This is a genomic window from Brachybacterium massiliense, from assembly GCF_900184245.1.
Taxonomy (GTDB): Bacteria; Actinomycetota; Actinomycetes; order Actinomycetales; family Dermabacteraceae; genus Brachybacterium; species Brachybacterium massiliense.
On record NZ_FXXB01000007.1, the window covers coordinates 114,139 to 338,646 of the forward strand.

The 224,508-nt window shown below is 71.6% G+C and carries 211 protein-coding genes, 4 tRNA genes and 2 pseudogenes (2 of these 217 cut by a window edge); 100 read left to right on the forward strand and 117 right to left on the reverse strand.

Features of this window, described 5'->3' with window-relative positions; translation table 11 throughout:
- From BN4251_RS07190 to BN4251_RS07220, 8 genes are all read right to left on the reverse strand, one after another.
- Positions 1-2,138, reverse strand: partial view of a [protein-PII] uridylyltransferase family protein gene (locus tag BN4251_RS07190; RefSeq protein ID WP_087484451.1) — the 5' portion only. The gene continues 217 nt to the left of window position 1, outside the view; the window shows 2,138 of its 2,355 coding nt (coding positions 1-2,138); its start codon is at positions 2,136-2,138; its stop codon lies off the left edge, out of view.
- Complete coding sequence (locus BN4251_RS07195) at positions 2,128-2,466, reverse strand: P-II family nitrogen regulator (RefSeq protein WP_087484452.1); 339 nt, start codon at positions 2,464-2,466, stop codon at positions 2,128-2,130. The genes BN4251_RS07190 and BN4251_RS07195 overlap by 11 nt, the downstream gene beginning before the upstream one ends.
- On the reverse strand, positions 2,463-3,908 hold the full coding sequence (locus tag BN4251_RS07200; RefSeq protein WP_087484453.1) for an ammonium transporter: 1,446 nt from the start codon (positions 3,906-3,908) through the stop codon (positions 2,463-2,465). The genes BN4251_RS07195 and BN4251_RS07200 overlap by 4 nt, the downstream gene beginning before the upstream one ends.
- Before the next feature lie 235 nt (positions 3,909-4,143).
- Entirely contained in the window at positions 4,144-5,688 is a 1,545-nt protein-coding gene (gene ftsY / locus BN4251_RS07205) for a signal recognition particle-docking protein FtsY (RefSeq protein ID WP_087484454.1), read from the reverse strand.
- 110 nt (positions 5,689-5,798) lie between these two features.
- On the reverse strand, positions 5,799-5,963 hold the full coding sequence (locus BN4251_RS18255; protein WP_170931873.1) for a hypothetical protein: 165 nt from the start codon (positions 5,961-5,963) through the stop codon (positions 5,799-5,801).
- A gap of 114 nt (positions 5,964-6,077) precedes the next feature.
- Positions 6,078-6,503 carry a nucleoside-diphosphate kinase gene (gene ndk, locus BN4251_RS07210; protein ID WP_087484455.1) on the reverse strand — a complete coding sequence of 142 codons (426 nt, stop codon included), beginning with the start codon at positions 6,501-6,503 and terminating at the stop codon, positions 6,078-6,080.
- Between the two features lie 64 nt (positions 6,504-6,567).
- Complete coding sequence (locus BN4251_RS07215; protein ID WP_087484456.1) at positions 6,568-6,984, reverse strand: DUF4233 domain-containing protein; 417 nt, start codon at positions 6,982-6,984, stop codon at positions 6,568-6,570.
- A gap of 2 nt (positions 6,985-6,986) precedes the next feature.
- Positions 6,987-8,336: a bifunctional folylpolyglutamate synthase/dihydrofolate synthase gene (locus BN4251_RS07220; RefSeq protein ID WP_087484457.1), complete on the reverse strand. Its 1,350-nt coding sequence runs from the start codon at positions 8,334-8,336 to the stop codon at positions 6,987-6,989.
- 209 nt (positions 8,337-8,545) lie between these two features.
- On the opposite strand from BN4251_RS07220, the gene BN4251_RS07225 reads away from it, so the two are divergent.
- A complete protein-coding gene (locus BN4251_RS07225; RefSeq protein WP_087484458.1) occupies positions 8,546-9,337 on the forward strand; it encodes a hypothetical protein in 792 nt (263 codons plus the stop codon).
- Positions 9,334-10,944 (forward strand): WXG100 family type VII secretion target, encoded by a 1,611-nt coding sequence (locus tag BN4251_RS07230; protein WP_087484459.1) that lies wholly within the window; start codon positions 9,334-9,336, stop codon positions 10,942-10,944. The genes BN4251_RS07225 and BN4251_RS07230 overlap by 4 nt, the downstream gene beginning before the upstream one ends.
- A gap of 93 nt (positions 10,945-11,037) precedes the next feature.
- Here BN4251_RS07230 and BN4251_RS07235 read toward each other — a convergent pair whose 3' ends face one another.
- From BN4251_RS07235 to ileS, 3 genes are all read right to left on the reverse strand, one after another.
- Positions 11,038-11,481, reverse strand: coding sequence for a hypothetical protein (locus BN4251_RS07235; protein WP_170931874.1), 444 nt, complete (start codon positions 11,479-11,481; stop codon positions 11,038-11,040).
- 85 nt (positions 11,482-11,566) lie between these two features.
- Positions 11,567-13,033, reverse strand: a complete 1,467-nt coding sequence (locus BN4251_RS18655) for an S-layer homology domain-containing protein (RefSeq protein WP_245810241.1) — start codon at positions 13,031-13,033, stop codon at positions 11,567-11,569.
- Positions 13,034-13,206: 173 nt separating this feature from the next.
- Positions 13,207-16,503, reverse strand: a complete 3,297-nt coding sequence (gene ileS / locus BN4251_RS07245; RefSeq protein WP_087484461.1) for an isoleucine--tRNA ligase — start codon at positions 16,501-16,503, stop codon at positions 13,207-13,209.
- 442 nt (positions 16,504-16,945) lie between these two features.
- On the opposite strand from ileS, the gene BN4251_RS07250 reads away from it, so the two are divergent.
- Both BN4251_RS07250 and BN4251_RS07255 read left to right on the forward strand, forming a co-directional pair.
- The gene (locus tag BN4251_RS07250) at positions 16,946-17,182 is read left to right on the forward strand and encodes a hypothetical protein (protein ID WP_087484462.1); all 237 of its coding nucleotides are present in this window, start codon (positions 16,946-16,948) and stop codon (positions 17,180-17,182) included.
- A 145-nt stretch (positions 17,183-17,327) separates the two neighbouring features.
- Positions 17,328-17,600: a 2Fe-2S iron-sulfur cluster-binding protein gene (locus BN4251_RS07255; RefSeq protein WP_087484463.1), complete on the forward strand. Its 273-nt coding sequence runs from the start codon at positions 17,328-17,330 to the stop codon at positions 17,598-17,600.
- Between the two features lie 18 nt (positions 17,601-17,618).
- On the opposite strand, the gene BN4251_RS07260 is transcribed toward BN4251_RS07255, so the two are convergent.
- The 6 genes from BN4251_RS07260 to BN4251_RS07285 form a co-directional block, all read right to left on the reverse strand.
- On the reverse strand, positions 17,619-17,843 hold the full coding sequence (locus BN4251_RS07260) for a hypothetical protein (protein ID WP_087484464.1): 225 nt from the start codon (positions 17,841-17,843) through the stop codon (positions 17,619-17,621).
- Positions 17,844-18,038: 195 nt separating this feature from the next.
- Complete coding sequence (locus BN4251_RS07265; protein WP_425426193.1) at positions 18,039-19,943, reverse strand: ABC transporter ATP-binding protein; 1,905 nt, start codon at positions 19,941-19,943, stop codon at positions 18,039-18,041.
- Positions 19,943-20,728 carry an SDR family oxidoreductase gene (locus BN4251_RS07270; protein WP_087484465.1) on the reverse strand — a complete coding sequence of 262 codons (786 nt, stop codon included), beginning with the start codon at positions 20,726-20,728 and terminating at the stop codon, positions 19,943-19,945. Before BN4251_RS07270 ends, BN4251_RS07265 begins: the two co-directional genes overlap by 1 nt.
- A gap of 51 nt (positions 20,729-20,779) precedes the next feature.
- Positions 20,780-21,685, reverse strand: coding sequence for a cation diffusion facilitator family transporter (locus BN4251_RS07275; RefSeq protein ID WP_087484466.1), 906 nt, complete (start codon positions 21,683-21,685; stop codon positions 20,780-20,782).
- On the reverse strand, positions 21,682-22,107 hold the full coding sequence (locus tag BN4251_RS07280; RefSeq protein ID WP_087484467.1) for an ArsR/SmtB family transcription factor: 426 nt from the start codon (positions 22,105-22,107) through the stop codon (positions 21,682-21,684). The genes BN4251_RS07275 and BN4251_RS07280 overlap by 4 nt, the downstream gene beginning before the upstream one ends.
- A 149-nt stretch (positions 22,108-22,256) precedes the next feature.
- A complete protein-coding gene (locus BN4251_RS07285) occupies positions 22,257-23,558 on the reverse strand; it encodes a dicarboxylate/amino acid:cation symporter (RefSeq protein ID WP_087484468.1) in 1,302 nt (433 codons plus the stop codon).
- A 183-nt stretch (positions 23,559-23,741) separates the two neighbouring features.
- Between BN4251_RS07285 and BN4251_RS07290 the strand changes: the two genes are divergently transcribed.
- The 5 genes from BN4251_RS07290 (at position 23,742) to lplAB (ending at position 28,924) form a co-directional block, all read left to right on the forward strand.
- On the forward strand, positions 23,742-24,536 hold the full coding sequence (locus BN4251_RS07290) for an ABC transporter permease (RefSeq protein ID WP_087484943.1): 795 nt from the start codon (positions 23,742-23,744) through the stop codon (positions 24,534-24,536).
- Positions 24,529-25,368, forward strand: coding sequence for an ABC transporter permease (locus BN4251_RS07295; protein ID WP_245810242.1), 840 nt, complete (start codon positions 24,529-24,531; stop codon positions 25,366-25,368). Before BN4251_RS07290 ends, BN4251_RS07295 begins: the two co-directional genes overlap by 8 nt.
- On the forward strand, positions 25,365-26,402 hold the full coding sequence (locus BN4251_RS07300; RefSeq protein WP_087484469.1) for an ABC transporter ATP-binding protein: 1,038 nt from the start codon (positions 25,365-25,367) through the stop codon (positions 26,400-26,402). The genes BN4251_RS07295 and BN4251_RS07300 overlap by 4 nt, the downstream gene beginning before the upstream one ends.
- Before the next feature lie 104 nt (positions 26,403-26,506).
- Positions 26,507-27,787: a hypothetical protein gene (locus BN4251_RS07305; protein WP_087484470.1), complete on the forward strand. Its 1,281-nt coding sequence runs from the start codon at positions 26,507-26,509 to the stop codon at positions 27,785-27,787.
- Between the two features lie 51 nt (positions 27,788-27,838).
- Positions 27,839-28,924, forward strand: a complete 1,086-nt coding sequence (lplAB, locus tag BN4251_RS07310) for a lipoate-protein ligase LplAB (RefSeq protein WP_087484471.1) — start codon at positions 27,839-27,841, stop codon at positions 28,922-28,924.
- Here lplAB and BN4251_RS07315 read toward each other — a convergent pair.
- A complete protein-coding gene (locus BN4251_RS07315; RefSeq protein WP_087484472.1) occupies positions 28,910-29,698 on the reverse strand; it encodes a metallophosphoesterase family protein in 789 nt (262 codons plus the stop codon). The genes lplAB and BN4251_RS07315 overlap by 15 nt on opposite strands.
- A 107-nt stretch (positions 29,699-29,805) precedes the next feature.
- Here BN4251_RS07315 and valS point away from each other — a divergent pair, with 107 nt between their 5' ends.
- Positions 29,806-32,481 carry a valine--tRNA ligase gene (gene valS / locus BN4251_RS07320; protein ID WP_087484473.1) on the forward strand — a complete coding sequence of 892 codons (2,676 nt, stop codon included), beginning with the start codon at positions 29,806-29,808 and terminating at the stop codon, positions 32,479-32,481.
- Positions 32,482-32,598: 117 nt separating this feature from the next.
- Here valS and selB read toward each other — a convergent pair whose 3' ends face one another.
- The 3 genes from selB to BN4251_RS07335 all read right to left on the reverse strand — a co-directional run bounded on the left by selB (position 32,599) and on the right by BN4251_RS07335 (position 35,873).
- The gene (gene selB, locus BN4251_RS07325) at positions 32,599-34,383 is read right to left on the reverse strand and encodes a selenocysteine-specific translation elongation factor (RefSeq protein WP_087484945.1); all 1,785 of its coding nucleotides are present in this window, start codon (positions 34,381-34,383) and stop codon (positions 32,599-32,601) included.
- Positions 34,384-34,385: 2 nt separating this feature from the next.
- On the reverse strand, positions 34,386-35,726 hold the full coding sequence (gene selA, locus BN4251_RS07330; protein WP_245810243.1) for an L-seryl-tRNA(Sec) selenium transferase: 1,341 nt from the start codon (positions 35,724-35,726) through the stop codon (positions 34,386-34,388).
- A gap of 52 nt (positions 35,727-35,778) precedes the next feature.
- A tRNA-Sec gene (locus BN4251_RS07335) sits at positions 35,779-35,873 on the reverse strand.
- A gap of 85 nt (positions 35,874-35,958) precedes the next feature.
- On the opposite strand from BN4251_RS07335, the gene selD reads away from it, so the two are divergent.
- Entirely contained in the window at positions 35,959-36,975 is a 1,017-nt protein-coding gene (gene selD, locus BN4251_RS07340) for a selenide, water dikinase SelD (protein ID WP_087484474.1), read from the forward strand.
- A gap of 30 nt (positions 36,976-37,005) precedes the next feature.
- Here the strand turns inward: selD and nrfD are convergent, their stop codons facing one another.
- From nrfD to BN4251_RS07385, 8 genes are all read right to left on the reverse strand, one after another.
- On the reverse strand, positions 37,006-38,124 hold the full coding sequence (nrfD, locus tag BN4251_RS07345; protein ID WP_087484475.1) for an NrfD/PsrC family molybdoenzyme membrane anchor subunit: 1,119 nt from the start codon (positions 38,122-38,124) through the stop codon (positions 37,006-37,008).
- Positions 38,121-39,122, reverse strand: coding sequence for a 4Fe-4S dicluster domain-containing protein (locus BN4251_RS07350; RefSeq protein WP_087484476.1), 1,002 nt, complete (start codon positions 39,120-39,122; stop codon positions 38,121-38,123). Before BN4251_RS07350 ends, nrfD begins: the two co-directional genes overlap by 4 nt.
- Positions 39,119-42,415: a formate dehydrogenase-N subunit alpha gene (gene fdnG, locus BN4251_RS07355; protein WP_170931877.1), complete on the reverse strand. Its 3,297-nt coding sequence runs from the start codon at positions 42,413-42,415 to the stop codon at positions 39,119-39,121. Before fdnG ends, BN4251_RS07350 begins: the two co-directional genes overlap by 4 nt.
- 10 nt (positions 42,416-42,425) lie before the next feature.
- Positions 42,426-42,938, reverse strand: coding sequence for a hypothetical protein (locus tag BN4251_RS07365; RefSeq protein WP_087484478.1), 513 nt, complete (start codon positions 42,936-42,938; stop codon positions 42,426-42,428).
- Between the two features lie 113 nt (positions 42,939-43,051).
- A complete protein-coding gene (locus tag BN4251_RS07370) occupies positions 43,052-43,396 on the reverse strand; it encodes a chorismate mutase (protein ID WP_087484479.1) in 345 nt (114 codons plus the stop codon).
- Positions 43,393-44,733 carry an ATP-dependent Clp protease ATP-binding subunit ClpX gene (gene clpX / locus BN4251_RS07375; protein ID WP_087484480.1) on the reverse strand — a complete coding sequence of 447 codons (1,341 nt, stop codon included), beginning with the start codon at positions 44,731-44,733 and terminating at the stop codon, positions 43,393-43,395. Before clpX ends, BN4251_RS07370 begins: the two co-directional genes overlap by 4 nt.
- Positions 44,734-44,977: 244 nt before the next feature.
- Positions 44,978-45,622: an ATP-dependent Clp protease proteolytic subunit gene (locus BN4251_RS07380; protein ID WP_170931920.1), complete on the reverse strand. Its 645-nt coding sequence runs from the start codon at positions 45,620-45,622 to the stop codon at positions 44,978-44,980.
- A gap of 98 nt (positions 45,623-45,720) precedes the next feature.
- A complete protein-coding gene (locus tag BN4251_RS07385) occupies positions 45,721-46,293 on the reverse strand; it encodes an ATP-dependent Clp protease proteolytic subunit (protein ID WP_170931921.1) in 573 nt (190 codons plus the stop codon).
- Positions 46,294-46,739: 446 nt separating this feature from the next.
- On the opposite strand from BN4251_RS07385, the gene BN4251_RS07390 reads away from it, so the two are divergent.
- Positions 46,740-47,570: a C40 family peptidase gene (locus tag BN4251_RS07390; RefSeq protein WP_087484483.1), complete on the forward strand. Its 831-nt coding sequence runs from the start codon at positions 46,740-46,742 to the stop codon at positions 47,568-47,570.
- A 359-nt stretch (positions 47,571-47,929) separates the two neighbouring features.
- Here BN4251_RS07390 and tig read toward each other — a convergent pair whose 3' ends face one another.
- Both tig and BN4251_RS07400 read right to left on the reverse strand, forming a co-directional pair.
- Complete coding sequence (gene tig / locus BN4251_RS07395) at positions 47,930-49,453, reverse strand: trigger factor (protein WP_087484484.1); 1,524 nt, start codon at positions 49,451-49,453, stop codon at positions 47,930-47,932.
- Positions 49,454-49,538: 85 nt separating this feature from the next.
- Positions 49,539-49,612, reverse strand: a tRNA-Pro gene (locus tag BN4251_RS07400).
- Between the two features lie 138 nt (positions 49,613-49,750).
- On the opposite strand from BN4251_RS07400, the gene BN4251_RS07405 reads away from it, so the two are divergent.
- A tRNA-Gly gene (locus BN4251_RS07405) sits at positions 49,751-49,824 on the forward strand.
- Between the two features lie 77 nt (positions 49,825-49,901).
- Here the strand turns inward: BN4251_RS07405 and BN4251_RS07410 are convergent.
- Positions 49,902-50,546, reverse strand: a complete 645-nt coding sequence (locus tag BN4251_RS07410; protein WP_087484485.1) for a response regulator — start codon at positions 50,544-50,546, stop codon at positions 49,902-49,904.
- Positions 50,543-51,643 (reverse strand): sensor histidine kinase, encoded by a 1,101-nt coding sequence (locus BN4251_RS07415; protein ID WP_245810244.1) that lies wholly within the window; start codon positions 51,641-51,643, stop codon positions 50,543-50,545. The genes BN4251_RS07410 and BN4251_RS07415 overlap by 4 nt, the downstream gene beginning before the upstream one ends.
- A 119-nt stretch (positions 51,644-51,762) precedes the next feature.
- On the opposite strand from BN4251_RS07415, the gene BN4251_RS07420 reads away from it, so the two are divergent.
- The 5 genes from BN4251_RS07420 (at position 51,763) to BN4251_RS07440 (ending at position 56,681) form a co-directional block, all read left to right on the forward strand.
- Positions 51,763-52,518: an ABC transporter ATP-binding protein gene (locus BN4251_RS07420; RefSeq protein ID WP_087484486.1), complete on the forward strand. Its 756-nt coding sequence runs from the start codon at positions 51,763-51,765 to the stop codon at positions 52,516-52,518.
- Positions 52,515-53,315, forward strand: coding sequence for an ABC transporter permease (locus tag BN4251_RS07425; RefSeq protein WP_087484487.1), 801 nt, complete (start codon positions 52,515-52,517; stop codon positions 53,313-53,315). The genes BN4251_RS07420 and BN4251_RS07425 overlap by 4 nt, the downstream gene beginning before the upstream one ends.
- 103 nt (positions 53,316-53,418) lie before the next feature.
- A complete protein-coding gene (locus tag BN4251_RS07430; RefSeq protein ID WP_087484488.1) occupies positions 53,419-54,936 on the forward strand; it encodes a DNA-3-methyladenine glycosylase 2 in 1,518 nt (505 codons plus the stop codon).
- A complete protein-coding gene (locus tag BN4251_RS07435) occupies positions 54,933-55,445 on the forward strand; it encodes a methylated-DNA--[protein]-cysteine S-methyltransferase (protein WP_087484489.1) in 513 nt (170 codons plus the stop codon). Before BN4251_RS07430 ends, BN4251_RS07435 begins: the two co-directional genes overlap by 4 nt.
- Before the next feature lie 12 nt (positions 55,446-55,457).
- Positions 55,458-56,681: an aminotransferase-like domain-containing protein gene (locus BN4251_RS07440; protein WP_087484490.1), complete on the forward strand. Its 1,224-nt coding sequence runs from the start codon at positions 55,458-55,460 to the stop codon at positions 56,679-56,681.
- Here the strand turns inward: BN4251_RS07440 and BN4251_RS07445 are convergent, their stop codons facing one another.
- The 3 genes and pseudogenes from BN4251_RS07445 to BN4251_RS07455 form a co-directional block, all read right to left on the reverse strand.
- Positions 56,682-57,407 (reverse strand): class I SAM-dependent methyltransferase, encoded by a 726-nt coding sequence (locus BN4251_RS07445; protein WP_087484491.1) that lies wholly within the window; start codon positions 57,405-57,407, stop codon positions 56,682-56,684.
- Between the two features lie 4 nt (positions 57,408-57,411).
- Complete coding sequence (locus BN4251_RS07450) at positions 57,412-58,920, reverse strand: hypothetical protein (protein WP_087484492.1); 1,509 nt, start codon at positions 58,918-58,920, stop codon at positions 57,412-57,414.
- Positions 58,917-59,468, reverse strand: a pseudogene (locus tag BN4251_RS07455) (ABC transporter ATP-binding protein); the annotation flags it as partial. The gene BN4251_RS07450 and the pseudogene BN4251_RS07455, both read right to left, overlap by 4 nt.
- A 470-nt stretch (positions 59,469-59,938) precedes the next feature.
- Between BN4251_RS07455 and BN4251_RS07460 the strand changes: the two are divergent.
- Entirely contained in the window at positions 59,939-60,478 is a 540-nt protein-coding gene (locus BN4251_RS07460; protein WP_087484494.1) for a CarD family transcriptional regulator, read from the forward strand.
- A gap of 53 nt (positions 60,479-60,531) precedes the next feature.
- Here the strand turns inward: BN4251_RS07460 and BN4251_RS07465 are convergent, their stop codons facing one another.
- Together BN4251_RS07465 and BN4251_RS07470 are read right to left on the reverse strand one after the other, a co-directional pair.
- Positions 60,532-61,845, reverse strand: coding sequence for an MFS transporter (locus BN4251_RS07465; protein WP_087484495.1), 1,314 nt, complete (start codon positions 61,843-61,845; stop codon positions 60,532-60,534).
- A gap of 131 nt (positions 61,846-61,976) precedes the next feature.
- Positions 61,977-62,639 (reverse strand): SRPBCC domain-containing protein, encoded by a 663-nt coding sequence (locus tag BN4251_RS07470; protein ID WP_087484496.1) that lies wholly within the window; start codon positions 62,637-62,639, stop codon positions 61,977-61,979.
- 148 nt (positions 62,640-62,787) lie between these two features.
- On the opposite strand from BN4251_RS07470, the gene BN4251_RS07475 reads away from it, so the two are divergent.
- The 8 genes from BN4251_RS07475 to BN4251_RS07510 all read left to right on the forward strand — a co-directional run bounded on the left by BN4251_RS07475 (position 62,788) and on the right by BN4251_RS07510 (position 70,802).
- Entirely contained in the window at positions 62,788-63,534 is a 747-nt protein-coding gene (locus tag BN4251_RS07475; protein WP_087484497.1) for an HAD family hydrolase, read from the forward strand.
- Positions 63,531-66,077, forward strand: coding sequence for a glycoside hydrolase family 65 protein (locus BN4251_RS07480; RefSeq protein ID WP_087484498.1), 2,547 nt, complete (start codon positions 63,531-63,533; stop codon positions 66,075-66,077). The genes BN4251_RS07475 and BN4251_RS07480 overlap by 4 nt, the downstream gene beginning before the upstream one ends.
- Before the next feature lie 99 nt (positions 66,078-66,176).
- Entirely contained in the window at positions 66,177-67,349 is a 1,173-nt protein-coding gene (locus tag BN4251_RS07485; protein ID WP_245810246.1) for a YihY/virulence factor BrkB family protein, read from the forward strand.
- On the forward strand, positions 67,346-67,912 hold the full coding sequence (gene def / locus BN4251_RS07490; RefSeq protein ID WP_087484500.1) for a peptide deformylase: 567 nt from the start codon (positions 67,346-67,348) through the stop codon (positions 67,910-67,912). Before BN4251_RS07485 ends, def begins: the two co-directional genes overlap by 4 nt.
- A gap of 110 nt (positions 67,913-68,022) precedes the next feature.
- The gene (locus tag BN4251_RS07495) at positions 68,023-68,448 is read left to right on the forward strand and encodes a QcrA and Rieske domain-containing protein (protein ID WP_087484501.1); all 426 of its coding nucleotides are present in this window, start codon (positions 68,023-68,025) and stop codon (positions 68,446-68,448) included.
- Entirely contained in the window at positions 68,438-69,286 is an 849-nt protein-coding gene (gene trmB, locus BN4251_RS07500) for a tRNA (guanosine(46)-N7)-methyltransferase TrmB (RefSeq protein ID WP_087484502.1), read from the forward strand. Before BN4251_RS07495 ends, trmB begins: the two co-directional genes overlap by 11 nt.
- Before the next feature lie 34 nt (positions 69,287-69,320).
- On the forward strand, positions 69,321-70,373 hold the full coding sequence (locus BN4251_RS07505) for an LCP family protein (RefSeq protein WP_087484503.1): 1,053 nt from the start codon (positions 69,321-69,323) through the stop codon (positions 70,371-70,373).
- Between the two features lie 63 nt (positions 70,374-70,436).
- Positions 70,437-70,802 carry a DUF4235 domain-containing protein gene (locus tag BN4251_RS07510; protein ID WP_087484504.1) on the forward strand — a complete coding sequence of 122 codons (366 nt, stop codon included), beginning with the start codon at positions 70,437-70,439 and terminating at the stop codon, positions 70,800-70,802.
- Positions 70,803-70,877: 75 nt separating this feature from the next.
- On the opposite strand, the gene phoU is transcribed toward BN4251_RS07510, so the two are convergent.
- Positions 70,878-71,558, reverse strand: a complete 681-nt coding sequence (phoU, locus tag BN4251_RS07515) for a phosphate signaling complex protein PhoU (protein WP_087484505.1) — start codon at positions 71,556-71,558, stop codon at positions 70,878-70,880.
- Positions 71,559-71,742: 184 nt separating this feature from the next.
- Here phoU and BN4251_RS07520 point away from each other — a divergent pair, with 184 nt between their 5' ends.
- On the forward strand, positions 71,743-72,987 hold the full coding sequence (locus BN4251_RS07520) for a sensor histidine kinase (protein WP_087484506.1): 1,245 nt from the start codon (positions 71,743-71,745) through the stop codon (positions 72,985-72,987).
- Between the two features lies 1 nt (position 72,988).
- Positions 72,989-73,681 (forward strand): response regulator transcription factor, encoded by a 693-nt coding sequence (locus tag BN4251_RS07525; RefSeq protein WP_087484507.1) that lies wholly within the window; start codon positions 72,989-72,991, stop codon positions 73,679-73,681.
- Positions 73,682-73,762: 81 nt separating this feature from the next.
- Here the strand turns inward: BN4251_RS07525 and BN4251_RS07530 are convergent, their stop codons facing one another.
- On the reverse strand, positions 73,763-74,260 hold the full coding sequence (locus BN4251_RS07530; RefSeq protein ID WP_087484508.1) for a hypothetical protein: 498 nt from the start codon (positions 74,258-74,260) through the stop codon (positions 73,763-73,765).
- A 281-nt stretch (positions 74,261-74,541) separates the two neighbouring features.
- On the opposite strand from BN4251_RS07530, the gene BN4251_RS07535 reads away from it, so the two are divergent.
- Entirely contained in the window at positions 74,542-75,024 is a 483-nt protein-coding gene (locus BN4251_RS07535) for a CarD family transcriptional regulator (protein ID WP_087484509.1), read from the forward strand.
- 14 nt (positions 75,025-75,038) lie between these two features.
- On the forward strand, positions 75,039-75,779 hold the full coding sequence (locus tag BN4251_RS07540; RefSeq protein ID WP_087484510.1) for an IspD/TarI family cytidylyltransferase: 741 nt from the start codon (positions 75,039-75,041) through the stop codon (positions 75,777-75,779).
- A gap of 12 nt (positions 75,780-75,791) precedes the next feature.
- Here BN4251_RS07540 and BN4251_RS07545 read toward each other — a convergent pair whose 3' ends face one another.
- Positions 75,792-76,103 carry a hypothetical protein gene (locus tag BN4251_RS07545; RefSeq protein WP_087484511.1) on the reverse strand — a complete coding sequence of 104 codons (312 nt, stop codon included), beginning with the start codon at positions 76,101-76,103 and terminating at the stop codon, positions 75,792-75,794.
- Between the two features lie 10 nt (positions 76,104-76,113).
- A complete protein-coding gene (locus tag BN4251_RS07550) occupies positions 76,114-76,875 on the reverse strand; it encodes an IspD/TarI family cytidylyltransferase (protein ID WP_087484948.1) in 762 nt (253 codons plus the stop codon).
- A gap of 140 nt (positions 76,876-77,015) precedes the next feature.
- Here BN4251_RS07550 and BN4251_RS07555 point away from each other — a divergent pair, with 140 nt between their 5' ends.
- Genes BN4251_RS07555 through ilvA form a run of 3 tightly spaced genes read left to right on the forward strand, consistent with a single transcriptional unit; the run spans position 77,016 to position 79,161 of the window.
- Entirely contained in the window at positions 77,016-77,324 is a 309-nt protein-coding gene (locus BN4251_RS07555; RefSeq protein ID WP_087484512.1) for a PTS sugar transporter subunit IIB, read from the forward strand.
- Positions 77,321-77,845, forward strand: coding sequence for a 2-C-methyl-D-erythritol 2,4-cyclodiphosphate synthase (gene ispF, locus BN4251_RS07560; protein WP_087484513.1), 525 nt, complete (start codon positions 77,321-77,323; stop codon positions 77,843-77,845). The genes BN4251_RS07555 and ispF overlap by 4 nt, the downstream gene beginning before the upstream one ends.
- Positions 77,842-79,161: a threonine ammonia-lyase IlvA gene (ilvA, locus tag BN4251_RS07565; RefSeq protein ID WP_170931879.1), complete on the forward strand. Its 1,320-nt coding sequence runs from the start codon at positions 77,842-77,844 to the stop codon at positions 79,159-79,161. Before ispF ends, ilvA begins: the two co-directional genes overlap by 4 nt.
- 79 nt (positions 79,162-79,240) lie before the next feature.
- On the opposite strand, the gene galE is transcribed toward ilvA, so the two are convergent.
- Positions 79,241-80,239: a UDP-glucose 4-epimerase GalE gene (galE, locus tag BN4251_RS07570; protein WP_087484514.1), complete on the reverse strand. Its 999-nt coding sequence runs from the start codon at positions 80,237-80,239 to the stop codon at positions 79,241-79,243.
- 82 nt (positions 80,240-80,321) lie between these two features.
- Positions 80,322-81,782 (reverse strand): GuaB1 family IMP dehydrogenase-related protein, encoded by a 1,461-nt coding sequence (locus tag BN4251_RS07575; protein ID WP_087484515.1) that lies wholly within the window; start codon positions 81,780-81,782, stop codon positions 80,322-80,324.
- 95 nt (positions 81,783-81,877) lie between these two features.
- Here BN4251_RS07575 and BN4251_RS07580 point away from each other — a divergent pair, with 95 nt between their 5' ends.
- Positions 81,878-84,400, forward strand: coding sequence for an LCP family protein (locus tag BN4251_RS07580; protein ID WP_087484516.1), 2,523 nt, complete (start codon positions 81,878-81,880; stop codon positions 84,398-84,400).
- 51 nt (positions 84,401-84,451) lie between these two features.
- Here BN4251_RS07580 and BN4251_RS07585 read toward each other — a convergent pair whose 3' ends face one another.
- The gene (locus BN4251_RS07585; RefSeq protein ID WP_087484517.1) at positions 84,452-85,879 is read right to left on the reverse strand and encodes a mycothione reductase; all 1,428 of its coding nucleotides are present in this window, start codon (positions 85,877-85,879) and stop codon (positions 84,452-84,454) included.
- Positions 85,880-85,991: 112 nt separating this feature from the next.
- On the opposite strand from BN4251_RS07585, the gene BN4251_RS07590 reads away from it, so the two are divergent.
- The 3 genes from BN4251_RS07590 (at position 85,992) to BN4251_RS07600 (ending at position 90,223) form a co-directional block, all read left to right on the forward strand.
- The gene (locus tag BN4251_RS07590) at positions 85,992-88,367 is read left to right on the forward strand and encodes an ATP-binding cassette domain-containing protein (RefSeq protein ID WP_087484518.1); all 2,376 of its coding nucleotides are present in this window, start codon (positions 85,992-85,994) and stop codon (positions 88,365-88,367) included.
- Between the two features lie 37 nt (positions 88,368-88,404).
- On the forward strand, positions 88,405-89,256 hold the full coding sequence (locus BN4251_RS07595; protein ID WP_087484519.1) for a putative RNA methyltransferase: 852 nt from the start codon (positions 88,405-88,407) through the stop codon (positions 89,254-89,256).
- A 145-nt stretch (positions 89,257-89,401) separates the two neighbouring features.
- Positions 89,402-90,223, forward strand: coding sequence for an HAD hydrolase family protein (locus BN4251_RS07600; protein ID WP_087484520.1), 822 nt, complete (start codon positions 89,402-89,404; stop codon positions 90,221-90,223).
- Between the two features lie 57 nt (positions 90,224-90,280).
- Here the strand turns inward: BN4251_RS07600 and BN4251_RS07605 are convergent, their stop codons facing one another.
- The 5 genes from BN4251_RS07605 to sucC all read right to left on the reverse strand — a co-directional run bounded on the left by BN4251_RS07605 (position 90,281) and on the right by sucC (position 95,169).
- Positions 90,281-91,102, reverse strand: coding sequence for a hypothetical protein (locus BN4251_RS07605; protein ID WP_087484521.1), 822 nt, complete (start codon positions 91,100-91,102; stop codon positions 90,281-90,283).
- 86 nt (positions 91,103-91,188) lie between these two features.
- Positions 91,189-92,046: a C40 family peptidase gene (locus BN4251_RS07610; protein WP_170931880.1), complete on the reverse strand. Its 858-nt coding sequence runs from the start codon at positions 92,044-92,046 to the stop codon at positions 91,189-91,191.
- Between the two features lie 189 nt (positions 92,047-92,235).
- Positions 92,236-92,955 (reverse strand): metal-dependent transcriptional regulator, encoded by a 720-nt coding sequence (locus BN4251_RS07615; protein ID WP_087484522.1) that lies wholly within the window; start codon positions 92,953-92,955, stop codon positions 92,236-92,238.
- Positions 92,956-93,099: 144 nt separating this feature from the next.
- Positions 93,100-93,987 carry a succinate--CoA ligase subunit alpha gene (gene sucD, locus BN4251_RS07620; protein WP_087484523.1) on the reverse strand — a complete coding sequence of 296 codons (888 nt, stop codon included), beginning with the start codon at positions 93,985-93,987 and terminating at the stop codon, positions 93,100-93,102.
- 12 nt (positions 93,988-93,999) lie between these two features.
- The gene (gene sucC / locus BN4251_RS07625; RefSeq protein WP_087484951.1) at positions 94,000-95,169 is read right to left on the reverse strand and encodes an ADP-forming succinate--CoA ligase subunit beta; all 1,170 of its coding nucleotides are present in this window, start codon (positions 95,167-95,169) and stop codon (positions 94,000-94,002) included.
- 247 nt (positions 95,170-95,416) lie between these two features.
- Between sucC and BN4251_RS07630 the strand changes: the two genes are divergently transcribed.
- From BN4251_RS07630 to BN4251_RS07640, 3 genes are all read left to right on the forward strand, one after another.
- The gene (locus tag BN4251_RS07630; protein WP_245810247.1) at positions 95,417-95,773 is read left to right on the forward strand and encodes a hypothetical protein; all 357 of its coding nucleotides are present in this window, start codon (positions 95,417-95,419) and stop codon (positions 95,771-95,773) included.
- Positions 95,774-95,795: 22 nt separating this feature from the next.
- The gene (locus tag BN4251_RS07635) at positions 95,796-96,419 is read left to right on the forward strand and encodes a hypothetical protein (protein WP_087484952.1); all 624 of its coding nucleotides are present in this window, start codon (positions 95,796-95,798) and stop codon (positions 96,417-96,419) included.
- A 159-nt stretch (positions 96,420-96,578) separates the two neighbouring features.
- Positions 96,579-99,584 (forward strand): multicopper oxidase domain-containing protein, encoded by a 3,006-nt coding sequence (locus BN4251_RS07640; RefSeq protein WP_087484524.1) that lies wholly within the window; start codon positions 96,579-96,581, stop codon positions 99,582-99,584.
- Between the two features lie 75 nt (positions 99,585-99,659).
- Here the strand turns inward: BN4251_RS07640 and BN4251_RS07645 are convergent, their stop codons facing one another.
- Both BN4251_RS07645 and BN4251_RS18465 read right to left on the reverse strand, forming a co-directional pair.
- Complete coding sequence (locus tag BN4251_RS07645) at positions 99,660-102,074, reverse strand: UvrD-helicase domain-containing protein (protein WP_212647598.1); 2,415 nt, start codon at positions 102,072-102,074, stop codon at positions 99,660-99,662.
- The gene (locus BN4251_RS18465; RefSeq protein ID WP_212647599.1) at positions 102,032-102,424 is read right to left on the reverse strand and encodes a hypothetical protein; all 393 of its coding nucleotides are present in this window, start codon (positions 102,422-102,424) and stop codon (positions 102,032-102,034) included. Before BN4251_RS18465 ends, BN4251_RS07645 begins: the two co-directional genes overlap by 43 nt.
- 179 nt (positions 102,425-102,603) lie before the next feature.
- Between BN4251_RS18465 and BN4251_RS07650 the strand changes: the two genes are divergently transcribed.
- Positions 102,604-103,740, forward strand: a complete 1,137-nt coding sequence (locus BN4251_RS07650) for a lysylphosphatidylglycerol synthase domain-containing protein (protein WP_245810248.1) — start codon at positions 102,604-102,606, stop codon at positions 103,738-103,740.
- Positions 103,741-103,759: 19 nt separating this feature from the next.
- On the opposite strand, the gene BN4251_RS07655 is transcribed toward BN4251_RS07650, so the two are convergent.
- Genes BN4251_RS07655 through BN4251_RS07665 form a run of 3 tightly spaced genes read right to left on the reverse strand, consistent with a single transcriptional unit; the run spans position 103,760 to position 105,484 of the window.
- Positions 103,760-104,236, reverse strand: coding sequence for a hypothetical protein (locus BN4251_RS07655; protein WP_087484526.1), 477 nt, complete (start codon positions 104,234-104,236; stop codon positions 103,760-103,762).
- Positions 104,217-105,269 carry an alpha/beta hydrolase gene (locus BN4251_RS07660; RefSeq protein ID WP_087484527.1) on the reverse strand — a complete coding sequence of 351 codons (1,053 nt, stop codon included), beginning with the start codon at positions 105,267-105,269 and terminating at the stop codon, positions 104,217-104,219. The genes BN4251_RS07655 and BN4251_RS07660 overlap by 20 nt, the downstream gene beginning before the upstream one ends.
- Positions 105,266-105,484 carry a BldC family transcriptional regulator gene (locus BN4251_RS07665; RefSeq protein ID WP_087484528.1) on the reverse strand — a complete coding sequence of 73 codons (219 nt, stop codon included), beginning with the start codon at positions 105,482-105,484 and terminating at the stop codon, positions 105,266-105,268. Before BN4251_RS07665 ends, BN4251_RS07660 begins: the two co-directional genes overlap by 4 nt.
- A 317-nt stretch (positions 105,485-105,801) precedes the next feature.
- Here BN4251_RS07665 and BN4251_RS07670 point away from each other — a divergent pair, with 317 nt between their 5' ends.
- Positions 105,802-106,002, forward strand: coding sequence for a DUF3073 domain-containing protein (locus BN4251_RS07670; RefSeq protein WP_087484529.1), 201 nt, complete (start codon positions 105,802-105,804; stop codon positions 106,000-106,002).
- Between the two features lie 102 nt (positions 106,003-106,104).
- Here BN4251_RS07670 and purM read toward each other — a convergent pair whose 3' ends face one another.
- The 7 genes from purM to BN4251_RS07705 form a co-directional block, all read right to left on the reverse strand.
- Complete coding sequence (gene purM / locus BN4251_RS07675; protein ID WP_087484530.1) at positions 106,105-107,253, reverse strand: phosphoribosylformylglycinamidine cyclo-ligase; 1,149 nt, start codon at positions 107,251-107,253, stop codon at positions 106,105-106,107.
- The gene (gene purF, locus BN4251_RS07680; protein WP_087484531.1) at positions 107,250-108,740 is read right to left on the reverse strand and encodes an amidophosphoribosyltransferase; all 1,491 of its coding nucleotides are present in this window, start codon (positions 108,738-108,740) and stop codon (positions 107,250-107,252) included. The genes purM and purF overlap by 4 nt, the downstream gene beginning before the upstream one ends.
- Positions 108,741-108,793: 53 nt before the next feature.
- Positions 108,794-109,198: a hypothetical protein gene (locus tag BN4251_RS07685; protein ID WP_087484532.1), complete on the reverse strand. Its 405-nt coding sequence runs from the start codon at positions 109,196-109,198 to the stop codon at positions 108,794-108,796.
- Entirely contained in the window at positions 109,146-109,874 is a 729-nt protein-coding gene (locus tag BN4251_RS07690) for a copper homeostasis protein CutC (protein ID WP_087484533.1), read from the reverse strand. The genes BN4251_RS07685 and BN4251_RS07690 overlap by 53 nt, the downstream gene beginning before the upstream one ends.
- Positions 109,871-110,275, reverse strand: coding sequence for a sterol carrier family protein (locus BN4251_RS07695; RefSeq protein ID WP_087484534.1), 405 nt, complete (start codon positions 110,273-110,275; stop codon positions 109,871-109,873). Before BN4251_RS07695 ends, BN4251_RS07690 begins: the two co-directional genes overlap by 4 nt.
- A 1-nt stretch (position 110,276) precedes the next feature.
- The gene (locus BN4251_RS07700) at positions 110,277-111,575 is read right to left on the reverse strand and encodes an adenylosuccinate synthase (protein WP_087484535.1); all 1,299 of its coding nucleotides are present in this window, start codon (positions 111,573-111,575) and stop codon (positions 110,277-110,279) included.
- A 93-nt stretch (positions 111,576-111,668) separates the two neighbouring features.
- A complete protein-coding gene (locus BN4251_RS07705; RefSeq protein WP_087484536.1) occupies positions 111,669-112,094 on the reverse strand; it encodes a DUF3151 domain-containing protein in 426 nt (141 codons plus the stop codon).
- A 54-nt stretch (positions 112,095-112,148) separates the two neighbouring features.
- Between BN4251_RS07705 and BN4251_RS07710 the strand changes: the two genes are divergently transcribed.
- Positions 112,149-114,152, forward strand: a complete 2,004-nt coding sequence (locus BN4251_RS07710; protein WP_087484537.1) for a phosphotransferase — start codon at positions 112,149-112,151, stop codon at positions 114,150-114,152.
- A gap of 42 nt (positions 114,153-114,194) precedes the next feature.
- Complete coding sequence (gene dtd / locus BN4251_RS07715; protein WP_087484538.1) at positions 114,195-114,620, forward strand: D-aminoacyl-tRNA deacylase; 426 nt, start codon at positions 114,195-114,197, stop codon at positions 114,618-114,620.
- A gap of 45 nt (positions 114,621-114,665) precedes the next feature.
- Here dtd and BN4251_RS07720 read toward each other — a convergent pair whose 3' ends face one another.
- Positions 114,666-115,403 carry an HAD hydrolase-like protein gene (locus BN4251_RS07720; protein WP_087484539.1) on the reverse strand — a complete coding sequence of 246 codons (738 nt, stop codon included), beginning with the start codon at positions 115,401-115,403 and terminating at the stop codon, positions 114,666-114,668.
- Between the two features lie 159 nt (positions 115,404-115,562).
- Here BN4251_RS07720 and BN4251_RS07725 point away from each other — a divergent pair, with 159 nt between their 5' ends.
- From BN4251_RS07725 to BN4251_RS07780, 14 genes are all read left to right on the forward strand, one after another.
- Positions 115,563-116,309, forward strand: a complete 747-nt coding sequence (locus BN4251_RS07725; protein WP_087484540.1) for a phosphoglyceromutase — start codon at positions 115,563-115,565, stop codon at positions 116,307-116,309.
- 152 nt (positions 116,310-116,461) lie between these two features.
- Positions 116,462-117,565: a tyrosine-type recombinase/integrase gene (locus BN4251_RS07730; protein ID WP_087484541.1), complete on the forward strand. Its 1,104-nt coding sequence runs from the start codon at positions 116,462-116,464 to the stop codon at positions 117,563-117,565.
- A gap of 247 nt (positions 117,566-117,812) precedes the next feature.
- Complete coding sequence (locus tag BN4251_RS18665; RefSeq protein WP_245810249.1) at positions 117,813-118,394, forward strand: hypothetical protein; 582 nt, start codon at positions 117,813-117,815, stop codon at positions 118,392-118,394.
- A 166-nt stretch (positions 118,395-118,560) separates the two neighbouring features.
- Positions 118,561-118,743 (forward strand): excisionase family DNA-binding protein, encoded by a 183-nt coding sequence (locus BN4251_RS07740; RefSeq protein ID WP_087484542.1) that lies wholly within the window; start codon positions 118,561-118,563, stop codon positions 118,741-118,743.
- Positions 118,740-118,928 (forward strand): hypothetical protein, encoded by a 189-nt coding sequence (locus BN4251_RS07745; protein ID WP_087484543.1) that lies wholly within the window; start codon positions 118,740-118,742, stop codon positions 118,926-118,928. The genes BN4251_RS07740 and BN4251_RS07745 overlap by 4 nt, the downstream gene beginning before the upstream one ends.
- Complete coding sequence (locus BN4251_RS07750; RefSeq protein ID WP_087484544.1) at positions 118,925-119,596, forward strand: hypothetical protein; 672 nt, start codon at positions 118,925-118,927, stop codon at positions 119,594-119,596. The genes BN4251_RS07745 and BN4251_RS07750 overlap by 4 nt, the downstream gene beginning before the upstream one ends.
- A gap of 399 nt (positions 119,597-119,995) precedes the next feature.
- Entirely contained in the window at positions 119,996-121,189 is a 1,194-nt protein-coding gene (locus tag BN4251_RS07755; protein ID WP_087484545.1) for a DUF3631 domain-containing protein, read from the forward strand.
- Between the two features lie 115 nt (positions 121,190-121,304).
- A complete protein-coding gene (locus BN4251_RS17965; protein ID WP_140398406.1) occupies positions 121,305-121,487 on the forward strand; it encodes a hypothetical protein in 183 nt (60 codons plus the stop codon).
- Positions 121,484-121,813, forward strand: a complete 330-nt coding sequence (locus BN4251_RS17970; protein WP_140398407.1) for a hypothetical protein — start codon at positions 121,484-121,486, stop codon at positions 121,811-121,813. Before BN4251_RS17965 ends, BN4251_RS17970 begins: the two co-directional genes overlap by 4 nt.
- A gap of 690 nt (positions 121,814-122,503) precedes the next feature.
- On the forward strand, positions 122,504-122,689 hold the full coding sequence (locus BN4251_RS07765) for a hypothetical protein (protein ID WP_087484547.1): 186 nt from the start codon (positions 122,504-122,506) through the stop codon (positions 122,687-122,689).
- A gap of 26 nt (positions 122,690-122,715) precedes the next feature.
- Positions 122,716-123,513, forward strand: coding sequence for a hypothetical protein (locus BN4251_RS07770; RefSeq protein ID WP_087484548.1), 798 nt, complete (start codon positions 122,716-122,718; stop codon positions 123,511-123,513).
- 418 nt (positions 123,514-123,931) lie between these two features.
- Entirely contained in the window at positions 123,932-124,684 is a 753-nt protein-coding gene (locus tag BN4251_RS17975; protein ID WP_140398408.1) for a hypothetical protein, read from the forward strand.
- The gene (locus BN4251_RS07775; protein ID WP_087484549.1) at positions 124,677-125,168 is read left to right on the forward strand and encodes a type II toxin-antitoxin system VapC family toxin; all 492 of its coding nucleotides are present in this window, start codon (positions 124,677-124,679) and stop codon (positions 125,166-125,168) included. Before BN4251_RS17975 ends, BN4251_RS07775 begins: the two co-directional genes overlap by 8 nt.
- Before the next feature lie 55 nt (positions 125,169-125,223).
- Complete coding sequence (locus tag BN4251_RS07780; protein ID WP_087484550.1) at positions 125,224-125,658, forward strand: hypothetical protein; 435 nt, start codon at positions 125,224-125,226, stop codon at positions 125,656-125,658.
- Positions 125,659-126,052: 394 nt separating this feature from the next.
- Here the strand turns inward: BN4251_RS07780 and BN4251_RS07785 are convergent, their stop codons facing one another.
- The gene (locus BN4251_RS07785; RefSeq protein ID WP_087484551.1) at positions 126,053-126,373 is read right to left on the reverse strand and encodes a hypothetical protein; all 321 of its coding nucleotides are present in this window, start codon (positions 126,371-126,373) and stop codon (positions 126,053-126,055) included.
- Positions 126,374-126,682: 309 nt separating this feature from the next.
- Positions 126,683-128,281, reverse strand: coding sequence for a helicase HerA-like domain-containing protein (locus BN4251_RS07790; RefSeq protein WP_212647600.1), 1,599 nt, complete (start codon positions 128,279-128,281; stop codon positions 126,683-126,685).
- 109 nt (positions 128,282-128,390) lie between these two features.
- On the opposite strand from BN4251_RS07790, the gene BN4251_RS07795 reads away from it, so the two are divergent.
- Positions 128,391-129,395, forward strand: coding sequence for an acyltransferase domain-containing protein (locus tag BN4251_RS07795; RefSeq protein ID WP_087484553.1), 1,005 nt, complete (start codon positions 128,391-128,393; stop codon positions 129,393-129,395).
- Between the two features lie 63 nt (positions 129,396-129,458).
- On the opposite strand, the gene BN4251_RS07800 is transcribed toward BN4251_RS07795, so the two are convergent.
- Positions 129,459-130,070, reverse strand: coding sequence for a TetR/AcrR family transcriptional regulator (locus tag BN4251_RS07800; protein ID WP_245810250.1), 612 nt, complete (start codon positions 130,068-130,070; stop codon positions 129,459-129,461).
- Between the two features lie 164 nt (positions 130,071-130,234).
- Here BN4251_RS07800 and BN4251_RS07805 point away from each other — a divergent pair, with 164 nt between their 5' ends.
- Complete coding sequence (locus tag BN4251_RS07805; RefSeq protein WP_281255309.1) at positions 130,235-132,022, forward strand: MDR family MFS transporter; 1,788 nt, start codon at positions 130,235-130,237, stop codon at positions 132,020-132,022.
- 140 nt (positions 132,023-132,162) lie between these two features.
- On the forward strand, positions 132,163-133,260 hold the full coding sequence (locus tag BN4251_RS07810) for a GNAT family N-acetyltransferase (RefSeq protein WP_087484554.1): 1,098 nt from the start codon (positions 132,163-132,165) through the stop codon (positions 133,258-133,260).
- 253 nt (positions 133,261-133,513) lie between these two features.
- On the opposite strand, the gene guaA is transcribed toward BN4251_RS07810, so the two are convergent.
- The 3 genes from guaA to BN4251_RS07825 form a co-directional block, all read right to left on the reverse strand.
- On the reverse strand, positions 133,514-135,103 hold the full coding sequence (gene guaA, locus BN4251_RS07815; RefSeq protein WP_087484555.1) for a glutamine-hydrolyzing GMP synthase: 1,590 nt from the start codon (positions 135,101-135,103) through the stop codon (positions 133,514-133,516).
- A gap of 97 nt (positions 135,104-135,200) precedes the next feature.
- The gene (locus BN4251_RS07820; protein WP_087484556.1) at positions 135,201-135,602 is read right to left on the reverse strand and encodes a DUF3817 domain-containing protein; all 402 of its coding nucleotides are present in this window, start codon (positions 135,600-135,602) and stop codon (positions 135,201-135,203) included.
- 3 nt (positions 135,603-135,605) lie between these two features.
- Positions 135,606-136,463, reverse strand: a complete 858-nt coding sequence (locus BN4251_RS07825) for an SURF1 family protein (RefSeq protein WP_087484557.1) — start codon at positions 136,461-136,463, stop codon at positions 135,606-135,608.
- 166 nt (positions 136,464-136,629) lie between these two features.
- Here BN4251_RS07825 and pta point away from each other — a divergent pair, with 166 nt between their 5' ends.
- The 3 genes from pta (at position 136,630) to BN4251_RS07840 (ending at position 140,603) form a co-directional block, all read left to right on the forward strand.
- The gene (pta, locus tag BN4251_RS07830; protein ID WP_170931881.1) at positions 136,630-138,726 is read left to right on the forward strand and encodes a phosphate acetyltransferase; all 2,097 of its coding nucleotides are present in this window, start codon (positions 136,630-136,632) and stop codon (positions 138,724-138,726) included.
- A gap of 37 nt (positions 138,727-138,763) precedes the next feature.
- A complete protein-coding gene (locus BN4251_RS07835; RefSeq protein ID WP_087484558.1) occupies positions 138,764-139,987 on the forward strand; it encodes an acetate kinase in 1,224 nt (407 codons plus the stop codon).
- A gap of 67 nt (positions 139,988-140,054) precedes the next feature.
- Complete coding sequence (locus BN4251_RS07840; RefSeq protein ID WP_140398409.1) at positions 140,055-140,603, forward strand: hypothetical protein; 549 nt, start codon at positions 140,055-140,057, stop codon at positions 140,601-140,603.
- 34 nt (positions 140,604-140,637) lie between these two features.
- Here BN4251_RS07840 and BN4251_RS07845 read toward each other — a convergent pair whose 3' ends face one another.
- The 4 genes from BN4251_RS07845 to BN4251_RS07860 all read right to left on the reverse strand — a co-directional run bounded on the left by BN4251_RS07845 (position 140,638) and on the right by BN4251_RS07860 (position 143,865).
- Positions 140,638-141,282, reverse strand: a complete 645-nt coding sequence (locus BN4251_RS07845) for a hypothetical protein (protein WP_087484560.1) — start codon at positions 141,280-141,282, stop codon at positions 140,638-140,640.
- A 74-nt stretch (positions 141,283-141,356) separates the two neighbouring features.
- Positions 141,357-141,872, reverse strand: a complete 516-nt coding sequence (locus BN4251_RS07850) for a hypothetical protein (protein ID WP_087484561.1) — start codon at positions 141,870-141,872, stop codon at positions 141,357-141,359.
- Positions 141,869-142,732 carry a hypothetical protein gene (locus BN4251_RS18260; protein ID WP_087484562.1) on the reverse strand — a complete coding sequence of 288 codons (864 nt, stop codon included), beginning with the start codon at positions 142,730-142,732 and terminating at the stop codon, positions 141,869-141,871. Before BN4251_RS18260 ends, BN4251_RS07850 begins: the two co-directional genes overlap by 4 nt.
- Before the next feature lie 23 nt (positions 142,733-142,755).
- Positions 142,756-143,865: a GuaB3 family IMP dehydrogenase-related protein gene (locus tag BN4251_RS07860; RefSeq protein WP_087484563.1), complete on the reverse strand. Its 1,110-nt coding sequence runs from the start codon at positions 143,863-143,865 to the stop codon at positions 142,756-142,758.
- Between the two features lie 81 nt (positions 143,866-143,946).
- Between BN4251_RS07860 and BN4251_RS07865 the strand changes: the two genes are divergently transcribed.
- Positions 143,947-144,564, forward strand: coding sequence for a hypothetical protein (locus tag BN4251_RS07865; protein WP_170931882.1), 618 nt, complete (start codon positions 143,947-143,949; stop codon positions 144,562-144,564).
- A 28-nt stretch (positions 144,565-144,592) separates the two neighbouring features.
- Here the strand turns inward: BN4251_RS07865 and BN4251_RS07870 are convergent, their stop codons facing one another.
- Complete coding sequence (locus tag BN4251_RS07870) at positions 144,593-145,309, reverse strand: exonuclease domain-containing protein (RefSeq protein ID WP_087484564.1); 717 nt, start codon at positions 145,307-145,309, stop codon at positions 144,593-144,595.
- 123 nt (positions 145,310-145,432) lie between these two features.
- On the opposite strand from BN4251_RS07870, the gene BN4251_RS07875 reads away from it, so the two are divergent.
- The gene (locus BN4251_RS07875) at positions 145,433-145,867 is read left to right on the forward strand and encodes a VOC family protein (RefSeq protein WP_087484565.1); all 435 of its coding nucleotides are present in this window, start codon (positions 145,433-145,435) and stop codon (positions 145,865-145,867) included.
- Between the two features lie 67 nt (positions 145,868-145,934).
- Here BN4251_RS07875 and BN4251_RS07880 read toward each other — a convergent pair whose 3' ends face one another.
- Positions 145,935-146,360 carry a hypothetical protein gene (locus tag BN4251_RS07880; RefSeq protein WP_087484566.1) on the reverse strand — a complete coding sequence of 142 codons (426 nt, stop codon included), beginning with the start codon at positions 146,358-146,360 and terminating at the stop codon, positions 145,935-145,937.
- A gap of 107 nt (positions 146,361-146,467) precedes the next feature.
- A complete protein-coding gene (guaB, locus tag BN4251_RS07885) occupies positions 146,468-147,967 on the reverse strand; it encodes an IMP dehydrogenase (protein WP_087484567.1) in 1,500 nt (499 codons plus the stop codon).
- A gap of 298 nt (positions 147,968-148,265) precedes the next feature.
- On the opposite strand from guaB, the gene BN4251_RS07890 reads away from it, so the two are divergent.
- Complete coding sequence (locus tag BN4251_RS07890; protein WP_170931883.1) at positions 148,266-149,900, forward strand: inorganic phosphate transporter; 1,635 nt, start codon at positions 148,266-148,268, stop codon at positions 149,898-149,900.
- A 68-nt stretch (positions 149,901-149,968) separates the two neighbouring features.
- Here BN4251_RS07890 and BN4251_RS07895 read toward each other — a convergent pair whose 3' ends face one another.
- From BN4251_RS07895 to groES, 5 genes are all read right to left on the reverse strand, one after another.
- Positions 149,969-150,742 (reverse strand): hypothetical protein, encoded by a 774-nt coding sequence (locus BN4251_RS07895; protein WP_087484569.1) that lies wholly within the window; start codon positions 150,740-150,742, stop codon positions 149,969-149,971.
- On the reverse strand, positions 150,739-151,815 hold the full coding sequence (locus tag BN4251_RS07900; protein ID WP_245810251.1) for a pseudouridine synthase: 1,077 nt from the start codon (positions 151,813-151,815) through the stop codon (positions 150,739-150,741). Before BN4251_RS07900 ends, BN4251_RS07895 begins: the two co-directional genes overlap by 4 nt.
- Positions 151,803-152,501: a hypothetical protein gene (locus BN4251_RS07905; protein WP_245810252.1), complete on the reverse strand. Its 699-nt coding sequence runs from the start codon at positions 152,499-152,501 to the stop codon at positions 151,803-151,805. The genes BN4251_RS07900 and BN4251_RS07905 overlap by 13 nt, the downstream gene beginning before the upstream one ends.
- 217 nt (positions 152,502-152,718) lie before the next feature.
- Entirely contained in the window at positions 152,719-154,305 is a 1,587-nt protein-coding gene (groL, locus tag BN4251_RS07910; protein WP_087484572.1) for a chaperonin GroEL, read from the reverse strand.
- 5 nt (positions 154,306-154,310) lie between these two features.
- Entirely contained in the window at positions 154,311-154,607 is a 297-nt protein-coding gene (groES, locus tag BN4251_RS07915; RefSeq protein WP_087484573.1) for a co-chaperone GroES, read from the reverse strand.
- Positions 154,608-155,027: 420 nt separating this feature from the next.
- On the opposite strand from groES, the gene BN4251_RS18265 reads away from it, so the two are divergent.
- Positions 155,028-155,201 carry a hypothetical protein gene (locus BN4251_RS18265; protein WP_170931884.1) on the forward strand — a complete coding sequence of 58 codons (174 nt, stop codon included), beginning with the start codon at positions 155,028-155,030 and terminating at the stop codon, positions 155,199-155,201.
- A gap of 82 nt (positions 155,202-155,283) precedes the next feature.
- Here the strand turns inward: BN4251_RS18265 and BN4251_RS07920 are convergent, their stop codons facing one another.
- The 5 genes from BN4251_RS07920 to BN4251_RS07940 form a co-directional block, all read right to left on the reverse strand.
- Entirely contained in the window at positions 155,284-156,138 is an 855-nt protein-coding gene (locus tag BN4251_RS07920) for a metallophosphoesterase family protein (protein WP_087484957.1), read from the reverse strand.
- 52 nt (positions 156,139-156,190) lie between these two features.
- Positions 156,191-156,628: a molybdenum cofactor biosynthesis protein MoaE gene (locus tag BN4251_RS07925; RefSeq protein ID WP_087484956.1), complete on the reverse strand. Its 438-nt coding sequence runs from the start codon at positions 156,626-156,628 to the stop codon at positions 156,191-156,193.
- Positions 156,629-156,699: 71 nt separating this feature from the next.
- A complete protein-coding gene (locus BN4251_RS07930) occupies positions 156,700-157,248 on the reverse strand; it encodes a MogA/MoaB family molybdenum cofactor biosynthesis protein (protein WP_087484574.1) in 549 nt (182 codons plus the stop codon).
- A complete protein-coding gene (gene moaC / locus BN4251_RS07935) occupies positions 157,245-157,769 on the reverse strand; it encodes a cyclic pyranopterin monophosphate synthase MoaC (protein ID WP_087484575.1) in 525 nt (174 codons plus the stop codon). The genes BN4251_RS07930 and moaC overlap by 4 nt, the downstream gene beginning before the upstream one ends.
- Positions 157,766-159,025, reverse strand: coding sequence for a molybdopterin molybdotransferase MoeA (locus BN4251_RS07940; protein ID WP_087484576.1), 1,260 nt, complete (start codon positions 159,023-159,025; stop codon positions 157,766-157,768). The genes moaC and BN4251_RS07940 overlap by 4 nt, the downstream gene beginning before the upstream one ends.
- 205 nt (positions 159,026-159,230) lie before the next feature.
- Between BN4251_RS07940 and moaA the strand changes: the two genes are divergently transcribed.
- On the forward strand, positions 159,231-160,328 hold the full coding sequence (gene moaA / locus BN4251_RS07945; protein ID WP_087484577.1) for a GTP 3',8-cyclase MoaA: 1,098 nt from the start codon (positions 159,231-159,233) through the stop codon (positions 160,326-160,328).
- A gap of 11 nt (positions 160,329-160,339) precedes the next feature.
- On the forward strand, positions 160,340-160,627 hold the full coding sequence (locus BN4251_RS07950; RefSeq protein WP_170931885.1) for a MoaD/ThiS family protein: 288 nt from the start codon (positions 160,340-160,342) through the stop codon (positions 160,625-160,627).
- 12 nt (positions 160,628-160,639) lie between these two features.
- Here BN4251_RS07950 and BN4251_RS07955 read toward each other — a convergent pair whose 3' ends face one another.
- From BN4251_RS07955 to BN4251_RS18270, 3 genes are read right to left on the reverse strand one after another with little or no spacing between them, the layout of a single operon-like run.
- Positions 160,640-161,836 (reverse strand): ThiF family adenylyltransferase, encoded by a 1,197-nt coding sequence (locus BN4251_RS07955; RefSeq protein ID WP_245810253.1) that lies wholly within the window; start codon positions 161,834-161,836, stop codon positions 160,640-160,642.
- Positions 161,837-161,868: 32 nt separating this feature from the next.
- Positions 161,869-162,696: a molybdopterin-binding protein gene (locus BN4251_RS07960; RefSeq protein ID WP_170931886.1), complete on the reverse strand. Its 828-nt coding sequence runs from the start codon at positions 162,694-162,696 to the stop codon at positions 161,869-161,871.
- Positions 162,603-163,085, reverse strand: a complete 483-nt coding sequence (locus BN4251_RS18270) for a molybdopterin-binding domain-containing protein (protein WP_170931887.1) — start codon at positions 163,083-163,085, stop codon at positions 162,603-162,605. The genes BN4251_RS07960 and BN4251_RS18270 overlap by 94 nt, the downstream gene beginning before the upstream one ends.
- A 100-nt stretch (positions 163,086-163,185) precedes the next feature.
- Here BN4251_RS18270 and BN4251_RS07965 point away from each other — a divergent pair, with 100 nt between their 5' ends.
- The 7 genes from BN4251_RS07965 (at position 163,186) to BN4251_RS07995 (ending at position 170,846) form a co-directional block, all read left to right on the forward strand.
- Positions 163,186-164,172, forward strand: coding sequence for an NADP-dependent oxidoreductase (locus BN4251_RS07965; protein ID WP_087484579.1), 987 nt, complete (start codon positions 163,186-163,188; stop codon positions 164,170-164,172).
- 49 nt (positions 164,173-164,221) lie between these two features.
- Positions 164,222-165,499 carry a THUMP-like domain-containing protein gene (locus BN4251_RS07970; protein WP_087484580.1) on the forward strand — a complete coding sequence of 426 codons (1,278 nt, stop codon included), beginning with the start codon at positions 164,222-164,224 and terminating at the stop codon, positions 165,497-165,499.
- Positions 165,496-166,239: a DUF4129 domain-containing protein gene (locus BN4251_RS07975; RefSeq protein WP_087484581.1), complete on the forward strand. Its 744-nt coding sequence runs from the start codon at positions 165,496-165,498 to the stop codon at positions 166,237-166,239. The genes BN4251_RS07970 and BN4251_RS07975 overlap by 4 nt, the downstream gene beginning before the upstream one ends.
- Complete coding sequence (locus tag BN4251_RS07980) at positions 166,236-166,727, forward strand: hypothetical protein (protein WP_087484582.1); 492 nt, start codon at positions 166,236-166,238, stop codon at positions 166,725-166,727. Before BN4251_RS07975 ends, BN4251_RS07980 begins: the two co-directional genes overlap by 4 nt.
- A gap of 236 nt (positions 166,728-166,963) precedes the next feature.
- Positions 166,964-167,998, forward strand: coding sequence for an ABC transporter permease (locus BN4251_RS07985; RefSeq protein ID WP_087484583.1), 1,035 nt, complete (start codon positions 166,964-166,966; stop codon positions 167,996-167,998).
- Between the two features lie 3 nt (positions 167,999-168,001).
- Positions 168,002-168,961, forward strand: coding sequence for an ABC transporter permease (locus tag BN4251_RS07990; RefSeq protein ID WP_087484584.1), 960 nt, complete (start codon positions 168,002-168,004; stop codon positions 168,959-168,961).
- Between the two features lie 151 nt (positions 168,962-169,112).
- Positions 169,113-170,846, forward strand: a complete 1,734-nt coding sequence (locus BN4251_RS07995) for an ABC transporter family substrate-binding protein (protein WP_087484585.1) — start codon at positions 169,113-169,115, stop codon at positions 170,844-170,846.
- Between the two features lie 120 nt (positions 170,847-170,966).
- Here the strand turns inward: BN4251_RS07995 and BN4251_RS08000 are convergent, their stop codons facing one another.
- Positions 170,967-171,638 (reverse strand): PH domain-containing protein, encoded by a 672-nt coding sequence (locus BN4251_RS08000; RefSeq protein WP_087484586.1) that lies wholly within the window; start codon positions 171,636-171,638, stop codon positions 170,967-170,969.
- Positions 171,639-171,641: 3 nt separating this feature from the next.
- Positions 171,642-173,438 (reverse strand): ABC transporter ATP-binding protein, encoded by a 1,797-nt coding sequence (locus BN4251_RS08005; protein WP_087484587.1) that lies wholly within the window; start codon positions 173,436-173,438, stop codon positions 171,642-171,644.
- A gap of 393 nt (positions 173,439-173,831) precedes the next feature.
- Here BN4251_RS08005 and BN4251_RS08010 point away from each other — a divergent pair, with 393 nt between their 5' ends.
- The 4 genes from BN4251_RS08010 (at position 173,832) to msrA (ending at position 177,401) form a co-directional block, all read left to right on the forward strand.
- On the forward strand, positions 173,832-174,770 hold the full coding sequence (locus BN4251_RS08010) for an AAA family ATPase (protein ID WP_087484588.1): 939 nt from the start codon (positions 173,832-173,834) through the stop codon (positions 174,768-174,770).
- The gene (locus tag BN4251_RS08015; RefSeq protein ID WP_245810254.1) at positions 174,767-176,083 is read left to right on the forward strand and encodes a DUF58 domain-containing protein; all 1,317 of its coding nucleotides are present in this window, start codon (positions 174,767-174,769) and stop codon (positions 176,081-176,083) included. Before BN4251_RS08010 ends, BN4251_RS08015 begins: the two co-directional genes overlap by 4 nt.
- Complete coding sequence (locus BN4251_RS08020; RefSeq protein ID WP_087484590.1) at positions 176,083-176,631, forward strand: hypothetical protein; 549 nt, start codon at positions 176,083-176,085, stop codon at positions 176,629-176,631. Before BN4251_RS08015 ends, BN4251_RS08020 begins: the two co-directional genes overlap by 1 nt.
- Positions 176,632-176,708: 77 nt before the next feature.
- Entirely contained in the window at positions 176,709-177,401 is a 693-nt protein-coding gene (gene msrA, locus BN4251_RS08025; RefSeq protein ID WP_087484591.1) for a peptide-methionine (S)-S-oxide reductase MsrA, read from the forward strand.
- 23 nt (positions 177,402-177,424) lie between these two features.
- Here the strand turns inward: msrA and BN4251_RS08030 are convergent, their stop codons facing one another.
- Positions 177,425-177,934, reverse strand: a complete 510-nt coding sequence (locus BN4251_RS08030; RefSeq protein ID WP_087484592.1) for an arsenic metallochaperone ArsD family protein — start codon at positions 177,932-177,934, stop codon at positions 177,425-177,427.
- 41 nt (positions 177,935-177,975) lie between these two features.
- Between BN4251_RS08030 and BN4251_RS18670 the strand changes: the two genes are divergently transcribed.
- From BN4251_RS18670 to BN4251_RS08040, 3 genes are read left to right on the forward strand one after another with little or no spacing between them, the layout of a single operon-like run.
- Entirely contained in the window at positions 177,976-178,128 is a 153-nt protein-coding gene (locus BN4251_RS18670; protein WP_170931888.1) for a hypothetical protein, read from the forward strand.
- Positions 178,125-178,343: a beta/alpha barrel domain-containing protein gene (locus BN4251_RS18675; protein ID WP_140398411.1), complete on the forward strand. Its 219-nt coding sequence runs from the start codon at positions 178,125-178,127 to the stop codon at positions 178,341-178,343. The genes BN4251_RS18670 and BN4251_RS18675 overlap by 4 nt, the downstream gene beginning before the upstream one ends.
- Complete coding sequence (locus BN4251_RS08040; RefSeq protein ID WP_087484593.1) at positions 178,340-179,479, forward strand: sialidase family protein; 1,140 nt, start codon at positions 178,340-178,342, stop codon at positions 179,477-179,479. Before BN4251_RS18675 ends, BN4251_RS08040 begins: the two co-directional genes overlap by 4 nt.
- A gap of 302 nt (positions 179,480-179,781) precedes the next feature.
- Here the strand turns inward: BN4251_RS08040 and BN4251_RS08045 are convergent, their stop codons facing one another.
- Complete coding sequence (locus tag BN4251_RS08045) at positions 179,782-180,618, reverse strand: hypothetical protein (protein ID WP_087484594.1); 837 nt, start codon at positions 180,616-180,618, stop codon at positions 179,782-179,784.
- Between the two features lie 55 nt (positions 180,619-180,673).
- Here BN4251_RS08045 and BN4251_RS08050 point away from each other — a divergent pair, with 55 nt between their 5' ends.
- Positions 180,674-182,107, forward strand: a complete 1,434-nt coding sequence (locus tag BN4251_RS08050) for a DUF2079 domain-containing protein (RefSeq protein WP_245810255.1) — start codon at positions 180,674-180,676, stop codon at positions 182,105-182,107.
- Here the strand turns inward: BN4251_RS08050 and BN4251_RS08055 are convergent.
- The 4 genes from BN4251_RS08055 to BN4251_RS08070 all read right to left on the reverse strand — a co-directional run bounded on the left by BN4251_RS08055 (position 182,104) and on the right by BN4251_RS08070 (position 187,168).
- A complete protein-coding gene (locus tag BN4251_RS08055; RefSeq protein WP_087484595.1) occupies positions 182,104-182,958 on the reverse strand; it encodes a hypothetical protein in 855 nt (284 codons plus the stop codon). The two genes, BN4251_RS08050 and BN4251_RS08055, sit on opposite strands and share 4 nt — an antisense overlap.
- A 78-nt stretch (positions 182,959-183,036) precedes the next feature.
- A complete protein-coding gene (locus BN4251_RS08060; RefSeq protein WP_087484596.1) occupies positions 183,037-184,437 on the reverse strand; it encodes an alpha/beta fold hydrolase in 1,401 nt (466 codons plus the stop codon).
- Positions 184,434-186,587: a prolyl oligopeptidase family serine peptidase gene (locus tag BN4251_RS08065; protein WP_087484597.1), complete on the reverse strand. Its 2,154-nt coding sequence runs from the start codon at positions 186,585-186,587 to the stop codon at positions 184,434-184,436. The genes BN4251_RS08060 and BN4251_RS08065 overlap by 4 nt, the downstream gene beginning before the upstream one ends.
- The gene (locus BN4251_RS08070; RefSeq protein WP_087484598.1) at positions 186,584-187,168 is read right to left on the reverse strand and encodes a hypothetical protein; all 585 of its coding nucleotides are present in this window, start codon (positions 187,166-187,168) and stop codon (positions 186,584-186,586) included. The genes BN4251_RS08065 and BN4251_RS08070 overlap by 4 nt, the downstream gene beginning before the upstream one ends.
- A 75-nt stretch (positions 187,169-187,243) precedes the next feature.
- Here BN4251_RS08070 and BN4251_RS08075 point away from each other — a divergent pair, with 75 nt between their 5' ends.
- Entirely contained in the window at positions 187,244-188,458 is a 1,215-nt protein-coding gene (locus tag BN4251_RS08075) for a glycoside hydrolase family 3 N-terminal domain-containing protein (protein WP_087484599.1), read from the forward strand.
- Between the two features lie 113 nt (positions 188,459-188,571).
- Here BN4251_RS08075 and thiD read toward each other — a convergent pair whose 3' ends face one another.
- On the reverse strand, positions 188,572-189,447 hold the full coding sequence (gene thiD, locus BN4251_RS08080; RefSeq protein ID WP_087484600.1) for a bifunctional hydroxymethylpyrimidine kinase/phosphomethylpyrimidine kinase: 876 nt from the start codon (positions 189,445-189,447) through the stop codon (positions 188,572-188,574).
- 585 nt (positions 189,448-190,032) lie between these two features.
- On the opposite strand from thiD, the gene BN4251_RS18680 reads away from it, so the two are divergent.
- Entirely contained in the window at positions 190,033-190,578 is a 546-nt protein-coding gene (locus tag BN4251_RS18680) for a hypothetical protein (RefSeq protein ID WP_245810256.1), read from the forward strand.
- A gap of 36 nt (positions 190,579-190,614) precedes the next feature.
- Entirely contained in the window at positions 190,615-191,436 is an 822-nt protein-coding gene (locus tag BN4251_RS08090) for a hypothetical protein (protein ID WP_087484601.1), read from the forward strand.
- A 27-nt stretch (positions 191,437-191,463) separates the two neighbouring features.
- On the opposite strand, the gene cls is transcribed toward BN4251_RS08090, so the two are convergent.
- The 4 genes from cls to BN4251_RS08110 all read right to left on the reverse strand — a co-directional run bounded on the left by cls (position 191,464) and on the right by BN4251_RS08110 (position 196,685).
- Complete coding sequence (gene cls, locus BN4251_RS08095) at positions 191,464-192,951, reverse strand: cardiolipin synthase (RefSeq protein WP_087484602.1); 1,488 nt, start codon at positions 192,949-192,951, stop codon at positions 191,464-191,466.
- Between the two features lie 103 nt (positions 192,952-193,054).
- Positions 193,055-193,948, reverse strand: a complete 894-nt coding sequence (locus tag BN4251_RS08100) for a Bax inhibitor-1/YccA family protein (RefSeq protein ID WP_087484603.1) — start codon at positions 193,946-193,948, stop codon at positions 193,055-193,057.
- 116 nt (positions 193,949-194,064) lie between these two features.
- Positions 194,065-195,204 (reverse strand): trans-sulfuration enzyme family protein, encoded by a 1,140-nt coding sequence (locus BN4251_RS08105; RefSeq protein WP_087484604.1) that lies wholly within the window; start codon positions 195,202-195,204, stop codon positions 194,065-194,067.
- A gap of 134 nt (positions 195,205-195,338) precedes the next feature.
- On the reverse strand, positions 195,339-196,685 hold the full coding sequence (locus tag BN4251_RS08110; RefSeq protein WP_087484605.1) for an MFS transporter: 1,347 nt from the start codon (positions 196,683-196,685) through the stop codon (positions 195,339-195,341).
- A gap of 188 nt (positions 196,686-196,873) precedes the next feature.
- Between BN4251_RS08110 and BN4251_RS08115 the strand changes: the two genes are divergently transcribed.
- On the forward strand, positions 196,874-197,983 hold the full coding sequence (locus BN4251_RS08115) for an ROK family transcriptional regulator (protein ID WP_087484606.1): 1,110 nt from the start codon (positions 196,874-196,876) through the stop codon (positions 197,981-197,983).
- Position 197,984: 1 nt separating this feature from the next.
- Here the strand turns inward: BN4251_RS08115 and BN4251_RS08120 are convergent, their stop codons facing one another.
- Together BN4251_RS08120 and BN4251_RS08125 are read right to left on the reverse strand one after the other, a co-directional pair.
- Complete coding sequence (locus tag BN4251_RS08120; RefSeq protein ID WP_170931889.1) at positions 197,985-198,719, reverse strand: YggS family pyridoxal phosphate-dependent enzyme; 735 nt, start codon at positions 198,717-198,719, stop codon at positions 197,985-197,987.
- A 174-nt stretch (positions 198,720-198,893) separates the two neighbouring features.
- Positions 198,894-198,970: transfer RNA gene (locus BN4251_RS08125), tRNA-Leu, on the reverse strand.
- A gap of 62 nt (positions 198,971-199,032) precedes the next feature.
- Here BN4251_RS08125 and BN4251_RS08130 point away from each other — a divergent pair.
- Together BN4251_RS08130 and BN4251_RS08135 are read left to right on the forward strand one after the other, a co-directional pair.
- Positions 199,033-201,192, forward strand: a complete 2,160-nt coding sequence (locus BN4251_RS08130; protein WP_087484960.1) for a helicase-associated domain-containing protein — start codon at positions 199,033-199,035, stop codon at positions 201,190-201,192.
- 161 nt (positions 201,193-201,353) lie between these two features.
- Entirely contained in the window at positions 201,354-201,617 is a 264-nt protein-coding gene (locus tag BN4251_RS08135) for a hypothetical protein (RefSeq protein WP_087484608.1), read from the forward strand.
- Positions 201,618-201,705: 88 nt separating this feature from the next.
- On the opposite strand, the gene gndA is transcribed toward BN4251_RS08135, so the two are convergent.
- A complete protein-coding gene (gene gndA / locus BN4251_RS08140; protein WP_087484609.1) occupies positions 201,706-203,169 on the reverse strand; it encodes an NADP-dependent phosphogluconate dehydrogenase in 1,464 nt (487 codons plus the stop codon).
- A 392-nt stretch (positions 203,170-203,561) separates the two neighbouring features.
- Here gndA and BN4251_RS08145 point away from each other — a divergent pair, with 392 nt between their 5' ends.
- The 6 genes and pseudogenes from BN4251_RS08145 to BN4251_RS08170 form a co-directional block, all read left to right on the forward strand.
- The gene (locus BN4251_RS08145) at positions 203,562-204,185 is read left to right on the forward strand and encodes a DUF7847 domain-containing protein (protein WP_212647601.1); all 624 of its coding nucleotides are present in this window, start codon (positions 203,562-203,564) and stop codon (positions 204,183-204,185) included.
- A gap of 18 nt (positions 204,186-204,203) precedes the next feature.
- Positions 204,204-205,859 carry a DNA repair helicase XPB gene (locus BN4251_RS08150; protein WP_087484610.1) on the forward strand — a complete coding sequence of 552 codons (1,656 nt, stop codon included), beginning with the start codon at positions 204,204-204,206 and terminating at the stop codon, positions 205,857-205,859.
- 125 nt (positions 205,860-205,984) lie between these two features.
- Complete coding sequence (locus BN4251_RS08155) at positions 205,985-206,476, forward strand: LapA family protein (RefSeq protein WP_087484611.1); 492 nt, start codon at positions 205,985-205,987, stop codon at positions 206,474-206,476.
- 54 nt (positions 206,477-206,530) lie between these two features.
- Complete coding sequence (locus BN4251_RS08160) at positions 206,531-207,250, forward strand: response regulator transcription factor (RefSeq protein WP_087484612.1); 720 nt, start codon at positions 206,531-206,533, stop codon at positions 207,248-207,250.
- A gap of 3 nt (positions 207,251-207,253) precedes the next feature.
- Positions 207,254-208,885, forward strand: coding sequence for a sensor histidine kinase (locus BN4251_RS08165; protein WP_087484613.1), 1,632 nt, complete (start codon positions 207,254-207,256; stop codon positions 208,883-208,885).
- Between the two features lie 172 nt (positions 208,886-209,057).
- Positions 209,058-209,489, forward strand: a pseudogene (locus tag BN4251_RS08170) (alkaline phosphatase PhoX); the annotation flags it as partial.
- A 193-nt stretch (positions 209,490-209,682) separates the two neighbouring features.
- Here BN4251_RS08170 and BN4251_RS08175 read toward each other — a convergent pair.
- From BN4251_RS08175 to BN4251_RS08205, 7 genes are all read right to left on the reverse strand, one after another.
- The gene (locus BN4251_RS08175; RefSeq protein WP_087484614.1) at positions 209,683-210,276 is read right to left on the reverse strand and encodes a DUF4031 domain-containing protein; all 594 of its coding nucleotides are present in this window, start codon (positions 210,274-210,276) and stop codon (positions 209,683-209,685) included.
- A complete protein-coding gene (locus BN4251_RS08180) occupies positions 210,273-211,484 on the reverse strand; it encodes a DUF418 domain-containing protein (RefSeq protein WP_087484615.1) in 1,212 nt (403 codons plus the stop codon). Before BN4251_RS08180 ends, BN4251_RS08175 begins: the two co-directional genes overlap by 4 nt.
- A 119-nt stretch (positions 211,485-211,603) precedes the next feature.
- Positions 211,604-212,341 carry a hypothetical protein gene (locus BN4251_RS08185; RefSeq protein WP_087484616.1) on the reverse strand — a complete coding sequence of 246 codons (738 nt, stop codon included), beginning with the start codon at positions 212,339-212,341 and terminating at the stop codon, positions 211,604-211,606.
- Entirely contained in the window at positions 212,338-213,234 is an 897-nt protein-coding gene (locus BN4251_RS08190) for an ATP-binding cassette domain-containing protein (protein WP_087484617.1), read from the reverse strand. Before BN4251_RS08190 ends, BN4251_RS08185 begins: the two co-directional genes overlap by 4 nt.
- A complete protein-coding gene (locus tag BN4251_RS08195; protein WP_170931890.1) occupies positions 213,231-213,992 on the reverse strand; it encodes a hypothetical protein in 762 nt (253 codons plus the stop codon). Before BN4251_RS08195 ends, BN4251_RS08190 begins: the two co-directional genes overlap by 4 nt.
- Positions 213,989-214,966 carry an ATP-binding cassette domain-containing protein gene (locus BN4251_RS08200; protein WP_170931891.1) on the reverse strand — a complete coding sequence of 326 codons (978 nt, stop codon included), beginning with the start codon at positions 214,964-214,966 and terminating at the stop codon, positions 213,989-213,991. The genes BN4251_RS08195 and BN4251_RS08200 overlap by 4 nt, the downstream gene beginning before the upstream one ends.
- On the reverse strand, positions 214,963-215,340 hold the full coding sequence (locus BN4251_RS08205; RefSeq protein ID WP_087484619.1) for a GntR family transcriptional regulator: 378 nt from the start codon (positions 215,338-215,340) through the stop codon (positions 214,963-214,965). The genes BN4251_RS08200 and BN4251_RS08205 overlap by 4 nt, the downstream gene beginning before the upstream one ends.
- Positions 215,341-215,950: 610 nt before the next feature.
- Between BN4251_RS08205 and BN4251_RS08210 the strand changes: the two genes are divergently transcribed.
- A complete protein-coding gene (locus BN4251_RS08210) occupies positions 215,951-217,588 on the forward strand; it encodes an HNH endonuclease (protein WP_087484620.1) in 1,638 nt (545 codons plus the stop codon).
- A gap of 34 nt (positions 217,589-217,622) precedes the next feature.
- On the opposite strand, the gene BN4251_RS08215 is transcribed toward BN4251_RS08210, so the two are convergent.
- The 5 genes from BN4251_RS08215 to BN4251_RS08235 all read right to left on the reverse strand — a co-directional run bounded on the left by BN4251_RS08215 (position 217,623) and on the right by BN4251_RS08235 (position 223,941).
- A complete protein-coding gene (locus tag BN4251_RS08215) occupies positions 217,623-218,621 on the reverse strand; it encodes a ribonuclease HI family protein (protein ID WP_087484621.1) in 999 nt (332 codons plus the stop codon).
- Between the two features lie 74 nt (positions 218,622-218,695).
- The gene (locus tag BN4251_RS08220) at positions 218,696-219,730 is read right to left on the reverse strand and encodes an alcohol dehydrogenase catalytic domain-containing protein (protein WP_087484622.1); all 1,035 of its coding nucleotides are present in this window, start codon (positions 219,728-219,730) and stop codon (positions 218,696-218,698) included.
- A gap of 10 nt (positions 219,731-219,740) precedes the next feature.
- Positions 219,741-220,766 (reverse strand): GNAT family N-acetyltransferase, encoded by a 1,026-nt coding sequence (locus BN4251_RS08225; protein WP_087484623.1) that lies wholly within the window; start codon positions 220,764-220,766, stop codon positions 219,741-219,743.
- Between the two features lie 95 nt (positions 220,767-220,861).
- Positions 220,862-222,826, reverse strand: a complete 1,965-nt coding sequence (locus BN4251_RS08230; RefSeq protein ID WP_087484624.1) for a glycoside hydrolase family 2 protein — start codon at positions 222,824-222,826, stop codon at positions 220,862-220,864.
- Between the two features lie 98 nt (positions 222,827-222,924).
- Entirely contained in the window at positions 222,925-223,941 is a 1,017-nt protein-coding gene (locus BN4251_RS08235; protein ID WP_087484625.1) for a LacI family DNA-binding transcriptional regulator, read from the reverse strand.
- Positions 223,942-224,259: 318 nt separating this feature from the next.
- On the opposite strand from BN4251_RS08235, the gene BN4251_RS08240 reads away from it, so the two are divergent.
- On the forward strand, positions 224,260-224,508 hold the 5' portion of the coding sequence (locus BN4251_RS08240; protein ID WP_087484626.1) for a DEAD/DEAH box helicase. Its footprint extends 1,353 nt past the window's final position; only the first 249 of its 1,602 coding nucleotides appear in the window; the start codon lies at positions 224,260-224,262; its stop codon lies beyond the right edge, outside the window.

The window sequence follows — 224,508 nt, forward strand, 5'->3', positions numbered from 1 at the left end:
CTCGCCTCGCGCGAGGCGCCGGGCAGGAGCGTCACCACCGGGGCGTCCTCGGTGGTCCGCAGCGGCGGGGCCGGCGGGAGCTCGAGCACCCGGGCATCGGCCCGGTCCCGGTGCGCCAGCTCCCGGTCCAGAGCCGAGCGCATCACGGAGGGGTGCGGGAGGTCGGCCTGGGTGCCGGTGACCCACCAGGTGTTCACGGCGATCCCGTCCTGGGTGCTGACCACGGCGCTGTGCACGTCCAGGCGCAGCCGCACCAGCACCCGCGCCATCGCCGCGAAAACCCCGGCGCCGTCGGGGGCGCCGAGGCAGAGCTGCGCGATCGGCTCGTCGTCCAGCGGGGCGGGGTAGATGACCTGGGCGCTGTCGCTGCGGCGCACCGCGGCGAGCACCGCCTCCTGGGCGGAGCGCTGCGGGGCCAGCCGGGTGCGGGGCGCGGTCTCGGTGCCGCGCAGCGCGTCGCGCCCGAGGTCGGTGAGGTGGTCGACGAGGTCGGCGCGCCAGGTGGACCAGGCCGAGGGGCCGGCGGCGATCGCGTCGGCCTCTGTCAGGGCCCGCAGCAGCTCGAGGGTGTCGAGGTCCTCGTCCACCGCTCGCAGCAGCTCCCGCAGGGTCGAGGGGTCGGCGAGGTCACGGCCGGTCGCGAGGCCCACCAAGGTCAGGTGCTCGCGCACGAGGGTCGCGATCGTGCGGGCATCGGCCCTGTCGAAGCCGAGGTGCCGGGCCGCGGTCTCGGCGAGCGGCGCGCCCTCGGCGGCGTGGTCCCGCGCCCCGGGGCGCTTGCCGAGGTCGTGCAGCAGGGCGGTGACCAGGAGCAGGTCGGGTCGGCTGACGCGGGACAGGAAGCGCTGCGCCTCGAGCACGGTCTCGATCTGGTGGCGGTCCACGGTGAAGCGGTGCACGGCCGAGCGCTGGGGCCGGTTGCGGATCACGGTCCAGCCCGGCACCCAGCGGGAGAACACGCCCTTGACGTCAAGGGCCTCATAGGCGTCGGCGAGGTGCTCCCCGGCGAGGGCGTCGACGAGCACGTCGCGCTGGGCGGGCAGCAAGGGCGCCACGGGCTCCTGCGCCATGCGGGCTAGGGTCGCCTCGGCCAGCGGGAGCCCCGTGGTCGCGGCGTGCCGCACCGCGGCCACATCCCGCAGCAGGTCCCGGGAGGACGGGTCGACGGACACCTCCCCGGCCTGGACGATCACGCCGTGCCCGAGGCGCTCGAGGGCGGGGCGTCGCGCGGTGCCGACGCCACGGGTGGCGCTGCCGCCGGGAGCGATCGCGGCCTCCGCGGCGCGCACCGCGCGGTGCAGCTCCCAGGTCACGGCCCGGGCGGCGTCGGCGAGGACGGCGTGGTGGTCATCGGCGGTGGAGTGCCCGGTGAGCGCCGCGACCGCGTCCTGGTCGGCGCGGCCCAGACGCGTGCCCGAGGCGCCGGTGACGGCCTGCAGAGCGTCGCGCGCGTCCCGCAGGGTGCGCGAGGCGGCGTCGACGACCTCGTGGTCGTGGTCGGCCAGCCAGCTCTCGGCGAGCGCCCGGATCACGGTGATGTCGCGCAGCCCGCCGCGGTCGGACTTGAGGTTCGGCTCGGTGGCGTGGGCGAGGGAGCCGTAGCGCCGGTCGCGGCCCCTGGCGAGGTCGACGACCTCCCCGACCCGTCGGCGCGCCTCGCGCCGCCATCGGGCGCGGACCCGGGCGGCGGTGTCCTCGACGAGCTGCGCGTCCCCCGCGATGTGCCGCAGGTCCAGCAGCGCGATCGCGGTGCGCAGGTCGGTGGCGGCGACCTGCTCGCACTCCTCGGGGCTGCGCATCGAGTGGTCCAGGGAGGTGCCGGAGTCCCAGATCGGGTACCACAGCGCTCCGGCGAGCGCGGCGGCTTGCTCGGAGCCCACCCGGGCAGGGTCCACGAGCAGCACCAGGTCGAGGTCGCTGGCGGGGCCGAGGGAGCGGCGGCCCAGGGAGCCGATCGCGGCGAGCGCCGCGCCGCCGTCCCCGGGCACGGCCTCGCCGGCCCGCTCCCACAGGGTGCGCAGCCAGTCGTCGACGAGGTCGGACTGGGCGAGCCTGCGGGAGGGGCCGGCGGAGGGGTCCGCGAAGCCCTCGTGGAGCACCTGGGTGATCCGGCGGGAGGAGAGCTCCTCAGAGGGCATCCGCCCCCCGTTCCCCGGTGCGCACGCGCACCGCGGTGCCAACGTCGGTGGTCCAGATCTTCCCGTCGCCGATCCTCCCGGTGCGGGAGGCGGCGAGGACCAGTTCGATGATCGCGGACTCGTCGCTCTCCAGCGCGAGCACCTCGACCTTGATCTTGGGGATGGTGTCGATTGTGTACTCGGCGCCGCGGTAGACCTCGGTGTGGCCGCCCTGGCGGCCGTAGCCGGCGACCTCGGTGAGGGTCAGGCCCGTCACCCCGTACTCGCGCAGGGAGTCGGTGACGTCCTGCAGGGCGTGCGGCTGGATGATGGCGGTGATCAGCTTCATCGGGGCTCTCCTGCGACGGCGGGACGGGTGGTCTCCTCGGCGGCGTCCGCGCCGGGTCCGGCGGCCTCGCGGACCGGGCCGGGCCCGTTGACGGGGCCGTCGGCCGCGGCACGGCCGACGGGGGCCGGGTTGCGCGGCTCGGGACCGGGGTCCCGGGTCGGGAAGGCGGGGGCCGAGGAGCGGTCCCGGCGGGAGGCCAGGGCGCCGACCAGATCGTATCCGGCCTCGGCGTGATGGGTGATGTCGATCCCGGCCTGTTCGTCGGCCTCGGGGATCCGCCAGCCCATCGTGTACTTGAGCACCAGGGCGATGGCGAGGGTCAGCACCGCGGAGATCAGCATGGCCACGATCGCGACGAGGGTCTGGACCAGCAGCAGGCTCGCGCCGCCGCCGAGGAGGAGACCGCCGTCCACGGCGAGGAAGCCGATCCCGATGGTGCCAACGAGGCCGCCGACCAGGTGCACGCCGACCACGTCGAGCGAGTCGTCGATGCCGAAGCGGTACTTCAGGCCGACGGCGAGCGCGCAGGCGAGACCTGCCGCGAGACCGAGCACGGTCGAGGTGAGCGGCGTGAGCGCGGCGGCGGCCGGGGTGATCGCGACCAGGCCGGCAACGACGCCCGAGGCCATGCCGAGAGAGGTGACGTGCTTGTCGCGGATCCGCTCCACGAGGGCCCATCCGAGCATGGCACCCGCCGTGGCCACCGTGGTGTTGACCCAGGCCAGGCCCGCGGTGCCGTCGGCCGTGCCGGCGGAGCCTCCGTTGAAGCCGAACCAGCCGAACCACAGCAGTGCGGCGCCGAGCATGACCAGCGGCAGGTTGTGGGGCTTCATCGGCTCCTTGCCGAAGCCCTTGCGCGCGCCGACCACCAGGGCGAGCACGAGACCGGCGACGCCGGCGTTGATGTGGACCACGGTGCCGCCGGCGAAGTCGACCGGCTCGGCGATCGCGGCGAAGGGGCCGTCGCCGCTGAGCAGGCCGCCGCCCCAGACCATGTGGGCCAGGGGTGCGTACACGATCAGCACCCACAGGGCGGCGAAGACCAGCCAGGTGCCGAGCTTGACGCGGTCGGCGATCGCGCCGGAGATCAGGGCGGTGGAGATGATCGCGAAGGTCATCTGGAAGCCTGCCGCGACGAGGAAGGGCACGCCGCTCTCGGCGAGGAGGGACTGGTCGTCGGTGCCGGCCAGGCCCAGAAACTCCAGCGGGCTCCCGAACAGGCCGCCAACGTCGGCGCCGAAGGCGATCGAGTATCCGGCGACGGTCCAGGCGATCGCGACCACGGCGATCGCGCTGAATGACATCAGCATCATGTTCAGCACGGTGCGGGCTCGCACCATGCCTCCGTAGAAGAGGGACAGGCCCGGGGTCATCAGCAGCACGAGGGCGGCACTGGTGAGGATCCAGGCGGTGGCTCCGGTGTCGAGGTCGAAGGTCTCCATGGCGGCTCCTGGTGGAGGGTACCGGACCGGGAACGCTGTGCAGGTCCCGGCTCCGAACGGCCGTGCGGGCCGTGGCCTCATGGTGCGCTCACAGCCCGGTGAGGCCCACAGCGAGAAGCGCCCGTGACCTTTCCGTGATGCGCGATCTTGCCGGGTGGACGCCCCGTAGCGGCGCAGGACCCCCGTCGCTGCCGACGGGGGTCCTGCGGGGAGGCGGACGAGCAGCGGGGGGCGGTCAGCCCTCGAGCAGCGCGTCCACGAAGCCGTGGGGGTCGAAGGGGGTGAGGTCGTCCACACCCTCGCCGAGGCCCACCATCTTCACGGGAACGCCGAGCTCCCGCTGGACGTTGACCACGATGCCGCCCTTGGCGGTGCCGTCGAGCTTGGTCAGCACGATCCCGGTGATGTGGACCGCCTCGGAGAACACGCGGGCCTGCTGCATGCCGTTCTGGCCGGTGGTGGCGTCGATGACCAGCAGCACCTCGGCGACCTGGTCGCCGTGCAGGCCCTTCTCGGCGACGCGGCGCACCTTGCCGAGCTCGTCCATCAGGCCCTTCTTGTTCTGCAGGCGCCCGGCGGTGTCGATGATGACCACGTCGACCTCCTGCTCGATTCCGGCCTTGACCGCATCGAAGGCGACGGCGGCGGGGTCCGCGCCGTCGCGGTCGGAGCGGACGGTGTCCACGCCCACCCGGGAGCCCCAGGTGGCCAGCTGCTCCGCGGCGGCGGCGCGGAAGGTGTCCGCGGCGCCGAGCACGACGGTGCGCTCGGCGGCGACCAGCACGCGGGCGAGCTTGCCGACGGTGGTGGTCTTCCCGGTGCCGTTGACGCCCACCATCATCAGCACGGAGGGGACCTCGACGCCGTCCGGCGCCTCCCGGCGGGTGGCCGCGAGGCGGCGGTCCAGGTCCGGGTTGACCAGGGCCAGGAGCTCCTCGCGCAGAGCCTCGCGCACCACCTCGGGATCATCGGTGCCGAGCACCTGGATGCGGCGGCGGAGGTTCTCGAGCATCTCGTCGGTGGCGTCCGGGCCGAGGTCCGCCATCAGCAGCGTCTCCTCGATCTCGTCCCAGGTGTCCTCGTCCACGCCGGAGCCGCGGGTGAGGAGGGTGAGGATGCCGCGGCCCAGGGCGCCGGAGCGGGAGAGCCGCTCGCGCAGGCGCACCATCCGCTCGGCGGGCGCCTCGGGGGTGTCCAGGAGGGTGCCGGCGGCGGGCTCCTCCTCGACCGGCGCGTCGGCCGGGGCGGTCTCGGGCGGAGCGGTCTGCGCGTCGGCGGCCGGGGCCCCGTCGGCGAGGTGCTCCTCAACGACGGAGGTCTGCGGCGGGTTCTCCTGGTCGAAGGGGACGTCCGACGGGTCAGTGGCCGGCTCGGTGGTCTCCGGCGCCTCTGTCCCGGGCTGCTCGGCCCCGGGCTGTGCAGGGGCGGTCTGCTCGGGGGCGGTCTGGGATGCCTCGGAGGCTGAGGGCTCGCGCGCCTCGGCGGTCCCGACGGGGGCGTCGGCGCGGGGAGCATCGGCGCCGGGGGCGTCCACTCGCTCAGCGGGCTTCGCGGACGGCGCGGAGAGGGTGTCCGCCCAGGTCGGGGCGGCGGGGCGCTCCTTGACGGCGGTGGCGGAGGCGGCGGTGCCCGTCCCGGTGCCGTCGTCCTCTCGCGCGGTCGTCTCGTCCGAGGATTTCTTGCGGCCGCGGCTGCGCAGGTAGGCCCAGGCGCCGGCGCCCAGCACGGCGACGGTGCCGCCGCCGCCGGCGAGGAGTGCGAGTAGGGCATCGGGTTCCACGGGTCACCTCCGAGGTCGGGGAAGCCGACGAAGCGGCGAGGACAGCCGCCAGTCTAGGCGCGATGCGACCCCGGCCCGATTCGGGACCTTCACATGCGGTGCCCGCCCCTTCAGCGGCGGGTGCGCGAGGTGTGGCGGGGATCGTCGTCGTCGCGGCTGCCGCGTTCGTCGTCGACGGCGCCCTTGAGGTGCGGCAGCGCGACCGCGACCAGGATCCCCGCGGCCAGGAGCACGGCGAGGGCCAGGAACACGATGACGACGAAGGGCAGGTCCATGGTCGTCATTGTGCACCGCGCGGCTGGGGTGAGGCTGGACCGCGGGGTGCGGCGCGCCTCACCCCGGCCGGCGCGGGATGGCTCGGGCGAGGTCGGACTTGAGAGCGCGGAGGCTCAGCCCAGCTCGGGGAACCAGATGCCGATCTCGCGGGCTGCGGACTCCTCGGAGTCCGAGCCGTGCACGAGGTTCTGGATGACGGGCAGGTCCCACTCGCGAGCCAGGTCGCCGCGGATGGTGCCGGGGGCGGCCTCGGTGGGGTTGGTGGCGCCGGCCAGGGAGCGGAATCCGGGGATCACGCCCTCACCCTCGGCGACGATCGCAACGAGAGGGGCGGAGCCCATGTAGTCGACGAGGCCGGGATAGAAGGGCTTGCCCTCGTGCTCGGCGTAGTGGGCGGCGAGCTCCTCGGCGGTGGCGGTGCGCTGGGCCAGAGCGAGGATGTCGTATCCCTTGGCCTCGATGCGGCGGATGATCTCCCCGCGCAGGCCGCGCTGGACGGCGTCGGGCTTGAGCAGGACGAGTGTGCGCTGTGCGGTCATGGCACCAGGGTACCCACGTGGGCGGATGCTCCCGGCCATGACCGGCCTGTCGGGACCGCGGAGGTCAGCTGGCCCCTCCGTCGGACTCCGCGGCGCGAGCGGCGAGCACCTGCGCGTCGACCTCGTCCTTCTCGGCGTCGAGCTGATGGCCCTTGAAGATGCCGTAGGTGTACAGGGCCGCGAATCCGGCGCCCACCACCCACATCGCGGTGACCTGGAGGCCCAGCAGCAGCACGGGCAGCTGCAGCGCGAGCCCGAGCCAGTACGGCCAGGCGCCGCGCTTGAGCATCCCCGAACACAGCACCAGGGCGAGCACGGTCAGCAGCGCCCAGGTCCAGGTCAGGGCGCGGTCGTCGGGCACGAGCTGGTGCGCCACCAGCGCCGCGAAGAACACCACGAACGCCTCGGTCACCAGGACCGTCGCGGAGATCATCCGCTGCGCGCCATGCGGGCGGGGCGAGGGGGTGAGGTCGAGGTTCATGGTCAGTCCTCCTCCGGCACGCCGAGCAGGTCGCGCACCTCGGCCACGAGGGTCACAGAACCGGCGGCGACCACTCCCCCGAACTGGTCCCCGTCCAGCTCGGCGAGGTCCACGGCGGCCTGGATCGCGTCCGGCAGGCTGGGCTGCTCGAAGACGCGGTCCTCGTCGTCGAAGATGTCGCGGGCGAGCTCGGCGAGACGGTCCGTGGGCACGGCGCGCGGGGAGCTCGACTGGGAGATCACCACCGCGTCCAGCAGCGGTTCGAGCGCCTCGAGCACCCCTGCGGCGTCCTTCTCCTGGAGGATGCCGATCAGGCCGACGGAGCGGGTGAAGCGGAAGTTCTCGCGGACGGTCTCGACCAGGGTCAGCGCCCCGGCGGGGTTGTGCGCGGCATCCAGCAGAACGGTGGGCGCCTGGCGCACCACCTCCGCGCGCCCCGGCGAGGTGACGGTCGACAGCGCGGCACCGAGCATCTCGCCGTCCAGGACCGTGCCGCCGTCGCCGAGCAGGGCCTCCGCCGCGGAGACGGCGAGGAGGGCGTTGCGGGCCTGATGCTCGCCCAGCAGCGAGAGGAACAGGTCCTCATAGCGGCCGGCGATGCCCTGGAGGGTCAGCATCTGCCCGCCCACGCCCGGGGTCCGGGCGATCACGCCGATCTGCTGATCCTCGACCGCGGCCTCCGCGCCCAGCTCGGTGATCCGCTCGCGCAGCACATCGGCGGCGTCCTGGTAGGGCTGGGAGGCGATCACCGCGGTGGCCCGGGAGGTGAGGATCCCTGCCTTCTCCCCCGCGATCTCTGCGATGGTCTCCCCGAGGTACTCCTGGTGGTCCAGGGAGATGGGGGTGATCACGGCGACGTCGGGGTCGACGGCGCCGGTCGCGTCCCAGGTCCCGCCGAGCCCGGTCTCCACCACGGCGACGTCGACCGGGGCGGAGGCGAAGGCCTGGAAGGACATCGCGGTGAGGTACTCGAAGTAGGTCAGGGGCGGTCCGCCGGCGGCCGCGGACTCGGCGTCGACGATCGCGGCGAAGGGCTCCACGTCCCGGTAGGCCTGGAGGAAGCCCTCCTCGTCGATCGATGCTCCGTCGATCGCGATCCGCTCGACGGGAGAGCGCAGGTGCGGGCTGGTGGTGCGCCCCGTGCGCAGACCCGCCTCGCGCAGGATCCGCTCGAGGATCCGCGCGGTGGTGGTCTTGCCGTTGGTGCCGGCGATCCGGATCGACCGGTACGAGTTCTGCGGGTCCCCCATCAGCTCCATCACGCGCGTGATGCGCGAGAGGTCGGGCTCGATCCGGTTCTCCGGTGCGCGCTCGAGCAGCGCCGCATAGACCTCTCGCAGCTCGGGCGACATGGTCGGACGGGAGGGACGGGGCACAGCGGCTCCTGGATCAGCACGGACGGGGCGCGGCTCAGTGTACGAGCAGCGGCTGTGACGGTTCCTCCCCACCGTGCCCGGGTCCACAACGGCCAGGGCCCCCTCCTCGCGGATGTGAGCGCCCCCATACGCTCCAGGAGACGAACGAGGGCCGACGGGGCCCGCCGAGGGATGAGGGGGATGCGATGACCGAGGTGATCGCGACCGTGCAGCGCGCGGCGCAGAGCGCGGGCCGGGGAGCCGATCCCGGCCGGGAATGGAATCCGGTGTACCGGGTGCTGGCCGAGGAATCGAGCCGCAGCCACGACACCGGCACGAGCGCCGGAGCGGTGGGCCTCGAGGGGCCCGGCCTGGATCTGGTGGCCCGGCACCTGCGATCGTCCGCCCTGCTGGTCATCGCGGTGACCGACGGTGAGCGGACGCGCAGCCTGCGGATCGGCCTGGCACCGTCCACCGCGACGCTCGAACGGGCCGATGGCGAGGGCCCCTCGCACTGGTGCGAGGTCGACGTGCAGCAGGTGCCCGCGGCGGTCACCTCGCTGCTCGAGGACTCCGGCATCGCGCTGTCCCCCGCGCAGCTGAGCGTCGAGCACCAGCGCGATGCCCTGCGCCTCTCCCCCGCCCAGAGCCGGCTCGCGCACGCCGCACTCCTGCACGGGGCTCCGGCCGAGGAGGCGTTCGCGAGCATCCCTGATCTCGACGAGGCGCCGCGCGATGCGCTCACGGCGACCGGGCCGCGGGTCTCTCTCGCCCTGACCCTCCACGACCCGCACCGGCAGGTCGCGGAGGAGCCGATCACCTGGTCCCGCCTGTGGGTCCACGGGCGGCACGGGCTGTACCGGCTCGATCAGCCCGCGAGCCCCGCGCTCGAGGTCCATCCGGTCGCAGACGGCGACGTGCTGGGCAGCGTGCTGCCGGTGCTCGAGCAGGGGATCCGCTTCGCGTCCGCGAGCGCCGCCTCGGGCGGTGCGCGATGAGCGCCTTCTGGGGCATGGACCCTGCGCAGGTGCGTGCGCATGCCGAACGACTGCGCACGGCCTCGGGCCAGGTCGAGGCCGTCACTGCGCGGCTCGGCGCCGCCGTGGACGGCACGGCGTGGACCGGCGCTGATGCCGAGCAGTTCCGCCACCGCTGGCAGAACGGCGCCGCCCAGCACCTCCAGACGCTGAGCACCGAGCTGCTCGCGCTCGGAGACGGGGCGTGCGGCGAGGCGGAGCAGCAGGACGCCGCCTCGAGCCCACAGGGCCGGGGCTCCGACGGCGCGGGCGCAGAGGGCGCGGCCGGCGAGGAGCACCGCGGCACGAGAGCCCCAGCCGACGGCTCCGGTGCGGGTGCGCGCGGCGGCTATCTCCACGAGGACAACCCCTGGATCCCGGACTGGCTCGAGGGCCCGGCCGAGGATCTCCTCTCGGCCTTCGCCGGCACGGCCTCCGAGGCGATCGGCCAGGGGTTCGACACCGGGTTCGACATGCTCGAGGACGGGCTGGACCGGTTCGGGGTCAGCACCGCCGGGCTCGCCCAGTTCCAGCGGGATGCGAGCCACTTCGGGGAGATCCTCGGGGACTGGGCCACCGGCGAGCGCGTGCCGACGATCGCCGAGCTGGGCGCCGCGGGTCTGCTGGCGGCGGGCTCGGGCGGTGTGGGGATGTGGGAGGCCGTCACCGGGCAGGACACTGCGCTGCTGGATGACCGGCCGGGAGGCATCGTCGACTCGGTGCGCACCGAGCCCGTCCCCGCGCAGGGCGCGCAGACCCTGCAGGACCTGATCGTGCAGAACGATGCGCTGCGGATGGACAACCCCGGTGGGCCTCTCGAGCACGGGCAGATCGGCATCCAGGAGGTCCATCGCACCGGCGGCGGTGATCCCGCGTACATCGTCCAGGTCCCGCCCACGGAGGGCGCTGCCTTCTCCGACGTCCCCGGCGCCTACGGGGAGCAGGGCAATTCGCGGGACTGGGGCTCGAACCTGCGCCTGGTGGCCGGGCAGCATCCCGCCGCGATGGATGACGTGCGCGCCGCGATGGAGGCCGCCGGGGTGCCGGCGGGCGCCGATGTGCTGCTGGTCGGCCATTCCCAGGGCGGCATCGTGGCGAACCATCTCTCCGCCGATCCCACCTTCAACAGCAGCTCCGGCGACTCCGGCACCTACAACGTGACCCATGCGTTCTCGGTGGGCTCCCCGGTGCAGACCGTGGTGCCCGCCCAGGGCTCGACCCAGTCGGTGAACGTGAACCACGGCGGCGGGTTCGGTGCGGACGGGATCAGCGGAGACCTGATCCCCGCCCTGGATCTGGGCGGCGCGCAGGCGGACGGCGGCACGCTGAGCGCGCCCCACCGGCACGAGGTGACACTGCCCGGCTATCCGGTCCCCTCCGCCCATCCGGTGACGATCCTGCAGTCGAACCACGACTCGATGGGTCTGCAGGGCGAGGCCACCGGCGGCTACGCGGGAAGCGTCGGGCGGGCGACTGCTGGTGATCCCACGCTGTCCTCGCTGGAGCGCGATCTCACCGGCCGGTACCTCGGAGAGGGCACCACCGTCGTGGGATCCCAGGTGGTGACGGTGGGCCGCGGTGCACCGTGAGCGCAGCGCGCCACGGCGCCGCGGCACCTGCCCCGCTGGTCCGCGGACCTCGGCGGAGTCCCGTCCCGCGGCGTGCAGTGCCGTCCGTGGGACTCAGCTCAGGCCGTACTTGGCGTAGAAGGAGCCGGCCGTGATCCGGTCCAGGCGCGGATTCGCCGCCTGCATATCGGGCTCGAGCTCCATGGCGGTGATCTCCCCGCCGTTCGCGAGGACCGCGGTGATCCAGCCGACCCGAAGACTCTCCGCTTCGGGCTCGCCGAGCTCGTCATGGACGACGGTGACGATCGCGCGCATCGCCTCGTCGAACACGGCGAGCCCCGCGGCATGGTCCTCGGTCTCGAGGGTGAGGGTGCCGCGCAACGCGCGTTCGAAGTTCGCGCCGTCCTCCGGCTCCAGCTCCGCGCCCGAGACGCCGTCGATCTCTGCGGCGGCCGCCTGGGCCGCTTCGGCGAGCTTCCTGCGCTCGCCGCCGCACCCGCTGAGAGCCATCGCCGCCAGCGCGGCGACCCCTCCCAGAACTCCCCGTCTGCTCACCATGCTCATCCCCTCGTCCGGCGCTTTCCGACCGAGCATGCCACGTCCAGGGGACTCTCCGGGCAGGGCTGTGGATGACGAAGAGGGTTCAGGCGACCTTCCAGCGGTAGACGAAGGCGGCCATGGCATCGCGGTTGATCGGCTGCAGCGGGCGGTACGTCCCGTCGCTCCAGCCGGTGGTGATTCCGACGGACTCCGCCCAGGAGATCTCCTTGTAGAACGTCGACGTGCTCGAGACGTCCTCGAACGGGGAGTCCCGAGGCGGCGTGTAGGCGGGCTCCCCTGCTGAGCGGTAGAGGAAGGCGGCCATGGCGTCGCGGTTCACCGGCGCGAGCGGGCGGAAGCTGTCCTTGCCCCAGCCGGTGGTGATGCCCTGCGCCTCGGCCCAGGTGATCTCCTTGTAGAACGTCGAACCGACCGGGACATCCTTGAACGGAGAGACCCTCGGGGGCGTGAATTCCGGTTCGCCGGCGGCGCGGTAGAGGAAGGCCACCATCGCGTCACGGGCGATCGGTCGCAGCGGGCGATAGCTGTAGCCGTTCTTCTCCTTCCACCCCTCGGACAGGCCCTCGTGCTTCATCCAGGCGATCTCGGTGAAGAAGATCGAACTGCCGTAGGGCACGTCGACGAACGGTGCTGCGGGGTCCTTGCCCCACGGGGCGGAGATCGGCCAGCGGGACTCGGGGGCGCCCGTCGGCGAGCCGAACCACAGCGAGAAGTTCCGGAAGAAGTTGCGATTGCCGTAGGTCGCGCAGACGTCGTCGGAGACCGCCCCGGCCCCTGCGTCGAGCGTGGCCTGGGTGGGGGTGAACGGGGTGTAGTTGTACAGCGCGGCTGTGGCCCGGTTGGCGATCGTCACCTCGCCGTAGCCGCAGAACTCGTACGGGCTGTACTGGATGGTGTAGGTGCGTCCGGCCTGGTAGCGGTAGCCCCGCTGCGGGTCGCCGTACTCCTGCAGGCGGGAGGTGCCGTAGTAGATCTGGTGGACGAACCCGCTGTACTTGTCGTCGCAGGCCCGGAAGTCCGGGCAGGCGAAGCCGAGCGCCTTCTCGAGCTGCCTCGGGGTGGCGTTCCGGGTGGTGATCAGGCCCTGCTCCTTCTGGAGCATCACCAGGATCACCTGAGGGTTCACGCCGCAGGCGCGGGCCGCGTCGGTGATGATCTGCCCGGCGGTCGCATTCTTCACCGCGGGGACCGCATCGCAGTACGCGGTCGCGGCACGGCGCGGGGTGTTCTCGCGGAGGTTCTTCAGGCAGGGAGCTCCGTCGGTGCCGTCCTTGCAGGCGCTGCCCTCCTTACGGAGGAAGGCATCGACCTGGTCGCGGTTCATCGAATCGGCCTTGAACATCATCGTGTCGGTGATGAGCAGATTCGGAGAGAAGCCGCCGAGCCCGGAGGGCGGGGTCTCGGCGCGCGCGCTCGGCGCGGCGGCGAGCATGGAGCCGGCCAGCAGCAGCAGGGCGAGGAGGGCGAGCGCGGGTCGGCGCAGGCCGGCGTTCGCGGAAGCGGTCGTCGCCGAGAGCGCGTGACGGGGGGCGGGGGAAGTGCTGACCATCTTGATCTCCGAGCTCAGAGGACCCCGGGATCGGTTCCCTCCCCGCTCTAGGCCGGAGAACAGGGTCCACGAACTTTCAAGGACCAGTCGAGACCGAGTTGCAACGCATCGGCGCGGGCCCCGTGCTGCAGGGCCCGCGCCGACGTCTCAGAACCTTCGCAGAGGTCCTCGACTCAGATCTTCGCGACGGAGACGCGCACGGTGCCGCCGGTGACCTTCTCGCTCGCCTCGTGCGCGCCGTCGGCCGGGGCCGCGGGAGCCTCGAGCTCGAGCGCGAGCACCTCGGCGGAGACCAGCTCGCGGTGCGCGGTGACCGCGGCGACCACCTGTGCGTCGCCGTCCACGGTCAGGCGGATCCGGTCGGAGACCTCGAGCCCCGCCTCGCGGCGTGCGGACTGGATCGCCCGCACCACATCACGGGCGATGCCCTCGGCCTCGAGCTCCTCGGTGACCCGGGTATCGAGCGCGATGAAGTCACCGCCGCGCAGCACGCCCACGGCGCGCCCCTCCATCGCGGCGGACTCCCCCGCCACGAGGTCCAGCGAGTACTCGCCCTCGGCCAGCGCGATGCCGCCGGAGGTAACCGTGCCGGCCTCGTCCACGGACCAGTCGCCGCTCTTGGAGCCCTTGATGACGGTCTGGACCTGCTTGCCCAGTCGCGGGCCGGCGGCGCGGGCGTTGACGCTCAGGCGCTGCTCGACGCCCATGCCCTGGGCCTCCTCGCTCGCCACGTCCAGCAGTCGCACGGCCTTGACGTTGAGCTCGTCGGAGATGATCGAGGCGAACGCCTCGAGCGAGGCCGGGGCGTGGTGCACCACCGTGAGCTCGGCCAGCGGAAGGCGGGCGCGCAGCTGCTCCTTCTTGCGCAGGGCGTTGCCGGCGCTCGCGATGGCGCGCACATCGTCCATCCGGGCCACGAGGTCCGCATCCTGCGGGAACAGGTCCGCATCCGGCCAGTCCGTCAGGTGCACGGAGCGGCCGCCGGTGAGCTGCTTCCAGATCTCCTCGGAGACCATCGGCAGCAGCGGTGCCGCGACCCGGCACAGCGTCTCCAGGCAGGTGGAGAGCACGTCGATGGCCTGCTCGTCACCCTCCCAGAAGCGGTCGCGGGAGCGGCGCACGTACCAGTTGGTGAGCATGTCCAGGTAGTCCTGGATCAGCTCGGCGGCGTCGGCGATCGACAGCGCGGTCATCGCCGCCTTCACCTCGCGCACGAGGTCGCCGGTGCGGGCCAGCAGGTAGCGGTCCATGACGTCGGTGGAGTCGTAGCGGGTGGCTCCGCGGTAGCCGACCGGCGTCCCGTCGGCATCCTTCTCCCCCGCCGCGTTGGCGTACAGGCCCAGGAAGTACCAGACGTTCCACAGCGGCAGCACCACGTGGCGCGTGGCGTCACGGATCTTCGGCTCGTCCACGACCAGGTTGCCGCCGCGCAGGATGGGCGAGCTCATCAGGAACCAGCGCATCGCGTCGGCCCCGTACTTGTCGAACATCTCGCGCACGTCGGGGTAGTTGCGCAGCGACTTGGACATCTTCTGCCCGTCCTCGCCGAGCACGATGCCGTGGCAGATCACCGAGGTGAAGGCGGGGCGGTCGAACAGCGCGGTGGACAGCACGTGCATGACGTAGAACCAGCCGCGGGTCTGGCCGATGTACTCGACGATGAAGTCCGCCGGGTTGTGCGACTCGAACCAGTCGGTGTTCTCGAAGGGGTAGTGCATCTGCGCGAACGGCATCGACCCGGAGTCGAACCAGACGTCGAAGATCTCCTCGACGCGGCGCATGGTGGACTTCCCCGTCGGGTCGTCGGGGTTCGGGCGGGTGAGCTGGTCGATGTAGGGGCGGTGGAGGTCCACCTCGCCGTGCTCGTTGCGGGGCAGGGTGCCGAAGGCCTCCTCGATCTCGGCGAGGGAGCCGTAGACCTCGATGCGCGGGTGGTTCGGGTCGTCGCTCTTCCAGATCGGCAGCGGCGTGCCCCAGTAGCGGTTGCGGGAGATCGCCCAGTCGCGGGCGCCCTCGAGCCAGCGGCCGAACTGGCCGTGCTTGACGTTGCCGGGCACCCAGTCGATCTGCTCGTTGAGCTCGAGCATGCGCTCGCGCTGATCGGCGACCTTCACGTACCAGGAGCTGACGGCCTTGTAGATCAGCGGGGTGCGGCAGCGCCAGCAGTGCGGGTAGGAGTGCACGTAGCTGGCCTCGCGCACGAGGCGTCCGGCGCGCTGGAGGTTGCGGATGATCGGGCGGTTCGCCTCGAACACCTGCACTCCGGCGATCTCGTCGAGCTCGGTGCCGGCGAAGTAGTCCAGGAACTGGGCACCGTCATCCACGGAGACGATCACGGGGATTCCGTACTCGGCGTTGACCTGCTGGTCGATCTCACCGTAGGCGGTGGCCTGGTGGACCACGCCGGTGCCGTCGTCGGTGGAGACGTAGTCCGCGACGGTGACGATCCAGGCGTTCTCGGTGCCCCACTTCACGCGGTCCTCGGAGTAGACCGTCCACAGCGGCTGGTAGGCCACGTGCTCGAGCTCGGCGCCGGCGAAGACGCGCTCCTCGCACGCGGCGAGTGCATCCTCGGCGCTCTCGTAGCCGAGCTCCTTGGCGTAGGAGCCGACGAGCGCGCGGGCCAGCAGATAACGACCCTCCCCCGCGGCGGTGCCGTCGGCCGCGCCAAGCGGACCGGCCGGCAGCACCGCGTACTCGAGCTCGGGGCCGACGGCGAGGGAGAAGTTGGTGGGCAGGGTCCAGGGGGTGGTGGTCCAGGCGAGAGCCTTCACGCCCTCGAGCCCCAGCTCGGCGGCCTTCTCGCCAGCGAAGGGGAAGGTGACGGTGACGGTCTGGTCCTGGCGCTCCTGGTAGACGTCGTCGTCCATGCGCAGCTCGTGCGCGGACAGCGGGGTCTGGTCCTTCCAGCAGTAGGGCAGGACGTAATAGCCCTCGTAGGCGCGGCCCTTGTCGTAGAGGGTCTTGAACGCCCACAGCACCGACTCCATGAAGGTGACGTCGAGGGTCTTGTAGTCGTTCTCGAAGTCGACCCAGCGCGCCTGGCGGGTGACGTAGTCCTCCCACTCCTCGGTGTACTTCAGCACCGAGGCGCGGGCGGCGCTGTTGAACTCCTGGACGCCCATCTCCTCGATCTCGCGCTTCTCGGTCATGCCGAGCTCCCGCATGGCCTCGAGCTCGGCGGGCAGCCCGTGGGTGTCCCAGCCGAAGCGGCGGTCCACCTTGTTCCCGCACATGGTGCGGAAGCGCGGCACGACGTCCTTGACGAAGCCGGTCAGCAGGTGCCCGTAGTGGGGCAGGCCGTTGGCGAAGGGGGGACCGTCGTAGAAGACGAACTCCTCGGCGCCCTCGCGCTGCGCGATCGAGGCGCGGAAGGTGTCGTCGGTGCGCCAGAACTCCTGGATCGCGTTCTCGAGCGCGGGCAGGTTCGGCGAGGGGACGAGCGGGGCTCCGGTGACCGGGTAGACCATGAGGGCGGACCTCCGAGGGAGAACAGGGGACGGCGGCTGGGACATCTCGATGTCCGAGGACGCCTCCGACCCGGGGGCCGGTGGCGCGGTACCACCTCGGTTGACGCCTCGCGCCGACGACTGCCGACGGGACCTCCCCTTGTTCCTCAGCTGTGACGGGCTGGTCCCGGCGGGTTCTACTGGGCCCGGCCCGCGAGCGGGCGGTGGGCGGTTCTTCCCGCGGCTCTCCGGTGATGGCCGGGTCGATGCCGATGGCGCTCAGTGTACGCCGCGCCCCGCACCCGGTCACGCGCTCTCCCGGCAGAAGAGATGCGGGGAACAGCAGCGCTGCGCGGCCTCGTCCCCAGGCCTCCTGCGCCGTGCGTCCAGCCTGTGCACAGGCCCGCACTGTGCGATGGGGCCTTCGGTGCACGTGATGGCACCGGGAGGAGGAGATGACGCTATGGACGATGCGACCGGCCCTCGCCGGGCACGGCCCGGGGCCTCGGCGCTCGGTGCCGCGGCCCTGCTGGTGCTGAGCTTCGGGCCCTCCGCGCTCGCGCTGAGCCCCTCGAGCGCGCCCGCACCGTCGCCGACGCCCCGTGCGGCGATCTCCGCGCCCGCACCCAGCTCCGCGACGAGCGCGCTGCCGCGCGAGATCGGGAGCACGGCGTCGCAGGAGCGGACTGAGCAGGCCTGAGCAGGCCTGAGCGCGTCTGCACGCTCGGCGTGAGGTGCGCCTGACGAGGCCCGTCTCACCTCGTCGCTGCGGTGATGTCGTGGAAGACTGGGACCTGAGATGTGCTGCCCCGTGTCCCGGGGCGATCGATGCAGAAGGAGCGAGGATGTCGCTGTTCGGGGAGCCCTTCACCGCGAAGTGCCTGAAGTCGGGGATCACGGTCGAGGTCGAGGAAGGCCAATCCCTCCTCCAGGCGCTGCTGGACGCCGACGTGTCGATGGACTACTCGTGCGAGGGCGGCGTGTGCGGCACCTGCGTGGTGCCCCTCGTCTCCGGCCAGGTGGAGCACATGGACGAGTTCCTCATGGATGACGAGAAGGACGATCAGATGATCACCTGCGTCTCCCGCGGCGAGGGCGAGATCGAGATCGACGTCTGAGGAGAGCCCTTCAGGCGTTCACAGTCGCGGGCCGGCGACGGCCCAGGCGACCCCCACCAGCATCACCAGCGAGGCGGCGCAGCCGATCGCCAGCGGCAGCGCGAGGCTCGGCCCCGCAATCAGCAGCACCAGCGTCCCCAGCGCCGCGATGATCAGCAGCAGGGCGAAGAGCACGGGGCGGCCGACGGCGGGCTTCGTCCAGCGGCCGCCGCGCTCGATGTGCCCCGGATGCATCGTGGTCATGAGGTGCTCTCCTGCCTGGTGTGTGCACCGGCGCCGCCCTGCATGCACGGTGCGGCGCCTCTCCATGAAGAGATCCTTCCCTGCGCACCGGGGTGTGCACATCCCGCGCAGGGAGGACATCGCCCTCCACCTTTGGTCGTACTCCGCCCTGAGCAGAGCCCTCCGCGGCGCGCGCCCGTCCCGACCGGTCCCGCCTCAGGGGTGCAGCGGTGCCGCCCCTGTCCCCTCCGCGCCGGCCGCGTCCTGATCGCGTCGCGCGTCCTGGCGGGCCAGCTGTGCGAAGGCGCCATCGCGGGCGACGAGCTCCTCGTAGGTGCCCCGTTCGACGATCTTCCCTGACTGCATCACGATGATCTGGTCGGCGTGGCGCACGGTCGAGAGCCGGTGGGCGATCGAGACGGTGGTGCGTCCGCGCGCCGCGGCGTCGAGCGCGCCGGACATCGCGCGCTCGGTGGCGACGTCGAGCGCGGAGGTGGCCTCGTCCAGCAGCAGCACCGGCGGGTCCCGCAGGATGGTGCGGGCCAGGGCCAGGCGCTGCTTCTCCCCGCCGGAGAAGCGGTAGCCGCGCTCCCCCACCACGGTGGCGTAGCCGTCCGGCAGGGAGACGATGTGGTCGTGGATCTGCGCGATCCGGCAGGCCTGCTCGATCTCCGCATCGCTCGCCTCGGGGCGGGCGAAGCGCAGGTTGTCCGCGATGCTCGCGTGCAGCAGATAGGTCTCCTGGGTGACCACGCCGATGCTCGCGGCGAGCGATCCCATGGTGATCCCCCGCAGGTCGTGCCCGTCGAGGGTGATCCTGCCGCCCTGCGGGTCGTAGAGGCGGGCCATCAGGTAGCCGGTGCTGGTCTTGCCCGAGCCGGTCGCGCCCACCAGCGCGGTGTGCTTGCCGGCGGGGATCACGAGGTCCAGCGCCTGCAGGGCCGGCGCCTCGGCGCCCGGGTAGGTGAAGGTGACGTCCTCGAACCGGATCTCGCCGCGCACGGCGGCGGGATCGAGGGCGACGGCATCGGGCGCGTCCTGGATCAGGATCGGGGCGTCGAGGTACTCGAACACCCGAGAGAACAGGGCGAGGGAGCTGTTGACCTGGGTGGCGACCCGCAGCAGTCCGTTGATCTGGGGGAACAGCCCGGACTGGAGGGCGATGAAGGCGACCAGCGTGCCGATGGTGACCCCGCTGCCCACCGGGTCGGAGAACAGCAGGTGGCCGCCCAGCAGATAGGTCAGCGCCGGGAACAGCGCCATCAGGGTGGTGAAGACGGCCATCTGCCAGCGCCCCGCCATCTCGGAGCGGACCTCGAGCTCGGCCAGCTCGCGGGAGCTGCCGGAGAAGGCCTCGCTGAGCGCCTGGGTGCGGCCCATGGTCAGGCCCAGCAGGATCCCGGAGACGGACAGCGACTCCTGGATCCCGGCGGAGAGATCCGCGGCCTTCTCCTGGCGGGTGCGCACGATCTCCCTCCGGCGGCGCCCCACGCGGCGGTTCATCCACACCGCGAAGGGCAGCGCGATCAGGGAGAAAAGCGTCAGCCTCCAGTCCAGAGCCAGCATCGCCACCAGGGCCATCAGCACACCCGCGCCGGCGGAGACGATCTGGGTCATCACGGAGGTGACCACGGCCTGCATCGAGCCGATGTCGGAGAAGATCCGGGACTGGATCTCACCGGTGCGGGTGCGGGTGAAGAACCCCAGGCCCATGCGCTGCAGGTGGGAGAAGACGGCCACGCGCAGATCGTGCATCACCGACTGGCCCACGCGGGTGGAGAGCATCGACTGGGTGACGCCGAGCGCGCTGGAGACGACGGTGACGGCGATCAGCCCACCCACCGCCCAGCCCAGCACGTCGGCGCGCTGCTCGGGCAGGGCGACGTCCACGATCTCGCGGATCAGGAACGGCGAGATGACTCCGGCCGCGGCGCCGAGCACGATCAGCGCGAGCACCCCGGCGAGGGTGCCGCGGTAGGGGCGGAACAGGGCGAGCACCCGTCGCAGATCGGGCCGCTGCCCGGGGGCGAGCTTCAGGTCGGGATTCATCCGGCCGCCCCCGCCGCCCATGCCACCCATTCCGCCCATGCCTCCGTGGCCGGCCCCGCCCAGGGAGGTCATCAGACTCCCTGGTGGCGGGCCACCCGGTGCGCCGCGGCCTGGGCGAGCGGACGCACCATCACCAGGTCGAGGTTCACGTGGTGGGGCGCGTTCAGGGCATAGGAGATGACATCGGCGCAGTCCTCGGCGGTGAGCGGCTGCTCGACCCCGTCGTAGACTGCGTCGGCCGCGTCCTGATCGCCGAGGCGCACCAGGGAGAACTCCTCGGTGCGCACCATGCCGGGGGCGATCTCGATGACGCGGATCCGCTCACCGTTCAGCTCGAGCCGCAGGGCGCCAGCGAGCATGTGCTCGCCGGCCTTGGCGGCGTTGTACCCGGAGCCGCCGGGGTAGGCCTCGTGGCCGGCGACGGAGGTGACGAACAGCAGGTCCCCGCGGCCGCTCTCACGCAGCGCGGGCAGCAGGGCGCGGGTGACGCGCACGGTGCCGAGCACGTTGATGTCATACATCCGCTGCCACTTCTCGAGATCGGCCTCGGCGGCGGTCTCGACGCCGAGAGCCCCGCCGGCCACGTGCACCACGGCGTTCAGGCCGGAGCCGAACAGCTCGCGAGCGCGGGCGACGAGCCGGTCCACGGAGTCGTCGGCGGTGATGTCGACCGCGAGCACCTCGCAGCCGGTCTCCGCGGCGAGTTCCTCGAGCCGATCCTCGCGGCGGGCGACGGCGAGCACGTGCCAGCCCTCCTCGACCAGACGGCGAGCAGTGGCGCGGCCGATGCCGGAGGAGGCGCCGGTGACGACGGCGGTGAGTCGGGATGGGTCCTGAGTGCTGTTCGCGGTGGTCATGGCCTCAGCGTACGCGTCAGCGGGATGTCGTTCCGGGGTGCTCGCCGAGCCTCACCAGCCGACCTCGAGGCAGCCGTGATGGTCGGTGGGCTCGGTCTGGACGGTGGCGTGCGCGATGCCGTGGTGATCGCGCAGCAGCTCCTGGGCAGCGTCCAGCACCCGGTGCGGATCGGCGCCGGGCTCGACCATCAGGTGCACGGTGGCGACCTCCATGCCGGAGGTGAGGGTCCACAGGTGGAGGTCGTGCGCATCGGCGACCCCCTCGAGCGCGGCGAGGTCCGCGTGGACCTGTTCCGGATCGATGCCGGCGGGCGCGGCCTGGCCGAGCACGGTGAGCACCTCCCGGGCCAGCAGCACGGCGCGCACCGCGACGAACGCGGCCACGGCGAGCGCGACCACGGTGTCGATCACCGTGGCACCGGTGAGGTGGATCAGCACCGCCGCGACGATCACACCCACCGAGCCGAGCGTGTCGGCGAGCACCTCGAGATAGGCGCCCTTGATGTTGAGGCTCTCGCTCGCCCCGCCGTGCAGCATCCGCAGCACCACGAGGTTCACCACGAGGCCGAGCGCGCCGACGACGAGCATGGGGCCGGCGTCCACCTCGGGGGCGGCGCCCAGGCGCTGGATCCCGCTGATCCCCACGGCGACGGCGACCGCGAGCATGATCAGCACGGCCAGCAGCGCGGCGAAGACCTCGAGACGGTAGTTGCCGAAGGTGCGGCGTCCGTCCTTGGAGGGGCGGGCGGCGAGCATGGTCGCGGCCAGCGCGGCGGCGAGGGTCACGACGTCGGCCGCCATGTGCCCGGCGTCGGAGAGCAGCGCGAGCGACCCGGACAGCAGGCCCGCCACCAGCTCGACCACGAAGAACGTGCCGATCAGCACCACCGCGATCATCAGCCGCCAGCGGTGCGCGGCCCCCGCATGGCCCGGGGCGGGGCCGTGGTGGTGGCTCATGACGCCACCTCGCCGGACGCGGGGCCGCGGGCCGCGGCCTCGGCGAGCTGTGCACTCTCTGCTCGCTCGGGATGCTCCATCGTGCTGTGCGCGGCATGGGAGACCGCGAGATCCAGCAGCATGCGCACATGCGGGTCGTCGAGGCGGTAGAAGGCACGGCGGCCCTCCCGGCGCACGGCGACGATCCGGTGGGAGCGCAGCAGCTTCAACGCATGGGAGACGGCGGACTCCGAGTGCTCGACGAGCTCGGCCAGGTCCCCCACGCACAGCTCCTGCTCCCGCAGCGCGAGCAGGAGACGCAGGCGCGAGGGGTCGCCGAGCAGCGAGAACACGTCAGCGACGTCCGCGATCGCGGAGGAGGCCGGGATCCGTCCCCGGAGCACGTCGAGAGGACCCACTCCAACATCTGCACGATTGCTCATATGTGCAGTATGGCAGGGCGGATCGTCGGACACCACCCATGGGCGAGAGGCGGAGGGATCGGAGGCACCGCGGGCCCGCCGGGTCCCTCACGGGATGCCGACGGACCCTTGCCGCCTGCGGGGCGGGATGGTCTGTGCGAATGTCCGGTTCAGACGCCCTGTACGTGCGGGGCGCTGTGCGCGGTGAGGTCTCCGCTCACCCGGCCCTTGGACAGGCGGGACATCACCGCGGCGATCGCGCCGTCCCCGGTGACGTTGGTGGCGGTGCCGAAGGAGTCGATCGCGATGTAGGCGGCGATCATCAGGCCCACCGCGGCCTCGCCGAAGCCGAGCAGCGAGGAGAGCACGCCCGCGGCGGCCATGATCGCGCCTCCCGGGACGCCCGGCGCCGCGATCATCACCACGCCCAGCATGAACACGAAGCCCACCAGCGCGCCGAGGTTCAGCGGCATGCCGGTGACGATCATGATCGCGACCGCGAAGGTGGTGATCTTCAGGGTGGAGCCGGCCAGATGGATGGTCGCGCACAGCGGCACCACGAAGTCGGCGATCGCGTCCGGGATGCCGTTGCGCTTGGTGCACTCGGCGGTCACCGGGATGGTCGCCGCCGAGGAGCTGGTGCCGAGGGCGGTCATGTAGGCGGGGAGCATCGTCCACAGCATCCGCAGCGGGTTGCGGCCCATCGCCCAGCCCGCCACGGCGTACTGCGCCAGCAGCACCACCACGGTCATCCCGAGCACCAGCAGGATCACGGCGAGGAAGGTGCCGATGACCGTCCAGATCTGACCGTTCATGGTCAGGCCCAGGAACATGCCGAAGATGTACAGCGGCAGCAGCGGGATGATGATCGCCTCGATGATGCGCACCACGATGGTGCGCAGCTGCACGAAGGACTCCTGGAGGGCGCCCCTGCTGACCAGGGTGAGGCCGATGCCCAGGCAGAACGAGAGCACGAGCGCGGTCATCACGTCGAACACCGGCGGGATCTCGATCGCGAAGTACGGTGCGATCGCGGAGTCCTCGGGGTTCTCGAGCGAGTCGATCCGCTGACCGCCCAGCATGCGCGGCAGCAGGAGCAGAGACAGCGCGAGCGCGAACAGCCCGCACAGGATGGTGGAGAAGTAGGCGATCCCGGCGGTGGCGGCGAGCATCTTCCCGGCGCCGTGGCCGAGCTCGGCGATCGCCGGGGTCACGAGCCCCACGATGATCAGCGGGATGAGGAAGCCGAGGAAGCCGGAGAAGACGCCGTTGAAGGTGGTGAAGACGCGGGCGATCGCCTCGGGTATCACGAGTCCGAGCAGGATGCCGAGCACGATGGCGAGCAGGATCCTCGGGAGCAGGCCGAAGCTCGGTGCACGAGATGCGGCCGCTGCGCGTCCTGCGGGAACGACGGCAGGATCGACGGGAGGGTCGACAGCGGTGTCGACGCCGGAGTCGGAGGAGGGGTTCATGGGGAGCGGATCTCACTGTGGGGCGGGGCGGACCGGGCCAGCGTAGATGCGCCGCACCGCCGCCCGCGGCCGGAGCTCGCGCACCGGAGGAGCACCACGCGCCCCGGCCCCGCCCCTCCCCAGGTCGGGAGGTCTGCAGCCCGGCTCTTGTGCCGCATGCCACAGATCGGTACCCTCGCGCGAGTGTCCACGTACTGGGCGGTCGCGGCCGCAGCCTTCCGCCAGTACTCGACCTACCGCCTCGCCACCGCCGCAGGGGTGTTCACCAACTCGGTGTTCGGCCTGATCCGGGCCTCGATCCTGTTCGCCGCGATCACCACCGCGGGCGGCGAGCTCAGCGGCTACACCATCGCCCAGGCCGCGACCTATGTCTGGCTCGGGCAGGCGCTGCTGGCACCTATCGAGGCCTTCGGCACCCGCGAGGTCTCCCAGCGGGTGCATCAGGGGGATGTGGCGATCGATCTGCTGCGCCCCATCTCGTTTCTGGGCCTGTACTACGCGCAGAAGCTCGGCCGCTCCGCCTTCCTCCTACTGGGCCGCGGGATCCCGCCGATGCTCATCGGGGCGCTCCTGACCGGCCTGGCCCTGCCCGAGGATCCGTGGTCCTACCCGCTCGGGATGCTCTCGCTGCTGCTGGCGATCACGGTTGCCTTCCTCGCGGACATGCTCGTGAACCTCACCGCGTTCTGGCTGCTGGAGACCCGCGGCCTGACCGTCGTCTACACGGCGCTGATGAACCTGCTCTCGGGCCTGCTGATCCCGATCGTGTGGTTCCCGGACTGGCTGCTCGCGATCGCCCGCGCCACCCCCTTCCCCTCGATGCTCCAGACCCCCATCGACACCCTCTCGGGGCGCATCCCGCCGCTCGAGGCGCTGCCGCTGCTGGGCGTCCAGCTCGGCTGGATCGCGCTGCTCGCACTGGCCGCCTCGGCGATGCTGCGCGCCGGGGTGCGGAGCGTGGAGGTGCAGGGTGGCTGAGCGCTCCCGCCCCGACCTCGCCGACCGCCCGGTCTCGACCGTGCGGATGGTCCTGACCCTCTACGGCTCCCGGCTTCGCTCTCAGGCGAGCTTCCGCACCAGCTTCATCGCGGATGTGCTCGGCCAGGCGCTGATCGTGAGCGTCGAGTTCCTCGAGCTGTGGGTGATCCTCAGCCAGGTGGGGGTGCTCGGCGGGATGACGCTGACCCAGGTCGCTGTGGTGTACGGGCTCGGTGCGCTCGCCTTCGGCATCGCCGACATGTTCTTCGGCGAGATCGACGGGCTCTCCGCCCAGATCCGCTCCGGGAAGCTCGAGGTGCTGCTGATCCGCCCCGTGCCGATGCTCCTTCAGATCTCGAGCCTGGACCTCTCGCTGCGCCGCATCGGCCGGATCGCGGTGGGCCTGGTGATGTACGTGGCCGCGCTCACGATCGCCGGCTTCGAGCCGTCGGCCGCGACGCTGCTGCTGGCCGTCACCGCCCCGCTCGCGGGCGCGCTCCTGTTCGGCGCGCTGTTCACCATCGCCGGGGCGATGCAGTTCTGGCTGATCGAAGGGCGCGAGTTCGCCAACGCCTTCACCTACGGCGGCAACTACGTCGCCACCACCCCGGGCGCGGTCTTCGCCCTGCCGATGCGCGCCTTCTTCACCTTCGTCGTCCCCGCGACGCTGGTCGCCTACGCCCCCACCCTCGCCCTGCTGGACCTCCCCGGCCCCGCCCTGATCCCGGCCTGGTCGGGATGGCTGGGCCTGCCCGCGGCGGTCCTGGCATGGATCGTCGCCGGAGCCCTCTGGCGCGCGGGGGTCCGCAGATACACAGGAGCCGGTGGATGAGCCCCGCAGTCCCTCCCCCTCAGCCGCTCGACGCCGCATCCCCCGCGGCGGATCCGGCGGTCGCGCTCACGGGCGTGCGCCGCGACTACGTGGTGCGCGCACCGGTGGCCGGCTCCCGCCGCCGACGCCGCCAGGTGGTGCGCGCGGTCGACGCTCTCTCGCTGCGGATCGGGCACGGCGAGACCGTCGGCTTCGTGGGCGCCAACGGCGCCGGGAAGTCCACCACGATCAAGATGATGACCGGGATCCTGCAGCCCACCGCAGGCGCGCTGCGGATCCTGGGGCATGATCCGGTGCCCGAGCGCCGTGCCCTCGCGCGGCGGATCGGGGTGGTGTTCGGCCAGCGCTCCCAGCTGTGGTGGGACCTGCCGCTGAGGGAGAGCTACCGCATCCTGGGCACGATGCACCGCCTCACCGACCGGCAGCGCGAGGCGCGTCTCGAGCGGCTCGTGGACGGCCTGGAGCTGGGCGGATTCCTCAGCCGCCCCGTGCGGCAGCTCTCCCTGGGCCAACGGATGCGCGGAGAGGTCGCCGCGGCGCTGCTGCACTCCCCCGAGCTGGTGGTGCTCGACGAGCCGACGATCGGCCTGGACATGGTCTCCAAGGAGGGACTGCGCCGGTTCCTGCGCGAGGACCGCGCCGAACGGGGCACCACGCTGTTCCTGACCACCCACGACATGGGCGACGTGGAGCGGCTGTGCGAGCGGATCGTGGTGGTCGACTCCGGCGCGGTCGCCTACGACGGCCCGCTCGAGTCCTTCCGTCAGCGGCTCGGCGCTCCCCGCGAGCTGATCGTGGACCTCGAGGAGCCCGCCTCCGAGCTCTCCCTCCCCGGCGCCGCCCGCACCCTCGCCGTCGACGCCGGCGGGATCCGGCACCGGATCGCCTTCTCAGGGGATGCGCTGACCGTGCCGGCGCTGCTGACCGCGATCAACCAGCAGGTCGAGGTGCGCGATCTGTCGCTGCGGGAGCCTGCGATCGAGGACCTGGTGCGACAGATCTCTGCGCGGAATCGGCGGGGCGGCACCGCCTGATCTCGCCGGCCCCGTGCCGTCGGCCGCGCCTCCACCTGCCGCGACGGCCCGCCGAACCGCTACCGTGGGGAGCACGGTCAGCCCGCACGGCACTGAGGAGGATCATGGCTCGCTCGTACGCCACCGTCGGTCAGATGCTCACCTACGCGGTGGAGCGCTCCTCGCTCTCCCTCGAGCTCCAGGGACCCGCGCGCGTCGAGGTGATCCTGCGCCACATGCTCGAGTTCGTGCTGATGTCCCCGCGCAGCCGGGACGCCTTCCTGCGCACGGTCGCGCGCACCGAGCACACCACCGGCTCGATCGCCGCCTCGCCGCGGCTGCGCCGGACCTCACCGGATCTGGTCGCGGAGCTGCTGCCCAGCTCGAGCGACTCCGACGACGGCGCCCGCCTCGGCATCGCCCTGCGCGTGGGCGGCCCCTTCGGCACCACGCAGCTGCGGGAGATGCGCGCCGCGCTGGGCTCCTCGCCCCACCACCTGCTGCTGGCGATCGCCCGCCACACCGACCGCGCCGAGCTCGAGGGCGAGGTGCCCGACGGCGTGGTGGCCACCAGCTGGGCGCGGGTGGGACGGCGCATGCCCAAGGCCGATCCGGGCCACGCCCACCTGTGGCAGACCCTCGGCGAGGTGGGCGAGAACGCCGGACGCCCGGTGGTGCAGTTCCCGGTCAACGCCAAGAAGCTGCTCACCCGCGCCGCGACCGCCCAGGAGTTCCGCGCCCATCTGGACGTGCTCCACCAGGCCAGTCGCACCCTCTTGGGCACGAGCCCGCACTTCTCCACCCGCCGCGGCCAGACCGACGCCCACCTGCAGGCCGGGGTGGGCCGGCAGCGCACCGGCCTCGAGTTCGGGGAGGTGGACCACGGCACTCCGGTGCACTTCGTGCGCACCGGCGAGGAGCCCGTCCCGCTCGGCATCGGCCGTGCGGGTGACGACGCTGAGCGTGAGCAGGCGCGCGAGCGACTGGAGATGTTCGCCAGGCGCACTGCATGGCGCACCGAGGCAGGCACCCCGCCCCCGCCCGGTGAGCTGATCGGCGCTCCGGCGGCGCCCGAGGTGGAGGGGGCACGGCTGCTGCTGTGGGCGATCTTCAATCCGATGCTGCTGCGGGACCGCGGCTTCGATCCGGCCCCCTCGCGCCGTCAGCCGGCGCTCACCTCGACCACGATGGGACTGCGACTGCTGCACCGCGGGGACGACTCCGGCACCGAGTACCGGATCTGGGTGGGCGGCGACCGCGAGTGGAAGAACCTCATCCCGCGGGTCACGCGCGAGGAGACCGCCCAGCGCCCGGCCGAGACCTACGCGGTCGCGCCGCGCAAGAGCCAGTCCACCGCAGATTTCGTGTGGGAGGTCCATCGCGCGCTGCGCTCGCTGACGATCTGAGGAGCGCACCGCGGACGCGCACGGCCGACGGGACTGCGCGACAATGAGGGCATGGACGAGCGCAGCGAGAGCATGGTCTTCAGCGGGCAGTACAAGGTGCGGGGCGGGAAGCTGGTCTCGGTGGACGTCACCGTCTCCGAGGACCGGATCGCCACCGCGCATGTCTTCGGGGACTTCTTCCTCGAACCGGACGATGCCCTCGAGGACCTGAACGCGGCCCTGGTGGGGATGCCGACCTCCGCGACGGCGGCGGAGCTCTCCGCGGCGATCACCGCGCGGCTCGACGCCCGCCCCGACCCGGTGCAGATGATCGGCTTCGACGCCGAGGCGGTGGCGATCTCGGTGCGCCGCGCGCTCGGGCACGCCACCAGCTGGGAGGACCTCACCTTCGAGGTGTTCGACCCGGTGGTGCTGCCTCCCGTGATGCACGTGGCGCTCGATGAGGTGCTGCCGAACGAGGTGCTCGCCGGGCGGCGCGGCCCCCACTTCCGGATCTGGGACTGGGACTCCTCGCTGGTGGTGATCGGCTCCTACCAGTCGCTGCGCAACGAGATCGATGCCGACGGCGCCGCGAAGCACGGCATCGACGTGGTGCGCCGCATCACCGGCGGCGGCGCGATGTTCATGGAGGAGGGCAACTGCATCACCTACTCGCTGGTGGTGCCGACCTCCCTGGTGGAGGGGCTCAGCTTCGAGCAGGCCTACGCCTATCTCGACGACTGGGTGATGGGCGCGCTCGCGGAGATCGGGGTGACGGCGCATTACGTGCCGCTGAACGACATCGCCTCCGAGCAGGGGAAGATCGGCGGCGCCGCACAGCGCCGCTTCGCCGGCGGGGTGCTGCTGCATCACGTGACGATGGCCTACGACATCGACGCGGACACGATGGGCGAGGTGCTGCGGATCGGCCGGGAGAAGCTCTCGGACAAGGGCACCCGCAGCGCGAACAAGCGCGTGGACCCGATGCGCTCCCAGACGGGCCTGGCCCGGCAGCAGATCATCGACGGGTTCCTGGAGTTCTTCCGTGCCCGCTACGACACCGCGACCTCGACCTACACCGAGGACGAGCTGGCGAAGGCCCGGAAGCTCGTGGAGACGAAGTTCGGCACCGAGGAGTGGACCTCACGGGTGCCGTGAGTCCTCCGGCGCTGCGAGGCTGAGCCCGAGCGCGGCATGATCGCCGCGGTACACACCGGTGCGCAGCTCGAGCACGTACGCCTCGGTCTCGGGCATGCCGAGCGCGAGGGTCGCCTCGATCTCGGCCTCCACGTCGTACGCGACCCGCACGAACTGGATCCCGAAGGGCGCCTCGGCGCCGCCGTCGGCCTCCCCCTCGAGGATCACGTAGGAGGGGGTGGGATCGTCGAGCTGGTTGCCGACGGAGCCGACGTTCACCAGCGTCCCCTCCCGCCCGGAGCGGAGGAACGGATCGTGGATGTCGCCGTAGACGACGACGTCCGCAGCACGCCCGCCGCCGGTGAAGGGGGTGGGCGCGAACATCATCGCGAACTGCTCCTGGCCGTGCTCGCGGTGCACGCGCGTGAACTCGTCCACCGGGGAGGCGTGCACCATGCGCACCAGGCGTCCCGACAGGTGCAGGTCCAGGCTCCCGGGCAGGCAGAACAGCCATTCGCGCTCGGCGGCGGGCAGCTCCGCCCGCCACCAGTCCTGCGCCGGGGACCAGGTCTCCCCATGCCCGGCGATGAACACCTCCCAGTTGCCGCGCACGGTCGCCTCGCAGCGCGCGCGGGTGAGCGCGGTGCACTCCGCGCCGCGCGGTCCCTTGCCCACGATGTCGCCGAGGTTGATCACGCGGGTGATGCCGCGGGAGGCGATGTCGGCGAGCACCGCACGATACGCGGTGAGGTTGCCGTGCACGTCGGAGATCAGGGCGATGCGCTCGAGGGCCATGGCCCCACGGTACGGCCGCGGCACGCGAGCACCGGCGCGGCACGCGAGGGCGCTCACACTGCAGGCCCGTGCGTTGCACTGGGGCGCAGACCTGGAACAATGAGCGCATGACCGATACTGCAGCGCGCCCCGACTCCTCGATCCCCGACCGCCCCTCCCTCGAGGGGCTGGAGGAGAAGTGGGACGGCGTATGGAGCGAGCAGCAGCTCTACGCCTTCGATCCGGACACCACCCGTGACCAGGTCTTCAGCATCGACACCCCGCCTCCCACGGCGTCCGGCTCCCTGCACATCGGGCACGTCTTCGGCTACTCGCAGGCGGACATGATCGCGCGCTACCAGCGCATGCGCGGCAAGAACCTCTTCTACCCGCTGGGCTGGGACGACAACGGCCTGCCCACCGAACGCCGTGTGCAGAACTACTTCGGCGTGCGCTGCGATCCCTCGCTGCCCTACGACCCGGACTTCACGCCCCCGCAGGAGGGCGGCGACAACAAGTCCTCGAAGGCCGCGAACCAGCTGCCCGTCTCCCGCCGCAACTTCATCGAGCTGTGCGAGCGCCTCACCGAGATCGACGAGAAGTCCTTCGAGGAGGTGTTCCGCACCCTGGGACTGTCGGTGGACTGGAACTACAGCTACCAGACGATCAACGCGCACTCCCGCGCGACCTCGCAGCGGGCCTTCCTCGAGAACTTCGAGGCCGGTCAGGCGTACCAGGCCGAGGCCCCCACCATGTGGGACGTCACCTACCGCACCGCGGTGGCGCAGGCCGAGCAGGAGGACCGCGACCGCGACGGCGCCTACCACCGCCTCGCCTTCACCCGTGCCGACGGCTCCGGGGAGAAGGTGGTCATCGCGACCACCCGCCCCGAGCTGCTGCCGGCCTGCGTGGCGCTGGTCGCGCATCCGGATGACGAGCGCTACCAGGGCCTGTTCGGCACCACCGTGACCTCTCCCCTGTTCGGCGTCGAGGTGCCGGTGCTCGCGCATCCCCTCGCCCAGCCCGACAAGGGCGCCGGCATCGCCATGATCTGCACCTTCGGCGACTCCAACGACGTCACCTGGTGGCGTGAGCTCGAGCTGCCCACCCGCTCGGTGATCGGCCGCGACGGCCGCTTCCTGGCCGAGGCGCCGTGGATCTCCACGGAGGAGGGCGCTGCGCGCTACTCCGAGCTCGCGGGCCTGACCGTGTTCAGCGCCCAGAAGCGCGTGGTCGAGATGGCGACCGAGTCCGGGGACCTGGTGGGCGAGATCGAGAAGATCAGCCACCCGGTGAAGTTCTACGAGAACGGAGACAAGCCGCTCGAGTTCGTCACCTCCCGGCAGTGGTACCTCACCAACGGCGGCCGCGACCAGTCCCAGGGCGGGCTGCGCGATGCGCTGATCGAGCGCGGCCGCGAGCTGACCTGGCACCCGGCGTACATGGAGTCCCGCTACCGCAACTGGGTGGAGGGCCTGGCCGGTGACTGGCTGATCTCCCGCCAGCGCTTCTTCGGGGTGCCCTTCCCGATCTGGTACGCGGTGGGCGCCGACGGCGAGACCGACTACGACACCGTGCTCACCCCGTCGGTCGAGGAGCTCCCGATCGATCCGACGATCGATGTGCCCGCCGGGTACACCGAGGCGCAGCGCGACCAGCCGGGCGGCTTCGTCGCCGATCCCGACATCCTCGACACCTGGGCCACCTCCTCCCTGACCCCGCAGCTCGCAGGCGGCTGGAACGCGGGCGAGGAGGCCGAGGGACTGTTCGAGAAGGTGTACCCGATGGATGTGCGCCCCCAGGGCCACGACATCATCCGTACCTGGCTGTTCTCCACGATCGTGCGCTCCCACCTGCAGCAGGACTCGCTGCCGTGGAAGCATGCCTCGATCAACGGCTGGATCCTGGACCCGGACCGCAAGAAGATGTCCAAGTCCAAGGGCAATGTGGTCACCCCGATCGGCCTGCTGCAGCAGCACGGCTCCGACGGTGTGCGCTACTGGGCCGGCCGCGCCCGTCAGGGCGTGGACACCGCCTTCGACGAGGGCCAGATGAAGATCGGTCGCCGCCTCGCGATCAAGATCCTCAACGCCTCGAAGTTCGCCCTCGGCTTCGGCGAGGCGCCCGCGGATCCCTCGGGCCGCCTGGCCGCCGATCCGTCCGTGGTCACCGATCCGCTGGACCGGGCGCTGCTGGCGCAGCTGGCGACGGTGGTCGAGCAGGCCACCGCGGCCCATGACGACATGGACTACGCCCGCGCGCTCGAGATCATCGAGCCGTTCTTCTGGGCGTTCTGCGACGACTACATCGAGCTGGTCAAGGAGCGCGCCCACGGCAACTCCCCCGCCGGCGAGGCCGGTGCCGCCTCGGCGCGCGCCGCACTCGCGATCACGCTCGAGGTGCTGCTGCGCCTGTTCGCCCCGGTGGTCGTGTTCGCGACCGAGGAGGTCTGGTCGTGGTGGCGCAGCGGAAGCGTGCACACCCAGCCCTGGCCCGAGGCGGGCCCGCTCGCGGAGGCCTCCGCGGGGCAGGACGCCGCGCTGGTGGACTCTGTGGCCCAGGCGGCGATCACCCTGCGTCGCATCAAGTCCGATGCGAAGGTCTCGCAGAAGACTCCGATCCTCTCCGTCACGGTGGTGGCCCCCGAGGCCGCTCTGTCGCACCTCGAGGCCGCCTCCGCGGATCTCATGGCGCTCGGCCGGGTCGAGAAGCTCGAGCTGGTGGCCGGGGAGGGCGAGGAGATCCTCACCCGCGACGTCGAGCTCGGCGAGCCCCCGGTCAAGCAGCCCCGCACCCAGGGCTGAGTCTCCTGCGATTGGGTTGACCTGCGAAGGGCCCGGTGCTCACCGCCGACAGCGGTGCGCACCGGGCTCTTCGTCATGGGTCCTCACCAGGGAGTCAGCCGCCAGCACCTCAGCGCCTCAGCGCACGACCTCTCGGTGCCCGGCGTCGACCCGACGGGTCCAGCCGCGGGTATCGAGGTGCTCGAGCAGCGGGATCGCGATGCGTCTGGTGGTGGCGAGGGCCTGCCGCGCCTCACTGGTGGTGAACGGCTGAGACAGGCGCGACAGCTCCCGCATCGCCAGCGCCGGGGCGGTGGGCAGCAGGATCACCTCCCCCGGCAGGCGCAGCACCCGATGCTGCGCCGCGGCGGCGGCCAGCTCCCGGGCTCCGAGCCCCAGGCCGGCGAGGTCCTCCGCCTCGGGGGCGTGGAAGGGAGCGCTCCGCAGCCGTTGCTCAAGGGCGGTGATCCCGGCCTCTGCCGCCCCCAGCCCCGTGGGCGCGCTCGAGCGCACGCGGCCCTCGGCCCAGGCCAGCCCCGCGGCGGCGGTCACCGCGGTCAGCAGCTCCGCATCGGGCAGGTCGAGCGCATCGACGGCGGCCTTGCCGGGCACCCCGGCGGAGAGCTCGTCGCGGCGCTGCTCGGCATCCACGAGCCGCGTGAGGCGCTCGGCCCAGTCGGTCATCGCGCCGGCGTCGACCAGCCACGCCCCGTGGCGGCGCACGGTCTCCGGGAGCGCGGGCGGGATCCGCACCCCGAAACGGCGCAGAGCGTCCTCGCGCACGGCGCCGCGGCGGCGCACCTCGAGGGCGACGTCCGCGTCGGCCGGCATCGCCGTGAGCGTTACGGCGCGCCGGGTCCCGTCGCCGCGGCGTCGCAGCGGGGGCGGGTCGACGTCGAGCACGAGCGCGCCGCCGTGCACGGCGCGGCTGCCGCCGGCCCGCAGCACGAGTGCGTCGCCGACGCTCACCGGGAGGGGCCTCGCGAAGGTGAGACGTGCATGCTCCGCCCCGAAGGGGCGCACCCGGGCGGGGACCGCGGCGGTGCCGAGGTGGATCATCAGCTCGCTCGGGGCGTCCTCGAAGCCGCGCCCGGTCGTGGCGCGCACGTCGAGCAGGTCGGTGAGCTCCCAGGCGCCGGGGGTGAGCAGGGCGTCCCCCCGGCCGATCTCCTCGGTGCCCACTCCGCGCAGGTTGAGCGCCGCGCGGCTGACCGGTCCGAGCTGCTCGAGCGCTCCGCCGCGGCTCTGGATGCCGCGCACCGCCACCTCCCCGCCGCGCCGCGCCCCGCACAGCGCGAGGCGGTCCTCGCGGTGGAGGGTCCCGGCAGGCAGCGTGCCGGTGACCACTGTCCCGGTCCCGGCGAGGCTGAAGGCCCGATCCACCCAGAGCCTGACCGGCTGGGTCGCGGAGGGCTCGCGGGCGCGCGCCAGGACGGCGTCCAGCTGCTCCCGCAGCTCCTCCAGCCCCTCCCCGGTCACGGCGGAGACGGCGACCGCGGGGGCCTCCGCGAGCCCCGTGCCCGCCAGCTCGGTGCGGGCCTCGGCGGTGACCTGCTCGACCCGTGCGGGGGCGAGGTCCGCGCGGGTGATGACGAGCAGGCCCTGGTCGATGCCGAGCGCCGCGACGGCGTCGCGGTGGTCGGAGGACTGCGCCTGCCAGCCCTCATCGGCGGCGACCACGAAGCAGACGATCGGGGCGGGGCCGAGGCCCGCGAGCATGGTGCCGAGGAACCGCTCATGGCCGGGGACGTCCACGAAGGAGACCTCGCGGCCCGAGGGGAGCATCGTCCAGGCGAAGCCGAGGTCGATGGTCAGGCCGCGGCGCCGCTCCTCGGCGAGCCGATCAGGCTCGATCCCGGTGAGCGCGCGGACCAGGGTGGACTTGCCGTGGTCGACGTGACCGGCGGTGGCGACGACCTGCATCGTCACCGCGCGGCTCCGCGCAGCGCACGGGCGGCGTCCACGGCGGCGACGAGGCGCTCGTCCTCCTCGGCGGGCACGCACCGCAGGTCCAGCAGGCAGCGCTCGTCCCGCACGGTGGCGACCACGGCGGGGTCCCCGATGCGCAGCGGCCCGGCGAGCTCGGGCTCGAGGGCGATCGCCCATCCGGGTAGCGGCACCTCCGCACCTCCCCCGCCGCCGACGCGCCCGTCGTGCGCCACCAGCTCTCCCCCGAGCCGTGCGGCGAGGTGCTCGGTGCGCTCCCGCAGGGCATCCGAGTCGGTGCGCAGCGCCTCGAGCACCGGCGGCACCGGACCGGTGAGGGTGGCCTCGAGGGCGGCGAGGGTGAGCTTGTCGGCCCGGACCGCGCGGGCCAGCGGATGCCGGGCGAGGCGGGCGATGATCTCGCCGCGGCCCAGCAGGATCCCGGCCTGGGGGCCGCCGAGCAGCTTGTCGCCGCTTGCGATGACGAGGTCCGCGCCGTCCCGCAGCGCGGTCGCCGCATCGGGCTCCTCCGCCAGGGCGGGCTCGGGGGCGAGCAGGCCGCTGCCGAGGTCCGCGACCAGGGGCACGCCCGCCTCCCGGCACGGGGCGGAGAGCACGCGGACCGGGACCGTACTGGTGAATCCGATGACGCGGTAGTTGCTGGTGTGGATGCGCAGCACGCAGCCGGTGCGCGGTCCCAGAGCGTCGGTGACATCGGCGAGGTGGGTGCGGTTGGTGGTGCCGACCTCCCGCAGCTGCGCACCGGTGGACGCGATCAGGTCCGGCAGGCGGAAGCCGGCGCCGATCTCGATCATCTCTCCCCGGCTGAGGATCACCTCGCCGGTGCCGGCGAGCGCCGTGGTGGCGAGCACGAGGGCCGCCGCCCCGTTGTTGACGACCAGGGCGTCCTCGGCCTCGGGGCACGCGGCGAGCAGCGCGGCCCTGGCCCCGGCGCCGCGGCGGGAGCGGGCGCCGGTGGTGAGGTCGAACTCGACATCGGTGTACCCGGCGGCGTCGGCGAGGGCCTGGCGCGCGGCCGCGGACAGGGGCGCGCGGCCGAGGTTGGTGTGGACGATGACGCCGGTGGCGTTCAGCACCGGGCGCAGGGAGGCGGCGGGGCGGCCGCCGAGGGCGACGAGCACCTCCTCGAGCACCTGCTCGGGGGTGATCTGCCCCGAGCGGGCGCGGTCCTGGGCCGCGCGCACGACATCCCGCACCACGTGTTCGCTGAGCGTGGCGGTGGCGGCGGCGATCTCGGGATGGGCCAGGAGATGGTCCGTGCGCGGGATGCGGCGGCGCGGGTCCGTGTTCTGCGCACCGGGCGGCGGGGGCACGGACACGGGACCTCCTGGGGCCGACGGCGGCTGCTCGCCGCGGGGCGCGGCGCACGAGTGGCGGAGGCGGACGGGAATCGAACCCGCCAGACCGAGATGCTCGGTCTCACCGGTTTTGAAGACCGGGGCGCCCACCAGGACACGTACGCCTCCGCCGCTCAAACTATCACCGCCGGACCAGGGACGATCCTCACCGACATCCTCACCGACGGACGGCGCTCGCCAGTAGGCTCCGGCCATGAGCGAGAACCCGATCCGGCCCGTGTCCCAGCCCTCGATCCGACTGACCACCATGGCGCACGGCGGCGGCTGCGCCTCGAAGATCCCGCCGGGCGAGCTCGAGGAGGTCGTCTCCACCCTCTCCGGCCAGGACTACCAGCAGGTGATCGTGGGGCTGGACGACGGCGACGACGCCGCCGCGGTGCGGATCGGCGAGGACGGCGCCACCGCCGTGCTCTCGACCGCAGACTTCTTCACCCCCGTGGTCGATGACGCCTTCGACTGGGGCCGCATCGCCGCGGCGAACGCGCTCTCGGACATCTACGCGATGGGCGGGGACCCGGTGGTGGCGATCAACCTGGTGGGCTGGCCGCGCGAGGTGCTCCCCTACGAGCTGCTGCAGGAGGTGCTCGCCGGCGGTCTCGCCGTCGCGAAGCAGGCGGGCGTGCCGGTGATCGGCGGGCACTCGGTGGACGATCCCGAGCCGAAATACGGCATGGCGGTCACCGGCACCGGCGATCCGGAGCGTCTGCTGCGCAACGATGCCGCCGAGCCGGGGCTGCCGATCACCCTGACCAAGCCGCTCGGGGTGGGTCTGCTGAATAACCGGCACAAGTCCACTGGCGAGGTGTTCGCCGCCGCGGTCGAGACGATGACGACGCTGAACCGGGACGCCTCGAAGGCGGCGCTCGCGGCCGGGGCTCGGGCGGCCACGGATGTGACGGGTTTCGGGCTGCTGGGCCACCTGTTCAAGATGGGCCGTGCCTCCGGGGTGGGCATGGTGATCGAGCGGGCCGCGGTGCCGCTGGTCGAGGGCGCGGCCGAGGCGCTGCGGGACGGCTTCGTCTCGGGCGGGACGCGCCGGAACCTGGACTGGGTGCGTGAGGACGTGCGGGCGGGCGCGGGCATCGGCGAGGAGGATCTGCTGCTGCTCGCCGATGCGCAGACCTCCGGGGGCCTGCTGGTCATCGGCGAGGTGCCCGGCTATCCGATCATCGGCGAGACCGTCGAGGGCGCGGGCATCGACGTGCGCTGAGGGCCTCCGCCGGGGCGGGCGGGGGCCCGCTCAGCCCACGGTGGTGATCGAGTCGTCGCTGATGCCCGCGGCACGGCGCGCGGCCAGGCGCTCCTTCTGCGGCTCGATCACGCGGCGCGGATCCTTGACCGACTCGAGACCGGCGTGGAGCACCCCGAAGCGGGTCAGGGCCGAGGAGGCCAGCAGGGCGGCGCCGCTCGCCGCGGCGATCCACCGGTTCCTCCCGCCGAGCACCGTGCCGATGCCTCCCACGATCGCGAGGCGCTCGGCCCACGTCAGCATGGTCCCGGGCCGGCCGGTCTCGAGGGGCTCAGCCTCGAGCGGATGCATCGACTCCTTCATGCGGTGCATGGAGACCACGTCCCCGACCACCCCGGCGGTGGCGAGGAGGCGTGCCGGTCCGGTCTCCGCGACGGGGCTGGTGACCATCGCGGCACCGCCCGCGGCGAGGCTCGCCGAGGAGACGAACAGGTAGGACAGGTGCCCGCGTCCGGCCTCCCAGGTGGGGACCACGGTGTTGCCCAGCAGCGCACCGGTGTACGAGGCGAGCACCGGTGCGAGCACCACCTGTCCGAGGGCGGCGGGCCCCTCTGCGGCGCCCAGCAGGGGGCGCAGAGGGCCGAGCGGGAGGCGCTGGCCGCTCATCCGGTCCACCTCGAGCGCGCCGAGCACGCCGGAGAAGGTGCCGAAGCCGCCCACGATCCAGGTGCCGAGGCTCATCGGGGAGGTCACCTTGACGGTGCGCATCATGTTCAAGAAGCGTTCCGGCCGGCCCAGGTCCTCGATCAGGGCGAGGGTGCCGAGCCCCACCGTGCCGAGCGCGGTGAGACGAGCGTTGCGGCGCAGGGCGGGGCGCTCGGTGCACTGGGCGCCGAAGGCGAGCATGCTCGAGCCTGCGGCGACGCCGCCGAGGAAGAGGTAGATCGCGATCGGCCCCTTCCACGGCGGGGCCTTGACCACGGGGCGGCCGTAGTAGGAGTCGAACTGGTCGGCGCGCTCGACCTCGATGTCCTCGACGACGGCGCCCTCGCGGGAGCCGTCCCCCATGCCCATCTCGTGCAGTCCGCGTCGGCGCCTGCCCCCGCCGCGGCGGCGTCGCCGGCGGCCGCGCTCGGGCGGACGGTCGGCGTCCAGATCGGTGATGCTCATCGACGCGACCCCAGGAAGGAGAGGGCGACGGCGGCGACCATGCCCGCGGCGGCGATCCCCGCCCGGGCGTAGGTGCGCGGCAGGGACTTCGTGGGGACCTGCGGGTCCGGCGGCAGGCCGTACACCTCGGGCTCGTCCAGCAGCAGGAACACCGAGCCGGTGCCGCCCACGCCGTCCTTCGGGTTCGCGCCGTACAGGCGGGCCTCGGTCATGCCGCGCTCGTGCAGGTCCGCGACGCGGCTGCGGGCGTCGGCGGTGAGGTCGTCGTGGTCGCCGAAGGTGATCGACTGGGTGGGGCAGGTCGCGGAGCAGGCGGGCTCCTCCCCGTCCACCAGACGGTCGTAGCACAGCGTGCACTTGCTGGCCGTGCCCATCCGCTCGTCCTTCTCCTCACGGTGGGCGAACGGCGAGATGGTGCCGTCGTCACGCCGTTCGATCACGCCGAAGGGGCAGGCGCTCACGCAGGTGCCGCAGCCGTTGCAGACGTCCTGCTGGACCACCACGGAACCGTACTCGGAGCGGAAGATCGCGCCGGTGGGGCACACGTCCAGACAGCCGGCGTTGGTGCAGTGCTTGCACACGTCCGAGGACATCAGCCAGCGGAACTCGGGGGTGTCCGGCGGGGTGCGGTCGGTGCTCGAGAGGTCCCCGGCGGGCAGCGCGCCGCGGGTCCCCGAGGACTTCGGGCCGATGCCGGGCATGCCGAGGCTGACCAGCTTGCGGCCCGATTCGCGGGCCTGGTCGATCCGTTCCTGGCCCTGCTCGACGAAGGCGACGTGCCGCCAGGTGTTGGCCCCGAGCTCGCCGGTGTTGTCGTAGCTGGAGCCGAGGATCTCGAGGTTGCCGTCGATGGGGTTGCGGTTCCACTCCTTGCACGCGACCTCGCAGGCCTTGCAGCCGATGCAGATCGAGGTGTCGGTGAAGAAGCCCTTGCGCTCGTGCTCGTGGCCCCAGCCCGCCTCCGCGGCGGGTCCGTCCGGTCCGGAGAGCAGGGTCATCGGTTCTTCATCTCCTTCATCGAGCGTTCGCCGCTGGGGACCGCGCTGGCCTCCTCCGGTCCGCGCACCTCATGGGGCACGGTGCCGTCGGCGGGTCCGGCGCCCGGTGCCCCGGCGGCGCCGTCCACTGCCGGATCCTCGGACGGGATCAGCCCTGCCCGTCGTCGGTAGGCCTCCACCAGCCTCCCACGCTCCGGTCCGCGGGGGCGCCGTCCCGGCAGGAGGGCGCAGGAGTTGTTCTTGCTGTTCTGGATCTGGGTGTTCGCATCGAGGTTCATGCCGATCAGGTCGTTCGCGCCGTCGCCGCGCACGATCGCCTCGGTGCCCTGGCCCCAGTGGAAGGGCAACCCGATCTGGTGCACTGTCCGCTCCCCCACCTGCAGCGGCTTCATCCGTTCAGTGACCAGAACCTTCGCCTCGATCGCGCTGCGGGCGGAGATGATCGTGGCCCAGCCGTAGGGCTCCAGGCCCACCTCGGCGGCGAGCTCCGGGGACACCTCGCAGTACATCTCCGGCTGCAGCTCGGAGAGGTAGGGCAGGAAGCGGCTCATCCCGCCGGCGGTGTGGTGCTCGGTGATCCGGTAGGTGGTGAACACGTACGGGTAGATCTCGCCGCCGGGGCCCATCGCGCCCGGGGAGGAGAGGTTGTCCTCGTCCTGGAAGGTGACCCGAGTGGGGTTGGACTGCTGCGCGTACAGCGGGTTGCGGATGTTCGACTCGGGCGATTCGTAGTGCGTGGGCAGCGGCCCGTCCACCATCCCGGTGGGGGCGAACAGCCAGCCCCGGCCGTCGGCCTGCATCGTGAAGGCGTCGGTGCCGGCGAGCGCGGCGGCCCCGCCCTGGGACGGATCGCCCGGGTCATCGGGTCGCTTGGTGAGCGGGAAGTCGGGGACGTCATGGCCGGTCCAGCTCCCGGCCTCCTCGTCCCACCACACCAGCTTCTTCCGCTCGCTCCAGGGGCGGCCCTGCGGATCGGCGGAGGCGCGGTTGTAGAGGATGCGACGGTTCGCGGGCCAGGCCCAGCCCCAGTCCGCGGCCATCTCGTCCTGCTCCTGGCCGGGGGTGCGGCGGCGGGCCTGGTTGATCCCGTCGGCGTAGACGCCGGTGTAGATCCAGCAGCCGCCGTCGGTGCTGCCGTCGGCCTTCATCTCGGCGAAGGCCGAGAGCGGCTGGCCGGCCTTCTCGCCGCTCAGATGGCGGCCGTTGATCTCGGCGAGCACCGCCTCGGCGTCCGGCTCGCCGTGCTCGTCCACCGGGTAGTCCCAGGTGAGTTCGAGGATCGCGCGGTCCCGCGGGTCGGTGGAGTCCTTGAGCTTCTCCCGGATGCGGCAGCCCAGCTCGTACATGAACTGCAGGTCGCTGCGGGCATCATCCGGCGGGGTCACGGCCTGGTCGCGCCACTGCACCATGCGCTGGGTCTGGGTGAAGGACCCCGCCTTCTCGGTGTGGTTCGCGGCCGGCAGGAAGAACATCTCGGTGGCGATCTGCTCCGGGGTGAGCTCGCCGGACTCGATCTCGGGCCCGTCGCGCCACCAGGTGGCGGACTCGGTCATGTAGAAGTCGCGCACCACCATCCATTCCAGGTTCGCCATGCCCAGGCGCTGGAGACGTCCGTTCGCGGAGCCGACGGCCGGGTTCTGACCGAACAGGAAGAACCCGTCGACCCCGCCCTCGAGCATCCGCATGGTGGTCTGGTAGGTGCCGTGCGCACCGGTCAGCTTGGGCAGGTGGTGGTAGCCCCAGTCGTTCTCGGCGGTCGCGTGCTCGCCCCACCATGCCTTGAGCAGGTTGATGGTGTAGATGTCCGCGTTCGCCCAGAAGCCCTTCTGCTCCTTCGTGCCGATCGCGCGGGTGAACTCGGCGAAGTCGTCCTGGCCCACCTTCGGCATCGGCAGGTAGCCGGGGAGGATGTGGTAGAGCGTGGGGATGTCCGTGGAGCCCTGGATCGTGGCGTGCCCGCGCAGCGCCATGATGCCGCCGCCGGGGCGGCCCATGTTGCCCATCAGCAGCTGCAGGATGCCGGAGGTGCGGATCATCTGCGCGCCGCCCTGGTGCTGGGTCCAGCCCAGCGCGTAGGCGAACATCGTGGTCCGCTGACGGCCCGAGTTCTCCGCGATGGCGGTGGCGAGGTGCTCGAAGTCCTCCGGGGAGATGCCGCAGGTGTCCTGCACCATCTGCGGGGTGTAGCGCGCGTAGTGGCGCTTGAGGATCTGGAAGACGGTGCGGGGGTGCTGGAGCGTCTCGTCGCGCTCGGGCAGTCCGCGCGCGAGGGAGTCCGCGTCCCCGGCGTAGGCCCAGGTGCCGTTGTCGTAGGTGCCGCTCTCCGGGTCGTAGCCGGAGAACAGGCCGTCCAGGTCCTCGGGGTCGCCGAACTGCTCGGAGATGATCGTCGAGGCGTTGGTGTATGCCTGGACGTATTCCTTGAAGAACAGCTCGTTCTCGAGCACGTGGCGGATCACGCCGCCGAGCAGCACGATGTCGGTGCCCGAGCGGATCGGGATGTGCCGGTCGGCGTTCGCGGAGGTGCGTGTGAAGCGGGGATCCACATGGATCACCCGGGCGCCGCGCTTCTTCGCCTCGATCACCCACTGGAAGGCGACGGGGTGCGCCTCCGCCATGTTCGAGCCCTCGATGACGATGAGGTCAGCGTTGGCGAAGTCCTGCACGGACTGCGTGGCACCGCCACGACCGAACGAGGCTCCCAGACCGGGAACCGTGGCGGAGTGTCATATGCGGGCCTGGTTCTCCATCTGGATCGCGCCTGCGGCCGTGAAGAACTTCTTGATCAGATAGTTCTCCTCGTTGTCGATGGTCGCCCCGCCGAGGCTGGCGATGCCCATCGTGCGCCGGAGGGGACGGCCCTGCTCGTCCTCGTCCTCCCAGTGCTTGCGGCGGGAGGCGATGAAGCGGTCCGCGATCATGTCCATCGCGACGTCGAGCTCGAGGTCCTCCCACTGGGTGCCGTATGGCCGGCGATAGCGGACCTTCGTCTGTCGCAGGTGGGAGTTGGCGAGCTGCTGGCTGGCCGCACCCTTGGGGCACAGCCTGCCGCGCGAGACCGGGGAGTTCGGGTTCCCCTCGATCTGGATGACCCTGCCGTCCTTGTGGAACACACGCTGCCCGCAGCCGACGGCGCAGTAGGGGCAGACGCTCTCGGCGACTCCGTCGGCCTCGACGGTGCGCGGCGCGGTGCCGCGGGTGCGCGCCGACGTCACCGCGGTGCCGCGGCCCGTCGGATCCGCCCCGCGAAGCTGCCGGAGGACCGGCCAGTCGAGGAACGTGATGCGCGCCATGACGGCCATGCTACCAACGAGGCGGCGTGCCCCGGAGGGACTCGTCCTCAGAGCAGATGCACGTCAGGCCGCGGCAGCGGCCAGCTCTCCTCGACGGGCGGCGGGAAGGTGGGGCACACCGGAGCTGCGGCGGGAACCCGATCCGGAAGACCTCCGGCTCGGGCCGGATCACCGGGCAGCGCGGGAGGTCGAGGTCGATGCGCGGGGGCCTCGGGAACGGGAAGGGCGCGGGGTGCGCGACCGCCACGGGCGCTCCGTCGCCGGAGGCGCCGTCCTGCTCCTCGGCGTGGCAGTGCAGCTCCTCCCCGTCGGCGCGCAGCGTCTCGATCGCGTGCTGCAGGTGCCCGCGCACCCGGCCCCGCCAGTGCTCGCGGAACGCCTCCGCGTCGGGGCCGATCCAGGTGACGGCCCCGATCAGTCCGTCGCAGGTGGCCAGCAGATCCTCGATGCGTGCGGCCGCACCGGCGCAGGCCGCCCCCTGTGCTCGCACCGCATCGGTCTGGGCGCCCCAGAACCCGTTCATCGTCGTCTCCCCCTGTCGGACATCTTCCGTTGAGAGGAAACCTACGGCTCCGCGAGGAGACCGTCGATGGGGAGGACTTCCCATGCCGGCGCCCGGGCGAGGCGTGCGGCGGATCAGCTCTCGGCCGGGGCCTCGTCGCGGATCCGCTCGTGGTGGCGGATCACCTCGGTGACGATGAAGCGCATGAACGCCTCGGCGAAGGTGGGGTCCAGTCCCGCCTGGTCGGCCAGCGCCCGCAGCCGGGTGACCTGCTCGCGCTCGCGCGAGGGGTCGGCCGGGGGCAGGCCGTGCTCGGCCTTGAGCATGCCCACGCGCTGGGTGTGGGAGAAGCGCTCGGCCAGCAGGTGCACGAGGGCGGCGTCGATGTTGTCGATGCTGCGCCGCTCCTCCAGGAGCAGCTCGCGGGCGCGCGCCGCGGCGAGGTCGGCGTCTCCGGGGACCGGGTCCGGACCGGTCATGCCGTGCGCTCCTGTCGGTCGTGGTCGCTCTCGCGGTCCGCCTCCTTGGTGGTGACCATGAGCGGGGCGCGGCCCTGGGTGATGACGCCCTCGGTGATGACCACCTTGGCGACGTCATCCCGCGAGGGGACCTCGAACATCACCGGCTGCAGGGCCTCCTCGAGGATCGCGCGCAGGCCGCGGGCGCCCGTCTCGCGCTCGATCGCCTTGTCGGCGATGGCCTCGAGGGCGCTGCGCTCGAAGTCGAGCTCGACGCCGTCCAGGGCGAACATCTTCTGGAACTGCTTGACCAGGGCGTTGCGCGGCTCGGTGAGGATCGTGATGAGGGCTTCGCGATCGAGGTTGGTCACGCTCGTGATGACCGGCAAGCGCCCGATGAACTCCGGGATCAGCCCGAACTTCAGCAGGTCCTCGGGCAGGAGCTTGGTGTAGATCTCCTCCTGCTCGAGCGGGGTGTGCAGCTGCGAGCCGAAGCCGATGCCGCGCTTGCCGATGCGGGAGCCGATGATGTCCTCGATCCCGGCGAAGGCGCCGGCCACCACGAACAGCACGTTGGTGGTGTCGATCTGGATGAACTCCTGGTGCGGGTGCTTGCGCCCGCCCTGCGGCGGCACCGCGGCGACCGTGCCCTCGAGGATCTTCAGCAGGGCTTGCTGCACGCCCTCGCCGGAGACGTCGCGGGTGATCGAGGGATTCTCGGACTTGCGGCCGATCTTGTCGATCTCGTCGATGTAGATGATGCCGCGCTCGGCCTTCTTGACGTCGTAGTCAGCGGCCTGCAGCAGCTTGAGCAGGATGTTCTCGACGTCCTCGCCGACGTATCCGGCCTCGGTGAGCGCGGTGGCGTCCGCCATTGCGAAGGGCACGTCGAGCATCTTGGCGAGGGTCTGGGCGAGGTAGGTCTTGCCGCAGCCGGTGGGCCCCACCAGCATCACGTTCGACTTGGCGACCTCGACCCGGTCGTCGGAGGCGTCCGCGTCCTCGGCGAGGCTCGTGGCGGCGCTCTTGGCGGGGCTGGCCGACTCCTCGGCGTCCTGCGCGCGCACGCGCTTGTAGTGGTTGTAGACGGCGACGGCGAGAGCGCGCTTGGCGGGCTCCTGGCCGACCACGTACTCCTCGAGGAAGTCGAAGATCTCCTTCGGCGCGGGGAGCGGCTTCTCCTCCTGCACGGCGGGCTGGGCGGCCTGGATCTCCTCGGCGATGATCTCGTTGCACAGCTCGATGCACTCTTCGCAGATGTACACGCCGGGGCCGGAGATCAGGCGTTCGACCTGCTTCTGCGACTTTCCGCAGAAGGAGCACTTGAACACGTCGGACCCATCGCTCGTGCGCGCCATGTCCGTGTCCTTTCATCAGGCCGTCAGCGGTTCGTCCACCCATCCGCCGAGTCGCAGCTCGCGGCTCGCGGACGCTCACCACGGTACCGCGAGGAACCTGCCCAGGCCGGGGACGACGCGCCCCGGGAGGCGGGGCACGCGTGAAGCGGAGGCCCCTGACCGCGCCGGTGGGTGCGGTCAGGGGCCGATGCTCAGGGGCGCGGCACTGGTCCGTGCGCCGGGCGGCGGCAGGACCGGTGGGCGCTCACTGGGAGATCTGCGAGCGCGGGACCTTGCGCGACTCGAGCACCTGGTCGACCAGGCCGTACTCGAGAGCGGCCTTGGCGGTCAGGATCTTGTCACGCTCGATATCGGTGCTGACCTGCTCCTTGGTGCGCCCCGAGTGGAAGGCGAGGGTCTCCTCGAGCCACTCGCGCATCCGCATGATCTCGTTGGCCTGGATCTCGAGGTCCGAGGCCTGGCCGCCGCCCTGGCCGCCCATCGCGGGCTGGTGGATCAGGATGCGGGCGTTGGGCAGCGCGAGGCGCTTGCCCGGCGCGCCTGCCGCCAGCAGCACCGCGGCCGCCGACGCCGCCTGGCCGAGGCAGACGGTGGTGACGTCGGGCTTGACGTACTGCATCGTGTCGTAGATCGCGGTCAGCGCCGTGAACGAACCGCCCGGGCTGTTGATGTAGAGGGTGATGTCCCGGTCCGGGTCCTGCGACTCCAGGACGAGCAGCTGCGCCATCACGTCATCGGCCGAGGCGTCGTCCACCTGGACCCCGAGGAAGATGATGCGGTCCTCGAAGAGCTTGGTGTACGGGTCCTGGCGCTTGAGGCCGTAGGCCGTGCGCTCCTCGTACTGCGGGAGGATGTAGCGCGAGCTGGGCATCGGGGCCGACGGGGCCATGTATCCGGCCTGGGCGGTGGGCAGCGCACCGATGGTGCGGGGATCGAAGGTCACGGGGTCTCCTTGCGTCAAGGGTGTCTTGGGGTGCCGGGGTGGGATCAGTCGGTGCCGCCGCCGCCGGAGACGTCACTCGCGCCGGTGACGATCTTGTCGATGAAGCCGTACTCCAGGGCCTCCTCGGCGGTGAACCACTTGTCGCGGTCGGAGTCGGCGGTGATCTGCTCGACGCTCTTGCCCGTCTGCTCAGCGATCAGCCCGGCCAGGGTGCGCTTCATCGACAGGATGAGATCGGCCTGGATCTTGATGTCGGTGGCGGTGCCGCCGAGTCCGCCGAGCGGCTGGTGCATCAGCACGCGCGTGTGCGGGGTCGCGAACCGCTTGCCCTTGGCGCCGGAGGAGAGCAGGAACTGGCCCATCGACGCCGCCATGCCCATCGCGACCGTGACCACGTCCGGCTGGATGTACTTCATGGTGTCGTAGATGGCCATGCCCGCGGTGATCGAGCCGCCGGGGCTGTTGATGTAGAGGTAGATGTCCTTCTCGGGATCCTCCGCGGCGAGCAGGAGCAGCTTGGCGCAGATCGCGTTGGCGTTCTCGTCCCGCACCTCGGAGCCGAGCCAGACGATGCGCTCGCGCAGCAGGCGCTGGTAGACGTTGTCGTCCAGCCCCATCGGGGTGTCGCCGGCGGCGGCGCGGGGCGGGGAGGTCAGGTCGTGCTGGGCGGTCACGGTGTCTCCTTGAATCCGGAAATCGTCGATGTGACGACTCTAGGCGCTGGGTGGCGGCGGCGCGGGCCCTGTTCGCCGCAGGCGCATTGCGCGCCCCGGCCCTTCCTCCGGCTCCCGGGGCTGCTGCCGTCGTCCCTGCGGCGACGGTCCGGGACGCCTCGGGATGTGGCCCGCCCCTCGGTGCTCGGTCAAGGCGGGGCGCATTACGGTCACGTTCCCCCGGCATCGGTAAAAAGCGTCCCAAATCGACGGTCCGGCTCTGCCAAGCAGGCTGACCGGGCCCTGTCAGCGCTTCTACTGTGGCGTCATCGCCCCGAACGGATTCGGCGGCCCTACAGCCTGCAGTACACCCCGGCCCCGGCCGGGCCCGGAAGGAACGAACGCACATCATGGCTCAGAACAACACGCACCGCCTCCCCGGCCGCGCCCAGCTGCCCACCCGTCACGCCCAGCGCGCCGCGCGCGGCGTCGGCGGCGCCGCCGTCCTCGGCACCGTGGTCCTCGGCTCGGCCTTCGTCGGCGGCTCCGCGCAGGCGGCTCCGGCTGCGCCCGCCGCTCCGGCCGCCCCGGCCGCGAGCGCCCCCGCCGCGCCGGCCGCTCCGTCGGTCACCGCCCCCTCGGCCGTCCTCGACTCGACGCAGAAGCTCCGCTGGGGCTCCCGCGGCGGTGCCGTGCAGGATCTGCAGGCCGCCCTCAACGACCACGGCGCGAACCTCGCCGTGGACGGCGTCTTCGGCAAGCGCACCCATGCCGCGGTGAAGAGCTACCAGTCCTCCAACGGCCTCCTGGTCGACGGTGTCGTGGGCCCGCAGACCCGCGGTGCGCTCAACGGCGGCAGCGGCGTCTCCACCGGCGGCGCCTCGGCCCCGACCTCCTCCTCGAGCTCGAGCAGCAGCGCCATCGTGAACGCCGCCCGCTCGGCTCTCGGCACCCCCTACAGCTGGGGCGGCTCCTCGCTCGGCGGCATGGACTGCTCCGGCCTGGTGAACTACGCCTACAAGGCCGCCGGCATCGATGTGCCGCGCACCTCCAGCCAGATCGCCAACGGCGGCCGCTGGATCTCGCAGTCCGAGGCGCAGCCCGGCGACATCGTCGCCTGGTCCGGCCACGTCGCGATCTACGCCGGCAACGGCCAGATCATCGACGCCTCCGGCTCGAAGCAGCGCGTGGTCGAGCGCGGCATCTGGGGCAACCCGATCGGCTTCGTGACCTACCGCTGATCTGCTCCTCGCAGCTCAGCCGGCCCGGCTCCCCCACAGGGAGCCGGGCCGCTGTCATATACGGGCGCGCGTGAGGTGCACGGGGCTGGCATGCGGAGAGGATCGGTGACGGGTGCGGGCTCTGGGTGAGGTGCACTGCCGATATCGCCGGTGCATGCTCCCTGGATCCCGTACTCGTCGGCCCGAGGCTCCTGCGGCGGGCCGGGGCTCGCGCACAGCGTGCAGCAGGGCACCGGCACCGGCACCGGCACCGGCAGCAGGCCGCTCTCCAGTGCTCGACACCCATGACGACGACGGCGGGCCGCCACCCCGAAGGGTGACGGCCCGCCGTCGTCATGTGCCCCCTCAGGGGCGGAGGATCACTCGCTCTCGGGTGCCTCGTCGGACTCCGCCTTCTTGGCGGCAGCCTTCTTCGCTGGCGCCTTCTTGGCAGGAGCCTTCTTGGCGGGAGCCTTCTTCGCGGGCTTCTCCTCCGCAGCGGCCTCGTCTGCCTCCTCGGCAGCGGCGGCCTTCTTGGCCGGAGCCTTCTTCGCGGCGGCCTTCTTCGCGGGAGCCTTCTTCGCGGGCTTCTCCTCCGCGGCGGCCTCGTCGGCCTGCTCGGCGTCGTCGCCCTCGGAGTTCAGGCCCAGGTCGAGCACATCGCCGGAGGCGTTCTTCACGGTGACATCCGCGAGGACGACCTCGAGAGCCTTGGAGCGCTGGACCTCGGAGAAGATCTGCTCGAGCTGGCCGGACTGGGCGAGCATCTGCAGCAGCTGGTTCGACTCGATGCCGTACTGGGCCGAGAGCTGGGTCATGTAGTTCATGAGGTCGCTCTGATCGACGTTCACCTCGCGGGTGCCGTTGATCTCGTCCAGCAGGAACTGGGCGCGCACAGCCTTGACGGTGTCCTCGCGGATCTCCTCGCCGTGCGGGTCGCCGGCCTCCTTGCCCTCGTTCTCGAGATGGGAGAGGATCTCGTCCTCGACCAGCTGCTCGGGCACCGGGATCTCGAGCTCCTCGAGGAGCTTCTCCAGCAGGGCGTTGCGGGCCAGGGCCACGCGGTTGCCCTCGGCGTCGGCGGCGGCCTGCTTCTTCAGGTCCTCCTTGAGCTCGTCGATGGTGTCGAACTCGGAGGCCATCTCGGCGAACTCATCGTCGGCCTCGGGCAGCTCGCGCACCTTGACGGACTGCACGGAGACCTTGACCAGGGCCTCCTCGCCGGCACGGTCGCCGCCGGCCAGCTTCGAGGTGAAGGTGGTGGTCTCCTCGGCGGAGAGGCCGATGAGCGCCTCGTCGAGGCCCTCGAGCATGTTGCCCTCGCCGATCTGGTAGGAGACGCCCTCGACGGACTCGATCTCCTCGTCCTCGATGGTCGCGACCATGTCGACGGAGACGAAGTCACGGTCCTCGGCGGGACGGTCCACGCCCACCAGGGTGCCGAAACGCTCGCGCAGCTCGTCCAGGCGCACCTCGACGGCGTCCTCGTCGACCGAGGGCTCCTCGATCTCGACCTCGTAGGTCGAGAAATCGGGCAGCTCGATCTCGGGGCGCACGTCCTGCTCGACGGTGAAGAGGAGGTTCCCGTCCTCGGAGCCGTCCAGGCCCGGGACCTCGGTGATCTCGACCTCGGGGCGGCCGACGGGCTTGATCTCCGCCTCGGCCGCGGCCTGCTGGTAGAAGTCGGGCAGGGCGTCGTTGACGGCCTCCTGCATGATCGCGGGGCGGCCGAAGCGCTGCTCGACGAGCTTGGAGGGGACCTTGCCCTTGCGGAAGCCCGGGATCTGCACCTGATCGGCGATCTTCTTGGTGGCGGTCTCGACGGCAGGCTTGAGCTCGTCGAAGGGCACCTCGACGGTGAGCTTCACCCGGGTGGGGCTGAGCTTCTCGGACTCGGTCTTCACTGGTCAGGTCTCCCTGTAGATGGACAGTAGGTGGACGTTTCTGGTGACGCCCCGGAGCTCGCACGACGGCGACCCGGCGACGGAGTCGGGGTGACAGGATTTGAACCTGCGACTTCCCGCTCCCAAAGCGGGTGCTCTACCAAGCTGAGCTACACCCCGGAGGGCAACCTGGGGAATGTTACCCGTTCCGCCTGGGCCGCGCGCCGATCAGCCCGGGGCCCTGTGAGCAGATGCATGTCGCCTCCGCCACTGCGGATGTGCTCTCACGCCGCTGATCTGGTTCAATGGGACGGCAACGCGGGCGTAGCTCAATGGTAGAGCCTCAGTCTTCCAAACTGATTACGCGGGTTCGATTCCCGTCGCCCGCTCCACGGCTCGAGGCCGCGGCATCCACCGGATGTCGCGGCCTCGTCGCTTCCCTGCCGTTCACGGCGGGTGGGCCACCCTCCTATCCGAGGACTCCTTCGCGCAGGGCACGCAGCACCGCGCTGGTGCGATCCCGTGCGCCCAGCTTCTGCAGGATCATCGAGATGTGGTTCTTCACGGTGCCCTCTGCCAGGTGGAGGAGCTCGGCGATCTCCCGGGTGGTGTAGCCCTCGGCGAGCATGCGGAGCACGTCGATCTCCCGGTCGGTCAGCGCCCGAATCGGAGCAAGCCCCTCCTGAGCCGGCACCGGGTCGGAGCGGATCGCGCGCAGCAGCCCCTCGGTGATCGAGGGGGAGATCAGGGTGCCCCCGGATTCGAGGGTGCGCACCGCGCGGGCGAGCTGCTCGACGGTGACGTCCTTGAGCAGGTAGCCCCGGGCTCCGGCGCGCAGCGCCTGCAGCACGAGCTCGTCGTCATCGAAGGTGGTCAGCACGAGGACGGGCACCTGCGCGCCCTGTGCCTTGAGCTGTTCGAGCGCCCAGATGCCGTCGTGGCGCGGCATCCGCAGGTCCATCAGCACCACGTCCGCGGGGTGCCCGGCGATCGCCGTCAGCGCCGCTTTCCCGTCGGCCGCCTCCGCCACCACGTCGACTCCCGCCACCTGCAGCAGCGTGCGGATGCCCTCGCGGACGAGCGCCTGGTCATCGACCACGATCACGCGGGTCATGCCGCCGCCACCCGTCCGGTGACCACGAAGCCCGCGGTGCCGTCGACGGTGAGCTCCCCGCCGAGTGATTCGAACCTCTCGCGAAGTCCGCGCAGGCCGTTGCCGAGCTCGGGGAGGCGGGCACCGATCCCGTCATCCCGCGCCACGAGGGCGAACTGGTCACCCTCGCGGGAGACGTCGATGCTCAGCCGGCACGCCTCGGAATGGCGGATCGTGTTGGTCACCGCCTCCTGGGCCAGGCGGAGGAAGGCGACCTCGTGCTCTTCCTGCAGGTCCAGCCCGGGACCGACCGAGATGTCGACGGCGAGGCCGGGGATCCCCTCGACCATCTCCTCCAGGCTCCGGCGCAGATCGGAGGGACGCGCGCGCATCTCCCCCACCGTCGCGCGGACATCGCGCAGCAGCCCGCGCGCCACCTCGTCCGCGCGCTCGATGTGTCCCCTCGCCGTCTCATCGTCCAGGTGCCGCGCGGCCTCGAGGTTGAGGGTGAGCACGGTCAGCTGGTGTCCGATCAGGTCATGGAGCTCCCTGGAGATCCGCAGCCTCTCCGCGGTGCGGGTCGAATCCGCCAGCAGCACCCCCGCCGCCTTGAGCTCCACGTGCGCCTGTGCGAGCTCGGCGCGCATCCGCTTCTCCCGCAGCAGGGTGGCGGTGCTGAACACTGTGGCCAGCTGGATCAGCAGGTAGAACCCTCCCAGCATCAGCGACTCGAACCCGTCGGCGAACCAGAGCTGCGTGACCAGCAGGATGATCCCCGTGTTCAGCAGCACGATCACCATCGTGAACGGGAGCCTGACAGAGTAGACACTGATCGCGGCGGTGACCACCACCAGGATGTTGAGCAGCCCCATCCCGGGGACCGTGAGCACCAGGATCCAGGAGCTCATGACTGCGGCACCGAGCGCAGCGCGCCCGAGCCCGGACCGCTGCAGGACACCGACGGTGAGGACGCTCGCGAGGTGGACGGTGAGCAGCAGCACCCACAGCGCGAGCGGTATCAGCGGGTCGGCCAGACCCAGCAGCGCCGGCAGCGCCACCGCCACCGAGACCACCAGCATCGCCACCCCGGCCCAGACTTCGGTGCCCAGTCCTCGCATAGTCCAACCCTACGGTCCGTCTCTGCCCGGCACCCCTGCCGATCGTCATGGTCGGCGGTCCTCCCGGAGATGACGGAGGGCAGAGGCGCGGCGGGGCTCCGGTTCCATAGCGTCGGAGCATGACGACGCAGAGCTTCGAGTCCCCTGCGGTGCAGGTCGAGGACCTCGCCAAGAGATACCGAGATGTCCTCGCCGTCGACGCCGTCAGCCTGAGCGTCGGCGCTGGCGAGACACTGGGGATCCTCGGCGCGAACGGGGCTGGCAAGACCACGACGGTCGAGATGATCGCCGGGCTGCGCCGCCCCGATGGCGGGAGCGTGTCGGTGATGGGCATGGACCCGACCCGAGACCGGGCGCGGGTGCGGCAGGTCCTGGGCGTCCAGCTGCAGGAGGGCTACCTGCACGGCGCGCTGACGGTGAACGAGCTGCTGACGCTCTACCGGAGCTTCTATCCGGATCCGCGGCCCTATACCGAGCTCCTCGACCTGGTGGAGCTGACGAGCAAGGCCGACGAGCGCTTCGAGAAGCTCTCCGGAGGCCAGCGTCAGCGAGTGTCGGTCGCTCTGGCTCTGGCCGGGCGCCCCCGGGTGCTGATCCTCGACGAGCTCACCACCGGCCTCGATCCCGTGGCCCGGCGCCGCATGTGGCGCTCGATCGAGCAGCTGCAGTCCGAAGGCGTGACGATCCTCCTGGTCAGCCACGCGATGGATGAGGTCTCCCGACTGTGCGACCGGATCGTGCTGCTCGAGGGCGGACGCGTGCTGACCACCGGCACCCCTGCAGAGGTCGTCGCCGAGGCCGGGACCGCCACTCTCGAGGACGCCTTCGTCGCGCTCACCGGCCAGGAACTGCCCGAGATGGAGGTCTTCGAATGAGCACCGCAGCCCCGCAGCACGACGCTGCCGCCGAGCCTCTCCCCCGCCCGCACCGTCCGGGACTGCGCTCGCTGCTGATCATGGTGCGTGCCGAGGCCCGGATGGTGGTCCGTGACCCGGCCGGCCTGATCACTCCGCTGGGCCTCCCCCTGCTGATCCTGCTCACCAGCGCATCGTCGGCGAGCCGGGCGGTGCTCATCGAGGGCCGCACCGCGCTGGATCTGTTCGTGATGCCCCTGGTGATGGTGATGGTGCTGACGTTCATCGGGGTGCTGAACATGCCGAGCTTCCTGGCCTACTACCGCCGGTCCGGGATCCTCAGACGACTGGCCGTCACCCCGGCATCCCCGATGATGGTGCTGGTCGCGCAGGTGATCGTCTCGATCCTGCAGTCCGTGCTCGGGATCGGTCTCGCTCTCGCGGTCGCGGCGATCGTCTTCGAGGTCAAACCTCCGCTGCATCTGGGTGCCGCCGTGGGCGTGCTGGTGCTGTGCGCGGCCGCGATGTACTCGGCGGGGATGATCGTCGCTGCGATCGCCCCCACTCCCAGCGCCGCGGTCGCGATCGGTCTGGTCGGCTTCCTCGGCCTGGGCGCGCTGGGCGGGATGTTCGGCGGCCGCGATGCGCTCCCCGACCCCGTCGCGGAGATCGGTGCGCACCTGCCGTTCGGCGCGGGAGTGGATGCGCTCTCCGCCGCCTGGGCCGGCCAGAGCGTCGACGCCGGCTCGCTGCTGTCCCTCGTGCTCACCCTGGTGCTCGGTCTGGTGATCGCCCTGGCGCTGTTCCGATGGGAGTGAGCGGCAGCTTCTGAGGAGTGCGAGGTCCCCTGCGGTGAGGGCTCCGCACCACCCTGTCCTGATCCCGCTGGCGCCGCAGGCCGCACAGGGGTTCACTGGGGGCATGGAGACGCTCACCGAGGATCAGCGCTACGCGGCGATCTGCGCACGCGATGCGCGCTTCGACGGGGTCTTCTTCACCTGCGTGCGCTCCACCGGGATCTTCTGCCTGCCCTCCTGCCCGTCTCGCACACCCCGCCGCGACCGTGTGGAGTTCGCTCCGAGCGCGGCCTCTGCCGTCGAGCGCGGCTACCGGGCGTGCAAGCGGTGCGGTCCGCTGGCCCCGCCCGGTGCCTCCCCCTCCGAGGCGGCCGGGTCGCTCAGCGACCGCGCGCTCGAGCTGATCACGGCCGGCGCGCTGGACCCTGGGCCCGACGGCGCCGTGCACGTGGCGGATCTGGCCGCCCGGCTGCACGTCACCGAGCGCACCCTCCACCGGGCGCTCGTGGAGGCCACCGGCTCGGGCGCCGTCGCCCATGCCCGACTGGCCCGTGCCCGGCGCGCCCATGACCTGCTGACCAGCACCTCCTGGCCGCTCGCGCAGATCTCGGCGGCCTCCGGGTTCGGCAGCGAGCGGCAGCTGCACGAGACGGTGACCCGCATCTACGGCCGCCGGCCCTCGGCCATCCGGGACAGCACCCCTGCCGCGCCGCGCGCGTCGCGCTCCGCGTCGGCCGAGGTCGCGCTGGTGGAGGCCGCGCTCGCCGTACGACGCCCCTTCCACGGGCAGGGTCTCGCCCGCTGGTTCGCGGCGCGCGCGATCCCGGGTGTCGAGCATGTCGTGGGTCTGCGCTGGAAGCGCGCGGTGCCGCTCCCCCACGGCCCCGCAGTGCTCGAGGTCGATCTGGGTGTCCCCCGCGGACCGCTGCCCCTGAGGGCCCGTCTCTCGGACCCTCGGGACATGGCCGCGGCGGTGAGCCTGGCCCGGCGGATGCTGGACCTCGAGGCCGATCCGGTCGGGATCGATGCGGGGCTCCGCTCCGCCCTGCCCGTCCTCGCCCCGCTGCTCGAGTCACGTCCGGGCGTGCGCCTGCCGGGGACCCCGAGCCTTGCCGAGGCGCTGCTGTGGGCGGTGGTGGGTCAGCAGATCACCACCGACCGTGCCCGTGCGCTGCTGACCGAGGCCACGGATCTGCTCGGGACCGCGCTGCCGGAGGCGATGCGGGACGAGCACGTCCACCGTCTCGCCGCCGCCCCCGCGCTCGCCGCGGCACGCGCCGAGGAGTGGTTCCGCGGCCCCGGTGCCCGCCGCCGGGCCCTGACGGATCTGCTGGCCGCCCCGCCGGATCCGCATCTGCCCCTGCCCGAGCTGCGCGAGGAGCTGCTGGCCCGGCGCGGGATCGGCCCGTGGACCGCCGACTACGCGCTGCTGCGCGGGGCACGCGCGATCGATGCGGCACCGGCGCGGGACGTGGCGCTGCTGGCCGCCGCCCGCGACCTCGGGCTCGCCGAGGACTTCCCGGAGCTGCAGACGGCGCTCGCGGTCGCCTCGCCTTGGCGCAGCTACGCGGTGATGCACCTGTGGCACCACCGCGACACCCTGCCCGCAGACCGCCGCACCCTCCGGAAGGACCGCTCATGACCACCGCTCCCCGCCCCAGCGCCCCCGTGCACCGCGAGATCGACACGCGCCTCGGCCGCTACGTGCTCGCCGCCGACGGAGAGGACCTGGTCGGTCTCTGGCGGGAGGGCCAGCTGCGCTTCCCCTCCGCCGAGCGGAGGGGCGGCCCCGCCGAGGGACCGCATGCCCTCCTCGACCGGGCCGAGCAGCAGCTGCACGAGTACCTCGCCGGCGAGCGCGAGGAGTTCACGCTGCCTCTGGCCCCCGCGGGCACCGACTTCCAGCGCGCCGTGTGGGCGCAGCTCCAGCAGATCCCGCGCGGCACCACCGTCACCTACGGCGCGATCGCGCACGCGCTCGGGCGGCCGCGCGCCGCGCAGGCAGTCGGCGCCGCCGTCGGCTCGAACCCGCTGTCGATCGTCATCCCCTGTCACCGGGTGGTGGGCAGCAGCGGGGCGATGACCGGGTACGCGGGCGGCATCGAGACGAAACAGGCACTGCTGCTCCTCGAGGGCGCCGTGCTCGCGTGACACCATGGTGGGATGACCGTGCCCGCTGCCGCCGATCCCTCCCGCCCGCCGTACCGCTTCCCCGTTGCCGCACGCTACGCGGGGATGGAGTCCTCTCCGCTGAAGGACATCTTCGCCCTCGCCGCGCGTGAGGACGTCGTCTCCTTCGCGGGCGGGATCCCGGACCCGTCGCTGTTCGCCCTCGAGGACGTCGAGGACTGCTACGACTGGGTGCTCGAGCATCAGGGCCATCGCGCTCTGCAGTACGGGGTCAGCGAGGGTGAGGTCGAGCTGCGGGAGCAGGCCGCCCGGCGTCTCTCCCGCGATCTGCCCACCGACGCCTCGCAGATCCGCGTCACCTCCGGCTCCCAGGAGGGTCTGTTCGTGGTGGCCCAGGCGCTGCTCGAGCCCGGTGACGTGGTGCTGGTCGAGTCCCCCACCTATCTCGCGGCGGTGCAGGCCTTCTCCGTGCACGGCGCCCGCATGATCGGGGTCGAGACCGATGACGACGGGGTGGTGCCGGAGGCTCTCGCCGAGGCGATCCGCACCCATCACCCGCGGATGGTGTACCTGATCCCGAGCTTCCAGAACCCCACCGGGCGCACCATGCCCGTCGCGCGCCGTCAGGCGGTGGCCGAGGTGCTCCTGCGCACCGATGTCCCGCTGATCGAGGATGACCCCTACGGTGCGCTGAGCTTCACCGGCAGCACCTGGGCGCCGATCGCCTCCCTGCCCGGGATGAGCGAGCGCACGATCCTGCTGAACTCGATGAGCAAGCTGATGGCGCCCGGGGTGCGCATCGGCTGGATGCGCGCGGAGGGCGAGGTCCTCAACACCCTCGCCGTCACCAAGGCCGCGATCTCCATGCAGTCCTCCGTGGTCGACCAGCTGATGGTCGCCCGGTACCTGGCGACCGCTGATCTGGACGCGCACGTGGCACAGGTCAGCGCCGTCTACCGCGAGCGGCGCGACGCGATGGCTCGGGCCATCGCCCCGGTCCTGCCCGAGGGTGCGCACGTCACCCATCCGGACGGCGGGATGTTCCTGTGGGCGGCGCTCGGCGAGGGCTATGACGCGCAGGACATGCTCGCCGACTCGGTCGAGGCCGGGGTCGCGTACCTGCCGGGGTGGTCCTTCTTCGCCGACGATCCGGACCGTTCGACGATGCGACTGAGCTTCGTCACCCATTCCCCTGCCGTGATCGAGGACGCGATCGGACGCCTCGGTGAGGTGATCGCCCGCCACGGCGGGCGCTGATCAGACCTCGCCTGCCGCGGGGCGCTGCCAGCTCAGCGTGACCCGGAATCCCTCGCGCCTCCTGATCACCGCTCCGGGCAGGATCGCCTCCGCTCGGGAGCGCAGCTCGCCGAGCGTGATGCCGGCCTCCCGCACGGGCATCTGCGCCTGCGCGGCGCGGGCCCGGGTCTCCTCGCGCACCGGCCGCGGATGCTTGACCAGCCCGATCAGCGGGTTGGTCAGTGCATTGGCGATGTCCCACAGGTGGTCGCCAGGGCTGCCAGCTCTCACCAGGGCGACCACGAGCAGGCGGCCACCCGGGCGCAGCAGGCCTCGTGCCTGGCCGAGAGCCTGCTCGACGTCCTGGTGATGGAGCGAGGCGACCATGGTCACCGCGTCGTAGGCGCCGCTCACGCCGGGCAGCGCGGCGTGGTCGGCGAGTGTGCGACGGTGCACCTGCGCTCCGGGGATGGCGCACACTGCAGCCGCGGCGGCGCGCGCCATACCCGGATCGGGGTGGATCCCCTCGGCCCGCTCCGCTCGTGCGGCCAGGCGGGCGAGCAGCGTGCCACGGCCGCATCCCACGTCCAGCACCCGATCCAACCGGGTCGGCAGTGCGCGCAGGATCCAGCGATGGAAGTGGGCGTTGTGGTCCCAGGGATGCCGGGCATTGGCACGGGCGAGCCCGCGCCCGGCAGCGCGGATCAGCGGGTTCGGGGCGGTGCGGAGGTTCCAGGTCCCGTCCATCCGCTCATCCTCGCAGGGCCCGCAGGCGTGCGTGGGTCATCAGCACCATCGCGCCGAGGAGCAGCGCGGCGCCCAGCAGCATCGCGCCCGCTCCGTGAGCGCCCAGGAGCGCGAGCACGGCTCCGGCGAGCAGCGCGAGCAGCACGGCGTCGGCCTGCCAGGCCACCACCGAGATCACCGAGAGGTCGCCCTGCGCGGTGGGCATCGGGGTCATCAGGGACAGCGGCATCGGCCCTTTCGCCGCGTCCCGGGCCCGCCCCGCGATGAGCACCAGCGACAGCAGCACGGGCAGCGCGAGCGCCGCGAGTTCGAGCGCGGCTCCGGCGATCAGGAGCCCGGTCCCACCGCCGAGCGCGGCGAGCACGGCCAGCAGCACCGTCGGTGCCGGGGAGTGCAGAAGCACCTGCATCGCGGCGCTCTGCCCCAGCAGTGGCGGCGCGCCGAGGGTGTGGATGCCATGGCGGATGCCGTCCACGACCGCGCTGCTCGCGGCCCACAGCACGGCGCCGCCCAGCAGCACCGACCCCCAGGCGAGCGGCCCGCCCAGCACTGTGGAGACAGACAGCAGGGCGGCGCCGACGAGACCGGCGAGCACACCGGCGGCGAGCCGCTCGGGGCTGCGCAGCCAGGTCACCGCGTCCCGTCGGGCATAGAGCAGCACGAGCGGGCGCGGACCGATCGCGGGCAGGCGCCGACCGCCCGAGGGCGGGGGTCGGAACCTCCCCGACGCGCCCGCCAGGTCGCCGCTGGTCGCGAGGGTGGAGGCGGACTCCCAACGCGCCGCCTGCTCCCGCAGGACACGGCCTCGCAGGCGGTCCAGCAGCAGCATGCCCGCCGCCGTGGCGGCCGCGCCCGAGATCCCGAGCACGAGCGTCCAGGGCAGCGGGGAGGCGGGCGCCGCGGGATGCACGGCGCCGAGGCCGACGCCGACGGGGAGGGCAGCGGTGATCACCGCGGCGCCCAGCAGCAGCGCCGAGCACAGCAGCCGCGCACCCATCCGGTCCAGCAGCTGCCCGGCCAGCCACGCCGCTGCGAGCAGCAATCCGGTCCCCGCCGCGGCCAGGACGAACAGCACCACCCCGGCAGGATCGGCGTGTCCGGCGGCGCTCAGGGTGGTCCCGGCGAGAGCGGCGAGCACCGCCAGGGCGGTCACGGGCAGCAGCAGTGCACGGGCGAAGGGGCGACGCAGCACCGCTCGTCGGCGCAAGCCGCTCGAGGCGAGGGTGTCGATGAAGAACGGTGCCATCAGCGCTGGTCCCCGCACCGCACCGGCCTGGAGGGCGATCGCGGCGGCGGCGAAGGAGGCTGCGGTGAGGGCCCGGGGGGCGTGGGCGGAGGTGAGCGCGGGCAGCACATCGGGCCGGGCCAGCAGCTGGCCGGCGCTGAGCAGCCCCGGGATGCCGAGCACGAGCAGGGTCATCGCCGCCAGGTAGAGGAGGTAGAGCAGGTCCGTGCGGCTGCGCGCGGTGGTGCGGGTCGCCCAGACCTCCCGGACCGCGGTGAGGTCGTTCATGCCACCGGCTCGAGGGCGAGCTCGGCGGCGGCGAGCTCCTCGCGCAGCCGTGGGCTGTGGGTCGCCAGCACCACCGCGGTGCCCGTCTCGGCTCGGCGGCGGATCGCGGCGCCCACCAGACCCAGACGGTGCGGATCGAGCCGCTGCTCGGGCTCGTCCAGCAGGAGCACCCGGGCAGGCCGGGCGAAGGTCAGCGCGAGGGAGACCAGCTGGGTCTGCCCGCTCGAGAGCTCGTGCGGGAAGCGGGCGCCGAGCTGCGTGATCGCGAGCTCCTCGAGCAGCTCCTCGGCCTGTTCCGCGGCGCTCGTCGCCGGGCTCCCCCAGGTCGCGGCGATGAAGCGCAGGTGCTCGGCGACGGTGAGATCACGTGCCGTCTGCGGCGGGCCGATCAGGGCGGCGAGCGCGGCGCGGAAGCCGCGGTCGCGGTCGTCGGGGGTCCGGCCGGCCACGCGGACCGTCCCTGCGGTCGGCTCGATCAGCCCCGCGAGCACTCTCAGCAGCGTGGTCTTGCCCGCCCCGTTGGCTCCGGTGAGCGCCAGGATCTCGCCTGCGTCCACGGCGCCCGTGGCCTCGAGCAGGAGGACGTTCTCGTCCCGCACCACGCCGACGTCCTCGAAATGGACGAGCTCGCGCTGGTCGGGGCCGGGTGCGGGGAGGTGCGCCATGGGTCCATCGAACCGCATCGGAGCCGGTCCCGGCCTCCGACTTCGGTCTGCACCTGGATCGTCGCCGCTCTGCGGTCGCCGCGGCGACGGATCCTGTGGCGGAAATGCCGACGGGCTCTGTGACGGATTAGGAGACGTCACGCTCTGGATAAGTTGTCAGATCCGTGAGAGACTGAAGGGGCGCCGTCGTAGGTGCCGCCACCCTGTTCCTGCAGGTCGAGCGGCACTCGAGCCACTCCGACACCACCGTGTTCCGGGCCCATGTCCGGCCTGTCACGATGCCGGAGGAGGCCGCCTCGACCCCTCCAGGGCCGCGGTACCGCCGGTGCGCAGGCCCACAGAGGAGGAACCCCTTGTCCGCAGCCGCAGCGTCTGACATCACCATCGCTTCGAAGGTCGGAGAGGTGCTCACGCACCCCGTCCACGGACCGGTCCGCATCGTCTCGAGGTCCACCCGCACGGTCCGGGGCGAGGATCGCGAGTACGTCAACCTGGTGGTGATCGACGACGAGATGAACATCTCCGTGCCGGCCGACGGCAAGGATGTCATCGGGCTGCGCCCGCTGCTGGTGGAGAAGGAGATCTCGGCGCTGATCGCCCAGCTCGCCGAGCCCATCGCCCCGCCCGAGAAGAAGGCCTCCTGGGCCCACCGCATCAAGTCCCTGCAGATGCAGCTGCAGACCGGCCGCCTGAGCGACCGCGTCGAGGTCATCCGCAACATCGTGCGCGACTCCGGCGGCGTGCCCTCGAGCCTGGCCGAGCGCAACCTGCTCAAGCAGGCCATCGATCCGCTGGCCTCCGAGATCGCGATCGCCCGGTCGATCCCGCGCGAGGATGCTCAGCTCCTGCTCCAGAACACCGCCGAGGGCGCCCTCGAGGCCGCCGCCGCCTGACCGGCACGGCCGGCCCGACGGGCCCACTCGGCCTCGCGACCCGCTGCCCCGCCTCACCTCCTCCGGGTGCTCCCGGAGGGCGTGACGCGGGGCAGTATTCGTGCCAGCCATAGCCCGCCGCCCACGCAGAGGGCGCCGGTGGCCGCTCCGGCCACCGCGACCGGGGCGAACAGCGTGATGCCGGTGACGATCAGCGGTGCCGTGAGCCGCCCCGCGCCCAGCATGGTGTTCCACCAGGCGAGGTAGGTGGTGCGGCCGTGCACCGGGGACACGTCGATCCCCAGGGTCATCACGATCCCGGAGCCGAGCCCGTTGCCGAGCCCGATCAGCAGGCTCGGCACCAGCAGCGCCACCAGGGCGAGGCCCTGCCCCCTGCCGTCGAGCGTCGTGCCCAGCACTGCCAGCAGCAGGAAGCCCACGCCCATCAGCAGTGCGCAGGGCACGGCGACCGCCGCCCGCCCCCAGCGGTCCATGAGGGTGCCGGCGGGCAGCACCAGCAGGATCTCGAGCGCCGCGCTCACCCCGAACACGATCGAGATCCAGGTGGGGTCCAGTCCCAGCGCGTCCCCCAGCAGCGGGACGATCACCGGCCGGTTCACGCGCGCCATCATCACCGGGGAGATGCCGACCCCCACGGCGACCATGCGCCGCAGCACGGCGCGGTCCAGCCGGATCCGTGCCGCGGTGCGCACCCGCCGCTCCCCGCGCGGCGCGGCGGGGGCCGGTCCCGCCTCCCCCGGCGGGAGGAACAGGGCGATCATCACGGTGCCGGCGGCGGCGCTCACGGCGAACAGCCCGAACACCCAGGCCATCGATCCCAGGGCGATCACCATCGCGCCGAGCAGCGGCCCGAGCACCTCGCCGATCCGGATCACCCCGCCGAACAGGGTCATGCCCCGTGCTCGCATCGAGGGCGGCAGGGCGGTGCCGAGATAGGACTGCCGGCCCAGCTGCCACACCTGGATGCTCGCCGCCATCACCAGCAGCAGGCCGATCAGCATCAGGCGGTGCGTGCGGTCCCCGTCGCCGCCCACCGCGGGACCGATCAGGATCCAGGCCGCGAGGTTCGAGACCACCAGCAGCACCCCGGTGATCACCAGGGCGCTGCGGGCGCCGATGCGGGAGATCAGCCGACCGGCGGGGATGGGGCCCAGGAACGAGGCGAGGCCGAAGATCACCGACAGCGCGGCGGCGTGCGGGATGGAGAACCCGAGGTCCCTCGCCAGCAGCGGCACCACCGGCATCAGCGCCGCCAGCCCGATGAACTCCAGCAGGGTGGGGGCGTAGACCGAGGGGGTCAGCGAGCGCAGCACCTGGGCCGGGGTGCGCGGATCCCTCGAGGGGGAGCTCTGCGCAGGGGTGGTCACCGCCTGAGTCTGTCACCGGATAGTGAGCCGGGGCAAAGACATCCGGTCGGCGGACGGCACGGCCCTCCGGCGCCCGTCGGCCCGGCGGCACCCACCGCACCGCCGTTGCCGGTCGGGCCGTCCGCGCCGGGTCAGGGGGCCAGGTGCATGCGGGCGGTCTCCGCCTCGCCACGACGTGCGGTCGCCTCGTCCACGCCGGCGGCGATCGCCTCCGCCGCCCAGCGCACCGACCAGGCGCGCAGGAACGCGGCGGCCTCCTCCCCGCGCCGCCACCGCGGGGTGGGGACGGGCACTGCGGCCAGGCAGCTGGAGCGCCAGCCGTCGGTGTGCGCGGCCAGGGCGAGCAGCGCCACCTCCCAGTCGAGGGCGAGGGCGCCGGGACCGGTGCGTTCGAACTCCTCCGCATCGACCAGGGCTGTGTGGCGCAGGCGCAGCTGCGTGGTGCCGTCGTCCTCGGGATCGAGCTGGATCAGCAGGGGGTCCTCCCCCGTACCGCGGTCCCAGGCCAGGGACAGCCGGTGGGGGCTCTCGATCTCGAGCACCCTGCCCCGTGCACCGCCGGGCACCTCGAAGCTCCCGCCCTCCCGTAGCTCGCCGGTGACCGTCCCGAACCATCGGGGCAGCTCCGCCGGCGCGGTGAGCAGGGGCCACAGCTGCGCAGGAGCGCAGTCGACATGGGTGGTCAGGGTGAGGGTCGCGCGCACCTGGCGGTGCCCGTCGGACGAGGTGTGCTCGTGGATCTCGAGCGCCCGTCGAACCGCGTCGACCGCGGAGGGCGACTCCGTGACAGTCATCTTCTCCTCAGAAGTGTCTCAGCCGCTCCGCACCGGCGCCGGAGCGCGGATGCGGACCCTCGCAGGGTAGCCCACGGCCACGTCTCGTGCCACGGGGCGGGACGGTGCGTCCTCGCACCCGCTCCGTCCGTCGAGCACTGCCCGTAGCATGGCCGACGTGAACGCTGCGAGCACTTTCCGACCGGCCGATTTCACGGCACATCTCTTCGATCTCGACGGGGTCATCACCCCCACTGCCGAGGTGCACATGCGCGCCTGGGCAGAGATGTTCAGTCAGTTCCTCACCTCCCGCGACATCACCGAGCCGTACACCGATGCGGACTACTTCGCCCACGTCGACGGGCGCCCCCGCTACGACGGAGTGCGCGCCTTCCTCGCTTCGCGCGGCATCACCCTGGCCGAGGGCGAGGACTCGGACCCCGGGCAGCAGCCTCCCGGCGCCGAGACCGTGCGCGGGCTCGGCAACCGCAAGAACGACCTGGTGCTCTCCCTGCTGCGCTCCGAGGGCGTGGCCCCCTACCCCGGCACGGTGGCCTATCTCGATGCGCTCCCGCCGGGGGCGCGCCTGGCGATCGTCTCCTCCTCCCGCAACGCCGAGGAGGTGCTGCGCGGGGCCGGCCTGTTCGAGCGCTTCGAGCATATCGTCGACGGGAACGTCGCGGCCCGTGAGGGCCTGCCCGGCAAGCCCGCCCCCGACACCTATCTCCACGGCGCCCGCCTGCTCGGCGTGGACCCCGCGCGGACGGTGGTCTACGAGGACGCCGTCTCCGGTGTGCGCTCCGGCGCCGCCGGGAGCTTCGGAGCCGTGATCGGGGTGGACCGCGGCGCAGGAGCCGCCGAGCTGGCGGCCGCCGGCGCCACCCATGTCGTCGCCGACCTCGAGGAGATCTCATGACCCGCCTGCGCTCGGTCCCCGCCGATCCCGTCGACCGCTCCCACCTGCCGCTGGACGAGTGGCGCCTGGTCGAGACCCGCCCGCACCCGGACCTCGGCCTGACCGAGACGCTGTTCGCGACGTCCAACGGCTACCTCGGGATGCGCGCGACCCCCGAGGAGGGCCGGGACGCGGCCTCGCACGGCACCTTCCTCAACGGCTTCCACGAAACCTGGCAGATCAACCACGCCGAATCCGCCTTCGGCTTCGCACGCACCGGCCAGACCATGATCTCGGTGCCCGACTCCTCCGTGCTCAAGCTCTACGTGGACGATGAGCCGCTGCTGCTGTCCATCGCCGATCTCGAGGAGTACGAGCGCTGGATCGACTTCCGCGAGGGGGTGCTGCGCCGTGAGCTGATCTGGCGCACACCGGCCGGCAAGCGCGTGAAGGTCACCAGCTCGCGCATGGTCTCCTTCCCGCAGCGCCACCTCGCGCTGATGACGCTGAGCGTCGAGATGCTCGACGGCTCCGCTCCGATCGCCGTCTCCTCGCAGATCATCAACCGCGAGGACTTCCGCGATGACTACGGCAAGGGCGTCTCCGGCGGGCCCGTCACCGACAAGGACGATCCGCGCCGCACCACCGACTTCACCCATCGCGTGCTCGAGCCGCTGCAGGACTGGCACAGCGAGCGCCGCATGCTGCTGGGCTACCGGGTCGCCAACTCGGGGATGACCCTGGCCGTGGGCGCGGACCATTCGGTGGAGTCCGAGGCCGAGGTGGAGCAGCTGGTGGACACCAGCGAGGACCAGGGCCGCCAGGTGGTGCGCGCCCACCTCGAGCAGGGCCAGTCGCTGACGGTGCGCAAGGCCGTCTCCTACCACTCCTCGCGCTCGGTCCCCCATCGTGAGCTGTTCGATCGCTGCCGTCGCACCCTGGACCGGGTGCGCGACGGCGGCTTCGAGGCGCAGTACGACGCGCAGCGCGAGTACCTCGAGGACTTCTGGGCCAGCTCGGACGTCCAGCTGCCGGGGCAGCCCGCCGCGCAGCAGGCCACCCGCTGGTGCCTGTTCCAGCTCGCGCAGGCCGCGGCCCGCTCCGATCAGTGGGGCATCCCCGCCAAGGGCGTCACCGGCTCCGGGTACGAGGGGCACTACTTCTGGGACAGCGAGATCTACGTGGTCCCGTTCCTGACCTTCACCCAGCCGCGCTGGGCACGCAACGCGCTGCGCTTCCGCACCGCGATGCTGCCCAAGGCGAGGGAGCGGGCGCGCGAGCTGAACCAGCGCGGAGCCCTGTTCCCCTGGCGCACCATCAACGGCGACGAGGCCTCGGCCTACTACGCCGCCGGCACCGCGCAGTACCACATCGATGCCGACGTCGCCTATGCCTTCGCCCAGTACGTCGACGTCACCGGTGATCTCGACTTCCAGCACCGGGACGGGGTCCAGGTGCTCGTGGAGACCGCCCGGTTGTGGGCCGATCTGGGGTTCTGGCGGATGACCGCCGATGGCAGCGCGAGCTTCCACATCAACGGCGTGACCGGGCCCGACGAGTACACCACCGTGGTCAACAACAACATGTTCACCAACGTGATGGCCCGCTACAACCTGCGCCGTGCCGCGCAGGCGGTGCGCGAGCTGCGCGAGGCGGACGAGACCGCGTACCAGGCGATGCTCACCGAGCTCGACCTCGACGAGCTCGAGCTCGAGCAGTGGGAGGCCTGCGCGGACGGCATGCAGGTCGCGAAGGACGAGTCGCTGGGGATCCATCTCCAGGAGGACCGCTTCCTCGAGCGCGAGGTCTGGGACCTCTCGAGCACCCCGCCCGAGGCCTTCCCGCTGCTGCTGAACTTCCACCCGCTGGTGATCTACCGCTTCCAGGTGCTCAAGCAGGCGGACGTTGTGCTCGCGCTGTTCCTGCGCGGCAGCGAGTTCACCGCCGAGGAGAAGCGGGCCGACTTCGAGTACTACGACCCGATCACCACCGGGGACTCCTCCCTCTCGGCCGTGGTGCAGTCGATCATGGCCGCGGAGGTCGGCCACCAGAAGGCGGCGCTGGACTACTTCCGCGCCGGGCTGTTCGTGGATCTGGGCAACCTCCACCACAACACCGCCGACGGCGTGCACATCGCCTCCGCGGGCGGGGTGTGGAACGCGCTGGTGCACGGCTTCGGCGGCATGCGCCACGACGCCGGGCGGCTCTCCTTCGATCCGCGCCTGCCCGAGGACTGGCCCGAGCTGTCCTTCCCGCTGACCGTGCGCGGCTCCCGCTTCCGGGTGCGCCTGGTGCGCGAGGAGATCTCCTTCACCCTGGAGACGGGCGAGGAGGTCGAGATCACGGTGCGCGGCCAGAAGGTCACCGTGGGGCGCGAGGGCGTGACGGTGCCGCTCGCCGATCAGGGACCGCTGCTGGACGATTCCGTGCTGGCCAGGCCCGTCGGTCTCGGGGATGCGCGGGCCGACGGCTCGATCATGACCGCGCAGGCGCCGCGGGATCCCGACGATCCGTGGGAGTTCCCTGTCGCGAGCGATCCGGACGACATCATCGAGGAGAGCTGAGGGGCGCGGCGCCGTGCGGGACCCGGGGCCGCCTGGTGGAATAGGCTCCACCCGCGCCCGCCCCGGGCGCCCCGCCCCTGAGACCGGAGCCGCTGCAAGGTGACCGCACCACGCCCTCGTCGGACGAAGCCGGTGGTCGAGCTGACCCGACCCCGGCTGAGCGTCCTGCATGTCCTGAACCGGGTGCGGATGCGGATGCTGGACATCCAGGTCTGGGATGTGGCGGGAACGATGACCTTCTACCTGCTGCTGTCGCTGTTCCCCGGCGCGGTCGCCGTGGTCTCGCTGATGTCGCTGGTGGGGATCGAGGCGGAGACCCTCACCGCCCTGTCCGGGCTGATCACCGAGATCTTCCCGACGCTCGATCCGCGCCCCTACCTCGGCGCGATCCAGGCGGTCTCCTCGACCAGCGGCGGCCTGCTGGGGCTGCTGCTGGGCACGGCGGGCTCGCTGCTGTCCGCCTCGAACGGGGTGGCGGCCTTCCACCGGGCGCTGCACCGCGTCTACGACACGCGGGAGGGTCGACCCTTCCTGTGGTTCCGCACCATCGTGTTCGGCGAGACGGTGCTGATCACCTCGGTGGTGCTGCTGGCGATCGGGATGATCATCATCGGCGGCGAGGCCTCCCAGCGGGTGGGCGAGCTGGTGGGCATCCCCCGCATCGCCTTCGCCGCCTGGAACTTCGTGAAGTGGCCGATCCTGCTGGTCATCCTGATCATCGGGGTGTCCCTGGCCTACTACCTGTTCCCGAACGTGCGCCTGCCGCGCTACCGGCTGATGACTCTCGGCTCGACCCTCAGCGTGCTGGTGCTGTTCGGTACCGCGCTGCTGGCGGGGCGGCTGATGGCCTACGCCACCCGCTTCGCGGAGATCCTCACCGCCCTCAACGGCCTGATCGCGATCCTGCTGCTGATGTGGATCGCGAACATCGTGGTGGTCTCCGGCGCGGCGCTGGACGCCGAGTTCCTGCGCGCCCGCCAGATCGCGAGCGGCCTGGACGCCTGGCACCACATCGAGCTCGCGCCCCATGCCACCCATACCCTGGACTTCCTGGCCGCCGACGCGACCGAGGCCGAGAAGGTGGGTCGTCTGGTCGCCGAGGCCGCCCGCAGCGGGGAGCCTCTGCACCAGCCGCGCAGCCCGTGGATCGTCGACGCCCGCAATCCGCTGGCCGTGAACCCGCCCTCGTTCGACCGCCTCGTCAGCACCCCGACCCCGCCCTCCGAGGGCGAGCCCGCCGATCCACCGAGCACAGGAGACAGCTCCGCATGACCGTCCGTCCGATCACCATCGTGGGCCACCGCGCCCTCTCGCAGCGCACCCGGCGGGTCCGGGAGGTGACCGAGGAGCTGCGCACCCTGGTGGCCGACATGTTCGAGACCAACGATGCGGCCGACGGCGCCGGTCTCGCCGCCCCGCAGGTGGGCTCGCGCTGGCGGCTGTTCATCTACTCCTGCCCGGACGCCGAGGGCGTCCTGCGGCGCGGCGTGGTGATCAACCCCGTGCTCGAGCGCTTCGGAGGGATCGAGCTGGACGAGGAGACCATCGAGGGCTGCCTCTCCGTGCCCGGTGAGGGCTACCCCACCGCCCGCCATCGGGGCGCTCGCGTCACCGGCACCGACCTGGACGGCCACGAGGTGGTGGTCGAGGACGAGGGCGGGGTGCTCGCCCGCGCCCTGCAGCACGAGGTCGACCACCTCGACGGCTCCCTCTACCTCGATCGGCTCACCCCGGCCCGTCGCCGTGAGGCGCTGGACGCGGTGCGCGAGCGCGGCTGGCGCGCGGGAGGGATCCTCACCTGGGATCCGCGCGAGCTCGACGCGGCCGACGTCTGAGCGACCCAGCGCGCTGCGGGCGGCATGCGCACCGTCGGCGCGCCGTCGCAGCGGTCACACCCGCTGCGCCGAGCTCGGTCCGCCCAGGAACGGATCGCTATCCTGGAGCCATGGAACCCCCGTGCCTCTCCCGTCGTCGTGCCCTGCTCCTGCCTGCCGCCGCGGCCGGCGCCGGAGGACTTGCGGCCTGCGCGCCCGAGGACGAGGGCTTCGGCACCGCCGCGCCGGTGCGCGCGGAGGACGGCGGGATCTCGCTCGAGGATGTGCCCGAGAACGCCAGCACCCTGGTGAACTTCGGCGGTCAGCAGCCGTTCGTGCTGCTGGTGCGCGGCGAGGGCGAGGACCTCACCGGCTACTCCGGCTACTGCACCCACAACGGCTGCGCGCTGCGCCAGGAGGAGACCGAGCTGGACTGCCCCTGCCACGGCTCGCGCTTCGACGCCGCCACCGGCGAGGTCCTGGTGGGACCGGCCACCACGCATCTGCCGGAGGTCCCCGTGGTGATCGCCGACGGCATGGTCCGCCGTGAGGGATGAGCCCTCGGTGCCCGAGCAGGAGAGGGCCCACCGTGACGTGGTGTCCTTCGTGCGGCGCGGGGAGCGCCTGACCCAGGGCCGCCAGAACGCCTGGGACCGCCTCTCCTCCTTCTACGTGATCGATCCGCCGCGCGGCGAGCGGGACACCCTGCCGGCCGAGGGCGTGCGCCTGGACCCGGCCGAGGAGTTCGGTCGCCGGGCGCCGCTCGTGGTCGAGGTGGGCAGCGGCACCGGGGACAACATCGTCGCCGCCGCGCTCGCCCATCCCGAGCGCGATCATCTGGGGGTCGAGGTGTACCTGCCCGGGCTCGCGCAGACCCTCAGCCGCGCCGAGCGCTCCGGCAGTCCGCAGAACCTGCGCATGATGCCCCTGGACGCCCAGCGCGCCCTGCCCGCGATGCTGCCCGAGGGGTCGATCGACGAGCTGTGGGTCTACTTCGCCGATCCGTGGCCGAAGCAGCGCCACCACAAGCGCCGCCTGATCAATCCGCCGTTCCTGGACGCGGTGCTGCCGCTGCTGGCCGAGGGCGCCGCGTTCCGCCTGGCCACCGACTGGGCGCAGTACGCGCACCACATGCGCCAGCAGCTCGACCAGCGTCCCGAGCTGGCCCTGATGCACCCCGACGGCCCGGCCCCCGAGGGCACCTCCTCGGACCCGATCCCGCCCAACATGCCGAGCACCGGCTGGGCCCCGCGATTCGAGGGTCGTGTGAAGACCGGGTTCGAGAGCAAGGGACGCGCCGCCGGGCGCTTAATATGGGATCTCGCGTACACCCGGGTGCCCAGGCCCCCGGCACCGGACCGCGCCTCGAGCCCCGAGGCGCAGCAGGAAGCGTGACCGCCGCGGCGGCACCGCCTGGAAGGGGACCTGAATGACACACCGCTCCGACGTCGATCTGCCCGGCGACTGGGAGGGCGAGGACGACCACCGCCGCGATGACCGTCGCCGGGGCCGTCGCGCAGCGCTGATCGCCCTCGGGATGGTCGCCGTTCTGGTGCTCGGGGTGGGCCTGGTGGTGGGCAACTACCTCAACGGCCTGCGCAACTCCTACGAGAAGCGCACCGTCGTGCAGATCACCCGCGGCGCCTCCGACGGCGAGCGTCCCGAGGCTGTCGAGGGCACGGGACGGAACTTCCTGCTGCTGGGCTCGGACAGGCGCTCCCCCGAGGACGCCGCCTCCGAGGGCGTCAGCGGCCAGCGCTCGGACGTGATGATGCTGGTGCACGTCTCGGATGACGACGAGAGCGTGTACATCACCTCCTTCCCGCGCGACCTCTATGTAGACATCCCCGGGTACGGCAAGGACCGCATCAACGCCGCGCTCGCCTTCGGCGGCGTGGGGCTCGCGGTGACCACCGTGGAGAACTACGTGGGCGTCCCGATCGACCATGTGGCCCTGATCGACTTCGACGGCATCGAGGGCCTGGTCGACACGCTCGGCGGCGTCGACGTGCAGGTCCCCCTCTCCTTCAGCGCGGGCGGGCACCAGTTCACCGAGGGCGTGCAGACCATGAACGGCGAGGAGGCGCTGACCTTCGTGCGCCAGCGCAAGCAGTTCGCCGACGGCGACTTCCAGCGCAACCGCAATCAGCAGGCCGTGCTCAAGGGCATCGCCGACAAGCTCATCAGCAGCGAGACCCTGAGCGACCCGCGCAAGCTGGCCGACACCATCGACTCGATCTCCCCGTTCCTGACCACCGACGACGGGCTGAGCGCGAGCGCGATGATCGAGCTGGGGCTGTCCATGCGCTCGGTGCGCGGCGGGGACCTGCACTTCCTCTCGGTCCCCCATGCCGGCCCCACCACGACCAGCGGCGGCGCGAGCGTCGTCGCCACCGACGAGGACGCCATGGACGTCCTGCGCGAGGCACTGCGCACGGACGACATGGGGACCTACTACGCTCAGCATGCAGGCACCTACTGAGCCGCTCAGGGAAGACGCCCGCACGAGCAGCACCGACAGTCCGCCCGACGTCTGGAGGAAACCGTGGCCAATCCGATCGTGAGCATCGTCGTCCCCGTGGCAGGCATCGTCGCCGGCCTCATCGGCAATAAGGCGGCCGCGGCCGGCTGGGGCGCGGTGTTCGGGGAGGACGCCCCCACCGTGAAGTCGCAGAAGGCCGCCAAAAAGGAGGTCGCCCAGAAGCGCAAGCAGGCCAAGAAGGACGGCCTGTCCAAGGCGGAGATCGCGGCGATCAAGGATCCCGAGGACGATCAGCCGATCTGGAAGCTGCTGCTGTGGGCGACCGTCTCGGGCGTGCTCCTGCAGGGCCTGCGCGTGGCCGCCAAGCGCGGTGCGCAGAAGGGCGCCGAGCGCCTGACCACCCGTCGGCCGCGCACCAACCGCGGCTGAGCCGCCTCCGGCCCGCAGCACGCGCAAGGGCGCCCCGCAGCGATCGCGGGGCGCCCTTGCTCGTGCGTGCCGGGCTCAGAACTCCTGGACGTCGACGCCCTCGCTGAGGGTGTCCATCGCATCGCCGGTGACCAGGAAGCCGACGCGGCGCACGAGCGAGACGGCGTGGTCGCCGATCCTCTCGTAGAAGCGGATCAGCAGGGTCAGGTCGATGACCTCGGCGTTGGTGTAGACGTCCTCACCACTGCCGGAGACCTGACGGGAGATCTCGAGCATCAGATCATCGAGCTCGTCATCGCGCTTCTCGACCTGGGCCGCGAGGGCGAGGTCGCGGCTGGCGATGACCTCGGCGGCCCCCTTGAGCGCGGTGACGCCGAGATCCGACATGCGGCGGATCTGCTCGCGGTGCTGCTCGGGCACGGCCGCGTCGGGGTGCGCCCGGCGAGCGGTCAGCGCGACGTGAGCGGCGAGGTCGCCCATGCGCTCGAGCGAGGAGCTCATGCGCAGGCTCGCGACCAGCAGTCGCAGATCGGTGGCCACCGGGGACTGGCGCGCCAGCAGCTCGACCGCCTTGGCGTCGAGCTCGACCTGACGGGCATCGATGTGGGGGTCGCCGGTGACGACCCGCTCCGCCAGGGCGAGATCGCCCTCGAGCAGGGCGGTGGTCGCGTCCTCGAGGGCCGTCCCGACCAGATCGGCCATGTCGATCAGGTCGTCGACGATATGCCGCAGGTCGCTCTGGTACGCCTCGCGCATGTCTACTACTCCTCTGTCTGAAGGGAAACTCCCCACCATTGTCGCAAGAAGAAGTGAACTGGGCCCTCCCGTCGGTGATCCGCCGGTGAACAGCGAGCGTATCCCCCATGAACTCCTCGACTCCTCGCAGGCCGGGACGGCGCGGAGGGCCGGGCCGGAGCATCCGGGGGCCTAGGCTGTACGGGTGCCCCTGTCTGCGCTTCTCGTGCTCGCCGGCGCGATCGGTCTGGTGATCGGCGTCGCCGCGACGCTGGCGCTCGCCCATTCGCCGCGGCGCAGCACCAGGACCGCACTGGCCGGGCCGCCCGACCAGGTGGTCCCGGAGCCCGCGGCGGAGGTGCTCGCGATCCTCTCCTCCGCCTATGTGGTGCTCGATGCCAGCGGGGACGTGCTGCGCGCCTCTCCCCTGGCCTACTCCTACGGCATCGTGCGCGCGTCCGAGGGGGACTACCCGCGCCTGGCCAGCAACGAGCTGATGGCGCTGGTCGCCGATGTGGGCCGCAACGGCGGTTTCCGCGACGAGCGGCTGAGCCTGCGCCGCGGCGCGCAGGGGGATGCCGATGCCGTGATCGACGTGCGCATCGGCGCTCTCGGCGATCGCGGGACGCTCCTGCTGGCCGATGACCTGACCCGCGCGGTGCGCGTGGAGGAGACCCGGCGGGACTTCGTGGCGAACGTGTCCCATGAGCTGAAGACCCCCGTCGGCGCGATCACCCTGCTGGCCGAGACCATGGAGGACGCCGCCGAGGACCCGGATGCGGTGCGCCGCTTCGCCGAGCGCATGCAGACGGAGTCCCGCCGCCTCTCGCACCTGGTCAAGGAGATCATCGAGCTCTCCCGCGTGCAGGGAGGCTCCGCGCTGCCGGACGCCGAGCCCGTCGAGATCGACGAGGTCGTCGAGGAGGCGGTGGGGCTCAACCGGAACTTCGCCCTGGGCTCGTCGATCGATGTCAGCGTGGGCGGCGCCGCCGGGCTGCGGGTGTTCGGCTCTGCCTCGATGCTGACCACCGCGCTGTCGAACCTGATCTCGAACGCGATCACCTACTCGGACTCGAAGACCCGGGTGGGGATCTCGGTGCGCCGCGACGACGGCATGGTCGAGATCTCCGTCAAGGATCAGGGCATCGGCATCTCGCGGGAGAACCTCGAGCGGGTCTTCGAGCGCTTCTTCCGCGTGGATCGTGCCCGATCGCGCTCCACCGGCGGCTCCGGGCTGGGCCTGGCGATCGTCAAGCACATCGCCAGCGACCACGGCGGCGAGGTCACCGCCTGGTCCATGCCCGGCCAGGGCTCGACGTTCACGCTCCGCCTGCCGGAGATGGGGAGCACCGAGACGATCACCGTCGGTGCCCGCTCGGCCGAGGAGGCCGGCGCCCCTCTTCACGCTCCCACCACCATCGCGACCGAGAACGGGTCGGGGAAGGACTGACATGACACGCATCCTGATCGTGGAGGACGAGGAGTCCTTCTCGGACCCCCTCTCCTACTCCCTGCGAAAGGAGGGCTACGAGGTCGCCGTCGCCGACAACGGGACCGAGGGCCTGCGGATCTTCACCGCCCACGGCGCCGATCTGGTGCTGCTGGACCTCATGCTGCCCGGGATGAGCGGCACCGAGGTGTGCCGCGAGATCCGCCGCACCTCGACGGTGCCGGTGATCATGCTGACCGCGAAGGACGACGAGTTCGACAAGGTGCTCGGGCTCGAGCTGGGCGCGGACGACTACGTCACCAAGCCCTACTCCTCCCGGGAGCTGCTCGCGCGCATCAAGGCGGTGCTGCGCCGACGCGGCCAGGACTCGGCCGATGCCGAGGAGGACACCACCCTCACCGCCGGCAGCATCATGATGGACGTCGAGCGGCATGTGGTGGAGGTCCACGGGCAGGAGGTCGCGCTCCCGCTGAAGGAGTTCGAGCTGCTCGAGATGCTGCTGCGCAACGTGGACCGGGTGCTCACCCGCGGCCAGCTCATCGACCGGGTGTGGGGCGCGAACTACGTGGGCGACACCAAGACCCTCGACGTGCACGTCAAGCGCCTGCGCGCGAAGATCGAGGACGACCCCCGCAACCCCGTGCACCTGGTGACCGTGCGCGGCCTGGGGTACAAGTTCGAATCCGGGAGCTGACCCTCCTGCAGCTCCCACGCGAAGCGCCCCGCAGCCGAGGCTGCGGGGCGCTTGTGCGAGAGCGGATGCGTGCGGCGGGGCTCAGCCCTCGGCCGGCTGGTCCAGCTCGTAGTGCGCGAGGCTGGTCTCGAGCGTCGGCATCGAGATCGTGGTGCTCTGCCCGCCCGCGGTGACCTCGAGGTCGAGGATCGAGCCGGGGACCACGTTGACCGCGCCCACCTGGACGAGCTGCTGGCCCTCGCCCGGGCCGAGCTGGACGGTGCTCTGCGCGGGGACCTGGACCTGGGTGGAGAGGATCGAGGAGCCCTCGGCGGTGCCCTCGAGCTCGACGGTGATCTCCTCGTTCGAATAGTTCACGACCGAGGCGGTGAAGACGGGGGTGCCGTCCTCCCCGAAGACCAGCACGGCGTTGCGCACACCGGCGTAGAGGGCGCCCTCCTGCTGGATGTTCGCGTTGGTGCCGTCACCCGCCTGGTAGAAGTCGTGGGTCTGCACCGGGCTGAAGTACGTGCAGCCGGAGGCCGCGAGCGCAAGGCCCAGGGCGGCGGCGGAGAGCACGAGACGGCGGGGACGGCGCACTGAGGACTCCTCTACGGTGCCGCGGAGCGGCGGGACGATCTGGGGACAGCCCTGACAGGTTACCCCACCGAGGCCCCCTCGACGGCACCGACGAGGCACGGCGTGACCAGGTCGTTGCGCAGCGCCTGGGCGGCGGGCCGGCGCGCGCACGGCGGGCGCGCCGGGGAGCCCTTCGAAGGGGGCGGTCCAGCGGCTCATACCGCAGGTCATCCGGCAGGTGGCCGGGCAGTTTATCACGGTGCGCCGATGCTAGACTGTCGCCCGGAAAGGGGACCCACCACATGAATTTTGCCGTCGGCGAGACCGTCGTCTACCCGCACCACGGTGCCGCGCTCATCGAAGAGGTCAAGACCCGCACCATCAAGGGCGAGGATCGCACCTACCTCAAGCTCAAGGTCGCCCAGGGTGATCTGACCATCGAGGTCCCCGCAGAGAACGTCGACCTCGTCGGCGTGCGCGACGTGGTCGACAAGGAGGGCCTCGAGGAGGTCTTCGAGGTGCTGCGCCAGCCGTACACGGAGGAGCCCACCAACTGGTCCCGCCGGTACAAGGCGAACGTGGAGAAGCTCGCCTCGGGCGACGTGAAGAAGGTGGCCGAGGTGGTGCGCGACCTGTGGCGCCGCGATCAGGACCGCGGGCTGTCCGCCGGGGAGAAGCGCATGCTCGCCAAGGCGCGCCAGATCCTGGTCTCCGAGCTCGCACTCGCGGAGAAGACCGACGAGGCCGACGCCGAGTCGATCCTCGACGAGGTCCTCGCCTCCTGAGCCCTGCCCCGCCCGTGTCACCCGTTCCTCCCCGCACCGCCGTGCGGCCCGTGGTCCTCGCCCTGGCGCCCACCGCGCCCGGCATCTCCCGGGACACCGCGACGCCCTGCCTCGAGCTGCTGGGCGGCTCCCGGCTGATCGACCGGTTGCTCGGCACGCTCGGCGACCTCGACCTGCCCGCACCGCTGGTGGTCACCCATCGTGAGGCCACGCCGCAGCTGCGCGGCGTGCTCGATCGCTCCCTGAGCGTGCTCTGCGTGGACGGCGGGCGCCGCGAGGCGCTCCGCACGGCTCTCGCGCACACTCGCGAGGAGCTGCTGCTGGTGCACGATGCCGAGCGCGCCCTCACCCCCTCCTCGGTGATCACCGAGACGCTCTCGGCCCTCGACGACGAGACGGATGCTGTGGTCCCGGTGATCGCGCTGACCGACTCGGTCAAGGAGGTCCGGCCGGAGGGGCTGCGCAACATCGACCGCTCCACCCTCGCCGGGATGCAGAGCCCCCGTCTGCTGCGCCGCGCGGTGCTCGAGCACGCCGTGGCACAGGGCTCCTCGGAGGCCGCGGGCGCCGCAGCCGGTCCGGAGCGCTTCGACGAGGTGCTCGCAGCGCTCGAGCAGGGCGGCCGGGTGCGCACCGTTCCCGGCTCCCACGCCGGCTTCGCGGTGCTGGATCGGCTCAGCCTGTGGCAGGCGCAGATCTCCCTGGGTTTCGCCCGCGACACCTCGCACCGGCACGGCATCTCCCGCCGCGCCTGAGCCGTGCGGCCCTCAGCGGTCGCGGCGGCTGCGCCAGACGGTGCGGAACTCCGCCGCCATCCGGCCCGGCTTGGACAGCGTGCGCACCGGCAGGCTGGTCGCGAGCTGCCCGGGGTCCCGTCGCAGCCTGCGCATGAGCCTGCGCGGCTTGCTCGAGATGCGCTGGCGGAGATCGGGGAGGTAGTCCTCGGAGACGTCCAGCCGGGTCACGGCGCCGCATCCGGTGCACTGGATCTGGCTCACGAAGCGGCCCGCGTAGACGACCACGTGCTCCGCGTCCTGATCGCAGGCGGTGCAGCGCAGGTAGCTCTCCTCGATGCTCATCGTGACCTCCTCAGCCTGTCCTCAAACCTAGCGCGCTGACCACGTCCTGGGCCAGCAGCAGGTCCTGGGCGTAGGTGATCTTGAAGTTGGTCTCCTCGCCGCGCACCCAGGTGACGGGGATGTCCGTGTACTCCTCGGCGCAGGAGGCGGTGTCCGTCCCCACGAACCCGTCGCGGGCGGCCGCCTCGTAGGCGTCGAGGATGGTCGCGGCATGGAACCCCTGCGGGGTCTGCACCCTCACCAGGGCATCGCGCCGCAGCTCGGGATCCGCGGCGAGGGTGCGTCCCGCACCGGCCGGGGCGATGTCCGAGGCGGGGATGCCGGGCACCGCTCCGCCGCTCTCCCGGGCGGCGTGCAGCACCGCCGAGGCCAGGCCGTGGGAGATCAGAGGGCGGGCCGCGTCATGGATCAGCACGGTGTCCACGGCGCCGCTGTCGATGCGGTCGGCGAGATGGCGCAGCGCCATCAGCTCGGACTCCTGGCGGGTCTCGCCGCCGGTGATGATCTCGAGCGGGCTGTCCGTCTCCCGGGTGTCCACGAAGCGGGCATGCTCGAGGTCCTCGGGCCGCACCACGAAGACGAGGTAGCCGATCCCCTCGACGGAGGCGAGGGTGTTCAGTCCCCAGGCGGCGATGCTGCGTCCCGCCAGGGACAGGAAGGCCTTGTTGATGCCTGCGCCCACCCGCGTGCCGGACCCGCCGGCGAGCACGACGCCGGCGGCACGGCCGCGCAGGCGGGGGCTGCGGGAACGGGAGCGGCGGGGCTGGGTCACCTTGGCATCGTAGACGGCCGTGGACCTCACGTGGATCGCCCAGCGAGGACGTGACAGAATCGATCCTCGCCGGTGCGCGGTGCGAGCTTCCCGCACGTCACCGGGAAGAGGCCTCTCACCCATCCAGCCCAGGAGTTCGAATGCTCACCATCGCCATCGTGTGCGGCGCAGGGATCGCCACCTCCGCACTGATCGCGGACCAGGTGCGTGACCACCTCGCCTCCCGCGGCCGCGAGGCGCAGGTCGTCCAGGCCACCGTCATGGATCTGCTCTCTCCCGACTTCCAGGCCGATCTTGTGGTCAGCACCGTGGACCTGCCCGATGCGCTCGGCATCCCGAGGGTCTCGGGGATGCCGCTGCTGCTGGGCACGAGCCCCCAGGTCACCTTCGACGACATCGACCGTCTGCTCGAGCGGATCGCCCCCGGGGACGGGGGCGCGCAGCGATGACCGCTCCCACCGGGCCCGTCGCCGCGCCGATGCCCCGGGTGGGGCTCGGGGTGGATGTGCACGCCTTCGCCCCCGAGGGCTCGGACCGCGCGCTGTGGGTGGCGGGGCTGCGCTGGGAGGGCGAGCGCGGGCTCGACGGGCACTCCGATGCCGATGTCGCGTGCCATGCCGCCTGCGACGCGCTCTTCTCCGCCGCCGGGATCGGTGATCTCGGCACCCACTTCGGGGTGGGTCGCCCCGAATGGGAGGGCGCCTCGGGCGCGAGGCTCCTGGGCGAGGCGGCCCGACGGGTCCGCGAGGCCGGCTTCGAGATCGGCAATATCGCCGTCCAAGTGATCGGCAACCGTCCCCGGCTGTCCTCGCGCCGTGGGGAGGCCTGCGCGGTGATGAGCGAGGCCGCCGGAGCACCCGTGAGCGTCTCGGGCAGCACCTCGGACGGACTGGGACTGACCGGCCGCGGCGAGGGGATCGCCGCGATGGCGACCGCGCTGGTGACGGCTGTGGGAGGAGGAGCATCGTGACGAGCACGCACCGCGAGAACCTGCCCGTGCACGCCCCGGAGGTCGAGGCGGCCGCGGAGCGCCTGGCCCCGGTGCTGCGGCGCACCCCGCTCGAGCACAGCGAGCGGCTGAGCGAGCTGGCCGGGGTGCCGGTCTGGCTCAAGCGCGAGGACCTGCAGTCCGTGCGCTCCTACAAGCTGCGCGGCGCCTATCTGTTCCTCGACTCCCTCGACGAGCGGGCGCGCGCCGCGGGAGTGGTCGCGGCGAGCGCCGGCAACCATGCCCAGGGCGTCGCCCAGGCGTGCCGGGCCCTGGGCATCCAGGGCCGGATCTATGTGCCCGGCACCACGCCGCGCCAGAAGCGTGAGCGGATCACCGCGATCGGCGGGGATCTCGTCGAGCTGGTGCTCGTGGGAGACACCTTCGACGATGCGGCCGAGGCCGCGGCCGACGACGCCGACCGCACCGGCGCCACCCAGGTGCCGCCCTTCGACCATCCGGTGATCATGGCCGCCCAGGGCACGGTCGCGCTCGAGGCCGCCGAGCAGCTGCGCACCGAGCATGGTCGCGAGCTCGGCACCATGGTGCTGCCCGTGGGCGGCGGCGGCCTGCTCGGCGGCTGCGGCGCCTGGCTGCGGGAGCGCAGCCCCGCCACGCGGATCGTCGGCGTCGAGCCGGCCGGCGCCGTCTCCATGGCGGCCGCCGTGCGGGCCGGCCGTCCCGTGACCCTGCACGAGATGGACCGCTTCGTGGACGGGGCCGCCGTGCGCCGGGTGGGCGCCGGACCGCTGCGCATGGTCCAGGCGATCACGCCGGAGCTGATCGCGGTGGACGAGGGCGCGGTGTGCACGCAGATGCTCGAGCTCTACCAGGTCGAGGGCATCATCGCCGAGCCCGCCGGGGCGCTCGCGGCGACAGCGGTGGCCACCGGCGCGATCGAGCACCTCGGCCGGGCGGGGCACGGGGCCGCGGATCCGCAGGAGGAGACCGGTGACGTGGTGGTGGTCGTCTCCGGCGGCAACAACGACGTCTCCCGGTACAACGAGATCGTCGAGCGCTCCCTCGTCCACGAGGGGCTCAAGCACTACTTCCTGGTGACCTTCCCGCAGGAGCCGGGGGCGCTGCGCCGCTTCCTGGACCGTGTGCTGGGCCCGGACGACGACATCGTGCTGTTCGACTACATCAAGCGCAACAACCGCGAGGAGGGGCCCGCCCTGGTGGGCCTCGAGATCGGCAGCCGAGAGGATCTCGAGCCGCTGATGGCGCGGATGGCGGCCTCGAACATGGAGATCGAGCGGGTGGATCCCGAGAACCCGATCTACCGCTATCTCACCTGAGCCCCGCCGGCACGACGCGGCCCGGCCCGATCATCGTGATCGGACCGGGCCGCGTCGTCGTCGGGGTCGAGCGCGGAGCTCAGGCCTCGGGATACGCCTCGACATCGGGGGTGATCGCGGCCTCACGGGCCTCGACCGCCGAGCGGACGATGTCGTCCAGTCCGTGCTCGGACTTCCAGCCGAGGGTCTGGGCGATGCGATCGCCCGAGCAGATCAGGCGGGCGGGATCGCCCGGGCGCGGGTCTCCGATCTCGGGGGTGATCTCGATGCCCTTGGCGCGGGCGATCGCGTCGATCACCTCGAGCACGCTCGAGCCCTCGCCGGTGCCGACGTTGAAGGTGCGGTGCGGGCGCTCCTCACCGCGCAGGTAGTCGAGCGCCGCGATGTGGGCGTGGGCGAGGTCGAGCACGTGCACATAGTCGCGGATGCAGGTGCCGTCGGGGGTGTCGTAGCCGTCCCCGAACACCACGGGCGCCTTCCCCTGCTCGAGACGGTCCAGCACGATCGGCACCAGGTTCATCACCGCGGTGTCGGCGAGCTCGGGCCAGCCGGCGCCGGCGACGTTGAAGTAGCGCAGCGCCACGGTGCGCATGTCGTGGGCGCGCTCGGCGTCGGCGAGCATCCACTCCCCCACGTACTTGGTGGCGCCGTAGGGGTTGATCGGCTGCGTGGCGAGGTCCTCGGTGACGAGGTCGACGTCCGGCATGCCGTAGACGGCCGCGGAGGAGGAGAAGACGATGTCGCGCACCTCGGCGCTCGCGCAGGCCGAGAGCACGTTGGCGAGCCCGCCGATGTTGTCATGCCAGTACATCTCCGGGTTCGCGACCGATTCGCCCACCTGCTTGTGAGCGGCGAAGTGGATCACGGAGTCCGCGCCGCTGGCGCGCATGTGGAAGGCGAGCCGCTCGCGCGCCTCGGGGAGGGTCACGTCGAGCTCGATCAGCTCGGCCCCCTCGGTGCGCTCACGCAGCCCCGTGGAGAGGTTGTCCACCACGACCACCTCCTGCCCCTGCTCGAGGAGGAGTCGCACCACGTGCGATCCGATGTACCCGGCACCACCGATCACGAGAGTCGTCATGGGGCGATCCTACCTGGCACGATGCGCACGCCGACACCCCGGGCGACGCTCTGCGGCACCCGGGGCAGAGGCGGCGGGGAGCTCAGCTCCAGGAGCTCGAGATCGGGCGCCCCTCGGCGTAGCCGGCCGCTCCCTGCAGACCGATCACGGCCCGCTCGCGGAAGCTCTCCATGCTGTCCGCGCCGGCGTAGGTGCACGAGGAGCGCACCCCGGCGGTGATCTCGTCCAGCAGGTCCTCGACCCCGCCCTTGCCCTCGGTGAGGTACATCCGCGAGGTGGAGATGCCCTCCTCGAACAGGCCCTTGCGGGCACGCGCGAAGGCGTCCTCGTGCGCAGTGCGGTGGGAGACGGCGCGCTTGGAGGCCATGCCGAAGGACTCCTTGTAGCGGCGGCCGTTCTCGTCGGTGCGCATCTGGCCGGGCGACTCGTAGGTGCCCGCGAACCAGGAGCCGATCATCACGTTCGAGGCGCCCGCGGCGAGCGCGAGCGCGACGTCGCGCGGATGGCGCACGCCGCCGTCGGCCCAGACGTGCCCGCCCAGGCGGCGCGCCTCGGCGGCGCATTCGAGCACGGCGGAGAACTGGGGGCGGCCCACCCCGGTCATCATGCGCGTGGTGCACATCGCCCCGGGGCCGACGCCCACCTTGACGATGTCCGCTCCGGCCTCGATCAGCTCCCGGGTGCCCTCGGCGGTGACGATGTTCCCGGCCGCGAGGCGCACCGCGGTGCCCTCGCGCGGGCCGAGCGCCTCGCGGGCGATGCGCAGGGCGTCGATCATCTTGTCCTGGTGGCCGTGGGCGGTGTCGAGCACGATCACGTCGACGCCGACGGCGACCAGGTCGCGCACGCGGGCGGCGACGTCCGCGTTCACCCCGACGGCCACCGCGATGCGCAGGCGGCCCTCGGCGTCGGTGGCGGGACGGTAGATGGTCGAGCGCAGCACGCCGGTGGCGGTGAGCACGCCGCGCAGCACGCCGTCCTCGTCGACCACGACGGCGGCGTCGTGGTGGGTCGCGGCGATGCGGCCGTGCAGCTTGGCGGGGCTGGCCTCGAGATCCGCCGGGCCCAGCACCGGCACGTCCTCGCTGAGCACGTCCCCGACCTCGGAGAACGTGTCGCGCCCGGCGATCTCCTCAGCCGAGATGGTGCCCAGCGGGCGATCCTGCTCGTCGATGACCACCACGATGCCGTGGGGGCGCTTGGGCAGCAGGTCCGCGGCCTGGCCGAGGGTGCCCTGCGGGGTGAGGGTGAGCGGATGGTCCACCAGCAGGTCGCGCGACTTCACCGAGCGCACGATCGAGTCGATCCGCTCCGGGGAGAGATCCTGGGGCAGCACGGCGAGGCCGCCGCGCCGTGCCATCACCTCGGCCATGCGCCGCCCGGTCACCGCGGTCATGTTCGCGGCGATCAGCGGGATGGTGGTGCCGGTGCCGTCGTCGCTGCTGAGGTCGACGTCGAAGCGCGAGGTGATCGCGGAACGGCCGGGGAGGAAGAAGCAGTCGTCGTAGGTGAGATCTGTCGACGGGGTATGGATCAGTCGCATGGGCCCAGGATACGGATGCCGCGCCGGGCGGTCTCCATGAGATTCTCACAGCTGACTGCATGACCATCCGGCTCGGTGCTCCTAGGATGTAGCGCATGACGGACCCGACCTCAGCCTCTCGGGGCAGACGCCGTCGGTCCGGACGACACCTGCAACCGGCCCGACGCCAGCGCGCGACCCCGATCCCGCCGGAGGAGGCGCGCAGGAACCGCGACGCAGCCTTCGGCTCGCCGAATCCTCGTCGCACCTGGATCGGCACGCCGTCGGGCACCGCGTCCTCCGGGCTCTCGGCCCCCTCTGCGGACTCCGCGGGCTCCGCGCCCGAGGGCGAGCAGCGCCGCACGCACGGCGCCGCGGCGGCCATGCCGCCGGCAGGATCCTCCGCCCGGCGCAGCACCTTCCCGGGCACCGGCAGCTCCCCCGCCGCCGGCCCGCAGGGCTCCGGCGACGACCCTGCCGCCCCGGATTCTCCCGTGACCCCGGACACATCTCCCGCTCCGGACGGCTCCATGCGGCCCCGCGGCCGCCGTGCCGCCTTCCCCCTCGAGCAGCTCGACGAGACCGACTCCGCCGCTGCTGGGTCCGCGCAGTCCGCACAGTTCCCTCTGTCCGCACAGTCCTCTCTGTCCGCGCAGTCCGCCGCCGAGGGCGAGGCACCGGCCCGCCCCCGCGGCCGGCGCGCCGCGGTCGTGCCTGGTCCCGCCACCGAGCAGGACCTCTGGGCGACCTCCGTTGAGGACCCGTCGGCGCAGGACCCCGAGGCCGCTCCCCTGGCGCCGTCCAGCGAGGAGCCTGCGACGATCGGCCGGGACGCTGCCGAGCAGCCTCAGGAGGGCTCGCGCGAGGATGCCTCCGCGCAGCCCGCGGACGGCCCCACCGTCGTGCCGGGACGGAGCACATCCCTCTCCGGTGCGTCGGCCGCCTCGGCACCGTCGGGCGCCTCCGCGGGGTCGGGCGCCTCCGCGGGTCCCGCGCCGTCGAGCGCCTCCGACGAGCAGCGGACCTCCGCCTCCGAGGCCCGCGCCGCCCGCACCGAGCAGCGTCCTGCCGCCGCGCGCCGGTACGCGGGATCGCTCCCGAGGGTCGCGTTCTGGACCGTGCTCACGTCCCTCCTGCCCGGTGCGGGCCTGGTGACCACGCGGATGCGCCGGATCGGCTGGGCCATGCTGGGCCTGCTGGTGCTGGTCCTCGCCGCGGCCGGCGCCTTCCTGCTGTTCGGCGAGCCGATGCGCACCGGGATCCTGCTGGCGAGCCGACGCGGCGTGCTGATCGGCGCCACGCTCACCGTCGCGGTGGTGGGGATCGTCTGGGCGCTGCAGATCGTGCTGGCGAACCTCGCGCACACCACGCGGGAGCGGCTCGCGGGGGCGAAGCGCTATCTCGCACTCGCGCTCGCGGCGCTGATGGTGGTGGGCGTCGCCGTGCCCTTCGGCCGCGGTGTGCAGTCGCTGTGGGCGCTGCAGGGCCTGATCGGCTCGGACAGCGTGTTCGGCGGAGGTCTGGGCGGGAACGGCTCGATCGCCGAGGGCAAGGATCCCTGGGCCAACACCGAGCGGCTGAACATCATGCTGCTGGGGCAGGACGCGGGAGCGGACCGCACCGGCACCCGCCCCGACACGATCATGGTCGCCTCGATCGACACCGCGAGCGGGCAGACGGCGCTGTTCTCGATCCCCCGCAACCTCGAGAGCGTCGAGTTCCCCGAGGGCACCGTCGCGCAGGAGGAGTTCCCGAACGGCTTCGACTACTTCGGCCGCAACGAGAACCTGATCAACGCAGTGTGGACCTGGGCGGAGGATCGCCCGGATCTGTTCGAGGGCGATCCGGAGCCGGGGCTCACCGCGACCCGCTGGGCCGTCGAGGAGACCCTCGGCCTGGAGATGGACTACTACGCGATGGTGAACCTGCAGGGCTTCGAGGATCTCGTCGACGCCCTCGGCGGCGTGGACATGGTGGTCGAGCGGCGCATCCCCATCGGCGGCGGGGCCGCCGCGATCGACGGCTACATCGAGCCCGGAGAGCAGAAGCTCGACGGCTTCCACGCGCTGTGGTACGCCCGGTCCCGCGAGGGCTCCGACGACTTCAACCGCATGTGCCGCCAGCAGCGGATCGTGCGCGCAGTCGCCGAGGAGGCGGATCCGACCACCCTGGCCCTGTCGATCCCCGGCCTGGTCACCGCCACCGAGAACAACATCGTCACCGACATCCCGGTCAAGAACCTGGACGCCTTCGTGGAGCTCGCGCTGCGGATCAAGGACGGCGGCTTCACCTCGTACCCGATCACCCAGGACGTCACCTTCTCCGGCAATCCCGATTTCGAGTACCTCGAGAAGTGGGCGGCCGCCTCGATCGAGGACTCGATGGCGCAGGAGCCGCCCGAGTCCGTCCTCGGCGAGACCGAGCCCGGGTCCTCGGAGCCGGCCGAGACCGGCGCCCCGCCGGAGGAGGACACCGCCTCCGAGGAGCCCGGTGCGGAGGAGACCTCCGAGGAGGAGCCCACCGAGGAGGAGAGCTCCGCACCGGAGGGCTCCGGCGGCGCCTCCGGCGAGGAGGAGACCGAGGAGCCTGAGATCGCGAAGGATCCGCTGAAGTCCTGCCTGCCCGGCTACGAGGAGTGAGCGATCCGGTGCGCGGGGCCCTGGTGCTGCCGGGCCCCGCGCACCGTGTCGTCAGTCGATCAGCTGCAGCAGCGCGTTCTCGATCAGCTCCGGCATGGCCGGGTGGATCCAGTACTGGGTGGTCGCGATGTCCCGTGCGGTCTGACCGGTGCTCATCGCCTGGATCAGCAGCTGGACCAGGGTCGTGGCCTCCGGTCCGATCAGGTGCGCGCCGAGGATCTCGGTGGTCTCGGCGTCCGCGATGATCTTCGCGAAGCCGGTGGAGTCCTCCATCGCCCAGCCGTAGGCGATCGAGGCGTACTCCTGGACCGCGACCTTCACACGCCGGCCGCTGCGGCGCGCGGACTCCTCGTCGAGGCCCACCCAGGCGATCTGCGGGTGCGTGAACACCCCGCTGGGGATGGGCATGGTGTCCGAGCGGCGCAGCTGCTCGGGGTGGAGGATGTTGTGGCGCACGATCCGCTGCTCGTGGTTGGCGACGTGCTTGAGCTGCTCGGCGCTCGAGAGGTCGCCGAAGGCCCACAGTCCCTCGAGCACCTCTCCCGCGCCGAGCACGCGCTGATGCTCGTCGACCCGCACCCGGCCGTCCTCGGCGGTGTCGATCCCGGCCGCGGCGACGTCCAGCAGATCGGAGTTGGGGCGGCGGCCGACGGCGACCAGCAGCTCCTCGGCCTGCACCCTCACCCCGGCGCCGTCGCGCAGTCCGCGCAGCTCGATCCCCTCGCCGGTGCGGCGCACGGAGGTGGTGGACAGCTCGGTCTCGAGCCGGAGCCGATCGCCGAGGATCTCGGTCAGCCGCGCCGAGACGTCCGCATCCGCGGCGCGCAGCAGCTGCGCGGAGCGGGCGATCAGGGTGACCTCCACGCCGAGCGAGGCGAAGATGTGCGCCATCTCCACCGCGATCACGCCGGAGCCGAGGATCGCGAGGGAGGCGGGCAGCTGGGCGATTCTCATGATCGTGTCGGAGGTGTGCGGGCGGGCCTCGGCGAGACCGTCGATCTCGGGCAGCACGGGCCGTGAGCCCGCGCCCAGCACGATGGTGTCGGCGCTGATCGTGCGTTCGGAGCCGTCGTGGCCGCTGACCTGCAGCGTGCGGCGGTCCAGGAAGCGCGCGGTGCCGCGCAGCAGGGTGAGGTTCGCGTTGTCCTCGTGCTCGGCGCGGTACTGCTCGCCGCCCGCGGTGATCGGGTCGATCCGCCCGAAGATGCGGCCACGGATCGCCGGCCAGTCCACGTGGCGCAGCTGCTCGGTGACCCCGAACCGCGCCGACTCGGCGGGCGTGTGCGCCAGGTTCGCGGTGTGCACGAACATCTTGGTGGGGATGCAGCCGAGATTCAGGCAGGTCCCGCCGAACACGTGGTCCGGTCCCACTCCCCTATCGATCTGCACGATGCTGCGGCCGGCGAACTCCGGCCCGGGGAAGGAGTTCGCCGAGCCCGAGCCGATCAGGGCGATGTCGTAATGCGTCACGTCGGTCATCGGGCCAGGCTAGTCCGGGTGGGCGGGGAGGGTGGCAGAATGTCCCGGGCGCGGACGCCCCGCGCCCGCGCGGACGCCCCGCGCCCCGTCGCGCCCCCCGAGGAGCCGCCCGATGTCCTCTGCATCCCATCCCGCCGATGCCCACGACCTGATCCGGGTGCGCGGCGCCCGGGAGAACAACCTGCGCGACATCTCGCTGGATCTGCCCAAGCGCCGCCTGACCGTCTTCACCGGGGTCTCCGGTTCGGGCAAGAGCTCGCTGGTGTTCGGCACGATCGCCGCGGAGTCGCAGCGGATGATCAACGAGACCTACAGCTCCTTCGTGCAGGGCTTCATGCCGCAGCTGGCCCGCCCCGATGTGGACTCCCTGGACGGGCTGACCACGGCGATCATCGTGGACCAGGAGCGGATGGGCGCGAACGTCCGCTCGACCGTCGGCACCGTCACCGACGCGAACGCGCACCTGCGCTCCCTGTTCTCGAAGCTCGCCCAGCCGAGCGCGGGCGGTCCGGGTGCCTACTCCTTCAACGTGCCCAGCGTGAGCGCCGCCGGGGCGATGACCGTGCAGAAGGGCGCGAAGACCATCGCTGAGAAGACCACCTTCACCCGGGTGGGCGGGATGTGCCCGCGCTGCGAGGGGATGGGGCAGGTCACCGATCTGGACCTCACCCAGCTGTACGACGAGGAGAAGTCCCTGCAGGAGGGACCGTTCCTGGTGCCCGGCTACTCGGCCGGCGGCTGGTACGAGAAGCTGTTCATCTCCTCGGGCTTCTTCCCCGCGGACAAGCCCATCCGCTCCTTCACCAAGCGCCAGCTCCACGACTTCCTGTACCGCGAGCCCACGAAGGTGAAGATCGACGGGGCGAACATGACCTACGAGGGCCTGATCCCGAAGATCCAGAAGTCGATGCTGTCCAAGGACCGCGACTCGATGCAGCCCCACATCCGGGCCTTCGTGGACCGGGCGGTGACCTTCATCGTGTGCCCCGACTGCGAGGGCACCCGCCTGGCCGAGCACGCCCGCACCTCCCGCATCGACGGCGTCTCGATCGCCGACGCCTGCACGATGCAGATCTCCGAGCTCGCCGAGTGGATCGACGCCCTGAGCGCGCGCAGCAGCTCCGCACAGGTCGCGCCGCTGCTGCAGAACCTCTCCGCGTTGCTGGGTGCCTTCACCCGGATCGGCCTGGGCTACCTCTCCCTGGACCGTCCCTCCTCGACCCTCTCGGGCGGTGAGTCGCAGCGCACCCGCATGATCCGCCACCTCGGCTCCGCGCTGACGGATGTCACCTACGTCTTCGACGAGCCGACGATCGGGCTGCACCCCCATGACATCTCCACGATGAATGCCCTGCTGGAGGAGCTGCGGGACAAGGGGAACACCGTGCTGGTGGTCGAGCACAAGCCCGAGACCATCGCGATCGCGGATCACGTGGTGGACCTGGGCCCGCGCGCCGGAGCCGACGGCGGCACCATCGGCTACCAGGGCGACCTCGAGGGGCTTCGGCGCTCGGACACCCTCACCGGGCAGCACCTGGATCGCCGCACCTCCTTGCGCGAGAGCGTGCGACGCCCCAGCGGGTACCTCGAGATCCGCGGCGCCGACCAGCACAACCTGCGCTCGGTGGACGTCGACATCCCGCTCGGCGTGCTGACCGTGGTCACCGGGGTGGCCGGCTCCGGCAAGAGCTCGCTGGTGCACTCCTCCATGCCGAAGGACGCCGGCGCGATCGTGGTGGACCAGGCGCCGATCCGCGGCTCGCGCCGTTCGAACCCGGCGACCTACACCGGGCTGCTCGAGCCGATCCGCAAGGCCTTCGCGAAGGCGAACGGGGTCAAGCCCGCGCTGTTCTCGAACAACTCCGAGGGCGCCTGCCCGGCCTGCAAGGGCGCGGGCATGATCTACACCGAGCTGGGCTTCATGGAGACCGTCGCGACCCCGTGCGAGGAGTGCGAGGGCCGGCGGTTCCGGACCGACGTGCTCGAGCACCGCTTCGGCGGCAAGGACATCGCCGAGGTGCTGGACCTCTCCGTGGCCCGGGCCCGCGAGCTGTTCTCCGCCGCGGAGACGAAGGTGCCCGCGGCCGCGAAGCTGCTGGGCCACCTCGAGGACGTGGGGCTGGGCTATCTCACCATCGGCCAGCCCCTGACCACGCTCTCCGGCGGCGAGCGCCAGCGCCTGAAGCTCGCCACCCACATGGGGGACAAGGGCGGGATCTACGTGCTGGACGAGCCGACCACCGGCCTGCACCTGGCGGACGTGGACCAGCTGCTGGCGCTGCTGGACCGGCTGGTGGACGCGGGGAAGACGGTGGTCGTCATCGAGCACCATCAGGCCGTGATGGCCCACGCCGATCACCTCATCGATCTCGGTCCCGGCGCGGGCGCCGACGGCGGGCGCGTCGTGTTCGAGGGCTCCCCCGCCGAGCTCGTCGCCGACGCCACGACCCTCACCGGTCAGCACCTGAAGCAGTACCTGGGGGCCTGAGCGGCCGGGTTCTGCCGCCGCGCGTACCCTGATCCCTGTGTCCTCGCCCGCCTCCCGCCCCGCGCCCCCGGCGCTGCTGCCCTGGCTGGACAGCCTGCGCTGCCCGCACTGCGGCGACCCGCTCGCGCTGACCGAGCGCACCCTGCGCTGCCCGCACCGCCATTCCTTCGACCTGGCCCGCTCCGGCTACCTCCCGCTTCTCGCCGGCACCTCTCCCACCAGCGGCGATGATGACGCAATGGCCCGGGCACGGGACAGCTTCCTGGCCACCGGCGCCTATGCGCCGCTGCGGGAGGCGATCACGCAGACCGCCCCGGCGGGGGTGTGCCGCATCCTCGACATCGGCGGCGGCACCGGCTACTACCTCGCCGGTCTGCTCGACGAGCGCGTGGACGCCCACGGGCTGGGGGTGGACACCTCGGTGCGGGCCCTGCGCTTCGCCGCCCGTGCCCATGAGCGGGCCGCGGCGGCCAGCTGGGACGTGTTCGCCCGCTTCCCCCTTGCCGACGGCTCGGCCGATCTGGTGCTGGACGTGTTCGCGCCGCGCAATCCCGAGGAGTTCGCGCGGGTGCTCGCCCCGGGCGGTCACCTGCTGGTGGTGCGCCCCGCCCCCGATCACCTCGCGCAGCTGCGCACAGCGGTGCCCGGGATGGTGGGCCTGGATCCCCGCAAGGAGGAACGGCTGGCGCAGGCGCTGGATCCGCTCTTCTCCACGGTCCGCACCACCGAGGTGCGCTTCGGCCTCGCTCTCGACGCCCTCACTGCACGGGACCTGGTGGCGATGACACCGAGCGCCCGCCACGTGGACGAGCAGGCGCTGCACACCCTGCTGACCGGTGACTCGGAGGTGACCGTCTCGGTGCTGGTGAGCCTGCACCGGCGGCGCTGAGGAGCGGCACCCGGCACCGCTTCGGGAGCCGTCCTGCCGATCCCGCCGGCGCCGTGCCTGCGAGCAGCTGAGCCGCGGCGGATCGACGGGCCGGACTCGCCTAGGCTGGTGGCTCCGAGTCATCTGCAGGGAAGAGGGGGCATCCGTGGCCGATCGCCGCTGTGTGTTCATCGATTTCGACGGCACCTTCGCGCATCGCGGAGTGGCGCCGCGCGCGCATGCCGAGGCCGTCGAGCGGGCCCGCGCGAACGGGCACGTGATCCTGCTGTGCACCGGGCGCCCGAACTCGATCGTGGCCCCTGAGGTGGCCGCCCTGTTCGACGGCGTCGTCGCCTCCGCGGGAGGCTGGATCCAGGTGGGTGAGCAGCTGCTGAAGGACGAGCGCTTCCCCGAGGAGCTGGGCCGCCGCGCGGTCGAGGTGCTGCAGCGCCACGAGGTCCCCTTCACCCTCGAGACGCCGGAGGCGCTGCTGTGCACTCCCCGCTCGGCGCGCGAGCTGCACGCCCGGGTACGTCCCGCCCTGCCGGAGGACGGCGTGGGCAACGGCCTGCAGGACCTGCTGGACGCGATCGAGCTGCCCGAGGACCTCGCCTCCCGCTCCTTCGCGAAGATCTCCCTGTGGGGCTCCCCGCTCCCGATCGAGCAGCTCGCCCAGGAGATCGGTCCCGAGATCGGGGCGCTGCCGAACTCGATCACGGGCGATGCGAGCTCCGGCGAGCTGCATCTGCTCGCGGTGGACAAGGCCGACGGCGTCGCGGCCGTCGCCGCGCACCTGGGCATAGACCAGGCCGCGACCGTGGGGATCGGGGACGGGATGAACGATCTGGGGATGCTGGGCGCGGCCGGCACCGCGATCGCGATCCAGGGCGCCGTGCCCGCGGTGCTCGAGGCGGCCGGGGGCGTGGCGGTGCCCGGTCCGCTCGAGCACGGGATCGTCACCGCCTTCGAGCGGCTCGAGATGCTCTGACCCCGCCTGCTCCGCCGGCCCGGCCGGTCCCGTCGGCCCGTTGAGCCCCGCCCTCGCTCAGGAGCGTCGGCGCAGGCCCACCAGCACCAGCCCCACGGCGGTCACCAGGGCGCCGGCCCCGAGCAGGAGCACTCCCTGGGTGGTCATCGCGGTCCGGAAGTGCTCCTCGAAGACCTGCACGATCGGGCCCAGGAACGCCGCCTGGTCGATCGAGTCGGGCACGACGGTCTCGATCTCCCGGCCCAGCCACCACACCGCCCCTCCCGCGGCGAGCCCTCCCAGGCCCGCGAGGGTCAGCATGACGCGCCGGTGCGAGGCCAGCAGCAGCGCGAGCACCGCGAGGACGAGCGCGGCGGGCCCTGCCCAGGTGGCCCAGGGCGTGAGTGCCGAGACGGCCGGCAGCAGCGGCACATCGGGGATCGTGGCCACGGTGACGGTGGCGTCCTCCGGCCGCGGGATCCCGAAGGGCAGCACCTCCTCGACCGGGCTGAGGATCCGATCGATCGCCGGGCCGAGGTCCACCTCCAGCTCGGACGGGCCGGGCGAGAACAGCGCGCCGTGCAGCTCGGCCATGGTGGCCTCCCACATCGTGCCGTACACGTCGGTGCCGGTGAGCTTCGAGGCCTGCTCCTCGGCGAGCGGGGTCAGCCGCTCCTGGGCCCAGCCGGGCAGGCGGCTCTCCTCGAGGATCGTCTCGACGGCGCTGTCGCTCAGGGTGCGCTGGAACTCGGGATCCTCCGCGAGCGGCGCGGTGACGGCGAGGAATCCGTCTCGCTCGACCACATGGTCATGGATCCAGGTGGCCGGCAGCCAGAGCGCGCCGAGCAGCGTGGCCGCGCAGAGCAGGGCGACGGCGAGAACATCTCGAACGGAGGACACGGGGACACGGTACCGCCGGCTCCTGCGCCAGGAATGGGAGCGGCCCCGCACCACCGAGGTGATGCGGGGCCGAAGGGCGCGGGACCTCAGATGCGGATGAAGGTCCAGCTGCCGGAGTAGATGTTGCGCTCGCTGGTGTCCACGCGGCTGTTGCCGGCGTCGACGAACTGGTTGCCGCCGGCGTAGATGCCGATGTGGCCGGGCTTGTAGACGAGGTCGCCGGGGCGGGCCTCGGAACGCGGGATGACGGTGCCGGCGGCGGCCTGGCCGGCGGCGCCGCGGGGCAGGTTGATGCCGTGCTGGGCGTAAACCCACTGCACGAAGCCGGAGCAGTCCCAGCCGGACGGGGAGGTGCCGCCGTAGACGTACGGGGTGCCGATGCCGGAGCGCGCGGTGGCCAGGATGGACCCGCCCTTGGCGGCGGACGGTGCGGGAGCGGAGCTCTGCTCGGACTCGCCGGAGGAGCTCTCGCTCTGCGAGGAGGAGCTCTGGCCCTGGGAGTTCGAGCGCTCACCGGAGCGGGAGGAGGAGCTGTCCTCGCGGGTCTGGGTGCTCTCGGTGCTCTCCTGCTCGGAGGCCTCCTCGGCGGCGGCGCGCTCGGCGGCCTCGCGCTCAGCGGCCTCGGCCGCGGCGATCTCCTCCTCGGTGGGGCCGACCTCGACGGAGATCGCACCGGCGACGGGGGCGAGCGCGGGCTCGGCCTCCTCGTCCTCGGCGATCTCGACGGCGGGAATGCCCACGGCCGGTGCGACGACGGGGGCCAGAGCGGCGGGAGCGCTGTCGGCCTGGGGTGCATCGGCCTGCGGCTCGGCGGTCGCGGCGGAGGCTCCGCCGAACAGCATCGCGGCGGCCATCGCGGCTCCTGCCCCGGCGCGGCCTGCGCGGGTCACAGGGGTCACCGTGCGCATGGCGCGGCGGTGAGTGTTGTTCGCAGTCTTCGACACGTGGTGGCTCCCAGCCCCGGGCACTGCCCTCGCGCATCAACGATCTCTCGCATCCCGATCCGGTGCGCGTGGGGCTCTCCGGGGGGAATGCCACGGCTCTTCACGCCGTGGCACGCCCTCGACCATAGTGGCCGGGCACCCCGTGGGTCAGGATGACAGGAAGGTCCTGGGGAGAGCTTGACGGAGCCTTTACCCGGCGCGGAGCTCGGTCACATGGAGCTGGTCCGCCATGGCGTCGGAGAGGGAGACCTCTCCCCCGGCGGGGCCGCGCAGCACGAAGCTGTCCGCCACCCGCTCGACGCCCATCGTGACCCCGTGGAAGATTCCGTGACGTGCGAGTTCGCCGAGGAGTGCGACATCGCTCTGGACCCGCTCGCCGATGCGCTCGAGACGCACTTGCCGGCTCTCGCCGTCGGCAATCGCCTCGCTCAGCCCGCGGGTCGGGTTGGAGGGGTCTTTACCCGCAGCGGTGGCCTGGCTCTCCTCGATCCCGAGGGCGTCGAGCCCGGGGATCGGGTTGCCGTAGGGGTCCAGGTAGGGCGGCTCCATCTTCTGCGCCAGGCGCTTCTCGACCTCGAGGCTCATCACGTGCTCCCAGCGGCACGCCTCCTCGTGGACGTGGGCGTAGTCCAGCCCGATCACGTCCAGCAGGTGGCGCTCGGCGAGGCGGTGCTTGCGCATCACGTCGGTCGCCACGGCCTTGCCCTCGTCCGTGAGGCGGATGCGGCGCTGGTCGTCGAGGTAGAGCAGCCCGTCGCGCTCCATCCGGGCGACGGTCTGGGAGACAGTGGGGCCGGAGTGCCCGAGCCGCTCGGCGATGCGGGCGCGCATGGGGGCGATGCCCGCCTCGTGGAGCTCGAACACCGTCTTCAGGTACATCTCTGTGGTGTCGATGAGATCTCCGGACACGTGCCCTCCTCGGTGGCTGCGCAGTGGTCTCGGTCCAGCTTAGTCGGCGCCCCGGACGCTCACGCCGGTTTTCGCCCTGGGCGTCCGGCACGCACGATGCCCTGGCCCCCGTGACGGGGACCAGGGCATCGGCTCAGGGACCGGTCAGAGACCCTTGATGATCTCGCGCATCAGGTCAGCGGTCTCGGTGGGGGTCTTGCCCACCTTGACGCCGGCGGCCTCGAGGGCCTCCTTCTTGGCCTGGGCGGTGCCCGCGGAGCCGGAGACGATGGCGCCGGCGTGGCCCATGGTCTTGCCCTCGGGGGCGGTGAAGCCCGCGACGTAGCCCACGACCGGCTTGGTCACGTGCGCCTTGATGTACTCCGCGGCGCGCTCCTCGGCGTCGCCGCCGATCTCGCCGATCATCACGATGCCGGCGGTCTCCGGATCGTTCTCGAACGCCTCGAGGGCGTCGATGTGGGTGGTGCCGATGACCGGGTCGCCGCCGATGCCGATGGCGGTGGTGAAGCCGATGTCGGAGAGCTCGTACATCATCTGGTAGGTCAGGGTGCCCGACTTGGAGACCAGGCCGAGCTTGCCCGCACCGGTGATGTTGGAGGGGGTGATGCCCGCGTTGGACTTGCCGGGGCTGATCAGGCCCGGGCAGTTCGGCCCGATGATGCGGGTGGATCCCTTCTCCTGCGAGTAGTTGAAGAACTCGGCGGAGTCCTTGACCGGGATGCCCTCGGTGATGATCACCAGGAGCTCGATCTCGGCGTCGATCGCTTCGAGCGCGGCGGACTTGGCGAACTTCGGCGGCACGAAGACCACCGAGACGTTCGCGCCGGTGGCCTCCATGGCCTCCTTGACGCTGCCGAAGACGGGCACCTCGGTGCCGCCCTCGAAGGCGACGGACTGGCCGGCCTTGCGGGGGTTCACGCCGCCGACGATGTTCGTGCCGGAGTCGAGCATGCGCTGGGAGTGCTTCATGCCCTCCGAGCCCGTCATGCCCTGGACGATGACCTTGCTGTTCTCATCGAGAAAGATAGACATGTCGGGTGCTGCTCACTTTCCTGCGGCGGCGAGCTCGGCGACCTTCGCGGCGCCGCCGTCCATGGTGTCGGCCTGGGTGACGAGGGGGTGGGCGAAGTCCGCGAGGATCCTGCGACCCTCCTCGACGTTGTTTCCGTCGAGGCGGACCACGAGCGGCTTGGTCGCGGTGTCGCCGAGCTTCTTCAGCGCGCCGACGATGCCGTTGGCGACCGCGTCGCACGCGGTGATGCCGCCGAACACGTTGACGAACACGGCGGAGACCTGCTCGTCGCCGAGGATGACGTCGAGGCCGTTGGCCATCACCTCGGCGGAGGCGCCGCCGCCGATGTCGAGGAAGTTCGCGGGCTTCACGCCGTGGGATTCACCGGCGTAGGCGACCACGTCGAGGGTGGACATGACCAGGCCCGCGCCGTTGCCGATGATGCCGACCTCGCCGTCGAGCTTGACGTAGTTGAGGTCCAGGGCCTTGGCCTTGGTCTCCAGCGGGTCCTCGGAGGCGACGTCGACCAGGTCGGCGTGGCCCTCCTGGCGGAAGACGGCGTTGTCGTCGAGGGTGATCTTGCCGTCCAGGGCGACAATGTCACCGGCGCCGGTCTTGACCAGCGGGTTCACCTCGACCAGGGTGGCGTCCTCCTCGCGGTAGACGTCCCAGAGCTTCTCGAGCACGGGGGCGACCTTCGCGCCGGTCTCGGCGTCGAACTTCGCCGCCTCGACGATCTCCTTGGCCTTGGCCGCGTCGATGCCGACGTTGGGGTCGACGGCCACGCGGGCGAGGGCCTCGGGGCGCTCGACGGCGAGCTGCTCGATCTCCATGCCGCCCTCGACCGAGCACATGGCCAGGTAGTTGCGGTTGGCGCGGTCCAGCAGCAGCGAGAAGTAGTACTCCTCGGCGATGTCCGCACCGGCGGCGACCATGACGCGATGCACGGTGTGGCCCTTGATGTCCATGCCGAGGATCTCGGAGGCCTTCTGCTCCGCCTCCTCGGGGGACTTGGCGACCTTCACGCCACCGGCCTTGCCACGACCACCGGTCTTGACCTGGGCCTTGACGACGACGACCGGGGTGCCGAGCTGCTCGGCACCGGCCTTGGCAGTGGCAGGATCCTCCGCGACGACTCCTCCGAGCACGGGCACGCCGTGCTTCTCGAAGAGATCGCGGGCCTGGTACTCATACAGGTCCACGGGGTGCATTTCCTCTCGATGTCGGCAGTGGGCGGCAGGCCGCACTGGCCTCTATGCCACCCCTGGGAACACGGTCAGGGTATCGCTTCTGCGGCACCGGGCGTGCCAGTGCGAGCGGTGTGCGGGGAGTCTCACTCGCTCGTGCGTACCGTCCTGCGAGGTCGGCCGGAGCGGACGGCGCGTCGGCGCCGCGATCGCCCGCCCCGCCGCACGAGCCGCGCCCAGGTGCGGCGTCTACCATGGCGGGATGAATCGACGACCCCGCGGCCTGGTCCAGCGCGTGCGTGATCACATCGGGTTCAGCGTGATCGCGATCGGCGTGCTGTTCATCGTGCTGCGCCTGCTCGGGGTGCGCTCGACCTTCGCGGGCTTCGCCCTGTCGGTGGGGATCACGCTCGCGCTGAACGTGGGCCTGTCCTACTACAACGACTACCGCGCGAAGCACCCGAAGCCCGAGCGCCAGGGCCGCGGCGGCGGCGACATCCGCTTCCGCGAGGACGACTCGTTCCGCGAGCGCCGGGACGACGAGCGCTTTGCCGGGCGCCGTGACGACGAGCGCCGCGGCGAGCCGCGCCGGGATCCGCACCGCGGCGAGCGCCGCTGAGCCGAGAGAGTCGAGGGAGACGATGGCCGACTGGAAGACCTACGCGAAGGCCGCACGGAACACCGTGCGCAAACAGGCGCCCGAGGCCCGGGACGCGGCCGGTCGTGCCTCCAGCCGCGCCGGGGACTACGTGCGCGCCGCCGGGCGGGCGCTCGAGGAGGGCCGACGAGAGGACGGGCAGCCGGAGCACGAGGAGCGGGCGGACCGTCGCGATCGCGTCGAGCGCGCTGCACCCCGTGACCGGGAGGCGCGACCCGGCGGCGGTGAGCGCACGGAGCGCTCCGAAGGCTCCGAGCGTCGGAGCCCCGAGGGCTCCCGGCCGCGCACCGCGACTGCCGAGCGGCCCGGGCTCGACGGGGACCGGCTGCGCCGTGATGCCGCCGCGTACTACACCGTCGCGAGCCGACGGGTGAGCGCCGCCAACATCGTCCCGAGGATCATGCGCGCGCTGCGCGACGCCCTGCTGATCGGTCTGTCGCTGTTCATCATCTGGGGCGTGCTCGCTGCCGCGGGCATCCCGATCCCGTTCACCACGGTGCTGATCATCGTCGGTGTGATCGTGGTGATCAGCTTCGCCAGCGGCGTCTACGCGCAGTCGCGGCGGGCGCGCGAGGAGCGGGAGCATGATCCCGCTCCCCGCGACTGACCTCCCGGTCCCGCGACGTCCGGGCTCCCCCGGGTGCGACGTCCACGTCGCAGGGACTTCCGGCGGAGGCCCCGTGGCGGGGCGGTCCTAGGCTGGGACGGTCCCTGTCCCGGCCCGACCGGCCCTCCTGACCCGGCCGAGCCTCCTGCCGAGGTGGTCATGCCCGAGCCCTCCCGTCCCGCTGCGTCGTCCCGCTCTTCGCGAGCGGACTCCCCCACCGGTCGCAGCTCCTGGCACCGTCGTGCCTCACGGCCCGTCTCCCTGTGGATGGCCGCCCTGATCGTGGTGGTGCTCACCCATCAGTGGATCCCGCAGTCCCGCTGGCTGCTGGTGCACATGGTGACGCTGGGCCTGATCACCACTTCGATCATGGTGTGGGGGCAGCACTTCACCGAGGCGCTGCTGAAGACGCGCCTGGGCGAGGAGTCCCGGCCCCGTCAGCTCGCCCGCATCCGCCTGCTGACCCTCGGCGTGGTGGTCACGATCGCGGGCATGCTGCCGTCCTGGCCCTGGGTGGTGGTGGTCGGAGCGCTGATGGTCTCCGCCGCGCTGGTCTGGTACGCGGCCGCGCTGGGCGCGCAGGTGCAGGCGGCGATCGCGCCGCGCTTCGAGTTCACGGTGAAGGCGTACATCGGCGCCGCCTGCCTGCTGCCCGTCGGCTCGACCCTCGGCGCGGTGATGTCCTTCAGCCCGGGCGAGCCCTGGCAGGGCCGCCTGCTGCTCGCCCATCAGCTGGTGAACGTCCTCGGCTTCGTGGGCGTGACCGTCACCGGCACCCTGCTGACCCTGTGGCCCACCGTGCTGCGCACCCGGATCGAGCTGGCCGCGGCACGGCGGGCGGCGGGCGGGCTGCTGGGGATGCTGCTGGCGGTGCTCGGAGCGAGCGCCGGTGCGCTGCTCGGCTCGCGGCTGCTGGGCTGCGCCTTCCTGCTCGCCTATCTCGGCAGCTTCGTCTGGGTGGCGGTGACCCTGGTGCGGTTCAGCGCCCGCTCGGCACGTCAGGAGCGCAGGGTGCCGCTGCCGCTGTTCCCCGTGCTGTCCATCGCCTCCGGCGTGGTCTGGTTCGCGGTGGCGGTGCTCGGTCTGCTGGTGATGTGGTGGCGCTCGGCGGATGCCCAGCTGGCCAGCTCGCTGGTCGCTGCGGACATCCAGCAGCTCACGGTCCCGCTGGTCGCGGGCTTCCTGCTGCAGGTGCTGCTGGGGGCGATGAGCTATCTGCTGCCGGTGACGATGCGCGGCGGCCCCCGCTCGACGAAGGCGGCGCTCGAGATCATGAGCCGTTTCGCCGTGCTGAGGGTGGTCACCTACAACCTGGTGCTCGCACTGTGGGTGCTCGCCGAGATCGGGTCTGGGACCTCTGCGGCGCTCTTCGCCGCGCTCACCCTGGGCACCGCCGACGTCTCGGCCTTCGGCTCCCTCTCACGGGTGGCGCTCTCCCTGCTGGCCTTCGCGGCACTGCTGTGCTTCCCGGTGCTGATGGGCCTCGCGATCCGGGCGAGCATCCGGTTGCGCGGGGTCGAGCTGCCCATGCCCGGCCTCCGTCCCGCGCCGGATCCGGCGGCGTCGCCGCGCGGCGAGGAGGGCGCCGCCCCGCGCGGGGCGGGCTCGCTGCCGCTGGGACCGTCGCCGTCGGCCGCCGACGCCCCGGCCGCGACCGGGGCGAGCCTTCCGGTCGGTCCGCCGCGCACCTCCGCACCGGCCGAACCCATCCGCACCGCGCCCTCCCCTGCCGGGCCGGAGCCGCGCAGCGCCGGGACGATGGATCGCCGCGCGCTGACCGGGGCGCTGCTGGGCCTCGGCTCCGTGCTGGGGGTGACCGCGCTGGGCTCCGCGCTGGACCGCTCGCAGGGATCGGTCCCGGATTCCGGCGCCGGTGCCACGGGCGGCGGGACTGCCGCCGTGACACCCACCGGGAAGACCACCACGCTCACGGTGAGCATGGCGGAGATGCGCTTCTCCCCCGATCTGCTCGAGGTCCCCGCCGGGGATCAGCTGGTGATCGAGCTGCGCAACGACGACCCCTACGATGTCCACGACCTGGTGCTCGCCAGCGGCGTCTCCTCGGGACGGCTCCAGCCCGGGCAGACCGCCACGGTGGAGGCCGGGGTCATCGGGCACGATCTGGACGGCTGGTGCTCGATCGTGGGGCACCGCGCGATGGGGATGACCCTGCGCGTCAGCGCCCTCGGCGCCGAGCATTCCAGTCATCAGGCGGGGCAGAGCACCGGCAGCGCCGGGGACGAGCTCGCCCGCGTCCCTGCGGACCTGCAGGCCGCCCCCGGCCCCGCTCATCAGCGGCGCGAGGCGCTGCTGCCGCCGAGCGCCGGGCCGGAGCAGCGCCTGACGCTCGAGATCACCGAGGTCGACGTCGAGCTCGCCCCCGAGGTGAGCATGCAGGCGATGACCTTCGGCGGCGCGGTGGTGGGGCCGGTGATCCGCTCCGAGCTCGGTGCTCGCCTCACCGTCGACCTGGTCAACAGCGGCTCGATGGGGCATTCGCTGGACCTGCACGCCGGCACCGTCTCCCCGGACGAGGTGATGCGCACGATCCCACCGGGCGAGAGCCTCGAGTACTCGATCACCACCGAGCATGCGGGCATCTGGCTGTACCACTGCTCGACCATGCCGATGAGCGTGCACCTGGCAGCCGGGATGGTGGGGGCGCTGATCGTGCCGCCTGCGGTGCTGGCCGACGTGGACCGCGAGTACGTGCTGGTCCAGTCCGACCACTACCTGGTGCCCGCGGGCGCGCCCGGTGCGGAGGACGTCGCCGAGGGCGAGGCGCTCCCGGTGAGCCCCGCGAAGCTCGCGGCCGAGCGCCCGGACCTCACCGTCTTCAACGGGCACGCGAACCAGTACGTGCATGCCCCGCTCGAGGCCCGTGTCGGGGAACGGGTGCGCCTGTGGGTGCTCGCCGCCGGCCCGTCGCGCGGGATCTCCTTCCATGTGGTGGGCGGCGTGTTCGACACCGTGTTCAAGGAGGGCGAGTACTTGCTGCGCCCGGACAATGAGAACCGTGGCGGCTCCCAGGCCCTGGATCTCGCGGCGGCGCAGGGCGGGTTCGTCGAGCTGGTCTTCGACGAGCCCGGCACCTACACCGCCGTGAACCACTCCTTCGTCGAGATGGAGCGCGGGGCGCGCGCCCTGATCACGGTGACCCGATGACCGTCGCCCTCGCGGGGACGACCCGGGCATGGATCACCGCTGTCCACGGGTCGCCCCCTGAGCCGGGAGGTCGGCTCAGAGCTTCGTGACCGCGGCGTACCGCAGCACCAGGCGCTTGGTCCCGTGCGGGGCCCGGAACTGCACCTCGATCTGGGTCTTGTCCCCCTGACCGGCGACCTCGGTGACCGTACCCATCCCGAAGGAGTCATGGGTGATGCGGTCGCCGACCACGAGCTGGGGCAGCTTCTCGGTGGGGGTGGCCTTGCGGCCCGAGCCGAAGCTGGGGCGCTTGATGTCGCTGCGCCCCCCGCCGATGCCGCCGCTGAACGAGGGCCCCCGCTGCGAGCCATAGCCGTCGGAGCCGCCCGCGCTCCCGCTGTACCCGCCGAAGCCGGCACCGCTGAGGCTCGAGCCGGCGCGGGCCACGTCGAGCACGGCCTCGGGAACCTCGTCGAGGAAGCGGCTGGCGGGCATGAACTGGGTCTGCCCCCAGGTGGCGCGCATCTGGGAACGGGTCAGGTAGAGCTTCTCCCGCGCACGGGTGATGCCCACGTAGGCCAGGCGCCGCTCCTCCTGGAGCTCCTCGGGATCGCCGAGGGTGCGGTTGTGGGGGAAGGTGCCGTCCTCCATCCCGGTGAGGAACACGACCGGGAACTCGAGCCCCTTGGCCGTGTGCAGCGTCATCAGGGTGACGAACTGGTCCTCCTCGCCGGGGAGCTGGTCGGCGTCGGCCACCAGGGAGACCTTCTCCAGGAAGCGGTCCACGAGGCTCGCCTCCGGATCGTCCGGGGCGCGCAGCGCGGCATCGGGGGCGATGTCGGCACCGGGCGCGGAGTCCTCCTGATCGTCCTCGTCCTCGAGCTCGCTCGCGACGGCGTCGGCCTCCTCGATCTGGGCCTCGAACTCGGCGGCGACGCTGATCAGCTCGGCGAGGTTCTCCAGGCGGGACTCGTCCTGCGGGTCATCGCTGCCCTGCAGCTCGGCGTAGTAGCCGGAGCGGGTGAGGATCGCCTCGAGCAGCTCGGCGGGCCCCTCGCCCTTCTCGGCCATCTCCTGGAGGTCCTCGAGCATCGCCACGAAGGTGCGCACAGCGTTCAGCGAGCGGGTGGCGATGCCGGGGGCCTCGTCGGCGCGGCGCAGCGCGTCGCCGAAGCCGATCCGCTCGCGCTCGGCGAGCATCGCGATCGCGGCCTCGGCACGGTCGCCGATGCCCCGCTTGGGGACGTTGAGGATGCGGCGCAGGTTGATCTCGTCGGCCGGGTTGGCGAGCACCTGCAGATAGGCGATCGCGTCCTTGATCTCGCGGCGCTCGTAGAAGCGGGTGCCGCCCACCACGCGGTACGGCAGCCCGATGCGGATCAGCTGGTCCTCGAGCGCGCGGGACTGGGCGTTGGCGCGGTAGAAGATCGCGATCTCCCCCGCGCTGCGGCCGTCGTCCACGAGCGCGTCGATCTGGCGGCCGATGTAGCGGGCCTCGGCCTTCTCATCGTCCGCGACGTAGAGGGTGATCTTCTCGCCCGCCCCCTGGTCGGTCCACAGGTTCTTCTTGCGGCGCCCGGAATTCTCCTCGATCACGGAGTTCGCGGCGCTGAGGATGTTCTGGGTCGAGCGGTAGTTCTGCTCGAGCACGATGGTGCGAGCCGTGGGGAAGTCCTGCTCGAATTCGACGATGTTGCGGATGGTCGCGCCGCGGAAGGCGTAGATCGACTGGTCGGAGTCGCCCACCACGGTCAGGTCGGCGCGCGGATCATCACCCACCAGCTCCCGCACCAGCTGGTACTGGGCGGTGTTGGTGTCCTGGTACTCGTCCACCAGCAGGTGACGGAAGCGCCGACGGTAGCCCTCGCGGATCGCGGGGTTCTCCCGCAGCAGGGTGACGGTCAGCCCGATCAGGTCGTCGAAGTCCACCGCATTGGCCTGACGCAGCCGCTCGGTGTAGTTGGTGTAGATCCGCGCGAGGGTGCGCTCGAAGGGGTTCTTCGCGCTCTCGGCCTGGTCGGCGAAGTCGATCGGATCCACGAGGTCGTTCTTGAGGGTCGAGATCCGCGAGGCCAGCGCGCGCGGCGCATGCTTCTTGGTGTCCAGCTCGAGGTCCTTGGCGATCGTGGTGATCAGGCGCAGGGAGTCGGCGCTGTCATAGATGGTGAAGGAGCTCTTGAGCCCGGCCGCCGCGGCGTCGCGGCGCAGGATCCTCACGCAGGCGCTGTGGAAGGTGGAGACCCACATGCTGCGCGCGACGGGGCCCACCAGCTCGCCCACGCGCTCGCGCATCTCGGCCGCGGCCTTGTTGGTGAAGGTGATCGCGAGGATCTCGCCGGGCATCGCCTCGCCCGAGCGCAGCAGGTGCGCGATGCGGCGGGTGAGCACGCGGGTCTTGCCCGAGCCGGCGCCGGCGACGATCAGCAGCGGGCTGCCCCGATGCTCGACCGCCTCCCGCTGCGCGGGGTTCAGTCCGTCGGTGAGCTCCTCGAGACCGGGCGGCGGCGCCACAGGGCTCCGGTGCCACGGCTGCTCGGCGGGGTGCGGGGCGTGGGTGTGATCCGCCGGGGGCTCGGGAACGGGGCTCTCCGCGTCCGCGAGCGCCTCGTCGAAGGGGACGGGGTGTGATCCGCCGGGGGCTCGGGAACGGGGCTCTCCGCGTCCGCGAGCGCCTCGTCGAAGGGCGGCGCCTCGTCGTAGGGCGGCTCGTCCTCCTCGGGCGGAGCCTCGGGCAGCGGCGGCTCCTCGGGGCGGTCGCGCCGGTCATCGCGCGCCGACGGGGAGCCGACAGGGTTGACCCTCACCCCGTCGAGGCGGCGGAAGGCGTCGGGCAGCGAGAGATCGTCGAAGAGTGAGCTCATGAGGCCTCCAGGATAGGCACGCGCACCGACAGCAGGTGCCTGTGCGCCCCGCGGTGTGGACGGATCGACAGTTCCCCTCCCCGCTCGCGTCCCGCCCCGCGCCTGCCCACTTCCGTCCGGCGGCGGCCGGCACGCGCCTCACAGCGGGCGCTCGGCCCGTGCCATGCGAGAATCACCGCATGTCAGAGGCGTCCCCCGGTTCCCCCGACTCTCCGCGCTCCCCGTCCTCGGCACGCCCAGAGCAGGCCGGCGCCGCACCGTCCGGCGAGGATTGGCTCGCCGAGGAGATGGCCGATCTCGACGCGGAGCGACCGCCCCGCGCCACCGCGGGCAAGGTCGTGGCCCAGCTGGTCTCCGCGCTGCTGGTGATCGCCCTGCTGGCCTGGGCCCTGCCCTGGGCCACCGGCGCGAGCTGGGGCGAGATCGCCGGCGCCTTCTCGTCCCTGCCGCTGTGGGCGGTGCCCGCGATGGCGCTGCTCGGCGTCGGTGCGCTGCTGCTGGAGTCGCTCACCGTGCGTGCCGCTCTGCCGGGCTCCCGCTGGTCGCCGGCGCTGCAGGGGCATGCGGCCTCGAGCGCGACGGCCCTCGCCGTGCCCGGCGGGTCGATCCTGGGCCTGACGCTGATGGGCTGGATCCTGCGCCGCGCCGGTCTCGCGCTGTCTGTCATCCTCACCGGGATCATGGCCGCCTCCCTGGTGGAGATGGCGCTCACCTCGGTGCTGATCCCGGTGATCGGGCTGGGCGCCTACGCGCTGAGCTCCAGCCTGGCACCGGCCGGGATCGCGCTGCCGGGGGCGCTCTGGGCGGCGCTGCTCGCGGTGCTCGGCGCGCTGCTCGCCCTGGCGGCGACCGCGCTGCTGCTGCGCCGCTCGGTGCTGACGTGGCTGCTGGCCCACAGCGGGCAGAGCGTTCCCGAGCACATCGCCGCCCAGATCCTCCGGATCCGGGACTCCGTGGTGGAGGTGCTGCGGCATCGTGCGGCGGCGCTCACGCTGCCCACCGCGGGCGCTCGGCTGCTGCAGTGGGGAGCGCTGCTGCTGGCGATCGAGGCGGTCGGCGCCGAGGTGCCGCTGCTGCTGACGGTGGCGATCTTCGCGCTGGGCCGGGTGCTGTCGCTGGTGCCGCTGACCCCCGGCGGCGCGGGGGTGACAGAGGCGGTGGGCGGCGCGGCGCTGGTCGCGCTGGGCGTGGGATCGGCGCAGGCGGCCTCCGCGATGCTCCTGCTGCTGGTGACGATGCTGCTGGTGCCCCTGGTGTGCGGCGGGATCGCGACCGCGGCCGCGTTCACGACCGCACCGGCGCGGAGGGCGCGCTGAGGCGGCCGGCGGCGCGGGCTCAGCCCTGCTCGTCGTAGTCGGGGGTCTCGATCCCCAGGGTGTGGGACGGGTGGGCGAGCAGCCCCTCGTCGAGGCTGGGCATCAGGGGGAACCCGCCGATGCTCGCACCGTGCTCGGTGCCCACGAAGGCGGCGACCTCCTCGACATGGCGGTGGGCGTCGTCGCCGCGGCCGAGGAAGCCCGCACCGGCGTAGCCGCCCAGGCGTCGGCCGCTGCTGCGCTCCGCGCCGAGCGCCACGGCGTCGAGCTGCTTGGCGCTCGTGCGCAGGCCGCGCGCGATACGGCCCAGCTCTGGGTACTGCTCGAGGGTCCAGCGCTCGTGGGCCTGCTCCCCCACCGCGCGCACCGAGGGGTCCGGGGCTCGGGCGAGCTCGGTGAGCCCGTTGGCCAGCCGCAGGCGCAGGATCGTGAGCCGGTCCGCGGCGCGGCGCAGTGCGGCGGCATGGCGGCGCACCTCACGCGGATCCGCGGTCATCCGGCTCCTCCTTCCCAGGCCTCTCCGGCACGGAGCCGCCGTGCTCGGCGGCGGATGCTGTCATCGTAGGGGCTCCCAGTGCCGGTGACTCCAACCAGTCGTCCAGGAAGGCCACCGCGCGCGAGCGCGCGTCCGCATCCGAGAGGAAGACGTCGTGGCGGGCGCCCTCGACCGCTTCGATCCGCACCTGGTGCCCGAGCCCTGCGGCGGCCACGGCCAGGGACTTCACGTCGAGCACGGAGTCCGCACGCCGCATCTCCTCGCTGAAGCGGGACCCGAAGCGGCTGCGTGCCGAGTGCAGCACGAGCACCGGGATGCTGAGGGGTCCGGCTGCGGCCAGGCGGCTCTGCCCCTCGATGATCGCCGCGAGGGTCGAGGCGGGCAGGCGGTGCCCGCCGGGCGGCTTCAGGGAGAGGTCGTAGTCGTAGGAGCCCCCGTAGTCCCGGTGCGTGCTGCGGGCGAAGTGATCGCTGCCGACGGGGAGGATCGGCCGCTCCCTGAGCCGGTCCGCGAGCAGGCGCACGGGGGCCTCGGCGAGCGAGCGGCTGACCGGCCCCAGGTGCATCTCGAGCCAGGGCGAGTTCAGCGCGAGGCCGCGCACCGTGCCGGGATGGCGCTGGGCCCACAGCGCCGCGATCAGTCCGCCCGTGGAGTGCGCCAGCAGAATCGGCGGCCGCTCCCGCCCGATGATGCGCAGGGACGCGCCGATCTCCTGGTCGTAGCGGTTCAGATGGTCCACCGCCGTGGCGGTCTGTCCGGGCAGCAGACTGCGGCCGTACTTGCGCAGGTCCAGCCCCCACACATCGTGCCCGCGCTGCCCGAGGTGCTCCATCAGGTCGCGGTGGAAGATGTAGTCCGACCAGCCGTGCATCAGCAGGATCGGGGGCTTCTCATCGTCGGCCCCCACCGAGCCCGGTGTCCCGTCGGCGGATTCGCGGTGGAGGAGCGTCGCGATCAGAGGGCCTTCCTCGTCCTCGCCGAGCTCCAGGCGATGGGCGACGTATCCCTCTCCCAGGATCGGGTCGGTGCTCACTCGTCCTTGGTGCTGTCCTGGAGGAGCTCGACGACCTCGTCGCGCCGGTACCGGCGGTGCCCGCCGAGGGTGCGCATGTACGTCAGCTTGCCGGCCTGAGCCCAGCGGGTGACCGTCTTGGGATCGACATGGAACATCTTGGCGACCTCAGCCGGAGTCAGCAGCTCCGTGGCGTCCTGGTCGCCCGCGGGCTGTTGCTCCGTGGATCCGTTCATGGGGCGTGCGACCTTTCACTGCGAACGTCGGGGAGCGCGCGCACCTCATCGATCTCGAGCTCGTGCGCGGGTCCTGGCGCAAGACTACTCGGTCAGGAACTCGGATCGGCAAAATGCACGCCGTCGAGCGACCAAGATACGGGCTGGTCGGCGCTCCGCAGAACGGCGGGGCGGGGCACGGAAGGGATGTCCGGCACGTCTCACGCCTCGGAGTTCGCCGGACAGCAGGGCGAGCATGTACCCTGGGCATCCGAAACTAATGCCATCTTCCGGGTCGACAAGAACACCCGGCAGCCGATGCACAGGGGGTCAGATCCATGGGTCGCGGCCGACAGAAAGCCAAGCACACCAAGGTGGCACGGGACCTCAAGTACTACAGCCCGCCGACGGATCTCACGGCGCTGCAGCGCGAGCTGCAGTCGCAGCGGAGCGAGACGTCCTCCGCCGACGGAGACGACCGGGCCGAGGACAGCGACGACTGGGCCGACGAGGACGCTCCGTCCATCTATCGCCGCTGAGGACGCTCCGGCTGGGGCCGGGATCCACCGTGACACCGTACGAGGGCCGACCGCGAGGTCGGCCCTCGTACTGTGTGCGGGCGGTGCGCGAGCCGACGGGCCTCAGGCCCAGCCGGGGTGCTGCCCGGCGAGCATGACCGCCCCGCCCTCGACGCCCTTGGCCCCGGTGACCACGCTCTCGAGCGGCGCACCGGGCTCGGGCAGGGACTCCTCGGGCACGACCTCGCCGATCACGCGCGCACCGAGGCCGCGCTCGGTGAGCAGCGCGAGTGTCGCGTCGGCCTGCTCCGCACCGACCAGCGCCACCATGCCGATGCCCATGTTCAGGGTTCCCTCGAGGTCGAGCTGCGGCACCGAGCCCCAGCGGGCGACGTGGGAGAAGACAGCCCCCGGCTCCCAGGTGGCGCGGTCCACGCGGGCCGCCAGCCCGCGCGGCATGACCCGGGCGAGGTTCGCGGCGAGCCCGCCGCCGGTGACGTGGCTGAGCGCATGGATCGCGCCGACGGTGCGGGCATCGCGCAGCACCGCGAGCAGATCCGCGGTGTAGATGCGGGTGGGCTCGAGCAGCTCCTCACCGAGCGTGCGGCCGAAGTCCGTGATCTGCTCCTCGAGCGAGAGCCCGGCCGCGGAGACCACGGCGCGCACCAGGGAGTAGCCGTTGGAGTGGAGGCCGGAGGCGTCCATGCCGATCACCACGTCCCCGGCGCGGACCCGGTCCGGGCCCAGCAGCTCGTCGGCCTCGACCACGCCGACGGCCGCGCCCGCGACGTCGTAGTCCTCGGGGGCCATCAGGCCCGGATGCTCGGCGGTCTCGCCGCCCACCAGCGCGCAGCCGGCCAGGCGGCAGCCCTCGGCGATGCCGCGCACGATGTCGGCGATCCGCTCGGGCACCACCTTGCCGCAGGCGATGTAGTCGGTCATGGCCAGCGGCTCGGCTCCTACCACGATGATGTCGTCGACCACCATCCCCACCAGGTCACGGCCGATGGTGTCGTGGATGTCCAGCTCGCGCGCAATCGCGATCTTGGTGCCGACGCCGTCGGTGGAGGAGGCCAGCAGCGGGCGGCGGTAGTCCTTCAGGGCGCTGACGTCCACGAGGCCGGCGAAGGCGCCGATGCCGCCGAGCACCTGGGGGCCGTGGGTCGCGGCGACCGCCTCCTTCATCAGCTCGACGGCGCGGTCTCCCGCGGCGGTGTCCACGCCGGAGTCGGCGTAGGTGATCGCAGAGGGGCGGGGATCGGTGGTGTTCATGCGTCCTTCCCGAGGTCGGCGGGCTCGGACTCGCGAGCCTGGATGATGCCCTGGGCCCGGGCGACGGGCTCCGGCAGGGAGACCGGGTACTTCCCGGAGAAGCAGGCGGTGCACAGCGTCTCCTCGGGCTGCGCGGTGGCCTCGACCATCCCCTCCTCGGAGATGTAGCCGAGGGAGTCCGCTCCGAGCGAGCGGGCGATCTCCTCGATGCCGAGGCCGTTGGCGATGAGCTCGGCACGGGAGGCGAAGTCGATGCCGTAGAAGCAGGGCCAGCGCACCGGCGGGGAGGAGATCCGCACGTGCACCTCGGCGGCGCCGGCCTCGCGCAGCATCCGCACCACGGCGCGCTGGGTGTTGCCGCGCACGATCGAGTCGTCGATGACCACCAGGCGCTTGCCGGCGATCACCTCGCGCAGGGGGTTGAGCTTGAGGCGGATGCCCAGCTGGCGGATGGTCTGGCTGGGCTGGATGAAGGTGCGGCCCACATAGGCGTTCTTCACCATGCCCTGGCCGTAGGGGATCCCGGACGCCTGGGCGTAGCCGATCGCGGCGGGGGTGCCGGACTCCGGGGTGGGGATCACCAGATCCGCCTCGACGGGATGCTCGCGGGCCAGCTGGCGGCCCATCTCGGCGCGCGCCTCGTTGACGCTGCGGCCGGCGATGCGGGTGTCGGGGCGGGCGAGGTAGACGTACTCGAAGACGCACCCCTTGGGCTTCGGCGGCATCACCTGCTCGCTGCGCAGGCCCTGCTCGTCGATCACGATCATCTCGCCGGGGGCGACCTCGCGCACGAAGCTCGCGCCGCAGATGTCCAGGGCGGCGGTCTCGGAGGCGACCACCCAGCCGCGCTCGAGCCGGCCCAGCACCAGCGGCCGGATGCCCTGCGGGTCCCGGGCGGCGTAGAGGGTGGTCTCGTCCATCAGGGTGAAGCAGTAGGCGCCGCGCAGGTGCGGCATCAGCTCGCGCAGGGAGTCCTCGAGCGTGCCCTCGCTGTTCAGCAGCGCGGTGACCAGGGCGGTGTCGGTGGTGTTGCCGCGGGCCAGCTCGCCGGTGCGCGGGGTGCCCTGGCGCTCCTCGATGAGGGCGAGCAGCTCCTCAGTGTTGACCAGGTTGCCGTTGTGCGCCATCGCCACGGTGCCGTCGGGACGCGGGCCCAGGGTGGGCTGCGCGTTCGACCAGACGGAGCCGCCGGTGGTCGAGTAGCGGGTATGACCGATCGCGATGTGTCCCTGGAGCCCCGCGAGGGAGGCCTCGTCAAAGACCTGCGAGACCAAGCCCATGTCCTTGTAGACGAGGATCTGGGAGCCGTCGCTGGTGGCGATGCCCGCTGATTCCTGCCCGCGATGCTGCAGGGCGTAGAGACCGTAGTAGGTCAGTTTCGAGACGTCCTCGCCCGGTGCGAAGACTCCGAAGACGCCGCAGGCGTCCTGGGGGCCCTTCTCGCCGGGGAGCAGGTCATGGGAGAGTTTTCCGTCGCCGCGTGCCACCGGTCCATAGTGCCACAGCGGGGCCTCGCCCCGAGCCGCCGTCCACGGCGGTCTCAGCGGCGTCGGGACCTCGGCGGACGATGCCTGATCGCGTCGATCAGCGCGGCCAGGGCGGCCAGCGGCAGGCCCACCATCACGGCGGCCATCAGCACGAAGTTCACCACCGCGCCCAGGTCGGGGAAGTCGAAGAACGGGGCGCTGATCAGGGCCGCCACGGCGGGCAGGGCGATCGCGAGAGCCACCCAGAGTCCGAGCGTGGGGGTGCGTCCACGGCGCACGTAGATGCTGGTGCTCGTGCTCTCCGGCGCGGGGGCGCTCTCGTCGGCTTCGGGCTCGGCGCTCTGCGCGGTCTCATCGGCCTGCGCGCTCTCGACGTTCTCAGCGCCCTCAGCGCTCTCGGCCCGCTCATCGTCCTCGCGGGCGGTGGTGGGGTCCTCGGGGTCGTTCTCGGTGCTCATAGCTCTCCAGCGGGGCGAGATCTGCGATGTCGGCGGGACGCACTCCCCCGCCGGCGCAGACGTCGAGCAGGCCCTCGGCGGCGTCGACCATCGCGCCGAGATCCTCGGCGCCGTCGAGTGCGCGGGCCGCCCCGCCGGAGGTGAGCACCCGGTGGATGCCCAGCCCCAGCAGGTTGCGCACCGCCTCCGCGCGCTCTGTGCGGCCGGGCAGGGCGTCGAGCGCACGATGGACGGTGAGGGTCACGCCGCGCAGCGCGCTGCTGCCGGCGATCAGGGCGCCGTCGCGGATGGTCTCGAGGGCGGGGAGGTCGAGGCGGGCGTCCTCGGTGAGGGCGCCGATCACCACGCCGGCGGCGCCTGCGGCGACGCTCTCCCCCGCCTGAGCGGCCATCAGCTCGACCTCCTGCGGGGAGTAGGCGAACTCCTCGGGGTGGTCCAGGAAGTCACCGCGCTCGGCGCGGGAGCGGATCAGCACGTGGATGTCGAAGTGGGGTTTGGCCTCGCGCGCCGAGACCAGCGACGCGGCCCGGTGCGCGCACTCTTCAACGAGCTCGGGCGGCGGGGTGAGCCCGCCGCGCTCGAGGTCGATGCACAGCTCGACCCGGTCGGCTCCGGAGGTCGCGGCGACCTCCAGCCCGGCCAGGTCCTCGATCGCGATCTCGACGGCGACGCTCATCGTTCCTCCTGTTCACGGGCGGTGCGCACCAGGCGGCGCGGGCCGGGAAGCGGCAGCAGCTCACCGAGGTCGCTGCGCTCTCCGCTCGCGCGGACGCGGCCGTCGGCTATGGCGTCGGCCCAGTCCAGGTCGCCGCTGACCAGCGACAGCCAGGTGGCCGCGTCGGTCTCGACGACGGCCGGCGGGGTGCCGCGGGTGTGGCGGGTCCCGGCGATGGCCTGCACCGCGGCGTAGGGCGGGACCCGCAGCTCGACGGCGCCGCCGGGGAACTCCTCGGCGAACAGCTCGAGGGTGTGGCGCACGGCGGGCGCGAGCACGGGGCGCGCGCTGCCGGCCGGATCGAGCGCCCAGGAGGTCAGCGCGCTGCGGCCGGCCTCCGGATCGGTACGACGAACAGCCACGTCAGTCGGTGGCTCCGGGCAGCAGGTCGTGGACGGCGATGGTCGCGCTGCGGTCCGGGCCCACGCCGATCGCGCTGATGCGGCAGCCGGCCAGCTCCTCGAGGCGCGTCACGTAGTCGCGGGCGTTCTTGGGCAGCTCCTCGAAGGTGCGCGCCTCGGAGAGGTCCTCGGTCCAGCCGGGGAGCGTCTCGTAGACGGGCACCGCGTGATGGAACTCGGTCTGGGTCATCGGCATGTCGCGGTGCACCACGCCGTCGATCTCGTAGCCCACGCAGATCGGGACCTGCTCGATGCCGGTGAGCACGTCGAGCTTGGTCAGCACGATGTCGGTGAAGCCGTTGATGCGCGAGGCGTGACGGATCATCGGGGCGTCGTACCAGCCGCAGCGGCGGGGACGGCCGGTGTTCACGCCCACCTCGCCGCCGGTGGTCTGGAGGTACTCGCCCCACTCGTCGAACAGCTCGGTGGGGAACGGGCCGGCGCCCACGCGGGTGGTGTACGCCTTGACGATCCCGATCACCCGGTCGATGCGGGTGGGGCCGACGCCGGTGCCGGTGCAGGCGCCGCCCGCAGTGGGGTTGGAGCTGGTGACGAAGGGGTAGGTGCCGTGGTCGACGTCCAGGTATGTGGCCTGGCCGCCCTCCATCAGCACCACCTCGCCGCGGTCCAGCGCGTCGTTGAGCAGCAGGGTGGTGTCGACCACCATCGGGTGCAGGCGCTCCGCGTAGGACAGCAGCGTCTCGACGATCTCCTCGACCTCGACGGCGCGGCGGTTGTAGAGCTTGACCAGCAGCTCGTTCTTCTGGCGCAGCGCGCCCTCGATCTTCTGGCGCAGGATCGACTCGTCGTAGAGGTCCTGGACCCGGATGCCGAGTCGTCCGATCTTGTCCATGTAGGCCGGGCCGATGCCGCGGCCGGTGGTGCCGATCGCCCGCTTACCGAGGAAGCGCTCGGTGACCTTGTCGAGGGTCTGGTGGTAGGGCGCGACGATGTGCGCATTCGCGCTGATGCGCAGGCGCGAGGTGTCCACCCCACGCGCGGCGAGCATGCTGATCTCCTCGAACAGGGCCTCGAGGTTGACCACCACGCCGTTGCCGATCACAGGGGTGACCTGCGGGGAGAGGATCCCGGCGGGCAGCAGCTTGAGCTCGAACTTCTCGCCGTCCACCACCACGGTGTGGCCGGCGTTGTTGCCGCCGTTGGGCTTGACGACGTAGTCGACCCGTTCACCGAGGAGGTCGGTGGCCTTGCCCTTCCCCTCGTCACCCCATTGGGCTCCGACGATCACGACGGCAGGCATAGCGGCTCCTGAAAGAAGAAGGACAGTGGTGGGCGCGAGGCCCCGTGGATCCTACCAAGCAGGGGTGCGGACCCGGCGTGGAGGAGGCGGGGATCAGTCCAGCAGGGACGGATCCGCCTCGCGCAGGAAGGCGGTGACGCGATCGGCCTCGGGCTCATCGCCCAGCTGCCGGGAGGTCTCCCCCAGCATCGCCAGGGCGCGCAGGAAGCCGCGATTGGGGGCGTGCGCGGCGGGGATCGGGCCCTGACCTCGCCATCCGGAGCGGCGCAGGGCGTCCAGGCCGCGGTGGTAGCCGGTGCGGGCGTAGGCGTAGGCGGCGACCAGGTCGCCGTCGGTCAGCGCATCCTCGGCGAGCGTGGCCCAGGCGAGCGGGGAGTCGAGGTGGCGGGCGGCGATGTCCCGCGGCTCACCCTCGACGAGCTCCTCGGCCACCTGGACGTCGACGAAGTCGTCGGGAAGTCGGGTCTCGGGAATGCCGAGAAGGTTCCCGCTGGTGAGGTTATCGGTACGATCAGCCATGAAAGCATCGTAGGCGCTGTCGCCTGATGACCTCATGACAAGAATGAATCACCCATGTCACACACGCAGGACGGCTCCGAGCTCCTGACCGGGCCCGGTGCGGGAGGGCTGCTCCGCTCGGCCGTCGGCAACTCCGGCGGAGTGCTGCACAGCTGGCAGCTCGATCATGTCGATCATCGCCCGGGACGCAGCACCAAGGCCCTCTATCGCACGATGGTCTCCTGGCCCGAGCTGGACGGGCCGCAGGCGCCCGCCCGCGAGGAGCTCTTCGGCGCGAGCGCCCACATCGGCGAGCGCGAGAAGAACCTCCACGTCGCCGAGCAGACGCTGGTGATGACCGACGGCGACATCAATGTGCGCGTGTGGCGCTATCCGCATGATCCCTGGCTGCCGATGCTCCCCCACGTCTGCTACCCGGACATCGTGGGCCGCACCCTGCACGATCTGGGGGTGCCCATCGGCACCGACCCGTCGGTGCCGATCGCGATCGACGTGGTCTCCTACCGCCCGGGGCGCCGCGCGGTGCTGCGGGCCTCACAGGGCGATCGGGCCGTGTTCCTCAAGGTCATGCAGCCCCACCGCAGCGGTGAGATCGTGGACCGCCATCACCGGCTGCTCGCGGCCGGGGTGCCGGTGCCCGAGGTGATCGCCCATCACGACGGGCTGGTGGTGCTCGCCGAGCTGCCCGGGCGGCCGCTCGCGCGCGCTGTGATCGACGAGGGCGTGGACTCCTGCCGCGCCGAGGATCTGGTGGCGCTGCTGGATCGTCTGCCCGCCTCGATGTACTCCCTGCCGCTGCGCCCGCCGTGGACGGACTCGGTGGACTTCTACGCCGGGATCGTCAGCTCCTCGGTCCCCTCGCTCGGGCCGCGGCTGGATGCCCTGGTGCGGTCGATCCGCGACGGGCTGGCCGCGCTCGAGCAGCGCATGGACATGCGACCGCATGATGTGGTCCACGGCGACTTCTACGAGGCTCAGGTGTTCGTGGAGAACGGCCGGGTGGTGGGCCTGCTCGACATCGACACGGTGGGCCCCGGGCGGCGCGCCGACGACCTCGCGTGCCTGCTGGCCCATCTGAGCGTCCTGGCCGACTACGGGAACGCGGGGCGCATCGACCGTGCGATGCAGGAGCGGGTCGAGACGGCGATCCACAGCTGGCACGACACCTTCGTCGAGCGGGTGGATCCCACCGAGCTCGCGCTGCGCTCCGCCGGGGTGGTCCTCTCCCTGGCCACCGGCCCGCATCGGCAGCAGGAAGCGGCCTGGGAGGCGGCCACCGAGGCGATCGTGCGGGTCGCCGAGGAATGGGTCGCCGAGGCGCGACGGTCGGCGGCCCGCCGGTACGAGGCGACCGCGGCCCGGGAGGCGACGGGAGTCCGCTCCCCCGGCGCCCCCGCCGGCGGGACGACGCCGACCGGGCAGCGGCCCGCCGACGCGCTCCCCCCGACCCAGGGGCCGACGGGAGTGCGCCAGGTGCCCGCGCAGCGCACGGTGCCGCCGGTGCAGCGGACCGGGCCAGGTCCGTCGGTCGCGCCGGCGCACGACGCTCCTGCTCCCGCCCAGCGGTCGGGGCCGCCGCGCAGCTCGGACGCCCAGCGCTCCGGTCCGTGGCAGCAGTCGGCGCCGGCGCACCACTCCGCACCCACCCAGCAGCGAGCGCCGGTCCAGCAGCAAGCGGGTGTCCAGCGCTCGGCGTCAGCGCCGCACGAGGCACCGGGCCCACAGCACGCACCGGTCTCGCACGCCACCTCGGCACCGCAGCAGGCGCCGGCTCCGCAGTCGGCCCCCGCGCCGTACTCGGCACCGCCCGAGCACACCGCTCCCCCGACGCAGCAGTCGGCGACGCAGCGGCCAGGGCAGCCGGGACAGACACAGCAGTCAGGGCCGCAGCCACCGGCAGCCCAGCACCAGGGGACGCAGCACGAGGCGTCCGACGAGCCGACGCCGACGACGCAGCCGCTGCCGCCGCAGGGAGCGCCCGGCGCGGCGCGTCCCGGGGACGACGGCGACGACTCCCCCACTCAGGAGCGCAGGATCGATCAGGTCCTGCCGCGCTGAGGCGCGAGGCTGCACCTCTGCCTGCTGTGCCACCATCGGGGCATGCGTGCAGTGCTCCAGAGAGTCGACGGTGCCCAGGTCGAGGTCGAGGGCGAGGTGGTCGGCGCCGTCGAGGGCGAAGGGCTGCTCGCCCTGGTCGGCGTGACCCACGAGGACGGCCCCGACCAGGTGGCCGTCCTCGCGCGCAAGATCTGCGAGCTGCGCATCCTCGAGGGCGAGCACTCGGTGCTCGATGCCGGAGCGCAGGTCCTCGTCGTCTCCCAGTTCACGCTCTACGGCGAGACCCGCAGGGGACGGCGTCCCTCGTGGAGCGCCGCCGCCCCCGGCCCGGTCGCGGAGCCGCTCGTCGAGCAGGTCGTGGAGGCGATCCGCGCCCGCGGCGTCACCGTGGGGACCGGGCGCTTCGGCGCGCAGATGCGGGTGGGCCTGACCAACGACGGCCCCTTCACGGTGCTCGTCGAGGCCTGATCGGCGCAGGAACCGGGCGCAGGAGCCGGGCGCTGGGACAGCGCCTCAGCGCAGCAGCATGGCGGCGAGCTCGTCGACGGTGGCGGCGAACGGCAGATCGGCCGTGCGCTCCGGCGCGCCGCCGTATCCCCATCCCACCAGGACGGCGGGCAGCCCGTGCGCCGCAGCGCCCTCGGCGTCGTGCAGCCGGTCACCGACCATCACAGCCCGGGAGGGCGCCGCGAGGCCGGCCCTCGCGCCGCTCCCAGCTCCACCGTCCTCGTCCATCCCGTCGGCCGCCGGGACCCCCAGTCGCTGCAGGACGCTGCCGATCACCGCCGTCTTGTCGGTGCGACCGACGGTCCTGTCGGTGCCGCCGATCAGCGCGAAGCGGTCGGCGAGGCCCTGATGCTCCAGGAGCCGACGGGCGGTGGTCTCGAGCTTGTTGGTCGCGACCGCCACCGTGCGCCCCGCCGCGGTGAGCGCCTCGACCAGGTCGGTGACGCCCGGGTAGGGGGTGGCGGTGTGGATGCCGGCTGCCCGGTAGCGCTCGACGTAGACCCGGCGGAGCTGCTCGGAGCGGTGCTCGCTCAGGCCGAGCGTGTCGCGGAAGGAGTCCTCCAGCGGCGGGCCGAGGAAGGTGCGCAGCACGGACTGCGGGGGCAGGGGCTCGCCGCACTCGGCGAAGGCCTCGGCGAGGGCGCCGAGGATCCCGGGGCCGGAATCCACGATGGTGCCGTCGAGGTCGAGGAGGACGACGGGGATCTCGGCGAGATCCCCAGGGGCGGAGGCAGGAGCGCTCATGACCGAGACGGTACCGGCGCCGGGCCCTCGCCCGGGCTCCGTCTCGGGACGGGACCCTCGGGCGGATCCGACGCGGGGCGGCACCTCCGGCCCTCCCGTGCACCCCGGCGCGGATGAGCCGGACATGCATGCCGCGACGCGCCCGCGTACGCTGGGGCCATGACCTACACACTCGTGCTGCTCCGCCACGGCGAGAGCGACTGGAATGCGAAGAATCTGTTCACCGGCTGGGTCGATGTGGCCCTCACCGAGAAGGGCCGCCAGGAGGCCGTCGAGGGTGGTGACCTCATGAAGGAGGCCGGGATCCTTCCCGACGTGGTGCACACCTCGCTGCAGCGCCGCGCCATCATGACCGCGAACCTCGCTCTCGACGCCGCGGACCGCCACTGGATCCCCGTCAAGCGCGACTGGCGCCTGAACGAGCGTCACTACGGTGCGCTGCAGGGCATGGACAAGGCCGAGATCCGCGAGAAGTACGGCGAGGAGCAGTTCATGGCCTGGCGCCGCTCCTACGACACCCCGCCGCCGGAGATCGAGTTCGGCAGCGAGTTCAGCCAGGACCAGGATCCGCAGTACGCGGACCTCGGCGACCAGCTGCCGAAGTCCGAGTGCCTCAAGGACGTCGTCGAGCGCTTCCTGCCGTACTGGGAGGAGGGCGTCAAGCCGGACCTCACCTCCGGGAAGACGGTGCTGATCGCCGCGCACGGCAACTCGCTGCGCGCGCTGGTGAAGTACCTCGACGGCATCTCCGACGAGGAGATCTCCGGGCTGAACATCCCCACCGGCCAGCCGCTGGTCTACGAGCTGGATGAGAACTTCCAGCCCGTCGAGAAGGGTGGCCGCTACCTCGACCCGGTCGCCGCGAAGGCCGCCGCCGAGGCCGTCGCGAACCAGGGCAAGAAGTGAACTAATTCAACAGCCTACGGTCGGCCCGACCTGCGCAAACTAGCTGATGAACCGCACGCTACCACCAGGCGTGCAAGAGTCACAAGCGGACACGACATGCCTCGCATAGACTCGCCTCATCGCACGGTAGTTGCACGGGAAGGGCCGACCTCATGGCAGCACGCAGAGCACAGCGCACCCGGCGCTCTTTCGGTGCCGTTCGAAAACTTCCCAGCGGGCGCTACCAGGCGTCATACCTCGACCCCAGCGGGAACCGGGTCAACGCTCCGACGACCTTCACCACCAAGACCGACGCCGACGCGTGGCTATCCATCCAGCGCACGGCCCTCGAAACCGGCCAGTGGCGCGGCAAAGACGACACCACCACCGTGGGCGAGTACGTCAAAGCATGGCTAGGCACCCTCACGGTCGGCCACCGGACCCGCTACAACTACGAAGCGTCGATCCGCAGATGGATCCTCCCCACCTTCGGCGCAACCCCCATGCGGGAGGTGACCCCGGCTGCGGTCCGGAGATGGGTTGCCACCTTCCCCGACTCGAAACCGGCAGCGCGTTCGCAGGCGTATAACGTCCTGGGTCGGCTATTCCGCGACGCCGTAGACGACGGAATATTGCAGACCTCGCCCGTCCGTGTCCGTGGCGCTTCGGAGTACAAAACGGCCCGCGAGGGTCATGCGCTCACCGTCCCCGAAGTCGCCGCCATAGCGAAGGCGATGCCCGAAACGGAGCGGCTAACGGTCACTCTCGCCGCTATGTGCGCGCTACGGCCCGGTGAAGTCCTAGCGCTACGCCGCCGCGATATCGACGCTACATCCCGTGTAGTGCGCGTGCGCGGAACAGCGTCAGCGAAGATCGGCGGCAGCGACCATGTGGGACCGACTAAGACGCGGGGCAGCGTTCGAGACGTGCATTACCCGTCGGCACTCGACGCCGCGATCAGTGACCATCTGATGGAGCACACGGCACCGGGCGCGGGCGCTTTCCTGTTCCCGTCCTCCCGTGATCCTGAAAGGCCGATCCCCTATGGCACGTGGGCGGCGCATTTCCGGGATGCGGTCACAGCCGCGAAGCTCGAAGACGTGAAGCCGCACGATCTACGGCACACGGGCGCGACTCTGGCAGCGGGCACGGGCGCTACTGTGCGTGAACTTATGGCGCGCCTGGGGCACACCTCCCCCGCTGTGGCGATGAAGTATCAGCACGCCGTGAAAGAGCGTGACCGGGCGATTGCGGACCGGCTAGGCGAAGGGCTGTAGCGGCCACGGTCGCCGCTCACGAAAAAGCAGGTCAGGATCAATTTGCGGACGTGCGCAAGATGATCTCCGTCGGCTCTGGCGCGGCCCGCAAGGCCCGCGAGCAGGTCGCACCCCACGTTTCCGCAGGTCAGTCCGGAAGCGGTAGCGTCAACGGTTTCGGGAGCGCCGAACGGATCGCCACAAGGCCCGCGAGCAGGTCCGGTCGCACATCAGCGCAGGTCACGATCATTTCGTTGACGTCACCGACATGATCGCGGTCGGCAAGGGTGCGGCGCGCCGCGTCCCCAACGTCCACCTCACCCGGTTCGCCGCCTACTTCGTGGCGCTGAACGCTGACCAGTCCAAGCCCGAGGTTCGCGCGCAGGTGCGTCTGGTGTGGCACTACCTGCCCTTCGCCCCCGAGTCCCTGCAGGTGCTCTCGACCCGTCAGCAGAGGCGGATGGAGCTGGGTTGGAAGGCGTTCCACGCCTTCGTCGAGAAGGGCAAGCAGCCCGCCTCCGGTGCCGCCGAGGCACGCGCCCAGGTGGAGCTGATGCGCGAGGTGCTCGCGAGCATCGTCGAGGCCGACGGGCGCAGCCTCGAGGCCGACGAGGAGGACGAGACCGCCGAGCCGCGCCCGGAGACACGCCGGGGACGTACCTCACTCCCGCCCGTTCCCGGCGCCCCGGGCGGCGGCGTCATCCACCGCCGCAGCCCGCTGTCGGACCCCTCATCCCCATTCGACTGCGCACACATCCTCGTCTTTCGTGCGTGGCTCTCCGCTCCGTCCCCAGCCCCGCCCACCTATCCACAGCCCGTCAACATCGGATTGTGGATAACAGCGTTGTAGTTCAGTACATCTTGTCGTCACCGCGCCAGGACACCCCCATCTGTAGAGTAGATATCGCAGTTCCGGACACAACCGGAAACGCGCAGCAGTAACTCCACGAGTGGACGGCCCGGCAAGACCGGATCCCGCCCACATCAATTCATGCCCGATTGATGAAAGGCTCCACATGTCCCCCGAATGGCTTTCGCAGAAGCAGATCGCATCCGAGTTCGGAATCTCAGACCGGACCGTGCGCCGCATGATCGCAGACGGCAGACTCCCCGCCCATCGCGTCGGCCCGCGCCTGGTCCGCATCCGCCGCGCTGACGTGCTCCATGCCGTCACGCCGATTCCCACGGTGACCCGGTGAACGCCCACCGCTACGGCCCGGGCCCCGCAGCCGCAGAGGCCCGCACCCGCGCCATACGCGCCGCAGAGCGCCACGACTACGCGGCCATGACGGACGCGCTGTGGAAGGCCGACTGGGAGGCCCCGCACCCGGACGGGCGCGGCCCTGTGGCATACGCCCTCGACCTCGCTAGGAGGACTGCATGACCGGCACGCTCACGCCGCAACTCGACGCACGACAGGCCGCCGAGTTCCACGACGAATTCTCCGAGGACGAGATGGCGGCCATTGACCGCGCCGTCGTCAACGTCTACGTCAACACTCGCGCAATCCTGCCCCCGCACCTGCTCGGAGCGGGCCGAGGTGATCCCGCCGCAGCACTCAGGTCTTACGCCTACATGTACGCCGCCGAGCATCCTGCAGAGATTCATGACCGGATCCCCGGCCACATCTACAACCACATGCGGGGACGGGTCCAGCAGCACGTGAAGCGCGAATTAGCGAAGCGCCGCGAACGGCCCTACGGGATCGGGCAGTCTTTCGCGCGTCGCCTCGCGCACCGGGAACAGCGTACCCGTGTGCGCGTAACGCAGCCGCCGCCTCGCGTTGATTCCCTAATCAACCATCACAGCATCGACCTGTACGGGCGGATCCTGCCTAGCGATCAAATGCAGTTCATGGCGAAGGGCCGGCGTGCGGGCAAGCCCGTGTTCGAGGATCCCGCCATCATCGCTAGGTTGCACACTCGCAAGCCGACCCGGCTCGAGTTCTGGCACGAGGTGTGCGACGAGTGGGACCGGAAAGCGTTCCGCAAGCAGATCGCGCAAACCTTCGCCGCCGGTATCTGTGCGTGCGAAGAGTGCACTACACCCTGAATGCTCACCATTGGGCCAACAATATGTGAAGAAATGGCAAAAGATCCCGGTTCTCAAAAGAAAATCGGGATCCGCCGTGCGACTCATTAAGTAGAGGGAATACGGGATCCGCGCCAACGGACCCGACCCTCTAAATATTCAGTTCATCGCGCCCGACTGCAATCGGGCCGAACCGCGCCACTGGCGCAGAGAGCAGACACTCCACATGTCCATGACCGATCGTAGGGCACCACTGCCCATCATTGCAAGTCACGTCCCCTGGACCCATCGGGCAACCGGCACCACGACGCCCGCCGTCCGCATCACCGGCCCGCGCGGAACCGTCTACGTGGGACAGACCGACCTCCCCCAACTCGCAGAAGCCGTGCACGCGGCAATCGCAGCAGGGCAGGTGACGGTTTGATCGACACTTTCGACCTCGAAGCGCAGATGCAGGACGAAATAGCCGGTTACGCCGGTTCAACCGGTTACGCCGGTTCAAAAGAGAGGGGTGCCGGAACCGTCTTAGAAGCGGTGAGGGCGCACCTCGGGCGATACCTCATGCCAGCATCCGACGAAGACCTCGACGTGCTCGCACTCTGGGCCGTCCACACACACCTCGCCCGCGAGACGTACACGACGCCGCGCCTACTCATCAACAGCCCCATGCCCGGCAGCGGCAAAACGACCGTTCTCGAACACCTCGAACGCCTGGTGCCGAACGGCATTCAAATGGCGACGGTCTCGTCCCCAGCGCTACTTCCCCGCATCCTCGCGAGCCGTGAAGAGCCGACGACCCTGCTGATCGATGAAGCCGAGAAGGCACTCAACCCTCAAAAGCTCGGCATTGACGACATTCTCGGAATTCTTAACAGCGGGTACAAGGTCGGAGGCACGCGCCCCGTCCTCGCGCCGTCCAAGGATGGCGGCTGGAACGTGGACAACATGCCGACCTTCGCGCCCGTAGCGATGGCGGGCAACGCGCCAGACCTCCCCGAGGACACCATGCAGCGCACGATCACCGTCCTCATGTTCCCCGCGAATGACGGAGAGGTCGAAGAAAGCGATTGGGAACTAATCGACATTCAAGTGCGCGACCTCGGACTCGCAATCGCAGAATGGGCAGACAGTATCCGAGACGACGTGCGCAACACCCGCCCCGAGGTCCCCCAGGGTTGCGTCGGACGGATCAAAGAGCGCTGGCTACCGCTAAAGCGAGTGGCCGTCTTCGCAGGCGGCGACTGGCCCGAACGCGTGGACCTAATGATCCGTCACGATCTGGACCAAATGCGGCAGGACAAAGAGGAGGGCCTAACAGCCATGCGCCCGCATGAACACCTCGTGATCGACCTTCACGCCCTATACGAATCCGGGCAGCAGGATTTCCTTCCGACAACCGATGCGATCCTCCCCCTACTCGCCTCCCGTCATCCCGAACGCTGGGGCGACGCAAGCAAGTTTGGCAAGGCGCTCACTGCGCAGCGGCTCGGGCGGATGCTCTCGAAGAACTACAGCATCCGATCCGAGCGCGAGACGGACGGGGACCAGCAGCGCGGCTACTTCCGCTCACAGTTCGTGAAGGCGTGGCGGGCAGTCGGCATCCAAGCCGGTTAGTCACCCCCTCACTTTTAAACCGGTGAAACCGGCAGAACCGGTTGAACCGGTGATCCTCAGCGTCCGGTGGACTCCATATCCACCGGACGCCCCCGGGCACCTAGGACCAAAACGCATGATCTTCAACCATGACCCCGACATCCGTGCACGACTAGGCGACATCAAGAGCGCGAGAATCATCGCCTTTGACGAGAACGGGGCCGCACTCATCCTCGACAACAACACCGGGACGCTTCGCGCAGCGAACACACACCCCGACTTCCGAGGAACATACACCGTCGAATGGCGCGACCAATGACCGGATGGCACACCCGCATTCAAGGCAACATGTACCGGCTCACCGGTACCGGGAAACTCATCCGCCACACGGAGGAATACATGACCGAGGCCGAAACGCAGGCACTACACCTAGCGCTCGCAGCCCTCGACGAAAGGCTACAGCAACTCGCCGAAGCAGCCGAGAAAACAGGCCGACGCATAACACGCCTAGAAGGAAAAACGAAAGCAATGCACGCACGATTCGAGCAGCACCGCAAAGACATGATCGACCAAATCATCTCCACCGAACTGCACGCCCTCGCGCTACGCCGCGCCGAACAGCACGCGAAGGAGCAGCCCCGGTGACTCTCGCCCCCTCGCCCGGCCCTGTAAACGTCGCCTGGACACGCTGGCGCATCCCTGAGCACCCCGAGACGCACAGGCCCGTCTTACGGCTCTCTAAGGGCCGCACGGCACTCACCATCGGCCCCGACGACGCAGACAACCTCATCGACGCTCTAGAGCGCATGAGAGACGCATGGGAGGACCAGTGACCGAACAGCCCGCAGGCGACCCCCTAACGGCCTACAGGCGAGTCCTAGCACGCGCCCGACGAGCAGAAGCACGGTGCCGTCAACTACGCGCCCGCATCACAGAACTTGAACAGCAGGAGCAGCAATGACCGATGACCCACAGACCAAGGAGGACTAGTGGCAAGCATTCAGCGCTACACGTGGAATCGCGGGAAGCCCGACGCAACCCCCGGCGTCCTCATCCGATCCGGAAGACAGCGAACGTTCATCCCAAAAGGACAACTCGCCACATTCGCGGACTACATGATCGACACACTCGAAGAGGAACAGCAGCAGTGACCAGCATTGACCCGCACAGCAGCACGCCGACCGTGATCCCCGGCCTGTGGCGACACAAGGACGGACGACCACACGATCCCGGCATCCGAATCCACGTCGGCACACGAAACGTATTCGTGCACAACCGCGACGTCCTCACACTCGCGAACTCCCTCGCCGACTACCTCGCAGGGAGCAGAACCCGATGACCGACCAGGAACAGCACGACGACGCATATACGACCCTCTACGGCGAGCCCGCGAAGCCGGAACTCACCGACGACGCGCAAGCCGCATACGACGCGGTTTACGGCAAGCCGGAACCGGCACCCATGCCCGACGACGAACGCGCAATCTACGACTTCTTTTACCCCGGCAACACTGCCAACTGATTAACCTACAGAAAGAGAATCACACAATGAGCATGTACTACTTCCGCGCACAGGCTTACGCAGCGCACGGCGTCTACGTCAATACCGCAAGCAACCGCGACCAGGCCAACCCGAACGAGATCATTCCCTTCCTTGACGACCTGGAATCCCACGGCGTCACCATCACGCACTCTGCCGCGTACCGTGCCCTGATCGAATACACGGCCCCGGACTACACGGACCCGGACCCGTTCACCACGGACCCCGCCACCGCGCACGCGACCGTCACCGAGCACAGCCTCCGCACCGGCGCATCCGGGACCGCCATGTCCCGCACCTGGCACCAGTACCTCATCAACGCGGGCCGCGCCCTGCTCGACTCCATGACCGCCGAAGCCGACACCTACATCACCGCGATGCAGCCCGCCTACAACACCGCAGCCGCCGCCGTCACTGCTGCACTCACCCTCGACCTGGACGAGAACACCAGTTACGCGGCTCTCATCGAGGACGGCACCCCCGAGCAGATCGACGCATGGCGCGCCTACCTCGATGCCGTCAAGGTCCTCGACCGCATCGCCGCTACCCGTATCGCCCTGTCGGCATGGCTCGGCATCGCACCCCAGGGCAACGTGAACCACGCCACCGAGGTTCCCGACTACACGCCCGCATTCATGAAGACCAGCGCGCCGATGAAACTCAATCCTTCGCCCGTGTCCGCGAACGCGCTCACGCATCGCTGGCTCGCTATGCAGAACCGTGCCGGAACCGCACTGCACCTCTCCACCGTGGCCGACCTGGACGCCGTGGGGTACGCGAACGGGCGGGCCGCTAGCGTCGCCTGACACGACACACGACAGGACGCGGGATGGCGCACCAGCAACACCAGGTGCGCCGTCCCGCGACACCGATACGCCGAGCACAACGCCCGCGCCACGAGCACCGAACGTAGGCACGCGTGCGCACCAAGCACGCAGCACCGACATGCTCACAGCGGCAGCGGGCACGGCGCGCCGAACGCACGCCGCCCGAACTTGTATCAAGGTCGAACGGTCGGCAACGCTCTGACCTGCAAGGATGGTACCGGGTTGCCCTTCCCGCCTTGGTACAAAGTACCGCTGGGGAGGAAGATTTAGGTCTGTACGGTTCCCCCAGTTTCGAGAGCGGCGCTCTGAGGCTCTCGGCCGGGGCCGCTCTGCCAGCGCCTGGCCATCGGTCCGCCACGGAAGTAGTATTCAAGTCAACTCCCAGGGAGAGTGTCACGTGTCAGAGATCGAGTTAAATCTTCAAGGCCGTCCGGAAACGATCGACCTTCGCGCGCTCCGTGACGCACTGAAGCACCTAACCAGCACTGTGGAATCTGTAGCGACAGATCGCGATATCGATTTGCCGATTACAGACCTTAGGGTGGGCAGCGCAAAGGCGACGTTCGCAGTAGAGGATGAGGTCCAGGACTCCCTGGTTCGCGGTCTTGTCTATGTGCAAAAGGAACGGAGACGGCCTGAGGGGTGGACTCGACAGACCCTCAAGTCACTGATGGGCCTCTCCGACGTGCCGCGACGGTTTGGCCTCGACGGCGTTGAGCTGGGCCTGCATGGCTCGAAGTGGACCCTCGACCAGGAACTTGAATCGGCCATTCGCGCGGCACTGGACGAGGTAAGCCTATCGCTGGGAGGGATTCGCGGAAGGCTTTGCAGCTACAGCGCGCTAAGTGGACGGCAGCGAACAGCTCGAATTGAGATCGACGGGTCAGCCAAGAGCGTTGAGATAAAGTTTGATAAGAGTCTCACCAAGGATGTTGCCGCAAACATTGAGATGGAAGTCGAGGCCTGGGGATTGATTAGCCGTGATGTCGATTCTGACGTTATTGTAAAATTGGATCTCTACGGACTGAAAGTTCTCGACGATCAAGGCGCATTGCTCGACAATCCCGACGCGCTCGTCGGGCTCGCACGGGGCGCGTCGCTGGGCGGACTTTCTTCGGAAGAATGGGTAAGGGAGCTGCGCAGTGAGTGACAGGGTTCCCATCATTGTGGTCGACACTAGTGTCTTCCTAGATATCCTGCTCGACAATCCGGAGCGGGTCGAGGATGCACTGGAACTGCTTCGAGGGCATGGCAGCAAGCACCTCGTGGCTATTCCGGCGATCCAGGAGCTCGAATTCTGCGCTCTCGCTAAGCTAGAGTCGGGGGACATGACTGATAGCGCGCGCATATCAGCCAAGAAGGCATATTATGCAAATGCTCTGGATTGGCTTTCCGCGCAGAGCTATATGAGCATCGAAGTTAACAGGTCTATTGTTCGGCGTGCTGCTGAGATATGGGGGTCAAGTCTTGTGCGGCGCGCAGATGCGGCAATGGTTGCTTCTGCTGAGTATGTCCAGGCCTCAGCCCTTTACACCTATGATGAGAAGCTGATTCGTCACGTTTCCAGTATTGATCCGAAGGTTCCCGTGCGCATGCCGCCGACGACCGGGGCGCTGCCCATTCCCGCGATGTGAGCTGCGCGCTCTCCGTGGATCGGCGTCGGCCTTAATGGCGCGCTAGAGTCTGACCATGAGCGACTATCACATTCTGCACAGGCTGAGCGAGAACGTCTCCGATCACGGTTCGCACCCGACGATCAAGGCGGCGCAGGATCATGCCGACCAGGCGGGCCATGCCGGTGCCGCCGTGTTCCATTACGTCAACCGTGGCGAGATCGGGGGCGGGCGCGGTTTCGTCGACTCCATTCGCGAGCCGGGGCAGGGCTGGGTTTCATTCCGGGACCCCTACGGCCTGCATGCTTGGTGGTGGAGGCTCCCGGAGGGGGTTCGGGCCGTCCTGGTGGCCGATCCTGATGCGACGCTGAGTGAGGGGATTCTGAGCGCGTGCGTTCACGCGGGGCTTCCCGTTACGTCTGATGCTTGGTGGGTCGATTCGCAGCCCGGTCCGTCCGGGTTCCGGATTCCAGAGGACGTTCGCGCTTTCATTCGTGCCGTGAGCGCCTGACCTGACCGTTCCCTTCGCGCCCGTTCTGGTGCCCCATCCGTGAGCGGCACCGTCCCGGTACAGGATGGGGCGCGGTCGGAGCCTACGGCCCGCCTTTGCTTGGTCCCCACCCCGGAAATCTCCCACGGCCCCCGCTCCGTCTACCGCTGGTGACACGACGAGTAGGCCCACCGCTAATGCGATGCGCCTAACGCCGCCCCTCGTGCGCATGGTCCTCGTGCGCTACGACGCCCCGGCTCCGGGCGATTCTGGTGGATTGTTCTCTAGCCGCGCCTGTCTGTTCTGCCCCTGTGCACGGGGCTGCGTGGAAGGCTGTAGAAGCACGCAGGGACCGTCTGAACGGCCCTAGACGGCCCACAGATGCCACGGGGCGGCTGTGGGCCGCGTAGAGCGGTCAGACGGGCTGTGCGGTGCCCCAGGCGCGCGCGAGAGTGGACGCGTCGGCGTGCATCGCGTCCGCGACACGGAACAGGTCATCGAGCACGGGGCCTTCCGGGCGGGCGAGCGCCAGACCAATCTCGACAGCCTCGGTGCGGGAGAGGGTGAGCGCGACGTTGAGCCGTCCTCGCATCTTCACGGTGAGCTCGACGCGGCCCTCGACGTGCTCGACATAGGCCACCCCGTCACCGTCAAGGTTCACGGCTCGGGTGCACACGTCCTCGGGAGAGTCGGCCTCGGGTGCCGCGTGCATGGTGGTACGGGTATCGTTGTGCATGGCGATGCCTCCTGCTTAGGTGTTGCCCACGCCCGTCCGAGGTTGCCGCCTCGGGACGGGCACCAGCTTCCGTGTTGCATAGTTGCCGCACGAGCGCCGATGGTGGCGCATCCTTGCAGGTCAGAGGCATATGATTGCCCGGATTGAATTAGGGCAAGAAGTGAGCTGATCCGCTCAGCAGCTGCGGCGCCCCCATCTCCTCGAGGTGGGGGCGCCGTGTCACGTCCACAGACCTTCTCGACGGGCCGACGCCCGTGCGGTCACGGTCACCGTCGTCCAGCGCCACGGGTGGCGGTCAGCGGGGGCGGCTCAGCGGCGCCGGCGGGTGCCGAACAGGCCGCGGGGGATCTCCCGCCCGAGCACGGTGCCCGCCGAGCGCAGGAAGGACTTGACCGCAGGGTTGTCGAACAGCCCCTTGTCCTCCTTCGTCGTCGATCGCGCCGAGCGCTTCGATGCTGACGCGGATCCCGCCGCACCACCACCGGACCCTGCCGCCTTCGCCTCGGCCTGCTCGACCTCCTCGGCCTCCTTCTCCGCGCGGGCGGCGAGGATCTCGAAGGCGGATTCACGATCCACCGCGGTGCCGTAGGCCTCCTGCAGGGGCGAGGCCGCCACGGCTGCGGAGATCACCTCTCCGCTGGCTGGCTCCATGGAGGACTCCGGGGCGCGGATCGCGGTGATGGCCACCGGGGTGGGGGCGCCCTTCTCGCTCATCACGGTCACGATCGCCTCGCCGGTGCCGAGCGCCGGGATCACCTCGACCAGGTCATGCTCGGAGGTGGGGAAGGTGGACGCGGTGGCCTTGAGGGCCTTGGCGTCATCCGGGGTGAAGGCGCGCAGCGCATGCTGGACGCGGTTGCCGAGCTGGGCGAGGACGTCCCCGGGGATGTCCTTGGGCGTCTGGGTGATGAAGAAGATGCCCACGCCCTTGGAACGGATCAGGCGCACGGTCTGGACCACCTGGTCCAAGAACGCCTTGGAGGCGTCTTTGAACAGCAGATGCGCCTCGTCGAAGAAGAACACCAGCTTGGGCACCTCGAGGTCCCCCACCTCGGGCAGGTCCTGGTACAGCTCGGCGAGCATCCACATCATGAAGGTCGAGAACAGCGCAGGCCGCGTGGCGACCCCGGGCAGCTCGAGGCAGGAGATGATGCCGGTGCCGTCCTCGGCGCGGCGCAGCAGCTGCTCGGCCTCGAAGGCCGGCTCGCCGAAGAAGACGTCCGCCCCGGAGGCCTCGAAAGCGGTGAGGCTGCGCAGGATCACCCCGGCGGTGGCGGTGGAGATCCCGCCGATGCCCTTGAGCTCGCCCTTGCCCTCGTCCGAGGTGAGGAACTGGATCAGGGCGCGCAGGTCCTTGAGGTCCAGCAGGGCCAGGCCCTGCGCGTCGGCGTAGTGGAAGATCAGCCCGAGCGAGGATTCCTGGGTCTCGTTGAGCTCGAGCACCTTGGACATCAGCACCGGGCCGAAGTCGCTCACGGTGGTACGGATCGGCACGCCCTCTCCCTGCCCGCCGAGGCTGAAGAACTCCGTCGGCGCGGCGCGCGAGACCCATTCCTGGCCGCGGGCCGCGGCGCGGGCGGTGAGCGCGTCAGAGGCGGGGCCCGGGACCGCGATCCCGGAGAGATCGCCCTTCATGTCGGCGACGAACACCGACGCCCCGGCGTGCGCGGCCTGCTCGGCGATCACCTGCAGGGTGCGGGTCTTGCCGGTGCCGGTCGCGCCAGCGATCAGCCCGTGCCGGTTCAGCATCCCCACCGGCAGGTTCACCGCGACCGCCGGGTTCGGCTCGCCGCCCTCCACCATCGCGCCGAGGTGGAGGCGCCCGCCCTCGAAGGCATAGGCCGCGCTCACGGCGCTCGCCTCGGGGCTGAGCGGGGCCTGGCCGGTCCCCTCGTCCTGGGTCGTCATCTGCTGGCTCCTTCGATGTCCGCCCGCGCCGACGGGCTGCATGGTTCGGACTCTGAGATCGTAGCGGCGCAGATCACAGGACGTGGGCACTGCGCGCTACCGTGTGCGCATGAGCGATCGCCCTGATGCCCCGTTCGAGGTCCTCGGCGATCCGCCGCAGGCCGTCCGCGCCACCGCTCCGCTGCCCGAGGACGCCGTCGCGCAGATGCTCACCGCCCCCTCGGCCCCGGCGCTGCTGGAGCAGCTGGGCATCACCGGGCAGGATCATGAGGAGCTGCGTGCGCTGCTCGCCCCGGCGGTCGCCGACGAGGAGATGCTTCAGGAGATCACGCGACTGGCGAACCTGCTGCGCGAAGGGGCCGGGCTCGAGGTGTCGCAGGTGGATCTGGGCGCGGAGGCGGAGTCGCTCACCGCCCTCCAGCAGCGCCTGGCCCCCGGGGAGGGGCTGGTGGCGATCCTCGCGCTGGTGGTCAGCACGGCCACGGTGCGCGCCTGGCATCGCGAGCGCGGCCTCGACCAGGAGCAGTCCTGGCAGGTGCTCGCCGATCTCGGCCAGCAGATGCGGGTCCATCGCCGCAGCAGCGGTGCGCTGGGGCTGCACCAGCTGCCGTGGATGGCTCTGAACTGGGCGGGGCGCCTGGTGCACCTGGGACGCCTGCAGTTCGATCTGCATCGCGCCGACGAGGGCACCGCCGACGAGCGCTGGGTGATCGGTACGCACATCCCCGCCACAGGCCCGCTGACACCCGAGTCGGTGGAGGACTCCCTCGAGCGCGCGAGCGCGTACTTCTCCTCCCACTACGCAGATCTGGGCGAGGGCCGTCCGCCGGGCACCCCGGCGTTCGGCCGCGAGTTCCGCTGCAGCTCCTGGCTGATCAACCCGCTGCTGACCAGCGAGCTCGGCGCGGACTCCAACCTGGGCTCCTTCGCACAGCGCTGGGAGGTCCTCTCCCGCACCCCGGGCGACGACGGCGCCGCCTTCTTCGTGTGGGGTCGCCGACCTCCCTACGATCCTGCTGAGCTCCCCCGCACCACGCGGCTCGAGCGCCTGGTGGGTGAGCGCCTGGCCGACGGCAGGGGCTGGGAGAACGGGCTCGGGAGCCTGGTGCGCTGAGTCGGCGCCCGCCCCGTCGACGAGCGGGGCGCGGAGGCAGGGAGCCGCGACCGGGAGCCGGGATCAGAAGAGCTCGTCGCCCTCGTCGTAGCGGGCCATCACGTCATCGAAGGCGACGGCGAGGTCGATGCCCCGTGCCATGGAGCTCGAGAACGCCGCACGGGTGACGGCGAACCCGATCTGGACGGCGAGCATCGCGCGCTCCTGGGCGTCCTCGCCCTCGAGCGCCTCGGCGAGCACCTCGACCATCTCCGTCTGCACCGAGAGCAGGTTGCCCGAGGAGAGGGAGTGCAGCCGCGGTTCCTTCGCCATCACCTGCTTGCGCAGCTCGCGCACCTCCGCATCGAACGGGGTGGAGGAGACCGCCTCGCGCAGCACGATGCGCACGGCCTCGCGGGGCCCGCGCTCCTGGATCTGGTGACGCAGCCGCGCCGCGATCTCGGCCTCCTGCGCGCTGAGCACCCCGATGATCGCCGACTCCTTCGTGGACCAGTGGTTGAAGAAGGTGCGGGTGGAGACGCCGGCGCGCTGGGCGATGGCTTCGACGGTCACGCCGCCGAGGCCGTGCTCGAGCACGAGCTCGAGAGCGGCTCGGTGCATCGCCATGCGGGACTGGCGCTTCTTCAGCTCACGCAGTCCAAGCGACTGCTCTTCCGGGATCATCTCTGCGGTCACCGCACCATCGTAGGTCCCACAGATCACAAGTTCTGCACATCATGCAATAGTGCAGTGAGTGCAACATTTGATTAGGATCGTGACGTCGAGGCCCACCGTCGTGCTGCGACACGGGAGCACACCCTCCCCAGCCTCCCTTCAGCACGCACCCTCCGAGGAGCTCAGTGAGCACGACCCACCCCACGACACCGCCCACCACCCACACCCCCGCCTTCACCGGACTCGACACCCAGGGCAAGCTGGTCTTCGTCGGCCTGATGCTCGGTATGTTCGTCGCCTCCCTCTCGCAGACGATCGTCGGCCCCGCGATGCCGCGCATCGTCGCCGAGCTCGGCGGGGTGGAGCACTACAGCTGGATCGCGACCGCCACGATGCTGGTCTCCGCCGTCTCCGTGCCGGTGATCGGGAAGCTCTCCGACCTCTACGGCAGGCGCTGGTTCTATCTGGGCGGCCTGGGGGTGTTCATGGTCGGCTCGATCCTGGCGGGCCTGTCACAGGGGTTCTGGTTCCTGGTCTTCGCCCGCGCGGTGCAGGGCCTGGGAATGGGCGCGCTGATGCCGCTGTCCCAGACGATCATCGGCGACATCATCCCGCCCCGTCAGCGCGGCAAGTACCAGGGGATCATGGGCGCCGTCTTCGGCGTGACCTCGATCGCCGGCCCGCTGATCGGCGGCTTTGTCACCGACCACCTGGGCTGGCGCTGGCTGTTCTACCTGACGCTGCCGATCGGGGTGGCGGCCTTCGCCTTCATCCTCCGCTTCCTGCACCTGGAGAGGTCCGAGCAGCGCGGCACCGTCGACTACGCCGGCATCCTCACCCTCACCCCGGGCCTGGTCCTGGCCCTGCTCGCCACCACCTGGGGCGGCGGCGATCTCGCCTGGACCTCACCGGTGATCCTGGGGATGTACGCCGCCGCCGCGGTGCTGCTGGCCGCCTTCGTGGTGATCGAGACCAAGGTCGAGGAGCCGCTGCTGCCGATGCACCTGCTGCTGCGCCCCGTGGTGGCGCTGTCCGTCGCGGCGTCCTTCGCGATCGCGGTGGCGATGTTCGGCGCGATCATCTACATCCCGGTCTATGCGCAGGGCGTCATGGGCGTCTCGGCCACCGAGTCCGGGATGATCCTGATCCCGCAGTCGGTCGCGATGATCCTCACCTCCATCGTGGTGGGCCTGCTGATCTCCCGCACCGGCCGCTACAAGGGGTTCCTGATCGCCGGCGGCATCGTGCTGGTGCTCGGCTACGGGATGCTCGCCGGCCTCGAGTACGGCGACACGCAGTGGCATCTCACCGCGACGATGATCGTGATCGGTCTGGGGCTGGGCATGTCGATGCAGGTGTACACGCTGGTGGTGCAGAACGCGGTGGCCCGCCGGGAGCTCGGCACCGCCACCGCCGCGATCCAGTTCTTCCGCAACATCGGCTCCACCCTCGGCACCGCGGTGCTGGGCACCGTGATGACCGCCTCGATGAGCACCTCCCTCAGCGACCGGATCGCGGCGCTGCCCGCCGAGGATCTCGCAGAGCTCACCACCGCGGGCAGCACCCTCGACGCCTCCGTTCTCGAGAACGCGGTGCTCGACCCCTCGGCCCTCGCGGGCCTGCCCGAGCTGCTGGTCACGCCGCTGCGTCAGGGCATGAGCGATGCGATGCACCTGGTGTTCCTCGCCGCCCTGCCCTTCGCAGCGCTCGCACTGCTGCTCTCGCTGTTCATCAAGCAGGTGCCGCTGCGCGAGACCGTCGACTCCGCCGAGGAGCTCGCGGCCCGCACCGCGGCCGACGTCGCCGCCGAGCTCGGCGGCACCGGCACCGAGCCCGAGGAGCTGCACCCGCGCACCGGTCCGATCCCGGCGATCGAGGTGGAGCAGGCCAATACCGCGGCCCCGGGAGTCGGAGCCAGGGATGCCGCCGGCGGCAGCGCTCGCGCCGAGGAGATGAGCGCCGAGCGCCGCTGAGCGGACGGATGACAGACCGACGGGCCGACGGGCCGATGGGCCGATGGGCCGATGGGCCACCGTGCCCTCGGGCCCGTCGGCCCGCACCGGCCCTCCCAGGGCGATCCCAGGTGCAGGCAGTCGCGTGAAAAGATGGACCCATGCTGCTGATGGATCATGTACCGCCCGTGATGCCCGCCTCCCTCCGGGGACAGCTGACCACGCGGGTGCCGATCGAGGCTGACGTCGCCGCGGTCGCGGCGCTGGTCACCGAGCAGAACCGTCGCCACACGCCGGACTTCACGGTCGATGAGGACGGCCTGCGCTCACGGATGGTGGGCCTGAAGTCCTGGGCCCGCCGCCAGGTGGTGGTGGTGCCCCTGACGGAGGACGGCACCCCCACCCTCGATCGGACGCCGCTGGCCTGGATCGCGCTCGAGGACCGTGCCACCGGGCGGGTCGGCGTGGAGCTCGCGCTCAGCGACGACATCCCTGATCGCGACTCCCTCGCGGCCGCGCTGCTGGACTGGGCGGTCGAGGTGGGCGGCTCCTTCGCCCGCGCCCGCGGCGTCGAGCTGACCCAGCTGGACACCGATGCCAACGAGCTGGACACCGACAAGGCGGGGCATCTGAGGGCCGCGGGGTACGAGATGGTGCGCACCTGGCTGCACATGCGCCGACCGGTCACCGCCCAGGAGGCGACCTCTGTGCCCCAGCCCCGCGAGGGCACCCGGGTGCGGCCCGTGCACCGCCACGAATCGGGCCTGCCCGTCTCCCAGGACGTGCGCACCGTGCACCGGATGCTCGAGGAGTCCTTCGCGGATCACTTCAACTCCTACCGGGAGTCCTTCGCCGAGTTCGTGCAGCGCCTGATCGAGAACCCCGAAGAGGCCGGCTGGGACCAGTGGTGGATCGCCGAGATCCATCGCGACGGCCGCTGGCTGCCCGCGGGCGGTCTGGTCGCCGTGCCGATCCCCGCCACCGAGACCCTCGGCGAGGGCACCTACCTCGAGTACCTGGGCGTGCACCGCTCCGCCCGCGGTCACGGCATCGCCAAGTCGCTGCTGCACGCGGCGATCGCCGACGCCGCGGAGAGAGGCCGCACCCACATCGACCTCGAGGTGGACGACGACTCCCCCACCGGCGCCGACGGCCTCTACGCCGCGATGGGCTGGGAGACCTACGAGCGCACCCAGTCCTGGCACTCCTCCGCCCCCACGCACCGCGCTGAGGCAGAGCTCTATGCCGCGAAGGGGTGAACCCCCAGGCCGGAGTGACACCGTCCCTCCAGGCCAGAGTGGCAAAAGTGGGGAAATAGCGCGCCCATTCCCCCAGTTTCGTCACGCCCGCTCACGCCTCAGCGCTGCTTCCCTCACCTCACCCCGCCGCACCACACCTCGCCCCGCCGCCCTGGCGCCGGAGTGACGAAATGGGTGGAATGGCCGAGCCATTCCACCCATTTCGCCGCTCTCGCGGACCACGCCACCGCGGGGCGGCGGGGTCAGCGGGAAGTCACTCCCACTCGATGGTGCCCGGGGGCTTGGAGGTGATGTCGAGGGTCACGCGGTTGATCTCGCTGACCTCGTTGGTGATGCGGGTGGAGATCTTCGAGAGCACGTCGTAGGGCACCTTGGCCCAGTCGGCGGTCATCGCGTCATCGCTGGTGACGGGGCGCAGCACCACGGGGTGGCCGTAGGTGCGGCCGTCGCCCTGCACGCCCACGGAGCGGACGTCCGCCAGCAGCACCACGGGGCACTGCCAGATGGTGCGGTCCAGGCCTGCCGCGGTGAGCTCGGCGCGGGCGATCGCGTCGGCGGCGCGCAGGATGTCCAGGCGCTCCTTGGTGACCTCGCCGATGATGCGGATGCCCAGGCCCGGGCCCGGGAAGGGCTGGCGCCAGACGATCTCGTCGGGCAGGCCCAGCTCGGAGCCGACGGCGCGCACCTCGTCCTTGAACAGGGCGCGCAGCGGCTCGACCAGCTCGAAGGAGAGGTCCTCGGGCAGGCCGCCCACGTTGTGGTGGCTCTTGATGTTGGCCGCGCCCTCGCCGCCGCCGGACTCGACCACGTCCGGGTAGAGCGTGCCCTGGACGAGAAACGCGGTCGCCTCCGCATGATCGCCCTCGACCACTCCCTGCTCGCGCAGGATGTCGGCCTGGGCCTTCTCGAAGGTGCGGATGAACTCGTGCCCGATGATCTTGCGCTTGGTCTCGGGATCGGTGACCCCGGCGAGCGCGGCGAGGAACTGCTCCTCGGCGTCGACCATGACGAGCTTGGCCCCGCCCGTGGACTCGCCGAAGGCCTTCTGGATCTGGGCGGACTCGTCCTGGCGCATGAGGCCGTGGTTGACGTACACGCAGGTGAGGCGGTCACCGATGGCGCGCTGCACAAGAGCTGCGGCGACCGCGGAGTCGACACCGCCGGAGAGGCCGCAGATGGCGGACCCCTCACCGATCTGGGCGCGGATCCGCTCGACCTGCTCCTCGATCACATTGCCCGTGGTCCAGGTCGGCTCGATGCCGGCGCCGCGGTGGAGGAAGTTCTCGAGCACCTCCTGGCCGCGGTCGGAATGGCCCACCTCGGGGTGCCACTGCACGCCGTAGAGCTGCTTCTCGCGGTTCTCGAAGGCGGCGACGGGGCTCGCGGCCGAGGTGGCGATGACCTCGAAGTCGGTGGGAGCCTCGGTGACGGAGTCACCGTGGCTCATCCACACGTCCTGGTCCACGTCCTGCGCGGCGAGCAGCTGGGAGTCGCCGTCCACGCTGGACAGGCGGGTCGCGCCGTACTCGCGCACACCCGTCGGCGCGACGGTGCCGTCGAGCGCGGCGGCCATGGACTGGAAGCCGTAGCAGAGCCCGAGCACGGGCACTCCGGCCTCGAGCAGCGCGGGGTCCAGGCGCGGGGCGCCTTCGGCGTAGACCGAGCTGGGGCCGCCGGAGAGGATGATCGCGCGGGGCTGCTTGGCGAGGATCTGCTGGGCCGGCATCGAGTGCGGGACGACCTCGGAGTAGACCCGGGCCTCGCGGACTCGGCGGGCGATGAGCTGTGCGTACTGGGCGCCGAAGTCGACGACGAGGACGGGGCGCTGGTCGGTGTCGTTCACCCGATCGAGTCTACGTCGGCCCGCGTGCTCGAGGCGTCCGGGTCCGCCCTGCGACGGCGAAATCCTCGTCACTCCCGCGGCGCGCGCTGCGCCGCGCTCAGGCGCGGTCCTGGTCCTGGAGGGTGGGGCGGCGCTCGAGATCGCTCTCGACCTTCTGCGCGGTCCAGCGCTCGCCGAAGAAGGACAGCACCGGGATCACACCGAAGAACATCAGCAGCAGCATCCGGGGCAGGCCCCAGCGCATCTTCATCCACAGGTCGAAGGCGAGCACCACGTAGATCATGTAGATCAGCCCATGGATCGGGGACCAGACGGAGGAGACCTGGTCCCAGAACGGGGAGACCGAGGAGAACCAGGTCTCGCCGCCGAAGACGACGTAGCGCATCACCATGATCACCACGAGCACGAGCAGGGCGATGCCCTCCACGATGGACGCCACGCGGAAACGGGCGAAGGAGGTCCGGCAGGCGACTTCGTCGAGGGGGCGGGGAGCGGGCACGGGTCACACGTCCTTGTCAGGGGTAGGGCCGGCGGTCGCGGGGACCGTCGTGGGGGAAGTCGTAGAGGAAGAAGCATCGGTCTTGGAGTCTTCGAGCATCCGCTCGAGCGCTTCGCGACGATCGGCGATCTCATCGAGGTGCGCGGCGCGCACGGACCGCCACCACAGATAGAGGAAGAAGGCGCCGAACAGCACCCACTGGAGGGAGTAGCCGATGTTCTGCCAGTCCAGGCCGCGCGAGAACTCGGACTCCGCGGCGGGCAGCGGCTGCAGGCCTCCGCCCGGCTCCTCGAGCGAGACGAAGCCGGAGTACATCGGCGAACCCCATTCGTTGACCAGCAGCGGGGTGGCGACCTCGCTGGCCACTCCCCCGCTCACACCGCCGGAGGCGGCTTCGCTGGCCTCGAGGCGTCCGGTGATCTCCACCTCGCCCTGCGGGGGCGCGGGCGCCAGGGAGGGGTCGATCTGTCCGTCGGCGCCGGTCAGCTCCTCGGCCGGGAGCCAGCCGCGGGCGACGGGAAGGCGCACCTGGGTGGCATCCTCGGTCTCGACCATCATCGCGGTGACGATGAGCACCGCCTCGGTGCCGCCGATGTTGCGGCCCGGGACCACCACCTGCTCGCCGGGCACGTAGGTGCCGGCCGCGGTGACGGTGTCTCCCGCGATCGCGTTGGTGACGGCATCTCCCACGTCGAGCACATCTCGGATGTCGCCGAGCTCCATGGGGCCGGCGGCCTTGCTCGTGATCGCCCGGTGCGCGCGGTCCCACTGCCAGGTGGCCAGGAGCCCGCAGACCAGGGTCGCCACCAGCATCAGGGCGAGCAGGCCCAGGAAGCGGGGACGAAGAGCGACGCGGAGCATGGGGCCATGGTACGAGCCGTTCCCGGGAGGGTCCCTGGGCAGCGATGCCTCTCACATCCCGCCGCCCGGCTGGTCGCTCAGCGGCGACGGAAGCCGCCGCCCCTACCCCGACCCAGGACGTGGAACGGGTACCAGCAGTCCCTCTCCCTGCGCAGTCCCCGCGCCTATGCTGGGGAGCGTGTCCCAGAGTGTGTATATCGCCAGCCCGGAAGGGATGACCGGCAAGTCGATGGTGGCTTTCGGTCTTCTCGAAGCCCTCGCCTCCCGATCCGACCGCGTGGGGGTGTTCCGCCCCGTCGTCAAGGCCGACCGCTCCCGTGACTACGCCGTCGACCTCCTCACCCGCCATCCCGCCGTGGAGCAGTCCTACGAGGACGCGATCGGCGTGGACCATCAGCTGGTCCTGTCCGATCCCGATACCGCGCATGAGCGGATACTCGCCCGCCACCGCGAGCTCGCCGAGCGCTACGCGGTGCTGGTGGTCCTCGGCTCCGACTACGACGACCTCGCCAATCCCACGGAGCTCGCCTTCAACGCCGAGGTCGCCGCGAACATGGGGGCGCCGGTGGTGGTGGTGCTGTCCGGCCTGGACCGCAGCCCCGATCAGATCGCCGCGCTCGCGGCGGTGTCGGTCAACGAGTTCGGCGGCCACCACGCCCTGCCGATCGCGGTGGTCGTCAACCGGGCCGATCCGGACTCCCTCGAGGCGATCCGCGAGTCCGTGGCGGCGAAGGTGCCCAGCGCCCTGGTCTCCGCGATCCCGGAGAACCCCGTGATCATGGCCTCCACCGTGGGCGAGCTGAAGGACGCCGTCGGCGGCACTCTGCTGCAGGGCAACCCCGAGTGGCTCGACCGGGTCGCCCTCGGGACCGTGATCGCGGCGATGAGTCTGCCCAACGTGCTCTCCCGCCTCACCGAGAACTGCACGGTGATCGCTCCCGGCGACCGCTACGACCTGCTCCCGGGATTGGTGATGGCACAGCAGTCGGGCACCTTCCCGGCGCTGTCCTCGATCGTGCTGACCGGCGGGTACGACGTCCCTGAGGAGGTGAGCCGGTTGATCTCGGGCGTGCAGCAGGACCTGCCGATCATCGCCTCGGAGCTGTCCACCTTCGACACCGCGGTGCGGGTGGCGAAATCACGCGGCCGCCTCGACGTCGACAGCCCCCAGAAGATGGATGCCGCACGGCGTGCGGTCGCCGAGCATCTGCCCACGCCCGAGCTGCTGAGCGCCCTCGAGGTGAGTCGCAGCGAGGTCGTCACTCCGATGATGTTCGAGTTCGAGCTGCTCGCCCGTGCGCGCGGTGAGAAGAAGACCATCGTGCTGCCCGAGGGCGACGAGCCGCGGATCATCGCCGCCGCCGAGGCGATCCTCGCCCGCGGCGTGGCGGACCTGATCCTGCTGGGTGACGAGAACACCATCCGCGCGAGGTCCGCGCAGCTGGGCCATGACATCTCCGAGGCGCGCGTGGTCTCGCCGCACGATGAGGAGTACGTCGAGCGCTACGCCGCGGAGTACGCGCGGCTGCGGGCGAAGAAGGGCGTCACCCTCGAGCAGGCGCGCGAGAAGGTCCAGGACGTCTCCTACTTCGGCACGATGATGGTGCAGATGGGTGAGGCCGACGGGATGGTCTCCGGTGCGGCCCACTCCACGGCGCACACCATCCGTCCCTCCTTCGAGATCATCAAGACCAAGCCGGGCGCCAAGATCGTCTCCTCGGTGTTCCTGATGGCGCTCGAGGATCGCGTGCTGGTCTACGGCGACTGCGCGGTGAACCCGGATCCGACGGCGGAGCAGCTCGCGGACATCGCGGTGCAGTCCGCGGCGACCGCCGAGCAGTTCGGCGTGGATCCGCGCATCGCGATGCTCTCCTACTCCACCGGCACCTCCGGCTCCGGCGCCGACGTCGACAAGGTGCGCGAGGCCACCGCGCTGGTGCGCGAGGGCGAGCCGCAGCTCGACGTCGAGGGCCCGATCCAGTACGACGCGGCGGTCGACGCCTCGGTCGCCAAGACCAAGCTGCCGGACTCCTCCGTGGCGGGGCGGGCGACGGTGTTCGTCTTCCCCGATCTCAACACCGGCAACAACACGTACAAGGCGGTGCAGCGCTCCGCCGGGGCGATCGCGATCGGTCCGGTCCTGCAGGGCCTGAACAGGCCGGTCAACGATCTCTCCCGCGGTGCGCTGGTGGACGACATCATCAACACCGTCGTCATCACCGCGATCCAGGCGCAGGCCAGCACCCCGGCCACCACCAGCTGACCCCTCACCCCCTACTGCGTTCAGGAGTCCCGCCCTCATGGCAGCATCCACGGACCCGCGTGTCCTCGTCATCAACTCCGGCTCGTCGTCCCTGAAGTTCCAGCTGCTGGCTCCGGCCGACGGGACCGTCGAGGCGACCGGCATCGTCGAACGCGTGGGGCAGGGGCAGGGCAACGCCGCGATCGAGGCGGGAGAGCGCGAGTCCTCCTTCGAGGGTCCGGTGCCGGACCACAAGGAGGCGATGAAGATCGTCGAGCGGCTCTTCGGCGAGGTGGGCCTGTCGCTGAGCGATGATCGGATCCGCGCCGTCGGCCACCGCGTGGTCCAGGGCGGTGCGCGGTACTCGAACCCGGTGCTGATCGACGAGCAGGTGCGCTGGGACATCCACGACCTGGGCAAGCTCGCCCCGCTGCACAACTACGCGGCGGTCGACGGGATCGACGGCGCCCAGGCGCTGCTGCCGGACGTCCCGCACGTGGCGGTCTTCGACACCGCCTTCTTCACCGCGCTGCCGGAGGCGGCGGCGAACTATGCGCTGAACCGCGAGATCGCGAAGCAGTACCGGGTGCGCCGCTACGGCGCGCACGGCACCAGCCACCAGTTCGTCTCCCAAGCAGTGTCCTCGCACCTCGCCTCGCAGGGCCGGGACGTCTCCGATCTGCGACAGGTGGTGATGCATCTGGGCAACGGCGCCTCCGCCTCGGCGGTGCGCGGCGGCGAGGCGGTGGAGACCTCGATGGGCCTGACCCCGCTCGAGGGCCTGGTGATGGGCACCCGCACCGGCGACATCGACCCCACGATCTACATCCACCTGCACCGGCAGGCCGGCTTCGGGCCGGAGGAGATCGACGACATCCTCAACAAGCGCTCGGGGATGATGGGCATGTGCGGGATGAACGACTTCCGTGACATCACCGCAGCGGTCGAAGCGGGCGACGAGGCCGCGACCCTCGCGATGGACGTGTACGTGCACCGCCTGCGCAAGTACCTCGGCTCCTACTCCTTCGTGCTGGGCAGCCTGGATGTCATCGCCTTCACCGCAGGGATCGGCGAGAACGTGCCGATGGTGCGCGAGAAGCTGCTGACGGGTCTCGAGCGCTTCGGCATCGAGCTCGATCTCGAGGCGAACGCCGCACGCAGCAAGGAGATGCGGGTGATCTCGACCCCGGAGTCCGAGGTCACCGTCATGATCGTCCCGACCGACGAGGAGCTGTCGATCGCACGGCAGGCCTCCGAGGTGGCACGCCAGCTGGCCGGCTGACCGCTCGCGGGGCCTCCTCGGGCCGTATCCTTGAGCAGCTCGTCCCGCACTGTCCGAGGGGTTCTCGTTGGTCCATCATCAGCCGTATGCCCACGCCTATGCAGCTCCTCGTCGGCGAGGGAAGAAGCGACTGATCTTCGGGATCCTCGGTCTGGTGGCCAACGCGATCGGCCTGGTGGTGATGCCGATCGTCGCAGGGTTCATCGGCGCGGTGTTCACCGCCGCCGGAGGTATCGGGGTCGCGCACCTCGTGCCCGAGGGCGACTCCTTCGAGGCCTCCGGCTGGAGCCTCTACACCATCGCCGTCCCCGAAGCGGATCTCGCCACCGCGACCTGCGAGATCACCGGGCAGGACCTCTCCGTCGAGCCCGCGGACCCCGAGGTCACGATCGCGACCATCGGCACCGAGGAGTATCACGACCTCTACGACGTCTTCCCCTCCGGTGATCAGGAGGTCACCGTCGTGTGCGAGGGGGTGCAGGAGGTCGTGGTCGCTGAGCTCGGGATGACCGGGACGCTGATCGGCGCCGGTGTCGGAGTGGTGCTGCCGGTGGGGCTCGGCCTGCTGGCGCTGGTGATGACCATCTGGGGTGCAGTGGCCCTGATGCGCTCCTGAGCGGAGCGCTCCCGAGGCCTGCAGCACGCACGACTCATCGCGACGAGTCGTCATCCCCTTCCTCGTCCTGCGTCTCCTCGCCGCCTGAGTCCGGGCTGAGGATCGAGGTCCCGCTCTCGTATACGGACGTCGAGGTGTACCCCGTGGAGTACACCGAGGTCGGGGTGTACACCGAGGAGGAGTACGCCGCTCCGGGGGACGCATAGCCAGCCGCGGAGCTCGTCGCCGTGGCAGCGGGCTCGGCCACGGACTCCTCCGGGGCCGGCTCCGCAGCGACAGGCTCCTCAGCGACGGAATCCTCGGTGGCTGACTCCCCGTCGGCGCGGTGCTCGGTCACCGGCTCCTCGGCGACGGACTCCTCGGTGACTGGCTCCCAGTCGGCGAGGTGCTCGACGATCGGTTCCCCGGGCTGTCTGTCCTCACGGTCGTCGACCGCCTCGTACCGCAGCTCCACCTCATCGCGCTGGTCATGCTCGCGCCGGGCCTCGGCGCGCGCGAGCGCCTCCGTGAGGCTGTGCGCGGGCGCGGTCTGCGTGCGGGATCGTCCCGGCGGCTCCCCCGCGCCGATGCGCCTGCGCGGGGTCGGAGGCCGCCAGCCGGTGTCGTCCTTCTGCTCCCGGTTGATCAGGTAGCGCACCACCCAGATCGCGACCAGCACGAGAAAGAACAAGAACTCCATGATGACCCCTCTCCCCCAGCCCCCCTGCTGAGACGACATTGTGCCAGGAGCCGGGACCCGCCGAGCGGCAGTTCTCAGCGCATTCCCTCCGCAGCCCGAGCATGGGCGGCCTCGGAGCAGGCGCGGGTCCATGACCGGTGGTCGTGGATCAGCTCGTCGCGCCAGGGGATGCCGAGCGCCTGGGCCATCTGGAAGCGGTGCCCCGCACCGAGCTCCTGGAGCGGCACGGCGGGGATCGCGATCCTGTCGTCCGTCTCCGTCGTCGGCTCCGCGGATTCCTCGTCGCCGCCGTCGGCGGGCGCTGCGGCCTGGGCGGCGGACCGCCCGCCGCCCGCCAGAAGGTGCAGCGTGCCGGGCACCGAGAACAGCCACCACAGCGCCAGCGTCATGGAGAGGAACCCGGTCGAGGGGCGCAGCAGCCATGCCACCAGGTACTCCATCATGCGCCACTCGAGCACCCAGTGCGCGAACGGCAGGTAGACCACCAGGGAGATGACCACGGCCAGGAGCAGCCACAGCAGGGACCAGCGTCCCACCCGTCGAGCGCCGCGGCCCCGGTCCGGGCGCCGGTTCTGAGAGGTCGTCGTCATCGCTGCGCCCTCCCGTCCTCAGGGGTCTCGTCGACGTCGGAGCCCTCGGGGTCGGCGGGTGCGGCCTCTTCGCGCTCGGTGCCGTACAGGACGGTCGGGGTGTACACCGAGCTGCTGTAGCTCGGGGACCAGGCGGGAGCGGCGGGCTCCTCCGTGTCGGAGTCGACCGCTTCCCCGGCTGCCATCGGCGCAGGAGCGGGCCCAGCACCAGCACCAGCACCAGCACCAGCACCAGCACCAGCACCAGCACCAGCACCAGCACCAGACTCGGGCCCCAGCGACGGTTCCGGCCCCGCGTTCTCCGCCGGTGCCGTCCCGTTCTCGAGCGCTCGCAGGATCTCGAGCAGTCCTCGGGCCCCGCCCTCGGTCGCGTACTCGGGACGCCACCGGATGCCGGCGGTGCGGGCCATCTCCCCCAGCTCGGCGACGCTGCGCCGCTCGGCGGGCACACCGCCGCCGGCAGTGGCGGCGGAGGTGCCGCGACGGGCGCCGCGGGCCGGGGTCCGCTGCTCGCGCGCAGACGGCTTCTTCGTCGCCTGGTCCGTCCCGAACCGCTCTCGCCGGAGGTGGACCGCTCGGCGCCAGGGCGCCAGCACCAGCACCGTGCCGAACAGCAGGATCAGCAGCAGCGGGAACTGGAAGCTGAGCAGCCGCTGCAAGGTGAACGGGCCGCGACCGCCGAGCAGCAACAGCAGCCAGCGCTGCAGGTGATCGGCGGGACGGGCGTGCTCCGGGTAGAACGGGCCGAGGAGCAGCAACAGGCACAGCCCGGCCACCAGCGCCCCGCCCAGGGCGATCAGCGCGGGCGGGAGAGCACGTACCTGGCTGGTGCTCTCCCCCGGCCTGGTCTCGACGGTCATCGTGCCCCCAGTCGGCCGGTGGATCAGGCGGTGGTCACGACCTCGACCCGCTGGAATTCCTTGAGGTCGAGGTAGCCGGTGGTCGCCATCGCGTGGCGCAGGGCGCCCACCAGGTTGGTGGTGCCGTCGGCCGCCATTGAGGGGCCGAACAGGATCTGCTCGAGCGGTGCGACCGTGCCCACCGGCACGCGGTGGCCACGGGTGAGGGTGGGGTGGTGCGCCTCGCTGCCCCAGTGGTGGCCGCGCCCCGGCGCCTCCTCGGCGCGGGCGAGCGCCGCACCGACCATCAGGCCGTCGGCGCCGCAGGCGATCGCCTTGACCAGATCACCCGAGCGGCCCAGGCCGCCGTCGGCGATGACGTGCACGTACCGGCCGCCGGACTCGTCCATGTAGTCGCGGCGCGCCGCGGCGACGTCCGCCACCGCGCTCGCGAGCGGCACGGAGATCCCGAGGGTCTCCTGGGTGGTCTGCGAGGCGCCGCCGCCGAAGCCGACGAGTACACCGGCCGCGCCGGTGCGCATGAGGTGCAGGGCCGCGGTGTAGGTCGCGCAGCCGCCCACGATCACCGGGACGTCGAGCTCGTAGATGAAGCGCTTGAGGTTCAGCGGCTCGCGGTCGGAGGAGACGTGCTCGGCGGAGACGGTGGTGCCGCGGATGAAGAACAGGTCCACGCCCGCATCTACCACTGTCTTCCAGTGCTCCTGGGTGCGCTGCGGGGAGAGGGCGCCGGCGGCGGTCACGCCCGCATCGCGCAGCTGCTGGAGGCGGTCGCGGATCAGCTCGGGCTTGACCGGCTCGGAGTAGAGCTCGCGCATGACGGAGACGACGTCGGCGTCCGTGACGGAGGCGAGGCGGTCGAACTGCGTCGCGGGGTCCTCGTACCGGGTCCACAGGCCCTCGAGGTCGAGCACGCCGAGCCCGCCGAGGCGGCCCAGCTCGATCGCGGTCTCCGGGGACATCAGGGAGTCCATCGGGGCCGCGAAGATCGGGATGTCGAAGTGGTAGGCGTCCACCTGCCAGGCGGTGGAGACGTCCTCCGGGTCGCGGGTGCGCCGGGAGGGGACCACCGCCACGTCGTCGAAGCTGTAGCTGCGGCGCCCGCGCTTGTTCCGGCCGATCTCGATCTCGCTCATCACGTCCGCGAGTCTACCGTCGGCCGGGAGCGCCCCGGGTCTTCGCCCGTGTGCGGGCGGGTCGCGGACTACCGTGGGGCGATGATCTCCGAGCACCGTCCCGACGTGGGCCCCGAGCGCAGCGGATCGTCCGTGCCGGGCGAGACCGGCCCCGCGCCACGGCTGGATGCCCGGGGGATGCCGGTGGAGCGCGCTGCGCGGGACGGAGACGCCCCCGCGCGGGAGCGCGGCCCCTCGCTGCTGCTGCCGGCGCTGGTCTCGGCCGCCGGGGTGCTGCTGGCCGGGTTCGAGGTTTTCTCGCTGGTGACGATGGATCTGCCCGAGGGAGAGCCGCTGCCGCTGCACCGCGCGGTGCTCTCCTGCGCGCTGGCGCTCGGCGGCTTCTCCGTCACCCGGCTGCTGCAGCTGCTGGTCTTCGCCTCGACGCGCCGGCGGCGCCGTCAGGCCGGGCAGGAGCTGGCTGAGGTGGCCTGGCAGCTCACCGATGCTCACACCGTGCACGGGGTGTGGGCGCTCGGGGTGAGCGGCTCGATCGCACTGATGGGCCTGCTGGGGCTGTGGTCGCTGCTGGACGGGATCCCCTCCGGTCTCGAACCGGGCTGGCCGCTGCTGCTGGTTGGCGGGGTCCTGGCACTGCTGGGCCGGCTCGCGTGGCTGCGCACCTCCGCGTGCTGGGAGGGTGCGCCGGAGGCGTTCTGAGCCGGTTCCTGAGAGCTCCGGGCCCTCCTCAGAGGGGCCAGGCGGTGTTCACGTCGGGGGTCTTGCCCTTCTTGGTCAGCCACTCGTTCATGCCCTCGGCCCAGCGGAGGTGCCAGCCCATCTGCTCGCGGTGCAGATCCGCGAGGGTCGAGCCCGCGACCTGCGGGTACTTCGCGGCGATCGCGCGCACCACATCGAGGGTCGCGGAGACGTCGACGTCGGCGGTGTGGAGGCGGCCGTCCTGCTCGAGGCCGTAGTGGGCGAGCACGTCGGTGAGCGTGCGCTTGCCCTTGCGGTATCGGTCCACCCCGCGGTCGATCACCAGGCCGTCGATCACGGGGGCGATGTCGTGGCCCAGGCGCTCGGTGAGGGTGGGCAGCCCCAGACGGCTCAGCTCGTTCTGCAGGATCGCGAGGTCGAAGCCGATGTTGAAGGCCACCAGCGGGACGTCCTTCGCGAGCGCCTCGACGATCAGGGCGGCGACCTCGTCGAGCGCCGCGGCGGCGTTCATGCCGTGGGCTCGCGCATGCTCGGTGCTGATCCCGTGGACGCGCTGGGCGGGTTCGGGGATGTCCATCTCCGGGTCGATCAGCCAGGTCGCGACCGTCTCGTTCGCCCGGCCCGGGCCCACCGAGTGCACAAGCGCGACGGTGACGATCCGATCCGACGCGACATCCGTGCCGGTGGTCTCGGTGTCGAAACCCAGCAGGGGCGCGTCGATCCAGGGGGCGGTGCTCGAGCTCATGGCCCCAGCTTAGGCGCGCACGCCCACACTCCGAGGCGCCCGTACCCTCCGATGTGGACACACCGACTCCGGGGAGGAATGATCGCGGCACCCACCACCGCCGCACCGCACCGAGGAGGGCCCATGCCCGCACCGTCCCTGTACCTGCACCTGCCCGGCACCGCCGCCGAGGCGCTCGAGTTCTACCGCACCGTCTTCGGCGGCACGGTCCAGCAGCACAGCTTCGCCGAATTCGAGCGCACCGACGGGCCCGCCGACGCGATCGCCCACGGGGAGCTCCGCGGCGCCGTGGACCTGTACGTCTCGGACACGGGCGCGCAGGACGAGCCGTTCTCCGCGAGCGGGCTGATGGTCGCGCTGCTCGGGGTCGCGGAGCCGACCACCCTGCGCACCTGGTTCGCGGGCCTCGCCGAGGGCGGCGAGGTGGTCTCGGAGCTGCAGCGACGCCCGTGGGGCGCCTCCGACGGGCAGGTCCGCGACCGCTACGGGGTGCGGTGGCTGATCGGCTACGAGCACGGCACGGACCCCTCGGCCGACGCGACCAGCGCGCAGGAGTGAGGGCGCCCGCGAGCTGAGGGGCGCCCCGCGACCTCGATGGCCGCGGGGCGCCCTGGCGCATGCCGGGTCAGATCAGCGCGGTGCCCGCGAGGAGCGCTCCGATCAGAGCCCCCAGGGCGAGGACGGGCGCGGTGACGGCGAGGACGATCGCGATGATCGCCTGCACCTTCCCCTGCCCGGCGCCGAGTCCGATCACGGCCAGCACGATCGAGACGATCCCGGACACAGTCCACAGCAGCAGGGAGCCGAAGGCGCCGAGCACGGCCCACTGGTACCAGGCAGGGGTGTCGGCGAGGAGCCGTCCGTGCTCGGCCTCCATCGGGGAGATCGTCAGGCCCACCCCGGTCATCGCGACGAGGGAGCCGATCAGGGCGAGCAGGGCCAGTCCGAGCGCCCAGGGCACGGCGCGATGGCGACGGGGCCGCTCCTCCGGGCTGTACGGCGCGGTCCTCGAGGAGGTGGGGGACGGGGCGGGGATGCTCGTGGAGGTCATGTCCTCGAGACTAGGAGCCCGCCTGGGCCCTTCCCCACCGTGTCATCCTCCGACCCGGGCGGGGGACATCCCCGCCCCCGCATGCCGGGTCGACCCAGAGCTCCCGCTCAGTGCGAGCTGTAGTTGGGGGCCTCCATGATCGCGGCCATGTCGTGCGGGTGGGACTCCTTGAGCCCTGCCGCGGTGATGCGCACGAACCGGCCCTTCTCCTTGAGCTCGGTGACGGTGTTCGCGCCCACGTAGAACATCGACTGGTGCAGACCGCCGGTGAGCTGGTGCACGACCGAGCCGAGCTGCCCCTTGTAGGAGACACGGCCCTCGATGCCCTCGGGCACGATCTTGTCGTCGCTGGGCACGTCCGCCTGGAAGTAGCGGTCCTTGGAGAAGGACTTCTTGCCGCGCGAGGACATCGCGCCGAGGGAGCCCATGCCGCGGTAGGCCTTGTACTGCTTGCCGCCCACCAGCACCACCTCGCCCGGGGACTCCTCGGTGCCGGCCAGCAGGGACCCGACCATGACCGTGTCCGCACCGGCGACCAACGCCTTGGCGATGTCGCCCGAGTACTGCAGGCCGCCGTCGCCGATCAGGGGGACGCCGGCGGAGCCGCAGGCCTTGGAGGCCTCGTGGATCGCGGTGACCTGGGGGACGCCGACGCCGGCGACCACGCGGGTGGTGCAGATGGAGCCCGGGCCCACGCCGACCTTCACCGCATCGGCGCCCGCGTCCACCAGCGCCTGCGCACCCTCACGGGTGGCGACGTTGCCGCCGATCACCTGGACGTCGGCGAAGTACGAGTCCTGCTTGATGGTGCGGATCATCTCGAGGGCGAGGCGGGCGTGACCGTTGGCGGTATCGACCACGAGCACGTCCACACCGGCGTCGCGCAGCGCGCCCGCCCGCTCCAGGGAATCCCCGAAGAAGCCCACCCCTGCCCCGACCAGGAGGCGGCCCTGGCCGTCCTTGGAGGCGTCGGGGAACTGCTCGGACTTCACGAAGTCCTTGACGGTGATGAGTCCCGTGAGGCGCCCCTCGGCGTCGACCAACGGGAGGCGCTCGCGCTTGTTCTTGCGCAGCATGGCGGTGGCCTGCTCGGGGGTGACGTCCTCGGGTGCGGTGAACAGCTCAGTGGTCATCACGTCGGCGACCTTGGTGCTCGCCCACTCGGCGACCGGGATGAAGCGGAGGTCACGGTTGGTGCAGATGCCCAGCAGGCGCAGCTCCGCATCGACCACCGGCAGCCCCGAGACCCGGAACTGGCCGCACAGCGCGTCGAAGTCCTCGAGCGTCGCCTCGGGGCCGATGGTGACGGGGTTGGTGATGCGACCGGTCTGGGTGCGCTTGACCAGATCCACCTGGTGGGCCTGGTCCTCGATCGAGAGGTTGCGGTGGAGGATGCCGATGCCGCCGTGGCGCGCCATCGCGATCGCCATGCGGGACTCCGTGACGGTGTCCATCGCCGCGCTCGCCAACGGGATCTTCAGCGAGATCTCCCGCGTGAGGCGACTGGTGGTGTCCGCCTCGGAGGGGATCACGTCCGTCTCGCCGGGAAGCAGGAGGACGTCGTCGTAGGTCAGTCCGATGAAACCGAAGGGATCCGCGCTCGTCATGCATCGATGGTAGCCGCGCAGGCGTCCCGTGCGCTGTCTCGCCCGCCACAGCGGCGACATCACCGCCCGTGCGGTGACCTGCGAGGACCGCGAGGACCGCACGGATCACGGCGCAGCGCTCGCAGCAACGCGCCGTACGTCACGTCCACCGAGAAGGGGAGAGGTCAGGACACCTCGGATTCATCTCGCGTTCGCTCTGCGGTCATCGACGATCTACAGTGGCGGCGGTCCTTGTCGGGACGCGGGATTGCCGATGCACCTCGCTGCCCCTGCCCTCCTCATCCCCGGGAATTCGACGATGCCAGGCCCCACCGCTCAGAGCCCCTCCGCCGCACCTGCCTCCCCAGGATTCCTCGGCCCCGACCGCAACTGGCACCTCGGTGCCGGGCTGATAACGCTGGCGACGGTCGTCGCCTTCGCGATCTGGACGTTCACCCACACCGGAACGGATGTCAACGCCTTCCTGCTGATCATCGCGATCGCCTTCGGCCTGTTCATGGCGTTCAACATCGGCGGCAACGACGTCGCCAACTCCTTCGGGACCAGCGTGGGGGCGGGCACGCTGACGATGAAGCAGGCACTCGTGGTCGCCGCGGTGTTCGAGGTCTCCGGCGCGGTCCTCGCCGGTGGGTCGGTGACCGAGACCGTGCGCAGCGGGATCGTCGACCTCGGCGGCACGAGCATCGACCCCATGGCCTTCGTCTACATCATGATGGCGGCGCTCGCGGGGGCGGCCTTCTGGCTGCTGCTCGCCACCCGGATGGGCTGGCCCGTCTCCACCACGCACGCGATCATCGGCGGCATCGTCGGCGCCGCCGTCACCACCGGATTCGTGACCGGCACGGGCGGTTTCGAGATGGTGCAGTGGAGCGAGATCGGGAAGATCGCGGTCTCGTGGATCCTCTCGCCGCTCTTGGGCGGGATCTCTGCCTACCTCCTCTTCGGCGCCATCAAACGACACATCCTCGCGCCGGCGGCCCGCGCGATCGCCCTGGGATCTCGCGGCTATGACGACGCCGAGGACGACGACGATGACGACAGCGACGGGGACGAGCGGGGCCACGTGTCCAGCAGCGAGCGGCTGGGCGAGCTGCAGCAGAGCGCCTTCGCGGAGTCGGCGGCGTTGGACCTCTCCCCCGGCAGCGCTGGCGCGCAGTTCGTCGAGAGCACCCGGTCGCTGGACAAGAAGGAGCGCAAGGCGGCGCGGAAGGTGGAGCGCCGGGCGGCCTACCACGCGCTCGAGAAGCGTGTGCCTCCGCTGGCCGCCGGCGCCGCGGTGCTGCTCGCGGCGATGCTGGTGTTCAAGGGCCTGGACAACGTGGGCCTGAACATCTCCGTCGGCGGCGGCCTGCTGATGCTGACCATGCTCGCCCTGGGCGTGTGGATGGCCACCACCGTGTTCGCGCGTGCGCTGAAGAAGCAGACGATCTCCCGCGCCACCTTCATCATGTTCAGCTGGATGCAGGTGTTCACCGCCTGCGCCTTCGCCTTCAGCCACGGCGCCAACGACATCGCCAACGCCGTGGGCCCCTTCGCAGCCGTGCTCGACGTGCTGCGCACCGGCACGATGTCCCAGGAGGCCGCGGTTCCCACCGCGGTGCTGATCGCCTTCGGCGTCTCCCTGATCTCCGGCCTGTGGTTCGTGGGCCGCAAAGTGATCCACACCGTCGGCACCGGCCTGACCGCGATGCACCCCTCCTCCGGCTTCGCCGCAGAGCTCGCGGCGGCGACGGTCGTGCTGCTCGCCTCGGTGCTGGGCCTGCCGGTCTCCTCCACACACATCCTCATCGGTGCGGTGCTCGGCGTGGGCGTCGTCAACCACGCCGCGAACTGGAAGCTGATGCGGCCGATCTTCCTGGCCTGGATCATCACCCTTCCCGCCGCAGCGGGGATCGGCGCCGTGATCGTGTTGCTGCTGCGCGCGCTCTTCTGAGACGAGCGCTCACTGCTCCGCCCAGGGCGTCCCGGCATCGTGCCGGGGCGCCCTGGGCGTTGTGGGGCTCAGCGCTCCGGGTCGTCCTCGCGCGCAGGTTCCCTGCCGCCGAGCACCCGGCGCACCCGGTCGAACTCGGCCTGGAAGGCCTCCTCGTGGTCCTCGTACTGCGCGCGCCAGGGCATGCCCAGGCGGGCGGCGAGTTCCCGCTGCCGCTCGATCCTGCGCCTGCGACGGTTCTCCTGCCTCAGCACCTCCCGTGGCGGGGCGGGCCGCAGCCCCGTGGCCGCCTGGAGCGCACGGAGACCGTCGAAGGACGCGCCGTCCCAGCCCACCTCGGGAACGATCCACTGGCGCGGCGGCGCCTCAGGATCCTGCGTGCTCACGCCGATCAGCGCCATGCCGCCGCGCTCCGCCTCCCCCACCGCATGCTCGACCTGGGCCAGGGGCGCGCGCTCAACGATCCTCGGGCCCTTGCGCAGGGCGATGGTGCCCTCGCCCTCGTCCAGCAGCACGGTGCGCTGGGTCAGCAGCAGCGGGACCAGCGCCCACAGCGCGAACAGCGCCCACAGCAGCAGCGCGCCCAGCAGCAGCTGCGTCCAGGCCGGGGCGAGGAGCTGCTCGAGCAGCCCGTCCTGGCCCGCCTCCAGCCGCGATGCCCGCCACTGCTGGAGCCCGGCTCCCGCGAAGGGGCACAGCAGCGCCGAGACCAGCGGCAGGCCGATCAGCGCACCGGGTCGGTAGCGCGCGCCCACGGTGGGTCCGATGATCACCTGCCCGGAGCGGGTGCGCCGCGGCGCCGGCGGGGCGTCGCCGTGACCTGGGGTGCGAGGGTCGTTCACGGCCCCAGGGTACGAGATGCGCCTCCGCGCACCCCGAGCCGCCCGGTGCTGCGGAACTCGCGCTGCTCGCCCGTGATCGGGTCGCGGAAGGCCAGGGTGCGGGCGAGCAGCTGCAGCGGCAGCCCCTGCGGCCACAGCCGTGCTGGCGGCAACGGACGGTGGGCGGGCCAGTAGAGGTCCTCCCCCAGGATCGGTGCGCCTCGTGAGGCGAGCTGGAGGCGCAGCTGGTGGGTGCGCCCGGTGCGGGGCCGCAGACCGAACCGGTGCACGCCCTCGCCTTCGACCTCGAGCAGCTCGACCTCGCTCTCGGCGTTCGGCGGCTCCTCGAGCACCTGGGCGGTGAGCTCTCCGTGCCGCTTGACGAGGTGATCGCGCAGGGTCTGCACGGTGCCGGGAGTGCTCGGCAGGGAGCTGCCGAGCTCGGGGAGGGTGCGGGCCTCGTACTCCTTGTCCACCTCTCCGCGGGCGAAGAGCTGCTGGTAGGCGGAGCGCTCCTCGGGCCGGATGCCGAAGGCGAGCACCCCGGCGGTGCGACGGTCCAGCCGGTGCAGGGGCACGAGCGCCTCGAGGCCGGTGGCGCGCCGGAGCCGGATCAGGGCGCTGCCGAGCACGTGCACGCCGCGGGGGATGGTGGCGATGTCGTGGGGCTTGTCGAGCACCAGCAGGTGCTCGTCGCGGTGCAGGATCCGCAGCTCCACCTCGGCGACCTCCTCCTGCGGCAGCTCGCGGTGGAACCACATCTCGTCGCGCGGGCCGACGGGATCCCCGGCGCTCCAGGCGCGGCCCCGCGCATCCACGATCTCCCCGGCGGCGAAGCGCTGGGCGAGCGGTGCGGCGGCGGGATCGGCGAGGGCCGGGAAGCGCTGCTGGAGCGCGTCGAGCGCGGGCGTGCTGCGGGGCGCGTCGGGCGGGAGCTGCCAGCGCACGGGGTCCAGACCGTCACGCTGCGGGAGCGGGGGCGGGAGCCGGTTCGCCCGCCGACGGGCCGCGCGCCCGGAGGAGGTCTCCTGGGTGCGGGGGCTCCCGGCGGGGCGCCCCTCGTGCCGCCCGCGGCGCCCCGTCACAGCCCCCATACGGCGAAGGTGAGCACGTTGTGGCCGACGTAGAAGGCCAGCAGGAGCAGCAGCAGGAGGTTCGGGTGGCGGTCCACGAAGCTCATCGCCTCGGGCGCCTGCCGCATCAGCTCGGCCGGGGTGATCGCGTCGATGTGCACGATGCTCACGCCCGCCTCGCGGGCCCGCTGGAGGGTCATCTCCTGGGCGCGGTGGCCGAAGAAGCGGCTCGAGACGGCCAGGATGCGCCGTCCCTGCCGGTCCATCACGTAGACCCCGTCGTAGGCCGTCTCGGGCGCATCGAGCACCTCGGGGGCGGTGCCGCGATCGATGTCGCGGGCGGCGATCACCTGTCCCACCTCGTCCCAGCTCACCGTCCGGGTGCGGCGGAAGAGGCTGCGCAGCTCGAAGCCCCGCTCGTGGATCTGCAGCCAGGAGGTGATCACGCGCAGCACCGTGACGGTCACGCTCACCGCGACCACCACCCACAGCAGCAGCGGGAGGGTGAAGAGGAAGTCCTCCTTCAGCGCCGGGTCGGTCCACAGACGCTGGCCCACGAAGCTGATGATGACGAGGAACTCGAGCACCACCACGAAGACGAAGCCGACCACGAGGGAGCCGATCACCACGGAGGCCGGCGGCCCGTAGGTGCGGGTGGGGAGGTCCCCCTCATGGGCCGAGCGTGCGGCATCCGGTGTACTGATCACCACTGCTCCTCCCCCCGTCGTTCCCGGTGTGACTCGCACCATCTTAGGCCGCGCACGGGTCGCGACGGACCGGCTCGCCGGAGGCTGGTCAGCATCGCCGAGCAGGCACGATGACCCGCAGGACGTGCGGAACGGGCGGGCGCACCGGGTCTCCCCGGTCCGCCCGCCCGTTCAGGTGCGGGAGGGTCGATCGATCATCCGATGATCGACCGCTCGGTCACTCGTCGTCGCTGTCCTGCTTCTCGATGACGAGCGTCTCGGTGGTCAGCACCATGCCCGCGATCGAGGCCGCGTTCCGCAGAGCGGAGCGGGTGACCTTGACCGGGTCGATGATGCCGGCGGAGACGAGGTCGATGTACTCGCCGGTCGCGGCGTTCAGGCCGGTGCCGAGCTCGGCCTCCTTGACCTTCTCGACCACGACGTAGCCCTCGAGGCCCGCGTTCTCGGCGATCCAGCGCAGCGGCTCGACGACGGCCGCGGCCACGGCGCGCACGCCCACGGCCTCGTCACCCTCGAGTCCGAGGCCGTCTTCGAGGACGGAGGACGCCTGGACGATGGCGCTGCCGCCGCCGGAGACGATGCCCTCCTCGATGGCAGCGCGAGTCGCGGAGACCGCGTCCTCGATGCGCATCTTCTTCTCCTTGAGCTCCACCTCGGTGTGAGCCCCGACCTTGATCACGGAGACACCGCCGGCCAGCTTCGCGAGGCGCTCCTGGAGCTTCTCGCGATCCCAGTCGGAGTCGGTGTTCTCGATCTCGCCGCGGATCTGCGCGACGCGATCGGCCACGGCCTGGTCGTCACCGGCGCCGCCCACGATGGTGGTGGAGTCCTTGGTGATGACGACGCGGCCGGCGTTGCCGAGCACCTCGGTGCCGACGGTCTTGAGGTCCAGGCCGAGGTCGGAGGTGACCACCTGGGCGCCCGTGAGCACCGCGATGTCCTGCAGCATCGCCTTGCGACGATCGCCGAACGCGGGGGCCTTGACCGCCGCGCCCTTGAAGGTGCCGCGGATCTTGTTGACGACCAGCGTGGACAGGGCCTCGCCGTCGACGTCCTCGGCGATGATGAACAGCGGCTTGCCGCCCTCGACGACCTTCTCAAGCAGCGGCAGGATGTCCGCCACGGCAGAGATCTTGCCCTGGTGCAGCAGCACGAGGGCGTCCTCGAGCACGACCTCCTGGCGGTCCGCGTCGGTGACGAAGTGCGGGGAGATGTAGCCCTTGTCGAACTGCATGCCCTCGGTGAAGTCCAGCTCCATCGCGGTGGTGGAGGACTCCTCCACCGTGATGACGCCGTCCTTGCCGACCTTGTCGAAGGCCTCGGCGAGCAGGTCGCCGATCTCGCGGTCCTGGCTCGAGACGGAGGCGACAGAGGCGATCTGGGCCTTGCCGTCGACCGGCGTGGCGATCTCGCCGAGCTTGTCGGAGAGCGCCTCGACGGCCTTCTCGATGCCGCGCTTCAGGGCCGCCGGAGCAGCGCCAGAGGTGACGTTGCGCAGGCCCTCGTGGACGATGGCCTGGGCGAGCACGGTGGCGGTGGTGGTGCCGTCACCTGCGACGTCGTTGGTCTTGGTCGCGACCTCCTTGGTGAGCTGCGCGCCGAGGTTCTCATAGGGATCCTCGAGCTCGATCTCACGGGCGATGGTCACGCCGTCGTTGGTGATGGTGGGGGCGCCCCACTTCTTGTCGAGGACGACGTTGCGGCCCTTGGGGCCGAGCGTCACCTTGACGGTGTTCGCGAGCTTGTCGACGCCGCGCTCGAGAGCGCGTCGCGCGTCCTCGTTGTACAGGATCTCTTTGGACATAGGTGTCAGGCCTCGATGATCGCGAGGATGTCACGGGCGCCGAGCACGAGGAACTCGTCGTTCCCGTACTTCAGTTCGGTGCCGCCGTACTTCGAGAAGACGACCTTGTCGCCGACCTTGACGTCCATGGGGACGCGCTCGCCCTTGTCGTCGAAGCGACCGGCGCCGACGGCGATGACCTCGCCCTCCTGCGGCTTCTCCTTCGCGGTGTCCGGGATGACCAGGCCGGAGGCGGTGGTCTGCTCGGCCTCGAGCGGCTTGACGACGACGCGATCCTCGAGGGGCTTGATGGAGACCGACATGCGGCTCACTCCTTCATGAAGAGATGTGACTCTGCGTGAGTTCTGGGTGGCGGGATCCGTGCCCGATCGTCGTCGCGGTGCCGACCGGAGGTGGATCCCTCTGCGGCAGCCTCTGGCACTCTCGGCCGTCGACTGCCAACGGGGCAACTGTAGGACGCGCGCTGGCACTCATGCAAGGCGAGTGCCAGATCGCGGATGTTCGCCCACGACGAACCGGCGTCGCGCCGCCCCTCCGCTCTTCCGCGTCTCACCATTGCGCACCAGGTCACATGCTTTTTGTGAATCTGGCAACTTGTGCAGCGAAAGTCTTCCGCGCCTCACGCGCGCGAGCGAGGATGTGGGGGTATCGATGGCGTCGGAGCACCTGCGATCCAGGGCCCGACCGATCACGTCGCTCCATACAGAAGAGGACCCACCATCATGACCTTCCTCCGCTCCCTCAGCGCCGCCATGGGCCGTCTCGCCGACCGCATGCAGGGCCAGGACGTCGAGCGTCCCGGCGCCGCCGCCGCGCACCGTCGGGGCGAGGACCACGCCGCCCTGATGAAGGCGCGCTACTCCCAGGGCATCGGCCCGATGGGCATGGGTCGCTGACCCCAGCGCCTCTCCGAGCCCCTGCACGCCGCGGCCTGCAGGGGCTTCTCGCATCCCGGGGCGCGTACGCCGGGCTCGGCGCTCAGCGCCCGGCGGCCTCGAGGATCCGCCCCACCTGCTCGGCGCTGAAGCGGTAGACGGGCCGGGAGGCATCGCCCGCGGTGTCCCCAGTGTTCGGGAACACCGCGCTGATCACGCGCGGGGCGCCCTGGCCCAGCTCGATGACGCTCGCGCCGGAGAGCGGGAGCGCCTGCTCGTGCTCTCCCCCGGTGAGCGGGTCGACGACGTTCGTGATGCCCGGGGCGACGTGGACGGGGATCCCGGCGATCTGCCCGTCCATCTCGTGGTGGTAGTGGCCCGAGAGCACGATCTGCACGTCCGTGCCCTCGAGCACGGCGGCGAGCTCGTCGAGCCCGTCGAGGTCCAGGCCCCGCAGCAGCGCGGTCGCGCCCACCAGCGGCGGGTGGTGGATCGCGAGCACCGTGCCGCCCTCGGCGGGCGCGGCGAGCACCTCGCGCAGCCAGTCGAGCTGGGCGGGCTCGAGATGCCCGTAGCCGGCGCCGGGCACGCTCGAGTCGAGCACCACCGCTCGGCCGCCGCCGGGCAGCCCTACCACGCGGTCCTGGCTCTCGGCCGCCCGCTGACCGGGCGAGATCTCCGTGCCGTACACCGCGGAGACGTCGTGGTTGCCCATCACCACCGCGAGCTGCGCGCCGAGGGAGGCGGCGAAGGGATCGAGCATCTCGTGCAGCAGGCGGTAGCTCTCTGCCGTGCCGTCCTCAGAGGCGTCCCCGGTGTGGAGCACCAGATCGATATCGCGGAGGTCGGCGAGACGGTCCAGTACGCCGCGCAGGGCGGCGGTGGTGTCGATCCGGTCGTAGTGGCGTGCCGAGGGGTCGCCGTAGAGGTGGGTGTCGGTCAGGTGCAGGATGCGCATGGGAGCACGGTAGCGATCCCCGGTGTCCAGCAGGTGACGCGGAGCCGAGCACTCAGCCCAGCGCACCCACCCATTCGCTCTGGCCGTCCTCGAAGAGCTGGTGCTTCCAGATCGGCACCCGCTGCTTGACGGTGTCCACCAGCTCGTCGCAGGCGACGAAGGCCTGCTTGCGGTGCGGGGCCGCGACCGCGCACACCAGGGCGCTGTCGCCGATCTCGAGCCGTCCCACGCGATGGGCCACGGCGATCAGCGTGTCCGGATAGCGCTCGGCGATCTCACCGGCCACCTCGGCGAGGACCTGCGGGGCCGACGGATGCCCGGAGTACTCCAGGCGCTCCACGCCGCGCCCGCCGTCGTGGTCGCGCACCACCCCGTCGAAGGTGACCACCGCGCCGCAGCGGGGGTCGGAGACGGCCTCGACCATGCGGGCCACGGTGATCTCCTGCTCGCAGAGGGCGGCGAGGCGGGCGCGCTGTGCGGCCCCGCCCATCGCGGGATCGCCCGCGATGCGCAGCTCCTGGGCGGAGGCCCCGAAGGGGGTGGTGCCGCGGGTGGGGTCGTTCATGCGTGGTCTCCTCCGTCGCGCTGGTCGAGCAGGTGGTCCAGGATCGGGTCCAGCACCTCGATGCCGTCCCGCACTCCCCCGCGCGAGCCCGGCAGGTTCACCACGAAGGAACGTCCGGCCATGCCGGCCACGCCGCGGCTGAGCAGCGCGGTGGGGACCTTCCGCGCACCGAGCCGGCGCACGGCCTCGAGGATGCCGGGCATCTCTCGCTCGATCAGCGGAAGGGTCTGCTCCGGGGTGGTGTCGGTGGGGCTGATGCCGGTGCCGCCGGAGGTGAGGACGATGTCGGTGCCCGCCGCGATCGCGTCCGCGATCGCGCGTCCCACCTCGGGGCCGTCGCTGACCACCACGCGCTCGACGGGTGTGAGGCCGCGGCCGCACAGCCACTGCACGAGCAGCGGGCCGGTGCGGTCCTCGTAAGTGCCGTCGGCGGCGCGGGTCGAGGCGATGACCACCCGGGCGGTGCCGTGCAGCACGGGCGGGGCCTGCGGATCCTCGCGCACGGTGCAGTCCGCGTCGGTGCGGCGGGCGGGGACGTCCCTCACGCTCCGCTCCCCTGCACGCCCCCGTCCGGGTGCTGCGCCCTCTCGCGCGTCCAGTCGCCGGAGCGGCCGCCGGACTTGGTGAGCACCTGGACCTCCCCGATCGTGGCGAGGTGGTCGACGGCCTTGATCATGTCGTAGACGGTCAGCGCGGCGACCGTCGCGGCGGTCAGCGCCTCCATCTCCACCCCGGTGACGCCCTTGGTGCGCACTCGAGCGGTGATCTCAACCCGGTCGCCGTCGGGCACCAGGTCGAGCTCCACGCCGGACAGCGGCAGCGGATGGCACAGCGGGATCAGGTCCGGGGTGCGCTTGGCGCCCATGATCCCGGCGATCCGGGCGGTGGCGAGGGCCTCGCCCTTGGGCAGGTCGCCCTCGGCGATGCGGGTGACGACGTCGGGCCGGGTGCGCAGCATTGCGCGGGCGCTGGCCTCGCGGGAGGTGACGGCCTTGTCGGTCACGTCGACCATGTGGGCGGAGCCGTCGGCCCGCACGTGGGAGAGGTCGTCGGCGGGGTGGGTCATCGGTCTCCTCCGGGGATCAGCAGGGTCTCGAGCTCGTCGCCGTCGCGGATCGTGTCGATGCCGGCGGGCACGCGCACCAGGGCGTCTGCGGCGGCGTAGCCGCCGATCAGGTGGGAGGAGGCTCCGCCCACCAGGCGCACCCGGCCCGAGGGGAGCACGCGCGCGCGGCGGTACTGGTCCAGGGCGGGCGGCGAGGGCTCCGCGGCCTCGAGCTGCACGGGCAGGCGCAGGCGCCGACGCGCGGGCGCGCCGAGGGCGGGACGGGCGATCAGCTCGCAGCTGAGCAGGGCGGAGACGGGGTTGCCGGGGAAGGCGAGCCACGGCACGCGGCGGCCGTCCACCTCGAGGGTGCCGATGCCCTGCGGCCCGCCGGGCTGCATCGCGAGGGTGGGGAAGGCGAGGGTGACCCCGTCGTGGTCGGCGGCGTGGCGCACCACCTCGAAGGCGCCCATGCTCACGCCTCCGCTGGTGAGCACGAGGTCGGCGTCGTGCTCGCGCACCTGGGCGCGCAGCTGCGCGAGCAGGGCGGCGGCGTCGTCCGGGACGGCGTCGCGGTGCACCACCTCGGCGCCCGCCTCGGTGAGGGCCGCGGCGAGTCCCGGCCCGTTGGCGTCGAAGAGCCGGCCGGGAGCGGGGGCGCCGACCGCCGGGGCCTGCACCTCGCTGCCGGTGGACAGCACGATCACCCGCAGCCTCGCCTCGACCTCGACGTCGCGCGCTCCGCAGGCGGCGAGGTGCGCGATCCGGGCCGGGGTGAGCAGGCGGCCCTCCCGCAGCACGGTGTCGCCGCGGCGGGTGTCGGAGCCGCGGCGGCGCACGAAGCGTCCGGGCTCGACCGAGGCCGGGGTGAGGGTGACCGTGCCCGTCTCCCCCTGCTCGGAGGTGAAGCGTCCCTGGGCGCTCTCCTCGACGGGGATCACCAGCTCGGCGCCGTCCGGCAGCGGCGCGCCGGTCATGATCGGGCGGGCGGTGCCCCTGAGGTGCTCGGAGGGGCCGTCCCCTGCGGCGATCACGGCGCCCCGCGGCAGGGTGACCGGCTCCCCGGCCGCCGCGAGATCTGCGGCGGCGAGCGCGTAGCCGTCCATCTGGGAGTTGTCGACGCCGGGGACGTCCACCAGGGCGCGCTGGGGCCGGGCGGCGATCCTTCCGACGGCGCGCCCGTCCAGGGCGATCACCTCGGTGGTGCGGACGGCGGCGAGCAGCGCGACGGCGTCCGCCACGTGATCGGCCAGGGGGATCCGCTGGGCACCGGACATCGTTCGCCGCCTCCCGTCTGCGTGCTGGGGCGCCCGGGCGGCGCCCCCACCAGTATGGCGTGCCGGCGCACCGAGGACGCCGACGGAGGGCCTGCACACCCCCGTCGGCCCGGAGCGGTGCGCATGGTCCCGCCGCCGAGGGCGCAGCACCCCTATCCTGAACAGGACACCGGCATCACCGGACGGCGTCGAGAGAGGTGAGCAAATGGCATCGCGCCGCATCTCGCTGGGCATGCCCACCCCGCGCAGGACCGACGAGACCGCCGCCCTGCCCGACACCTCGGACAGGCCCGACACCCCCGCGCTGGCCGACCGGTTCGGTCGCGAGGCGACGGATCTGCGCCTGTCCCTGACGGACTTCTGCAACCTGCGCTGCACCTACTGCATGCCCGAGTCCGGGATGGCGTTCCTGAAGAAGGATCAGCTGCTGAGCGTCGACGAGGTGGTGCGCCTGGTGCGCATCGGCGTGGAGCACCTGGGCATCGACCAGGTGCGCTTCACCGGCGGCGAGCCGCTGACCCGCCCCGACCTCGAGGAGATCATCGCGGGCGTCGCAGCACTTGAGCCGCGCCCGAACATCTCCCTGACCACGAACGCGATCGGCCTGGACCATCGGGCGGGCCCCCTGCGCGAGGCGGGTCTGGACCGGATCAACGTCTCCCTCGACTCGGTGGTGACCGAGACCTTCGAGCGCCTGACCCGGCGCCCGCTGCTGCATCGTGTGCTGGCCGGGATCGACGGTGCCCGCGCGGCGGGGCTCGACCCGATCAAGGTCAACGCCGTGCTGCTGCCGGGCGTGAACGACCACGAGCTGCCGGACCTGCTGGACTGGTGCCTGCAGCGGGATCTGCAGCTGCGCGTGATCGAACAGATGCCGCTGGATGCGGACCACATCTGGGACCGCGGCTCGATGATCACCGCCGGGGACATCCACCAGATGCTCGAGCCCCGCTACGCGCTCACCCCGGTGACCGAGGCCCGGGACGGCGCTCCCGCCGAACTGTTCGAGGTCGCCGACCGCACCACCGGCACCCACCGCGGGCGGGTGGGCATCATCGCGTCGGTGACCCGTCCCTTCTGCGCCGACTGCCGCCGCACCCGGCTCACCGCCGAGGGACGCGTGCGCACCTGCCTGTTCTCGCGCGAGGAGACGGATCTGCGCACCGCCCTGCGCTCGGGCGCCGAGGACGAGGAGATCGCGACCATCTGGCGGGCCGCGCAGTGGGGCAAGAAGGCCGGCCACGGCATGGACCGCGAGGACTTCGTGCAGCCCGAGCGGCCGATGAGCGCCATCGGCGGCTGAGAGAGGACGAGATGACCAGCACCGACACCACCACCACGAGCGGCGCGTCCACGGCGCCGCGGATCCACGTGCACCTGTTCGCGGGCGCCGCGGCGGAGTTCGGGGCGGACACCGCCCAGGTGCATGCCGCGAGTCTGCGCGAGGCCGTCGAGGCGCTGCAGGCCGGGGCCTCGGCGGACGCGGCGCGCGTCATCGAGCGCTCGAGCTTCCTGGTCAACGCGGTGGCCTGCACCGATCGGGAGCGAGTGCTCGCGGACGGCGACCGTCTGGACGTGCTGCCGCCCTTCGCAGGCGGCTGAGCAGGGCCGGGCTCAGCCCGGCAGCACCACCGCGACCTCGCTGTCCTGGACGGCGCCGAAGCCGCCGTGCAGGGAGCGCACCTCGATGCCGCGCTCGGCCAGCACGCGCTGCGCGCTCGCGGAGCGGGAGCCCGCGGCGCAGTACAGCACGGCCCCCGCGAGGGACTCCCCACCGGGTGCGGTGCCCGCGGCGAGCAGCTCGGCCATCGGCACGTGCTCGGCGCCCCGCACCAGCCCGCCCTCGAGCTCATGGGCCTCGCGGATGTCGATCACCCGCGTCCCCGACTCGAGCAGCCCCGGCAGCTCCGAGACCGTCACCTCAGCCGTGGCAGGTCCGGTGGGGCCGGGCAGGCCGCAGGTGAGCATCACGTCCTCGATCACCTGGACCGGCGGGCGCTGGGGGTCCCGGGCGAGCGGCACCTGGTCCCAGCGGGCGCGCAGCGCGTCATACAGCGCGAGCCGCCCGAAGAGCACATCGCCCATACCGGCGAGCACCTTGACCGCCTCCATCGCCATGCTCGAGCCGATCACGCCGCACAGCATCCCCAGCACCCCGGCCTCGGAGCAGCTGGGCACCTCCCCGGGCCGGGGCGGCACCGGGTGGACGTCGCGGTAGGTCACGCCGCGCCCGCCCGCGCCCCAGAACACGCTGACCTGGCCTGCGAAAGCGAGGATCGAGCCCCACACCAGCGGGATGTCGAGGATCTCGCAGGCGTCGGAGGCCATATAGCGGGTGGGGAAGTTGTCGGTCCCATCCAGCACCAGATCATGCCCGGCCAGCTGCTCGAGGGCGCTGCCGGGGCTGACCGTGCCCACCACGGCGGTGACGCGCACCTCGGGGTTCTGGGAGGCCAGGTGCGCAGCGGCGGCGACCGCCTTCGGGGAGCCGACGTCCTCAGCGGTGAACAGCACCTGGCGATGGAGGTTCGTGACGTCGACGGTGTCGGGGTCGAACACGGTGATCTCCCCGATGCCGGCGGCGGCGAGGTAGGAGAGCACGGGGGCGCCGAGCCCTCCGGCACCGATCACGGCCACCCGCGCCGCGGCCAGGCGCCGCTGTCCGAGCTCGCCCAGCTGCGGCAGCCTCATCTGGCGCAGGTAGCGCTCGCCGAGGCTCCCGGGCGCGGTGAGCCGGTGCTCGGGCACGGCGCGTTCCAGGATCGAGGGCGGTCCCGCCTGCGGGTCCGGGATGTTTCGCGTGGGCTCCACGGTGTCCTCTCCTCCAGCGGCTCGACCAGCACTCATAGCGGGACCACCAGCGCGGTGCTCTCGGCGCCGGTGTCCGCCGCGGCGCCGCCGAGCACGAGCGCGTCGGCACGGCCGTAGGGCGCCATGCGCCGCCCGGGCAGCAGCTGCACGGCGCGTCGGCCCTGCTCCCCGGTGACCGCACGGCCCGCGAGCACCACCAGGCCGTCCCGTCGGCGGCTGCGGGCCACCAGGCCCTCGGGGTCCTCGAGCGCGAGCCGGTGCGGCGCGATCGCATCGCCGGGCAGCAGCGGGCGCACGAACAGGTGGTACCCCACCAGCGCGCCGACGGGCGTGCCGGGCAGGTGCACCACCGGGGTGCCTCCGGGCAGGCGGCCGGCCCCCTGCGGGCCACCGGGGCGCAGAGCGAGATGCACGAACTCCGAGCTGCCCCGGCCTCGTGCCCCGAGCAGCTCCTTGACCACGTCGTAGGCGCCGTGGCCGATCCCTCCGGTGGTCAGCACCAGGTCGGCGTCGCGCTCAGCTTCGGCGAGCACCTCGGCGAGTGCGGTGGGATCATCGCCGCTGCGCAGCATCCGCGCCGTGCAGCCGTCGGCCGCGAGGGCCGCGGCGAGCATGGTGCCGTTGGATTCACGCACCGTGCCCTCCTGCCCCGGGGCGGCGTCCTCGGTGAGCTCGTCGCCGGTGACCAGCACGCTCACCCGCGGCGGCGCGATGACCGTCAGCTGTGCGAGGCCCAGGGTGCGGGCGAGGCCGATCAGGCCCGGGCCTACCCGGTCCCCTGCCTCGGCGAGAACGGCGCCGCGGGCGATCTCCTCGCCGCGGCCCCGGAGGTGGCGGCCGCTCTCCCGCGAGGCGTCCACCCCGATCCGCACCCGGGCGGGGGCGGATCGGGGTGGACGCCTCGCGGGACCTGGACCACGAGATCAGCGCCCTGCGGGACGGGCGCGCCGGTCATGATCCGCACGGCAGTGCCGGGGGCGAGCGGTGCCACCTCGCCGGGCCGGGCGGGCAGGTCCGCGACGACGGGCAGCTCGACGGCGGCTGTCCCCGAGAGATCACCGCTGCGCACGGCGAAGCCGTCCATCGCCGAGACGGGGCCGGAGGGGACGTCCTCGGGGCTGTGCAGCGGCCGGGCGAGCAGGCGACCTGCGGCCCGTTGCACCGGAAGGGTCTCCGCGGCCGGGACGAGCGTCATGCTCTTACGCAGGTGCTCCCGCCATCGCCACGGGTCCGTGGAGCTCGCTGCCATGGTCCTCCTCCACCTCCGGGTGCTCACCCCTGATCCTCCCATGTCCATCGGGACGCCGACGGGACGGACGGCCGTCCCCTCCCGGGTGCATCATGGAGGTATGCGCGAGATCCTCTTCGACCGCTTCGGCGGCCCCGACGTCCTGACCGTCCGCACCGACTCGCCCCGCCCGGAACCGGCCCCGGGCGAGGTGCTCGTGGAGGTGGCCTACGCGGGCTTGAATCCGCTGGACTACAAGATCCGCGACGGTTCCTCGGGCCGCGCCGAGGGGCTCGAGCTGCCCGCCGGCACGGGGCGGGAGATGGTGGGCACCGTGCTGGCCGCCGGCCCGGATCTGGACGAGGTGGAGCTCGCCTCGCGCGGTCTCGCCCCGGGCACGCGGGTGTTCGGCATGCGCGGGCCCCAGGATGCGCGCGGTGTGGCGGCGGAGGTCATCGCGATCTCGGCCGATGACCTGGCCCCGATCCCGGACTCCGTGACCGAGGAGGAGCTGCCGGGCTGGGCGGGGCTCGCCCTGGCCGGGCTCACCGCGATCGCGACCGTGCACGACGCGGCGGGTCTGCGCGAGGGGCAGTCGGTGCTGATCCACGGCGGCAGCGGCGGCGTGGGCCAGCTGCTGATCCCGATGGCGCTCGAGGCGGGCGCCTCCCGGGTGTGGGCCACGGGCCGTGCCGCGAACGCGGAGCGGATCCGGGAGCTGGGCGCCGAGCCGATCGCCTACGACGAGGTGGACTGGCAGCAGGCGATCCGGGAGGCGACCGATGGCGACGGGGTCGATGTCGTGCTCGACACCCACTACTTCTCGACCTTCGAGCCGAGCCTGGACGTGGTGCGGCCCGACGGGATCGTGGTGGCGCTGCCCAGCCTCGCGGATCTCGCCCCCGCTCGGGAGCGCGGGGTGCGCGCCGCGATCCCCGCGATCGTGCCCGGCCGTGACCGGCTCGACCAGCTCGTCCACGGGATGCGCTCGGGCGCCTACCCGCTCGAGGTCTCGCAGGTGCTGCCGCTCGCGCAGATCGGCGAGGCCCACCGGATCCTCGAGCAGGGCCACACCCGCGGCAAGCTCGTGATCGACGTGCGCGCGTGAGACCGCGCCCTCGTGAGCTCGGCCCGCATGACCAGGTAGTCTCGCGGGCATGCCCGTTCCGATGAGCGCCGACAGCGATGCCGTGAAGGCGGTCGAGCCGGTGCTGCACCCGGGCGGCCTCGACCTGCTCGACTCCCTCCCTCCCTACGAGGAGAAGGACGTCCTGCGTCGCAGCGCGGCGCTGCGCGAGGCCGGTCATGCCCCCGAGCTGGTCTCCGCGGTGATGACCCAGTCACGCCTGCGCGCCCGTGCGGCGGAGAAGTTCGGGGAGTTCGCCTCGACGATGCTGTTCACTCCGGACGGCCTCGAGCAGGCCACCCGCCTCCCGATCGCCGCTCTGCATGCGCGTCGCTTCCAGCGCGCGGGCGTCACCTCGGTCGCTGATCTGGGCTGCGGCATCGGCGGGGACTCGATGGCCATGGCGGGGCTCGGCATCGACGTGCACGCGGTGGACCGGGACCCGGTCGCCGTCGCCGTCGCGACGGTCAACCTGCGCCCCTTCCCCACCGCCTCCGCCCATCTGGGCACCGCCGAGGAGCACGCCCCCTCGCTGACGCAGGGCATCTGGATGGATCCCGCGCGGCGCGCACCCGCCCGGGGCGGGTCGCGCCGGCTCCACGATCCGGAGGACTACTCCCCGCCGGTCTCCGCGGTGCTCGAGCTGGCCCGCCGCCTCGGTGACGGCGACGCGCTCGGTCCGCTCGGGGCGAAGCTCGGCCCGGCGGTGGATCGTGAGGCGCTGCCCGCGGAGGCCGAGGTGGAGTGGCTGTCCTGGCACGGCCAGGTGCTCGAGGCGACGATGTGGTGCGGTCCGCTGGCCACCGACGGGGTCGGCTCCTCCGCGCTGGTGATCGATCGGGCCGGTGCGCACCGCCTCGAGCGCTCGGCGGGGGATCCCGCGGGCCCCGTGGATCCCGAGCCGGGACCGCTCGAGGCGCATCTCTACGAGCCCGACGGCGCGCTGCTGCGCGCCCGCCTGCTGGGCCGGCTGGCCGGGGACCTCGAGGCGCACACCCTCGATCCGACCATCGCCTACCTGACCTCCGCCCGAAAGATCGCCACGCCCTTCGCGCGCGGCTACGCCGTGCGGGATGTGATGCCCTTCGGCATCAAGCGCCTCACCTCCTATCTGCGCGAGCACCGGATCGGGGTGCTCGAGATCAAGAAGCGCGGCACCGCCGTGGAGCCCGAGGAGCTGCGCCGCAAGCTGCGGCCGCGCCGCTTCGGGGACGACTCCGCGACGCTGATCCTCACCCGTATCGCCGGTGAGCAGTCCGTGATCGTCGCCTCCCCGCATCGCACGCCTCCGTCTGGCGCCGCCGGATGACCAGCGCGCCCGCCCTCGACCCGCCCACCGCGCAGGACGACGGTGCGGGCAGGCGCCGTGCGCGCCGCACCCTGGCCGCGCTGCTGCTGATCGCGGCGCTGGGCGCCCTGGGGATCGTCGGCCTCGGCGCCTCCGCCGAGCGCGGGCCGCTGGTCGAGGTGGGCGAGGTCCGCGAGGTGGAACCCCCGCCGGCGGAGCAGACGGCCGAGGAGTACTGGGAGCCGGACTGGTCGGTGTACACCGTCCCGCCCCGCGAGCCCGGCAGCGCGGCACCCCGCTTCGTCGGGACCGCTCTCGTGGTGATCGCCGCAGTCGCCGCGGCGGCGCTGCTGCTGTGGCTGATGGTGCGCATGCGCGCCCTGGCGAGGCCGCCGCTCGAGGAGGCCGAGGAGGCTGCGGACGTGGACCTCACCGCGGAGCAGGCCCGCACCGCCCTGGCCGACGCCCGAACCCGGCTCACCACGGACATGGACGCCCAGGACGCGGTGGTCGCCGCGTGGCTCGCACTCGAGGCGGCGATCGCCCGGGCCGGGATCCGGCGCGATCCCGCCCAGAGCACCCTCGAGTTCGTGGTCGCGGTGCTCGGCGCTCTCGAGGTCGACCGCTCAGCGCTGGATCGCCTGGCTCATCTCTACCGCCGTGCGCTGTTCGACGACGCACCGCTCACCGAGGCGGACCGCGAAGACGCCCTGGCACGGCTGGATCTGCTGGCCGAGCAGCTGAGGGAGGACCACAGATGAGCCGGGAGCTCCGTTCGCTGCTGCTGCACCTGCTGCTCGGCGCCGTGATCGCGCTGCTGGTGTTCGGCGGCCTCGCCGCAGCCGGCCTGCGGATGGCCCTGCCGACGCTGCTCGCCGCCGGTCTCGCCGGCGGCGCCGCGATCTGGCTGCTGCGGCTCGAACCCTCCCGGGCGGACCAGCTCGACACTCCTCCGCTCGATCTCGACGTCGACTACGCACTCCCGCACGGCCAGGACATCCGGGTGCGGCGTCTCGAGGACATGATCTACGGCGCCCAGCCGAACCGGCGCATGACCGCGCGGACGCTCGCCCGCACCCTCGCCGAGATCGCCCAGGAGCGCGCCCTGGGCCCGCAGGCCGCGCCGCTGAGCCCTCCGCTGCAGGACCTCATCGACCGCGCCCGCCACGAGGATCCCGAGGCCGCGCCGATCCAGGCGATCGATCGCCGCACCCTGCACCGGCATCTGCGGGAGCTCGCGAACCGGTGAGTAACGATTCGGTCATGACAGCTTCGACACACGTCCAGCACCGCATCGGGTGATCTACAGTTCTGGGACCGACGCACAACGCTGTGTTCGGCACCATGCCTCCCACGACGAGGCGCATGACCTGACATGTGAGGAATCCCCGTGCTGCACCTCTCCGAATCGAGCCCGCCCACCGGCCGCTCGACCCTCCGCGGACGCGCAGTGGTGAAAGGCCTGCGGGCCGAAGGAGTCGCCCGGTGACGAAGTACATCCTGCGCCGGTTCGTGAACTATGCGATCCTCACGGGGCTCGCGACCGTCTTCGCCTATATCGCCGCGAGCTCCTTCTTCCAGCCGCGCAACCGCTACCTGGGACGGAACCCTCCGATCGACGAGGCGTCGATCGATGCGATCCTCAGCGCCCACGGCGTGAACGACAAGGACCCGGTGCTGCTGCGCACCTGGTGGTGGATCGAGAACTTCGTGACCGCGCCGTTCATGGACAAGCTCGGCACGGACCTCAACGACCGCTCCGTGGTCCACCAGATGCTCGGCGATCCCTCGCACTGGCTGCTGTTCTGGGAGCAGGGCTGGCTGGGCCGCTCCGGCGTGAGCCTGCGCCTGCTGATCATCGGCTCCCTGCTGGCCGCCCTCGTGGGCGTGGCCGCGGGTGTCTGGGGCGCGGTGCGGCAGTACAAGGCGTCCGACCAGATCATCTCCTACAGTTCGTTCATCCTCATCTCGACCCCGACCTTCGTGGGCGGCGTGCTGCTGATGATCATCGCCACCAAGTTCAACCAGGCGATGGGCGGTCAGCTGATCAGGTTCACCGGGGCGTACACCCCAGGCATCAGCGGATTCTGGCCTACGACCTGGGATTTCATATCCCATCTGCTCTTACCCACGATCGCGCTGACGCTGTTCGGCGCCGCCGGCTACTCGCGCTACCAGCGCGCGGTCATGCTCGACGTGCTGGGCTCGGACTTCATCCGCACCGCCCGCGCCAAGGGCGCCACCCGCACGCGTGCGCTGATCAAGCACGGCCTGCGTGTCGCGCTGATCCCGATGTCCACGTACTTCGCCTACAACTTCGGCACGTTGGTCTCCGGCTCGGCCTTCCTCGAGATCGTGTTCTCGTGGTCCGGCATGGGCCAGTACGGCATCACCGCCGTCCAGCAGTCCGATGTGAACGCGCTGGCCGGGACGGTGCTGTTCTCCGCGATCCTGGTGCTGTTCGCCTCCACGCTCTCCGAATTCCTGTACGCCGCGCTCGATCCGAGAGTGAGGATCTGACCCATGTCGACTCTCTCCACGCCTCCCTCCGGCCCGCCGGAGGCGCCCGACATGGTCGATGCCGACACCGGTCTGCACGACGACGCCACCCAGGGACCCCGGAAGAAGCCCATCTCCCGCAACGCGCTGGTGTGGCGCCGGCTGAAGCGCAAGCCCAACTTCTGGGTCGGCGCCTCGATCACACTCGCGATCGTGCTGTTCGCCCTGCTGGGCAACATCCCGAACATCTACGAGGTGGGCCAGCAGGACCCCTACGGGTTCAATGCTCCCCCCGGTGGCCAGCACTGGTTCGGCGCCGACGCGATCGGCGTGGACCTGTACGCCTCGATCACCGCGGCGCTGCGCAAGTCGCTGATGATCGGCTTCATCGCCGCGCCCATCGCGACGATCATCGCAGCGCTGGTCGGCGCGCTGGCCGGCTACCTCGGCGGGCCGGTGGAGCTGTTCCACGGCTGGCTGGTGAACCTGCTGCTGACGCTGCCGATCTTCTACGTGCTGATGATCATCTCGCCGCTGATGGCGAGCATGTCCTGGATGATCCTGGTGCTGTTCATCGGCCTGTTCGGCTGGATGATCATGTCCCAGATCGTGAAGAACCAGACGAAGTCGCTGCGGGAGCGGGAGTTCGTGCTCGCCGCCCGGTTCTCCGGGGTGGGGACCTTCAAGATCCTCACCCGGCACATCGTCCCGAACGTGTCCTCCCTGCTGATCGTGGACGCCACCCTCGGGGTGTGCTCCGCGATCCTCGCCGAGACCTCGCTGTCCTACTTCGGACTGGGCATCCAGCCGCCGGACGTGTCGCTCGGCACCCTGCTGCAGGACGGCACCTCCGCGGCGGTCTCCCGCCCCTGGCTGTTCATCTTCCCCGCCGCGTTCCTGGTGGCCCTGCTGACCGCCGTCTCCCTCGTGGGCGATGCATTGCGCGACGCGCTGGACCCCACCAGCGGCACCGACCGGGCCTGAGCGCCCCCACTCCTGTCCCGACCCGACACCAACGCCGGGTCCCGTTCCGAAGGCGCATCCCGCACCTTCCCGACCTGCACCGCCGGCTCGCCCGGCCTCCGAAACGTCCGTCTCTTCCCGTGGCGGAGTCTCACCTTCAAAGGAGATCACCATGACCATCACCAGCAACCGTCGCCGGTTCCTGCAGGGCACTGCCGCGGTGGGTGGCCTCGGCGCACTCGCCGCCTGCGGTCAGCAGTCCACCGAGGAGCAGGCCAGCCAGGCCGCGGAGGAGAACGAGCAGGCCGCCGAGGAGGCCTCGGAGCTGCCCAACACCGGCTGGGAGCGCGCGGAGTACGACCAGGTCGAGGAGGGCGGCACGCTGCGCCTCGCGGTCACCCAGCTGCCCAGCACCTGGAACTACTACCACACCAACGGCGCCCTGGCCGATCTGAACACCATCCTCGGGCCGTGCTGGCCCGGCGGGAACATCGCCGATGAGAGCGGCAAGGTCGTCATCAACCCGGACACGGTCGTCTCCGCGGAGATCACCAGCGAGGATCCGCAGATCGTCACGGTGAAGTACAACCCGGACGCGGTGTGGGAGGACGGCTCGCCCATCACGATCAAGGACTTCGCCGCCCAGTGGAAGGCATGCAACGGCTCCGACGAGGCGTTCCAGGTCGCGAGCACCACCGGCTGGTCGGACATCGCCGATGTGCGCGAGACCGATGACGAGTTCACCGGCGAGATCGAGTATTCCTCGACCTTCCCGGACTGGATCGCCTACCTCTACCCGAGCCTGCCCGAGTCGATCTCCTCCGATCCCACGGAGTTCAACGAGGGCTACGTGACCACCCCGACCCCGTCCTACGGGCCGTTCAAGGTGGGCGACATCGACCAGACCGGCGAGGTCGTCACCCTGGTGCGCAACGAGAACTGGTGGGGCCAGGCCCCCAAGCTCGAGACCATCATCTTCTCGGTGGTCAGCCAGGCGCAGATGCCCTCGTCCTTCGCGAACGCGGAGATCGACGTCATCGACATCGCCGATGGCGACACCTACTCGCAGGCCTCGGGCCGCTCCGATGCTGTCATCCAGAAGACCAACGGTCTGACCTGGACCCACGTGACCCTCAACGTCGCCGGCGACGACAACCCGCTGGCCGACGTCAAGGTGCGTGAGGCGCTCGCCCGTGCGATCAACCGCGACGCCGTCGGCCAGGCCGTGGTGGGTCCGCTCGAGGCACCCGTGGTGCCGGTGAACAACTACGTGTTCATGCCCGGACAGGACGGCTACGAGGACTCCTTCGAGGTCGCCACCGGCAGCCCGCTCACCTACGACCCCGAGGCGGCCGGCGCCCTCCTGGACGAGGCCGGCTGGGCGCTCAACGGCGATGTGCGCGAGAAGGACGGTGCGCAGCTGACCCTCTCGGTCACGGTCCCCGCGGACGTCAAGTCCAACTCGGACCGCGCTCGCCAGATCCAGACCGACCTCAACGCGGTCGGCTTCTCGGTCGAGCTCGAGACCGTCCCCTCCGACGCCTACTTCAACGAGTACGTCGATCCGGGCGACTTCAAGATGGTGACCTTCTCGTGGGTGGGCACCCTGTTCCCGCAGCAGTCCTCGGCGAACCTGTTCTACCCGGCCGATTCCGGGCAGAACTACACCGGCCTGGACCTTGATGCGGAGCTCGGCGACCTCGCCGAGACGATGCAGACCGAGCTCGACCCGGAGGCCCGCATGGCCGCCTCCAACGAGTTCTCCTCGATCGTCGCGGGCGCGTTCAGCGTGATCCCCTTCTACGCGACCCCGACCATCTTCGGCGTCTCGGAGGGCATCGTGAACTACGGCGCGAAGCTGTTCGAGACGGTCGACTGGACCACCGTGGGCTTCAAGGCCGCCTGATCCCGGCAGCCTGAGCAGCAGAAGGCCCGGTCACCCCGCAGGGGTGGCCGGGCCTTCTGCTGTGCGGGAGGGTTCGCGGCAACGAGGACTCGCGGCGGCTGAGCCGCTGCGCGGGTGGGCTCAGAGGATGATGCGGGCGGCCACGGCGAGCGCCGCGCCCAGCAGCGCAGCGATGACCCCGACGTTGGGGCTCCGCGTGGGCGTCGTGTCCTCGCCGGCGTCGGCCCTGGTGCCGCCCTGCGCGGCATCCCAGCGCTCCCAGGCGTCGACAGCCGCGTGGCTGGGGCTCTCGAGCTGGTCGTGGCGCAGGCGCTGCGCCCAGTCGGGGCGCTCGGCCGCTCCCCCGGCGCGCGAGCGGGGATCCATGCGGGCGAGCCGCTCACGGGGCCTGTCGCGGCCCACGCCCGGAGCGTTCCAGGCGGTGAGCACCCGGGTCTTCTCGCTGCCCTGGGCGGGCACCAGCTCGAAGCGCAGCATCGCCCCGAGGCGCACCCGGTCGATCGCGGCCATCGGCAGCGTCCACGTCTCGAGCACGTTGCGCACCTCGATCCGCTCCTCGCGTACCACGACGCGCGGCGCCCACAGCAGCGCCCAGACCAGGCACGAGATCGCCAGCGGCAGCACGGCGAAGCGCCAGCCCGCCGTCCCCAGGAGCCAGAGCGACTCCGCCACCGTCGCGGCGCACAGCAGCCACACCACCACGCACAGCACCAGAGCGCCGCCGGGGCGGATCAGAGTGGAGCCGTCGTCCCTGCGGCGGAGGCCGAGACGTCCGAAGAGCTGCCGGGCCACGTCTCAGGCGCTCGTGACCTCGGTGACCTCGCCAGCGGCGATGCGGGCGTCCAGCGCGTCGCGGTCCAGGAAGATCCGGTCGCGGCGACGCTCGATCTCGGGATCGGGGATCGGGACCGCGGAGAGCAGCGCCTGCGTGTACTCGTGCTTCGGGTCGTCGAAGACGTCCTCGGTGCGGCCGGACTCGACGATCCGTCCCTTGTACATCACGGCGATGCGGTCGGAGATGTTGCGCACCACGGACAAGTCGTGGGAGACGAACAGGTAGCTCACGCCGAGATCCCGCTTGAGCTCCTCGAGCAGGTGCAGCACACCGGCCTGGATGGTCACATCCAGCGCGGAGGTGGGCTCGTCGAGCACGATCAGCTTGGGCTCGCAGGCCAGGGCGCGCGCCACACCGATGCGCTGGCGCTGACCGCCGGAGAACTCGTGCGGGTAGCGGTCCGCGTGCTCGGGCAGGAGACCCACCGTGTCCAGCAGCCACTGGATGCGCTCATCCATCTTCTGCTTCGAGTAGCCCTGCACGGTCATCGGCTCGCGCAGCGTGTCCGAGACCGGCAGCCGCGGATCGAGCGAGGCCATCGGGTCCTGGAAGACGATCGAGATGTCCGAACGCAGCTTCTTGCGCTCGGCTTTGTTGAGCGTGGAGGTGTCCTTGCCGTTGAAGCGGATCTGGCCGCCCTGCAGCGGCTCGAGCTTCATGATCTCCATCAGCGTGGTGGTCTTGCCGCAGCCGGACTCGCCCACCAGGGCGAAGCACTCCCCCTCGTGGATGTCGAAGGAGATGCCGTCGACCGCGCGCTGCTCGCCGACCTTGCGGCGGAACACCGCGCCCTTGGTGATCGGGTAGATGCGCTCGAGCTGGTCGACCTCGAGGATCTTCGGCGCGGCGGTGGTGTCGACGACCGCGTCGCTCACGTTGTCGGGCGAGGTGCCGCCCACGTCGCCGGCCTCGGAGGCCTCCAGCTCGCCGCGCTCGATCGCGAGGCGCTCGGCGGCGGTGGCCTGACCGTCCACGCGCGGGACCGCGGAGAGCAGCTTCTGGGTGTACGCCTCGCGGGGGTGGTAGAAGATGTCGTCGACGCTCCCCTCCTCCACCAGCAGGGACTTCTCCATCACCAGCACCCGGTCGGCGAAGCCGGCGACGACTCCGAGATCGTGGGTGATCAGGATCGTGGCCGCGTCGACCATCTCCTGCGCGGTCTTCAGCAGCTCCATCACCTGCGCCTGGATGGTGACGTCGAGTGCCGTGGTGGGCTCGTCGGCGATGATCAGCTCGGGCTCGTTGGCGATCGCCATCGCGATCATGGCGCGCTGGCGCATGCCGCCGGAGAACTCGTGGGGGAACTGGCGGGCGCGGCGCCGCGCCTCGGGGATGCCGACCGACTCGAGCAGCTGCACGGCGCGGTCCGCCGACGCGGCCTTGGAGACCTGCGGGTGGTGCAGCTGGATCGCCTCGGCGATCTGGTCGCCGATCGTGTAGACCGGGGTCAGGGCGGACAGCGGGTCCTGGAAGATCATCGAGATCTTGTCGCCGCGCAGCTTGGAGAGCTGGCGGTCGTTGAGGGAGAACAGGTCCTGGCCCATGAAGTCGATGCCGCCGGAGATCGTGGCCGTATCGGGCAGCAGCCCCATCACCGCGAGCGAGCTGACGGACTTCCCCGATCCGGACTCGCCCACGATCGCGAGCGCCTCGCCGCTGCGCACCTCGTAGTTCAGGTTCTGCACGGCACGGACCGTTCCCGCCTCGGACGGGAAGGTGACGGTGAGGTCACTGACGGTCAGGATCGGTTCGGGCATGTTCCTACCTCTGGCGTTCGGTGGCGGCGGTCGTGTCGGACTGCGACGGGCGCGGACGCCGTCTGCGCGCGCGACGACGGGCACGAGAACCCGCACGCGGGCGGATTCGAGACGATCGCCAGGATATCCCCTCACCCTGTTGCAGGGGTGCATCCCGCACCCCCGCCCCTGATCCTGACCAAACCGTGATGTACCTGCCGCGGCCCCGCCCGTGAGGGCCCGTCCCACCTGCGCGAGCCGCCTGCGCTGTGGGCTGTCTCTCACGTAAGGTCGTGGGGGTCGCCCCGGCGTGCGCAGCCCCCGGCCCGCACCGTCGCCTGGTTCTTATACACATCTGACGCTGCCGACGATACTCCTTGTGTAGATCTCGGGGCGACTGCCGCCGCCGAGGCCGTGCTCGATGCCGTCGAGACCGCGGTGGTCGGCAAGCGCGAGTCCCTCGAGCTCGTCCTGACCGGGATCTTCGCCGGGGGCCACGTGCTGCTCGAGGACCTTCCGGGTCTCGGCAAGACCCTCGCCGCCCGCTCCTTCGCCCAGGCGCTCGGGCTCGAGTTCACCCGCGCCCAGTTCACCCCGGACCTGCTGCCCGCGGACCTCACCGGCGCCGAGGTCTTCGACCAGCGCACCGGCGAGTTCGTGTTCCGGCCGGGTCCGGTGTTCACCGGTCTGCTGCTGGCCGACGAGATCAACCGCACCCCGCCGAAGACCCAGTCCGCCCTGCTCGAGGCGATGCAGGAGCGGCAGGTCTCGGTCGAGGGCACCACACGGCGCCTGCCCGAGCCGTTCCACGTGCTCGCCACCGCGAACCCCGTCGAGCACGAGGGCACCTATCCCCTGCCCGAGGCACAGCTGGACCGCTTCCTGCTGCGGCTCTCCTTCGGCTATCCCACTCCGGAGCAGGAGTGGGAGGTGGTCTCCCGCCGCCTGGACCGGCGCCGCGAGGAGCAGACCGTCACCGAGGTGCTCGATGCCGCACAGCTGCGCGCCGTCCAGCGCGTGGTCGAGGAGGTGCACGTCGACGAAGCGGTGGGCCACTACGCGGTCGAGCTGGTGGCCGCCACCCGCGTGCACCAGAACGCCCTCGTCGGCGCCTCCCCTCGCGGCACCCTCGCACTGATCACCTGCGCCCGGGCGCTCGCCGTGATCCGGGGACGCGCCTACGTCATCCCCGAGGACGTCAAGGCCCTCGCCCACCCCGCGCTCGATCACCGCGTGACGGTCAAGCCCGAACTGTGGCTGCAGGACGCCACCGGCGCCGGGGTGGTCGCCTCGGTGCTCTCCCAGACCCCCGTGCCCGCCGCCGCGGAGCCGCCGACGGGCACCCCCGCGTGAGACCCCTGCAGGCCCGGGCCACGGCCGCCATGGTGCGCGCCGTGCTCGTAGGCTGCACGGCGCTCGTGCTCGGGGTGCTGCTGGGCCGCCCCGCTCTGCTGCTGGTCGGCCTCCCGCTGCTGGCCTGGGCGCTGACCGCGGTGGCGCTGCGGATCCTCCAGGACCGCGAGGAGGGCTTCCCCGCCCCGGTGCTCGAGCCCGGCCTGCGCACCGTCGAGGAAGGCGGGACCACGGCGCTGACCCTGCGCACCGCGCCAGGAGCGCTCACCGCGATCACCGTGCCGATGCAGCCGCACACCCGGTTCTGGCCCCGCTACGGCTCGCTCGCCGGCGACGGCACGGTGCGGCTGCGCGTCACGGCCGAGCGGTGGGGACGAGTCCGCGTCGGCCCCGTGCACACGCTGGTCACCGACCCGCTGGGAGCCTTCCGCGCGCAGGCCGAGGTGCCCGCCGTGACCGTCCGCGCGGTGCCCTCCTCCTCGGTGCTCGACGCGCCGGTGGAGGTGCCCACCCCGATCGGGGTCAGCGGCATGCACCTCTCCCGCCGCCGCGGCGACGGGACCGCGCTGTCGGAGGTGCGCGAGTTCCGCCCGGGCGACCGGCTGCACCGCATCAACTGGCGCGTGACCAGCCGCACCGGCCGCCTGCACACCAACGCCACCTTCACCGAGCAGGACACCGAGGTCCTCATCGTCACCGACACCATCGCGGACATCACCCCCGCGCCCTGGGCCGGGGATGAAGCACCCTCGAGCCTCGACATGACCGTGCGCGCCACGGCCGCGGTGGCGCGCCACTACCTCACCGCCGGCGACCGCGTGACCCTGTTCGATCTGGGGCACCTGATCGGTCCGGTGCCCGCGGGCACCGGCCCGCGCCAGCTGCGCGTGCTCACGAACGCCCTGGCCCGCGCGGGCCGCGAGGACGGCGCGATGCGGCTGCCGCGCCGGCTGCGGTCGGTGCGCTCGGGCACCCTGGTGGTGGTCTGCTCGCCGCTGCTGCACAAGGAGGCGATCGCCCAGATCGGGGTGCTGATCTCGCTGGGCGCCGACGTGGTGGTGGTGGACACCCTGCCGCCGAGCATCGGCGACACCGCGCCGCTGCGCGGGAGGCCCGTCCGCCAGGAGGGCATCTCCTCGGACCGCTTCTGGCCCGAGGCGTGGGCGATGCGGCGCCTGCTGCGGAACTCCACCGTGCGCGAGCTGCGGGAGGCCGGCGTGCCGGTCACCACGTGGGAGGGCCCCGCCTCCCTCGCCCCGGTGCTGCTGTCCCTCTCTCGCGCTCGCAGCGCCCCGCGCCGGAGGAGGTCCTGATGGCCCTGCGCACGCTGATCGACCCGATCGCCGAGCCGCTGCTGAGCCTGCGCCAGGTCAGCACCACCCAGTGGGCGCTGCGCCTGACGGGCCTGGTGGGGATGGTGCTCGCACTCCTGGCGACCCTGCCGCAGGGACCCTTCGCGGGCTTCCCCTCGGTGCTGCTCACCCTCACGCTCGCGGTGCTCACCCTGCTTCAGATGCTGCGCCCCGATACCGGGCTCGGCGTGGCGGGGCCTCTGCTGGTGGTGCTCGTGCTCGCGGTGCAGGCGGAGCTGTCCCTGCTGCGGGCGCTCACGGTGGGGCTCGCGCTGCTGCTGTCCCATGTGGGCTTCTCCCTGGCCGCGACCTTGCCCGCCCACGGTCGCTTCGAGCCGTCGGCCCGCCGCCTGGCGCTGCGGTGGCTGTTGCCGGTGCTGGGTGTGACCGTCCTCGGCGCGGCGGTGGTGCTCACCGCCGCCGGGACGGTGCTCGGGGCGTGGATGGTGGTGCCGGGCGTGCTCGCGGTGATCGCTCTGCTGGTCGCGCTGCTGCCCCGGTCCCGCTGAGCCCTCGCCCCGGCTGACGGGTGAGAAGCCTCCCTGCCCCCTGCCCTCCCGCGCCGGGCAGGACTACCGTGGCTCTCATGTGGCAGATGATGGATCTCCTGTACGGGCACAAGAAGGAGATGGTCTCCCCCGAGGACGCCCTCCCGGGCCGGGACCGGTATCCGTACCCCCTCGCGCGCGAGCACATAGTGCTGGGCACCGACATGCTGGGGCCTGACGCGCCGGTGGATCCCCAGCCCTGGCCCGTCGGCGCCGAGGAGCTGATCCTCGCGGGCGGCTGCTTCTGGGGCATCGAGCGGATCGCCTGGCAGATCCCGGGCGTGCACACCACCTCCTCGGGCTACGCGGGCGGCTTCACACCCCACCCCACCTACGAGGAGGTGTTCTCGGCCCGCACCGGTCATGCCGAGGCGGTGCGCGTGATCTACACCGGCGGCGGGGAGACCCTGCGCGCCCTGCTCACCGAGTTCTGGCAGCAGCACGATCCCACCACCGCGAACCGTCAGGGCAATGACGTGGGCACCGAGTACCGCAGCGCCGTGTACTGGACCACCGCCGCGCAGGGCGAGGTGGTGCGGGACTCCGCCGCCCGCTACCAGCAGGCCCTCGACGCGGCCGGACGCGGCAGCATCACCACCCAGCTGGCGCCCCTGGCCGAGGCCGGTGACGGCGTGTACTACACGGCCGAGCCCGAGCACCAGCAGTTCCTCGCGAAGAACCCCGGAGGCTACTGCAACCACGGCTTCAACGGGGTGGCCTGCTCGCTCTGAGCCCGCCCCCGCCGGGAAGTCGGTCAGCTGGGCAGGCCGTCGCCGTGGTCGCCGCCCATGAGGTTGCGCCGCCCGCCGATGTCCGGTCCCCCGGCGGGCCGCGCCGGAGCGGGCGAGACGCCCATCAGCTGGGCCGCGAACCCGCCGGCCTCACGGGGCAGCGGCGCGGCACCGCCCGTCGGGCCGCACGCCGAGGCCGCCGCCGAGCGCTGCACGCGCTCCTGCGCGCCCGCCCTCCCGAAGCGCACCATCTGCTCCGTCGTGGGGTAGACCGAGGTGACCACGATGTCCAGGCCCAGCAGCGTCACCGGCAGCGCGGCCTCCCCCGCCGAGTCCAGCAGCTCCCGCACCGGCTCACACTGCTCGAAGGCCCAGGCATCCTCGTCCTGCAGGTAGACGGTGATCGGATGCCCGGCCACGGCCAGCGCCGCGGCCTCGTCGAGGAAGGCTTCCTGCCGCTCGACGTCCGGGGGCGGGGAGGGCAGGAAGATGTCCAGTGCCGCCAGCTGCTCGGGAGCGTCCGCATCAGTCATGGGGCCTACGGTATATCGGGGCCGGGTGACACACTGGAACGATGGATCCCGCTGCCCCCGCGCCCCGTCTCCTCGAGCAGGACACCCAGGTGATGCAGCAGATCACCGGGTTCGTGTCCAACGACTTCGACATCCTCGACGGCACCCCGCTCGCCTCGCTGGTGTGGCCGGCTGAACCGGTGCCCGGCCCATGACCGACGGCCCGGACCTCGAGCTGGTGTCCGAGCTCGGACGGCGCCTGCCCGAAACCTCCGTGCTCGCGGCCGAGGGTCGGGTGCACTCCTCACAGCAGGCCGGCGAGGCACGCGCCGCCGGGGCCCTCGCCGTGGTGATCGGCACCGCGATCACCCACCCCACGAGCATCACCCGCTGGTTCCGCACCGCTGTCCAGGAGGACCTGTCACGATGACCGATCTCAGACCCACCCCGGCCCCGGTACCGGATGCCCCCGTGCCGCACACGGTCCTCGCCCGCGCCGGCGAGGGGCCCTGGCCCCGCTATCGGATCGTGGCGCTGATCCATCTCGGCGACGGCCACCTGCTGGCGGGCTTCGACGGTCGCGAGACGGGCCAGGACGTCCCGGATCCGACGGGCCTGGTCCAGCGCCGCTCCCTTGACGGGGGCCGCACCTGGGGCCCCTTCGAGTCGCTGCGCGAGGCGGACCGCGAGGGACAGCAGTGGTACTGCGACCCCAGCTACCTGCACGATCCCGCCTCCGGCAGGCTGCTGATGTTCCACACCCATGCGAAGGACCGCGGGGTGTGGGACGCGATCTCCGGCACCGATGACGCGGAGCGCGACGTGATGGGCTCGGCCGTGGGCATCTCCGACGACCAGGGCCGCAGCTGGGAGTTCCGCTCGGTCACCGCGATCGCCGCTCCCCCGGAGCAGATCCGCACCGCCTTCCCCACCTCGGGTGCCGGGATCGTGCTGCGCCGCGGCCCGCACGCGGGCCGGCTGCTGCAGCCGTACTGCGGCTGGTTCCGCGACGGCGCCGCGGGCGAGGGCCCGGTCGAGGGCGAGGTGGTGCGCTCCTACGTGCTGTTCTCCGACGACCACGGGGAGACCTGGCAGCGCGGCGAGCCCGTCGGCGAGGACATGGACGAGACCACGATCGTGGAGCTCTCCGACGGCAGAGTGCTGCTGAACTCGCGCGACCACGCCCGCGGCGGGCATCGCCGCATCGCCGTCTCGGCCGACGGCGGCGCCAGCTGGGAGGACCGCGGCATCGATGAGCAGTTCGTCGATCCGGGCAACAACGCCCAGCTCGCCGTCCGCTTTCCGGAGGCGCCCCGGGGAGATGCCCGGGCACGGGAGCTGCTGTTCAGCAATGCCCATGACCGCTTCGCGCGGCAGCGGGGCACGCTGAGCGCCTCGCTGGACGATGGCGGGACCTGGGGCGAGGTGCTCGTGTTCGAGCCGGGGCCGCTGGACTACTCCGTGGTCCAGGCGCTCGAGGACGGCGCGGTGGGTGTGCTGTGGGAGGTCGAGGCGCGCGAGATCCGCTTCGCCCGGATCGAGGCGGAGCACCTCCCCGGCCACTGAGCCGCAGCCCAGCCCCCGACCCGGCCACAGCGCCCAGCCACCCTCCAACTCGGCCCCGAGGCCCAGCCCCCTTCCACGCCGCAGCCGTCCCGCTGACGAGTACTGGCGCTGGGGAGAGCACTACGGCTATTTCGCCGTAGTGCACGCTCCAGCGCCAGTACTCGTGATCCCCCACCACGACCGGGCCGCCGGGGACCCGATCCCCGGGACATCACGCGCCGAGTCGGCGCCCAGAACGTCACGGGCCGAGCCGTCGCCCGCGACATCACGAGCCCGGCCGGCACCTGGCCACCGCGCGCATCTCAGGGGGCAGCGGTCTCCCGCATGATCTCGACCTCCGCCGCCGAGGGCAGGGAGAAGTCGGGGCGCCAGAGGTGTTCGAGCGCCGCCTCGTCCAGCTCCGGGTCCTGCTCCGCGCCGTCAGGGAACACGCTGAGCATGCTCAGCATTCCGTCGTCGATCTGCAGCTCGAGCTGGAAGCGGTAACCACGCTGTGTGAAGGTCCCGCGCACCGGCCAGGTCTGGTGCCGGGGCACGGCGCGCTCCGCCGTCTCAGGCACGGTGAGCCACACCTCGCTCGCCTCCTCAGCGGGTCCGTGGGTGCGTGCGAGCAGCAGCTGAGCACGCAGCGCCGGAGCGCCGGGCAGGTCCTCGCCGTCCTCAGGCTCCGCCAGCAGCAGTGCCACCAGGTCGCGGGCAGGGGCCGGCAGCTCCCGGTCCTCCTCGTCGGACTCCTGGGAGAACGAGTCCTCACCCTCCACCTGCCCTGCGCTCCTCCGTGCCTCGAGGGCGTAGAGAGCGAGGGTGCCGGCCGCGCCGATCCCGGCGAGCACCAGGCGGGGCCGCGAGATCCCGCGGCGTCGCATCAGATCGACCAGAGCACCGTCGAGATGCTCTCCGAGGTCCATCAGGCCGAGCGTCGCGGCGCCCGTGAGCACCCCATCCAGCGAGGGCGACAGCAGCGCCTCCTCCTCGGTGGTGGTGTCAGCAGTGAGCAGGCCGCTCACCCCCGCCACGCCGATCCGGTAGGCGGCGCGGGACCACGGTCCGAGGCGGCGGGGTTCGATGAGGGAGATCCCGCTGACGACGGCCGCAGCGGCGGCGGTGCGGAGCGGAGCAGGGAAGGAGTACGAGGTCATCCGCGAATAGTAGAGCGTCTGCGGACCGCTCGGCCACGCGATATACGCTCGCCCCGTGGATACTCCGACCGCTGCTCCTCCCGTGCCGCGGCGCAGTGCGTCAGAGCCCCCGGACGGCGGCCTCGTGCGTGCTCTGGTGCCCGGGCTGCTCGCGATCGCGGCGACTCTCGCCTACGGTCTGCTGGGCTCCCAGCAGTTCCGCAATCTGGTGGCGCGGTCGTGGGACCTGGGCATCTTCACCCAGCTCGCGCGCGCCTACGGGGAGCTGCGCGCGCCGATCGTGCCCATCAAGGGCGATGACGTGAACCTGCTGGGCGATCACTTCCATCCGCTGCTGGTGCTGCTGGCGCCGGTGTGGTGGGTCTGGCCCTCGGGCGAGGCGCTGCTGTGGACGCAGGCGCTGCTGTTCGGGCTCTCGGCGATCCCGCTGACGACGCTGGCGATCGACCGGCTCGGCCCGCGGCTGGGCTCCCTCGCGGGCGGGGCGTACGTGTTCTCCTTCGGGCTGCAGTCCGCGGCCGCAGTGCAGTTCCACGAGATCGCCTTCGCGGTGCCGCTGCTGGCGCTGGCGCTGACGGCCCTGCTGCGCGAGCGGGTGCGGACGAGCGTGCTGTGGGCGGCGCCGCTGGTGTTCGTGAAGGAGGATCTGGGACTCACGGTCGCCCTGCTGGGGGTGCTGATCGCGCTGCGCCACCGCCCCCACCGCGTCGAAGGCGTCGCGCTGGCCGGCTGGAGTGCGGGCTGGTTCGTGCTGTCGACGTTCGTGATCCTGCCGCTGCTGAACACGACCGGGCAGTACGACTACACCGACAACCTCGGCTCTCCGCTCGAGGTCTTCTGGCCGCCCGTGAAGTGGCTGACCGTGCTGATGCTGGTGCTCACGGCCGGGGTGATCGGTGCCCGCTCGCCGCTGATCTGGCTGATGGTGCCCACGCTCGCCTGGCGCTTCACCGGCACGGTGGAGTTCTACTGGGACTGGTACTGGCACTACAACGCCGTGCTCATGCCGATCGCGCTTGCGGCGATGCTCGAGGCGCTCGGTGACCGCCGCACTGGGCGCGCGGTGGCGTGGTGGCGGCGCGATGCGCCGGTTCCGGTGCGACGGATCCGGGCCACCGCGGTGGTGGCCTCGGCGCTGGTGACGCTGCTGCTCGGCTCGGCGATGCCGATCCTGGACGTGGTGCGGCCCAGCAAGTGGGAGCCGACCTGGCGGGCGGAGCCGGCGGCCGCCGCGCTCGAGGCGGTCCCGGACGGCTCGGTGCTCGCGGTAGACATCACCCTGATGGCGCATGCGGTGCCGGAGCACGAGGTGCAGTGGCTGCACGGCCCGAACCAGCGGGTGCCGGACTGCATGCTCAGCGACCACTACGCCTTCTCCTGGGCGGGCGATCCGCCGCAGGATCCGGCGCTCTGGGCTCAGCAGGAATGGGGCACCGAGTACCGCACCGTCTTCGAGGACGGCGGATTCACCGTGGTGTGCCGGGCCTAGTTCCCCGTGTCCGGGCCGGAGCCGTTACCGTCGCCGCCGTCGTTGCCCCCGTCAGCGCCGCCGCCGTCGTTGCCCCCGTCAGCGCCGCCGCCGTCGTTGCCCCCGTCAGCGCCGCCGCCTTCGTTGCCCCCGTCAGCGCCGCCGCCTTCGCCGCCACCGGGCTGTTCGGACGAGCTGCCGTCGCCCGGATCCGGCTGGGTGGGTTCGGGATCGCTCGACTCAGGATCGTCCGGCTCTTCCGGCTCGGGCTCCGTCGGCTCGGGCGGGGTGCCGGTGTTCGGGGGAGTCTGCGGCGCGCTCGGCTCTCCCGACGGGGTCTCCTCGGGGGTCGATGTGCCCGGAGCAGGTGCAGGTGCCGGGGCAGGCGCCGGAGTCCATCCCCCGCCGCCGCCGTTGCCGCCGTGCGAACCACCGCTGCCGCCGTTCGAGCCGCCCGAGGATCCGCCGCGACGGTCGCCGTCGCCGCTCGACCCGCCGGGCTCGGTGCCCGGCGCCGGGGCGTCCTCGGCGGGGTCGGTCTCGGTGGGGTCCTCGGACTCGCTCGGCGTCTCGGAGGGGCTCTCGCTGGGCTCCTCGCTGGGCGTCGGGGCACCGCCGCCGTCCGAGGGAGCGGGGGTTGAGGGTTCCGTCTCGGCAGGCTGCGGGGTCGCAACGGGCTCCGAGGTCTCGGTGGGCTCGGCATCTCCGGCGAGGGCCGCGAGCGGGCCCATCCCCGCGACGCCGAAGCCGGTCACCGCACCGACGCCGACGATGCTCGCCACCGCGAGGCCGCGCAGGAGACCCTGACGGGTCGGAAGCGCACCGGTGCTTCGGATACCGGTGGCGCGACGCCTGCCCTTCCCTGTGCCCATCGATGCTCCCCCTGGCCTGTGCTGTGTGCTCTCAGCGTACTGGCGCCGCCCGTCCCTCAGCAGGAACAGCGGCAGGTCTCACACTGGATCGGCCCGCTCGGACGGCGGGATCCGGCCGCGATGGTGACGGGGATCGGTGCGGGCACGCTCCCGCTGCAGCCGCTCCCGCTCGACCCACGCGGACTCCAGGCGCAGCCGCCACGGCGAGTACCGTTCCGCGGCGAGAGCGATCTGCAGGCCCCGCGAGAGCGCCAGATCCGTCGCGGAGACGGGCAGGGCGGCGAGCGCCTCGGCGTGCTCGGGGAGCCGATGCGCGGTCCCGCACGCGCTCCAGCGTGCGGCGACCTGCAGGATCCGACTGCGGGTGTCGAGCATCGAGTGTCGAGCTCCGCGGATCTCGAGCAGCTGCGCGCCGGGGATGCGTCCGGCCAGGTCACGGGCTATCGAGGGCGGAGAGACCAGGTCGTGTGAGCCGGTGAGCACGAGCGTGGGGGCGGTGATCGCGGGGGCCAGCTCGTGCAGGTCCACCCGCTCGCGTTCGAAGGGGGCGACCGCTCGGGCCTGCTCTGCCTCCAGCAGCAGGGAGTCCAGCGGGCCGCCGTCGGCGTGATGGCCCCGCCCCAGCTCGGTGTGCATGATCCGGGCGGTGAGATCGTGCTCGATCACGTACGGCGTGGACTGCAACCAGGTCTGGTTCAGCACCTGGCGCACGCTGGTCCAGGTCAGGCTCCCGCGGCCCACGGCGAGCAGGTCCACGAGATCTCGCACGGCCTCCGGGCCGCCGTGCTCATGCACGGCCAGCACCACCGGGCCGGCGCGGGAGGCATCCAGGGCGCCCTCCTGCGCGAGGCGCCGCAGGGTGCGCGCGGTGGTGTCGGTGGCCGGATCGTTCCCCTCCCAGTACAGGTCGCGCAGCGCCTGCTGGGCGATCGCCTCGTCCCCGGCCGAGGTGAACGGGGAGTCCAGCACGAGGGAGTGCACCCGCTGCGGGTGGAAGATCGCCAGCAGCTGCGCGAGATAGGCCCCGTACCCGGTGCCCACCACCGCGGCCTGTCGCACCCGGGCATGGTCGAGCACCGCGAGCAGATCCCCGATCACCTCGCGCAGCGACATCGCCGTGACGGGGAGGTCCTCTCCCCGGGAGTCGAGCCGGGACAGTCCCACCCCTCGGTGCTCCATCATCAGCACGTCCAATCCGCGCCCGGCCATGCTGCGCCGCAGCACGTCGTAGGGCAGCACCGAGGCGCGGGACGGGCCGTCGGGGATCAGCAGCACCGGCACCTGCGGCTCGGCGGTGCCGCGGGGATGCCCGCTCGTGGCGCGCACCCGGCGCGGGACCGTGCGCGCGTAGCGCAGGGGGAACAGTCGCGGATCCTCGGCGGAGATCTCGCGGTAGACCGTCATCAGGTCGTTGCGCAGCTGCAGCAGGTCGTCCTGCGCAGAGCGGTCGAACAGTTCGACGGCGCGGCTGCGCGTCATGAGTCCTTCCCGATGGTGTCCCACAGGAAGGTGTACAGCAGGGCGTTCATCCGCGCGGCCTGCTCGTTGGTGGCCGCACCGCCGTGACCGCCCTCGATGTTCTCCCAGTAGCGCACGTCGGCGCCGAGCGACTCCATCGCGGCGGTGAACTTGCGGGCGTGCCCGGGGTGGACCCGGTCATCGCGGGTCGAGGTGAGCACGAAGGTGGGCGGGTACTGCACGTCCTCGCGCAGCAGGTGGTACGGGCTGAAGGTGCGCACGTACTCCCAGTCCTCGGTGTCCGGGTCGCCGTACTCGGCCATCCAGGAGTGCCCGGCCAGCAGGTGGCTGTAGCGCTTCATGTCCAGCAGCGGCACCTGGATGATCACCGCGCCGAACAGCTCGGGGTACTGGGTGACCATGTTGCCGGTGAGCAGACCGCCGTTGGAGCCGCCGCGCACGGCGAGGTGGTCGCGGTCGGTGACCCCGCGCTCGACGAGGTCCTTCGCCACCGAGGAGAAGTCCTCGTAGGCGCGGTGGCGGTTCTCCTTGAGCGCGGCCTGATGCCAGCGCGGCCCGTACTCGCCGCCGCCGCGGATGTTGGCCAGCACGTAGGTGCCGCCGCGCTCGAGCCATGCCTTGCCGATCGCTCCCAGGTAGGAGGGGGTCAGGGAGATCTCGAAGCCGCCGTAGCCGTACAGCAGGGTGGGCTGGACCTCGCCCGCCTCCACCCGGTCCGGGCGGGAGATCTCGAAGTAGGGGATGCGGGTGCCGTCATCGCTGGTCGCGAAGTGCTGGCTGACGTCGAGGCCCTCAGCCTCGAAGCGGGCCGGGGCGGACTTGATCAGCTCGAGCTCTCCGGCCTGGCCGCCGCCGGCGACCTCGTGGAGGTCGCCCAGCAGCAGACGGGTGGGCTCGATGAAGTCGGTGACGGTCACCCACACCTCGTCGCTCACGTCCGCATCGACCGCGGAGACGCCGATCGCGCCGCGCAGCTCCGGGTAGAGGTCCTGGCGCACCCACTGCCCGTGCTCGTCCCGGGTGTGGACCTCGAGCCGGTGCACCACGTCCTCGAGGATCGAGAGCACCACGGCGGTGCGGGTGATGGTCATGTCCGCGAGCGAGGTGGTCTCAGTGGGCTCGAACAGCATGTGCAGCTCGGGCTCACCGGCGAGGAAGCGGTCGAGGTCGCCCACCACGAGCGAGCCGGCCGGGTAGGTCGCCTCGCCGATCTCCCAGTCGCTGCGGGGGCTGAAGATGCCCAGGTCCCGGTGGGCGTTCGCCTCGAGGTCCGCGGGGACGTCGAGGGTGGTCAGGGTGGGCGGCTGCTGCGTGCGATCCACGAGGTGGAGGGTGTTGTCGTAGAAGGCGTGGGCCTCGACCACCCAGTCCCGCTCCCAGCCGGGGGTGGAGTCGTGGGCGGCGAAGACGGCCATGTCGGACGCTGCGACCTCGTGCACCAGCTCGGCCTGGGCGAGCTCGGTGCCACGGCGCCAGATCCGTGCCTGCCGGGCGTAGCCCGAGCTGGTCATGGTGCCCTCGCCGAAGTCGGTCGCGGCCCAGACGGTGTCCTCGTCGATCCAGCTCAGGGAGCCCTTCGCCTCGGGCCGCTCGAAGCCACCCTCGGCGGCGGGCACGAAGGAGAGGGTCTCGAGGTCGAACTCGCGGGTGACATCCGCGTCGGAGCCGCCATGGGAGAGGTCCACGAGCGCGCGCCGGTAGGGCTCACCCTCAGCGGATCCCGACGGGCGCAGCAGGCGGGCGCCGTGCCACACCCAGTCCTCCTCCTCGTCCCGGTTGAGCGCGTCGACGTCCAGCAGGATCTCCCACTCGGGCTCCTCGGTCCGATAGGACTCGAGGGTGGTGCGCCGCCAGAGGCCGCGCTCGTGCTCGGCGTCGGTCCAGAAGTTGTAGAGGTGCTCCCCGCGCTTGACCACGCCGGGGATGCGGTCCTTGGCGTCGAGGATCTCGCGGATCTCGTGCTGGAGCGTGGCCGCGAGCGGCTTGCCCGACGGGTCGCGGGGATCGCTCGCCTCGTCGAGCTCCGCCTCCGCCGCGGCATTGCGCTCACGCACCCAGGCCAGGGCGTCCTCGCCGGTGACCTCCTCGAGCCACTGGTGGGGGTCGGTGCTGCCGTCGGAGGCGGGCAGCTGCGGTGCGCTCTGGGTCATCGGGTCTCCTCGTCGGATGCGGTGTGCTCGAAGGCGGTGAAGTCGGTCAGGGTGGTCTTCCACAGCGCCTTCCAGGCCTCGCGGCCCTCGGCGGTCTCGATGCCCTTGTGCTCGAGACCGACGGTGCTGCGCTCCGAGTCCTTCGCGGTGATGTTCACCGAGAGGCGGGAGCCGTCGCTCACCGCGGCGCGCCAATAGCGCCACGTGGGAGTGTCGCTCAGGCGCACCTCATCCAGGCCCAGCTCCTCGCGGCGCGGGGCGGTGAGGAAGGCGTCCCACCTGGCACGCACGGCATCGGGATCGCCGGGCACGGTGCGGGAGGCCGACGCGGCGAAGTCGCCCTGGCAGCTCCGGCCCACCACGCGGCGGCCGATGATCTGCTCGTAGGCGACGGTCACGCCCTGCGCCCACCACTCGGTGATCTCCCAGCGCTGCGGCAGCAGGCGGGCGATCGAGGTGTGGTCGAAGTCGCGACCCCCGGCCTCGTCGATCCGCTGCGCCCAGGTGCTCAGCGGCGTGCCCGTCCCGGCCTCGATCCGGGCGGCGTGGGGATGCTCCGAGGGAGGGATCTCGTGGCTCATGGGATCAGCCTACGGGGGTCCGGCGGCGTAGGTCACAGCGGCACGGAGACACCGACCGCGTGGAACACTGGCGGCATGCGTCGTCGTCCCCTGCTCGCCCTCGCCCCTGCTCTCGCGCTGGCCGCCTGCACCGCCGAGGAGCCGGGAGCTGATCCCACCGGCGACGGGCCGAGCGACTCCGGCGGCTCGAGCGACACGGGCGGCGCGAGCGACGCGGGCGGCGCCACCGAGCCCACCGAGGCGCCCACCACCGAGCCGCCCACCGCGGCGGAGCAGCTGCTGGAGAGCCTCTCCCCGCGCGAGCTCGCCGGCCAGCTGGTGCTGGTGGGTATCCCTGCGGGCACGGAGGTCCCGCAGGAGGTGCTCACCGAGCACCACGCCGGGGGCCTGTTCCTGCTCCAGGTCTGGGAGAGCGCCGAGACGGTCGAGGCCACGCTAGCGATCGCGCAGGAGCTCGCCCGCCCCGATCTGCCCGCCCTGATCGCGGTGGACCAGGAGGGTGGGCAGGTGCGGATGCTGCGCGGGGACGCCGCCCGGCGCACCCCGTCGGCCGAGGAGCTCGGCGCACAGGGGGTGGAGGCGACCACAGAGGCGTACACGAGCATCGGCGAGGACCTCTCCGCGCTCGGCATCCATGTGGCTCTCGCCCCGGTCGCAGACGTCGTGGACCCGGCGCTCGGCGGCGCCAACGAGCCCGTCGGCGGTCTGGACCGCGGCTTCGGCACCGAGCCGGAGGCCGTGGGCGAGCACGTCGTCGCGGCGACGACCGCGCTCGAGGAGCAGGGCGTGGCCGCGACGCTCAAGCACTTCCCGGGCCTGGGCCGGGTCGAGCAGAACACCGACTTCTCCGCCGAGGGGATCGAGGACGAGATCACCGGGCCCGAGGATCCGTTCCTCGAGTCCTTCCGGGCCGGGATCGAGGCCGGGGCGCAGCTGGTGATGATGTCCTCCGCGATCTATCCGCAGCTCGAGCCGGAGGTGCCTTCGATGTTCTCCTCCGCCGCGATCGAGGACCTGCTGCGCGGGAGCCTCGGCTTCGAGGGCCTCGTGGTCACCGACGACATCGGCGCCGCGAAGGCCGTCGCCGACGTGCCCGTCCCCGAGAGGGCCACCCGCCTGCTCGAGGCCGGTGGGGACGTGGTGCTCACGGCCGACGCCTCGCTGACCGGTCAGCTGGTCGACGCGATCGAGGACTGGGCCGCGCGCGGCCAGGAGCAGCAGCGCCGGGTGCGGGAATCGGCCGGGCGGATGCTGGCCCTCAAGCAGCAGCTGGGACTGCTCGCGGAGTAGAGCTCAATCCTGCTCCTCTGACTGAGCTCCTACCGCTCGCGAGCTCGCAGTACGTCGCTCAGTCCTGCTCCATTCACTGAGCTCCTACCGCTCGCGAGCTCGCAGTACGTCGCTCAGTCCTTATCCAACGTGATCAGGTGGTTGACGGGGCCGTAGCCGCCCTCGTGCTGCGAGAGGCGCCAGTCGCTCGCATTCTCGGTGGCGCTGGCCACGAACTCCCTCGCCGAGGCGACGATGGTGACCATGTCGTCGTCCGTGCCCTTCTCGCCGATCTCCCCCAGCTCTCCGGCGCGGTCGAACTCCGCGATCCGGGCGAGCTGGGCCGCGATCGCGGCCGAGAGGGTGGTGCCGGCACCGCGCACCCTCCGCCCCGGCACGCGCCGGGCGCGCAGCAGATCGGTGCCTCCCTCGTGCACGAGCACGTCCACCACGCCCTCGCCCTCGAGGCGGCCGCCGGTGATCAGCACCGCGCGGGGCCCCTTCGCCTGCAGGGCGAGGGCCTGCTCGCGGATCTCGTCGATCGAGGTGGCCAGCGGCCGGCCCAGCAGCTGCGCCGCCTCGGCCATCGTCGCGCAGAGCACATCGGCCAGGGGCACCAGCTCGGTGGCGAGCGCGGCCGCGCCCTCGGCGGTGATCAGGGGCGTGCCGTACGCGCTGACCATCACCGGATCCAGCACGATCGTGCCCAGCTGACCGCGGTGCGCCCGGACGGCCGCCGCGACCTCCGTGACCGCCGCCGCGCTGCCGAGCGCCCCGATCTTCGTGGCGTCCAGGCGCAGATCCCCCGCGACCGCCTCGATCTGGCGGCGCACCACGCCCGCGGGCAGCGGATGGGTGCTCTCGACCCCTGCCGCGGTGACCACGGTGACCATGCTGACCACGCTCGCCCCGTAGGCGCCGAGCGCCGTGAAGGTCTTGAGATCCGCCTGCAGGCCGGCGGCCCCGTCGGTCTCCGAAGCGGCGATGGTCAGGACGAGGGGCGGGCGCATGCGGTCTCCATCTCTCGGTGGTCCCGGCACCGGCGGGGCGCGGGCTGGCGGTCCGGGACAGCGCACCGGTTCCGTGAGCGGAGAGTACCAACCGCCCCTGGCATCTCTATCCTGTTCGCATGCACGCGGTGCTCCGCATGCGAGAATCACCCGGGGGCAGGAGCATCGCCCGCCCCACAGGGGGACGGGACGGCGGTGCCGGGGAGGTGGCGATGAACCAGGAGTCGGGCGAGGGACAGCAGTCCTCGAGATCCGGGCTGCCCGATTTCTCCGCCTCCTCGTCCACGCGGTCCTCGCAGTCGCTCCCCGATCTGGCCTCTCGCGAGGGACCGGTGACGCTCGGCGAGCCGAGCGAGCGGACCCTGCGCCGCAACCGCACCACCATGCTCGCTGTCATCGGCGGCTCCGTCGTGGTGATGGCGGTGGTCGCGCTGGTGCTGTCGCAGACGGTGTTCCGTTCCGTGCTGGACCCGGCCGGACCCACCGCCTACCAGACCGGCCAGCGCACCGCTCAGGGGCAGTCGGAGTACGTGCCCGATCCGGAGGATCCGGACATCGCCCCTCCCCCGCCGATCTTCACGCACGGTGCCCGAGGGCACGGAGGCCCCCGAGCCCTCGGCCCCGGGCAAGGTGCGCGGCGGCGGCCTGGAGTACACCAACCCCGACGGCTGGGGCGACGGCTGGATCGCCCACTCGCTGCCCTATATGACCGACGTGGGCGCGGACTCGCGCGTGGTCGAGGGAAGCTGGTACTCGGTGGTCAACCTCGGCCGCGTCCACTACCCCGAGGAGGAGGGCGGCTACCCGGGCCTCGAGTCCGCGGCGGTCGCGATCTTCCAGTGCTACGCCACCACCTCGGGCGTGGTCTCCCACTTCGGTGAGAACCCCGAGGTCACCGACTACCGCTCCGAGGTCATCACGGTCGACGGGGAGCCCGCCTGGATCGTGCAGGCCACCTACCACTTCGAGGATCCCGAGGTGCTCGAGACCTCGAGCGCCTCCGTGGTCACCTCGATCGTTGTGGAGACCCCGAACGGGCCCAGCGCCCTGGCCAGCGACGTCGCAGCCGACCAGCCCGAACACGTCCAGAACCTCGAGGACATCATCGCCAGTCTCGACGTCATCGAGTGACGTCGCGGCGCGACCGCCCTCCCGAAGGAGCCCACCGTGCACACCGGACCGCAGTACACCGCCACCCATCCCCAGCCCGGGGGCGGCGGCGGGCGGGGCACCGCCCTGCTGTTCGGCGGCCTCGCCTTCGCGGTGGTGTTCCTGCTGATCGTAGGCGTCACCGTCGGCTACCTGGTGCTGCGTCCCGGAGGCTCCTCCGGCGGCCCCATCGCCACAGACACCGCCACCTCGACAGCGAGCACCACGCCCGGGGAGACCGAGTCCCCCACCGCGACGGACACCGCCTCCGCCACCCCCACGAATGTCGAGGAGGAGCGCTGCTGGGGCCCGGAGCGCTTCTCGCGCACCTCCTCCAACCCGTCGGGCAAGCTGCGCGGCGGCGGCCTGCAGTTCATCCCCCCGGCCGAGTATGACCTGCGCTCCACCCCGCAGGGCACCAGCTACTCCGATGACGTCCAAGGGGCGCAGGCGATCGTCGAGGAGGGCTGGGCCTCCACGATGTATGTCGGGGCGGTCACCTGGCAGCCGGGCATCGAGTACCCCGGCGCCGAGGTCGCCTCGCAGACCATCACCCACTGCTTCTACGGCGCGAACATCTGGGGCGAGACGAAGGGCCGTTCGCTGGATGACGTGATCACCGAACCGGTGACCATCGCCGGGATGCCCGGCTACCGCACCACCGGGATCGTGAACTTCTCCTACGCCCCGATGGAATCCACCTCGGCGACCGAGCTGGTCGTGGTGGTGCTCGAGACCCCGCAGGGACCGAGCGTCTTCGCGACCGAGACCGCCGTCGGCGTCGAGGCCCACGAGGAGGCGGCCGACGAGGCCTACGCCTCGCTCACCGGCATCTCCTGAGGGCGCCCGCGCGCAGCGGCACGGCGCTCAGACGACGGCGGAGGCGAGGCGGCAGAGGTTATCGACCACCTGCATCGTGCGGGGGCGGTGCTGCCATTCCTCGAGGGTGAGCTTGCGGCTGCGCTCGCGGTAGGCGCCCTCGACCTCGCGCATCTTCTCCATGAAGTCGGTGCCGCCGATCATCAGCGAGCACTCCATCTGCAGCAGGAACGAGCGGATGTCCATGTTCGAGGAGCCGACCACCGTCACCGAGTCGTCGATCGTGACGTGCTTGGCGTGCAGGATCGTGGGTGCCCGGTAGAGCCAGATCGTCACGCCGGCCTCGAGCAGCACCGAGTAGTAGGAGCGCTGGGCGTGGAAGACGAGGAACTGGTCGCCGATCTCGGAGACGAACAGCTCCACCTCGACGCCGCGCCGTGCGGCGGTGACCAGGGCCGAGAGCATCGACTCATCGGGCACGAAGTACGGGGAGACCGCGACGATGCGGCGGGTCGCGGAGTAGAACAGCTGGTTGAACAGCAGCAGGTTGTTCTCCGAGACGTAGCCGGGGCCGCTGGGCACCAGCTGGCACTCGTAGGTGCCGGAGGTGTCCGGCGAGCTGCGCACCACGGTCTCCTCGGGCAGCATCTGCTCGGACTCGTAGTACCAGTCGGTGGCGAACAGCAGGTTCAGCTCCGAGACGATCGGTCCTCGGAATCGCGCCATCGTCTCCTGCCAGTGCAGACCGCGGCGGATGTTGGAGCGCTTGTTGTAGTGGGCAGCGATCATGTTCTGGCTGCCCATCCAGCCGATCTGCCCGTCCACGATCACCATCTTGCGGTGGTTGCGCAGATCGGGCCGCTGGAAGGCGCCGTCGCGGATGGGCTGGATGGGGTTCATCGGGAAGTGCTCGATGCCGTGGGCGTCGAGCTTGCGGCGCATCGTCTTGTAGGTCGTGCGGTGGCTGACCGCGCCCCAGTGGTCGTAGAGCACCCGCACGGCCACTCCCGCGTCGGCGCGCTCGGCGAGCGCCTCGAAGAAGTCCTCGGTGATCTCGTCCAGCGCCATGATGTAGAAGAGCACGTGCACGCTCTCGCGGGCGGTGCGGATGTCCGCCGTCATCTTCGCGATCGAGGTGTCGTAGTCGATCTCGAGATCTGCGGAGTTGTTGCCCGTCAGGGGGAAGGCGCCGAGCTCCCGGTTCAGCCGCACCGCGGACTGCAGCCAGCTGGGCACGTCCTCGTCGAGCTCGCTGTCGGGGATGTTCTGCGCCCGCACCCGCATCAGGCGGTGGATGATCTTCTGCTTCTCGCGCCGGCGGCGCGGCAGCTCGGACTTGCCCAGCATCAGGTAGAGGGGGAAGCCCAGCAGCGGGAGCACCATGATCGCCAGCAACCAGGCGATCGCCGAGCCGGGGCGCCGGTTGCGCGGCACCACGATCAGGCTGACCAGGCGCAGCACGATGTCCACGCCCCAGTACACATAGGTGACCGCGAGGACCGCATGGTCCATCACCCACTGCCAGATGTCGGACATCGACGATCCTCCTCCGTGGGTGCACAGCGAAACGGCGGGTCCCGAAGGACCCGCCGTTCAGCATACGGGCACGAGCAGAGCCTCACCCGTGAGGGGCTCGCGGTCAGTCGCTGCCGCGCAGGATCATCAGGATCCGCAGCACCTCGACGTAGAGCCAGACCATGGTCACGGCGATGCCGAAGGCCAGGCGCCAGGCGTACTTGCGCGGGACGCCCGCCTCCGAGGAGTGCTGGACGGCTTCGAAGTCCATCACCAGAGAGTAGGAGGCCATCACCACGGCGAGACCGCCGATGATCAGGCCGAGCATGCCGTCGCGGAGGCTCGTGCCGGTCACCAGCAGCAGACCGATGTTCACGAGCCCGAAGATCATGTAGGCGATCATCGCGACCATGAAGATCTTGGTCAGTCTCGGCGACGTACGCAGCACACCCACGCGGAACAGCACCAGCACGGTGCCGGCCACGGCGAGGGTGCCCACCACGGCCTGCAGCGCGATGCCCGGGTAGAAGTACTCCATGGTGCCGCTGATGCCGCCGAGGAACAGACCCTCGAAGACGGCGTAGGCGATCACCGCGATCGGCGAGGGCTGCTTCTTGAAGATGTTCACCAGGGCGGCCACCAGGCCGCCGAGGACGCCGATGAGGGTGGCGCCGCCGGCGAGCGCGAGGCCCGCCTGGGCACCTGCCTGCCCGCCCACGAGGGCAAGGGCGAAGGGCATCATGGCGACGACGAAGCCGACCACCATGATGATGCCGAGGGTCGCGGTGATCGCGTTCAGCGCGTCCTTCAGCGTCATCCGGCCGGTGTCGTGGCCGGTGGCGGAGGGGCTGTTGTACATCGACTCGAGCTGGTCGTGGCCCTGCTGGTCGAAGCCCGTGGACCACTGCGTGCTCTGGGCGGGGGCGGGCTGCGCGGACTGACCGAATCGGGGGGCGTTGTAGTTCGCACCGCTGTGGACGGCCTGGTCGCGGCCGAACACGATGTTCTGGCGTGCCATGTGGCTCCTCACGTGGATCGTTGGGGTCGACGACGGAGGCGCTGGTGCTCCCGTCGGACCGACCGGTTCATCCTACCGGGCGGAACCCGGGATGGAGCTGGAAGTTCGCTGTGCCCTCAGCGAAGACGGGCGGCGGCGAGCGCCTGGTCGAGGTCGCCGAGCAGGTCCTCGAGGTCCTCGATGCCGACGCTCAGCCGCAGCAGCTCATCGGAGATCCCGGCCGCGGCCCGCGCCTGCGGGGTCATCGCCTCGTGCGTCATCGTGGAGGGTCGGCAGATCAGCGACTCGACCCCGCCGAGGCTGACCGCGAAGGCGGGGTAGCGCAGCGCCCGGAGGAAGGCGACGCGGTCCAGGCCCTCGGCGAGCTCGAAGGACAGCACGGCACCGGGGCCGCTGGCCTGGGAGGCGTGCAGGCGGGCCTCGTGCGCGCTGTGGGAGCCGGGGAAGCGGACGGTCGCGATGCCCTCCTGCTCCCGCAGGTGGGAGACGATCGCCCGGGCGTTGGCCTGCTGCCGCTCGAGGCGCAGCGGGAGGGTCTTCAGCGACTGGATGAGCCGGAAGGAGTCCTGCGGGGCGAGCACCCCGCCCTCGGCCTGCTGGCACAGGCGGTACGCCTCGGCGAGCTCGTCGTCGCTGGTGGTGACCACGCCCGCGAGCAGGTCGGAGTGCCCCGCGAGGTACTTGGTGGCGGACTGCACGACCACGTCGGCCCCGAGGTCCAGGGGCTTCTGCAGCACCGGGGTCATGAAGGTGTTGTCCACGATCACCCGTGCGCCGTGGCGGTGCGCGAGCTCGACCACCCGGCGCAGGTCGGTGATGCGCAGCGTGGGGTTCGCGGGCGTCTCGACGAAGACGGCCCGCGTGGCGGGGGTGAAGTCCTCGTCGGTGAGCTCGTCGAGGTGGTCGACGTAGCGCCCGGTGACGCCCCGCGCGGGCAGCACCCTGCCCACGAAGCGGTAGGTGCCGCCGTAGACGCTCGCCGGCAGCAGGATCTCCTCCCCCTCCCGCAGGATCGACAGCGCGGCGGCGGTGGCCGCCATCCCGGAGGCGAAGGCGAAGGCGTGGGCGGAGCCCTCGAGCGTGGCCAGCACCGTCTCTAGCTGGGCGCGGGTGGGGTTCGAGGAGCGCTGGTAGGCGTACTCGCCGCCCTCGGTCTCCGGGTCGAGCGCGAAGGTCGAGGCGAGGTGCACGGGCGGGACCACGGCGCGATGCTCGAAATCGTGCAGGGCGTGGATGACGGCGGTCTGGATCTGCACGGTGGCTCTGGCTCCTCGGATCGGCTTTGCGGCTGCTGCCACTGTAGGGCTCCGCGTGGGCGGGGCCGCATGCCCGATGGCGGACTATGACGGCCGGGAGGGCTCCGCGCGGCGCAGCCCGAGGCAGCGGTGGGTCAGCCGCCGACGGTCACGGGGAGCGCGTCGGTGCGGGTGGGGACCTCGTGCTCGGCCGACGGGTCGAGCGCGGGGATCTGCCCGGTGTAGGTGGGCTCGTGCTCGCGCAGCACCGCGAGGGTGCGGCGAGAGCGCACGCGCAGAGCGATCAAGGTGGCCGCGACCAGGACGAATCCGGTGCCGGCCAGCAGGATCGCGACCACCATCGGTGCCCGGTAGCCGAGCCCGCCGGCGATCACGGCGCCGCCGAGCGCCGCGCCGAGCGCGTTGGCGACGTTGAACGCCGCGTGGTTGAGGGAGGCGCCGAGCACCTCGGAGCGGTGGGCGACGCGGATCAGCCAGGTCTGCAGGGCCGGGCCGAGTGCGGAGCTGCCGAGGTTGACGGCGAAGAATCCGATCAGCAGGCCGGGCAGGGAGCCGGGGGCGGCCAGGAACAGGCCCACCAGGGCGGTGATGTAGAGCGGGAAGCCCACCAGCAGAGTCCCGCGCAGGGAGCGGTCGGTGGTGATCCCGCCCAGGATGTTGCCGAGCGTCATCCCGAGCCCGGCGGCGGCCAGCACCCACGGCACCATGCCCGCGGCGGCGCCGGAGACCTGGGTGGTGATGTCGGCGACGTAGCTGAACACCGCGAAGCCGCCTGCGAAGCCGATCGCGGCGATGCCCATGACGATCCACAGCTGCACTCGGCGCAGCGCCACCACCTCGTCGACGGCCCGTCGGCCCGAGATCACCGGCTGGGGCGGGAGCGCGGCGCGCAGTGCGAGCACCGTGAGCACGAAGATCCCGGTGATCACGAGGTAGACGGCGCGCCATCCGACCAGCTGGCCGAGGGCGGTCATCAGCGGCACGCCGACGAGGTTCGCGACCGTGAGCCCGGACAGGGCGACGGCCACTCCCTTGCCCTGGCTCCCGGGGCCCATCAGCGAAGCGGCCAGCAGCGAGGCGACCCCGAAGTAGGCGCCGTGCGGGACTCCGGCGAGGAAGCGGGCGAGGACGGTGAGCTCGAAGCTGGGCATCGCGGCGGAGAGCACGGTGCCGGCCGCGAGCGCCGCGGCCAGCGCGATGATCATCGAGGTGCGGCTCCAGCGCACCGAGAGCAGGGCGAGCACGGGCGCGCCCACGACGACGCCGAGGGCGTAGGCGGTGATCAGCTGCCCGGCGCGGGCGATGCCGGCGTCGGGGGCGGTGGCCATCTGCTCGGGCAGCAGGCCGTGGGCGATGCCGGGCAGCAGGCCCATGGTGGCGAACTCGGAGGCGCCGATGCCCACGCCGCCCAGGGCGAGGGCGAGCAGGGCGAGGGTGCGGCGGCGGGCGCTGATCTCGTGCGGTGCGGCGGGTGGGGTCATGAGGGTTCCTCGGCGGTCGGGAAGCAGGGGCGGAGGGGCGTCATCGACCGGGGAACAGAATAAGCAAACGCTGTTGCGTTAGGTCAAGGGGCGGGCTGTCGGACCCACGTCACACCCAGCCAGGCTCCTCATGGCGCACCCGCCCGGAGCCGGCCCCTCACCCGCTTCGCGCGGGCGGCCGTGGGAGGATGAGCACCGTGAAGCCGACCGGACCGCTGGACCGCATGGCGGGCGCGCATGACGCCGCTGTGCTCGAGGTCGCCCGCCACGGCGAGCCCGTCTCCCGCGCTGGCCTGGCCGCAGCCCTGCAGGTCACACCGCAGGCGATCTCGAAGATCCTCTCCCGGCTCGGCGAGCGGGGCCTGATCGAGGAGGCCGGCTCGGTCTCCTCGGGGCCCGGCAAGCCCACCACCCTGTATCAGATCGTCCCTGGCTCGCGGCGGGCGATCGGCCTGCATCTGACGCGCTCACGGGTGCACGGCGTCGTGGCGGACCTCACCGGCCAGGTGCTCGAGCGGCGTGAGGTCGGGATCGACCGGCAGCTGCCGGTGCCGGAGCTGATCGGCGCCCTCGCTGCGCTTGCGCGCGAGCTCGCGGAGCACGGGAACGGGCACCTGCTGGGAGTGGGCGTGGGGATGCCCGGCCCCGTGGACTCGGTCGAGGGCATCTACCGCGGCGCCCCGGCCCCCGACGACGCCTGGCAGGGCGCCTCGCTGCGCTCGCTGCTGCTCGAGGAGCTGGGCCTGCCGGTGCTGCTGGACCACGACTCGCGTGCGGCCCTCGTGGGCGAGAGCTGGTCGCAGCCGGGCCTGCTGGACAACGCCGCGCTGGTGCTGGCCGAGGACGGGCTGGGCGCGGCGCTGCGGCTGGACGGCGCGATGGTGCGCGGGGCGCACTCGCGGGCCGGGGAGGTGGGGCACACGGTGGTGAGGATGGGCGGCGTGCCGTGCCCCTGTGGTCGTCGGGGCTGCGCCCAGGCGGAGTATCTCGCCGCGCTCGAGACATCCGACGCGGAGCGCGCCGCGCAGGTGCTCGCGACCGTGGTGCTGAACCTGGTGCGCCTGGTGGATGTGGACCGGGTGGTGCTCGGCGGGCGCTCCATCTACACCCACCACGCCACCACGATGGAGGCGGTGCGGGCCGCGCTCGAGGAGGGGCTGCGCGCCGAGGCGCGGCTGCACGTGGAGGTGCTGCTGTCCACGCGCGGCATCGACCTGATCGCGGCGGGCGCGGCCTGCGAGGTGCTCGAGCACGAGTACGGACTGCCCACCACCCTCGTCGGCCCCGGGCCGGGCTGACTCAGGCGGGGCGGGCGCCGAAGATCGCGGAGCCGAGGCGCACGATCGTCGCGCCCTCCTCGACGGCGATCTCCAGATCGCCGCTCATCCCCATCGACAGCTCTACCAGCTCCTCCGCGCCCAGGCGCTCGCGCACCTCGTCGCGCAGGATCCGCAGCGAGCGCAGAGAGTCGCGCACCGCGGTCTCGTCGGTCGTGTTCGCGCCGATCGTCATGAGTCCGACGGGGCGCAGCACCTCGCTCGCCCGCAGCCGCTCCACGATCGGCACGAGCGCCTCCGCGGTGGGGGCGTAGCCGCCCTTGGACTCCTCGTCCGAGGTGTTGACCTGCACCAGCACGTCCCGTCGCAGTCCCGCCATCTCGGCCCGGCGCTCGAGGGCCTCGGCGATGCCCTCACGGTCCACGCTGTGGATCATCTCGGCGAACGCCACCACGTCACGGGCCTTGTTGGTCTGCAGACGCCCGATGAAGTGCCTCGGCACTCCGTTGTCCGCGAGCAGCGGATCGGCGTGCTTGGCGATCTCCTGGGCCCGGTTCTCCCCCACCGCGAGGGTGCGCCCGCGCTCGCGCAGCAGCTGGACGGCGAGCGCGATCTCCTCGGGCGTGCGGGTCTTGGTGGCCAGCAGCAGGGTGATCTCGTCCCTGTCGCGCCCGGTCCGCTCGGCGGCGGCGTCGAGGCGCGTCAGGACCTCGTCGAGACGGGCGGTGAGCTGGTCGGCGGCGTCGGAGGAGAGCATGCCCTCCATTGTGGCCGATCCTCAGCCCTGTGCGTCTCGCCCACATCGTGTCGGTGGTCAGGTACGGGCTCCCTGGCGAGGACTACGGCAGATATGGCATAGAGGTCGCTCCCGCGCCACCGTCTGACCATCCCCTGTCCCGTGGCCCTCGTCGCGCCCGGCGGTGCTGATCGCTGGTGCCCCCAGCGGGACTCGAACCCGCACTGTGCCGCTTTTAAGGCGGCCGCCTCTGCCGATTGGGCTATGGGGGCGGAGAGGAGCACCCGGAGCCCCGGAGCACCTCACAGCGGGCCACCCTATGCTGGATCCCATCATGGCCGCTGTGATCCGGTCCCTCGCGGACTCCCTGCGACGGTTCGGCGACGATCGCCTCGAGGCGCTGCTCGTCGCCCGACCGGATCTCGCCTCGCCCCTTCCCCGCGGGATCGGACCGCTCGCCGCGCGTGCCGCGGGCTCCACCTCCGCCCGTCGCGCGCTCGAGGCGCTGACGCTGCCCGAGCTGCACCTGGTCGAGGCGCTCGCGGTGCTCGAGGACGGCACCTCCCCCGCCCAGCTCGCCGCGGCCGTCTCCTCCGATCCCGCCACCATCTCCCCCGGGCTCGAACGGCTCACCACGCTCGCCGTGGTGTGGGGCGAGGACGAGCTGCATCTGATCCGTCCGCTGCGGGAGGGGCTGCGCACACCGGCCGGTCTCGCCGCGCCGTCGGCCGAGGACCCCTCCCCGGAGGAGGCGGAACGGCGCGTCGCGCGCGCCCGGCAGACCCTGCCCGAGGTGCTCGAGGCGCTCACCTGGGGCCCGAGCGCCGTCTCCGGCCGCGGCCGGCTCGCCGCGCAGCTGCTCGAAGCGGGGATCGTGGTGGCCGACGGGGACTCGCTGCACCTGCCGCGCACGATCCAGCTCGCCCTGCGCTCGGGGCGGGTGCGGCGCAGCCACGCCGCCCAGCGCCCCTCCCCCGAGGGGCCCGAGCTCTCCGAGCGCATCCCCGGCTCGCGCACCGCGCAGTCCGTCGAGCGGGCCTTCGAGGCGCTGCGCCTGCTGGGCACCGTGCGCGGCTTCGACGAGGATCCGCCGGGCGTGCTGCGACGGGGCGGGCTGCCCCAGCGCGATCTGCGACGGCTGGCCGAACGAGCCGGCGCGCCGCTGCTGACCTACGCGACCGTGCTGCAGTGCGCCTGGCAGGCCGGGCTGATCGGCCACGACGGTGAGGAGTGGCGTCCCACCGCGGAGTGGGACAGCCACCGCCAGCTGCCCCCTGCGCAGCGCTGGGCCGAGCTGGTGCTCGCCTGGGCGCGCGGCCATCATGTCGCCGCCGTGGTGGGGACACCGGATGCGAGCGGCACGGGACGCTCGCTGCTCTCGGAGATGACGCGCCGCGACGGGGTGCGCACGCGCCGCGGCAGCCTGCTGCGCCTGCTACGCACGAGCCCGGGGATCGACGCGAGCGAGGACTCCCTCGCCGCAGCGCTCGCCTGGGCCTTCCCGCTGGTCCCGGCCGAGGTGATCCGTGAGGAGACGTCCGCGCTGCGCACCGAGGGGCAGGCGCTGGGGCTGCTCGACGGCGGGGCGCTCACAGCGCTCGGCCACGAGCTGGTGCTCGCGCTCGACGAGGAGATCACCCGCGCCGATGCCCGCCTGGCCTCCGCGCTCGAGGAGGCGGCGCCCGCACCGGTCGAGGAGGTGCTGCTGGACGCGGATCTCACCGCGGTGATCCCCGGTCGCCCCGCGGAGCGGCTGATGCCCCTGCTCGACTGGGCCGAGGTGGTCTCCCGCGGCGGCGCGCTCACGCTGCGCTTCACCCCTGCCGCCGTGCGCCGCGCGCTCGGCGACGGCCGGGACGCGGAGGCCCTGCTGAGGCTGCTCGAGGAGGTCTCCCGCTCCCCCGTGCCGCAGGCGCTGAGCTATCTGCTGCGGGACGAGCAGCGCCGTCACGGCAGAGTGCAGGTCTCCCGCGCCACGACCGTGCTCACCGCCGAACCGGAGGTGTTGGACCTGCTGCAGGTCGCCCCCGAGGCGAAGGCGCTCGGGCTGCACCGGCTGGCGCCCACGGTCGCGGTGACCCTCTCGGATCCCGGCTTCGCCCTGCAGATCTCGCGCCAGGCGGGGCTGGCCCCGCAGGCGGTCGGGGCGGACGGCAGACCGGTGCCCGAGGAGCTGACCCATTCCCTGCGCGGCGGCCCGGTCGAGCCGGACCTGGTGACCATCGACGGTCCCGAGCTGCGGCTCCCGGCCGCCGAGGCGGTGGCCCGGCTGCGCGCGGCGGAGGAGGGCGAGGGCGATCTCTCGGTCACCGATCGGCTGCTGGACGCGATCGCGCGCGGCGAGCAGATCCCGCTGGGGATCGTCGACGGCCGCGGCGGCGTGGTGGTCCGCACCGCGCTCCCTCTCTCCCTCGAGGGAGGCCGTCTGCGCGCTCGGGAGGCGGGGCGTCAGGAGGAGTTCACCGTGCTCGTCCACCGCATCACGCTGGGCTGACGACCTCCGCCGGTCCGCCATGGGGAGTCGTCCCCATGGCGTGCCCCCCGCCACATCGCGGTAATATGCACCCGCCAGGACCGGAGACACGAGAACACCCGACCTGGGGCCGGGGTCATCAGCGACTCCGGGGAACGATCATCAGGAAGAAGGGGATTCCCATGACCGCACCCAACTCGGGCTATGACATCGAGGGCATCAAGAAGAAGGCCCTCATCTGGACCATCGTCGGGTTCCTCTGCGGCGGCATCATCGCCGGCGTGTTCGGCCTGCTCGGCTACCTCAAGGCCGACGACGAGCCGCAGACCGCGCAGAAGTTCACCAAGATCGCCATGATCATCACGATCATCGTGATCGTCCTGTACGTGATCATCGGCATCATCTACGCGATCCTCATCGGCGCAGCGGTGTCCAGCGGCATGTGACTGCGGCCCAGACGTCGAAGAAGGCCCCGGACCAGCTGGTCCGGGGCCTTCTTCCTGCTCAGGGCCCGAGGGCTCCGATCAGATCAGTTCAGTCCTGCTTGGTCTCGCGACGGTCCTCGGTCCACTCCACGTGGAAGGTGCCCTCGGCGTCGACGCGCTTGTAGGTGTGCGCACCGAAGTAGTCGCGCTGGGCCTGGACCAGGGCGGCCGGCAGGCGCTCGGCGCGGACCGAGTCGTAGTAGGACAGGGTCGAGGCGAACACCGGGACCGGGTAGCCGCTCGCGGCCGCGAAGGCCACGATGCGGCGCCATGCCGGGATGCACTTGGCGATCTCGGTGGTGAAGTACTCATCGCTCAGCAGCAGCGACAGCTTCGGGTTGCGCGAGTAGGCCTCGGTGATGCGGTCGAGGAAGCGCGCGCGGATGATGCAGCCCTCGCGCCAGATGCGGGCCATGTCGCCGAGCGAGATGTCCCAGTCGAACTCCTCGGCACCGGCAGCGATCTCGTCGAAGCCCTGCGAGTAGGAGACCAGCTTGGCGGCGTAGAGCGCCTTCTGGAGGTCGTCGATGAACTGCGCCGGATCGGCGATCTCGAGCTGCTGCTCCTGGCCGGGCAGCACGCCGCGGGCGGCCTCGCGCTGCGGGGTGCCGCCGGAGATGGAGCGGGCGAAGGTCGCCTCGGCGATGCCGGTGACCGGGACGCCGAGGTCCAGGGCGGTCTTCACGGTCCAGGCGCCGGTGCCCTTCTGGGCGGCCTGGTCGAGGATGACGTCCACGAAGGGCTTGCCGGAGGTGGCGTCCTTGTGGCGGAGCACCTCGGCGGTGATCTCGATGAGGAAGGACTCCAGGTCGCCCTTGTTCCACTCGTCGAAGACGTCACCGATGGCGGGGGCATCCATGCCCAGGGCCTTGGACATCATGTCGTAGGCCTCGGAGATGACCTGCATGTCCGCGTACTCGATGCCGTTGTGGACCATCTTGACGAAGTGACCGGCACCGTCGGCGCCGACGTGCACGCAGCAGGGCGCGCCGTCCTCTGCCTTGGCGGAGATCTTCTCGAACATGGGGCCGAGGCGGTCGTAGGACTCCTTGGTGCCGCCGGGCATGATCGACGGGCCGTTCAGGGCGCCCTCCTCACCACCGGAGACGCCGGTGCCCACGAAGTGCAGGCCCTTCTCGCGCAGCGCGGCCTCGCGGCGGCGGGTGTCGGTGAACAGGGCGTTGCCGGCGTCGACGATGATGTCGCCGGTCTCCATCAGGCCCGCGAGCTCGTCGATCACGGCATCGGTGGGGCCGCCGGCCTTGACCATGATGATCGCCACGCGCGGCTTCTGGAGGGAGGCGACGAAGTCGGCCATGGACTCGGAGGGGTAGAACTCGCCGTCACCGCCGTGATCCGCGATGACCTTCTCCGTCTTGCCGACGCTGCGGTTGTGGATGGCGACCTTGAAGCCGTTGCGGGCGAGGTTGCGGGCCAGGTTGGAGCCCATCACCGCCATACCGGTGACGCCGATGTCGGCCACGTCGGCGGGGGACGGAGTGAAGCTAGCCATGGTTCTCCTCAGATCAGGTGACTGTCGAGCCGGACCGGGACGCTGCGCCGAGATGCTCGGCCGACGGGCCGGCCCATCGCCGACCATCCTAGTGAACCCGGCGCGTTCCCCGCCGAGCGTGCCAGGGCTTGCCGCGACAGGGCCGTCCTGCACCACGTACCGTGGGCCCGTACCGTCCACCTGCGCACCCGGAGACGAGCAGCAGATGACCCTCCCCCCGAACGACCCCTACGCCCCCCGCGCCGCAGGATCAGTGGACCCCGCACGCCCAGGGCGCCCCTGCCCCGGGCCAGGCGCCGGGCCAGGCCCCCGGCGCGCAGCCGGGCACGGACCTCGGCGCGGATCTCGGTGCCGCGCTCTCCTTCTCCGGCCGGGGGCTGCTGCGCAACCCTGTGGCGTTCCTGGTCAGCGGCTTCGTCTACGTCATGCTGATGATGCTGGTGATCGGCGGCGGCTTCACGGGTGGCTTCATCGCGATGTTCTCCATGATCGAGAGCAACCCCTCGTCGGATGCGGCCATCGGTACCGCCATGCTCGTCTTCTACGCCGTGGTGTTCGGTGCGTCGCTGCTGGCGATGCCGATCGGGCTGCTGTGGCAGTCGGGCGCGGCGCGCGCGGCCGGGATCATCCGTGACGGGGGCCGTCCCTCGATCGGCCAGACCTTCGTCGGTCCCGGCCGGGTGCTGCTCACGGCCCTGCTGTACGGGCTGGCCGTGTCCGTGGGCATGCTGCTGCTCTACGTTCCCGGGCTCATCGCGGCCGTGGTGTTCATGTATGCGGCCCCCGCGGCGCTGCGGGGCGCCTCCCCCGTCGACGCGCTGAAGGAGAGCTTCTCCCTGGCGAGAGCGAACCTCGGCACCACGATCATCGCCTACCTGGTGCTGACGGTGGTCACCTCGGTCGCCTCGATGATCGTGATCCCGGTACTCGTGCTCGCCCCGTTCGCGATGCTGTTCCAGCTGGGGATGTACGAGCGTCTGAGCGGTCGCCAGCTGGCGGAGCCCGCACAGGGCTGAGCCACGTAGCCTGGAGCGATGACCGACGGCCCCCTCATCGTCCAGAGCGACAAGTCCCTCCTGCTCGAGGTCGACCACCCCGCGGCGCAGTCCGCCCGCATCGCGATCGCCGCATTCGCGGAGCTCGAGCGCGCCCCGGAGCACGTGCACACCTACCGCATCACCGATCTGGGGCTGTGGAACGCGCGCGCGGCCGGCTACGACGCGGAGTCGGTGGTGGCGGCGCTGGTGGACCACTCCCGTTACCCGGTCCCCCACTCGCTGCTGCTGGACGTGGCGGACACGATGGACCGCTACGGCCGGCTCCAGCTGCGCTCGGAGCCCACCCACTCCCTGGTGCTGCACGCCCTGGATCGGGCGGTGCTCGAGGAGGTCTCCCGCACCAAGCGGATCCAGGGGATGCTCGGCGAGCGGGTGGACGAGTCGACCGTGGCGGTCCACCCCTCGCAGCGCGGCGCGCTCAAGCAGGCGCTGCTCAAGCTCGGCTGGCCCGCGGAGGACCACGCCGGCTACGTGGACGGTGAGGCCCATCCGATCTCGCTGCGCGAGGAGGACTGGCAGCTGCGCCCCTACCAGGCCGAGGCGGTGGACGGCTTCCGCCACGGCGGCAGCGGCGTGGTGGTGCTGCCGTGCGGCGCGGGCAAGACCCTCGTGGGTGCGGGGGCGATGGCCGCGATGCAGCGCACCACCTTGATCCTGGTGACCTCGACCGTCTCCGCGCGGCAGTGGAAGGACGAGCTGCTGCGCCGCACCTCGCTCACCGAGGAAGAGATCGGCGAGTACTCCGGCACCTCCAAGGAGGTGCGTCCGGTGACGATCGCGACCTATCAGGTGCTCACCCTGAAGCGGAAGGGCATCCATCCGCACCTGGAGCTGATGAGCGCCCGCGACTGGGGTCTGATCATCTACGACGAGGTGCATCTGCTGCCCGCCCCCGTGTTCCGGATGACCGCGGATCTGCAGGCCCGTCGGCGCCTGGGACTGACCGCGACCCTGGTGCGCGAGGACGGCCGCGAGGGCGAGGTGTTCTCCCTGATCGGGCCCAAGCGCTATGACGCGCCGTGGAAGGACATCGAGGCGCAGGGCTACATCGCCCCGGCGGTCTGCACCGAGGTGCGGGTGACGATGCCCTCGGCGGATCGGATGGCCTACGCGATGGCGGAGGCCGCGGACCGGCCTCGCCTGGGCGCGGCGCACGGCGCGAAGGTCGCGGTGGTGGAGCAGATCGCGGCCCGCCATCCGGGGGAGCCGATGCTCGTGATCGGGCAGTTCATCGACCAGCTCGAGGAGATCGCCGAGCAGCTGGGCGCGGACCTCATCACCGGGCAGACCCCGGTGCGTCGGCGCCAGCAGCTGTTCGACGCCTTCCGCGCCGGGGAGACCGACCGCCTGGTCGTCTCGAAGGTCGCGAACTTCTCGATCGATCTGCCGGAGGCCTCGGTGGCGGTGCAGGTCTCGGGCGCCTTCGGCTCCCGGCAGGAGGAGGCGCAGCGGCTGGGCCGGCTGCTGCGGCCCAAGGCCGACGGGCGCACCGCCCACTTCTACACCGTGGTCATGCGCGACACCCAGGACCAGGACTACGCCGCTCACCGTCAGCGCTTCCTCGCCGAGCAGGGCTACGCGTACACGATCATGGACGCCGACGAGCTCGAGGCCCCCGCGCAGGCGGACTGACCGCTCAGGCGCCCGCGGCGCCGCTGCACGAGCCCCGCCTGCCCGCTCCATGGGAGCGCCCTGACTAGAGTGGGCACCGCATCCCGTACGTCGCCGTCCCGTCGGCCGTCCCCCAGGAGATCGACATGCGCTCATCCGAGGATCCCACCCGTCACGACGGCCGCGCGGACGGCCCCGCAGAGACGGACGCAGCGCGTCCCGCGGAGAAGGCAGCCCCGCGCTCTGCGGAGAGGGGCGCTCCGCGTCCGGCGTCTGAGAGCCCGGCGCCCGCCGAGACCTCCCGGCCCACGCAGCCCGCACCGACCTCGGAGCGCACCCCCGAGCCCGTCGCGGACGGCGGCGGAGGCGGCAAGACCGCCGGCATGTGGATCGGGCTGATCCTCGGCGCGATCATCCTGGTGCTGCTGCTGATCTTCGTGATCCAGAACAACCAGACCGCCGGGTTCCAGTACTTCGCCGCCGAGTTCGATCTGCCGCTCGGGGTGGCGATGCTGCTCGCCGCGATCGCGGGCGCGCTGGTGATGGCGCTGGTCGGCTCGGTGCGGATGATCCAGATGAGCTGGACCATCCGCAAGCTGCGCAAGCAGCAGGACAAGATCCACCGCGCCACCCGGTGAGCGCATCCAGCTGACATCCAGCCGATTCCCAAGCTCGAGGAGGACGGTGGGGGCATGACGACGCATGAGGACCAGGACTACGAGGCACGCCTGCTCGTGGTCGACGACGAACCCAACATCCGCGACCTGCTCGCCACCTCGCTGCGCTTCGCGGGCTTCGAGGTGTTCACCGCCTCGACCGGCAACGAGGCGATCCGCGAGGCGACCGAGCACCAGCCCGATCTGGTGGTGCTCGACGTGATGCTGCCGGACATGGACGGCTTCACCGTCACCCGGCGCCTGCGCGACCGCGGCGAGCAGTACCCGATCCTCTTCCTCACCGCGAAGGACGAGACCCAGGACAAGGTCGCCGGCCTCACCGTGGGCGGCGACGACTACGTCACCAAGCCCTTCAGCCTCGAGGAGGTCGTGGCCCGCATCCGTGCGGTGCTGCGCCGCACCCACGGCGGCACCGAGTCCACCGTGGACAGCTCGCTCGTGGTCGGCGACCTGCGCCTGGACGAGGACTCCCATGAGGTCCACCGCGGGGACGTGAACATCGAGCTGTCCCCCACCGAGTTCAAGCTGCTGCGCTACCTGATGCTGAATGCCGGCCGGGTGGTCTCCAAGACCCAGATCCTCGACCACGTCTGGGACTACGACTGGTCCGGCGAGGTGGGGATCGTGGAGTCCTACATCTCCTACCTGCGCCGCAAGATCGACGTGATCGGCGACCCGATGATCCACACCAAGCGCGGCATCGGCTACGTGCTGCGGGCCCCCGAAGGCTCTTGAGGGGTGGCCCTGCCGACCCTGCGCGCTGAACGGCCCGTGTCCCTGTGGACGCGGATCGTCGCCCTCATCTCGGCGCTGCTGGTGCTCGGCACGGTGATCACCGGGAGCCTGTCGCTGTTCCTGCTCAACCGCACCCTCATCCAGTCCGTCGACACCAACCTCCAGGCGGGCATGGGCGAGATGCTCTCCATGGCCCAGCACGAGCTGGCCGGTGACGACGACGCGATCCACAACAGCCCCTACACCCCGGTCGAGTACGCGGTCGAGGTGCGCGACGAGAGCGGCACCACGATCGAGCGGGTGCTGATCCACTACGGCCCCGGCGATCCCACGATCCCCTTCCCGGATCTGAGCGACGAGCAGATCCTGCAGCGCGGAGGCCGCCCCTTCACCGTGATCGACTCCTCGGAGAACCGGTGGCGGGTGATCGCGATGCTGAACTCCGGCCCGGATCGCGGCAGCGTCTACGTCGCGCTGCCCCTGGCCGGCGTGGACCGCACGATGCACGAGATGGCGCTGGTGATCGTGCTGGTGGGGACGCTCGTGGTGCTGGTCGGCATGGGGCTCGGCGGCTACGTGACCCATCGCGCGCTCGAGCCGCTGCGGGACGTCGAGGCGACCGCCTCCCAGATCGCCGGCGGTGACCTGTCCTCGCGCGTGCCCGTCACCCGCACCAGCCTCGAGGTGCACGATCTGTCGCTGTCGCTGAACGAGATGCTGGTGCGGATCGAGCAGTCCTTCGCGGCGCAGTCCGCCTCCGAGGAGCACGCCACCCGCTCCGAGGCGAAGATGCGCCGCTTCGTGGGGGACGCCTCCCACGAGCTGCGCACCCCGCTCGCGGCGATCCGCGGCTTCGGCGAGCTGTACCGGATGGGCGCGCTGCCCAAGGACGAGGACGTCGCCTCGGCGATGCGGCGCATCGAGGACGAAGCGAGGCGGATGGGCTCGCTGGTGGAGAACCTGCTGCGCCTGGCGCGGCTCGACGAGAACCCCGACCTCGCCCTCGACCCGGTGGATCTGACCGATGCCCTGTTCGACGCGGCCCAGGATCTGCGCGCCCTGGACCCGGGACGCCAGGTGATGGTGGTGTCCCTCTCGGGCACGCCGCTGTCGGTGCAGCCGCACGTGTCGATCGGGGTGCTCGGTGACGAGGCCTCGTTGCGGCAGGTGATCCTGAACCTGGTGGGCAACGCGAGCCGGCACACCCCCAAGGGGTCCCCGGTCGAGATCGCGGTGGGCTACACCTCCCCCGAGCGGGTGCGGATCGAGATCCGCGACCACGGCGAGGGCATCGACGACGACCAGCGCGAGAAGGTGTTCGAGCGCTTCTACCGCACCGACGCCTCGCGCGTGCGCTCGGCCACCCAGGGCGGCGGGGCGGGTCTGGGCCTGTCGATCGCCGCCTCGATCGTGCAGCAGCACCGCGGCGCGATCGGCGTGGAGGAGGCCCCGGGCGGCGGCTCCACCTTCTGGGTCGAGCTGCAGGGCACGGAGATCGCCCCCGAGCAGCAGGTCCGACCAGATCAGCTGCGGGCTCTGGGCGCCTCCTTCGACGACGACGCCACGACCGCTGCGGGCTCGCCCTCGACGCCCCCGTCGGCCTCCCCCTCCCCCGAGGACGAGCGATTTTCGTGACCCCCGCCTGTCGATAATCGGTCATGGCCTGCACATTCAGAGTTCACGAAGAGGTCACCCGCTCTCTGCCGTGAGGTCGAGCCGCACGGTCCACCCTGGGCCGGCGCCGGTTCTCCCCATCCGGCGCTCGACTCCCCGGGAGGACCCCCTCATGACCAAGCGATCCCTGCCCATGCTCGGACACACCCGCGGGAACCGTCTCGCAGTCACCTGCGAGCTCAAGTGCGGCAGCGCCTGCTCCCACCCCGTCCCCAACACCTCCGACAACCGCCGCTTCCGCGACATCGTCGACGCCGCGATCTCGCGCCGCACCGCCCTGGGCCTGGGCGGCGGGCTGACCGCCGCAGTCGTGGTGGGAGCGGCCACCGCCGCACCCGCGGCGGCCGACCACGGCAACCCGCCCAAGGGCGGCGGCAAGCTCCGCTTCGAGGCGATCGACCCCGTCGCCCGCACCGTCGACGACATGACCGTGCCCGAGGGCTACGACTGGACGCCGATCATCCGCTGGGGCGACCCGCTGTTCGAGGACTCCCCCGAGTTCGACCTCGAGAACCAGACCCGTCAGTCGCAGTCCGCGCAGTTCGGCTACAACTGCGACTACCTCAACGTCATCTCCGACGGGCGCAGCGACCGCTCCGGGGCGCGACGCCGAGAGCCGTCGTCAGGGCCGCTGGGCGGAGTCCGGTCCGCGTCGCGGCGAGTGGAACGACGGCCGCGGTCACGGCCACGGTCGCGGCCGGGGCGGTCGCGGCGACTGATCCCGCACGCCTGCCCGTCTGCGCGGCGCCCGTCGGTCCTCAGGGACCGGCGGGCGCCGCCTGCGTCGGCGGTGGCGGCGTCGGCGTCGGCGTCGGGGCGTCCATCACCTGGCCCACGAATCCCTCGTCGCCACGCGTTCGCGCGAGCGCGTCGAGCTCGGCGAGCAGCTGCTCGGCGGCGCGTCGACCTGCGGCGCCGTGCGTCTCCAGGCGCGTCGGGCCGTGGGGCGCATCGCGGGTGAGGCGGAAGGCGGCGGGGTGCTCGGGCAGCGGATCCACGTGCCCGATGAGGCCCACGATCAGGTCACGGGGCACGCGCCGCAGTCCGAGCGCCGCGGCGTGCTCGGCGCTGCGGCGGGCGCGGGCGGCGGGGCGGTCCCGGAGCTTCACCCGCAGTCCGGAGCGGATCAGGATCCGGGTGAGCTCGCCGTCGGCCACGAAGCGCACCCCGGCCTGTGCCAGGGAGTCCTGGGCGGAGTCGGGCCAGTCGTAGTGGTCGAGGTCGAAGGAGCGAGGCGGCAGCCCGGCCCGGGCGGCGGCCGCGTGGAGCTCCTCGAGCGAGGTGTCGGAGATCAGGTGGCCCCAGAGCATGCCGTGGCGGGGCCAGCGCGGGGTGTCGGCGTAGACGGTCACGGGCGTGCTCCCTTCGGGGAGGTCGATCCTGCCAGGCGGCGCAGGAGGTGCTCGAGGGGCCCGCGCCGGCCGCGGGTGCGCAGCGCGACGGCGAGGGGGATCATCGCGGCCCAGCTCAGCAGCACGATGCCGGAGGCGCCTGCGCTGCCGAGCCGTGCGCCGAGGTCGAGGGTGTAGGGCGGGAAGAGCGCGTGGAACACGAGGGACTGGGCGATGTAGGCGCTCAGCGACATCGCACCCAGCGCCTCGATCCCGCGCACGCCCGCGCCCAGCGCGTGCTCGGCGGGCCCGACACCCTCCGCGCCGCGTCTCCGCACGCGCTCGGCGAGCAGGGCGCAGCCTGCTGCCGCGCCGAGCGCGAGGACCAGCCCGCTGTACTGGTGGAGCACCCCGAGGATGCCGAGCACGGTCTCGCCCTCGAGGTGGGCGTGGGTGGGGTCGGCGACCAGCACGGCGGTGAGCGGGAGCGCGCCGAGCAGCCCGATCAGCAGCCCCCAGCGGGTCAGCGGCACCAGCAGATCCCGGTTCTCGCGCACCTGCTCGAACAGGCGCAGCCGGGCCACGATCGCGCCCACCGCCATCGGGGTGATCAGGCCCAGGTCCAGCAGCGGTGTGAGCACCAGATCGCGCAGCGTCTCCTGGGTGCGCAGCGCGAGCCCGGTGAGGTAGTCGGGGGCGGACGCAGAGGCGTAGCCGTCCCCGCCGCCCAGTCCGATCACGGCATCGGCCCAGCCCCAGACGCCGAGCGCGGGCAGGGCGAGCACCCCGGCGAGGGGCAGGGCGATGCGGCGCCTGGTCATCAGCAGCGCCACGAACATGCCGATCAGCGCATAGGCGACGAGGATGTCCCCGGTGAACAGCAGGATGCCGTGCAGCAGCCCGATCACCAGCAGCACCAGATGGCGGCGCAGCATCCGCAGCAGGAAGCGGCGCGGGCGCTCGCCCCGCTCCTCGGAGCGGCGGTGCAGGATCCCGATGCCGTAGCCGAACAGCAGCGCGAACAGCGGGAAGCCGCGGTTGTCGGCGGTCAGGGCGACGATCACATCCACCGTGCGGTCCAGCGCGGTGGCGTCGGCCTGCTTGAGCAGCACGGTCCATGGCGAGCCGTGCAGCCAGCCCACGGTGTTCGCGAGCGCGATGCCCAGCAGGGCGAGGCCGCGGGCGAGATCGGGCCCGCCGGCGCGCTGGGCGAGAGGGAGGGAGCTCATCACCGTGCCCGCCGCGTCCGGGGATGCGCGTCGCGGCCGACGGGGCGGGTGGTCATGCGGGCCATGGTCCCACAGCGTGCTGCTCAGGCGCGGGGCGCTGGTCCGGTGCGGGGCGCTGCTCAGGCGCGGCGCACCCAGCGGCGCTGCGCGAGCACGAGGGCGAGCGCGCCCCCGCCGAGGGTGACGAGGAGGGTGATGGCCTGGCCGAGGCGGGCCTCGAGCAGGAACTCGCTGCCGCCCAGCGCCCACGACACCCCGGTGATGGACGCTACGAACAGGACCGCCGCCACGAGGCAGACCGCGAGGAACGTGGCCATCGCGCCGATCGAACGGACGCGCTCACCGAGGCGGAAGGCGCCGCCTCCCACGAGCGCATGCGTCCACAGCAGCGCCCCGCTCCACAGCCCGATGTCCACGAGATGGTCGATCGGCCCCATCGGCGTCGGCCCGGAGTTCTCGAACGGGCGGATGTCGAAACTGGCCCAGTGCCGTTCCTCGGGCGGCCACTGGGCGAGGAGGATCGCGGCGGCCGCGCCGAGTGCGAGCACGAGCTGGGCGGCGCAGACCATCAGCGTGCGGGCACGCACCGCGTCGGCGCGGGAGATGCCCAGGGCGCTGCGCTGCAGCCGGCCGTCATCCGTGCCGTCCTCGGCGAGCGCGGCCGGCATCCGCGCCGCCAGCAGGATCGCGACCCAGCCGAGGCGCACGTCGGTGAGCGCGGCGATCACCGCGATCGCCACGGCGAGCAGCGCGTAGAGCAGGAACCCGTCGCGATGGTGGGCCCATTCGAGGCCGAGCGCCCGACGCATGGGCGTCGAGGGGCGCTGGCGGACGGAGACCTGCGTGCTGCCGGTCATCGTGAGACCTCCCGGAGGGTGAAGGTGAGGACCTCCTGGAGCGTGGGGCGGCGCAGATCCACCAGCCCCGGCAACCCCACGGCATCCTCCGCGCGGAGCAGACCCTCGAGCCGGTCTCCGCTGCGGCGGGCTCCCCGCAGCTCGGCGGTGTGCGGGGCGGCGGCCTCGGCGGTGGCCATCAGGTGGTCCTCGATCAGGTCGAGCGCGCTGGCCTCGAGCACCACCCGGCCGTCGTGGAGCAGCACGATGTGGTCCACGAACCGGTCGATCTTGCCGAGGTCGTGGGTGGACAGCAGGATCGTGTGGTCCTCCCCGCCGGCGAGATGCTCACGCAGCTCCTCGAGCACCTCTGTACGGGCCAGGGGGTCCAGGTGTGCGAAGGGCTCATCGAGCATCAGCAGGGAGGGGCGGATGCCGAGGGCGACGGCGAGCAGCAGCCGGGTGCGCTGCCCGGCGGAGAGGCGGTGCAGCGGGGCCGACGGGGCGATGCCCGCGCGGCGCAGCAGGGTGCCGACCAGGCGGGCGTCGTGGCCGGACTCGACGCGGCGCTGGGCGAGCACGAGGTCGTCGGCGCTCCAGTGTGGGGGCTGGAAGGGGGCGTCGGGCACGATGCCGACGCCGGCGGGTAGCGCGTCCTCGGGCCCGCCGAGCGGAACCCCCTCGACCTCGATCTCCCCGATGCTCGGTGCATAGGCGCCGCTGAGGGTGCGCAGCAGGGTGGTCTTGCCGGCGCCGTTGGTGCCCACCAGGGCGGTGACCTGACCGCGGGGGACCTCGAAAGAGACGTCCCGCAGGATCTGGCGCTGCGGCCGGGTCCAGCGCTGCGGATCCGGGAGGTGGACGCCGAGTCCGTGGACCGAGATGGCGGCGGGCGCTCTCTCGAGCGTGCTCATCGGGTCACCGCCCGGGGTGAGGAATCGAGCTCCCGGATCCAGCGGCGGGCCCGTGCACGCAGTCCGAGCAGGAGGGCGAGCACCGCGACGGCGAACAGTCCCGCGGTCACCGGTGTCCCGAGCGTGCCGTCGAAGGGGTCGACGTTCATCACGATCGTCGCGAGCATCAGGGGCAGCGCCAGCAGAATGCCGACGAGGAAGTAGGTCAGGACGCTCAGCACCGCGAGGCTCCTGCCCGGCCGCCGGGTCGTGCAGTCTCCGCCGACGATGATCCCGGTGACCAGCAGCACCAGTGCCGAGAACAGCATCCCGGCGAGCACGATCCAGAGCTGGGACCCGGAGGGGTCGCCGCTGAAGGAGAACGGCGCCGCACCGCCGACGGTGCTCCGCCCGAGCTGGACGGAGAGGACGGCGCTCGCGGCCACGGTGAGGACCACGACGGCCTGCTCGGCGAGGACCAGCAGCACTCGGCCTCGCACCCGGTCCGCCCGGCTGAGGCCGAGGCTCGCGCGCAGCTCCTCGCGCTCGATCGTGTCGGCGCGGCCATAGCGGTACCAGGCGAGCACGGCCCACAGGGTGAGCACTCCGGAGAGCTGGTCGGTGAAGAGGGCTGCCCCGAGCAGCACCGCGGCGCACGCGGCGAGGGTGGTGGCGAGGCGGCCCGCGTTCAGCCGCAGCTCGGTGCGGAGGGCGAGGCCGAGTCGCCGTTCCTCGGCGGGCGGCGCGGCAGGGAGGCGAGAGGTGCCGGCCTGGGTCATGGTGCTGTCCTCCTCGGGGCTGCGGTGTCCTCTCGCGCGGCGCGCAGCAGGTGGGTGACGATCTCGCTCACGTCGGGCCGACGCAGCGAGGCGGTGGTGGGCAGGCCGACGGCGTCCTCGACGGCGACCAGTGCACTGGTCCCCGCGCCCGTGGTCGTCGGCCCCACGAGCGAGCCGCCGGGCTCCGTCATCGCCGCTGACTCGAGCTCGCACAGCACGTACTCCTCGCGCAGCGATTCGACGTCCCCGCTGAGCACGTCGATGCCCTGGGAGATCACCACGAGGTGGTCCGCGAACCGCTCCATGCCCTCGAGGTCATGGGTGGCCAGCAGCAGCGTGCGGTCCTCCCCCGCCATGAAGCAGCGCAGGACGTCGACGAGCTCGGTGCGCGCGAGCGGGTCGAGATGCGCGAAGGGCTCATCAAGGATCAGCAGCCGCGGATCCTGCGCGAGGGCCGCGGCCAGCCCGAGCTGGGTGGCCTGCCCCTTCGACAGGCGACCCACCTCCTGCTCGTGGGGGACGCCGAACGAGGTCAGGAGCTCCTCGAACCAGGCGGTGTCGAAACCGAGGATCGCGTCCTGGCGCATCCGCGCGATATGCCGCGCGGTCCAGCGGCGCGGGTACGCAGAGAGGCCCGGGCGGCTCGTCATGCCCTGCGGGGGCCGCACCCGGGCGGTGCCCAGTGCCGTGCCGAGCACCTCGACGGATCCACTCGAGAAGGGGTGCGCCCCGGTGATAGCGCGCAGCGTGGTGGTCTTCCCGGCGCCGTTGGCACCGACCATCACGGTGACCTGGCCGCTGGGGACCGTGAGATCCAGACCCCGCACCACCGGGAGCGGCGCGGCGTAGGGCTTCGCGGTGGAGGGGACGCGCACCTCCAGCCCGCGCACGACGACAGCGTCCGCTCGGTTCTCGTTCATCGCTGGGCTCTCGTTCGTCACCGGGCTCTCGTTCATCGCTGCGCTCTCGCTCATCGCTCCCCCTCGAGCCGCCGGGTGAGGCGGCGGCTCAGCTCGTTGTCCTCGATCCCGGCGCTGCGCGCGGCGCGCACCGCCGCGTCGAACGCCTCGTCGATCTGCAGCAGTGCCCGTTCGCGCAGCTGGTCGGCGTCCTGGGCGCGCACGAACACGCCCTTGCCGCGCACCGCATCGACCAGACCGTCGGCGACCAGCTCGTTGTAGGCACGGGTGGTGGTGATGACGCTGACCCGGAGGTCACGGGCGAGGGTGCGGATCGACGGGAGGGCGTCCCCCGGTGCGAGGTCGCCGCGGAGGATCGCCGCCGCGATGCCCTCGCGGATCTGCTCGTAGATGGGCGCGGAGGCGGCGGGGTCGATCGGGATGTGCATCGCGGCCTCGCCTCCTCACTGCCCCCATCGAAGTGAACCTACTGTCTATAGACAGCATAGACAGTGCGCGAGGCGGGATGTCAACAGTGCGGGCACTGCGGAACGAATCGACAAAAGGTGCCAGCTGCCGTGCTTTTCTCGTCGCGACGACGCATTATCAATACCGGCCTGACGTTCGAAGCGCGCACTGTGGATAACGCGCTCTCCACCCTGAGATCCGCGCGCGAATTACCCTTCAGTCATTTCCACGCATCATGCGGAGAGCTCAACTCACACAGCTGCAGCAGCTCTCCGCCCCGCGACCCTCCGAGCTCACCCATCACTCGCTTCCCCGCACCCATGAGCCGCTATCACTGCAGGTCATGACCTTAAGGCGCGCATCGTTCACCCGCAACACGACACCCTGCACACCACCCGCTCACATACGGCAGCGTCGCCTCCCGCACCCCGTCCGCCCCCCCATCGCACTCCGCCCTCGTGCACACTCCGACCTGTCGACCTTTCCTCCACACTGCCCACCTTTCCACAATTACTTCCACATCCCGCGAAGTTATCCACAGATTTCCCGGAGGGGTGGCGCAATGTATTCCCACACGAATACGATGGCGGTATGGAATCGACACCGAGGCACAGCGGGGAGCACCCTGGCGAGGACACCTCGCGCCAGCGCTCCACCGCGCCGTCGGGCGATGTCCTCACCGAGGCGCTGGAGCGCTTCGATGCACTCGACGCGGCTCCGTCGGCCCGAGCGTTGCTGGCCCAGATCCTCACCGCGACGCTGGCCGCCTTCACCCGCACCCGGTCCGTGCGCGACCCACTGCCGGACACCGCCCCCGGCAGCGCCCAGGAAGCCCTGGCGGTGCTCGGCGCGGTCGACCATCTGCGCTCCAGCCTCGCCGCCGTGGATGCGTTCTGGCAGGTCGCCGCCGAGGAGCGAATCCGTCGCGATGACGCGGAGGTGGGCGTCGCACCCGCTGAGCAGGGCCGCGGCGCCGGGCAGGAGATCGCGCTCGCGCGCCGGATCTCACCGGTCGCCTCCTCGTTCTCCCAGGCGAAGGCGCGCCGGCTGGTGCAGACCATGCCCGCCGCCATGGAGCGCCTGCGCTCAGGTGCGATGACGGCCCAGCAGGCCTCGAGCCTCTCGGGGGCGCTCGACGGCGCCAGCGCGGAGACCTGCCGCAGGATCGATGATCACCTCGGCGAGCACCCGCACTTCCTGGAGGGCAAGGGGCACAAGCGCCTGCAGTCCGATGTGCGGAAGCTGGTGCAGCGGCTCGAGCCTGAGACGTCTCGCGAGCGTGCGGAGCGGGCTGCCCGGTCTCGACACGTGACGATGACGCCGCTGGCGGACGGGATGGCCCGGGTGTCCGGGGTGTTGCGCGGGATCGATGCCGTTGCGCTGATGCAGTCCCTGCGCACGCGTGCCGAGTCCCTCCGCGCCGCCGGAGCGAAGACCTCCCTGCCAGCACTGGAGGCAGATCTGCTGGTCGGCGACGTCCTTCGCGGCGGCGAGGAGGAATCGACCACCCCCGATCACCCCCGTCCTCGCTCCCGAGTCCGTCCCGGGCTGGACGTCGGGATCGTGATCACCGACTCCGCCCTCCTTGGGCGGGATGACGATGCCGAGACGGCCGAGCTCGAGGGCTACGGCAGCCTCCCGGCCCACATCGTGAAGGACACTCTGCTGGGCCACCCGCCCGGCCATCTGAGCGCGGACGAGGACGAGGAGGAGCACTCCGACGAGGTGGTCTCCGCCTTCTATCGACGGCTGTACCGTAGCCCTCGCACCAACGAGCTCACCGGGATGGAGTCGAAGGCCCGTGCCTTCCCCGCCGGACTCGCTCGGATGATCCGATGGCGGGACACCACCTGTCGCACCCCCTGGTGCAACGCGAAGATCCGCCACAGCGACCACGTCGAGCCCCACAACCTCGGCGGCGCCACCAGCTACGCGAACGGTCAGGGACTGTGCGCGCGCTGCAACCTGCTCAAGGAGCACGGCGTGTGGATCCTGAGCCCGCTCGCGCCCGCCGAGGCATCTCCGGGGCCGGCTCAGCCTGCTCCGTCCGCGCCGCCGGCGGCGTGGCACTGGGAGAGCCCCCATGGGGCGGTGGGCACGTCCCCCACTCCCCCGCTGATCATCCCGGGGCCGCAGCGGCCGCCCCAGGAACGAGTCCCGCGCGACGAGAATCGTGGGACGCGGGATCCTGATGGCCCCGCCCCTCCCAGAGCATCGCCCGCGGCGTAGCGCACGGGCCGCGCAGGAAACCCGCGCCCCCTCCTCAGCGGTCGACCGGGGTCCCCTGGTGATGGCGCAGCAGCCAGCGCCCGCCGTCACGCACCCACACCGAGGTGCGCTCCACGGTCCCTGCAGAGCTCGCGGTGAGGTAGCGCAGCAGCACCACGCCTGGAGCGATCTCGTCGGCGACGAACTCCTCGGCCTCCACCCCGTCGAGCGGGGCGAGGTGGGCGAGGATCTCCTCGCGGTCATAGCGCCGCCCGCCCGCTCCGACCTCGCCGAAAGCAGGATGCAGCAGCTCGGCGGCGCTCGGCGGATCGGCCCGCAGCGCAGCACTGAGCAGCGCCTGCTCGCGCGCAGTGATCTGCTCGAAATCCGTGGCACCCGGAGCGTCGGCCACCAGCACGGTGTCCTCCACCGCCGTCGAGCAGCTCGCGCCCGCAGGCTCCGCCGCGACCTCGTCGAACAGGCTGAAGAGATCATCCGCCGGAGCGGGAGCAGCACCGGAGGCAGAGGCACGAGCGGCGCCGGTGCCGGAGGCAGTGGATGCAGCAGCGTCCCCCGCTGCAGCGCTCGCCCCGGGATACCCGGGCCCGATGTCCGGATCCTGCTTCCGGGAGAACGCTGTCGCGGCCGCGTTCGCCCGACGGTCCGCAGCCTCGTTCATCGCATGCCCGGAGTGGCCCTTGACCCACTCGAACTCGACGCTGCGCCCGGCGAGCGCACGGTCGATGTCCTTGAGCAACTCGACGTTCAGCACGGGCTTGCCGTCCTTCTTCCGCCAGCCCTTGCGCTTCCAGCCCGGCATCCACTTGGTGACCGAGTTGATGACGTACTGGCTGTCGCACAGGATGTGCAGATGCTGGTCAGCATCGACGGCGGTGGCTTCGAGCAGGTCGAGCACGGCCTTCAGCTCGCCCATGTTGTTGGTCCCGTGGGGCCAGCCGCCCGCGCGCCAGGTGTCGTCGTCGATGTACCAGGCCCAGCCCGCGGGGCCCGGATTGCCGAGGGCGGAGCCGTCGGCCGCTGCAGTGATGGTCATGGCCTCAATGCTTCCACAGCAGGCGCGCTGCTCCGCTCATACCCTGAACGCTCCGCTCACATCTCACGCTCCGCTCACACCCAGCGAGCCACGGTCATCCCCGCAGTGGTGGGCGGGTGGTCCATCGCGACCATCGCCGCAGGCAGCTGCTCGGCGTCGATCACGCGCCCGACGGTCCCGGCGAGGTCCAGGCGCCCGCTCGCGACATCCTCGAGCAGCTCGGCGTACTCGGCCACGGCCAGACCATGACTGCCGCGGATCTGCAGCTCCAGGGCGATCACGCGGCCGATCGGCAGGGCCGGATCCGCGTCCTCGCCCAGCAGCAGCCCCACCTGCACGTGCCGTCCCCGGGGGCGCAGCGACTCGATCCCGGCACGGGCGGTGGCGGCCGAGCCGAGCGCGTCGAGGCTGACGTGCGCGCCGCCGCCGGTGAGCTCACGCACCCGCTCGGCGACGTCGGGCCCGGAGACCAGCGGCATCGCTCCGAGAGCCGTCGCCGCGGCGAGAGCGGTCTCGGAGATGTCGACGGCGATCACCTCAGCGCCCGCGGCGAGCGCTATCATCACGCAGGCCAGGCCCAGACCGCCGCAACCGAGCACCACCACTTTCTCCCCGGGCTCCACCCCGGCCTGGGCGCGCACAGCGTGGTGGGCGGTGCCCACGCGGCAGCCGAGCCCCGCGGCGAGGGTCATCTCGATGCCGTCGGGAAGGGCGACGAGGTTGTGATCGGCCTCGGTTACCACCACCTGCTCGGCCCAGGCACCGGGCTGGTCGAAGCCTGGCTGGCGCTGCCGCGGGCACACCTGCGGGACGCCGGCGAGGCACTGCTCGCAGGCTCCGCAGGCGAGGATGAACGGAGCGGTGACCCGGTCTCCCACCGCGAAGCCCCTGACCTCCTCACCCACCTCGGCGACGACGCCCGCGAACTCGTGCCCGGGGATGTGCGGCAGGTGCACCGAGTCGTCATGGCCCTGCCAGGCGTGCCAGTCGCTGCGGCACACCCCGGTGGCGTGCACGGTGATCAGGGCCCCGCGCGGCGGGCAGGCGGGGTCGGGCACCTCGACGATCGCGGGCTCGCCCCGGAACGTCTCGAATCGGACGGCTCTCATCACCGGCTCCTCAGTCGCGTCGGCCGACGGGCTTCTCGTAGGTGCCGTGGACGGCATCGCGCACGAAGCCGAGCGCGTCGTACAGCCGCGTCGCCCCGGTGAGGGACTCGGCGTCGACCTCGAGCTCGGCGTGCGAGTAGCCGGCCTCGGCGGCCGCAGCGAGGGTGCGGGCGATGACCGCGCGAGCCAGACCTCGGCCTCGTGCCTCGGGCCGTGTGCCCACCAGCGCGATGTGCAGCATGCCGGGCTTGTCCTCGGAGGTGATGACGTAGGCGAGCACGGTGCCGTCGGCGTCGAGCGCGATACTGGAGAGCTCGCGGCGCGCGGTGTGGGCGGACCACCAGCGGCTCCACCGCTCGGGCGAGACGGGGGCCGAGCCCCAGTGGTCGGCGAAGGCCGCGAGGTGGGCGAGACGTGTCGCCTCGACATGGTCGTCCTCGGGAGCGATCACCTGGACCTGCTCGCACTCGTTCGAGGGCAGCGCGGCGCCGGGCAGCTCCCGCCGCATCACCAGCCAGCTGCGGGCCCGTTCGTAGCCGCGCTGGGTGAGCAGGGGGCGCACGTCCGCACCGCCGACCAGCGGGATCTCACCGGCGATCTCCTGCTCGGGGTCCCGCCCGCCGCCGGCGCGGAAGATGGCCGGGATGCCGGCGGGGTGACGCTCGGCAGCGAGCTGGGCGGCGCGGTCCTCGGCCCAGTCGAACAGCGCACCGCCCAGCCCGCGGCGCCGACGAGCGGGGTCGACGGCCCCCATCAGCTGGCAGCGCACCCGGCCGTCTCGGTCCAGGGAGGTGTGGACGTCGACGACGGCGAAGCCGATCAGCTGCTCGCCCTCGCGCACGGCGAGGGTGTCGCGCTCGAGGTCGAGCCCCGGCATGGTGAGCCATTCACGGATGCTGGGCTCCTCGGCCGGCTCGCCGTGCTGCTCGGCCGCATCGACGCGGTTCAGCAGCGCGGTCAGCGCGGGCACGTCCTCGAGGGCGAGCGGGGTGCGGGTGGTCGGAAGATCTGTCGGAGCGGTGTCGAGGGAGGTCACCGGTCAAGTGTAGGGAAGCGGGCGCCTCCCACGCGGCGGCGGGCCCGGCCGACGGTCTTCCATCACCCGGGGCCACCGCTCGTCGGGTCCGCGCCTCAGTCCCGCTCGTACGCCGCCTGCTGCTGCTGGATCTCGCGCAGCCGGGCCAGGTCGAGCTTGCGGCCGCGGGCGAAGTCGACCACGCCGTTCTTCTCCTGGAAGACGTCGGTCATCTGCGTGTAGCAGTAGCCGAACATCAGCGGGTCCTCGAGCAGAACCCGGGTCAGGCCCTCGAATCGCTCGTAGAGCTGCTCCTCGCTGCGCACCCGCTCCCCGTAGCCCCAGGACTGGGCGGCGTCGTTGCCGGTGCGCGCCGCACCCTCGGCCGCCTCCTGCGCCTCGCGGGCCTCCTGCTCGTTCCACCAGATGCCGCCGTACTCGGAGACGAAGTAGGGCTGGCCGGCGAAGGGCAGGGAGAACGAACCGTCGGCGAAAGGCATCTCATCGGGCCCGAGCTCGCGACCGTTGGCCCAGGGCTTCCCCTCCGCGAGCGGGGCCTGCTGGGCGCGGAACCGCTCGACGTCCTGCTCGTAGGAGTGGGAGTCGTAGATGTCCGCCCCGCGCACCCGGTGGGAGTAGCCGGAGGCATCCAGCACCGGGCGGCTGGGATCGGCGAGCTTGGTCGCGTCGTACATCGCCTGGGTGACGTCGTCGAGCTGGGTGAGGCGGTCATGGCGCACCTGGTGGGTCTCGTTCAGGGGGCACCAGCCGATGATGCTGGGGTGGCTGAGGTCGCGCTCGACCGCCTCGATCCACTGGCCGATGAAGGTGGCGGTGGGCTGCTGGTTGTCGCCCATCGGGCCGAAGCCGGAGATGCCCCAGTCGCCGAACTCGCCCCAGACCAGGTAGCCGTAGAGGTCCGCCCAGAACAGCATGCGCTGCTCGAAGACCTTCTGGTGCAGGCGCGCGCCGTTGAAGCCGGCCTCGAGGGCGAGGCGGATGTCCGTGGTCATCGCCTCATCAGTCGGAGAGGTCATGAACGACTCCTCCCAGTAGCCCTGGTCGAGCACGAGGCGCTGGAACACCTTCTCGCCGTTGAGCCGGAACTCGTGATCGCGCAGGGTCGTCGCGCGCAGACCGGCGTAGGAGCGGACCTCGTCGAGCACCGCGCCCTCGGAATCCAGCAGGCGGGCGGAGAGCGAGTAGAGCTCGGGCGCACCCGGACCCCAGACGCGCACCGCCTCCTCGGGGATCACCAGCTCGAGATGGGGTGCGAGATCGAGATCAGCGCGCACCTCGGCGCGGGCCACCTCGGCGCCGCCCGGCTCGGAGGCGACCACCTCGAGGCGGGTGCCGCGGGTGCTGCGGGCCAGGGGCACGGTGAGCGCGAAGGAGCAGCCGGCGAGCGAGGGGGTCACGCGCAGGGCACGGATCTCGTCGACCGGGACGCCCTCGAGCCAGACGCTCTGCCAGATGCCGGTGGTGCGGTGGTAGGACGCGTGAGTGGCGTGGTACCACGTGGACTGCTTGCCGCGGGCCTGGGGGACGTCGTGGGGGTCGCGGGCGCGCACCACGATCTCGACCTCGGAGCCGGCGCCGACTCCGGGCACGTCGGAGAGGTCGGCCGCGAAGGGGGTGAAGCCGCCCCGGTGGCGGGCCACCTCGACGCCGTCGGCCCAGACGGTCGTGTCGTGGTCGACCGCCTCGAAGCGCAGGATCGGGCGTAGTCCCTCCCAGTCCGCCGGCACGGTGATCGTGCGGCGATACCAGACGGCGTTGAGGAAGTCGCGGTTCCCGATCCCGGAGGCCTCGGTCTCGGGTGCGAAGGGCACCGTGATCGTGGAGTTCAGCTCGCGCTCGAGCAGCCCTCGCTCGCGGCCGGAATCGCCCTGGTCGATCTCGAACTGCCAGGTGCCGTTCAGCGTGATCCAGGTGGGGCGCTGCAGCTGGGGGCGCGGATGCTCGGGGCGCGGGACCTCCGCGTCGCCGGTGAGCGGGGCATCGAGGTGGGCGGCGAGCTCCTCGGCGCGGGAGAAGAGGGCGGCGAGCGGCGCGGGCAGGTCAGCGGGGCGAGCGGTCATGGGGCAGCTCCTCAGAGGGGATCAGCACTGATCGGACCCCTCCAGTCAAACGCATCCCCCCACGAATTGCAACGTGGGAATTTCGGTGGATCCGCCCGTCATCGCCCGCCGGGCGCGACACTCGTGCCGCGCACCACCAGGCGGTGGGCGATCACGGTCTCCGAGCCCGCCGACTCCTCGCCGCCCTCGGTGAGCGCGGCGTCCAGCGCGGCCGTGATCAGCGCCTGCAGATCCGGGGCGATCGTGGTCAGCGCGGGCCGCGACCAGGCCGCCTCGGCGATGTCGTCCCAGCCCACCACGGCCACCTGGCCCGGCACGTCGATCCCGTGATCGAGCAGCGCGCCGAGCGCTCCGAGGGCGAGCAGGTCGTTCCCGGCGACCACCGCATCCACCTCGAGACCGGCCGCGAGCACCGCCTCCATCTCGCGGCGCCCCGCCGCGCGGTCCCAGTGCACGACCTCGCGGATCATCGCGGGCTCCACCTCGCGCCCGGCGAAGCGCAGAGCGGCCCGGAACCCGGCCAGACGATCGGTCGCGGTCGAGCGCACGGCGCCGTCCATCCCCAGGAACAGCAGGCGCTCCCGCCCCTGCTCCACCAGGTGGTGGACCACATCGACGGCGGAGGCGACGTTGTCGATCGCGACATGGGAGATCTCCGCCGCCGCCGGCAGGCGCTCTCCCAGCAGCACCACCCGGGGCCCGTCGGCATCGAGCAGATCCGCCGGGGCGAGCGCCGTGGGAGAGATGATCACCGCATCGACCGGGCGCGGCGCGAGCCCGCGCACATGGGCCCGCTCGGTCTCGGGATCACCCAGTGAGACCTCGACGCTGACGGTGTAGCCGCGCTCTCGGGCGGCGATCTGCATCAGCTCGGCCAGGCGCGCGAAGTAGGGGTTCTGCAGCTCGGGCACCACCAGCGCGATCGTGCGGGTGGGCCCGCCGCGCAGGTCACGGCCGACGCGATTGGGCACATAGCCGAGCTCCTGGATCGACCGCTCGACCCGCCGCCGGGTCTCCTCCCGCACGACGGGGCGGTCGTTGACGACGTTGGAGACGGTCTTCCAGGAGACGCCGGCGTGCTGGGCGACGTCCTTGATGCTCACGCGGCGCGCCATCGGCTCTCCTGGGTCAGGGGGAACGGGTCGGGGATCGCTTCGAGGGTACCGGAGCGGCCGATTCTTCCCACGTGGGAAGATTGTGGTCGGAGGTCCCGACCCCGTCCCGCCACCCGGTGGTATCTCACATGCGCTCGCCGGTTCGTCGCCACCGACACCCGGCGCACGTACTGTGAGCGGGAGTGCCGTCCTCCCGCCGCGGCACAGGTCCCGGCAGGCTCCGCCCCGGTGACAGCGTCGGCGGAGGAGAGCCGCCCTGTGCGACGTCGCCCTCCGACGCCCCGGGCAGGACTGCAGCACAGAGAACGGATCACCTTCGTGACCACCCCTGATTTCGCGCGCCTCGGCGTGCCCTCCGTCCTGATCGGCGCCCTCGCGCCGCGGGGCATCACCGAGCCCACCCCGATACAGGCCGCGACGCTGCCGGACTCCCTGTCCGGGCGCGACGTGCTGGGCCGGGGGCGCACCGGCTCGGGCAAGACCTACGCCTTCCTGCTGCCGCTGGTGGCTCGCCTGATCGAGCAGCCGCGTCGGCGGGTGGGCCGTCGACCGCGGTCGCTGATCCTC

Excerpts from the sequence above, each read along its gene's own strand:
- BN4251_RS07195 (WP_087484452.1), bottom strand. The coding sequence starts at position 2,466 with ATGAAGCTGATCACCGCCATCATCCAGCCGCACGCCCTGCAGGACGTC.
- BN4251_RS07200 (WP_087484453.1), bottom strand. The coding sequence starts at position 3,908 with ATGGAGACCTTCGACCTCGACACCGGAGCCACCGCCTGGATCCTCACC.
- BN4251_RS18255 (WP_170931873.1), bottom strand. The coding sequence starts at position 5,963 with ATGGACCTGCCCTTCGTCGTCATCGTGTTCCTGGCCCTCGCCGTGCTC.
- ndk (WP_087484455.1), bottom strand. The coding sequence starts at position 6,503 with ATGACCGCACAGCGCACACTCGTCCTGCTCAAGCCCGACGCCGTCCAG.
- BN4251_RS07215 (WP_087484456.1), bottom strand. The coding sequence starts at position 6,984 with ATGAACCTCGACCTCACCCCCTCGCCCCGCCCGCATGGCGCGCAGCGG.
- BN4251_RS07220 (WP_087484457.1), bottom strand. The coding sequence starts at position 8,336 with ATGTCGCCCGAGCTGCGAGAGGTCTATGCGGCGCTGCTCGAGCGCGCA.
- BN4251_RS07225 (WP_087484458.1), top strand. The coding sequence starts at position 8,546 with ATGACCGAGGTGATCGCGACCGTGCAGCGCGCGGCGCAGAGCGCGGGC.
- BN4251_RS07230 (WP_087484459.1), top strand. The coding sequence starts at position 9,334 with ATGAGCGCCTTCTGGGGCATGGACCCTGCGCAGGTGCGTGCGCATGCC.
- BN4251_RS07235 (WP_170931874.1), bottom strand. The coding sequence starts at position 11,481 with ATGGTGAGCAGACGGGGAGTTCTGGGAGGGGTCGCCGCGCTGGCGGCG.
- BN4251_RS18655 (WP_245810241.1), bottom strand. The coding sequence starts at position 13,033 with ATGGTCAGCACTTCCCCCGCCCCCCGTCACGCGCTCTCGGCGACGACC.
- ileS (WP_087484461.1), bottom strand. The coding sequence starts at position 16,503 with ATGGTCTACCCGGTCACCGGAGCCCCGCTCGTCCCCTCGCCGAACCTG.
- BN4251_RS07250 (WP_087484462.1), top strand. The coding sequence starts at position 16,946 with ATGGACGATGCGACCGGCCCTCGCCGGGCACGGCCCGGGGCCTCGGCG.
- BN4251_RS07255 (WP_087484463.1), top strand. The coding sequence starts at position 17,328 with ATGTCGCTGTTCGGGGAGCCCTTCACCGCGAAGTGCCTGAAGTCGGGG.
- BN4251_RS07260 (WP_087484464.1), bottom strand. The coding sequence starts at position 17,843 with ATGACCACGATGCATCCGGGGCACATCGAGCGCGGCGGCCGCTGGACG.
- BN4251_RS07265 (WP_425426193.1), bottom strand. The coding sequence starts at position 19,943 with ATGACCTCCCTGGGCGGGGCCGGCCACGGAGGCATGGGCGGAATGGGT.
- BN4251_RS07270 (WP_087484465.1), bottom strand. The coding sequence starts at position 20,728 with ATGACCACCGCGAACAGCACTCAGGACCCATCCCGACTCACCGCCGTC.
- BN4251_RS07275 (WP_087484466.1), bottom strand. The coding sequence starts at position 21,685 with ATGAGCCACCACCACGGCCCCGCCCCGGGCCATGCGGGGGCCGCGCAC.
- BN4251_RS07280 (WP_087484467.1), bottom strand. The coding sequence starts at position 22,107 with ATGAGCAATCGTGCAGATGTTGGAGTGGGTCCTCTCGACGTGCTCCGG.
- BN4251_RS07285 (WP_087484468.1), bottom strand. The coding sequence starts at position 23,558 with ATGAACCCCTCCTCCGACTCCGGCGTCGACACCGCTGTCGACCCTCCC.
- BN4251_RS07300 (WP_087484469.1), top strand. The coding sequence starts at position 25,365 with ATGAGCCCCGCAGTCCCTCCCCCTCAGCCGCTCGACGCCGCATCCCCC.
- BN4251_RS07305 (WP_087484470.1), top strand. The coding sequence starts at position 26,507 with ATGGCTCGCTCGTACGCCACCGTCGGTCAGATGCTCACCTACGCGGTG.
- lplAB (WP_087484471.1), top strand. The coding sequence starts at position 27,839 with ATGGACGAGCGCAGCGAGAGCATGGTCTTCAGCGGGCAGTACAAGGTG.
- BN4251_RS07315 (WP_087484472.1), bottom strand. The coding sequence starts at position 29,698 with ATGGCCCTCGAGCGCATCGCCCTGATCTCCGACGTGCACGGCAACCTC.
- valS (WP_087484473.1), top strand. The coding sequence starts at position 29,806 with ATGACCGATACTGCAGCGCGCCCCGACTCCTCGATCCCCGACCGCCCC.
- selB (WP_087484945.1), bottom strand. The coding sequence starts at position 34,383 with ATGCAGGTCGTCGCCACCGCCGGTCACGTCGACCACGGCAAGTCCACC.
- selD (WP_087484474.1), top strand. The coding sequence starts at position 35,959 with ATGAGCGAGAACCCGATCCGGCCCGTGTCCCAGCCCTCGATCCGACTG.
- nrfD (WP_087484475.1), bottom strand. The coding sequence starts at position 38,124 with ATGAGCATCACCGATCTGGACGCCGACCGTCCGCCCGAGCGCGGCCGC.
- BN4251_RS07350 (WP_087484476.1), bottom strand. The coding sequence starts at position 39,122 with ATGACCCTGCTCTCCGGACCGGACGGACCCGCCGCGGAGGCGGGCTGG.
- BN4251_RS07365 (WP_087484478.1), bottom strand. The coding sequence starts at position 42,938 with ATGAACGGGTTCTGGGGCGCCCAGACCGATGCGGTGCGAGCACAGGGG.
- BN4251_RS07370 (WP_087484479.1), bottom strand. The coding sequence starts at position 43,396 with ATGACCGGTCCGGACCCGGTCCCCGGAGACGCCGACCTCGCCGCGGCG.
- clpX (WP_087484480.1), bottom strand. The coding sequence starts at position 44,733 with ATGGCGCGCACGAGCGATGGGTCCGACGTGTTCAAGTGCTCCTTCTGC.
- BN4251_RS07380 (WP_170931920.1), bottom strand. The coding sequence starts at position 45,622 with ATGGCCCCGTCGGCCCCGATGCCCAGCTCGCGCTACATCCTCCCGCAG.
- BN4251_RS07385 (WP_170931921.1), bottom strand. The coding sequence starts at position 46,293 with ATGGGGCTGGACGACAACGTCTACCAGCGCCTGCTGCGCGAGCGCATC.
- BN4251_RS07390 (WP_087484483.1), top strand. The coding sequence starts at position 46,740 with ATGGCTCAGAACAACACGCACCGCCTCCCCGGCCGCGCCCAGCTGCCC.
- BN4251_RS07410 (WP_087484485.1), bottom strand. The coding sequence starts at position 50,546 with ATGACCCGCGTGATCGTGGTCGATGACCAGGCGCTCGTCCGCGAGGGC.
- BN4251_RS07415 (WP_245810244.1), bottom strand. The coding sequence starts at position 51,643 with ATGCGAGGACTGGGCACCGAAGTCTGGGCCGGGGTGGCGATGCTGGTG.
- BN4251_RS07420 (WP_087484486.1), top strand. The coding sequence starts at position 51,763 with ATGACGACGCAGAGCTTCGAGTCCCCTGCGGTGCAGGTCGAGGACCTC.
- BN4251_RS07425 (WP_087484487.1), top strand. The coding sequence starts at position 52,515 with ATGAGCACCGCAGCCCCGCAGCACGACGCTGCCGCCGAGCCTCTCCCC.
- BN4251_RS07430 (WP_087484488.1), top strand. The coding sequence starts at position 53,419 with ATGGAGACGCTCACCGAGGATCAGCGCTACGCGGCGATCTGCGCACGC.
- BN4251_RS07435 (WP_087484489.1), top strand. The coding sequence starts at position 54,933 with ATGACCACCGCTCCCCGCCCCAGCGCCCCCGTGCACCGCGAGATCGAC.
- BN4251_RS07440 (WP_087484490.1), top strand. The coding sequence starts at position 55,458 with ATGACCGTGCCCGCTGCCGCCGATCCCTCCCGCCCGCCGTACCGCTTC.
- BN4251_RS07445 (WP_087484491.1), bottom strand. The coding sequence starts at position 57,407 with ATGGACGGGACCTGGAACCTCCGCACCGCCCCGAACCCGCTGATCCGC.
- BN4251_RS07450 (WP_087484492.1), bottom strand. The coding sequence starts at position 58,920 with ATGAACGACCTCACCGCGGTCCGGGAGGTCTGGGCGACCCGCACCACC.
- BN4251_RS07470 (WP_087484496.1), bottom strand. The coding sequence starts at position 62,639 with ATGACTGTCACGGAGTCGCCCTCCGCGGTCGACGCGGTTCGACGGGCG.
- BN4251_RS07475 (WP_087484497.1), top strand. The coding sequence starts at position 62,788 with ATGGCCGACGTGAACGCTGCGAGCACTTTCCGACCGGCCGATTTCACG.
- BN4251_RS07480 (WP_087484498.1), top strand. The coding sequence starts at position 63,531 with ATGACCCGCCTGCGCTCGGTCCCCGCCGATCCCGTCGACCGCTCCCAC.
- def (WP_087484500.1), top strand. The coding sequence starts at position 67,346 with ATGACCGTCCGTCCGATCACCATCGTGGGCCACCGCGCCCTCTCGCAG.
- BN4251_RS07495 (WP_087484501.1), top strand. The coding sequence starts at position 68,023 with ATGGAACCCCCGTGCCTCTCCCGTCGTCGTGCCCTGCTCCTGCCTGCC.
- BN4251_RS07505 (WP_087484503.1), top strand. The coding sequence starts at position 69,321 with ATGACACACCGCTCCGACGTCGATCTGCCCGGCGACTGGGAGGGCGAG.
- phoU (WP_087484505.1), bottom strand. The coding sequence starts at position 71,558 with ATGCGCGAGGCGTACCAGAGCGACCTGCGGCATATCGTCGACGACCTG.
- BN4251_RS07525 (WP_087484507.1), top strand. The coding sequence starts at position 72,989 with ATGACACGCATCCTGATCGTGGAGGACGAGGAGTCCTTCTCGGACCCC.
- BN4251_RS07535 (WP_087484509.1), top strand. The coding sequence starts at position 74,542 with ATGAATTTTGCCGTCGGCGAGACCGTCGTCTACCCGCACCACGGTGCC.
- BN4251_RS07545 (WP_087484511.1), bottom strand. The coding sequence starts at position 76,103 with ATGAGCATCGAGGAGAGCTACCTGCGCTGCACCGCCTGCGATCAGGAC.
- BN4251_RS07555 (WP_087484512.1), top strand. The coding sequence starts at position 77,016 with ATGCTCACCATCGCCATCGTGTGCGGCGCAGGGATCGCCACCTCCGCA.
- ispF (WP_087484513.1), top strand. The coding sequence starts at position 77,321 with ATGACCGCTCCCACCGGGCCCGTCGCCGCGCCGATGCCCCGGGTGGGG.
- galE (WP_087484514.1), bottom strand. The coding sequence starts at position 80,239 with ATGACGACTCTCGTGATCGGTGGTGCCGGGTACATCGGATCGCACGTG.
- BN4251_RS07575 (WP_087484515.1), bottom strand. The coding sequence starts at position 81,782 with ATGCGACTGATCCATACCCCGTCGACAGATCTCACCTACGACGACTGC.
- BN4251_RS07580 (WP_087484516.1), top strand. The coding sequence starts at position 81,878 with ATGACGGACCCGACCTCAGCCTCTCGGGGCAGACGCCGTCGGTCCGGA.
- BN4251_RS07585 (WP_087484517.1), bottom strand. The coding sequence starts at position 85,879 with ATGACCGACGTGACGCATTACGACATCGCCCTGATCGGCTCGGGCTCG.
- BN4251_RS07590 (WP_087484518.1), top strand. The coding sequence starts at position 85,992 with ATGTCCTCTGCATCCCATCCCGCCGATGCCCACGACCTGATCCGGGTG.
- sucD (WP_087484523.1), bottom strand. The coding sequence starts at position 93,987 with ATGTCTATCTTTCTCGATGAGAACAGCAAGGTCATCGTCCAGGGCATG.
- BN4251_RS07630 (WP_245810247.1), top strand. The coding sequence starts at position 95,417 with ATGAATCGACGACCCCGCGGCCTGGTCCAGCGCGTGCGTGATCACATC.
- BN4251_RS07635 (WP_087484952.1), top strand. The coding sequence starts at position 95,796 with ATGGCCGACTGGAAGACCTACGCGAAGGCCGCACGGAACACCGTGCGC.
- BN4251_RS07640 (WP_087484524.1), top strand. The coding sequence starts at position 96,579 with ATGCCCGAGCCCTCCCGTCCCGCTGCGTCGTCCCGCTCTTCGCGAGCG.
- BN4251_RS18465 (WP_212647599.1), bottom strand. The coding sequence starts at position 102,424 with ATGAGCTCACTCTTCGACGATCTCTCGCTGCCCGACGCCTTCCGCCGC.
- BN4251_RS07650 (WP_245810248.1), top strand. The coding sequence starts at position 102,604 with ATGTCAGAGGCGTCCCCCGGTTCCCCCGACTCTCCGCGCTCCCCGTCC.
- BN4251_RS07655 (WP_087484526.1), bottom strand. The coding sequence starts at position 104,236 with ATGACCGCGGATCCGCGTGAGGTGCGCCGCCATGCCGCCGCACTGCGC.
- BN4251_RS07665 (WP_087484528.1), bottom strand. The coding sequence starts at position 105,484 with ATGAACGGATCCACGGAGCAACAGCCCGCGGGCGACCAGGACGCCACG.
- BN4251_RS07670 (WP_087484529.1), top strand. The coding sequence starts at position 105,802 with ATGGGTCGCGGCCGACAGAAAGCCAAGCACACCAAGGTGGCACGGGAC.
- purM (WP_087484530.1), bottom strand. The coding sequence starts at position 107,253 with ATGAACACCACCGATCCCCGCCCCTCTGCGATCACCTACGCCGACTCC.
- BN4251_RS07685 (WP_087484532.1), bottom strand. The coding sequence starts at position 109,198 with ATGAGCACCGAGAACGACCCCGAGGACCCCACCACCGCCCGCGAGGAC.
- BN4251_RS07690 (WP_087484533.1), bottom strand. The coding sequence starts at position 109,874 with ATGAGCGTCGCCGTCGAGATCGCGATCGAGGACCTGGCCGGGCTGGAG.
- BN4251_RS07700 (WP_087484535.1), bottom strand. The coding sequence starts at position 111,575 with ATGCCTGCCGTCGTGATCGTCGGAGCCCAATGGGGTGACGAGGGGAAG.
- BN4251_RS07705 (WP_087484536.1), bottom strand. The coding sequence starts at position 112,094 with ATGGCTGATCGTACCGATAACCTCACCAGCGGGAACCTTCTCGGCATT.
- BN4251_RS07710 (WP_087484537.1), top strand. The coding sequence starts at position 112,149 with ATGTCACACACGCAGGACGGCTCCGAGCTCCTGACCGGGCCCGGTGCG.
- dtd (WP_087484538.1), top strand. The coding sequence starts at position 114,195 with ATGCGTGCAGTGCTCCAGAGAGTCGACGGTGCCCAGGTCGAGGTCGAG.
- BN4251_RS07720 (WP_087484539.1), bottom strand. The coding sequence starts at position 115,403 with ATGAGCGCTCCTGCCTCCGCCCCTGGGGATCTCGCCGAGATCCCCGTC.
- BN4251_RS07725 (WP_087484540.1), top strand. The coding sequence starts at position 115,563 with ATGACCTACACACTCGTGCTGCTCCGCCACGGCGAGAGCGACTGGAAT.
- BN4251_RS07730 (WP_087484541.1), top strand. The coding sequence starts at position 116,462 with ATGGCAGCACGCAGAGCACAGCGCACCCGGCGCTCTTTCGGTGCCGTT.
- BN4251_RS18665 (WP_245810249.1), top strand. The coding sequence starts at position 117,813 with ATGATCGCGGTCGGCAAGGGTGCGGCGCGCCGCGTCCCCAACGTCCAC.
- BN4251_RS07740 (WP_087484542.1), top strand. The coding sequence starts at position 118,561 with ATGTCCCCCGAATGGCTTTCGCAGAAGCAGATCGCATCCGAGTTCGGA.
- BN4251_RS07750 (WP_087484544.1), top strand. The coding sequence starts at position 118,925 with ATGACCGGCACGCTCACGCCGCAACTCGACGCACGACAGGCCGCCGAG.
- BN4251_RS17965 (WP_140398406.1), top strand. The coding sequence starts at position 121,305 with ATGATCTTCAACCATGACCCCGACATCCGTGCACGACTAGGCGACATC.
- BN4251_RS17970 (WP_140398407.1), top strand. The coding sequence starts at position 121,484 with ATGACCGGATGGCACACCCGCATTCAAGGCAACATGTACCGGCTCACC.
- BN4251_RS07765 (WP_087484547.1), top strand. The coding sequence starts at position 122,504 with ATGACCGACCAGGAACAGCACGACGACGCATATACGACCCTCTACGGC.
- BN4251_RS07770 (WP_087484548.1), top strand. The coding sequence starts at position 122,716 with ATGAGCATGTACTACTTCCGCGCACAGGCTTACGCAGCGCACGGCGTC.
- BN4251_RS07780 (WP_087484550.1), top strand. The coding sequence starts at position 125,224 with ATGAGCGACTATCACATTCTGCACAGGCTGAGCGAGAACGTCTCCGAT.
- BN4251_RS07785 (WP_087484551.1), bottom strand. The coding sequence starts at position 126,373 with ATGCACAACGATACCCGTACCACCATGCACGCGGCACCCGAGGCCGAC.
- BN4251_RS07790 (WP_212647600.1), bottom strand. The coding sequence starts at position 128,281 with ATGACGACCCAGGACGAGGGGACCGGCCAGGCCCCGCTCAGCCCCGAG.
- BN4251_RS07795 (WP_087484553.1), top strand. The coding sequence starts at position 128,391 with ATGAGCGATCGCCCTGATGCCCCGTTCGAGGTCCTCGGCGATCCGCCG.
- BN4251_RS07810 (WP_087484554.1), top strand. The coding sequence starts at position 132,163 with ATGCTGCTGATGGATCATGTACCGCCCGTGATGCCCGCCTCCCTCCGG.
- BN4251_RS07825 (WP_087484557.1), bottom strand. The coding sequence starts at position 136,463 with ATGCTCCGCGTCGCTCTTCGTCCCCGCTTCCTGGGCCTGCTCGCCCTG.
- pta (WP_170931881.1), top strand. The coding sequence starts at position 136,630 with ATGCTGGGGAGCGTGTCCCAGAGTGTGTATATCGCCAGCCCGGAAGGG.
- BN4251_RS07835 (WP_087484558.1), top strand. The coding sequence starts at position 138,764 with ATGGCAGCATCCACGGACCCGCGTGTCCTCGTCATCAACTCCGGCTCG.
- BN4251_RS07845 (WP_087484560.1), bottom strand. The coding sequence starts at position 141,282 with ATGGAGTTCTTGTTCTTTCTCGTGCTGGTCGCGATCTGGGTGGTGCGC.
- BN4251_RS07850 (WP_087484561.1), bottom strand. The coding sequence starts at position 141,872 with ATGACGACGACCTCTCAGAACCGGCGCCCGGACCGGGGCCGCGGCGCT.
- BN4251_RS18260 (WP_087484562.1), bottom strand. The coding sequence starts at position 142,732 with ATGACCGTCGAGACCAGGCCGGGGGAGAGCACCAGCCAGGTACGTGCT.
- BN4251_RS07860 (WP_087484563.1), bottom strand. The coding sequence starts at position 143,865 with ATGAGCGAGATCGAGATCGGCCGGAACAAGCGCGGGCGCCGCAGCTAC.
- BN4251_RS07865 (WP_170931882.1), top strand. The coding sequence starts at position 143,947 with ATGATCTCCGAGCACCGTCCCGACGTGGGCCCCGAGCGCAGCGGATCG.
- BN4251_RS07870 (WP_087484564.1), bottom strand. The coding sequence starts at position 145,309 with ATGAGCTCGAGCACCGCCCCCTGGATCGACGCGCCCCTGCTGGGTTTC.
- BN4251_RS07875 (WP_087484565.1), top strand. The coding sequence starts at position 145,433 with ATGCCCGCACCGTCCCTGTACCTGCACCTGCCCGGCACCGCCGCCGAG.
- BN4251_RS07880 (WP_087484566.1), bottom strand. The coding sequence starts at position 146,360 with ATGACCTCCACGAGCATCCCCGCCCCGTCCCCCACCTCCTCGAGGACC.
- guaB (WP_087484567.1), bottom strand. The coding sequence starts at position 147,967 with ATGACGAGCGCGGATCCCTTCGGTTTCATCGGACTGACCTACGACGAC.
- BN4251_RS07890 (WP_170931883.1), top strand. The coding sequence starts at position 148,266 with ATGCCAGGCCCCACCGCTCAGAGCCCCTCCGCCGCACCTGCCTCCCCA.
- BN4251_RS07900 (WP_245810251.1), bottom strand. The coding sequence starts at position 151,815 with ATGGGGGCTGTGACGGGGCGCCGCGGGCGGCACGAGGGGCGCCCCGCC.
- groL (WP_087484572.1), bottom strand. The coding sequence starts at position 154,305 with ATGTCCAAAGAGATCCTGTACAACGAGGACGCGCGACGCGCTCTCGAG.
- groES (WP_087484573.1), bottom strand. The coding sequence starts at position 154,607 with ATGTCGGTCTCCATCAAGCCCCTCGAGGATCGCGTCGTCGTCAAGCCG.
- BN4251_RS18265 (WP_170931884.1), top strand. The coding sequence starts at position 155,028 with ATGACCTTCCTCCGCTCCCTCAGCGCCGCCATGGGCCGTCTCGCCGAC.
- BN4251_RS07920 (WP_087484957.1), bottom strand. The coding sequence starts at position 156,138 with ATGCGCATCCTGCACCTGACCGACACCCACCTCTACGGCGACCCCTCG.
- BN4251_RS07925 (WP_087484956.1), bottom strand. The coding sequence starts at position 156,628 with ATGGGCGGGGCCGCACAGCGCGCCCGCCTCGCCGCCCTCTGCGAGCAG.
- moaC (WP_087484575.1), bottom strand. The coding sequence starts at position 157,769 with ATGACCCACCCCGCCGACGACCTCTCCCACGTGCGGGCCGACGGCTCC.
- BN4251_RS07940 (WP_087484576.1), bottom strand. The coding sequence starts at position 159,025 with ATGTCCGGTGCCCAGCGGATCCCCCTGGCCGATCACGTGGCGGACGCC.
- moaA (WP_087484577.1), top strand. The coding sequence starts at position 159,231 with ATGGCATCGCGCCGCATCTCGCTGGGCATGCCCACCCCGCGCAGGACC.
- BN4251_RS07950 (WP_170931885.1), top strand. The coding sequence starts at position 160,340 with ATGACCAGCACCGACACCACCACCACGAGCGGCGCGTCCACGGCGCCG.
- BN4251_RS18270 (WP_170931887.1), bottom strand. The coding sequence starts at position 163,085 with ATGGCAGCGAGCTCCACGGACCCGTGGCGATGGCGGGAGCACCTGCGT.
- BN4251_RS07965 (WP_087484579.1), top strand. The coding sequence starts at position 163,186 with ATGCGCGAGATCCTCTTCGACCGCTTCGGCGGCCCCGACGTCCTGACC.
- BN4251_RS07970 (WP_087484580.1), top strand. The coding sequence starts at position 164,222 with ATGCCCGTTCCGATGAGCGCCGACAGCGATGCCGTGAAGGCGGTCGAG.
- BN4251_RS07975 (WP_087484581.1), top strand. The coding sequence starts at position 165,496 with ATGACCAGCGCGCCCGCCCTCGACCCGCCCACCGCGCAGGACGACGGT.
- BN4251_RS07980 (WP_087484582.1), top strand. The coding sequence starts at position 166,236 with ATGAGCCGGGAGCTCCGTTCGCTGCTGCTGCACCTGCTGCTCGGCGCC.
- BN4251_RS07990 (WP_087484584.1), top strand. The coding sequence starts at position 168,002 with ATGTCGACTCTCTCCACGCCTCCCTCCGGCCCGCCGGAGGCGCCCGAC.
- BN4251_RS07995 (WP_087484585.1), top strand. The coding sequence starts at position 169,113 with ATGACCATCACCAGCAACCGTCGCCGGTTCCTGCAGGGCACTGCCGCG.
- BN4251_RS08005 (WP_087484587.1), bottom strand. The coding sequence starts at position 173,438 with ATGCCCGAACCGATCCTGACCGTCAGTGACCTCACCGTCACCTTCCCG.
- BN4251_RS08020 (WP_087484590.1), top strand. The coding sequence starts at position 176,083 with ATGGCCCTGCGCACGCTGATCGACCCGATCGCCGAGCCGCTGCTGAGC.
- msrA (WP_087484591.1), top strand. The coding sequence starts at position 176,709 with ATGTGGCAGATGATGGATCTCCTGTACGGGCACAAGAAGGAGATGGTC.
- BN4251_RS08030 (WP_087484592.1), bottom strand. The coding sequence starts at position 177,934 with ATGACTGATGCGGACGCTCCCGAGCAGCTGGCGGCACTGGACATCTTC.
- BN4251_RS18670 (WP_170931888.1), top strand. The coding sequence starts at position 177,976 with ATGGATCCCGCTGCCCCCGCGCCCCGTCTCCTCGAGCAGGACACCCAG.
- BN4251_RS18675 (WP_140398411.1), top strand. The coding sequence starts at position 178,125 with ATGACCGACGGCCCGGACCTCGAGCTGGTGTCCGAGCTCGGACGGCGC.
- BN4251_RS08040 (WP_087484593.1), top strand. The coding sequence starts at position 178,340 with ATGACCGATCTCAGACCCACCCCGGCCCCGGTACCGGATGCCCCCGTG.
- BN4251_RS08045 (WP_087484594.1), bottom strand. The coding sequence starts at position 180,618 with ATGACCTCGTACTCCTTCCCTGCTCCGCTCCGCACCGCCGCCGCTGCG.
- BN4251_RS08055 (WP_087484595.1), bottom strand. The coding sequence starts at position 182,958 with ATGGGCACAGGGAAGGGCAGGCGTCGCGCCACCGGTATCCGAAGCACC.
- BN4251_RS08060 (WP_087484596.1), bottom strand. The coding sequence starts at position 184,437 with ATGACGCGCAGCCGCGCCGTCGAACTGTTCGACCGCTCTGCGCAGGAC.
- BN4251_RS08065 (WP_087484597.1), bottom strand. The coding sequence starts at position 186,587 with ATGACCCAGAGCGCACCGCAGCTGCCCGCCTCCGACGGCAGCACCGAC.
- BN4251_RS08070 (WP_087484598.1), bottom strand. The coding sequence starts at position 187,168 with ATGAGCCACGAGATCCCTCCCTCGGAGCATCCCCACGCCGCCCGGATC.
- BN4251_RS08075 (WP_087484599.1), top strand. The coding sequence starts at position 187,244 with ATGCGTCGTCGTCCCCTGCTCGCCCTCGCCCCTGCTCTCGCGCTGGCC.
- thiD (WP_087484600.1), bottom strand. The coding sequence starts at position 189,447 with ATGCGCCCGCCCCTCGTCCTGACCATCGCCGCTTCGGAGACCGACGGG.
- cls (WP_087484602.1), bottom strand. The coding sequence starts at position 192,951 with ATGTCCGACATCTGGCAGTGGGTGATGGACCATGCGGTCCTCGCGGTC.
- BN4251_RS08100 (WP_087484603.1), bottom strand. The coding sequence starts at position 193,948 with ATGGCACGCCAGAACATCGTGTTCGGCCGCGACCAGGCCGTCCACAGC.
- BN4251_RS08110 (WP_087484605.1), bottom strand. The coding sequence starts at position 196,685 with ATGACCCCACCCGCCGCACCGCACGAGATCAGCGCCCGCCGCCGCACC.
- BN4251_RS08115 (WP_087484606.1), top strand. The coding sequence starts at position 196,874 with ATGAGCACCGTGAAGCCGACCGGACCGCTGGACCGCATGGCGGGCGCG.
- BN4251_RS08120 (WP_170931889.1), bottom strand. The coding sequence starts at position 198,719 with ATGCTCTCCTCCGACGCCGCCGACCAGCTCACCGCCCGTCTCGACGAG.
- BN4251_RS08130 (WP_087484960.1), top strand. The coding sequence starts at position 199,033 with ATGGCCGCTGTGATCCGGTCCCTCGCGGACTCCCTGCGACGGTTCGGC.
- BN4251_RS08135 (WP_087484608.1), top strand. The coding sequence starts at position 201,354 with ATGACCGCACCCAACTCGGGCTATGACATCGAGGGCATCAAGAAGAAG.
- gndA (WP_087484609.1), bottom strand. The coding sequence starts at position 203,169 with ATGGCTAGCTTCACTCCGTCCCCCGCCGACGTGGCCGACATCGGCGTC.
- BN4251_RS08150 (WP_087484610.1), top strand. The coding sequence starts at position 204,204 with ATGACCGACGGCCCCCTCATCGTCCAGAGCGACAAGTCCCTCCTGCTC.
- BN4251_RS08155 (WP_087484611.1), top strand. The coding sequence starts at position 205,985 with ATGCGCTCATCCGAGGATCCCACCCGTCACGACGGCCGCGCGGACGGC.
- BN4251_RS08160 (WP_087484612.1), top strand. The coding sequence starts at position 206,531 with ATGACGACGCATGAGGACCAGGACTACGAGGCACGCCTGCTCGTGGTC.
- BN4251_RS08180 (WP_087484615.1), bottom strand. The coding sequence starts at position 211,484 with ATGAGCTCCCTCCCTCTCGCCCAGCGCGCCGGCGGGCCCGATCTCGCC.
- BN4251_RS08185 (WP_087484616.1), bottom strand. The coding sequence starts at position 212,341 with ATGACCGGCAGCACGCAGGTCTCCGTCCGCCAGCGCCCCTCGACGCCC.
- BN4251_RS08190 (WP_087484617.1), bottom strand. The coding sequence starts at position 213,234 with ATGAGCACGCTCGAGAGAGCGCCCGCCGCCATCTCGGTCCACGGACTC.
- BN4251_RS08195 (WP_170931890.1), bottom strand. The coding sequence starts at position 213,992 with ATGACCCAGGCCGGCACCTCTCGCCTCCCTGCCGCGCCGCCCGCCGAG.
- BN4251_RS08200 (WP_170931891.1), bottom strand. The coding sequence starts at position 214,966 with ATGAGCGAGAGCGCAGCGATGAACGAGAGCCCGGTGACGAACGAGAGC.
- BN4251_RS08205 (WP_087484619.1), bottom strand. The coding sequence starts at position 215,340 with ATGCACATCCCGATCGACCCCGCCGCCTCCGCGCCCATCTACGAGCAG.
- BN4251_RS08210 (WP_087484620.1), top strand. The coding sequence starts at position 215,951 with ATGGAATCGACACCGAGGCACAGCGGGGAGCACCCTGGCGAGGACACC.
- BN4251_RS08215 (WP_087484621.1), bottom strand. The coding sequence starts at position 218,621 with ATGACCATCACTGCAGCGGCCGACGGCTCCGCCCTCGGCAATCCGGGC.
- BN4251_RS08220 (WP_087484622.1), bottom strand. The coding sequence starts at position 219,730 with ATGAGAGCCGTCCGATTCGAGACGTTCCGGGGCGAGCCCGCGATCGTC.
- BN4251_RS08230 (WP_087484624.1), bottom strand. The coding sequence starts at position 222,826 with ATGACCGCTCGCCCCGCTGACCTGCCCGCGCCGCTCGCCGCCCTCTTC.
- BN4251_RS08235 (WP_087484625.1), bottom strand. The coding sequence starts at position 223,941 with ATGGCGCGCCGCGTGAGCATCAAGGACGTCGCCCAGCACGCCGGCGTC.